Origin of the sequence: Aminobacter aminovorans (assembly GCF_900445235.1) — a bacterium.
Classification (GTDB): Bacteria; Pseudomonadota; Alphaproteobacteria; order Rhizobiales; family Rhizobiaceae; genus Aminobacter; species Aminobacter aminovorans.
In genome coordinates this window covers 1-230,686 of record NZ_UFSM01000002.1, presented here as the reverse complement: position 1 = coordinate 230,686, position 230,686 = coordinate 1, and the positions used below count along the sequence as shown (strand labels likewise).

The 230,686-nt window shown below is 60.2% G+C and carries 191 protein-coding genes and 6 pseudogenes (1 of these 197 cut by a window edge); 98 read left to right on the top strand and 99 right to left on the bottom strand.

What is annotated here, in order from left to right; all coding sequences use genetic code 11:
- The 4 genes in view from DY201_RS25640 to DY201_RS25625 are tightly spaced (at most 24 nt apart) and all read left to right on the top strand, a layout consistent with a single transcriptional unit that may run on beyond the window.
- On the top strand, positions 1 to 664 hold the 3' portion of the coding sequence (locus DY201_RS25640) for an enoyl-CoA hydratase/isomerase family protein (RefSeq protein ID WP_115734147.1). The gene continues 131 nt to the left of window position 1, outside the view; 664 of the gene's 795 nt are visible here — the last part of the coding sequence; its start codon lies off the left edge, out of view; it ends in the stop codon at positions 662 to 664.
- A 22-nt stretch (positions 665 to 686) separates the two neighbouring features.
- Positions 687 to 1,850, top strand: a complete 1,164-nt coding sequence (locus DY201_RS25635) for an acyl-CoA dehydrogenase family protein (protein ID WP_115734146.1) — start codon at positions 687 to 689, stop codon at positions 1,848 to 1,850.
- 24 nt (positions 1,851 to 1,874) lie between these two features.
- Positions 1,875 to 3,524, top strand: coding sequence for an AMP-binding protein (locus DY201_RS25630; RefSeq protein WP_115734145.1), 1,650 nt, complete (start codon positions 1,875 to 1,877; stop codon positions 3,522 to 3,524).
- A gap of 20 nt (positions 3,525 to 3,544) precedes the next feature.
- The gene (locus DY201_RS25625; RefSeq protein WP_115734144.1) at positions 3,545 to 4,192 is read left to right on the top strand and encodes a TetR/AcrR family transcriptional regulator; all 648 of its coding nucleotides are present in this window, start codon (positions 3,545 to 3,547) and stop codon (positions 4,190 to 4,192) included.
- 57 nt (positions 4,193 to 4,249) lie between these two features.
- On the opposite strand, the pseudogene DY201_RS25620 reads toward DY201_RS25625, so the two are convergent.
- Positions 4,250 to 4,408 (bottom strand): annotated as a pseudogene (locus DY201_RS25620) (IS6 family transposase); the annotation flags it as partial.
- A gap of 105 nt (positions 4,409 to 4,513) precedes the next feature.
- Here DY201_RS25620 and DY201_RS29790 point away from each other — a divergent pair.
- A complete protein-coding gene (locus DY201_RS29790; RefSeq protein ID WP_342635227.1) occupies positions 4,514 to 4,675 on the top strand; it encodes a lysozyme family protein in 162 nt (53 codons plus the stop codon).
- Between the two features lie 406 nt (positions 4,676 to 5,081).
- Positions 5,082 to 5,531, top strand: coding sequence for a Ros/MucR family transcriptional regulator (locus DY201_RS25610; protein WP_115734143.1), 450 nt, complete (start codon positions 5,082 to 5,084; stop codon positions 5,529 to 5,531).
- Positions 5,532 to 5,937: 406 nt separating this feature from the next.
- On the opposite strand, the gene DY201_RS25605 is transcribed toward DY201_RS25610, so the two are convergent.
- The gene (locus DY201_RS25605) at positions 5,938 to 6,201 is read right to left on the bottom strand and encodes a helix-turn-helix domain-containing protein (RefSeq protein ID WP_115734142.1); all 264 of its coding nucleotides are present in this window, start codon (positions 6,199 to 6,201) and stop codon (positions 5,938 to 5,940) included.
- 139 nt (positions 6,202 to 6,340) lie between these two features.
- Here DY201_RS25605 and DY201_RS25600 point away from each other — a divergent pair, with 139 nt between their 5' ends.
- The 8 genes from DY201_RS25600 to DY201_RS25565 all read left to right on the top strand — a co-directional run bounded on the left by DY201_RS25600 (position 6,341) and on the right by DY201_RS25565 (position 13,337).
- A complete protein-coding gene (locus DY201_RS25600) occupies positions 6,341 to 7,048 on the top strand; it encodes a hypothetical protein (protein WP_147297343.1) in 708 nt (235 codons plus the stop codon).
- A gap of 111 nt (positions 7,049 to 7,159) precedes the next feature.
- Positions 7,160 to 8,047: a transporter substrate-binding domain-containing protein gene (locus DY201_RS25595; RefSeq protein WP_115734140.1), complete on the top strand. Its 888-nt coding sequence runs from the start codon at positions 7,160 to 7,162 to the stop codon at positions 8,045 to 8,047.
- Positions 8,044 to 8,703, top strand: a complete 660-nt coding sequence (locus DY201_RS25590) for an amino acid ABC transporter permease (RefSeq protein WP_115734139.1) — start codon at positions 8,044 to 8,046, stop codon at positions 8,701 to 8,703. The genes DY201_RS25595 and DY201_RS25590 overlap by 4 nt, the downstream gene beginning before the upstream one ends.
- Positions 8,693 to 9,352 (top strand): amino acid ABC transporter permease, encoded by a 660-nt coding sequence (locus DY201_RS25585; RefSeq protein WP_115734138.1) that lies wholly within the window; start codon positions 8,693 to 8,695, stop codon positions 9,350 to 9,352. Before DY201_RS25590 ends, DY201_RS25585 begins: the two co-directional genes overlap by 11 nt.
- Positions 9,353 to 9,441: 89 nt before the next feature.
- Entirely contained in the window at positions 9,442 to 10,191 is a 750-nt protein-coding gene (locus DY201_RS25580; RefSeq protein WP_115734137.1) for an amino acid ABC transporter ATP-binding protein, read from the top strand.
- A 12-nt stretch (positions 10,192 to 10,203) separates the two neighbouring features.
- A complete protein-coding gene (locus DY201_RS25575) occupies positions 10,204 to 11,211 on the top strand; it encodes a succinylglutamate desuccinylase/aspartoacylase family protein (RefSeq protein WP_115734136.1) in 1,008 nt (335 codons plus the stop codon).
- A 120-nt stretch (positions 11,212 to 11,331) separates the two neighbouring features.
- A complete protein-coding gene (locus DY201_RS25570; protein ID WP_131922514.1) occupies positions 11,332 to 12,135 on the top strand; it encodes a histidine utilization transcriptional repressor HutC in 804 nt (267 codons plus the stop codon).
- A gap of 14 nt (positions 12,136 to 12,149) precedes the next feature.
- A complete protein-coding gene (locus DY201_RS25565) occupies positions 12,150 to 13,337 on the top strand; it encodes a M24 family metallopeptidase (RefSeq protein ID WP_115734134.1) in 1,188 nt (395 codons plus the stop codon).
- Here the strand turns inward: DY201_RS25565 and DY201_RS25560 are convergent.
- Genes DY201_RS25560 through DY201_RS25535 form a run of 6 tightly spaced genes read right to left on the bottom strand, consistent with a single transcriptional unit; the run spans position 13,324 to position 20,068 of the window.
- The gene (locus DY201_RS25560; protein ID WP_165916134.1) at positions 13,324 to 14,568 is read right to left on the bottom strand and encodes an aminotransferase class V-fold PLP-dependent enzyme; all 1,245 of its coding nucleotides are present in this window, start codon (positions 14,566 to 14,568) and stop codon (positions 13,324 to 13,326) included. The two genes, DY201_RS25565 and DY201_RS25560, sit on opposite strands and share 14 nt — an antisense overlap.
- A gap of 53 nt (positions 14,569 to 14,621) precedes the next feature.
- Positions 14,622 to 15,653, bottom strand: a complete 1,032-nt coding sequence (locus tag DY201_RS25555) for an ABC transporter ATP-binding protein (protein WP_115734315.1) — start codon at positions 15,651 to 15,653, stop codon at positions 14,622 to 14,624.
- On the bottom strand, positions 15,640 to 16,650 hold the full coding sequence (locus tag DY201_RS25550; protein ID WP_115734132.1) for an ABC transporter ATP-binding protein: 1,011 nt from the start codon (positions 16,648 to 16,650) through the stop codon (positions 15,640 to 15,642). The genes DY201_RS25555 and DY201_RS25550 overlap by 14 nt, the downstream gene beginning before the upstream one ends.
- Before the next feature lie 4 nt (positions 16,651 to 16,654).
- Positions 16,655 to 17,539, bottom strand: coding sequence for an ABC transporter permease (locus DY201_RS25545; RefSeq protein WP_115734131.1), 885 nt, complete (start codon positions 17,537 to 17,539; stop codon positions 16,655 to 16,657).
- Positions 17,540 to 17,541: 2 nt separating this feature from the next.
- Positions 17,542 to 18,477 carry an ABC transporter permease gene (locus DY201_RS25540; RefSeq protein ID WP_115734130.1) on the bottom strand — a complete coding sequence of 312 codons (936 nt, stop codon included), beginning with the start codon at positions 18,475 to 18,477 and terminating at the stop codon, positions 17,542 to 17,544.
- A gap of 10 nt (positions 18,478 to 18,487) precedes the next feature.
- A complete protein-coding gene (locus DY201_RS25535; protein ID WP_115734129.1) occupies positions 18,488 to 20,068 on the bottom strand; it encodes an ABC transporter substrate-binding protein in 1,581 nt (526 codons plus the stop codon).
- Between the two features lie 457 nt (positions 20,069 to 20,525).
- Here DY201_RS25535 and DY201_RS25530 point away from each other — a divergent pair, with 457 nt between their 5' ends.
- Positions 20,526 to 20,984, top strand: a complete 459-nt coding sequence (locus DY201_RS25530) for a YidB family protein (RefSeq protein ID WP_115734128.1) — start codon at positions 20,526 to 20,528, stop codon at positions 20,982 to 20,984.
- Between the two features lie 113 nt (positions 20,985 to 21,097).
- Here DY201_RS25530 and DY201_RS28830 read toward each other — a convergent pair whose 3' ends face one another.
- Positions 21,098 to 21,307, bottom strand: coding sequence for a hypothetical protein (locus DY201_RS28830; RefSeq protein WP_131922512.1), 210 nt, complete (start codon positions 21,305 to 21,307; stop codon positions 21,098 to 21,100).
- A gap of 20 nt (positions 21,308 to 21,327) precedes the next feature.
- On the bottom strand, positions 21,328 to 21,495 hold the full coding sequence (locus tag DY201_RS29200; protein ID WP_165916133.1) for a hypothetical protein: 168 nt from the start codon (positions 21,493 to 21,495) through the stop codon (positions 21,328 to 21,330).
- A gap of 1,387 nt (positions 21,496 to 22,882) precedes the next feature.
- Between DY201_RS29200 and DY201_RS25515 the strand changes: the two genes are divergently transcribed.
- The 3 genes from DY201_RS25515 (at position 22,883) to DY201_RS25500 (ending at position 25,641) form a co-directional block, all read left to right on the top strand.
- Positions 22,883 to 23,866: a zinc-dependent alcohol dehydrogenase family protein gene (locus DY201_RS25515; RefSeq protein ID WP_115734314.1), complete on the top strand. Its 984-nt coding sequence runs from the start codon at positions 22,883 to 22,885 to the stop codon at positions 23,864 to 23,866.
- Positions 23,867 to 24,591: 725 nt separating this feature from the next.
- On the top strand, positions 24,592 to 25,059 hold the full coding sequence (locus DY201_RS25505) for an Hsp20 family protein (protein WP_115734125.1): 468 nt from the start codon (positions 24,592 to 24,594) through the stop codon (positions 25,057 to 25,059).
- 72 nt (positions 25,060 to 25,131) lie between these two features.
- Entirely contained in the window at positions 25,132 to 25,641 is a 510-nt protein-coding gene (locus tag DY201_RS25500) for an Hsp20/alpha crystallin family protein (RefSeq protein ID WP_115734124.1), read from the top strand.
- Positions 25,642 to 26,307: 666 nt separating this feature from the next.
- Here the strand turns inward: DY201_RS25500 and DY201_RS25490 are convergent.
- From DY201_RS25490 to DY201_RS25470, 5 genes are all read right to left on the bottom strand, one after another.
- Positions 26,308 to 27,117, bottom strand: coding sequence for an ABC transporter permease (locus tag DY201_RS25490; protein ID WP_115734122.1), 810 nt, complete (start codon positions 27,115 to 27,117; stop codon positions 26,308 to 26,310).
- Positions 27,114 to 28,301, bottom strand: coding sequence for an ABC transporter permease (locus tag DY201_RS25485; protein ID WP_425358764.1), 1,188 nt, complete (start codon positions 28,299 to 28,301; stop codon positions 27,114 to 27,116). Before DY201_RS25485 ends, DY201_RS25490 begins: the two co-directional genes overlap by 4 nt.
- Positions 28,298 to 29,362 (bottom strand): ABC transporter ATP-binding protein, encoded by a 1,065-nt coding sequence (locus tag DY201_RS25480; RefSeq protein ID WP_115734121.1) that lies wholly within the window; start codon positions 29,360 to 29,362, stop codon positions 28,298 to 28,300. The genes DY201_RS25485 and DY201_RS25480 overlap by 4 nt, the downstream gene beginning before the upstream one ends.
- A gap of 96 nt (positions 29,363 to 29,458) precedes the next feature.
- Positions 29,459 to 30,469, bottom strand: coding sequence for an ABC transporter substrate-binding protein (locus tag DY201_RS25475; RefSeq protein WP_172582965.1), 1,011 nt, complete (start codon positions 30,467 to 30,469; stop codon positions 29,459 to 29,461).
- 168 nt (positions 30,470 to 30,637) lie between these two features.
- Complete coding sequence (locus tag DY201_RS25470; RefSeq protein WP_115734119.1) at positions 30,638 to 31,186, bottom strand: cupin domain-containing protein; 549 nt, start codon at positions 31,184 to 31,186, stop codon at positions 30,638 to 30,640.
- Between the two features lie 130 nt (positions 31,187 to 31,316).
- Between DY201_RS25470 and hisD the strand changes: the two genes are divergently transcribed.
- Positions 31,317 to 32,606 (top strand): histidinol dehydrogenase, encoded by a 1,290-nt coding sequence (hisD, locus tag DY201_RS25465; RefSeq protein ID WP_115734118.1) that lies wholly within the window; start codon positions 31,317 to 31,319, stop codon positions 32,604 to 32,606.
- A gap of 217 nt (positions 32,607 to 32,823) precedes the next feature.
- Here hisD and DY201_RS25460 read toward each other — a convergent pair whose 3' ends face one another.
- Positions 32,824 to 33,717, bottom strand: a complete 894-nt coding sequence (locus tag DY201_RS25460) for a LysR family transcriptional regulator (protein ID WP_115734117.1) — start codon at positions 33,715 to 33,717, stop codon at positions 32,824 to 32,826.
- A gap of 179 nt (positions 33,718 to 33,896) precedes the next feature.
- Here DY201_RS25460 and DY201_RS25455 point away from each other — a divergent pair, with 179 nt between their 5' ends.
- Both DY201_RS25455 and DY201_RS25450 read left to right on the top strand, forming a co-directional pair.
- A complete protein-coding gene (locus DY201_RS25455) occupies positions 33,897 to 34,955 on the top strand; it encodes a class I SAM-dependent methyltransferase (RefSeq protein WP_115734116.1) in 1,059 nt (352 codons plus the stop codon).
- Positions 34,956 to 34,984: 29 nt separating this feature from the next.
- On the top strand, positions 34,985 to 35,281 hold the full coding sequence (locus DY201_RS25450) for an antibiotic biosynthesis monooxygenase (protein ID WP_115734312.1): 297 nt from the start codon (positions 34,985 to 34,987) through the stop codon (positions 35,279 to 35,281).
- 61 nt (positions 35,282 to 35,342) lie between these two features.
- Here DY201_RS25450 and DY201_RS25445 read toward each other — a convergent pair whose 3' ends face one another.
- The 5 genes from DY201_RS25445 to DY201_RS25430 all read right to left on the bottom strand — a co-directional run bounded on the left by DY201_RS25445 (position 35,343) and on the right by DY201_RS25430 (position 38,202).
- Positions 35,343 to 35,786 (bottom strand): DDE-type integrase/transposase/recombinase, encoded by a 444-nt coding sequence (locus tag DY201_RS25445; RefSeq protein ID WP_165916132.1) that lies wholly within the window; start codon positions 35,784 to 35,786, stop codon positions 35,343 to 35,345.
- A complete protein-coding gene (locus DY201_RS29880) occupies positions 35,750 to 36,106 on the bottom strand; it encodes a hypothetical protein (RefSeq protein WP_115734114.1) in 357 nt (118 codons plus the stop codon). Before DY201_RS29880 ends, DY201_RS25445 begins: the two co-directional genes overlap by 37 nt.
- Before the next feature lie 123 nt (positions 36,107 to 36,229).
- The gene (locus DY201_RS25435) at positions 36,230 to 36,880 is read right to left on the bottom strand and encodes a sugar transferase (protein WP_115734113.1); all 651 of its coding nucleotides are present in this window, start codon (positions 36,878 to 36,880) and stop codon (positions 36,230 to 36,232) included.
- Between the two features lie 220 nt (positions 36,881 to 37,100).
- On the bottom strand, positions 37,101 to 37,322 hold the full coding sequence (locus DY201_RS28825; RefSeq protein ID WP_131922510.1) for a hypothetical protein: 222 nt from the start codon (positions 37,320 to 37,322) through the stop codon (positions 37,101 to 37,103).
- Positions 37,323 to 37,812: 490 nt separating this feature from the next.
- The gene (locus tag DY201_RS25430) at positions 37,813 to 38,202 is read right to left on the bottom strand and encodes a VanZ family protein (protein ID WP_115734112.1); all 390 of its coding nucleotides are present in this window, start codon (positions 38,200 to 38,202) and stop codon (positions 37,813 to 37,815) included.
- Between the two features lie 374 nt (positions 38,203 to 38,576).
- Between DY201_RS25430 and DY201_RS25425 the strand changes: the two genes are divergently transcribed.
- Positions 38,577 to 39,722, top strand: a complete 1,146-nt coding sequence (locus DY201_RS25425; protein ID WP_165916130.1) for a glycosyltransferase — start codon at positions 38,577 to 38,579, stop codon at positions 39,720 to 39,722.
- A gap of 34 nt (positions 39,723 to 39,756) precedes the next feature.
- Positions 39,757 to 41,643, top strand: coding sequence for an asparagine synthase (glutamine-hydrolyzing) (gene asnB / locus DY201_RS25420; protein ID WP_115734110.1), 1,887 nt, complete (start codon positions 39,757 to 39,759; stop codon positions 41,641 to 41,643).
- 7 nt (positions 41,644 to 41,650) lie between these two features.
- Here asnB and DY201_RS25415 read toward each other — a convergent pair whose 3' ends face one another.
- From DY201_RS25415 to DY201_RS25405, 3 genes are all read right to left on the bottom strand, one after another.
- Positions 41,651 to 43,075, bottom strand: a complete 1,425-nt coding sequence (locus DY201_RS25415; protein ID WP_165916129.1) for an O-antigen ligase family protein — start codon at positions 43,073 to 43,075, stop codon at positions 41,651 to 41,653.
- On the bottom strand, positions 43,072 to 44,580 hold the full coding sequence (locus DY201_RS25410) for a lipopolysaccharide biosynthesis protein (protein WP_115734108.1): 1,509 nt from the start codon (positions 44,578 to 44,580) through the stop codon (positions 43,072 to 43,074). The genes DY201_RS25415 and DY201_RS25410 overlap by 4 nt, the downstream gene beginning before the upstream one ends.
- Positions 44,581 to 44,655: 75 nt before the next feature.
- Positions 44,656 to 45,177 carry an acyltransferase gene (locus DY201_RS25405; RefSeq protein WP_165916128.1) on the bottom strand — a complete coding sequence of 174 codons (522 nt, stop codon included), beginning with the start codon at positions 45,175 to 45,177 and terminating at the stop codon, positions 44,656 to 44,658.
- 377 nt (positions 45,178 to 45,554) lie between these two features.
- On the opposite strand from DY201_RS25405, the gene DY201_RS25400 reads away from it, so the two are divergent.
- Entirely contained in the window at positions 45,555 to 46,694 is a 1,140-nt protein-coding gene (locus DY201_RS25400) for a glycosyltransferase family 2 protein (RefSeq protein ID WP_115734106.1), read from the top strand.
- Between the two features lie 1,515 nt (positions 46,695 to 48,209).
- Here DY201_RS25400 and DY201_RS25395 read toward each other — a convergent pair.
- The 4 genes from DY201_RS25395 to DY201_RS29705 all read right to left on the bottom strand — a co-directional run bounded on the left by DY201_RS25395 (position 48,210) and on the right by DY201_RS29705 (position 53,213).
- Positions 48,210 to 48,932, bottom strand: a complete 723-nt coding sequence (locus tag DY201_RS25395) for a tyrosine-protein kinase family protein (RefSeq protein ID WP_131922508.1) — start codon at positions 48,930 to 48,932, stop codon at positions 48,210 to 48,212.
- Entirely contained in the window at positions 48,929 to 50,128 is a 1,200-nt protein-coding gene (locus DY201_RS25390; RefSeq protein WP_115734104.1) for a polysaccharide biosynthesis/export family protein, read from the bottom strand. The genes DY201_RS25395 and DY201_RS25390 overlap by 4 nt, the downstream gene beginning before the upstream one ends.
- On the bottom strand, positions 50,125 to 51,054 hold the full coding sequence (locus DY201_RS25385; RefSeq protein WP_131922506.1) for a hypothetical protein: 930 nt from the start codon (positions 51,052 to 51,054) through the stop codon (positions 50,125 to 50,127). Before DY201_RS25385 ends, DY201_RS25390 begins: the two co-directional genes overlap by 4 nt.
- A gap of 398 nt (positions 51,055 to 51,452) precedes the next feature.
- Positions 51,453 to 53,213 carry a calcium-binding protein gene (locus tag DY201_RS29705; RefSeq protein ID WP_115734102.1) on the bottom strand — a complete coding sequence of 587 codons (1,761 nt, stop codon included), beginning with the start codon at positions 53,211 to 53,213 and terminating at the stop codon, positions 51,453 to 51,455.
- A gap of 628 nt (positions 53,214 to 53,841) precedes the next feature.
- On the opposite strand from DY201_RS29705, the gene DY201_RS25375 reads away from it, so the two are divergent.
- Positions 53,842 to 55,329: an alkaline phosphatase family protein gene (locus DY201_RS25375; protein WP_115734101.1), complete on the top strand. Its 1,488-nt coding sequence runs from the start codon at positions 53,842 to 53,844 to the stop codon at positions 55,327 to 55,329.
- A 490-nt stretch (positions 55,330 to 55,819) separates the two neighbouring features.
- On the opposite strand, the gene DY201_RS25370 is transcribed toward DY201_RS25375, so the two are convergent.
- Together DY201_RS25370 and DY201_RS25365 are read right to left on the bottom strand one after the other, a co-directional pair.
- On the bottom strand, positions 55,820 to 56,752 hold the full coding sequence (locus tag DY201_RS25370) for an FkbM family methyltransferase (protein ID WP_131922503.1): 933 nt from the start codon (positions 56,750 to 56,752) through the stop codon (positions 55,820 to 55,822).
- Positions 56,753 to 56,905: 153 nt separating this feature from the next.
- Positions 56,906 to 58,015 carry a glycosyltransferase gene (locus tag DY201_RS25365; protein ID WP_115734099.1) on the bottom strand — a complete coding sequence of 370 codons (1,110 nt, stop codon included), beginning with the start codon at positions 58,013 to 58,015 and terminating at the stop codon, positions 56,906 to 56,908.
- Position 58,016: 1 nt separating this feature from the next.
- Between DY201_RS25365 and DY201_RS25360 the strand changes: the two genes are divergently transcribed.
- Positions 58,017 to 59,468 (top strand): glycosyltransferase, encoded by a 1,452-nt coding sequence (locus DY201_RS25360; protein WP_115734098.1) that lies wholly within the window; start codon positions 58,017 to 58,019, stop codon positions 59,466 to 59,468.
- Between the two features lie 196 nt (positions 59,469 to 59,664).
- Positions 59,665 to 60,627, top strand: a complete 963-nt coding sequence (locus DY201_RS25355) for a glycosyltransferase family 4 protein (protein WP_165916127.1) — start codon at positions 59,665 to 59,667, stop codon at positions 60,625 to 60,627.
- 1,066 nt (positions 60,628 to 61,693) lie between these two features.
- Here DY201_RS25355 and DY201_RS29785 read toward each other — a convergent pair.
- The 4 genes from DY201_RS29785 to DY201_RS29195 all read right to left on the bottom strand — a co-directional run bounded on the left by DY201_RS29785 (position 61,694) and on the right by DY201_RS29195 (position 63,844).
- On the bottom strand, positions 61,694 to 62,212 hold the full coding sequence (locus DY201_RS29785; protein WP_342635223.1) for a hypothetical protein: 519 nt from the start codon (positions 62,210 to 62,212) through the stop codon (positions 61,694 to 61,696).
- A 21-nt stretch (positions 62,213 to 62,233) separates the two neighbouring features.
- On the bottom strand, positions 62,234 to 62,842 hold the full coding sequence (locus DY201_RS25345; RefSeq protein ID WP_115734095.1) for a cysteine hydrolase family protein: 609 nt from the start codon (positions 62,840 to 62,842) through the stop codon (positions 62,234 to 62,236).
- A 260-nt stretch (positions 62,843 to 63,102) separates the two neighbouring features.
- Positions 63,103 to 63,444 carry a PRC-barrel domain-containing protein gene (locus tag DY201_RS25340; RefSeq protein ID WP_115734094.1) on the bottom strand — a complete coding sequence of 114 codons (342 nt, stop codon included), beginning with the start codon at positions 63,442 to 63,444 and terminating at the stop codon, positions 63,103 to 63,105.
- Positions 63,445 to 63,676: 232 nt separating this feature from the next.
- Entirely contained in the window at positions 63,677 to 63,844 is a 168-nt protein-coding gene (locus DY201_RS29195) for a hypothetical protein (protein WP_165916126.1), read from the bottom strand.
- Positions 63,845 to 65,123: 1,279 nt separating this feature from the next.
- On the opposite strand from DY201_RS29195, the gene DY201_RS25325 reads away from it, so the two are divergent.
- On the top strand, positions 65,124 to 65,399 hold the full coding sequence (locus DY201_RS25325; RefSeq protein ID WP_115734092.1) for a hypothetical protein: 276 nt from the start codon (positions 65,124 to 65,126) through the stop codon (positions 65,397 to 65,399).
- 89 nt (positions 65,400 to 65,488) lie between these two features.
- Here the strand turns inward: DY201_RS25325 and DY201_RS25320 are convergent, their stop codons facing one another.
- The 4 genes from DY201_RS25320 to DY201_RS25305 all read right to left on the bottom strand — a co-directional run bounded on the left by DY201_RS25320 (position 65,489) and on the right by DY201_RS25305 (position 67,914).
- Complete coding sequence (locus DY201_RS25320) at positions 65,489 to 66,031, bottom strand: GNAT family N-acetyltransferase (RefSeq protein ID WP_115734091.1); 543 nt, start codon at positions 66,029 to 66,031, stop codon at positions 65,489 to 65,491.
- Positions 66,032 to 66,033: 2 nt separating this feature from the next.
- Positions 66,034 to 66,684, bottom strand: coding sequence for an acyl-homoserine-lactone synthase (locus tag DY201_RS25315; RefSeq protein WP_115734090.1), 651 nt, complete (start codon positions 66,682 to 66,684; stop codon positions 66,034 to 66,036).
- 42 nt (positions 66,685 to 66,726) lie between these two features.
- Positions 66,727 to 67,512, bottom strand: coding sequence for an autoinducer binding domain-containing protein (locus tag DY201_RS25310; protein WP_165916125.1), 786 nt, complete (start codon positions 67,510 to 67,512; stop codon positions 66,727 to 66,729).
- A 147-nt stretch (positions 67,513 to 67,659) separates the two neighbouring features.
- Positions 67,660 to 67,914 carry a helix-turn-helix domain-containing protein gene (locus DY201_RS25305; protein WP_115734088.1) on the bottom strand — a complete coding sequence of 85 codons (255 nt, stop codon included), beginning with the start codon at positions 67,912 to 67,914 and terminating at the stop codon, positions 67,660 to 67,662.
- A 408-nt stretch (positions 67,915 to 68,322) separates the two neighbouring features.
- Between DY201_RS25305 and DY201_RS25300 the strand changes: the two genes are divergently transcribed.
- A complete protein-coding gene (locus DY201_RS25300) occupies positions 68,323 to 69,435 on the top strand; it encodes a threonine synthase (RefSeq protein ID WP_425358768.1) in 1,113 nt (370 codons plus the stop codon).
- Between the two features lie 26 nt (positions 69,436 to 69,461).
- Here the strand turns inward: DY201_RS25300 and DY201_RS25295 are convergent, their stop codons facing one another.
- The 11 genes from DY201_RS25295 to DY201_RS25250 all read right to left on the bottom strand — a co-directional run bounded on the left by DY201_RS25295 (position 69,462) and on the right by DY201_RS25250 (position 79,465).
- A complete protein-coding gene (locus tag DY201_RS25295) occupies positions 69,462 to 70,499 on the bottom strand; it encodes a PLP-dependent cysteine synthase family protein (RefSeq protein ID WP_115734086.1) in 1,038 nt (345 codons plus the stop codon).
- On the bottom strand, positions 70,489 to 71,229 hold the full coding sequence (locus DY201_RS25290) for a GHMP family kinase ATP-binding protein (protein WP_245432169.1): 741 nt from the start codon (positions 71,227 to 71,229) through the stop codon (positions 70,489 to 70,491). Before DY201_RS25290 ends, DY201_RS25295 begins: the two co-directional genes overlap by 11 nt.
- 807 nt (positions 71,230 to 72,036) lie before the next feature.
- Positions 72,037 to 73,083, bottom strand: a complete 1,047-nt coding sequence (locus tag DY201_RS25280; RefSeq protein WP_115734083.1) for a glutathione synthase — start codon at positions 73,081 to 73,083, stop codon at positions 72,037 to 72,039.
- A 10-nt stretch (positions 73,084 to 73,093) separates the two neighbouring features.
- Positions 73,094 to 74,962, bottom strand: coding sequence for a flavohemoglobin expression-modulating QEGLA motif protein (locus DY201_RS25275; protein ID WP_115734082.1), 1,869 nt, complete (start codon positions 74,960 to 74,962; stop codon positions 73,094 to 73,096).
- A complete protein-coding gene (locus tag DY201_RS25270; RefSeq protein ID WP_115734311.1) occupies positions 74,959 to 75,756 on the bottom strand; it encodes an N-formylglutamate amidohydrolase in 798 nt (265 codons plus the stop codon). Before DY201_RS25270 ends, DY201_RS25275 begins: the two co-directional genes overlap by 4 nt.
- A gap of 164 nt (positions 75,757 to 75,920) precedes the next feature.
- Entirely contained in the window at positions 75,921 to 76,538 is a 618-nt protein-coding gene (locus tag DY201_RS25265) for a YihY/virulence factor BrkB family protein (RefSeq protein ID WP_342635221.1), read from the bottom strand.
- A gap of 47 nt (positions 76,539 to 76,585) precedes the next feature.
- Positions 76,586 to 76,708: a hypothetical protein gene (locus DY201_RS29780; protein WP_342635220.1), complete on the bottom strand. Its 123-nt coding sequence runs from the start codon at positions 76,706 to 76,708 to the stop codon at positions 76,586 to 76,588.
- Between the two features lie 160 nt (positions 76,709 to 76,868).
- Positions 76,869 to 77,138 (bottom strand): nuclear transport factor 2 family protein, encoded by a 270-nt coding sequence (locus DY201_RS25260; RefSeq protein ID WP_425358767.1) that lies wholly within the window; start codon positions 77,136 to 77,138, stop codon positions 76,869 to 76,871.
- A 158-nt stretch (positions 77,139 to 77,296) separates the two neighbouring features.
- Entirely contained in the window at positions 77,297 to 77,887 is a 591-nt protein-coding gene (locus DY201_RS28820) for a hypothetical protein (RefSeq protein ID WP_131922499.1), read from the bottom strand.
- A gap of 174 nt (positions 77,888 to 78,061) precedes the next feature.
- Positions 78,062 to 78,535, bottom strand: coding sequence for a transposase (locus DY201_RS25255; protein ID WP_115734081.1), 474 nt, complete (start codon positions 78,533 to 78,535; stop codon positions 78,062 to 78,064).
- Between the two features lie 228 nt (positions 78,536 to 78,763).
- A complete protein-coding gene (locus DY201_RS25250; RefSeq protein ID WP_115734310.1) occupies positions 78,764 to 79,465 on the bottom strand; it encodes an autoinducer binding domain-containing protein in 702 nt (233 codons plus the stop codon).
- Positions 79,466 to 79,786: 321 nt separating this feature from the next.
- Here DY201_RS25250 and DY201_RS25245 point away from each other — a divergent pair, with 321 nt between their 5' ends.
- A complete protein-coding gene (locus DY201_RS25245; RefSeq protein WP_115734080.1) occupies positions 79,787 to 80,884 on the top strand; it encodes a nucleotidyltransferase family protein in 1,098 nt (365 codons plus the stop codon).
- A gap of 157 nt (positions 80,885 to 81,041) precedes the next feature.
- On the opposite strand, the gene trbI is transcribed toward DY201_RS25245, so the two are convergent.
- The 12 genes from trbI to DY201_RS25185 all read right to left on the bottom strand — a co-directional run bounded on the left by trbI (position 81,042) and on the right by DY201_RS25185 (position 92,181).
- Positions 81,042 to 82,349, bottom strand: a complete 1,308-nt coding sequence (trbI, locus tag DY201_RS25240) for an IncP-type conjugal transfer protein TrbI (RefSeq protein ID WP_115734079.1) — start codon at positions 82,347 to 82,349, stop codon at positions 81,042 to 81,044.
- Positions 82,350 to 82,361: 12 nt separating this feature from the next.
- The gene (gene trbH, locus DY201_RS25235; RefSeq protein WP_115734078.1) at positions 82,362 to 82,790 is read right to left on the bottom strand and encodes a conjugal transfer protein TrbH; all 429 of its coding nucleotides are present in this window, start codon (positions 82,788 to 82,790) and stop codon (positions 82,362 to 82,364) included.
- 1 nt (position 82,791) lies between these two features.
- On the bottom strand, positions 82,792 to 83,640 hold the full coding sequence (gene trbG, locus DY201_RS25230; protein ID WP_115734077.1) for a P-type conjugative transfer protein TrbG: 849 nt from the start codon (positions 83,638 to 83,640) through the stop codon (positions 82,792 to 82,794).
- Positions 83,641 to 83,656: 16 nt separating this feature from the next.
- Complete coding sequence (locus DY201_RS25225; RefSeq protein WP_115734076.1) at positions 83,657 to 84,319, bottom strand: conjugal transfer protein TrbF; 663 nt, start codon at positions 84,317 to 84,319, stop codon at positions 83,657 to 83,659.
- A 17-nt stretch (positions 84,320 to 84,336) separates the two neighbouring features.
- Positions 84,337 to 85,527, bottom strand: a complete 1,191-nt coding sequence (gene trbL / locus DY201_RS25220; RefSeq protein ID WP_115734075.1) for a P-type conjugative transfer protein TrbL — start codon at positions 85,525 to 85,527, stop codon at positions 84,337 to 84,339.
- Entirely contained in the window at positions 85,521 to 85,661 is a 141-nt protein-coding gene (gene trbK, locus DY201_RS25215; RefSeq protein ID WP_245432182.1) for an entry exclusion protein TrbK, read from the bottom strand. The genes trbL and trbK overlap by 7 nt, the downstream gene beginning before the upstream one ends.
- A gap of 68 nt (positions 85,662 to 85,729) precedes the next feature.
- Positions 85,730 to 86,539, bottom strand: a complete 810-nt coding sequence (gene trbJ, locus DY201_RS25210) for a P-type conjugative transfer protein TrbJ (RefSeq protein WP_115734074.1) — start codon at positions 86,537 to 86,539, stop codon at positions 85,730 to 85,732.
- Positions 86,511 to 88,985 carry a conjugal transfer protein TrbE gene (locus DY201_RS25205; protein ID WP_115734073.1) on the bottom strand — a complete coding sequence of 825 codons (2,475 nt, stop codon included), beginning with the start codon at positions 88,983 to 88,985 and terminating at the stop codon, positions 86,511 to 86,513. Before DY201_RS25205 ends, trbJ begins: the two co-directional genes overlap by 29 nt.
- Positions 88,986 to 88,997: 12 nt before the next feature.
- Positions 88,998 to 89,297: a conjugal transfer protein TrbD gene (locus tag DY201_RS25200; protein ID WP_115734072.1), complete on the bottom strand. Its 300-nt coding sequence runs from the start codon at positions 89,295 to 89,297 to the stop codon at positions 88,998 to 89,000.
- Positions 89,290 to 89,667 (bottom strand): TrbC/VirB2 family protein, encoded by a 378-nt coding sequence (locus DY201_RS25195; RefSeq protein ID WP_245432167.1) that lies wholly within the window; start codon positions 89,665 to 89,667, stop codon positions 89,290 to 89,292. Before DY201_RS25195 ends, DY201_RS25200 begins: the two co-directional genes overlap by 8 nt.
- Positions 89,657 to 90,628 (bottom strand): P-type conjugative transfer ATPase TrbB, encoded by a 972-nt coding sequence (gene trbB, locus DY201_RS25190; RefSeq protein WP_115734071.1) that lies wholly within the window; start codon positions 90,626 to 90,628, stop codon positions 89,657 to 89,659. The genes DY201_RS25195 and trbB overlap by 11 nt, the downstream gene beginning before the upstream one ends.
- A gap of 761 nt (positions 90,629 to 91,389) precedes the next feature.
- Positions 91,390 to 92,181 (bottom strand): phytanoyl-CoA dioxygenase family protein, encoded by a 792-nt coding sequence (locus DY201_RS25185; protein ID WP_115734070.1) that lies wholly within the window; start codon positions 92,179 to 92,181, stop codon positions 91,390 to 91,392.
- A 2,503-nt stretch (positions 92,182 to 94,684) separates the two neighbouring features.
- Here DY201_RS25185 and repA point away from each other — a divergent pair.
- The 5 genes from repA to DY201_RS25160 all read left to right on the top strand — a co-directional run bounded on the left by repA (position 94,685) and on the right by DY201_RS25160 (position 99,170).
- A complete protein-coding gene (gene repA / locus DY201_RS25180) occupies positions 94,685 to 95,875 on the top strand; it encodes a plasmid partitioning protein RepA (protein WP_115734069.1) in 1,191 nt (396 codons plus the stop codon).
- On the top strand, positions 95,875 to 96,903 hold the full coding sequence (gene repB, locus DY201_RS25175) for a plasmid partitioning protein RepB (protein WP_115734068.1): 1,029 nt from the start codon (positions 95,875 to 95,877) through the stop codon (positions 96,901 to 96,903). Before repA ends, repB begins: the two co-directional genes overlap by 1 nt.
- 156 nt (positions 96,904 to 97,059) lie before the next feature.
- Positions 97,060 to 98,268, top strand: coding sequence for a plasmid replication protein RepC (gene repC, locus DY201_RS25170; RefSeq protein ID WP_115734067.1), 1,209 nt, complete (start codon positions 97,060 to 97,062; stop codon positions 98,266 to 98,268).
- A 222-nt stretch (positions 98,269 to 98,490) separates the two neighbouring features.
- Positions 98,491 to 98,733 carry a type II toxin-antitoxin system Phd/YefM family antitoxin gene (locus DY201_RS25165; protein ID WP_115734066.1) on the top strand — a complete coding sequence of 81 codons (243 nt, stop codon included), beginning with the start codon at positions 98,491 to 98,493 and terminating at the stop codon, positions 98,731 to 98,733.
- The gene (locus DY201_RS25160; RefSeq protein ID WP_115734065.1) at positions 98,733 to 99,170 is read left to right on the top strand and encodes a type II toxin-antitoxin system VapC family toxin; all 438 of its coding nucleotides are present in this window, start codon (positions 98,733 to 98,735) and stop codon (positions 99,168 to 99,170) included. Before DY201_RS25165 ends, DY201_RS25160 begins: the two co-directional genes overlap by 1 nt.
- 20 nt (positions 99,171 to 99,190) lie before the next feature.
- Here the strand turns inward: DY201_RS25160 and DY201_RS25155 are convergent, their stop codons facing one another.
- Positions 99,191 to 100,444, bottom strand: a complete 1,254-nt coding sequence (locus DY201_RS25155; protein WP_115734064.1) for a site-specific integrase — start codon at positions 100,442 to 100,444, stop codon at positions 99,191 to 99,193.
- 373 nt (positions 100,445 to 100,817) lie between these two features.
- Between DY201_RS25155 and DY201_RS29875 the strand changes: the two are divergent.
- Positions 100,818 to 101,000: pseudogene (locus tag DY201_RS29875) on the top strand (hypothetical protein); the annotation flags it as partial.
- Positions 101,001 to 101,302: 302 nt separating this feature from the next.
- Here the strand turns inward: DY201_RS29875 and DY201_RS25145 are convergent.
- Positions 101,303 to 101,545: an usg protein gene (locus tag DY201_RS25145; RefSeq protein WP_115734063.1), complete on the bottom strand. Its 243-nt coding sequence runs from the start codon at positions 101,543 to 101,545 to the stop codon at positions 101,303 to 101,305.
- Between the two features lie 688 nt (positions 101,546 to 102,233).
- Between DY201_RS25145 and groES the strand changes: the two genes are divergently transcribed.
- The 3 genes and pseudogenes from groES (at position 102,234) to DY201_RS25130 (ending at position 104,975) form a co-directional block, all read left to right on the top strand.
- Positions 102,234 to 102,548: a co-chaperone GroES gene (groES, locus tag DY201_RS25140; protein WP_115734307.1), complete on the top strand. Its 315-nt coding sequence runs from the start codon at positions 102,234 to 102,236 to the stop codon at positions 102,546 to 102,548.
- Between the two features lie 59 nt (positions 102,549 to 102,607).
- A complete protein-coding gene (gene groL, locus DY201_RS25135) occupies positions 102,608 to 104,239 on the top strand; it encodes a chaperonin GroEL (RefSeq protein WP_115734062.1) in 1,632 nt (543 codons plus the stop codon).
- 81 nt (positions 104,240 to 104,320) lie between these two features.
- Positions 104,321 to 104,975: pseudogene (locus DY201_RS25130) on the top strand (VIT1/CCC1 transporter family protein).
- 51 nt (positions 104,976 to 105,026) lie between these two features.
- Here DY201_RS25130 and DY201_RS25125 read toward each other — a convergent pair.
- The 3 genes from DY201_RS25125 to DY201_RS25115 form a co-directional block, all read right to left on the bottom strand.
- Positions 105,027 to 106,139 (bottom strand): AI-2E family transporter, encoded by a 1,113-nt coding sequence (locus tag DY201_RS25125; RefSeq protein WP_245432165.1) that lies wholly within the window; start codon positions 106,137 to 106,139, stop codon positions 105,027 to 105,029.
- A 43-nt stretch (positions 106,140 to 106,182) separates the two neighbouring features.
- On the bottom strand, positions 106,183 to 108,750 hold the full coding sequence (locus tag DY201_RS25120) for a cation-translocating P-type ATPase (protein ID WP_115734061.1): 2,568 nt from the start codon (positions 108,748 to 108,750) through the stop codon (positions 106,183 to 106,185).
- Positions 108,751 to 109,029: 279 nt separating this feature from the next.
- Positions 109,030 to 109,491 carry a GNAT family N-acetyltransferase gene (locus DY201_RS25115; protein WP_342635219.1) on the bottom strand — a complete coding sequence of 154 codons (462 nt, stop codon included), beginning with the start codon at positions 109,489 to 109,491 and terminating at the stop codon, positions 109,030 to 109,032.
- Between the two features lie 220 nt (positions 109,492 to 109,711).
- Between DY201_RS25115 and DY201_RS29775 the strand changes: the two genes are divergently transcribed.
- A complete protein-coding gene (locus DY201_RS29775) occupies positions 109,712 to 110,068 on the top strand; it encodes an efflux RND transporter permease subunit (RefSeq protein WP_115734305.1) in 357 nt (118 codons plus the stop codon).
- On the opposite strand, the pseudogene DY201_RS29625 reads toward DY201_RS29775, so the two are convergent.
- A pseudogene (locus tag DY201_RS29625) lies at positions 110,045 to 110,263 on the bottom strand (hypothetical protein); the annotation flags it as partial. The gene DY201_RS29775 and the pseudogene DY201_RS29625 sit on opposite strands and share 24 nt — an antisense overlap.
- A gap of 275 nt (positions 110,264 to 110,538) precedes the next feature.
- Between DY201_RS29625 and DY201_RS25100 the strand changes: the two are divergent.
- The 3 genes from DY201_RS25100 to DY201_RS29870 are packed head-to-tail and all read left to right on the top strand — an operon-like array spanning position 110,539 to position 112,525.
- A complete protein-coding gene (locus tag DY201_RS25100) occupies positions 110,539 to 111,858 on the top strand; it encodes a type II toxin-antitoxin system HipA family toxin (protein ID WP_115734060.1) in 1,320 nt (439 codons plus the stop codon).
- 2 nt (positions 111,859 to 111,860) lie between these two features.
- Positions 111,861 to 112,166 (top strand): helix-turn-helix domain-containing protein, encoded by a 306-nt coding sequence (locus DY201_RS25095; RefSeq protein ID WP_115734059.1) that lies wholly within the window; start codon positions 111,861 to 111,863, stop codon positions 112,164 to 112,166.
- Positions 112,163 to 112,525: a poly-beta-hydroxybutyrate polymerase N-terminal domain-containing protein gene (locus DY201_RS29870; RefSeq protein WP_115734304.1), complete on the top strand. Its 363-nt coding sequence runs from the start codon at positions 112,163 to 112,165 to the stop codon at positions 112,523 to 112,525. The genes DY201_RS25095 and DY201_RS29870 overlap by 4 nt, the downstream gene beginning before the upstream one ends.
- A gap of 35 nt (positions 112,526 to 112,560) precedes the next feature.
- On the opposite strand, the gene DY201_RS25085 is transcribed toward DY201_RS29870, so the two are convergent.
- The gene (locus DY201_RS25085; RefSeq protein WP_115734058.1) at positions 112,561 to 112,767 is read right to left on the bottom strand and encodes a YgaP family membrane protein; all 207 of its coding nucleotides are present in this window, start codon (positions 112,765 to 112,767) and stop codon (positions 112,561 to 112,563) included.
- A 270-nt stretch (positions 112,768 to 113,037) separates the two neighbouring features.
- Between DY201_RS25085 and DY201_RS29190 the strand changes: the two genes are divergently transcribed.
- The 7 genes from DY201_RS29190 (at position 113,038) to DY201_RS25055 (ending at position 121,589) form a co-directional block, all read left to right on the top strand.
- Positions 113,038 to 113,385 (top strand): type II toxin-antitoxin system HipA family toxin, encoded by a 348-nt coding sequence (locus DY201_RS29190; protein ID WP_165915987.1) that lies wholly within the window; start codon positions 113,038 to 113,040, stop codon positions 113,383 to 113,385.
- 221 nt (positions 113,386 to 113,606) lie between these two features.
- Positions 113,607 to 114,866: a metallophosphoesterase family protein gene (locus tag DY201_RS25075; RefSeq protein WP_115734056.1), complete on the top strand. Its 1,260-nt coding sequence runs from the start codon at positions 113,607 to 113,609 to the stop codon at positions 114,864 to 114,866.
- Positions 114,863 to 116,506, top strand: coding sequence for an ATP-binding protein (locus DY201_RS29620; protein WP_245432164.1), 1,644 nt, complete (start codon positions 114,863 to 114,865; stop codon positions 116,504 to 116,506). The genes DY201_RS25075 and DY201_RS29620 overlap by 4 nt, the downstream gene beginning before the upstream one ends.
- Positions 116,427 to 118,328 (top strand): ATP-binding protein, encoded by a 1,902-nt coding sequence (locus DY201_RS29615; protein ID WP_245432163.1) that lies wholly within the window; start codon positions 116,427 to 116,429, stop codon positions 118,326 to 118,328. The genes DY201_RS29620 and DY201_RS29615 overlap by 80 nt, the downstream gene beginning before the upstream one ends.
- Before the next feature lie 307 nt (positions 118,329 to 118,635).
- The gene (locus tag DY201_RS25060) at positions 118,636 to 120,696 is read left to right on the top strand and encodes a Fic family protein (protein WP_245432162.1); all 2,061 of its coding nucleotides are present in this window, start codon (positions 118,636 to 118,638) and stop codon (positions 120,694 to 120,696) included.
- Positions 120,697 to 120,764: 68 nt separating this feature from the next.
- Positions 120,765 to 120,911, top strand: a complete 147-nt coding sequence (locus DY201_RS29185; RefSeq protein ID WP_165915988.1) for a hypothetical protein — start codon at positions 120,765 to 120,767, stop codon at positions 120,909 to 120,911.
- Between the two features lie 471 nt (positions 120,912 to 121,382).
- Positions 121,383 to 121,589 carry a hypothetical protein gene (locus tag DY201_RS25055; RefSeq protein ID WP_425358762.1) on the top strand — a complete coding sequence of 69 codons (207 nt, stop codon included), beginning with the start codon at positions 121,383 to 121,385 and terminating at the stop codon, positions 121,587 to 121,589.
- A 216-nt stretch (positions 121,590 to 121,805) separates the two neighbouring features.
- Here the strand turns inward: DY201_RS25055 and DY201_RS25050 are convergent, their stop codons facing one another.
- Together DY201_RS25050 and DY201_RS25045 are read right to left on the bottom strand one after the other, a co-directional pair.
- Entirely contained in the window at positions 121,806 to 122,150 is a 345-nt protein-coding gene (locus tag DY201_RS25050) for an NIPSNAP family protein (protein WP_115734053.1), read from the bottom strand.
- Positions 122,151 to 122,180: 30 nt separating this feature from the next.
- Complete coding sequence (locus DY201_RS25045) at positions 122,181 to 123,125, bottom strand: LysR substrate-binding domain-containing protein (RefSeq protein WP_115734052.1); 945 nt, start codon at positions 123,123 to 123,125, stop codon at positions 122,181 to 122,183.
- A gap of 327 nt (positions 123,126 to 123,452) precedes the next feature.
- On the opposite strand from DY201_RS25045, the gene DY201_RS25040 reads away from it, so the two are divergent.
- The 8 genes from DY201_RS25040 (at position 123,453) to DY201_RS25005 (ending at position 131,785) form a co-directional block, all read left to right on the top strand.
- The gene (locus DY201_RS25040) at positions 123,453 to 124,016 is read left to right on the top strand and encodes a cupin domain-containing protein (RefSeq protein WP_131922388.1); all 564 of its coding nucleotides are present in this window, start codon (positions 123,453 to 123,455) and stop codon (positions 124,014 to 124,016) included.
- Positions 124,013 to 125,092 carry a fumarylacetoacetate hydrolase family protein gene (locus DY201_RS25035; RefSeq protein WP_115734050.1) on the top strand — a complete coding sequence of 360 codons (1,080 nt, stop codon included), beginning with the start codon at positions 124,013 to 124,015 and terminating at the stop codon, positions 125,090 to 125,092. Before DY201_RS25040 ends, DY201_RS25035 begins: the two co-directional genes overlap by 4 nt.
- Positions 125,093 to 125,111: 19 nt before the next feature.
- Entirely contained in the window at positions 125,112 to 125,537 is a 426-nt protein-coding gene (locus DY201_RS25030; protein ID WP_165915989.1) for a RidA family protein, read from the top strand.
- Positions 125,538 to 125,602: 65 nt separating this feature from the next.
- On the top strand, positions 125,603 to 127,150 hold the full coding sequence (locus DY201_RS25025) for a sugar ABC transporter ATP-binding protein (protein ID WP_115734048.1): 1,548 nt from the start codon (positions 125,603 to 125,605) through the stop codon (positions 127,148 to 127,150).
- Between the two features lie 28 nt (positions 127,151 to 127,178).
- The gene (locus tag DY201_RS25020; RefSeq protein ID WP_165915990.1) at positions 127,179 to 128,183 is read left to right on the top strand and encodes an ABC transporter permease; all 1,005 of its coding nucleotides are present in this window, start codon (positions 127,179 to 127,181) and stop codon (positions 128,181 to 128,183) included.
- Positions 128,184 to 128,231: 48 nt separating this feature from the next.
- Positions 128,232 to 129,206 carry a sugar ABC transporter substrate-binding protein gene (locus DY201_RS25015; RefSeq protein ID WP_115734046.1) on the top strand — a complete coding sequence of 325 codons (975 nt, stop codon included), beginning with the start codon at positions 128,232 to 128,234 and terminating at the stop codon, positions 129,204 to 129,206.
- A gap of 122 nt (positions 129,207 to 129,328) precedes the next feature.
- A complete protein-coding gene (locus DY201_RS25010; protein ID WP_115734045.1) occupies positions 129,329 to 130,036 on the top strand; it encodes a cupin domain-containing protein in 708 nt (235 codons plus the stop codon).
- A 246-nt stretch (positions 130,037 to 130,282) separates the two neighbouring features.
- The gene (locus DY201_RS25005) at positions 130,283 to 131,785 is read left to right on the top strand and encodes an amidohydrolase family protein (RefSeq protein ID WP_207904347.1); all 1,503 of its coding nucleotides are present in this window, start codon (positions 130,283 to 130,285) and stop codon (positions 131,783 to 131,785) included.
- 237 nt (positions 131,786 to 132,022) lie between these two features.
- On the opposite strand, the gene DY201_RS25000 is transcribed toward DY201_RS25005, so the two are convergent.
- Entirely contained in the window at positions 132,023 to 132,511 is a 489-nt protein-coding gene (locus tag DY201_RS25000) for an Lrp/AsnC family transcriptional regulator (RefSeq protein WP_207904348.1), read from the bottom strand.
- Positions 132,512 to 132,656: 145 nt separating this feature from the next.
- Between DY201_RS25000 and mdeB the strand changes: the two genes are divergently transcribed.
- From mdeB to DY201_RS24975, 5 genes and pseudogenes are all read left to right on the top strand, one after another.
- On the top strand, positions 132,657 to 135,350 hold the full coding sequence (gene mdeB / locus DY201_RS24995) for an alpha-ketoglutarate dehydrogenase (protein WP_115734043.1): 2,694 nt from the start codon (positions 132,657 to 132,659) through the stop codon (positions 135,348 to 135,350).
- A 33-nt stretch (positions 135,351 to 135,383) separates the two neighbouring features.
- Positions 135,384 to 136,685, top strand: coding sequence for a 2-oxo acid dehydrogenase subunit E2 (locus DY201_RS24990; RefSeq protein WP_115734042.1), 1,302 nt, complete (start codon positions 135,384 to 135,386; stop codon positions 136,683 to 136,685).
- A gap of 7 nt (positions 136,686 to 136,692) precedes the next feature.
- Positions 136,693 to 138,441: a dihydrolipoyl dehydrogenase gene (gene lpdA, locus DY201_RS24985; protein ID WP_115734041.1), complete on the top strand. Its 1,749-nt coding sequence runs from the start codon at positions 136,693 to 136,695 to the stop codon at positions 138,439 to 138,441.
- 75 nt (positions 138,442 to 138,516) lie between these two features.
- A complete protein-coding gene (locus tag DY201_RS24980) occupies positions 138,517 to 138,852 on the top strand; it encodes a helix-turn-helix domain-containing protein (protein ID WP_115734040.1) in 336 nt (111 codons plus the stop codon).
- Positions 138,845 to 139,168: pseudogene (locus DY201_RS24975) on the top strand (type II toxin-antitoxin system HipA family toxin); the annotation flags it as partial. The gene DY201_RS24980 and the pseudogene DY201_RS24975, both read left to right, overlap by 8 nt.
- 227 nt (positions 139,169 to 139,395) lie before the next feature.
- On the opposite strand, the gene DY201_RS24970 reads toward DY201_RS24975, so the two are convergent.
- The 9 genes from DY201_RS24970 to DY201_RS24930 all read right to left on the bottom strand — a co-directional run bounded on the left by DY201_RS24970 (position 139,396) and on the right by DY201_RS24930 (position 148,190).
- Positions 139,396 to 139,611, bottom strand: a complete 216-nt coding sequence (locus DY201_RS24970; protein ID WP_425358766.1) for a WGR domain-containing protein — start codon at positions 139,609 to 139,611, stop codon at positions 139,396 to 139,398.
- 817 nt (positions 139,612 to 140,428) lie between these two features.
- Positions 140,429 to 141,490, bottom strand: a complete 1,062-nt coding sequence (locus tag DY201_RS24965; RefSeq protein WP_115734039.1) for an ABC transporter ATP-binding protein — start codon at positions 141,488 to 141,490, stop codon at positions 140,429 to 140,431.
- Positions 141,491 to 141,513: 23 nt separating this feature from the next.
- On the bottom strand, positions 141,514 to 142,335 hold the full coding sequence (locus DY201_RS24960) for a carbohydrate ABC transporter permease (protein WP_115734038.1): 822 nt from the start codon (positions 142,333 to 142,335) through the stop codon (positions 141,514 to 141,516).
- Positions 142,335 to 143,219: a carbohydrate ABC transporter permease gene (locus tag DY201_RS24955; RefSeq protein ID WP_115734037.1), complete on the bottom strand. Its 885-nt coding sequence runs from the start codon at positions 143,217 to 143,219 to the stop codon at positions 142,335 to 142,337. The genes DY201_RS24960 and DY201_RS24955 overlap by 1 nt, the downstream gene beginning before the upstream one ends.
- A gap of 224 nt (positions 143,220 to 143,443) precedes the next feature.
- Positions 143,444 to 144,772, bottom strand: coding sequence for an extracellular solute-binding protein (locus DY201_RS24950; protein ID WP_115734036.1), 1,329 nt, complete (start codon positions 144,770 to 144,772; stop codon positions 143,444 to 143,446).
- Positions 144,773 to 144,791: 19 nt separating this feature from the next.
- Entirely contained in the window at positions 144,792 to 145,640 is an 849-nt protein-coding gene (locus DY201_RS29610) for an ROK family protein (protein ID WP_165915991.1), read from the bottom strand.
- A 5-nt stretch (positions 145,641 to 145,645) separates the two neighbouring features.
- Positions 145,646 to 146,332, bottom strand: a complete 687-nt coding sequence (locus tag DY201_RS29605; RefSeq protein WP_245432161.1) for an N-acetylmannosamine-6-phosphate 2-epimerase — start codon at positions 146,330 to 146,332, stop codon at positions 145,646 to 145,648.
- Between the two features lie 69 nt (positions 146,333 to 146,401).
- The gene (locus tag DY201_RS24935) at positions 146,402 to 147,148 is read right to left on the bottom strand and encodes a GntR family transcriptional regulator (protein ID WP_115734035.1); all 747 of its coding nucleotides are present in this window, start codon (positions 147,146 to 147,148) and stop codon (positions 146,402 to 146,404) included.
- A 211-nt stretch (positions 147,149 to 147,359) separates the two neighbouring features.
- A complete protein-coding gene (locus DY201_RS24930) occupies positions 147,360 to 148,190 on the bottom strand; it encodes an SDR family NAD(P)-dependent oxidoreductase (protein WP_245432160.1) in 831 nt (276 codons plus the stop codon).
- 203 nt (positions 148,191 to 148,393) lie between these two features.
- Between DY201_RS24930 and DY201_RS24925 the strand changes: the two genes are divergently transcribed.
- Positions 148,394 to 149,080, top strand: a complete 687-nt coding sequence (locus DY201_RS24925; RefSeq protein ID WP_165915992.1) for a TetR/AcrR family transcriptional regulator — start codon at positions 148,394 to 148,396, stop codon at positions 149,078 to 149,080.
- A gap of 9 nt (positions 149,081 to 149,089) precedes the next feature.
- Here the strand turns inward: DY201_RS24925 and fdxA are convergent, their stop codons facing one another.
- Positions 149,090 to 149,425: a ferredoxin FdxA gene (gene fdxA, locus DY201_RS24920; protein WP_115734032.1), complete on the bottom strand. Its 336-nt coding sequence runs from the start codon at positions 149,423 to 149,425 to the stop codon at positions 149,090 to 149,092.
- Between fdxA and DY201_RS24915 the strand changes: the two genes are divergently transcribed.
- The 11 genes from DY201_RS24915 (at position 149,419) to DY201_RS24865 (ending at position 159,255) form a co-directional block, all read left to right on the top strand.
- Positions 149,419 to 150,153 (top strand): 2-oxoacid:ferredoxin oxidoreductase subunit gamma family protein, encoded by a 735-nt coding sequence (locus DY201_RS24915; protein ID WP_245432159.1) that lies wholly within the window; start codon positions 149,419 to 149,421, stop codon positions 150,151 to 150,153. The genes fdxA and DY201_RS24915 overlap by 7 nt on opposite strands.
- Positions 150,150 to 150,407 (top strand): 4Fe-4S dicluster domain-containing protein, encoded by a 258-nt coding sequence (locus DY201_RS24910; RefSeq protein ID WP_067968154.1) that lies wholly within the window; start codon positions 150,150 to 150,152, stop codon positions 150,405 to 150,407. Before DY201_RS24915 ends, DY201_RS24910 begins: the two co-directional genes overlap by 4 nt.
- Positions 150,407 to 151,483 carry a thiamine pyrophosphate-binding protein gene (locus tag DY201_RS24905; protein WP_115734030.1) on the top strand — a complete coding sequence of 359 codons (1,077 nt, stop codon included), beginning with the start codon at positions 150,407 to 150,409 and terminating at the stop codon, positions 151,481 to 151,483. Before DY201_RS24910 ends, DY201_RS24905 begins: the two co-directional genes overlap by 1 nt.
- On the top strand, positions 151,480 to 152,274 hold the full coding sequence (locus tag DY201_RS24900; RefSeq protein WP_067968149.1) for a thiamine pyrophosphate-dependent enzyme: 795 nt from the start codon (positions 151,480 to 151,482) through the stop codon (positions 152,272 to 152,274). Before DY201_RS24905 ends, DY201_RS24900 begins: the two co-directional genes overlap by 4 nt.
- Positions 152,271 to 153,767, top strand: coding sequence for a class I adenylate-forming enzyme family protein (locus DY201_RS24895; protein ID WP_115734029.1), 1,497 nt, complete (start codon positions 152,271 to 152,273; stop codon positions 153,765 to 153,767). The genes DY201_RS24900 and DY201_RS24895 overlap by 4 nt, the downstream gene beginning before the upstream one ends.
- Positions 153,768 to 153,840: 73 nt before the next feature.
- On the top strand, positions 153,841 to 155,061 hold the full coding sequence (locus DY201_RS24890; RefSeq protein ID WP_165915993.1) for an ABC transporter substrate-binding protein: 1,221 nt from the start codon (positions 153,841 to 153,843) through the stop codon (positions 155,059 to 155,061).
- Positions 155,062 to 155,075: 14 nt separating this feature from the next.
- Positions 155,076 to 155,939 carry a branched-chain amino acid ABC transporter permease gene (locus DY201_RS24885; protein ID WP_115734027.1) on the top strand — a complete coding sequence of 288 codons (864 nt, stop codon included), beginning with the start codon at positions 155,076 to 155,078 and terminating at the stop codon, positions 155,937 to 155,939.
- Positions 155,936 to 156,946 carry a branched-chain amino acid ABC transporter permease gene (locus tag DY201_RS24880; protein WP_245432158.1) on the top strand — a complete coding sequence of 337 codons (1,011 nt, stop codon included), beginning with the start codon at positions 155,936 to 155,938 and terminating at the stop codon, positions 156,944 to 156,946. The genes DY201_RS24885 and DY201_RS24880 overlap by 4 nt, the downstream gene beginning before the upstream one ends.
- A 5-nt stretch (positions 156,947 to 156,951) precedes the next feature.
- Positions 156,952 to 157,716, top strand: coding sequence for an ABC transporter ATP-binding protein (locus DY201_RS24875; protein ID WP_115734026.1), 765 nt, complete (start codon positions 156,952 to 156,954; stop codon positions 157,714 to 157,716).
- Positions 157,709 to 158,413: an ABC transporter ATP-binding protein gene (locus DY201_RS24870; RefSeq protein ID WP_115734025.1), complete on the top strand. Its 705-nt coding sequence runs from the start codon at positions 157,709 to 157,711 to the stop codon at positions 158,411 to 158,413. The genes DY201_RS24875 and DY201_RS24870 overlap by 8 nt, the downstream gene beginning before the upstream one ends.
- Before the next feature lie 65 nt (positions 158,414 to 158,478).
- Positions 158,479 to 159,255, top strand: coding sequence for a ferredoxin--NADP reductase (locus tag DY201_RS24865; protein WP_115734024.1), 777 nt, complete (start codon positions 158,479 to 158,481; stop codon positions 159,253 to 159,255).
- Positions 159,256 to 159,330: 75 nt separating this feature from the next.
- Here the strand turns inward: DY201_RS24865 and DY201_RS24860 are convergent, their stop codons facing one another.
- Positions 159,331 to 159,687: a DUF427 domain-containing protein gene (locus DY201_RS24860; RefSeq protein WP_115734023.1), complete on the bottom strand. Its 357-nt coding sequence runs from the start codon at positions 159,685 to 159,687 to the stop codon at positions 159,331 to 159,333.
- A 346-nt stretch (positions 159,688 to 160,033) separates the two neighbouring features.
- On the opposite strand from DY201_RS24860, the gene DY201_RS28815 reads away from it, so the two are divergent.
- Positions 160,034 to 160,339, top strand: a complete 306-nt coding sequence (locus tag DY201_RS28815; protein WP_131922390.1) for a hypothetical protein — start codon at positions 160,034 to 160,036, stop codon at positions 160,337 to 160,339.
- Complete coding sequence (locus tag DY201_RS24855; RefSeq protein ID WP_115734022.1) at positions 160,336 to 160,755, top strand: nuclear transport factor 2 family protein; 420 nt, start codon at positions 160,336 to 160,338, stop codon at positions 160,753 to 160,755. Before DY201_RS28815 ends, DY201_RS24855 begins: the two co-directional genes overlap by 4 nt.
- A gap of 338 nt (positions 160,756 to 161,093) precedes the next feature.
- Here the strand turns inward: DY201_RS24855 and dgoD are convergent, their stop codons facing one another.
- Both dgoD and DY201_RS24845 read right to left on the bottom strand, forming a co-directional pair.
- Positions 161,094 to 162,242 carry a galactonate dehydratase gene (dgoD, locus tag DY201_RS24850; protein WP_115734021.1) on the bottom strand — a complete coding sequence of 383 codons (1,149 nt, stop codon included), beginning with the start codon at positions 162,240 to 162,242 and terminating at the stop codon, positions 161,094 to 161,096.
- A gap of 32 nt (positions 162,243 to 162,274) precedes the next feature.
- Positions 162,275 to 163,018: a FadR/GntR family transcriptional regulator gene (locus DY201_RS24845; protein ID WP_115734020.1), complete on the bottom strand. Its 744-nt coding sequence runs from the start codon at positions 163,016 to 163,018 to the stop codon at positions 162,275 to 162,277.
- A 199-nt stretch (positions 163,019 to 163,217) separates the two neighbouring features.
- Here DY201_RS24845 and DY201_RS24840 point away from each other — a divergent pair, with 199 nt between their 5' ends.
- From DY201_RS24840 to DY201_RS24795, 10 genes are all read left to right on the top strand, one after another.
- On the top strand, positions 163,218 to 164,210 hold the full coding sequence (locus tag DY201_RS24840; RefSeq protein WP_115734019.1) for an arabinose ABC transporter substrate-binding protein: 993 nt from the start codon (positions 163,218 to 163,220) through the stop codon (positions 164,208 to 164,210).
- Between the two features lie 68 nt (positions 164,211 to 164,278).
- Positions 164,279 to 165,790 carry an L-arabinose ABC transporter ATP-binding protein AraG gene (gene araG, locus DY201_RS24835; RefSeq protein ID WP_115734018.1) on the top strand — a complete coding sequence of 504 codons (1,512 nt, stop codon included), beginning with the start codon at positions 164,279 to 164,281 and terminating at the stop codon, positions 165,788 to 165,790.
- An 11-nt stretch (positions 165,791 to 165,801) separates the two neighbouring features.
- Positions 165,802 to 166,752 carry an L-arabinose ABC transporter permease AraH gene (gene araH / locus DY201_RS24830; RefSeq protein WP_115734017.1) on the top strand — a complete coding sequence of 317 codons (951 nt, stop codon included), beginning with the start codon at positions 165,802 to 165,804 and terminating at the stop codon, positions 166,750 to 166,752.
- A 1-nt stretch (position 166,753) separates the two neighbouring features.
- On the top strand, positions 166,754 to 167,632 hold the full coding sequence (locus DY201_RS24825; RefSeq protein WP_115734016.1) for an aldose 1-epimerase: 879 nt from the start codon (positions 166,754 to 166,756) through the stop codon (positions 167,630 to 167,632).
- Complete coding sequence (locus DY201_RS24820; RefSeq protein WP_115734015.1) at positions 167,629 to 168,411, top strand: SDR family oxidoreductase; 783 nt, start codon at positions 167,629 to 167,631, stop codon at positions 168,409 to 168,411. Before DY201_RS24825 ends, DY201_RS24820 begins: the two co-directional genes overlap by 4 nt.
- Before the next feature lie 7 nt (positions 168,412 to 168,418).
- Entirely contained in the window at positions 168,419 to 169,357 is a 939-nt protein-coding gene (locus tag DY201_RS24815; protein WP_115734014.1) for a 2-dehydro-3-deoxygalactonokinase, read from the top strand.
- Complete coding sequence (locus DY201_RS24810; protein WP_115734013.1) at positions 169,354 to 170,004, top strand: 2-dehydro-3-deoxy-6-phosphogalactonate aldolase; 651 nt, start codon at positions 169,354 to 169,356, stop codon at positions 170,002 to 170,004. Before DY201_RS24815 ends, DY201_RS24810 begins: the two co-directional genes overlap by 4 nt.
- Positions 169,994 to 170,869 carry an SMP-30/gluconolactonase/LRE family protein gene (locus DY201_RS24805; protein ID WP_115734012.1) on the top strand — a complete coding sequence of 292 codons (876 nt, stop codon included), beginning with the start codon at positions 169,994 to 169,996 and terminating at the stop codon, positions 170,867 to 170,869. Before DY201_RS24810 ends, DY201_RS24805 begins: the two co-directional genes overlap by 11 nt.
- Before the next feature lie 54 nt (positions 170,870 to 170,923).
- Positions 170,924 to 172,639 (top strand): L-arabinonate dehydratase, encoded by a 1,716-nt coding sequence (gene araD, locus DY201_RS24800; RefSeq protein ID WP_165915994.1) that lies wholly within the window; start codon positions 170,924 to 170,926, stop codon positions 172,637 to 172,639.
- Between the two features lie 11 nt (positions 172,640 to 172,650).
- Positions 172,651 to 173,586 (top strand): dihydrodipicolinate synthase family protein, encoded by a 936-nt coding sequence (locus tag DY201_RS24795; protein WP_115734010.1) that lies wholly within the window; start codon positions 172,651 to 172,653, stop codon positions 173,584 to 173,586.
- A 158-nt stretch (positions 173,587 to 173,744) separates the two neighbouring features.
- Here DY201_RS24795 and DY201_RS24790 read toward each other — a convergent pair whose 3' ends face one another.
- Together DY201_RS24790 and DY201_RS24785 are read right to left on the bottom strand one after the other, a co-directional pair.
- A complete protein-coding gene (locus tag DY201_RS24790) occupies positions 173,745 to 174,464 on the bottom strand; it encodes a FadR/GntR family transcriptional regulator (protein ID WP_425358765.1) in 720 nt (239 codons plus the stop codon).
- A 163-nt stretch (positions 174,465 to 174,627) separates the two neighbouring features.
- Complete coding sequence (locus DY201_RS24785; RefSeq protein ID WP_115734008.1) at positions 174,628 to 175,524, bottom strand: NAD-dependent epimerase/dehydratase family protein; 897 nt, start codon at positions 175,522 to 175,524, stop codon at positions 174,628 to 174,630.
- A 68-nt stretch (positions 175,525 to 175,592) separates the two neighbouring features.
- Here DY201_RS24785 and DY201_RS24780 point away from each other — a divergent pair, with 68 nt between their 5' ends.
- Positions 175,593 to 176,549: an NAD(P)-dependent oxidoreductase gene (locus DY201_RS24780; RefSeq protein ID WP_280959947.1), complete on the top strand. Its 957-nt coding sequence runs from the start codon at positions 175,593 to 175,595 to the stop codon at positions 176,547 to 176,549.
- Between the two features lies 1 nt (position 176,550).
- Here DY201_RS24780 and DY201_RS24775 read toward each other — a convergent pair whose 3' ends face one another.
- From DY201_RS24775 to DY201_RS24765, 3 genes are all read right to left on the bottom strand, one after another.
- Complete coding sequence (locus DY201_RS24775; protein ID WP_115734006.1) at positions 176,551 to 177,342, bottom strand: FadR/GntR family transcriptional regulator; 792 nt, start codon at positions 177,340 to 177,342, stop codon at positions 176,551 to 176,553.
- A 143-nt stretch (positions 177,343 to 177,485) separates the two neighbouring features.
- Positions 177,486 to 178,472 (bottom strand): substrate-binding domain-containing protein, encoded by a 987-nt coding sequence (locus tag DY201_RS24770; protein WP_115734005.1) that lies wholly within the window; start codon positions 178,470 to 178,472, stop codon positions 177,486 to 177,488.
- A gap of 47 nt (positions 178,473 to 178,519) precedes the next feature.
- Positions 178,520 to 179,500, bottom strand: a complete 981-nt coding sequence (locus DY201_RS24765) for an NAD-dependent epimerase/dehydratase family protein (RefSeq protein ID WP_115734004.1) — start codon at positions 179,498 to 179,500, stop codon at positions 178,520 to 178,522.
- Between the two features lie 245 nt (positions 179,501 to 179,745).
- Between DY201_RS24765 and DY201_RS24760 the strand changes: the two genes are divergently transcribed.
- The gene (locus DY201_RS24760) at positions 179,746 to 180,489 is read left to right on the top strand and encodes an ATP-binding cassette domain-containing protein (RefSeq protein ID WP_115734003.1); all 744 of its coding nucleotides are present in this window, start codon (positions 179,746 to 179,748) and stop codon (positions 180,487 to 180,489) included.
- 41 nt (positions 180,490 to 180,530) lie between these two features.
- Positions 180,531 to 181,529: an ABC transporter permease gene (locus tag DY201_RS24755; protein ID WP_115734299.1), complete on the top strand. Its 999-nt coding sequence runs from the start codon at positions 180,531 to 180,533 to the stop codon at positions 181,527 to 181,529.
- A 78-nt stretch (positions 181,530 to 181,607) separates the two neighbouring features.
- Here the strand turns inward: DY201_RS24755 and DY201_RS24750 are convergent, their stop codons facing one another.
- From DY201_RS24750 to DY201_RS24725, 6 genes are all read right to left on the bottom strand, one after another.
- Entirely contained in the window at positions 181,608 to 182,429 is an 822-nt protein-coding gene (locus DY201_RS24750; protein ID WP_165915995.1) for an efflux RND transporter periplasmic adaptor subunit, read from the bottom strand.
- 2 nt (positions 182,430 to 182,431) lie between these two features.
- Complete coding sequence (locus DY201_RS24745) at positions 182,432 to 184,420, bottom strand: preprotein translocase subunit SecA (RefSeq protein WP_115734001.1); 1,989 nt, start codon at positions 184,418 to 184,420, stop codon at positions 182,432 to 182,434.
- Complete coding sequence (locus DY201_RS24740) at positions 184,413 to 186,566, bottom strand: PqqD family peptide modification chaperone (RefSeq protein WP_115734000.1); 2,154 nt, start codon at positions 186,564 to 186,566, stop codon at positions 184,413 to 184,415. Before DY201_RS24740 ends, DY201_RS24745 begins: the two co-directional genes overlap by 8 nt.
- Positions 186,567 to 186,575: 9 nt before the next feature.
- A complete protein-coding gene (locus DY201_RS24735; protein WP_115733999.1) occupies positions 186,576 to 188,453 on the bottom strand; it encodes an efflux RND transporter periplasmic adaptor subunit in 1,878 nt (625 codons plus the stop codon).
- A gap of 12 nt (positions 188,454 to 188,465) precedes the next feature.
- Complete coding sequence (locus tag DY201_RS24730) at positions 188,466 to 188,768, bottom strand: DUF3467 domain-containing protein (RefSeq protein WP_115733998.1); 303 nt, start codon at positions 188,766 to 188,768, stop codon at positions 188,466 to 188,468.
- Positions 188,769 to 188,899: 131 nt separating this feature from the next.
- A complete protein-coding gene (locus DY201_RS24725; protein WP_115733997.1) occupies positions 188,900 to 190,198 on the bottom strand; it encodes an outer membrane protein in 1,299 nt (432 codons plus the stop codon).
- A 193-nt stretch (positions 190,199 to 190,391) separates the two neighbouring features.
- On the opposite strand from DY201_RS24725, the gene DY201_RS24720 reads away from it, so the two are divergent.
- The 8 genes and pseudogenes from DY201_RS24720 to DY201_RS24685 all read left to right on the top strand — a co-directional run.
- A complete protein-coding gene (locus tag DY201_RS24720; protein ID WP_115733996.1) occupies positions 190,392 to 191,420 on the top strand; it encodes a methyltransferase in 1,029 nt (342 codons plus the stop codon).
- Complete coding sequence (locus DY201_RS24715) at positions 191,417 to 191,983, top strand: nucleoside/nucleotide kinase family protein (protein ID WP_115733995.1); 567 nt, start codon at positions 191,417 to 191,419, stop codon at positions 191,981 to 191,983. Before DY201_RS24720 ends, DY201_RS24715 begins: the two co-directional genes overlap by 4 nt.
- Positions 191,984 to 191,992: 9 nt before the next feature.
- The gene (locus tag DY201_RS24710) at positions 191,993 to 192,862 is read left to right on the top strand and encodes a hypothetical protein (protein WP_115733994.1); all 870 of its coding nucleotides are present in this window, start codon (positions 191,993 to 191,995) and stop codon (positions 192,860 to 192,862) included.
- On the top strand, positions 192,855 to 193,709 hold the full coding sequence (locus tag DY201_RS24705) for a hypothetical protein (RefSeq protein ID WP_115734298.1): 855 nt from the start codon (positions 192,855 to 192,857) through the stop codon (positions 193,707 to 193,709). The genes DY201_RS24710 and DY201_RS24705 overlap by 8 nt, the downstream gene beginning before the upstream one ends.
- Before the next feature lie 15 nt (positions 193,710 to 193,724).
- On the top strand, positions 193,725 to 194,639 hold the full coding sequence (locus tag DY201_RS24700; RefSeq protein ID WP_115733993.1) for a radical SAM protein: 915 nt from the start codon (positions 193,725 to 193,727) through the stop codon (positions 194,637 to 194,639).
- A 95-nt stretch (positions 194,640 to 194,734) separates the two neighbouring features.
- The gene (locus tag DY201_RS24695) at positions 194,735 to 195,514 is read left to right on the top strand and encodes a SapC family protein (RefSeq protein ID WP_115733992.1); all 780 of its coding nucleotides are present in this window, start codon (positions 194,735 to 194,737) and stop codon (positions 195,512 to 195,514) included.
- Positions 195,515 to 195,619: 105 nt separating this feature from the next.
- Entirely contained in the window at positions 195,620 to 224,077 is a 28,458-nt protein-coding gene (locus tag DY201_RS24690; protein ID WP_115733991.1) for an LEPR-XLL domain-containing protein, read from the top strand.
- Positions 224,078 to 224,415: 338 nt separating this feature from the next.
- Positions 224,416 to 224,739: pseudogene (locus tag DY201_RS24685) on the top strand (AAA family ATPase); the annotation flags it as partial.
- A gap of 552 nt (positions 224,740 to 225,291) precedes the next feature.
- Here the strand turns inward: DY201_RS24685 and DY201_RS24675 are convergent.
- From DY201_RS24675 to DY201_RS24660, 4 genes are all read right to left on the bottom strand, one after another.
- Positions 225,292 to 226,872: a FadD3 family acyl-CoA ligase gene (locus DY201_RS24675; RefSeq protein ID WP_115733989.1), complete on the bottom strand. Its 1,581-nt coding sequence runs from the start codon at positions 226,870 to 226,872 to the stop codon at positions 225,292 to 225,294.
- A 110-nt stretch (positions 226,873 to 226,982) separates the two neighbouring features.
- On the bottom strand, positions 226,983 to 227,585 hold the full coding sequence (locus DY201_RS24670; RefSeq protein WP_115733988.1) for a LysE family translocator: 603 nt from the start codon (positions 227,583 to 227,585) through the stop codon (positions 226,983 to 226,985).
- A gap of 179 nt (positions 227,586 to 227,764) precedes the next feature.
- Positions 227,765 to 229,198, bottom strand: coding sequence for an NAD(P)/FAD-dependent oxidoreductase (locus tag DY201_RS24665; RefSeq protein ID WP_131922392.1), 1,434 nt, complete (start codon positions 229,196 to 229,198; stop codon positions 227,765 to 227,767).
- Between the two features lie 336 nt (positions 229,199 to 229,534).
- The coding region (locus tag DY201_RS24660; RefSeq protein WP_115733986.1) for an acetyl-CoA C-acetyltransferase at positions 229,535 to 230,686 on the bottom strand (1,152 nt) is incomplete at its 5' end.

Here is a 230,686-nt window from a genome sequence, read left to right as displayed (position 1 = left end):
GGATCTGAATTCAGACGCCGCCGTGGATGTGATCATCCTTACCGGCGCCGGACGGGCATTCTCGGCGGGCGGCGATGTCGCATGGTTTCAGGAGATGATCGACGACCCTGACGAGTTTGACAGAACCGCCAAGGAGGGCAAGCAGATCATCTTTTCTCTTCTGGACTGCGAGAAGCCGGTCATTGCCAAGATCAACGGCCATGCGATGGGCCTGGGCGCCACGCTCGCGCTATTTTGCGACGTCATTTTCGCGGCGAATACGGCCAAGATCGGCGACCCGCATGTCAGCGTCGGTTTCGTGGCGGGCGACGGCGGCGCCGTGATCTGGCCGCAGCTCATCGGATATGCGCGCGCCAAGGAATATCTGATGACCGGCGATCCGTTGAAGGCGCCGGAGGCCGCGCGCATCGGCCTCATCAATCACGCCGTGGCCGATGACGAACTCGAAGAGCATGTCGCCCGGTTTGCCCGCCGGCTATGCTCGGGCGCGACGAAGGCCATCCGCTGGACCAAGGTTTGCGCGAACATCGGCTTGAAACAGCTCGCCCATTCAATGATGGACGCGTGTCTTTCCTACGAAGCCCTGTCCAATCGAACCGTCGATCACCAGGAGGCCGTCAACGCGTTCCGGCAAGGCCGCGAACCTCACTTTGTCGGGCACTGAGCGCAGCACACGAGGAAGCAATATGGACTTTAGCGAACCCGAACACCTGAGAATGCTGCGCGATTCGCTACGAAAATTCGTGGCGCAGAAAATGCCGCGGGCCGAGGCGGCCAGATGGGACAAGGAAAACTTCTTCCCGGTAGACGCTTTCGAAAGCCTCGCCGAACTCGGCGTCATAGGGCTGACCGTCCCCGAGGAACACGGCGGAATCGGCCGTGACATTCTCTCCACCATGGTCGTCATTGAGGAACTCTCAAAGCGAAGCCTCGCGGTCGCGGTGCCCTATATCATGGCGGCCTGCTATGCTGGAATGAATATAGTCGAATGCGGGTCGGATACGCAGAAGCAGACGCTGCTGCCCAAGGTCGCTGCGGGCAAGCTTCTGTTCGCCTACGGCTGGACCGAACCGGACATCGGCGCGGACTTGGCGAGCGTCAAGTCGACAGCCGTCAGGGATGGCGATGAGCTGGTGATCAATGGCGAGAAGCGTTTCTGCTCCGGCGCCGCATTCTGTGATTTCATCTATGCGCTGGTTCGAACCGGCGCGCCCGAAAACCGATACGACAATCTGTCCCTGGTTCTGATTCCTTCCGCAGCACCAGGTGTGAGTATCCGCTCGATCGATGCTCTCGGGATGAAGGGGGCAGCAACCACCGATGTCGGTCTCCTGAATGTCAGGGTGCCGGTGAAGAACGTCGTCGGCGAGGAGGCCGGGTGGAACAGGGGATGGTCGATGATCACCGGATCCGGCCTCGATGTCGAGAAGCTTGAAGTGGCGGCGATGAGTCTGGGGATAGCGACGGCTGCATTCGAGGATGCTTGGAACTACAGCAGCGAGCGTCAGCAGTTCGGGAAAAGCATCGCCACGTATCAGTCCATCCGGCACAAGCTCGCGGACATGCAGACTCAGCTGCATGGCGCTCGGCTGATGCTGTACCATGCGGCTTGGCTGGCCGACAAAGGCGAGAGATGCGGGGTGGAAACGTCGATGACAAAGCTATTCGTTACCGAGACCGCCAAGTCCGTCGCATTGGAATGCCAGACGATTCTGGGAGCATACGGCTATGTCAAGGAATTTGACATGGAGCGCTATGTCCGCGATGCCCTGCTGATGCCAATCATCGGAGGATCGTCGGCAATTCAGCGCAACAACATCGTCAATTGGTCAGGTTTGGCCAAGGCCTGAGCAAAGCAATTGGGAGGAGAGCAGATGCCCAGTCCTCAGATTCTCGACGGAGGGCCACTGAAGGCGCCGCCAAGGACCAGCCGCTATGCCGAATGGCGCGACCAAACCGTCGTCGATATTCTGAAAGGCGAACTGCTGGCCGACCGGGACCGCGCATTGCTGATCGACGCGGATTTCGAACTAACGGTGGGTGAGCTTCATTCGCAAAGCGAGCGGCTTGCGAAATGGATGGCTGGCCGCGGCGTAGGGGTCGGCGATGTCGTCAGCTATCAGTTGCCGAACTGGTGGGAAGTTCTCGTAATCGACACGGCCATCGCCATGATTGGCGCCGTGGCTAACCCGATCCTTATGATCTACCGGGATGCCGAAGTCGAGTTCATTCTGCGTGACGCGTGTTCCAAGCTCATCTTCATAGCGGAATCATTCCGCAGTGCGCGCAATCTCGAAATGATGATGCGCCTTAGGCCACGAGTTCCAGGCCTCTTGGACGTCGTTTTGGTGCGCGGCGCAGGCGAACTTGAATATTCTGCCATCGTGGCCTCGCAGACTGGCCCTTTCCATGCCGTCTCCCTGTCGGCTGACGCGCCCCGGCTGCTGATGTACACGTCGGGCACGACGGGCCGGGCGAAAGGCGTGATTCACAGCCACAACACGCTGGACTCCGAAATCAACACGGCCGCTAGGATCTGGGGATTGGGCCGTGGCTCCATCATGCTGATGCCGTCGCCGCTAGCCCACATCACAGGCTACCTCTATGGAATGGGCTTCCCCACGATCGTCGGCATGACGACGATTCTCATGGAGACATGGGATGCCACCAGGGCAGCGGACCTGATCGAGCGCCATAGTGTGAACGCCATGGTGGCGGCGACCCCATTCCTGAAAGAACTGACTGACGAGGCCCAGGTCGCGCGCCGTCGCCTTCCGTCGCTGCGCATCTTCGCCTGCGGTGGAGCGCCCGTCCCGCCTGAGTTGGTGCGCCGGGCGACGGCTGCTTTGGAAAACTGCAATGTGTTCAGGGTCTATGGTAGCACGGAGGCCCCGACGATCACGCTCGGGGCAGCTGTCCGCGGATCCGACGTTGCCGCGGAAACCGACGGCTATGTCGTCGGTCATGATGTGAAGGTCGTGGACGAGGCCGGCCAGCCGCAGGGACCGGAGATCGAAGGCGAAATTCTCACGCGGGGCCCAGAATTAATGATCGGCTATCGCCGTACCGAAGACGATGCCGACGCGTTCGACGCCGAGGGATATTTTCGGACGGGGGATCTCGGCATCCTAAGGGCGGATGGCGCGCTGGTCATCACGGGCCGGCGCAAGGATCTCATCATCCGAGGCGGCGAGAACATCAGCGCCAAAGAATTGGAGGATGCTCTCTATGAGCACGGGGCGATTGCGGAAGTTGCAATCGTGTCGATGCCCCATGACCGATTGGGCGAAGGTGTCTGTTGCTTCGCCGTCCTTGCAAGCGGCCATTCAATATCTCTGGCTGACATGGTGGCCTATCTTGATCGTAGAGGTTTTGCGCGGCAGAAGTTCCCCGAGAGATTGGAGATCGTTGCCGCATTGCCGCGAACGGCGTCAGGGAAGGTTCAGAAGTTCGTCCTGAGAAGTCAGATTGCCGACGCCATCCAACGCGAGCGTCTGGCGACTGGGGCAATTGGAACCACATAAAGACAGAAACGGAATAAGTGATGTCCAAGGCCAGCACAGTGACCCCCAGCCGACGCAAGGAGCGCAAGACCCTTGCCGAGAAGGCCGACGAGAAGCGCCGCGGCCTGCTGCGCGCGGCAGCGCAGCTGGTGGGAGAATTCGGTTACGCGGGCACGAGTATCTCGCGCATCGCTGAACGTGCCGGTTTCGCTCAGGGAACCTTCTATCTCTATTTCGAGGATCGTCAGGACCTTTTCGATCAGCTGCTTCCGACTGTTGGCGCAGGGATGCTAGACTATGTCACCAAAGCGGTCCGGGGCTCGAAGGACATATTCGAGGTGGAAGAGAGGGGGTTCAGGGCCTTTTTTTCCTATCTGGTCGAGAACCCGGAATTCTTCAGAATCCTGCATGAGGCGGACGTCGCGGCGCCGAAAGCCTTCGAGATTCACTTCGATCTGTTGGCACGCCGATATCTCTCCGCTATGAAGCGCGCCCTGGAACGGGGCCAAATCAAGGACTACACCCTGCCGGAGCTGGAGGTGGTGGTCTATATGCTGTTCGCCGCGCGCGACTACATCTACCTCAAATTCATGCGCGGCGCGACCGCCCCTCAGCCGCTCCCGGATTGGGTGGTATCGACATATCTGCGGTTCATTCGCTACGGCCTGGCCGGCGAGCCGAAGTCGTGAACCGGGCTTGTCGCAAAGGTAGGTTTGAGCCGCGCATCTTCCTGAACGGGGCGCATTTCACGCTTTGTTAACCTTCTGAAGTCCGAGGAGGCGCGCGAACAGATCGTTCTGATCGTTGATGGTCCACTCGAGGGAAAAGCCAAAGCCCATCTTCAACCAGAGCATGGCTTCGGAACCGGCGACCGTTCGCCGCGCTGTGTTGGAGGATTTGCTACCGATCTACGGCGGGGCGCGTGGCCTGATGCAAATCAGGCCCAACACCTGGGATGAACGCGCGCTCGATGGCCGCTCGGACAGGAACCGTTCGATCCGCGCGACAACATCCTGGCGGGCACCGCCTATCTGCGCGAGCTGCACGATCGCATTGGGTCGCCGGGTTTCCTCGCCGCACATAATGCGGCCCCGGCGCGCTACGAAGCCTATCTCGCAGGCCACCCCCTGCCGGCCGAAACCCTTATTTTGTCGCAACACTTTCCCCTCTGATCGACGGCGGTTTACTCACCAAGCGGGCGTCTACGCCTGTGACTCCTGTTATCGCGGAAACGTTGCCGTGGCGCTGCTCGCCGCATTTCGTCCAGGCCCCCGCTCGCACTGAGCCGACGCAGCCCGAGCGCGAGAATAGTGCAGCTGCGGAGCGCTCCGTTGTGCCCGATGCCTTTGCCATTGCGCCGCGCTCGAATGGCCTCTTCACCGCGCGTACTGCCACGGGAGCCTCGCAATGGCATCCGCTTTCAGGAATTGGCATAAGCCCGACGAATGACCGATATTAGGCGCGAAGCGGTCGTCCAACGGCGGCAGAGCTCGTACCTTTTTGGAACCCCCGGGTTTCGTTGGGGGCAAAAGTCCGCTACCGGAGCGCGGTAGCCGGGTACTCTCCAGAGGTATTGTGATGACTGAAGTATTGCTAAAGCCCAATAGTCAGCTGATTGAGCTCACTGCCGATATTGTGGCCGCCTATGTTTCGAACAATCCCGTCCCGGCCGGAGAACTGCCTGGCTTGATTGCGCAGATCCATTCCAGCATCAGTACGCTCGGCACTCCGGCGACGACGGTGGAAGAGCGGCTAACACCCCGGATGCCTATCAAGAAGACTGTCACGGACGGTTACCTCATCAGCCTGGAAGACGGCAAAAAGTATCAAACCCTGAAGCGGCATCTTGGTAATTTGGGGCTCACCCCTGAACAATACCGTTCCAAGTGGTCCCTGCCCTCCGACTACCCCATGGTGGCTCCCGGATATTCGGCAAGGCGCTCGGAGCTGGCGAAGCAGCTTGGCCTCGGTCGAAAGCCCGCCGATAAGAAGCCTGTGAAAAAAGCTGGAAGGAAGAGCAAGGCGTAGTCAGACCGCCAAGATACCACTCTGGTTCCAGCGGCGGTACCAGCAGGAAATTTCCGTTCGAGATTTTTGGTTCGAGTACAGGTCTACGAGAAGCGGCCGGCGCAGGCGCCCGATTAAGATTATCAGCGCTGAATGCCCAGACATTTGCTAGTTGCGGCAGCTCTGCGCCAGACACGCTAGCGTTGGTTGACGTTGCGTTAGCTGTGTCTAATTTGCGCTCAGGCTCCTGCCGCCTCCCCAAGGCAATACATGAGCTTAGCGCCAGCTGCGGCTCACCCCCACCCGCCCAGCTGCAGTTGGCGCGCCCTCCGGACGAGGTGAGCCGCTTGGTAAGTCCCATCCGAGTCTAACCAACGATACTCGCGGCTTGCTGTCGCTTGGCCAGTGGGACGCTGCTTAGTGTCCGTCAAATTTTCGCACGCCGGACAAGGCGCACACCTGCTCCACCGCCGTTTTCGGGGATGAATGTGATACCGGCGTTCACCAGCGCATTGATTATCTTTGCAATGGTGTCAGGGCGACCACCAAAAATGCCATCCTCAGCTTCCAAACGAGCAATAGTCGGCTCGGAAACCGCAGAATGATTGGCAAGATCTGTCTGAGACCAGCCGAGGAGCGCCCTCGCCGCCTTCACCTGTCGAGTAGTGATTGATAGATTTTCTATTGACATTCAAATGGGCTTGTTGATATTTTTTCTATTAATTCTCTGAGGCCGACTCGATGCAGAGCCGGCTACTCAGAGCGGCTGACCGTGATGCGCGAACATCTTGGCCAGCCTGACCAAACCCAAGCTGGTTGGAGCTCGGATCATGGCTGATTCCGACAATACCACAGCTTTGCCTTTCGTCACCCAAGGGGGACGAAGGAAGAGCTGTGCTGTGGATGACGATACGAGAGGTGGCGCCACGATGACTGGCGCTACGCCCATTGAGCGCTTCGCCGCGCGTTTGCTTGTGCCCATCGACCCATGCGTGGTCCTTCTCCAAGAATGGGAACAGGCACATCACATGGCCGTGGTTTTGTGCCGGCTGCAGCAGCGTCTGGAGATAAGGATCAGGAACGCCCTGAGGGCTTCTGAACCAAGCGGTGGAGCTGAGAACGACCAGCAGAACGCACCGCAGCCAGCGGATAACCAGACACGTTGGAACGAGCTCGACCACGAGGTCGGATACTCACGAGCCCGTGCTGCCGAGGCACAGGCCGTTGAGGCTGAAGAAGAGATCCTCGACGCTGTTGCCGCCACTGCCGCCCAATCACTGGCCGGGGTGATCGCCAAACTGAAGATCATCGTCGGCGGTGGCGAGAACATGGGCGACACATCGGCATTTCCCTGGCCGCAAATTCAGTCGGTCCTGGCGGATCTCCAGGCATTGGGCGAAAGCGGCGCAGACGCGCTGCCGGCGGATAGCCGGCGCCAGCCCGCCGGGGATCGCGGCCGGGACGGCGAGACTAACCGCCTTCGCGCATCCATGCCGGACGGCACCATAGCCCGCGAAAGCCAGCCACGGCGAAGCTGAACACTGCAGGGTTGCGGGAGGCGGGATTGCGATGCCACGCGCGGCCACGCATCAGGCGTGCCCTGGAGCCGCGGCTGGGCAGGCACCTTTTACAACAATGGGAGAGAGAGAATGACCTTCAGAAGTTCTGTGAGCCTGCGGCTTGCATTCATGTGGGGCGGTTTGCTTGCGCTGATCGTTGCCTTGCCGGGTGGTCCGGCCTTAGCCGAGACGACTAAGGAGCGTGTGCTGCGCGAGGGCAAGATCGTCATCGGCATTCACAACCGGACACCATGGGGCTTTCGCGATGAAGCCACCGGCGAGGCCAAGGGATGGCACCCGGACCTGTTGCGGGCAGCCTTCTCTGAACTTGGCGTCAAGGAGCTCGACATCAGGGTCACCGAGTTCGGCGCCCTGATCCCGGGGCTGCTGGCGGGCCGCTTCGATGCGGTGGCGTCGGGTCTGTCCATCACGCCGGAGCGCTGCCGGCAGGTTGCCTTCGGCGCACCCGATCTCAAGGTCCACGACGCAGCCATCGTGCTCACTGGTAATCCAAAACAGATCCATGGCTTTGACGATATCGTCAGCCAGAAGATCATCATGGGTGCCGGCCGCGGCAGCGTGTCGGTCAGGAATGCGACCGTAGCCGGCGTGCCGGAAAGCAACATGCTGCTGTTCCCCGACATCGAGGCCAACATCTCGGCCCTGCGCGCCGGCCGCATCGATGTGACGGTGCTGTCATCGCCAACCGTGATCGGGCTGCTGGCCAGCGGCAAGCTGAAGGGCCTGGAGAGTGCCAGCCCCTTCGTCACGACAGACGAGCAGGCCACCTATGCCGCTGTCGCCTTCCGCAGCGAAGACGGGGATTTGCGGGCACTGTGGGATGAAAGGCTTCTGGCACTGACAAAGGACGGCACGGTTGGCAAGGTCATGGCCAGATATGGCTTTGGCGAGACCGAGGTCGTGCCTGATACCGTCACCGTCGAGAAGCTCTGCGGCACGGCTGGTGCCGGCAAATGACCATGCTCGAGATCTGGCTCGGCATCCTGCAGGGCTTTCGCGTCACCGCTTTGGTGACGCTCTATGGCCTGGTCTTTGCCATCCCCTTCGGCCTCATCTTTGGAGTTGCCCAATACATGACCACGGGCCCGGCACGGTTCGTGGTGACGTCGGTCATCGAGTTCTGGCGCAGCTCCGCCGTCATCATCCTGCTCTTCGTGTTCTATTACGCCTTGCCCCTGGCCGGACTGGCGCTGTCGGCAATGACGGTCAGTGCCATGGTGCTGGGGCTCAACATTGGCGGTTATGCCAGCCAGGCGGTGAGAGCCGGCCTGCAGGCATTGGACCGTGGCCAGAAAGAAGCTGGCCAGGCACTGGGGCTATCGCGGTCCACCATCCTGTTGCGCATCGAACTGCCGCAGGCGCTGGTGGCGATGAGCCCGACCTTCATCAACCAGCTCATCCAGCTGGTGAAGGCGACATCGCTTGTCTCGCTGGTGACGCTGACCGACATGACCTTCCGCGCCAAGGAGATCTCGCAGATCGAGTATGACCCGGTGCCGATCTACAGCTCGCTGCTGCTCGCCTATTTCATCGTCTGCTATCCGGTCGCACTGTTCGGCCGCTGGGTGGAACGACGCATCAACCCGGCAAGGGAGGCGCGTTGTGGCGTTTGATGTGGCCTTTGCGCTGTCGACTGTGCCGACCATCCTTGGCGCCATCGGCATGACGCTGCTGGTGGCAGCAGTCAGCTGCGTTGGCGCCTCGGCAATCGGCTTTGGCCTTGAACTCATCCGCCGCTCGGGCGGGCTGGGAGGGCTGTTCGTCCGCTTCCTGATCGACTTCATCAGGGCGACACCAGTGCTGGTCTGGCTCTACTGCCTGTATTTCATTCTGCCCTTTTACGGCATTCGCCTTGGTGCGCTTGCCACAGGCATGATCGGGCTCAGCCTCTATTACAGCGGTTATCTCGCCGAGGTGTTCAAGGCCGGCATCGATGCCATCCCCAACGGCCAGGCGGAAGCCGCAAGGGCGCTTGGGATCGGCAGGATGGATATGACCATCTTTGTCATCGCGCCGCAGATGCTGCGCAACATTGCAGCACCCATGGGCAATTACTTCGTCTCCATCCTCAAGGCGACGCCCTATCTGGCCGTGCTTGCGGTGCCGGAGATGCTCGGCCGTGCCTTCGACGTTGCTTCCGAGACCTACCGCTATGCCGAGCCGCTGACGGTCGCCGGCCTCATCTTCCTCGGTCTCGCGCTCGTCATCTCGCAAGCCATCAAACGGCTGGAACACAGGCTGCTTCGGCCGACAGCGAGGTAGGCGGCCGGCCGCTTACCTCAACGGCTGATCCCACCCTCACAAATCCAGACACTTAGCTCGCTATCTTCGAGCTGTTATAGAGATGCTTCATGACCCTCACAGACGACAAACCAGCCGTCCAGATCACCTCGCTCAACAAGTGGTATGGCGCCTTCCATGTGTTGAAGGAGGTCAACCTCACCATCCCAAGCGGTTCCCGCGTCGTGATCTGCGGACCCTCCGGTTCGGGCAAGTCGACCTTGATCCGCTGCCTCAACGGGCTTGAAGCCTACCAGCAGGGAACCGTGACACTGGGCACGGTCCGGCTGGGCGACAATGCCAGGGAGACGGCCCTCGCCCGTCGCCAGACCGGCATGGTGTTCCAGAGCTTCAACCTGTTTCCGCATCTGACTGTGTTGTCGAACTGCACGCTTGCGCTGCGCCGAGTTCTTTCCATGCCGCGCAAGGAGGCTGAGAGCCTGGCACGGCATTTTCTGGAAAAGGTCCGCATTCCCGAACAGGCCGACAAATACCCCGCACAATTGTCAGGTGGACAGCAGCAGCGGGTGGCGATTGCGCGCGCGCTGTGCATGAACCCGCGCCTGATGCTGTTCGACGAGCCAACGTCCGCGCTCGATCCCGAAATGGTCAAGGAGGTGCTCGATGTCATGACCGGGCTGGCCCAGGAAGGCATGACGATGATCTGCGTCACCCATGAGATGGGCTTTGCCCGCGAGGTTGCCGACCAGGTCGTATTCATGGATCAGGGCAGCATTGTCGAACAGGCCTCGCCGATGACGTTCTTTTCGACGCCCAGTCATCCCCGCGCCCAGTCCTTCCTCAACACGCTGCTGCATTGAGAGGACGGATCGGTGGCGAACGACACACGCATCTGGACGGACATCGATTTTGACAAGGACGGCAAGCAAATCTCCTGCCTGCGTTTGCCGTTCTCAAGCGATCGTTCGGCCTATGGCACTATCCCCATCCCGATCGTCTGCATCAGGAATGGTGCCGGGCCAACCGCACTGCTGGTCGCCGGCAATCATGGCGATGAGTATGAGGGCCAGGTGGCGCTCAGCAAGCTCGCCCGGCAGTTCGATGCAAACGAGCTCCGCGGCCGCATCATCATCCTGCCGGCATTGAACTATCCCGCGGTCGACGCAGGCAGGCGCGTTTCGCCGCTCGATCAGGGCAATCTCAACCGGATGTTTCCCGGCGACGCCAATGGCTCACCGACTGACATGATCGCCCATTATGTCTCAGAGGTGCTGCTGCCGCTCGCCGATATCGTCATCGACCTGCATTCCGGTGGCACCTCGTTGCTCTATCTCCCCTGCTGCCTGATCCGCCTCGGCAAGACCGGAGCCGAGACGGCAAAACTCATCGAGCTCATGCATGTCTTCGGCGCTCCCATCGGCTCGATCAGCGACGGTTCGGGCGGCGGTGGCGCCACAACCCTGTCGGCGACAGCGCAGGCGCTCGGCATTCCTGCCCTGACGACCGAACTCGGTGGCGGGGCGTCTCTGTCTCGGCCGGGCGAAATGCTCGCCCGAAACGGGATGCTGCGGGTGCTGAAACATCTGGGCATCCTTCCCGACGCCGTCGTCGAGCCGGCTGGGCCAACACGATCCATGCGGGTCGATGGCAGGCAGGCCTTCACCTATGCGCCGGTCAGGGGAATCTTCGAGCCTGCCGTGACCGTGGGAGACGAGGTTCTAGCTGGAGATCTTGCCGGCACAATCCATCCGATCGCTGGGCCGTCGGAGCCTGCCAGGTCGGTGCAGTTCGCGCAGTCCGGTCTCGTTGCCTGCCAACGGGCTCCCGCACTAACCGAGCCAGGAGATTGCCTGTTCAAGCTTGTAGTGGACGTAGCCTAAGCCCGCTGGATCAAATTCAGTCTCATGCCGGGGCTCTCTGAAGAGGATACGGCCGCGCTTCCGAAGCGTCTGGGAGTTATTGCAGAAATCGGCATGTTATCTTATGTGTAGACAATACGCTTGCGTGGTTTGAAGAGCATTTACAATGGGGTTGCCGGGACGTTGATGGACCAAGAAACCAACACTGAACTGGCCGACACGATCGAGCTGGACGGCAATGGTCCGATCTACAGGCAGATCGAACGCGCGGTCCGTGCCGAGATCATGAGCGGGCGGTGGCCCGCCGGTCACCGCATCCCTTCCGAGCATACGCTGCTGGAAAAATTCTCGACAACCCGGGCAACCGTCAGCAAGGCGCTGTCCAAGCTTACCGAAGCAGGACTTCTGGAACGACGGCGCAAGCAGGGAACACGCGTTGCGCAAACCACTGAATCGCATGCGGTGATCGGCTATCTCGATATCAGGCAAGACATCGAAGCCAAGGGCAGGACCTATGCTTACCGGGTGGTAGGCTCGTCCATCATCACAGCCGGCGCTGACACATCTGTCTGGCCGGAGGTGGAAGCGGGCACGCCCTTGCTGCGCCTTCATGCGGTGCATAGCGGTTTCGGCAAGCCCGAAGTGCTGGAGGAACGGCTCATCAGTTTGCAGGCTGCCCCGGATGCGGTGGATGCGGATTTTGAGGCCGAAACGCCGAACATCTGGTTGCTTGCAAGGCTTCCATGCACGCGGCTTCGACACACCATCCGCGCCGAGATCGCAACCGCAGCACAAGCTGCGCAACTCGGCGTCGCGGCCAACGCACCGCTGCTGGTGTCGCTTCGCCAGACATGGGCTGACGCCATGCCGGTCACCTGGGTAAAATTGATCTACCCTGCCGACCGCAACGAGTTTGTGGGCGAATTCAACCCGCTTCAACCGTGAGCACAACAGATCAGATGGACGGCGCGTCGGTGGACGTCAAAGAGCTGGCCCGCAGAAACCGGCAAGCCATCTTCAATCAGATCGGCGACAGCAGCGTCGTGTTGGTCGCCGCCCAGCCGCACCATGTTTTTTACTGCAGCGGCTATAAAAGCATGGGTTTTGACACCAGCTGGCTGCTCAAGATGGCGGTGGTCTTCGTTGCAGATGACTGGATCCTCGTCGGACCAAAAGCCGACCTCTGGTCCGCCGCCGAGACCGTCGGCAAGGATTTGCGGTACTTTTGCTATGGCAACTTCTTCTTCGACGACCAGGAACTGCGCGAACGCAAAGGCACTAATGTCGTTGAGTTCGCAACGTTCGATGAGGCTGTTTCCGCTGCCGTCGCGCAATTGGCCGGCGGCAGGCATAAGCTCGGCATCGACAGCGTGGATGGAGCCTCCCACACACTCGTTTCGGCACAAGGGCTGCAACTGATCGACGCGCGCGCGACCGCGGCATTTTTCCGCGATGCCCGCTCGGTCAAGAACCCGCTCGAGATAAGCCTTCTGCGCAGTGCATCCGACTTGACTGAAGTCGCTCTGGGCAACGCCCTGCGCGATGCCAAGGCAGGCATGACGGAATACGAGCTTGCCGCCAGAATATCCGCCGAAATGATCTCGCAAGGCGGCTTGCCCGGCTTCGTGGTCGTCACCTCAGGAGAGCGCAGCGCCCTTGCCGATGCCTATCCGACCCGGCGGCGGATCGGTGCCAACGACATCGTGCGCATCGATGTCGGCGCCACCTTCGGCGGCTATTGGTCAGACACGGCGCGAACCGCCTTCGTCGGAGAGCCGGGCAAGGATGTGCTCTCAGCCTTTGCGGCGACGTCGATGGGCCACCGTAAAGCCTCTGACATGGTCGCTCCGGGGATGACCACAGATGCGCTCTTTCATGAGGCCGTGGCAGCCGTCCGCCAGGGCGGGCTGCCACAATACAAGCGTCACCATGTCGGGCATGGCCTCGGCATCGAGAGCCATGAATACCCGACAATCGCGGCCTCGAACCCCGTCACGCTGCTGGAAGGCATGGTGGTCAATATCGAGGCGCCTTACTACCGCCCCGGCTGGGGCGGCATGATGAGCGAGGACACCTTCCTGGTGACCGCAACGGGCGCGGAAGCGCTGACCAGACTCGACCGCGGGTTGTTTGTCATACCTGCGTAACTTTCTGCCCGCCCCGGCCAAGAACGATGTGCGCCGCTTCGACGAAACGATCGATCTCTTCGAGACTGTTCGACAGGCCCGGCGACACATGGATGCCCTTCAACGAGGGGTCTTCATCCATTGCAAACGACAAGACGTTGATCTTGAATTCATCGAGCAGCGCCTTGGCAAACTGTCCATGATCAATGCCGTCGAGCACGAATGCGCCAAAGCCGGTGCCCGGCTCGGCGTCGATGTCGGTCAGCATCGTGACCTTCTCATGCCTGCTCAGCGGGATCATCCAGCGGTTGCGCATATAGCGCAGCCGCGCGGCCTTCTCTTCCTGACCGATCTGAAGGTTGAACGCCAATGCATCGGGAATTGACGCCGGCAGCGCCTTGAACACCGACCCGACCTCCTCGAACTTCTCGATCGAGTCCGCCGGTTTGTTCGACCAGCTTGCCCACATCGGCCAGACGTCGGCGATCTTGTCGCGCCTGACATAGAGAAAACCCGTACCGCGCGGCCCGTACATCCATTTGTGAAGACAGGTCGCGAAAGCATCGCAGCCGAGCTCGTCGAGACGAAAGCAGATATGCCCAGCCGAATGGGCGCCATCGACGAAGCTGAAAATACCCTTGGCGCGCGCCAGTTCGGCCAAAGCCTTCACAGGCAGGACCTGGCCGGTACGGACGACGACATGGGGAAATGTGATCAGCCGCGTGCGCTCGGTAATGGCGTCCGAAAAGGCTTTGACGAACTCGGCGTCGCTGCCGCGACCGAAGGGAAGATCGACGAGCTTGAGCACGATGCCGTCGCGTTCGACGCGCTGCCGCAAGATCGCAAGGTTTGAATCGTAGCAGTATTTCGTCGCAATGACTTCGTCGCCTGGCTTCAGCGTCACGCCATTCAGGACGGTGGCGATGCCTTCCATGGCATTGCGCGTCAGCGCGATCTCGTCGGCACCGCCGCCGAAATAGTCGGCCAGCATCTGCCTGATCATAAGCGAGGAGCCACTTTCCTTGAGGTCCCGAAACGGCTCGTATTCATCGAGCTCATAGGAAAGCGACAGGTCGACGAGCGACCTGACCCGGTCGCGCACTTCGAGCGGCGACGACCCGCGCCGGGTGTTGACCAGCTGGGTGTGGGTGTACATCGGCTCCATGGTCTTGCGCACCTCGCCCCAGAATTCTTCGTTGTCGGGCGCATTCTTCAGCGAGCTCGCATGAGCTGTGTCACGGTTCAAAAACATCCTGGATGCCTCCGTCGTTCGGACTGAATCAGTGTCGGTGTTGTTGCCGGCGCCTAGGCCGACAATTGCTGTGGCAGGCGTTGCGGCTCGGGCCGCGGCACGACCTCGGTTGCCCTGATCTGGGAGGCAATTATGCATGCCGCGCCGTGGCCGGGACCAACCCAGACCGTCGGCGGCTCGGCTGCAGCGCATGCCTCCATCGCGCTCGGGCACCGCGTTCGAAACCGGCAGCCGGATGGCGGATTGGTCGGGCTCGGAATGTCCCCCAGCAATGCCGGAACCTCGCGGTTGGCCTCGATGCGCGGATCGGCACTCGGAATCGAGGCAAGCAGGGCGCGCGTATAGGGATGGGTCGGCCTTTCGTAGACATCGAGCGAGGTCCCCTGCTCGACGATCTTTCCGAGGTACATCACATAGACCCGCGATGCGGCCTGACGCACGAGCGCCAGGTCATGGGCGATGAAAAGACAGGCGACGCCCAGATCCTTCTGCAGGGTCAGGAACAGGTTCATGACCTGGGAGCGGATCGACAGGTCGAGTGCGCTGACCGGCTCATCGCAGATCAGAACGCGCGGCTCTACCGCAAGGGAGCGGGCTATCGCCACGCGCTGGCGCTGGCCGCCGGACAGTTCGCGGGGATAACGTTCCGCCACCGTGTCGGGCAACCCGACCTGGTCGAGCAACTCGTGAACCCGCCGGCGCTGCCGTGCCCTGTCGTGAATCCCGATGATCACCAGCGCTTCGGTTATCGCCTCGCCGATCGTTTGCCGATCGTTGAGCGAGGCATAAGGATCCTGGAACACATACTGGATCGCTCGTCGGGTCTCGCGCAGCTTGCGCCCGCCAAGGCCGCTCAGATCGATATCATCGAGCAGGATACGGCCGCTTTGCGGACGTTCCAGCCCGACGATCGAGCGCCCCAGCGTCGACTTTCCGCAACCGGATTCGCCGACCAGGCCAACGATTTCTCCGGGACGGAGTTCGATGCTCACGCCATCGACCGCCTTGACCCATTTGCCGCGTTTGACGCTCTTGAACCTCGTGACGAGGTTTTCGACGCGCAGGACTGACTTAGTGCTGGACATACGCGCCCCCGTGATTGTGCTTGTTGATGATCGGGCACGCGGCTGAAACCAGCGGCTGAACTGTCGACACCAGCGCTGGGCGATTGATGTGGCAGCTTTCGATTGCCGCGTGGCAGCGAGGCGCAAAGGCGCATCCCGGGATAGGTGCGCCCAATATCGGGGGTGCGCCCGGCAACCCGCGAAACAGTGAGCCGGGCGCATCGTCGGCACGCGGAATGGCATCGATCAGACCCATCGTGTAGGGATGGCGCGGTTCGACCAGAACGTCCCCGACGGGCCCGTATTCGGCAACCCGGCCGGCATACATGACGGCAACACGCGAGGCGATGCCGGCCACTACGCCCATGTCGTGCGTGATGAGCACGATGGCCATGTTCAGCCGCTTCTGCAGGTCCTTCAGCAAGGCGATGATCTGCGCCTGCACGGTGACGTCGAGAGCGGTGGTCGGCTCGTCGGCGATCAACAGCTTCGGCTCGGCGGCAACGGCAATGGCGATCATCACGCGCTGGCGAAGCCCGCCTGACAGTTCGTGCGGGTATTGTTTCAACCGCGCATCGGGGTCGGACATCCTGACCAGCTTGAGCAGGTCAAGCGCCCTGCTTTCGGCCTGGTTGGAGCTCAAGCCCATATGCAGTTCGGCCACCTCGGCAATCTGTCTGCCGATGGTGCGAGCAGGATTAAGCGCGCTCATTGGATCCTGGAAGATCGTTCCTATCGATCCGCCGCGCAGCTTTCGCAATGCTGGTTCGGCGATGCCGACCAGTTCGGTGTCGTTGAACAGGATCGAGCCGCTCAGGTCGACATTGACGCCCGTCGGCATCAGGCCGAGAGGGGCAAAGTTCAACACCGTCTTGCCGCTGCCACTCTCGCCGACGATGGCGAGCGTTTCGCCAGCAGCGACAGAGTAGCTGACCCCGTCGACCGGCCGGATGACCGACCGCTGGGTGAACAGATCCACACAGAGATCCGAAACCCTCAGGATTTCCTTCGAAGCCATCCGGTTATGCCTTCTTCCATGCAGCTGCCGTGATCCGCCTCTGGCGAAGGGTCTTGCGGGAAAGCGGTGTGGGTACCCGGTTCAGCGCAATGGATTCGCCCAGCAGATTGAAGCCGATCACGGCCAGAGTGAGCGCCAGTCCTGGGAGGATGACCTGACGCGGCGAAGACTCGAGATAGGGCAAGGCATCGACGAGCATCTGACCCCATTCCGGCGTTGGCGGCTGGATGCCCAGCCCAAGGAAACTCAGCGTTGCGATCGCCAAGGCCACTGCTCCCGCATCTGCCGTCGCGTAGACAAGAACGGCACCCAGCGTTGCGGGCAGCAGGTGATGGAAATAGATCCGGGCCGGACTTGCCCCGAGCACACGAAGGGACTCGATGTGCGGCCTGTTCATGACGTTGACCGCAACCGCCCGGCTGATGCGCGCGCTTCCCGGCCACCAGGCGAGTGCCAGCGCAAGGATCATGTTCCAGTAGCCGGTCCCGAAGATACCGATGACGGCCAGCGCCACGATAAGGCTGGGCATCGCCAGCCCGACATCGACGATCCGCATCAGGCCCTCTTCGACCCAGCCACGACGATAGCCCGCAACCGTGCCGATGGTGACGCCAACAGAAAGCGCCAGCACCAGGACAAGGGTCATGCCGACAACCGAGGTTCGCGCCGACAGGATCAGCCGGCTCAGTGTATCGCGGCCGACATGGTCGGTACCTAACCAGTGGGCGAAGGACGGTCCCATATGCGCCTGTAGCAGGTCTTGCGCATTAGGATCATGCGGTGTCAGCCATGGCGCGAAGATGCCGAGGAAGAGAAAGGTGCCGACAGCCCAGATCGCCAGTCGGGGCAGGCTCGAGGTGTAGGACAGGAATTCGCGAAGAAATTTCATGGTCAGCTTCCCTGACGCCGAAGCTTGGGATCGGTGAACATCATCCCGATGTCGACGAGGAGATTGAGGAGAATGAAGAACGATATGAAGACCAGCAGGCACGCCTGAACGACCATGAAGTCGCGGAACAGAACGCCCGACAGGAACAGGTCGGCAACGCCCTTGAGCGCGAACAGCGGCTCCACGACAACGGCGCCAACCACCATCGCACCCGTCTGGGCCCCCAGTGCGTTGATGTAGGTCGGTGCAATGTTAGGTAAGGCATGGCGGACAAGGATCGTCCGCCGCGTCAGACCCTTGGCAACCGCGGTCAGTGCAAAGGGCCGCGACATCGCCTCTTCCAAGCCGACACGCACTACACGGCTAAGAACTGCGGCCGGCAACAGTCCGATCGTCATCCAAGGCAGGATCCAGCTCGAAAGTCCGTCCGAGCCAAAGGTCGGCAGTAGCCGAAGCTGTACTGCCAACCCATAGATCAACAATGCCCCGACAAAGAACGATGGCATCGACGCGCCAAGCAAGGCGATGGTGCGGGTGGCAACATCGGCGAAACGACCGGGCCAAAGCGCGCCGGCAAAGCCAAGCACGAAGCTGAACAGCATCGCAAAGGTCGCACCGCCGGCCACGAGCGTAGCGGTGATTGGCAGGCGGCTGGACAAGGCCGGCCCGATATCCTCACCGGTCTTGTAGGAAATTCCGAGATTTCCCTGCAAAGCGCCGGTGAGCCAATGCGAATAGCGGGTTACGATTGGTTGGTTCAGACCCAGTTCAAGCTCGATCTTGTGGATGTCGGCAAAAGTGGCCTTGGGGGTGCGCAGCTCCGCGATCAGAACAGCGATGTTGCCCGGTGCAGACACCACCAAGGTGAAGCAGAGCAGCGTCGCAAGCACGAGCAGGACAAGGGAGTTGCGTAACCGGCGCGAGACGAGTGTAAGCATCGGATTTGCCCTACGCGCTCAAGGTGATGTTCTTGTAGGGAAGGTCGTACTCCGTTGACGGTGGCGTGAAGCCCTGGACCCGCGGAGCATGCGCCCAGATGATCGGTGCGTAAAACAGCGGTGAGATCGCGACCTCGTTATAGAGCCAGTCATAGACGGCCTGGGTGGCACCCTCGACATCGGCTTCCGACGCCGATGCAGCCGCCAGCACCAGGGGGTCGAGGTTCGCCGGGTCGAGGAACAGCTTGCCGTCGACGCCATTGTTGAACGTCGACAAGAACAGACCGACCAGCGTTCCGAACGGCTCGTAGGGCGCTCCCAAGGTGTAGAACAGCGCCATGTCGTATTTTCGCGCCGGGATGTCACTGTGGCGCGAGGCATGATCGACCGATCGTATCGTCAAGTCGATGCCAATTTCGCCAAGCTGCGACTGCAGGATTTCGCCGAGCGAGCGCGAGCCCGCCATCTGCTCTTCGGAGACCACCAGTTCCAGCGACAGCTTTTTGCCGTCCTTTTCGCGGATCCCCGAACCGCTCCAGCCTGCCGCCTCGAGCAACGCCTTGGCCGCCTCTACGTCGCGCCTGGCGACTTCAAAGCGCTTGCCGGCATGCGGAACATTGGCGGGAAACAGACTGCCCGCCGGCTCGGCCAGGCTCTGGTAGAGCACCTGGCCGATCGCCGCCCTGTCGAAGCCGATGTTGATCGCTTTGCGTACACGCACATCTTTCAGTGCTTCGTTCCGATCCGGATTGTAGGCGAGCACGATCGTCGTCGTTCCGGTCTCCACCGTGACGGGGATGCCGGCACTTTCCAGTGCTTTGGCTTCGGTGGCCTTGATGGGGGCGAGGTAGTCGCCCCCCGCCAGATCGATCTCGCCCGCCCTAAGTGCTGCCATGCGGCTGCGCGAATCCGGCAGGACCTTCAGTTCGATATGTTCGAAGCTTGGCAGATCGCCCCAGTAGCCATCAAACCGCTTGAAGGTGCTTTCGCTGTTCGACGCACTTTCCTGGATCCATGGGCCGGTTCCAACCGGCACTTGGTAGTTACCATCCTTGTCGACCGACTTCGGGCTGAGGAAGCGCGACGGCCGGACGTAGGAGAATTCGTAAAGCAACCCGAGCACCGGCTCCTTGAACTGCAGCTCGACCGTGTGCGCGTCGACGATCTTGTGGCCGGAATACAGCCGCGAGGAATTCATCCAGTTATTGGCAGGCTTGCCGATCCAGCGGTCCAGGTTCCACATCATGGCATCCGCATCCCAAGGCGTGCCGTCCTGGAAAGTCACGTTCTGCCGAAGCTTGACGCGCAGCAGCTTGCCATTGTCCTCGACGGCCCACTCGGTCGCGAGTGCGGGCTCGATCTTGCCATTCTTTCCGTAGCGCATGAGCGGTTCGAACATGAGATCCTGCACCGCCCACAGGCCGATATATTTGTGCGGATCGAGATTTCCTGCCGGCTTGGCGATCGCAACGATCAGGTCGCCAAGCGCCTTGGCCTCCTGGGCGTAGGCTGCAATTGTCGACGACATACCGCCGAATAAAGCCGGCGCAACCGCCAGGCCCTTGAGAAAAGTGCGTCTTGATGCGGTCATCCAAGTTCCCCTTGTGACATTTGTGGTGGTGTCGCTGCCCGGCTTGCGGCGGCGCGCAAGAGGGAGACACTCTTTTGTCTAGACAATAAAAACGTAACTCGTTTCTTTTGTCTATGCAATAGGATTTTTGGAGCTTCTGACGCTCGTACATGGGCTCAAGGGTGGAGGTGTTTCGTTGAGTTGGATCCAAGCTAAAGGCCCGTGACGCGATGAGACTCATCACGGCCGCGCAGGGGGTGCCAATTGAAACTGCGAGGAAATGCGCACCTCGCCCGCGCGCAGGTCGCGACGACAAATCTCATCAGTTTGGCACTGCCGGTGGCGTCCGCGTCGGTCCTCTGGCGTGCATTGAGTTGGCACCCCGCCCCCTGTGGGATTCTCGGTTTTGAGGAGTTAATTGATGGAACCAAATGGTGCCGCTGGCGCTTCCTGGCCTGAATAACCATAGGAGATTGAAATGGCTGGCTTGGGACGAATAGCGCTCGCAGCGTTGGGCATCCTTGCATATCAAAATCGCGATAAGCTGGCCGAAATTCTAAAGAAAGTCGGATCGCCTCCAAGCACGGACCCAAATAGTCCCCAAGCGGAAGGAACGGTGTTTGATCAAGTTCTGAAAGCGGGAAGTGGCGGGCTCGGCGATCTGCTGGACCGCTTAAGAAATGCAGGCTCGGAGGAAGCCGTCGATTCCTGGATGGGAAAGGGAGCAAATCAGCCCATCCAACCCAAGAATGTCGAAGCTGCAATCGATGAAGGGACGCTGGAATCGCTGGTCACACAAACTGGCATGTCCAGACAGGAAATTCTCGATCGCCTGGCCGTGGATCTCCCAAAGGTTGTGGATGAGCTTACACCGGAGGGCAAGTTGCCCGACGAACCCACACTACTGGATCCGGTCTCTCCATCTCATAGGCCGTAACTTATAAGGCTCGAAAATGGCTCCCTTTCTGGCCGCCCTCCGAAGGAGGGCTCGCCGCCTCTTCGCTTTTCGTGCAGATCAGGCAGACAATGTGCCGGCTTTCATTTTTAGTGTCACGATGCCTTCGCCGGCCCAGTCGGCATTGATGGACGGCCGAATTGGCCGGTCACGGTTCCGGTCTGTCGGGTAAACTCCTTGCCGTCGGAATGCGTCGACAAAACTGGAAACGTGAACAGAAAGAGCTTGTCTTCAAAACTGAATTTGCCGGATCGAGCAGGTCTGAGGAGCATGCGTTCGCCAGATAACTGCGCCAGCAGTTTCACTCCATCTGTGCGGCGATTGGCTAACGTTTCTTCGCCAGAAACCTGGCTTCCCGTAACAGCGATGACCAGTCGTAGCCGAGGGAAGCAATCAGGTGCCTGGCCTGTGTTTCGGTGATTTTGCCTTCTTTCATCAAACGCCGGATCATAAAGTCTTCAACGTTGGTGGGGTCAGCGGGTTCTTCAGCCATTTTCACACGTCCTTTGAGGGCCAACGAACGCTTTGCTATCAAGTTCCATCAAATACGCTTCGTCGCGAGTTCGTCGGACGATCTGATATCGGCGGGATGGCTTGATCCCATTGCGGCCAGGCACAATTCTGCGATTGCGCCTCTCACCGTTGGGGAGTGACGCATTGCAGACAACCACCAAAGCTGTCTGAAAATTTGGAGGCTATTCCTGCGGCCAATTCGTTGGCGTTGGCAGCACCCTGCACTTCGCTGACGGCTTGCGGCCAGCCGCCGATATTCGTCTCATCGCGTCTGTCTGGCGCGCTGAGACCTTCCCGAGAAGCAGTATGCCAAGCTGTGTATATTTGGCTAAGTAGTTCGGGTCGCTAAGCTATTCGACCTCAGGCAGCGTTGCGGCGCCATCAACGCGATCGTTAGACAACACTTCCTGGTTTGCCAGGCACGGGGGACTGATCGCGAGCCTGGCTTTCGGCTCTCTCAAGCTTCTTCTGCTCTAGCGCCAGCAAGCCTTCGATCACACGCCTTTGTTCAGGATTTGTCTCGCGCGCGAGCAAATCCTGAAAGTGGGCGATGTTGGCACGCGCAATAAGGTGTCCATGATATTCCTTGAGACATCCTAACCCCAACTCCGAGCCGATCAAAGCGATTTACGGCCAACGCAGGTCCGCTGCGGCAGGCTAGGTGAACCCCGTTAGGGCCAAACGGAATTTCGCACTGTCCGATATTGCGCCATTGATATCATAAGGAGAGGCAGTTCGTCATTTAGACCTTGGTAAGTCAGCTTCACCACCGAGAGCATCATTTCGCGAGTCTAGACCCAAATCACGAGGTTCAGTTCGAGATGCCGGGCCTGCGCAGTATCGAGATGATGAAGTGGCTGAGCCTGCGGAATGTGACCGCCCAAACTCGATCCCTGACGGTCTTTCGGCAGGCATTCTTATGCGCGGCAGCAAGGTACCTCGCCGGTGTAATTGACCTGCGTCAATGACGTCTTCCCCAATCTCTCCAAGACTAACGATATGTGGCAACCAATATCGACAGCCCCTTTTGATCGCGATTTGGAATTGTCCGTCATAGACCGGGACGGCGTTCATCCCTTGGTCTTTCCCTGCAGGCGTGTACTGGCGGCCTGGATCAAATCGGCCACAAAGGAAAGGCTGGATATTTCACCCACCCACTGGAGAATTTGGGATCCTGACAGCAAGGATCTTTAGCGGAGATGTTGGGCTTTATGTTTATTCTATGGGCACTTTTCCCTTATCAGCGTCTTCGGCTTGCATGAGCTTTTCCTTTTCCTTCGCGAGCGGATCGCCGCTTCATTGTCGGATCGTCAACGGGGCCTATTGCGATGCGCCCCCAGATCTACGGCATGCCCAGGAGTGTTGGCATGAAAGCCATGGTGCTCGGAAGGGTCGGTACTCCCTTGAAACTGGTCATCAAGCCCGATCCCATGCCCGGACCGGGTGACATAGGCTTGAAGGTCGAGGCATGCGCAGTCTGTCGGACCGATCTGCATGTCGTGGATGGTGATCTACGTCATCCAAAACTGCCTCTCATCCCAGGTCACGAAATCGTCGGCATCGTCGAAGCCGTTGGCAGGGACGTTGCGCGTTCCAGGATCGGCCGCCGTGTTGGCGTGCCTTGGCTTGGGCACACTTGCGGACAATGTCCCTATTGCATCGGAGGGAGTGAAAATCTTTGCGATCAGCCAGAGTTCACAGGTTATACCCGCGACGGCGGCTTCGCCAGCCATGTCATTGTTGACGCTCAATTCGCTTTCGACCTGGACCCCGATGCTAACCCAGTGTCGCTTGCGCCGCTGCTTTGCGCCGGCTTGATCGGCTGGCGGTGTCTGAAGAAAGCCGGTGGCGGCAAGCGGCTTGGGATTTATGGCTTCGGCGCTGCTGCGCACATCATCGCCCAGATCGCGATCTGGCAAGCTCGCGAGGTCTTTGCCTTCACCAGGGCCGGTGACGAGCAGGCCCAGGAATTCGCGCGATCGCTCGGTGCGTTCTGGGCTGGCGGGTCGGATGAACTACCACCAAAGCCGCTTGATGCCGCAATCATCTTCGCACCCGTCGGAGACTTGGTGCCGAGAGCATTTGGGGCCGTGCGCAAAGGTGGCCGGGTGGTCTGCGGCGGCATCTATATGAGTGACATTCCTGCGATGGCCTACGAGCTACTCTGGGAAGAGCGTGAGCTGGTGTCGGTCGCAAATCTGACGCGGCGCGACGCGCAAGAGTTCTTTCCCATTGCCAAGCGCGCGCAGGTTCTCACCCATACCAAGGTCTGCCCGCTGGAACAGGCCAATCAGGCGTTAGACGATTTGCGACAAGGAAGATTGAGTGGCGCTGCCGTCCTGGTGCCGTGATTGACAGTCGACGAAAATTATCTGGCTTTCTCTCCCAATCGGATGCCGGCTGATCTTAGGGATTGCGGATTGATTACAACTGGACGAGTAGGTGGGAATGTCGCCTACTATGATGTTCTCGACCAATGCCAACCAAGAAAGAAACGCCAGTCAGGCCGCATGTCTCGTAAGGGCAATGGCCGCTTCGTTACTTGCGTTCACTGGTAACATCAAGATCCGAGCGGCGGAAACAAGTCGGGCACCGGCCGGGGCAATACCGACTGCAACGCCTCAGTCCGCCTCAGCTCAGGGATGAGCGACTGGCTGAAAACGTTTTGCTGGGCTATGCGATCATCTGGAAGCCGAAGGTTAAGCGGCCTTCGTGTGGGTGATCAGCGGCCGTTCCAGTTTCGCGCGTACAGGTCAATGTCGCTCATCTGCGGCGTGTAAATCAGCCTGGCAGCCCGAGGACCGCGACAACGTCTTCCCGCGTCATGGTCATCGCTTGACTCCATCGATACGCCAGCGGACTACATCTGCTTTGGACGCAGCGCTTTCCAGCGGCCCCGGCGTTCGAATCCACCACCACGCCGTCACATGTCGACTCGATTGGTTGCCCCTTGACGTGGCGCAAATCGCTTCCCAACTCATAATTCGTCGGCCGCTGTAAAGGGCCGGCACGGTCAGGGAGCGCCAGGCTTCTTGGCGCACCCTCGTACCTATGTTGCTCAAAGGAGGATGTAGCTATGAGAACAAGTATGGATTTCTCCCCGTTCTACAGGTCGAGCATCGGCTTTGACCGGATTTTCGACCTCCTTGAAAGATCCAGTTCACCGCAGGCCGACAACTGGCCGCCCTATGACATCGTCAAGCTCGGTGAAGACACCTATCGTATCGCGCTAGCAGTGGCTGGGTTCGCAGAAGACGAGCTTTCGATCACCCATGAGCCGAACCTGCTCGTCATCAACGGCTCGAAGCCAGAAAATGGCGAGGTTTCGTATCTCCACCATGGACTGGCGATGAGGACCTTTGACCGTCGTTTCGAACTCGCCGACCATGTCAGCGTCATGGGCGCCAAGCTCGAGAACGGCCTGCTGATCATCGACCTCCAGAAGGAATTTCCCGAGGAGATGAAGCCGCGACGGATCGCGATTAACGCCGACGCTGACAAGAAGTCTGCGTCGAAGCGGATCGAAGCGACCGCAGCCGCATGATCCAGTATGGACGGTCAGTGCGACACCCCATCTAGGGTGGGGTGTCGTCGCGAAAGACGAAAGGAGACGACAATGAGTGTACGTGACCTGATCCCATGGAACCGTGGCAACAACCAGGCCCCGACGATCAATCGCAGTGAGGACATGGATCCGTTCATGTCGCTGCATCGCAACGTCAATCGGCTGTTTGACGAGGTGTTCCGGGACTTTGACACACCGTCGGTTCTTGGCCGCATGACGCCTCGCAATGGCACCTGGCCAAGCGTCGAATTCTCGGAGAACGACAAGGAAATCCGGGTGGTCGCGGAAATGCCCGGGCTTGACGAGAACGATGTCGAGGTTCTGCTTGAAGACGGTGTTCTCACACTTCGCGGCGAGAAGAAATCGGAAACCGAAGACAAGGATCGTCAGTTCAGCGAACGCTATTACGGGCGTTTCGAGCGGCGCCTTGCTCTTGGCCGCGAAGTCGAGGAGGACAAGGTTGAGGCGGCATTCAAGAACGGCGTCCTCACCGTGACGCTGCCCAAGACGGAAAGGGCGCAGGCGAACGCCAAGCGCATCGCGATCAATACCACTAAGTGATCGCTAACTCGCTGGTCGAGCGCCGACGGGCACCCGGCCGGCGTCTTTCAAGACATGCGTCACGACCCGCACGCCCATGCGCAATGATTGGTTCGACGATGTCTGTAGGTTCAACGCGCTATGAACTAGCTTCTCGGCGGCTGTCATTCTTCCCGCCAGACTGGAATGCGCTGGACCCTGATGGCAACAAGCCTGCGGATCTTCTTTCCGACCATCTCTCTGGAGCCTGAGAAAACGCGCTCGACCCTGAGGAACCCATGGCCGCCGGGGACACTCTCACACTTCATCCGGCCCGAAAGTGAATCGACGTCGACGTCGCCGAACAGCTGGATCAGGTCCGTCGGGTAATAGACGTGAGCTCGCTTGCAATAGGCGCACCGAACCTCGACCAGATCGCGGGCATCGTTCAGCTTCGACAGTGGAAAGGGCGTGGCTCGGTTCGGCTGCGGCATGAGAACGAAATAGGAACAAACTCCTTGCGGAGTCAATTCACATCAAGCTAACGTATGGGCATCAGCGCTGGAGGTCCTTGCTTCACAGCTCGCAAATCGGCTTTGAACCAGCGTCTCCCGTCCGCGAGCTTGCCGTGGCGGTTGATGGTCTTGATGCCTCCCGATCGACTGATCCAGTGCCGGCTGAAGGGGAAGACTTGGCCGGCACTTTTGTCTACGCAGGCTTCAGCGCCTTCTGGCTGCGCCAGCGCAGGAAGCCGACAAGGCCCGCAATGCAAAGCGTGCCGACAATCATCAGGAAGGCCGCAGCCGCCACTGCCGGGCTGATGTTCTCGCGGATGCTGGCAAACATCTGCCGGGCCAGCGTGCGCTGGTTGGGACCGGCGACGAACAGTGTCAGCACCACCTCGTCGAGCGAGGTGGCGAAGGCGAACACCGCCCCCGTCAGCATGCCGGGCATGATGATAGGCATAGTTACGCGCCGGAACACCCGCGTCGGCGAAGCCCCCAGACTGGCCGCCGCCCGCTCCAGCCACGGGTCCATGGCATTGAGAGATCCCGACACGCTGACAAGCACGAAGGGGATGCACAGCACTGCGTGGGCCACGATGACGCCGAGGTAGGAATTGGCGAGCCCGAGCCGGCCGTAAAGCATCTGCATGCCGACGCCAAGCACCACTGCCGGCACCACCATCGGCATCAGGAAGGTGGTGCGGATAGCACTGGCGAAGGGGAGCTGGCTGCTGCGCAGCCCGAGTGCCGCCAGCGTGCCCAGCACGGTGGAGACAATGGTCGCGCCGGAGCCGATGATCAGGCTGTTGACGATCGAGCGCCGCCACATGTCGTTGCTTTGCAACTCGCCGAACCAGCGCGAAGAGAAGGATTCAATAGGGTAGTTAAGGAATACGCTGGAGTTGAAGGCGAGCGGCAGGATGGCGACGATTGGCGCCAGCAGGAAGAACACGACGGCGACGCCGAACACGATCTGGGCAGTGCGCAGGATCGGACTGGTCTGGCCGCTCATGTCGCCACCATCGTCGGTGAGCGAGAAAGTCTGCCATAGACAAGATAGAGCACCGTTGTGACGACAAGCAGGATAAGGCCGAGCGCCCCGGCCATGCCCCAATTGGCCGTGCCTGTGGCGAAGAAGGCGATGACCGAGCTGATCATCTGGTCGTTGGCGCCGCCGACAAGTGCCGGCGTGATGTAATAACCGAGCGCCACCATGAACACGAGCAGCGAGCCGGACATGAGACCGGGGAAAGCGAGTGGCAACAGCACATACCGGAATGCCTTGAGTCGCGACGCACCGAGCGAGGCCGCTGCCGGCATCAGGTTCGCCGGGATGGTCAGCAGGCCACTGTAGATCGGCAGCACCATGAACGGCAAAAGCACGTGCGTCATGGCGATGATGACGCCGGTGCGGTTAAAGATCAGCGGCAGCGGTTCGCTGATCAAGCCGATTGTCTTGAGCGCGTCGTTGATCAGGCCTTCGTTCTGCAACAGGATGAACCAGGCTGCTGTGCGCACCAGAAGTGACGTCCACAGCGGCAACAGCACCGCGATCAATAGTATCGCGCGCACCCACCCCTTGCTCGCCGCGGCGATCAGCGCATAGGGTAGCCCGATCGCCGCGCACAACAGCGTCACAGACGCGGCGATGAGGAAGGTTCGCAGCATGATCTGACGGTTGGCCGACGTGCTGGCATCGAGCCGCGCGACATCGCCGCTGGCGTCGCGTTCAAGGTCGACAGCGGCGAGCAGATAGCGGTCGGTGTAGAGCGGCATGGCGCGTTTCATCGCCAGCCAGTATTTGGCATCGCCCCAGCGTGGGTCGATGGCAACGAGGTCGAGGGCCTGGCCTTCGGCTGCGCCTTTGGCAGCACTTGCGGTGCGCGACATCAGCGAGCGGAAACCCGAAAGCTCGCTGTTCAGCCGCCGCACTGCGTCGCCGAAGGCGAGTGAGTCGACCGGCATGCGCAGGTCGGTCACCAATGCCGCCGACATTTCCGCGTTTGGCGGGCTAGCCCCATCCCATTCCGCCAACACCGTGGCCGTTTGCGGCAGCACGCCGCGCACCGTACCGTCAGTGACCGAAGCCATCATCATCGTTGCCAGGGGCCAGACGAAGAACACCAGCAAGAACGCCATCAGCGGTGTGATCAGTCCCAGCGCCGTCAGTCTTGCGCGCGTTGCCGACGACATCATGGCGCGATCACCGTGCATTCGTCGGGGTCGAAGGTAGCGAACGCCTCTGCGCCGACGGCCCAGGCGCGGGCCGTGCGCTCAAGCTTTGCGACCATCTCGACGCCGCTGCCGACGAGCCGCACGCGGAGATGGTCGCCCTGGTAGACGGTGTCGAGCACCTTGACCGGTATGGCGTTCGCCGCGTTTGAAGTCTCGGCGAGCCGCACCCGTTCGGGGCGTACGCTTACAAGTGCCCCAGCACCGCTGGCAAACTCCGATGTCAGGTTGGCCTCCACCATCGGGCCTGCATCGAGCCTGATCTTCGCTCGCTCGCCGTCGCGTGCCTCCACCTTGCCGGCAAACATGTTGGTCTCGCCGATGAACTCGGCGACGAAGCGTGTCTCCGGGCGGTCGTAGATCGCCTCGGGCGATGCCAATTGCTCGATCCGGCCGGCATTGAACACGGCGATGCGGTTGGACATCGTCAGGGCTTCGCCCTGGTCATGCGTGACGAAGACGATGGTTAGCCCCAACCGCCGGTGCAGCTCGCGCAGTTCGAACTGCATGTGCTCGCGCAACTGCTTGTCGAGCGCGCCAAGTGGCTCGTCCATCAACACTACGCTCGGCTCGAACACCAGCGCGCGGGTCAATGCCACGCGTTGCTGTTGCCCGCCTGAAAGCTGCGCCGGCTTGCGATCCTTGATGTGCGTGAGTTGCACCATGTCGATGGCGCGTGCGACTCGCTCGGCGGCCTCCGCCTTCGGCATGCCGCGCATGATCAGCGGAAAGGCGACATTCTCCGCCACCGTCATATGCGGAAACAGTGCGTAGTTCTGAAACACCACGCCCATATTGCGCCGATGCGCCGGCAAATGGTCGATGCGTTGGCCTTGGAGTTTGATCGCCCCACTGGTCTGCTCGACGAAGCCAGCGAGCATCATAAGGATCGTCGTCTTGCCCGAGCCGGACGGGCCTAGCAGGCTCAGGAATTCGCCCTGTGCGATCTCCAGATCGAGCTCGTCGACCACCTTGAACGAGCCGAAGGATTTGGAGATGCGTTCGAGATTGATGAAAGCCGACAAATGTCCCTCGCAGCAGGCGTTGACCCCTCCCTCGGCGATGCCGGGGAGGCACAAAGGGAACCCGCAACCCACGGGCTCCCTTTCGTGTTGATGTCCTTACTGCGCCAGCCAGGCGTTGAACCGGCTGGTCAGCTCTTCGACGTTGTCGACCCAGAATGCACCATCGAGCGCGACCGCGTCCACCAGATTGGTCTCGGCCGTCGGCAGGTCGGCGGCGAGGTTGGCAGGCACTGCCGCCGCCGCCTCCTTCTGCGGCAGGCCATAAGCGATGTATTCCGGCAGCTTGGACTGGTTTTCTGGCGCACTGGCAAAGGCGATGAAGTTCATCGCATCGTCCTTGTTGGGGCTGTTGCGCAGCACCACCCAGCTGTCGATGGCGTAGATGCTGCCCGGCCAGACCACCTTGAAGTGCTTGCCTTCGGTCTTGTTTATGCCCGAGATGCGGCCGTTATAAGCGGTCGTCATCACCACTTCGCCGGAGGCGAGTAGCTGCAGCGGCTGGGCACCTGCTTCCCACCAGACCACGTCCTTCTTAATCTCGTCGAGCTTCTTGAAGGCACGGTCGACGCCTTCCGGCGTGCGCAGCACTGTGTAAACATCCGCCGGCTTCACACCGTCGGCCATCAATGCGAATTCGAGCGAGTACTTCGGCCCGCGGCGTAGGCCACGCTTGCCTGGGAATTTCTCGGTGTCCCAGAAATCGGCCCAGGAGGTTGGCACCGTGTCCTTCAGCTTATCTCCGTCATAGCTCAGCATGGTCGACCAGACGATGGCGCCGACGCCACAGTCATGCGCGCCCGCCGCCAGAAACTTGTCCCTGCCGCCGAGTTTGTCCCAGTCGATCTTTTCGTAGAAGCCGTCTGTGCAGCCGAGCTCAAGTTCTTCCGTTTCGACCTGCACCACATCCCAATTGGGCTCGCCGGCCTTCACTTTGGCAGCGATCACGCCAATGCCGCCGTCCCAGCTTTCGTCGAGCACCGGCTTGCCTAGCTTCTGGGCATAGGGTTCGAAATAGATCTTCTTCTGCGCGTCCTGGTAGTTGCCGCCCCAGGAAACGACGGTCAGATCGCGTGCCGACGCCGCACCCGCTACGAGCGAAAGTGCCATGCCCGCCGCACCGATCGTGCTGATTGTCCTTTTGAAAGTCATGTTCTTATCCTTTTTCCACCTCTGGACCGGATAACAAGAGCACAACTGAGGTGAGGGCAACAGGCCTGATGCCGTTGGGTAAGGCGCTGGTCGATATATCGACCGAATCTTGGCCGCCGACACCTCTTAGTAAGTTGGTGGCGTTACTGCGCTGATGATCTGGCTCGGCTCGTCGCTGGCATTGCGGAAGCGATGCGGCGAACGGCTGTCGAAATAGTAACCGTCGCCGGGCATGAGCACTCGGCTTTCGCTGCCTACGGTAATCTCCACTGCTCCGGTCATGACAAAGCCCGCTTCCTGGGCTTGGTGGCTGAAAGCCTCGCCGGTATCGGCGCCCGGTGCATAGGTCTCATGCAGCATCAATAAGGTGCGGTTCGGGAAGTTCACACCTAACATGCGGTAGGAGATCGAGTCGTGGTTGCCAATCTCAATGCAATCCCGCGCCGAATAGAATGGCGATGACGGCACCACCGAGGTGATGCCGGAGAAGAACCCCGGCAAGGTCGTGCCGAGTGCATCGAGGATAGCGCTCAGTGTGTCGACCGACGGGCTGATGCGGTCGCGCTCGATCAGCGAGATGGTGGAATGCGAGATCCCCGAGCGTGTCGCCAGCTCCCTGATGCCGAGATGGCGTCGACGGCGCAGCTCGCGCAGATGTTCCCCGATTTGCGACATGGCAGCTCCTTTGGGTCGGGATGGTAGCATCGACCGGTTAGAATACTAGACGATCGCCCGCAGTCCGATTGTGTCGAGGGTCGCCGTCCCTCACTCTCGACATGAAACCGCAGTCATCCGGAACAGAACCATGCAGCTTCCATCCGAAATCGCCGCCCGCATCCATCATCTCAAGGCTCCGAGCCCCACCGCCGTGGCCGATGCCGGCGAGATCGAGCAAACGGTGAAAAGCGTGCTTGCCGGTGTGCGCGAGCGCGGCGACGAGGCTTTGCGTGAGTACAGCCGCACCTTCGACCGCGCCGAGGTCGCGCACTTCGAGGTCTCCATGGCCGAGCGGGAGGCGGCTGTGGCAGCACTTGATCCGCAGACCGCTGCCGATACACGTTTTGCCATCGAGCGTGTGCGCGCCTTCGCCGTAGCGCAACTGGCGACCATGCTCCCGCTCGAGGTCGAACCCCTGCCGGGCCTGCATCTAGGCCATCGTGTCATACCAATCGCCCGCATTGGTGCCTATGTGCCTGGAGGACGCTATCCGCTGCTGTCGGCGCCCGTCATGACCATCGTGCCAGCGAAGGTGGCTGGCTGCGACGAGGTCATCGCTTGCCTGCCGCCGAACGCGCATCAGTCGATGATCGCTGGATGTCACCTCTCCGGAGCGGACCGCATATTCCGCGTTGGCGGTGCCCAGGCGATCGCCGCCATGGCCTACGGCACCGAGACCATTCCTGCCGTCGACAAGATCGTTGGCCCCGGCAATGCCTACGTCAACGAAGCCAAGCGCCAGGTTTTCGGGTCGGTCGGCATCGACCAACTCGCCGGGCCGAGCGAGATCTTTATCGTCGCCGACGCCTCGGGCGACGCTGCCATGATCGCCACCGACCTCTTGGCGCAGGCCGAGCACGATGTGCGTACGCGTGTCGGCTTGATCACCACCGATCCGAAACTGGCTCAGGACACGCTGATGGAGGTCGAACGTCAACTCGCAGGTCTATCAACCGCCAATGTCGCAGCACCCGCCTGGCGCGACTACGGCCAGATCGTCGTCTGTGATGACGAGGCGGCGATGTTGGGCTATTCCGATTTCATCGCCGCCGAGCACCTGCAGATCCACACCATCGACCCGCATGCCACAGCCAAGCGGTTGCGTAATTACGGCTCGCTGTTCATAGGCACCATGGCGAGCGTCGTCTATTCCGACAAATGCTGCGGCACTAACCACACTTTGCCGACCATGGGCGCCGGGCGCTACACCGGCGGCCTCTGGGTTGGCTCCTACGTCAAAGTCTGCACCCATCAGTGGCTGGAGCGCTCCGGCGTCGAGGCCGTCGCACCGGCGGCGATCCGCCAGAGCGCCAGCGAGGGGCTGGAAGGGCATCGTCGCGCCGCCGCTCTGCGCATGGAGCGCATGCAGCTTGGTTGAAGGTTCCCGGATGGCAAACGGGAGCATTGCGTCCCCTTCGATGCGGCCGCGAGACGGGATGATCAAAGCCGAGATCGGGGCGGCCGGCCGAGCGTCAGCCGCTCGGCTTCGCGGCTATTGAAAGCCCGGACATCCTTCCCCTGTCAGAGAACCGAAAGTGCTTGAGCCGGTCACCGCTCTCGGCGTCTTTGACCTGTTGAGACACAGCCATCCAGCCTCAGGCATCAGTACTGAGCCGTTGCCAGTCGTGCTCTCGCACTGCCGCAACAAAAGCCGTGGCAGCAGGTGAATGCGAGCGATCGGCCACCGATACCAACGACACCTCGCGTATGACTTCAGGGTCGACAACGGGCCTATAGCAGACCCCTGGATGGCCGGTGGAATACTCCGCGATGAAGCAGATGCCCATGCCAGCAGCAATCATCGCCAAGATCCAGTCCTCGCGCTCGCTGCGAAAGGCGCTTTGAATATCGAAGCCGATGTTTCGGCAAAGCCCGTCTATATGATCGCCGTACTCGCAGTTGATGCGCTCCAGATAGGTCTCACCCTGGACGTCGCTAAGATGAAGCGTGTTGCGCATCTCAAACGGATGGCCGGTCGAAAAGGCCAGGCCGAAGCTCTCGCGGTAGACGCATTCCGCCTTCAGCCCGTGGTCGAACGGCTCAGGCCTCGCCAAAAGAGCAATATCCAGCGCGCCTTCTTTCAAAAGGTCGGTCAGATCGTTCGCTGTGCCTTCGATCACTGTCACTTCGATGCCCGGATGACGATTGCGAAAGTCGTTGAGGAAGCTGACGAAGCGTAGCGGGCCGATCGTGCACATGACGCCCAGTGTCAGTGCCGCGGCTTCCAGGGACAGGAAGCTTCTTGCCGTCCTTTTCGCCGTTTCGGAGCGCTGGAACACCTCGTCCAGGTGGGTCCGCATCAGGCAGCCGAAATCGGTCAGCCGGACCCGGGTCTTTTCCCGATGAAATAGATAACCCCCGAGTTCGGCTTCCAGCTTTTGGATTGCCCGCGTCAGCGCTGGCTGGCCGACATGAACGAGTTCGGCGGCGCGATGAAAGTTAAGCGTGTGGGAAGCGGCGAGGAAATAACGGATCTCGTGCATCTCCATGATGAGCCTCCGCGATGTGCCGTCTGCATCGTTTCGATGACAATTTGGCATTATCGACCGCCCGTGCGTTCAAGTAAACTTCAACAGCTGCCGCAATTTGGACGTTGCCAAGCCGATCGATGTTGCCTGGTCAGCATGACGGCCAGTGGCGGCAAGGATCGAGCTCGAAGGGAGATTCGATGACGGACGCTGGTCAGGCAAAACTGGACGCATTCCTGGGAAAGATGGTCGGCGATCTCGGGGCGATCGCCACTGGCGCAGGCGTACTGCTTGGCGACAGGCTTGGCCTGTTCAAGACCTTGCGTGAGGGCGGAAAGATGACGGCGAGCGAGCTTGCCAAGGGCACCGGTACCCAAGAGCGCTTGGTCAGGGAATGGCTGTCTGGACAGGCGGCTGCCGGCTATATCGACTATGACGAGGGCACCGACCGCTTCTATCTCAACGCCGAGCAGGAACTTGTTTTCGCTGACGAGGACAGCCCAGCCTTCATGGCGGGTGCATTCGAGGTTCTGTCGACGCTCTGGCTCGATGAGGAGAAGGTCCGCAACGCGTTCAAGTCTGGCAAGGGCGTTGCCTGGCATGAGCACAGTGCTTGCCTGTTTCGCGGCACGGAGCGGTTCTTCCGTCCAGGCTACAATGCCAATCTGATCGACTCCTGGCTCCCTGCTCTCGACGGTATCGTGGCAAAACTCGAGCGCGGCGCCGAGGTCGCGGATGTAGGGTGCGGCCACGGTGCGTCAACTGTGCTGATGGCGCGGGCTTTTCCGAATTCTCGCTTTACCGGTTTCGACTATCACGAGCCTTCGATTGAGCGTGCAAGAAAGGCCGCCGAGGAGGCAGGCGTCAGCGCCAACACGCGCTTTGAAGTCGCAGCCGCCAAGACCTTTCCAGGCACCTACGACTTCGTTGCGTTCTTTGACTGCCTTCACGACATGGGCGACCCGGCCGGTGCCGCCAAACACGTTCATGATGCCCTGAGACCCGACGGCACCTGGATGATCGTTGAACCGTTCGCGCATGATCACCTGAGCGCCAACCTCAATCCCGTGGGGCGCGTCTATTATGCCGCCTCCACCTTTGTGTGCACGCCGGCCTCACTGTCGCAGGAAGTAGGGTTCGGGCTTGGAGCCCAGGCCGGCGAAGCGCGGCTGCGCAAAGTCGTGACCAGTGGCGGTTTCAAGCGCTTCCGCCGCGCAACGGAGACGCCGTTCAACATGGTTTTGGAAGCTCGTCCCTAGCCCATGACTGCGAACCAATGGAGGAAGCTATGACTGCCTACAACATCGTTCGTTTCCGCACTAAGCCAGGTAAGGAACAGGCCTTCGTGGAAGCGCATGAGAAAATTTCGCTGAACGCCAAGGGCTTTCGCAAGGGAGCCTTGATCAAGACGAGTGAGCGCACGTTCTGCATGCTCGGCGAGTGGGCCGACATGGATAGTCTCGCTGCAGCGCGGCCATCGATGATAGGCCTTCTCGACACTTTTCGCGACACGCTCGAGGATCTCGGCGGCGACCTCGGCGTGACGGACCCAGTGTCGGGGACGGTTGTCGCGGAAATCAACTGACGATAGGCGCCATCGCTGAGGTGGCTGACGCCAGGCACGACTACGCTTGCGTGGTTGCTTGCTAACGCGCATCATTCAACCCGACGCCATGCCGGAACAGCCTCCGAACTGACTGACTGTTGGAAAGTGTTCGGGCGTCCGTGGTGCGCCCATCGCTCAATCGAAGGGCGTTGCCGAGCGCCTGGGCGAACAGTTTGGAGCGATACGCCGAGCCGTTGTCGGTCATCACCCGTTCAACCTTGGCGCCCAGCCTGGCGTACCAGGCCAGTGCTCGGTTGAGGATCCCGGTGGCATCTTCCCGGCCCAGGCTTGGCAGCAGTTCGACATAGGCGAGGCGCGAGACATCGTCGATGGCGACGTGCACGTGTTCGTAGCCGATGCCTCGGGAGCGATGATGCCCCTGGTGCTGGCCCGTGATCCGGTGGCCAACGCCGTCGATGCGGCCCAGGGTCTTGATGTCGACATGGATCAGTTCGCCCGGTCGTTGCCGTTGGTAGCGCAGCACCGGGGAGCCGGGGATCGAGCCAGGCCAGCCGGTGCAGCCCCAGCCGGCGCAGCACAAGGCCCACCGTCGAGCGCGCCAGGCCCAAGGACCGCACAATCGCCGGCCCGGTCATGCGCTGGCGCCGCAACTGCTCGATCCGCGACACCTGCATGGCTGCCAGCCGATGCCGGCAGCGGTGCGGCGCTGAGCTGCGATCGTGCAGAGCACGGTCGCCGGCCCGAGCGGCCGAGCCAGCAATAGTAGGTCCGTTTCGAAACCTCGGCCGAACCGGCAGCACGCCGCACGCTCCAGCCCTGTTCAATTCGTTGCACCAAAAGCACTCGACCTCACGGCCTCAGACGCGCATTCTTATGGGAGTTGATTCAGGGAGTGAAGGTTGGTTGGCTTCGCAACCCCGGCTTCTCAGTCCCTCCTCGAATGAACAACCTTCATAGCCTCGACAATTAGCGCACATAATGCGGGTCAGAGTAGACCCGGAAAGTTCGCAGAGCGATCTGGAAGTCGAGAGCCGGGCCGATATTGTGCACATAGTACAAGTCGTAAGATAGCTTGGCCTGCGTCTCTCTCAAATCCGAAGCGTAGCCGTAATACACCTGCGCGCATCCAGTGAGGCCAGGGACGACAGTGTGCCTGAGATCATAGTCCGAAAGGGACGAGCGGTATGCCGCAACAAGTTGCGGTTGCTCAGGCCGAGGCCCAATGAGGGTCATCTCGCCCTTCAGGATGTTCCACAATTGCGGCAGCTCATCGAAATGCGACCTGCGCAGGAATCGACCGAGGGGCGTTACTCGAGGGTCATCTTTTGATGTAGCCTCACCGCCGCTGGACGATCGCGGATTCATGGTGCGCAGCTTGTACATCTTGAAGACGCGGCCTCCCAGCCCTGTCCGATCCTGGACGAAGAACACTGGGCGTCCCATCTTGAGGAATATTGCGAGGCAACAAGCGCCGATCACCAGAAGGGCTGCAGGGGCACCCAGAATGACGACGACAATATCAATGGCCCGCTTAGCCCAATAATAGTCAAGTCTGACACGCCGGGGAAACAGAAGCTGATTTTGACCGGCGAGCAAATTAGGAATTTGCACTCTCATGAGTCTTCCCCAACATGCGCCAATGGTAATGTCTACTTCAAAACTCGGCGCAAATTCGTTCCAACCCGCTCCCCTCCCAGGAGGTCGTCGCGCCTACACTAGAATTCGAGGCGAAAAAAGAGTCAATTTAATCAAAAGGATTACAGTTGCCGCATGCACTAGCTCGCACGGTCGGTGCGGGGCCTGCATTACCTGAATTGAGATTCAGGCGGCTTGAGATTCAGACGGCCGGAGTGTTGGATGCTGAATGATCGCTTACACGACGCCGGGTCGTCGAGCGAAGACGTCGGTCCCTAACATTCAGATACAGCCCTGCAATGAGGGCAAGCAGAGCACCACCAAATGGCGCCGCGAGAAACGCATAAACGAAGCCGTAGAACGGGGCGAGGAGCATCAGCGTAGCTACTTCACCGACAATCGCAAAGATGAGTATGTAAATCATTGCGGGCCGTCCGGTCACCGTAGATGGTGGATCATCACGATCCAATGAGCCGAGCACTGGCGTATATGCGAACTTTGCATTGCCTTATAAGACGCAACTGATGGTCGATTTTATAATAGTCGGTAAAAAGCAGAGCTGCCAGACGAAATCCTCGGCAGAGTTGTACTTTCCCCCGAAACTTTGGTGCAAGGAATGGTGCTTTACGTAAGCGCGCTGTGCAAATCTCAGCTTGGCGGGGCACAAACTGCGGTTGTATCATTGACCGGGACGCACCAAAATACTGAGGACTGCACAATTCCGTTCCGCTTATTCCAATTGCGATAGGAATGAGGCTGTCCCACGTCGGTGAGGTAAAGAGATCGCAACCGGTTGCGGTGATCGAAAGCGAAAGTCGACAGCTTCAGTTGGCTGAGGACCAATAGCGGGCTACCCGGCGCGAACAAGCGTCGTGGCGGAACCTTACCCGATCATTTCAGCGACACCAGGCACGTCAGGGGGCGAGCACAATTGGACCGCCAAGCTTCCGCCAGACCAGATAGGTAATAGCGCCCGCAACGATGCCCAGGCTCGAGGCTGTAAAATCTAAGATCGAAGGCTGACGCTCGGGAAGGAAAAACTGTGCAATCTCAATGCCACCGGCTGCCAGGGCGAGGAACAGTGCCGGTTGTGGGGGAGCCCAAATTATGAAAGCCGTTGTGGAGGCAACGAAGAAAGCAATCACGTGTATGACGAGATCGTTGATCCCCATCAAGCCTTGAAGTTGTGTCTGCGCCTGTTCTCCGAGCAGGGCGAACCACAAGATGGCGGATAGCTCGCAGACAAATAGCCCAATGAGTAACCACCGCGCCGCCCGCACCTGAGTGGGCCAGAGGTCTTTCATACGCAAATCCCGCTGAGGACCTGAGCCTCGTCACGATCAAAGCTGTCGCGCTGAGCGCGGAGCGCACGACCTTGTCGTCTCTTTGCCGACTTGTCGCATTCAGTCGCGAGACCAGCGGGAACTTGCAAGCGCATCCCTCTTTGGGGGCCATCCAAGTGTTCTGGAGAAGGCCGTGGCATGGAATGCCAAGTGAACTCTTTTTACCGCGCTCCGGTCAATATAGCCCATTGGATCGACAGACATTGGCCTTTAATGGTGGGGGAGGCATGCGTTCTTCCAGCTGTCAGCCGATTAGTCCGCCTGCGTCGGAAACGATATGGATTTGCAAAACGCGCTGGGGCATTCTGAGAGATCAGAACTCTTCGAGAGCGCCTGTGGCCAAGACCGGCTTGAACCAGGCCCGCAGCCAATCGCGGCTCAGGGTCGAGATGGTACTTCCAACTCTTGAATTGGGAGGCATGGAGACCATTACTTGCAACCTGGCCGTGGAGCTTGCAAGGCGGGACCATGTCGTCGGCGTTACATGTCTGCAGAGCGAAGACGGCCCGCTCGCACAAAAGCTCCGTGACGCCGCAATCGAGACTACGTTGGTGTCGTGTCCTGGGGTAAGATCAAACTTCCTTCCAGATCCTCTCCTGAAATCGCACTTCGCAAGGCGTTCGCCTGACGTGGTCCACACCCATAATGGCGTTTGGAACAAGGCGGCAGTGGCGGCCCGAGCCGCCAAGGTTCCAGCCGTCGTCAACACGCTGCATGGTTTTGCCTTGGGTGAGCCGCGGTACTACGATGGACTGCGGTGGTGGGCGTCTCGCTACACCGACCATATAGCAGCTGTATCCGAGCCCTTGAGGCACCACCTCATTGCCTCGACCAAAGTACCGCCTGCCAAAATACGGGTACTGCCCAACGGCATAGATACCGTCCGTTTTGCTCCTGGGACGGCGGCAGGCAGTTTGCGACGCCGGCTGGGCATTTCAGGCACAGCCCCATTGGTCGGGTGCATCGCACGGCTGGATCCTGTGAAGAACCACAGCGGCTTGATTACTGCTTTTGCGAGAGTTTCAACATTATGCCCGGATGCACATCTCGCCATTATCGGCGACGGTCCACTCCGGCGAGACCTCGAAAATCAAGCTCGCGTCACAGGACTAGGCGACATCATTCACTTCATCGGAGAAATCGCCGACACCTCAGCTCTTTACCGTGATCTCGACGTCTTCGCTCTTTCATCTCTCTGTGAAGGGACGTCAGTCAGCATCCTCGAGGCATTGGCCTCGGGTACACCGGTCGTCGCAACCAATGTAGGTGGCAATTGCGCGCTGCTTGACAGCGGCCGATGCGGTCTCCTCGTCCCTTCGGGCGACACTCATGCGCTGGCTGAGGCGATAGCTTCCATCTTGTTGAATGCAGCTCTGGGTGAGAGGCTGGCAGCAGATGGACGCGCCTGGACTACGGAGAACTTCTCTCTGGAGGCGATGGTAGGGAAGTACGAGCGTTTGTATCATGATCTTGTGAGATAGCATCTCTTTTGCAGCTCCAACGCTGGGGTCAAACATGTGTGGCATTGCGGGCGGCATAGCCCTGACGGCGGACCGCAGGCCCGATCCTGCGGTGGTTTCTGCAATGTCGGCCCGCATTGCCCATCGGGGCCCCGATGGCTCTGGGCTGTGGACGTCTCCATCGGGTCGAGCCGTTTTTGCTCATCGAAGGCTCGCGGTGATCGACACGAGTGACGGTGGTCGTCAGCCGATGGTCGATGAGACATTGCGGGTTGGAATTGTTTTCAACGGTGAAATCTACAACTACCTCGAACTCCGGGAGGATCTTGCAAGCCAGGGGGTTCATTGCAAAAGCAAATCGGACACCGAAGTGCTTATGCAAATTATGTCGCGCAAGGAGGAGAACGGTCTTGATTGTTTAAGAGGAATGTTTGCGTTCGCCTTATGGAACGACCTGACCGGCACTGCCATCCTCGCCCGGGATCGGATTGGAAAGAAGCCGCTTTTTTACACGATTTCCAATGATTGCATGTATTTCTGTTCGTCGCTTGACGCTCTCAGACGAGAGGCCCCAGTCGACACCGGTATCAACCTTGAGGCGTTGGATCTCTATCTCTCACTCGGCTACATCCCCGCTCCATTCACGATCTACAAGGGCATCTCCCGACTGCCTGCGGCAAGCTTTGCAAAAGCACATGGGGGAGCCGTCCAGGTTCACAGGTATTGGGATCTCGCCAAATCTGGCGAGCCCTATCAGGGCACTTATGAGGATGCAAAAGACGAACTCGAGGAGAGACTGGAGCAGGCCGTTGCCATTCGGCTCCGAAGCGATGTTCCCATCGGCGTCTTTCTGAGCGGGGGCGTCGATTCAAGCCTGATCACGGCACTCTGCATCCGACAATCGAAGTCGAAGATTCAGACATTTTGCGTTGGGTTCAAGAGATCAGCCTTTGACGAAAGCGCATCGGCTATTTCAGTGGCGCGTCACCTAGGCGCATCACACCACACTCTTGAGGCACACGCGAGCCTGCTCGACATCATGCCGGAAATGAGCAGCCATTTTGGCGAGCCCTATGCCGACGCCTCCGCTTTGGCACTCTCGGCGATTGCAAGGATGGCTCGTCCCCACATTACCGTAGCGCTTGGCGGGGATGGTGGAGACGAAGGTTTCGCAGGCTACGAGTGGTATGCCAACGCGAGCCGGCTGACCCAATTGAGTTCCAAGATGCCTCAGGTTGCGACGAGCACCGGCGCCAGAATGGCGAGACTTGCGTCAAACTGGTCTTCAAATCGCAGGATAGGCCAGGCCTCGAGAGCTCTTGCGGTTCTCGAGCTGCCCCCCGCGAACGGGTTCGCTGCTCTGCGATCATTCGTTAGCGAGGCGGATGCTGACTTCCTGTATGCAGGCGACCTTCTCGAACATCGGCGCATGCACACTGCAGCAGCCCAACTGCTTTCCGGTTGCTATTCAAGGGCCGAAGGCAGTGCGCTCCGTAAGATGCGGTTCACCGACATCGAGACTTACCTCGCCGACGATCTGGGGCCGAAGATCGACGTGGCAACGATGGCGCACGGCCTCGAAGCGCGAGCTCCCCTTCTTGATCAGGATGTCATGAAGTTTGCCCTATCTCTTCCGGACCACTTTCTGATGGATGGTTTCGGCGGCAAGCGGATATTGCGGGATCTTTTGGCCCGGCATCTTCCTCCTGAGTTGTTCATGCGGCCAAAGCGGGGGTTTTCGTTGCCGTTGGCGCACTGGCTCACGACAACCTTGGCACCAAAGATAGCTGCCCTCGAAACGAGCCCGGCGCTCCTGGATCTTGGTGTTTTGAAACCTTTGGGGGTTCGCCGTCTGTTCAGAGAACATCAAAGTGGGGTTCGCGATCACACGCAGCGCCTGTTCAGCATACTCCAGTTGGACACCTGGCTGTCGCTTCATTGATTGCCGGCTAGCGTGCCTTTGGCGGGGGATAGCTTACAGCGGTGGATACCCCCTGATCGTATTTAGGGTTTTGTCGAACCGGGGTCTGGGGCCGCGGCTGTTTAGCGACAGGAGACCTGATTGCGGAATTGAGGGCGGCGGTGAGGCCAACCAGGACATAGATCGGCCAGCTAAAGCCGTGGCTCAGAAACGAACCTGCCCCACATAAACCTGCAAAACTTGAAAGCAACCCCAGTGCCATGCAGCGGTGGATGTGATTTTCCAGAGGGAGGGACCGCAGTGCGGCGAGAAGCGTGTAAACGGTGGCGGACACCATTCCGAGAAACAGGCCCAGTCCAACAATCCCGGACTCGGCCAGGACACTCAGCCACGTGTTGTGAACCGCCTTCCACTTGCCCGAGGACCTGTAGGCCTCTCTCTCGAAATTGGCCAGTCCGATGCCTATGACGGGATGTTCAAGGCCCACGCGGGTGGCCAACGACCACATCGCGATCCGTCCCGCAGCAGACTCGTCCAGTTTTCCGTTGACGGAACCGGCGGTCAGTCGGCTGCCTAGACCCATTCCGATATAGAGCGTGACGACAAGGACCACGACGGCGACGGTGGCCAGGCTCCTTGATCGCATCGTCGCGTAGGCAAGAACCGCCCCGAGGGCGAAGCACCCTACAAGGCCGCCCCGGCTTCTGGTGTATGTGATCGCAAGCAAGACCAGCAACCCCGCACCTGCAAATATGAACCGCTCCAGCCTGCTGTGCGCCGTAAAAGCCAACGATGCCGCAAATCCGAGTGCGGGCAACAACATGAATGCGAGATCGTTAGGGTCGCCGAGGATCGAACCGTATGACCGCCCGATCGTTACGCGTCCGTCTTCCACCAACTCGACGCCTATTGCCTTGTTGCGGAGTGCGACTAGCGCGACCACAAGGCCGAAGAGTGCAATGGCTCGTGCAGCTGATCGGAATTCGTGCGGATTGCGGACCAGCCAAGCTACCGAAAGCGTCATAACGAAAATCTTGGAGAAACTGTCCACCCAGGCAGAGAAGGCCGCCGAGGGACTGGCGGCGAGTGGCACGCCAAACGACACCAGTCCGAAAAAGAGGACGAACCATACAATCTGCGACGTCCACTCAGGCCGTAGGTTGCCCTTGACCAGATGCCAGAGCAGCGAGACCGCGGTAATAGCGGCCAATATGAGGGGAAGCCTCAGCGGGCTCAGCATCAGAAGCGCTTCATGGATTCGGAACATGCTCGAGGCGGCAAAGGTGATTGCCAATGCAAAGGGATAATACGCCGCCAGATAAATCAGGACGATGCCGCCGAGCAGCGCGGAAATACCGAGAAGCGGAACGGCCAGGTTTCCGGAGATTGCCAACGCAGCTCCGCACAAAACCATGAATGATATTGTTGCGAGCCATGTCGATTGCGCCGTCATTTCTGCTCCAGTTCGAGGCGCTTGCCCCGCCAGTAGCCGGTCATCTGGTTTACGACCTGTCGGTGGAACACCAGCAATACCAGGATATAGGTCGCCGCACCGACCGCAATCATGGCTAGGAGTTGCAAGGGAGGCCATATGTCGAACGAAGCGATTACGCTTCTTGTCAGTTGGACCGTCACGATCATGAGCGCCGAGGCGGAGGCTGCTGGCCACATGCTGGATACGTATTCAAGCAGAGAAGTGTGCGCCACCCGCAATGTTGCAACGAGGAGCGGCGCATTTATCACCAAGGCACCGACCAGCCAGCCGGCCGCGATACCGACGGCGCCCCATGCCGAGCCGAAAATGATAAACAGAAGCGGCAGAACGACAGCAGCGATCCATGCCTGGCGCGTTGGAATGCCTGGACGGCCACATGCCTGAAGAATCTGCGGCAGGAGCGCAAAAACGGATGCGATTGCCACATGCGCGCACAGGAGCCGCATTGGCCAGACCGCACCCGCCCAGGAAGGCCCCATGACGATGTGAAAGAACTCGTTCGCAATTGCCGCGAGGCCAAACAATAGTGGGAAGGCAGCCAGGGCGAGATGGCGCGTTATCGAGGTCAGATATCGCTTCAGGCTATCGGGATCCTGACGGACTTCCAAAAACAGTCCGGGTGTTACCCGCGTTACCAGCGACGTGATTTTCTCCAAGGGGGTGGCCGCCAATGTCAATGCAAAGACATATTGGCCTGTCGTGCTTGCGCCGAGTAACCGCCCGGCTACAGCGATGTCGGCAGACGAGCAGATCAATGACGAAATGCCCTGGGAGACAAAATTCAATCCAAAAACCATGAACGGTCGGACTTGCGCTGCGCGCGGCAATTCATACCCTTGGCGGCCGAAATAGGCCGTTATGAACAAGGAGATCATTGCACCGCCGAGATAACCGCATACCAATGCCCAGTATCCAAAGCCGGCCACCGCGAGGCATAGAGTAATCGTCGTATCGGAAATCGACCTTGAAAATTCAGATATCGCCAGCTCCTTGTAACGGAACTCTCGCCTGAGGACCGCAACCGGAACAATAGCGAGCGCCTCTATGACGAAAATGACGCTGAGCGCCAAGATAACCGTTCGGACGGCTTCCTCTCCAAAAAAGGCAGCGACATAGGGCGATAGCGCCATTGCCATGACGACGGCAGCGCATCCCAGCAATACGGCAACTGTATTCAGTTGCCTGATCGTGGATCGGCTGACGTCTGGAGACATGATGATCGCATAACCGAGGCCAGCCTCGGCTATGACCGATAAGAAGCGGGTGAAAATAGTCGAAACGGCCATGAAGCCATACGCCTCGGGCCCAAGGACACGTGCAATAACGACAGTTGCCGGCCACGTGTAAATCTGCGCAAGCCAGCGTGAGCCGCCAGTCCAGGCAACGCCACTGATCAGAGCGCGGTCGAGACGCCCGATCTCATCGGGGGTCTTTGCCGAACACTGAGGGTGCTTTTCATCCATTCGCGCCGGCGACCTGCTGTTTCTGATTAGCCCACTCTCGGCATCATTGGGCCTTCGCCGAATAGGCGCGACCAGCTAGTTTTCAGTCTCCTGAGTGCCCGGAACAGCCTTTACGACTTTGGCTGGATTGCCCACGATGATCGAGTTTGCCGGGTAGACGCCCGCGCACACCGCTCCGTAGCCAACGACCGAGTTTGTCCCGATACGGGTTCCCGGCAAGATTCCGACCGCCGAGGCAACCCATACATTCTCCTCGATCGCCACGGGTGCCGTTCGGACACTGGCAAGTTGGCTGTGGCGGTCGACATGGGTGCTATGGAAATCTGTGTCGGAAATCGACGCGTCGCCTAAAATTCCGAGGCGGCCAATCGAGATGGACTGTTTGCATCCGAAGCGCGTGCCATTCAGATAGGTGTCGCTTCCTATCGTAATCTGAGCCTCCGAACTGTAAGTCCAGGGCGTAACCAATCGATCGATGACGACATTGTCTCCAAGGACCACCTTGCCAGGGCCCTTGAGGTGAAGGCGGCCAAAGATCTTCAGATTTCGGCCCGCTGAGAAGCGCCTGCCAAGCAGTTTGCATTTTGCGGGAAACAACAGCCCTCGCCATAATGCGACGACCGTTCGAGCTGCTTTCAAAGGTTCGGCTGGCCGGCTGTACAAAGTACACGATCATCCTTCTGGGCCGCTCGAGAACCCTATATGGGAGGGCGCATTCTTGCAACCAAACCGTGCCTTCGACATTCGTTGGGGCCTGGGCCTCCGGAGCCAGGCTGTTCCCGGTTACAGTGGCCTCGTGGACTTGAGCATGTCTTCATCGGGTTAGAGCGCTAGGAGTTGGTCGACAGTCCCGCCGTTTCAGAGTAGCCATAACGGCCTGACACGGGCTCTGCAGTGAGCGCGGCCGCTTGGGTTCGGGTGGTTAGGACTTTGGAAAATGCAGTCAGGCGCTGGCACAGGGAGAAATCCTGGCGATGGCAACTGTCTTCTTCGTGTCGATCGGGCTGTTAGTGTACCATTTCGTTTTGTATCCAACAATACTCTGGATTTTAACGCGGATAAAACCAAGCACCCGCAGGGAAATGGATAGGCCCGTCGTTTTCCCAGCTATGGAATTAATTGTGCCTGCCCACAATGAGCAGGAGGTAATTGCTGACAAGGTAAGAAATCTATTTGCTTTGGAATACCCGGGCGACCTCACCGTCACCATAGCGCTCGATGGCTGCAGCGATAGAACGGAGCAGGTTCTTACCGCAGTGATGTCTGAGCAAAAGGCAGATCACAAGCGGGTTTCTGTCGCGGTATACCGGCAGAATATCGGAAAAGTCGCGGTGATTAACGAACTTATTGGGAAGTCAACGGCAGAGATAATTGCATTGTCCGACACGTCTTCATTGTTGGATGCAGACGCACTGATATCGGCCGCATGCTATTTCGGTGATAAACGTATAGGTGTCGTTTGTGGTTCGTATCACCTCAGCGCCGGCTCATCATTCGCTGAAAGGGCGTACTGGCGTTATCAGACCAACGTAAAACGACTTGAATCGGCGTTTGGATCGGTCATGGGGGCCCATGGAGCCTTCTATCTTGTCCGAAGAAGTCTGTGGACCAAGCTAGCGAGTGACACGATAAACGACGATTTCGTGCTTCCAATGAAGATTGTCGCCACCGGCGCCCAAGCAGTCTATGCCTCCGAAATTCGTATTGAGGAATTGGAAGTGTCCCGGTCGGTCCAGGACATCCGCAGGCGGATCAGGCTGGGGGCCGGCAACATTCAGCAACTCGTGATGCTCGCTGGGCTAGCAGATCCTCGAAGAGGCCGGACAGCTTTCATGTTCATATCGGGAAAAGCCATAAGGTCGATTGCCCCATACGCATTCATCGCGGCATTTGCGTCTGGCTTGATCTGGATTGCGGCGGGAAATCCAATGCTGGCGACGGGAATTGTCGTGGCCTGCGGTTTTGTTCTGCTGGCGCCCGGCAGTTGGGGGCTATTGTCGCTGGCAAGATATGTTGCGCTATCCACCATGGCATCCGCATTCGGCGGTCTGTTGTATTTGGTTGGTCCGAGCGGAGCTGCGTGGAATATCTCCAGGAGCGGCAAGCAGTCATAGGCTAAGCTGAGCAGTATAGACTCCCCTAAGTCATCGACGGGTCGCCTGAGCTCGTCACCATAAAGCAGGCATGCGGAAGCTTTTGGTTCGGCCAGTATAATGTACTGCGAAGGCCTGATTTACGGACTGGAAGCGGCTTGGCCATATTTTCAGGCGCGGGATGCCGCGGTTGCTAAAGCCGTCGGTCGGCCTGCGCACAAGAGGCCGGTATGTCTCGTTTGACCCTACGAGGACGGGCAGCTGAAGCGCCTCCACCGTCGGGGCGTTAAGCCACAGCGCTTCGCCTGCCTTGTGTTACGAATTGGCTACGACACCCTGATCCAATGGGCTATTGCCCGCAACCCCCGCGAGAGCAACATTAGGCTTGCACGGTGAGGTGCGACGTCGAAGCAGAGCGTAAATTCAAGAGTTGAGTATTGCGTCGGCTGCCATGCCCACCCCACCACGCAATGCAGGCGGCCCGACTTGGTAAACCCAAGCGGGCCGCTTTAGCAACAGGTGGTCGATGAGAGATCAGGGGCGATCTGCGTTCATACCACCCTGCATCCCGACACTGGTCAACAAGCCACCCGGGGCGACGCGCCTGGACGGATGAAATCAGATATGACGGCTATAGGACCCAGATACATATAGCTGGCACCGAAGTAAGCGCCTTCACCCCGCAACGGTCACGACTGGTCGATGAAATAAGCGGCAGTGCTGGCTGGTGCCCGCGCCTAGATCAGGCGTGATGCTGCCGTCCTCGACGGCGAGATGGTTGTGCAGGATGAGACCGGCCGTTCCGCCTTCAAAAGGCTGGTCAGCGTGATTCGTTGGGAAAGCGCGAGCCTCGTGTTTTTACGCCTTCGATCTGCTCAGTCTCGACGGTAAGGAGTTGCAGCCAGGACCGACGCGCCAGGTTGCAGCACCTGGTCGGAATTCATCGGCCCGATGTTCCTATCCAGTTCAGTTAGGCATTCAACGGTACCCGTGCTGAGCTATTTGCCGCGCGGAACGCATGGAAGGCATTGTCTCGAAATAAAAGGCGAGCGTCTATCGCGGCGGCCATCCGCTACGGCAGGCCTGGAACTAGAGTCGTTCGAGCTAGCATTAGTGTTGTACGCTGGGCGTCCTCAGGCGGTGTTTTTGGTCAACCGGTCACGTCCCGAACAGGCCCGCCCCTCCGGTTGGAAAACGTCCGATTTTTCTCCAAGGTCCCCGTGATAGCCCGGTGAGGAGCCGGCCACCACGCAAGATCTACTAACGCTAGTGAAGCCGTCGTCTGTCTGGGTTGAGAAGCGCGAATGTCATTTGACGTATCGTATCGCCCCAATAGCCGTCCACGAAACAGATGTACTCTCAGGTGCTGCGGTGGCTGCAAGGCAGTCAACAGCAGCGCCTTCTCGCTTAGCTGCAATTGGGTGAACAAGCGCGATCTGGCGAGCCCTGAAGTCATCGGCATTGACCACATGAAATCGAAGTGACGTCGCGCTATTTCCCCTGCTGCTGTGGTTGGGTTTCGAAAAATGGAAAAGGCTAATCCGTCCCCTCTTCAAGTTCTTTCACTGATTTTCCCAATCGCACCATGGAATTCTTGATCGGAGGGACCCAACGCAGATACCTGTTTGCCCAACGAACAACTTCATTGCCGATATAGCTGTGATGGACGTCGTTCATGATCAGGCCGCTGATTGGCACGCTTGCCTTGAAGGCACTTTCGACCGCATTGAACAAGACTCTGCGTTTTTCACGATGTCTGGTGCATATCAAAAAGAATGCGTCGGCTGACGCGGCTGCACGAAGCGGGTTCATTTGCCCAAGCTGCACACCCGTCAGGGGAGGTAGATCGAAGACCAACCTGTCAAACTTCAACGCGCTGCTCTCGAGCACCTCAATCAGTTGTCCGACATCCGGCACGATGCCGACTGTCGCCAATCTGAGGATCGCGCAGTTTGGTGGGCGGAGGGACCCGTAATCATAGTTCCGAAGCCGATCTTGCAGTGTATACCTGTTTGTGTAACTGAGGGGTCCAGTCCAATCGATGATAAGGGTCGTCAATCCCGACTGTGCAAACACATTGGCCAGCGCGCGGGAAATGGTCGTTACCCCGGAATTCGGGCTTGGGGCGGACAGAGCGATCACGCGCTGGTGGTTGGCGGCGATCCCAAGCGCCAGCAGTTCGAGTTCCACGAGCCATCTGGGCTTGGTTGCTTCTGACGATGGCGGCAGATCTGCAAAGGCCAGCTCGTGTCGTGTCATTTGTCACCCACCGCGCTCGGGGTTGACGATCCATCATCTCCAACGACCAGTACATCCTTGGGAAGAAGCTCTGAATAAAATTTCGCGTCCGGCGTGATTACGCCGCCATTGCGAACTATCTGGTAGCGGATCAAGAACTCGCTTTGCTTCACGGTATCCGACCGCCATATTTCCAGTTCGATGGAATTCTGGAAGATCTTCTGCTCGAGGCGGGAAATGTCTAGATCCAACCTGGAAGAGCTGTCTGACTTTATAACCGTCTCTCCACTCTCCAAAGAAAAAATCAGGGACTGAACGCGGGCGATGGCAACGAGTGTATTCGTGCGCTTCTCCTCGATGTCAGAAAGTCGGAAAGCGGCTTCACGGGCCGTTTCAGCCCGTACGACTCCGCGCTTTTGCAGATCGTTCATTTCGGCCGCAGTGCTACGCTGCTGTTCTATCTGCCCGTCCAAAAGAGTTCGTTGTTCCTGGAGGCGGTGGAGTTCGTCGTTGGCTGCTGTTTTGGCGCGAGCGTTCGCGGCCAGTTGTGCATCCAGTGAGCCCATTCGGGAACTAAGCACGAGTTGTTCGCGCTGGATGAGATCTTGCGCTGCATCTTTGCCTGCAAGCTTTGTCAGGATGTCGGGAATGGCAATGGCCGGAGCATGGGCGCGTTCCGATTTGAGGCGAGCAATCGTGGCAACGCTTCGTATCTGGTCGTCGAGAAGTTTGCGGTACTCGGCATCACTGCGCTCGACCGACCCGGGTTCGTCATTCAGTTTCGAAGTTGGCTGTACCAAACCACCAGCCAGGGCCACTGCCTGCAACACGGTCAGGCCGGGCTGCCAGGGGACCGCGCCCGAATTCTCGACGAGGCCGGTCACAAAAACGGGCTTGTATGCAATGACTTCCACGGTCGCTTTGCCGGGCTTGCCGGTAATTTCAGTTACCCTGTCCGACAACAGCTTTTCAAGCGACGCGGCATCCAGACCCGATACATTGACCCGGCCGATAACCGCCATGGTTATGTCCCCTTCGGGGCCTATGCGATATTCGCCACTCAGTTCGGGATAGCCAAGAAGGCGGACTAGAAGCCGATCTGCCTTGCTCAATACCTGAGTGGTTACTCGTGATTGAACTGGTGTGGCGTTCTGAGCGTGCGTGAAGACCGAAGAGAAACCTAGCGCAAGTGCGGCGTAGAGCAATCGCCTGTTCATGGCCGTCCATCGCGCGTTTGGTCGATTCTTCCGATAGTGGCGACGAAATTCAATCCAGTGATCTTTGCGATGGACCGACGATCCCTTACGTAGGGGTCCATCATCTCCGCGGCGAAAGCCAATCCGAATGAAAAGAGCACGCCTGCGCCAAAGATGATCGCAAGCTTGTACAGCTTTGACATCGAGGGAAACTGGGGATCACTCGGCGGATCGACGACTATCATGCTGGATGCAGAGTTCACCAGATCCACGCCTGGACCAGGTGCCGAGCTGCCAAGCTGGCGTTGATATTCGTCATATACGGTTTGAGCGGCGTCCAGCTTCAGCGTGGCACTGGATAACTTCTTTTCAAATTCGCCACGTTGGGTGATCGGAACCGTGTCGCGTTGCGCGGCAAGTTGGTCAACTGCCCGCTTTGCGTCATTGAGTTCCCTTGCGCGTCGTTCCAACAAAAGGTCGCCGACATTTCGGCCACCTTGACGCATCAGTGCTTCAGTGAATCTGATCAGAACTATTTCCAGTCTGACACCGAGGCCTTGGGCCATTTTGCCGGTATAGGTGATCTGGAGAAACTCGTTGCCGATAGGTTCGAGCCACAAGGATCGCCGAAGCTCTTGTATGCGTAACCGCTTTTCATTTTCGCCGATCGCTGTACCAAACTGGTCGTCGACGACATTTCCCAGAACATGTTCGCTGAACAGGAGCGCGCGAAGCCCATCAATCCTTTCGCTTAACAAAGGGAAGGTTGACCCTTGATCCGTCGAGAGTGGATTGGTGCTCTTCGTCTGCTGAACCAGAAGAAGGGTGCGGGCAGCATAATTGCCAGGCCAAAATGATGCGATCGCGTAGCTGAACGGAAGAAAGAGCAGAAGTGGAATAATAATAAGCGCATATCGCCGCCGTAGCATGGTGAGTGCTCCCACCATGAGAGCATCCGTCCGGTCATGCATGGTTGGGGAAGTGTCCACCTGTCTCCCTAAAATGAGACCAACGACTTAGCAGAATACTACTTGTTGTCTGGCGGCTTCGAGTCTTCAAGTCGTTGGTTGCCAGACTGGCCGAACATCGTAGCTCCAGATACACGTTCTTGGGCACCATACACCTGACGCGCCCAAATGCGCATATCACATGTTGATGTTCAGCGGCCTTAGGGTCAAGCAGTGTTGTCCTGCCCGCCGCAATCGGGTTGCAGGCAGGAACCGGGGGCCGCGCACGACAATGCTCAGCTCAGGCTTGAAAGCGAGCCGGAGCGAATGTGTCGAACAGCGGCGAACTCGAGGAACTATGGCCGCAACGCTGTCAGGTTGGGGGTCGGCATGGAGGGCTAGATGACAAAGTCCACTGTGGTCAGCACGGAGCTTCCTTCGATCTGGATGCCGAAATCGGCAACCTTATCTCCATCCACGTCACCTGACAGCACATGATTGACGAAATGAAGCTCGCCTGCTTTTCCGCTAAACTGTTGGTCGCCTATGAAGGAAAACGCCTGATCGCCCTGGACGCGCAGATTGGCGTCAATGAGGCTCAGATTCACCCGATCAATCCCGTGTTCGAAATCAGTGATTACATCGGGCAGGTTTTTAGCGGTCTCGATCGTCGATCGGAACAGGAACACATCATTTCCCTGCCCGCCGGTCAGGACGTCGAGGCCCTCCATTCCCTCAAGAGTGTCTTTGCCGGCGCCGCCATTCAGCCTGTCATTGCCGCCTCCTCCTTTGAGAGTGTCGTTGCCAGCTTCACCATGAAGCGTGTCGGCACCATCGTTTCCGTTTAAGACGTCGGCACCGAGACCTCCATAAAGCGTATCGTTTCCGCTGCCGCCATCCAGCCTGTCGTTGCCGCCTTGACCATATAATTGGTCGTCGCCGGCGCCACCCACGAGATGGTCCCTGCCTCCCTTCCCCGTGAGCACGAGCTTTTCGACGCTTCCGGCGAGGCCGTCTGTGCCTGTGCCTGTGTCGATGCCCTTGTCCGTGTCTGTGCTAGTGCCGGCACTCGGCTCCAGGGAGGTATCTGATTTGCCCTGAATGTAGGCAAGGTAGTTGTAGGAGCTGGTATACTGCTGATTGAATTGCTTGGAGCCTGCCAGCCAGCTGCCATCAACGCCACCCTCGAAGACTTGGTTGCCACGCTCTAGATACGTAGCATCGCCAGTATGCTTGTAGACAAAGCCGAACCCGCTCACGATCAGCATGTTCACGTCGGCTGTCGGAGTATCTTGAACGCCATTGACGGACGTCTTGTCGATGTATTGAAAAGCCTTGGCCGTGGGGTCCCATTCGTTCGCCCACATGTAGTCTAGATTGGTTTTCACAAAGGTTATGATGCGTGGATCAGCATCGACCTGTTCATAATAGTTGATCAGGGACTCGTTCATCAGTCCGTTCATGAAGGGCTTGTCGATTGGCGAGCCGTCGGCCGCCGCCCCTTCCATGTAATTTGGCCTGGAGCCGTCGGCATTCTGAAATTCTGAGGTCAGAATCTTTTCGACCAGAGACTTAGCGAGCGCCCGGAAATCGTTCCCGCCGGCCACTCCCCAATCATCACCATTGGCCTGCATCTTGGGGACGCCCACGGAGGGTGCGTCAATGATGATCGCCTGAGTCAAGGTTTCCAGACTGCGGGCTTGCTCACGCCCCCCGGAAAGGTGGGGGTCAAAAAGGTTCGCCCAATTGTTATCCCTGTTCCATGCGCCTGCGACTTGGTCTGCCAGCTTGCCGATTGCAGTTAGACTGGCCTGGTCTCCATTTATCAGATAGTGTGCCGTGATGCCTTTAGGCATGGACCACCATGATGCGATACTATAATCGTTCGCCTCAACATAATTCCTGAGGTAATCGGCAGCAATCGCATTGCCTTGGTCAAGATATGTCTTGTCTCCCGTCCGCATGTACCAAACGTAGTTGATGAAGGCTCTATCATAATAGTTTGATGAAGCCCACGCTGTGCCGTCGGCGGACATGTGGGTGGCGCTGTATGTTGTGAATGCCTGCTCATATTGAGCAAAATCTTGCCCGAGCCCGGACGATGCGGAGACTGATATCACAGGCCCAATGAGTGAATTGAGCAAATCAAGTCGTGACATTTCCAACCTTTCGTTTCTCGTGCGAGCCTCCAGCCAATGCTGCTGCGCCGGTACCAGCCGATAGAATCAAGCTGCCTTAAGAGTTGGATGAATATCCTGCAGCGATCCATTCGGCACCGCAAGCCGCTAGGCTGTGGACAACCGCGTGCACTGAGGCATCCGGGGAGGAGCCGTAAAATGCACGGGGGTTCTCATTTATAAGTTTGGCCTAATTCAGGCATAGGCGGCGGTCCCAATTACGCCGTGCACACCACTGGAGATGTCGTATAGAATGCAACGGTCGGTTGCCGAAATGGGTCGATCAAGGCGAGTGCTGATCGTCACTGCGCGTAGTTCTTATAAACTCTATTTTGAATGAAGAATTGCCGTATTAAGGATGTTACTATGTCATTGTGGAATATTCTCTCACCGGTGTGATCGGGCGGGTCGGACTGGCGTCTACATTGGGATTTCGCTCACGCGCGTTTCTTCAAATGGACCCGCACAAGTCCTCGGCCCCCTGTCGCCTGGAGCATGCGGCGGCCGCGCAAACGTCTCTGGCGGTGGCGCAATTGCTATGACCAAATGAGGAGATTACACTCCCCCTCAGCATGCGAATAGAAGGCGATCCGTTACGGAGCAGGTCTGTATGCGTTCGGGGCCGTCCAGTGACAACGTCACGACCAAACTATCGCCAGTGCGGCCAGACAAATGCGCCGTCGTTCTGCTTGAATTCAACGAACTCAGTCCGACGCTGATTTCTCGATTCATGGAGGCGGGGGAGCTTCCCAATTTTAAGCGACTTTACGATGCATCCTCTATTTTCACTACTGATGCCGAGGAGGCAGCTCCCAATCTCGAGCCATGGATTCAGTGGATAACTGTTCATAGCGGACTGTCATACGATCAGCACGGTATCTTTCATCTGGGAGACGGACACAGACTCGATAGTCCGCAGATTTGGGATCTCATCTCTCAAGCCGGCCGGAGCGTGTTTGTCTGCGGCAGCATGAACGCGCGATACGACCTGCCCATAACCGGGGCGATCTTGCCGGATCCGTGGGCGACCGGCACGCGGCCCCATCCGGCCGGTGCATTCGAGGACTACTTCACCTTTGTTCAGCGCAATGTCCAGGAATACACCAATGATCGTGTCCCGCTCTCGAAAGGAGACTATTTACGCTTCCTGCGCTTCATGCTGAGACACGGTTTGTCGGCCAACACGGCAATATCGATCGTACGCCAGTTGATTGAGGAGCGTAGGAACCCGAGTGCCAGATGGAAGCGGGCGACCATTCTCGACAAGCTGCAGTGGGACGTCTTCAAACATTGGCACCGTGCTCACAAGCCGGATTTCGCGACGTTCTTCATAAACAGCACTGCGCATTTCCAGCACATGTATTGGCGCAACATGAATCCCGAGATTTTCACGGTTCAGCCCGATCCGATCGAGCAATCGGAATATCGGAGCGCGATTCTGTTCGGCTACAAGGAAATGGACCGCTTGATCGGTGATGCGCTGGCGCTCACTGACGATGGAAGAACGGTGCTGATATTGTGTTCGGCGCTCAGTCAGCAGCCATGCCTCGTTTATGAAGAGATTGGCGGCAAGACCTATTATCGCCCTCGCGTTTTTGAACGGGTGCTGGAGTTTGCAGGCGTAGCAGGGCCCTACAAGGTCGAGCCGGTGATGTCGGAACAGTTCCACATCCGCTTCGAGACAGAGGCATCTGCACAAGCTGCGGCCGAAGCTCTGCGCGCGCTTTCTCTACCCGAGGGGCCGGCCATGGAAGCGCATTGCAGCGGAACCGACATTCATGCCGGATGCAACATATACCGGCAACTTTCGAAGGATGTTCCTCTGACGGGATCAGGCGGCCACTCGACACCCTTCTTCCGGCTCTTCTACCAGGTCGAGGGATTGAAGAGCGGGATGCATCATCCTGACGGCATCCTTTGGATTCGGGATCCCGTTTCGACATCCGGTCAAGGCGCCGGGCGCGTCTCGCTGCGGGATGTCGCGCCGACGCTGCTCAGCTATTTCAACCTTCCCGCCCCTGTTGCCATGACCGGACGGATCATTTCGACCTCGCCCGGCTCGGGCGTCCGTAATGCAGAAAAACTGCGAGGGTTGTAGGCGACCGGTGGTTGCTTTGGCATGCGCCTCCTATTTGCGACGGGGACGTGAAATCATCAGCTAGTACGGAGCCTGTCATCTTTCAGCATCAGGGACCAGGTTCCAAACAAGCCAACCTATCGGGTATCGCAGGGCGGCGGAGGGGTTCGGAAGGCGACGTCCAATATCGTCCAGTCTATAGGGCGCTGGTCGCGATTGGAGCTTCGAGGAATTAAGGCTGTTTATCGCCAGCCCCGCTCACTTTACCTGGATCAGACTTGTTACCTGGAACAGACTTGAGTTTCCCGGGACTGCAGGAGGAGAAGCAACGGGCCGAACTCATCGGTTACCTCCGGACCTTGAGTGACACCCCGATGCCGCTTCTCGATAATTGATTTGTTTCCTATCGCTGGCAATACAACCAGTCTTGATGATGCTGAGTTGCTCTGCATCGGGCTACGCGCCAAGGACCACGCATGGGGCCGGTCGCGGCAGACCCGCGGAATTGAGCTTATCGTCTACGCGCAAAGACATGATCGCGGGCGCTGATATGATCCACTGCGGGGTTGAAGCTGTTGGGAAGCAATTCGAAGCCGAGTGACGTTAGTTTGGCACAGACTTTGTCGCGCGTGCGATACAGTTCTCCCTCGCCCGCATCGGCGCGAAAATCGTGGCAAGCGATGACGACATTGCGAGTATTCTGCAGACACTTTGACATTCCCTGCAGCGCTGGCGCTTCGGCGCCTTCAATATTCATCTTCAGAAGGGCCACGTCCTTTATGCCATGTTCTTCGCAAAGTGCATCAAGAGTGACACCAGGCACCATGTGTCGTTCTTGACCTTCTAAGCCCATCGAGATTGTGGACGAAAGACTGTCCGGGCCGTCCTCTATAAAGACTGGACCCGCGACCGCCGAGATGGCTGCAAGTATGGGGACGGTTCGATGGCAATGCGAAAGCTGAAGGGTTCTCTTCAGGCGCAAAAAAGTTACGGGATGAGCTTCGATAGCCAAGACGACACCGCCCGATCCCACCACTGCGTCGAAGAGAACGGTATCAGTGCCGACCTCGGCGCCCACATCAAGCACGACGTCACCGGAGCGCACCTCGAAATGCTGCAACCAGTACTTGCGGGCCAACTCTCGCCAAGGGGCCGCACCGTTTCGTGCCATGAGATGCCCGCCATAATACTCGAACTTGGCGCCGTCGACGACGTGTTCTCCATCGTATTCCCGACCCCAACTGCTGGAGAGGCGATCGTAAAAGACGCGCACTGGCCTGGAATGGGCTCCGGCCAATCTCTTTGCATAAAGGCAGGCGATCTTGGCCAGCGCTGATCTGCCTCCAGGCCGGTCCAATGCGCTGACAAGCAACTTGCGTAACGTCATCACCAACTTGTCCCGGTCGAGCACCCGCATATTGCTGTTCATGTCGCGCAGGGTCAACGTTTGCAATCGAGCTAGTCATGGAGTGCGCGCACAGCCGGAACCATCGAAAGACCAGGGGAATGGGTACGTATGAGCCGCCTCCAGGACATCGTCCACCGATCGAAAGGACGTCAGGAAGCCCTTGGTCGGCCAATTTTCGACTACAGACGCCTAGCCTTTATTGGATGGCAACAGAGTTTCGAACCGCTTTGCGCAATTTCGCTCGTCAAAATCCTCGCGCAGATGCTGGAAGGCGCGCGCACCGAGCTCCGCGCATTCGAGACGTGTTACCCTCGTCAAGACCTGTATCCATTCGGCGGCAGATTCCGCGCGCAGATAGTGCTTGGCATCGTCGAGCGCCAGCCCCTCCACTCCCAATCCAGTGCTCAACAGGGCACGTCCGTAGCGGGCGGCCTCGATGGCCTTTACTCTGGTCCCGCTGCCATATCTGACAGGTACAATCGCGAGGTCGCACTGCCGATATAGCGGTACGAGGTCGGTGACCCGACCCAGAAATTCCACGCCCTCAAGGGGGGAGAAATCAGGCTTTCGGCCGGAGCCGACTATCCGGAGCCTGAGCTGGGGCCGTTTGGCGGCCGCTTTTGGCCATATATCACGCAAGAACCATCTCAACCCCTCGGCATTGGGTGGCCAATCGAGTTTTCCGACGAACAGCAGATTGACGGTTTTGCCTGGACTGGCCGCCAACGGAGCTTCGAAGTTGAACCCTATCGGCACCGTCACCACACGCTCGGCGCCATACAGATCGGTGAAAGACTTTGCGTCCGTGTCCGAAACGGTGGCCACGGCATTGGCGCGACGGGCGAGACTGCGCTCCGCTGAAAAGACGCACCAGGCCTGAAACGCAAGAAGTATCCGCAATATTGGGTTAGTCGCGTGTTTCGACGCCCGTTTCCATATTTGTGACTCGACGTTGTGGGCGCGATAGATGATGAAGGGAAGCGCGTTGCTTACGGCCCCCCAGACGTGAAGTGTATCGCAAACCATGATCTCAGCATCGGTAGCCACGCCCTCGAAGAGCGCTTTCTTGAGCCTGGGTTCATAGAATTCGCGCATCGTCAGGGGCGCGAGCGGGTGGGTTATCATGTGACGCGCCGCAGCCAGGGCTTTGTATCGTGGTGTTAGCGGACCCCGTCTGATGAACGAGCATTTTTGGGTGCCAAGCCGAGCAGCAACCTCCAGTTCGGTGATGACCGGATCGGTTTGGGGAAAGCAGATCAATTCTATCTGGTGCCCCAGCAATCCGAGCTGACGGATCAATGTGGCCGATGCAACGCTTGCGCCATCTTCTGGAGGCCACGGGATCCGCGGGCACAACCACAATATCTTCGTCACGCGGCTACCGATGATTTTGCAAGGCAGGCGGGCATTTGGAGGGCCTCGAGCTTCGCCAGGTTCACAGCAAGGCAATAATACCGCCAACGGTCGCTTCGTCGACTCAGATTACCTGATATGGTATCGGTTCACCACGCGAGATGATCGCGCGGACGAAAGGCGCCACGTGCGAATTCTGGCGATTAGTACCTTGCTTCCGAACCGGACGATGCCCAATTTCGGGGTGTTCGTACTCGAACGATTGAAATCTCTGGCCAAGGTAGCCACGATTACCGTGGTCGCTCCGGTAACTTACTTCCCGGGCGCCGGCTTTCTCAGCCGATACAGGCTCAGACGAGGGATTCCGCCTGCGGACAGGATCGATGGGGTAGAAATCCAGTATCCTCGTTTCTTCTCCATTCCCAGATATCTGAAACCCCTTGATCCGATATTTCTCGCCCTTCGCTTGTTCCCTCATGTCCTGAGCAGAGCGAAGGAGATCGATGTCATAGAGTGTAATCTGGCATTTCCTGATGGTGTTGCCGGCGTCATTCTGGGTGCGGCAATTGGAAAACCTGTCTCGATCACCCTGCGCGGGCACGAGATGAATGTCCTTTCGGAATACCCCGGACGAAGGCGGCAGATATTGTGGGCGCTTGGGCGGGCGCGATGGGTGTTTGCCGTGGCCGAAGCGCTGCGTCAGAAGGCGCTCGAACTCGGCCTGCCACCACAAAAGATCGAGGTCATTCCAAACGGCGTCAATCGCGATCGCTTCTATCCCATTGATCGAGACGAAGCCCGTTTGCAGCTGGCTCGACTGAATGGCGGAAAACGACTTGAGGGAAACGTGCTGCTTTCCGTCGGACACCTCGTGGAGCGCAAGGGGCACCACATTCTCATCGATGCACTAAAGGTGTTGGACGAGCGCTATGGCATCCGGGCGACTTTGGTCATTGTCGGAGCTGCGAGTGAAGAGGGAGATTGTTCCAGGGAACTTCAATCCAGTTTGGAGAGGTCAGGTCGATCGGTGGATGTCGTTTTGGCCGGCGACGTACCGCAGACGGCGCTGGGATTATATTACAATGCAGCGGATGTGACTTGCCTTGCGAGCAGCAAAGAGGGGCGGCCGAACGTACTGATCGAGTCTCTTGCGTGCGGCACGCCCGTTGTCGCTACAAATGTGTGGGGAAATCCCGAAATTGTGACGGACGTGCGGGTGGGCACATTGGTGGAGCGGAGCCCAGAAGCGTTCGCCAAGGCGCTGGCCGAAGCACTTTTCCACGCTTATGATCGGGATTTCGTTCGTAGGTTCTCGGAGACGTTTTCCTGGGAAGAGAGTGTGGACCGGATTCTCGCGCGCTACTCTGAGCAAGGCTCAAAAGCCCATGGCGGTGAATAGGCGACGCTACAGGGTTTTGTTCATTCATCCTGGACCCGTGCCGCCCAGCATTACCGAGCGAAGAAATGTACTTTTCCATCTTTCACGTATGAGCCACGGCGATCTGGTTACAACCAGATGGTCGAGCGAGGATGATGACACGCGGCGGCCGGCTGCCAGGCGTTTCCAGGTCTTGGGTGGTTTCCGGTATCATGCGATGATCGCTTCATCGTCTGGCTTCTTGCGACCTCTCAGGACATTTTTGTATTTTTCGCTCAAGGGCGTGCTGCTTTCTTTGAGCGGGGGGCGTTACGATGCCATAGTCACTTATGGCCCATTCATACCGTCGATCGCGGGATTGGTTGTCAGCAGGTTGACCGGAACACCCCTGATCATCGACGTCCCCGGCAATCCAACCAAGGGGTACCGCTACTCGTCAGATATGGGTTCGCGGCTGCGGGCATGGGCGGCCGGCTGGCTCGTCCCCGCCGTTCTAAGACGCGCTGACCTGCTTAAGCTTCTCTATCCGGCACAACTTGATGGCTTGCCGGGGGCCATTTGGCCGAAATCCGTCGTCTTTCATGACTTCGCACCGCTTTCCCTTATCGAGCGGGAAGATGGTCCCGCTCATGTTGAAAGCCATGGCAACTATATCTTGTTCCTGGGCTCTCCATGGTTTCTCAAGGGCGTCGACGTTCTCATCCGTGCATTCAATGCGATTTCGGACAAATTCCCGTCTGTCACACTCCTGGTGGTCGGGCACTGTCCCGACAGATCCTGGTTCGAGGAACTGGCGGCCAAAAATCCTCGTATCACTTTTCGAGCTGGTGTGCCGCACGAGGAAGCGATGCGTCTTATTGCCGGCTGTCGCGCTATGGTGCTCCCTTCTCGCACGGAAGGGATGGGCCGCGTGCTCCTGGAGGCTATGGCTGCACGCAAGCCTATAGTCGCAACGCGCGTCGACGGCATTCCGACATATGTGGAAGATGGCGAAAACGGGCTACTCTTTGACCCTGAAGATGTTGGCGACCTGGCCGCGAAGCTTGAATTGTTGCTCACTGACAACAAACTTGCTGAACGTCTCGCTGAAGGGGGCTTCAGCCGAGTATTCGAGGAGTTTTCGGAGGAGCGCTACGTCGAGCACTTTGAACGAATGCTCAGGGATCTGGTGCGCGTCTGACAGGCTTGGTCCCTCGCGCATCGCGCCGCTCTACGCAGCGCATCTATGGCGCAATGGGATCTGGACCTTGGTCGGTCCTGCGTCTGCCGTCGGCACAAAGACTTTACCGCGGCAGCGATGCGACAGACCCCGCGCGCTACAAAGGGCCCACCGCTTCCGGGTCGAGGAGAAGCGGCGGGCCCCACTTGGAGCGATGCAACGGCAGCGCTCAGCCCATTGTGCGAAAGCTGCAGGGGCATGAACCCGGAGGCTTCACCAAACGTGGCTGAGGGACGGACCACGTTTACACGGGCTATCCTAACTCACGTATTTTGACCGGGTTCCGTCGAGCCGCAAAAAAAGCTGGCCTTTAGGCAGTTGTGGGAAGGCGGCCGACGCGCCAATTTGCCAAAATGCTGGCCGGCGTTACCGGCCAGAGGGTGTTCCCGACAAGGAGGGAGAACGCCCGGGCATCCTGCGCCAGTCTTGACGAGCGCGACTATGGCTCCCTTCCTTGAGGATATGGATCAGTTGATCCGTGTCGGTGACGCCCGATCCGTATAGACAGAGCAACGATGCGGTCTGCAATTGCTTATCCATGTCAGTGGCAGAAGGCGGCAGGGTTTCCATCAGGATGCGCGCCATGAAATCCAGATCGCCGGGCCCAAAACAAGTTCCACCAAAAGGCATCGCTTACCTCCGGTATGACCGTCACGCAGAGAATGTTTGGCAAACTCGCAAAAGTCAGTCGAGTCATCAACGGTTGAACCGTCGTTCCGCGATACGCGCATAACTTTTTCAGGGACACACCTCCTCCCTGGTAGTCGGCACCCAAAAGGTCAATCGGGCAATCTGGCAACTATCTGAGCGCCCCAAAAGACGAGTTCTGCCCGAGGTGGACCTCGGCAGGCCAATTGCTGGGAGCGCTTAAAGGCTGGGCGTTGCCAGCGCTCCACCCGCGTATCTGCAGTCTCGATTGGCAAATCTGTCGAAAAGAGCCGGCGTACAGGCTCGGCATTAGGTTAGCTGCAATTTAGCAGAAATGCGCCCCGCCAGCCTAGCCAGCGGGGCGCAAATGCTAAAAATCTTATGGCGAGAGCGTTACCCCGGTCACCTTTGTCGCGTCGTCATCGGCGGTCGAAATCGAGACCTTGGCGCCGACAGCAACTTCTGGGGGGATCGCCACATCTGGCGGTACTGTGAAGCTCTTGCCATCCTCCAGTGTGATGACCTTCGTCTCCTTGATGTATTCCTTGACCACGCCATCGACGGTCGCGGCAAAGGCTGCACCGCTCATGAGAGCCGCAGCACCGAGTGCAATAATGAGTTTCCTCACGATCGTTCTCCTAGGTTTAGCCTCCCGGCCATACCAACGCTGTCCGTTGTGCATGGTTGCAAAAAAGCCCCCGCAACCTTTCGGCCGCGGGCCTTCGTCAAATGGCAAATTGCTCATCGACACCGAAACCGAGGCGTCGCGCGTTTCGGCCAGCTGGTTCGAAGAGAATGCTGGGCCGCGCGGATCAGAAGCCCCGAATTGGCGCTCGGGCGCAGCGCGCTTCTGAAATGCCGGCTCCGACCATGCAGTAGAACTGAGTGAGGTCTTCATGGATCGCCCGCCGCAAACAGCCTAATGCCAGCCGTCCAATACTCCCTGGACCGTGGTCGCCTCCACCTGTTCACTAAACCGCGAATGATATAATTCCATGATTGCATCGTGGGTGCTGTCCGAAGAACTGCACAAAGCGTCCGTCACAAGGACAACTCGAAAGCCCCTATCGATCGCACCGAGCACGGTTGCCAGGACACACACATCGGTTTCCCCGCCGGTTATGACGAGTGTGTTGACCTCCCAGTTCTTTAACACTGAATCGAGGTGCCCTTCCGTCCAAGGTGAGTAAACGTGCTTGTCGAGAACCTTCGCCGGGGGTACCAGCCGTCTGAGGGTGGGCATCAACTCCACGAAATCCCGATCAATGCTTGCCAACGTGACTTCGGCCCAGCGACGATAGTACCGCGCCCACATGCCTTGGCCTTCTCCGGGACGAGCTGCAGGAATGAACCGCGTGAACAAGGTGCGTTGCGCGTGTCTCGCCGCCAGTTCCTCAATCGCCGGCATCACCTTCTGAGTCCACGGTATAGCCCAGGGACCCCCTGGCGCGAACAGTCTCTGCATGTCGACGCAAAGATGCACGCAACTGCTACCTAACGGACCATATACCAGCCCCTTCGCCGCCATCTTATCCTCGCCACTGCGTCATGGCAGACATGCTCACCCTTTGGATCAACTTGGCATTATTCAATGCGAGAACGGCGGGCTTGCTCATTTGGTTCCTGGCACCCGACCTTCCTTCTCTAGACGTAAACAAGCCCCGCCGACTTGAGGGGGCAAGGCGTGAGGAACCGAGCGAACTGGCTTGTCGCCCACGTTACCAAGCTACCCTGTCATGACCCCCGCCAACTTCCCGCGGGCGAGGGCCGTATCGTCACATGTGCGTCTTACCAGTACGGCTGAACGCCGTAGTAGTCGTAGATCCGGCGGTTGTTGTCGTCGGACCAATCATATTCGCTCGCCTGATCATAGCGCGGCGCTTCATCCAGTTGATCCTTGGTGATGTCTATCTGGAACCCGCCCAATGCCTCATTGTAGGTAAGCTTGCTCCAAGGGATCGGATAGTAGTCCTGGCCCATTCCCAGGAAGCCGCCGAAACCCAGAACGGCGTGTGCGACCTTGCCTCCGGTCTTCTCCAGCACCAGCCGCTTCACTTCGCCGACATGGGCTTCGTCGGGTCCGTAGACTTCGGTTCCAATGACTTTGTCGCTTTCGATCAGAGTGTTCATATCTCGCTCCTTTTGGATTTGGGTGAGGTCAGGAGGAGGTAAAGCATTCTTGAGCTAGTTGGTTCCGGTCTGTCGGGTAAACTCCTTGCCATCAGCGTTGCGTCGACAAAACCGGAGAGCAAGGAGCTTGTCTGCAGAAATTGATGCCGCTGCATGGAGTGGGTCGGAGGAGGAGCGCGTTCTTCAAAAATAACTGCGCCAGCAGTCTTAGGCCACTTTGTGCGGCGATTGGCTAACGTTTTTTCGCCAGAAATCTGGCTTCCAGGAACAGCGATGACCAGTCGTGGCCGAGCGCAACAATCAGTTGCCTGGCTTGTGTCTGGGTGACATTGCCTTCTTTCATCAAGCGCGGGATCGTGAACTCTTCAACGTTGGTGGGCTCAGCGGGTTCTTCGGCCATTTGCGCACGTCCTTTGAGTGCCAACGAACGCATTGCTATCAAGTTCCATCCAAATTCCATCAATGATGCTCGGTCGTTTGACGATCTGATATCGGCAGAATGGCTTGATCACTCGGGGGGCTAGGCACCCATGTTACGATCCCGCCTCTCACCGTTTCGGGAGTGACGCTTTCGGTTGCCGGCTTTCCCGGCATGCCACCTGAATAGCAGCGCTGACGCATTTCAAACGTCTGCGCTGTTCTCAAAATTGGAGGCCAAATGTCTATTGCAACGCGGGCAGAAGCTCTATCAACAATTGCACATGTAATGCCCGCCATCCAGGCTTACCGCCATTCGGGCTACTCGATCAGCTCCGTCGCTGTGACAAGCGGGTTGCGGTCGATTAAGTGGAGAGCATCGAAGCCGGATATCGCTTCGAAAAAGGATATCGGGACCGCATTGCGCGAGCTCTCGGCGTTCCAGAGGGCATTTTCGACCAAATGTCGGACGCTGCTTAGTCTGGCAGGAGCCCGCAGAACTTAGCGGGCGCCCCCAAATTCACCGCAAGCTGCCAGATGCCCGAATACACGTCACAGAGGCGGAATGACATGGAACAGTCTGCGGGCCAGGGAGTTAAGCGGTCTTCACAGGGAGGCGAAAATGACGGCTGATCTGAAGTCGTCTCGCAGCGACAATGACCTTCGAAGACGCGCTATATATCTCCGTGGTTCTGGGAGGTCTCGTGACGATCACATGGCGGGTATTGACCACCATTTGAGCGACCTTTCAGGACCACGATGGACAGACCTGTTCTACATCGCGGTGGCGTTCGGTGCCGCTAGCGGCATCTTGTGGCTGGCGGGCTATTAGCCCCATGAAAAAAGCGACTTGTGTCGGGTTTACATAGCCACCGGTGGTCGCCACATCGCGGATGTGGTGACGCTGCGGCGCAGTCTTTCATCGGGATTGGCGGAACAGGTGGCAAACTCGCGCATTGAAAAAAGTAGACCCCGACTAGCTGGGAGCCTCGACGAACATGCCTACGCCCGATCCGAACAATCCTGCGACGACCCCTGACAATCCAAATCCCGAGCCGGCGCGTCCTGCTCCACCCCCGAAACTCCACCGCCTGAGCCGCCGGGCGTACCGCCGCCCTCGCCCACTCCAATCCCTCCTCCCGGGGTAGGGCCGATCGAGATACCGCCAGGGTCTCCCCAGAAGTGCCCCCCGGGACCGTGGTAGGTTCCACTGCATGTCAGAGCGACCACGTCGCGGGTGGAACGGACATTTGGAGCAACAGATGAACTTCATTGCCGTAATGGCAGTCACCGAGGCGGTTGCGCGCGAGCGGGCTTCCAATCAGACGGGCTACGCACCCGAAACTATCGGTTGCGTTTCGCGGGTTGTCGAGGAAGGCGACAATAGCCGCCAACGCGTCTACATTTTCGAGACGAACCAGGACGTCACTACACATCCCAGCTATGCCGAAGCGCAGCTCTCAGAGTCTGTTGATCTGAATGGGTTGACTGACGGACCGGTGCTTCAGTTCGGACGGGAGGTGACTGTCGGCGGATAGTCAATTTGAACCGTCTCTATCCACCTCGGTTGCTGCATCAAGCAGGAGCGTGTCGAGATGGCGTTGAAATCGGGGCGGGCACATTGCCGCTATTCGAGTGGGCGCGCCGCCAGCTCAGCATCGACCAGGAGGGCGGCAATTTCGCTTGCCATGATCATTTCGCGGCTAATGCGCCCATCAAGGGTAACGCCAGTCGCCCGGAAGCTGCAGCTCCGGTAGAAGGCTAACGCCTGTTCGTTTCCACTATTTACGGACAACATCAACTGCGAAACTGCCGGGCGGTTGTCAGCCACCCATTGCGCCATCTTCCGGACTGTGGCGGCGCCCAGGCCCTGGCGCTGGAACTGTCTGCTGATCCGAAAGTTGTGCAGCGTCATCACGCCGGGGAACGCCCAGTCGGGCAGTGCAGGCGCTTCTCGGAGAACGAAAAAGCCAACCGTGCTATCCGCGTGGGCAACGCTGAACGCATGAATGGCTTCCTGATGCGGGCTGCGTCGGAGGCGATCGAAGATTTCCCGAAATTGTCCCCCTGAGAACTCCTCTTGGTCGCCATCAATATCGAATGCTGTCGCGCGATTTTCATCGGAGAGCAGAAGCTTACCGAGGCAGAGCTCTAGGTTTGACAGTCTCATGTCTATCGCGCCGCGTCCGTCGCACGGATCGGCGACAGCGAGTCCGTCATATGCAAGACCGATCCTTCTATGCCGTAAGAACGTCTGGTGGCGTCCAGTGCCGGCTGCGTGACCTCGATGAGTGCGCCAACTATTTCGCCGTCCTCAAGCTGCAGTCGTTCGCCCAGGATCGCCACCGACCAGCCCAGCGATCTCAGTCGCTCCGGCCAGAACGCCTCGCAAACGACGCTGATCTGTCGAGTTCCCAACTGCAAGCTAGCCTCGAGCAGACCGCAGAGCACCTCCCCCGCCAGGCGGGCGGGTTTGCCCGCTGTGCGATAGGGGAATGCAACGAAGAAGCGTGTCCATTCATGGATGTCGGCGGCGCGAGGTGGTGAGCCATTGGCAAGTTGTGGAAAGACATCACCAAGCAGATGTGGGCAGGTCGTCGGGACCAACCGGGAACCGCCTATGACGTCGCCGGAGCGATCCAGAGCAAGCAGGTAAATTGCATGTTCCGTATCGAAAGCGTCCATCTCGATGTCGATAGGCCGGGCAATCGCCTGCCACTTTCTTTCGGCGACGTAGATTTCGTGACGCAGTCGGAAATGTCTCTCCAACTGTCTCTGAAACAGCTTCCGGTTTGACCAATCGACGACGACAATGCGACCCATGGCGACCTCCGTGCCAATTGTAGAAAGCTGGCGTGATCGTCACTATCGCCAGATCTTGTCATTGCCCGCCTGGATTTCACCAAGAACCAGTCCCTTGGTGATCGCTCGCTGGACGTTGTTTGCGCCCAGCTTTTCGCGGATGTGGCGGAGATGCGACTGAACCGTATATGTCGATACGTTCAAAATGATCGCGATGACTTCCGCGGATTTGCCCGCGGCACTCCACTGAAGCACTTCTGCTTCTCGTTGCCCCAGGATTGGCCCGCATTCGAGGTCAAGGAGTCCCTCAAGGCGACATACGGCTTGAAAGGCTTTCAGGCACAGAGCTTCGACCAGAGGCCGGGCAAATGGAGATAGCTCTATTTTGTCCCCGGCCGCTGTTACCACTGCAGGTCCCCGGAAGGGGATATGGATTGGTACGCACAGGCCGTCGTTCATCGCAAAGTCCCGCGCCTCGTCCATCACCAATTTTGCGCGCGGTGACATGACCTCAGGTTTCAAATCGCTCCACAAGAAGGGGAATGGGCGATGTCTGCATCGAGCCACGCAAGGGTCATGTTGAAAATGCCCCTCCTCGACATAACGACGATACCAGTCTTGACGCCATCCATCGCAGAGGACCTCGCGGTGCCAATATCGATCTTCCGGAACGGGCAGGCCGGTGATTAGAAGGTCGCTGAAACCATAATGTGCAAGATGGCCCTGCAGGGCCTTTAGGACCTCGGCTGTCGTCCTTATCTCCGAAAACTCCGACGCTGCCTGGGCGAGTTCAAGGATTACTATTTCGTCATCGATCCGTATCGTGGCCTCCCAAGGCGTAGAAAGCATAAAGGAAGCAATCGCAATTCGAGAAGCAGTGCAATTTGACGAAGGTAGTATCGAAGTTGTTTGTCGGTTACATAAAGACGCTGACGCCATTGCGGTCAATAGCAAATTTTTGTCTTAGAATGAGCTTTGAAAGCCGCATAAAAGATATCAGCTTTCTTCGTTGCTATCATTGTCAGGCGTAGCATCACATGAGTTGGATGGCGCGATCAGATCGAAGCCCTCGACCCCAAGGGTCCTCGCCAGGATTTCCAGAGTGTCCAACGTTGCGTTGCGGCGCCCCGTCTCCACGCTGCTTACGTACGCACGAGAGAGGCCGGAGAGAATCGAGAGCCTCTCTTGCGACAGTTCTCGTTCCTTGCGCAGCCGACGCACATTGATGCCCAGTCGGTAACGTAGATTCATGTTTCGCACAGCCGCCTTGTTTGATCACTATAGAATGGCACACTTTAGGAGTCATTTCGATTGACTTCAACCGATATGCCTGTTTCAAGGGCGAGTATAGACTCGCAATCCTTTGAGAGGAACGATGAAGCAGGCGTCTCAGCATCGGAAGTTCAACTGCGCTACATCTGAAGACCATGCAAAGCACTGGTATGGACGAGCCATCCGAGTTGCTCCGTACGTTCTGGTTCTTGCAGTCGCCGTTACATTCACGCCAGCGGTGGAGTTTCAATCGTGGGCCGCGTAACAGGCTATTCCTGCATTAGGTGCGAGACACATTATCCCACATCGATGACAATCGACTCCAGGGGGTGTCCGATCTGCGCGCCGGTCGCCCCCGCCAACCTGGCACCAATCTACGGGCGGCCCGTGATTGGCGGCACTGTTGCCGGGGAACCACATGGTGGTTTGTCACTGTGGAAAAGCGGCCCAAGGCTGCCATGCACGGGCACCGACATGGTCACCTTGGGCGAAGGGCAGACACCCTTGCTCTCCTGTCCGCGGATAGGCTCATCATTGGGCACAACCAACCTTTTCATAAAGGATGAGGGCCGCAATCCGACATGGTCTTACAAGGACCGGTTCTCTACCGTCGCGGTATCGATTGCGCGTGCGCAAGGCGCCAACGTCGTGGCCACGGCTTCATCCGGCAATGCCGGTGCTTCGCTCGCCGCCTACGCTGCAAGAGCAGACATGGACTGCGTCGTGGCAACATTTGCGGGCACGGCCGGCGCGATGCTTTCCCAGATCAGGAAACACGGCGCCATAGTCATTCCGCTGGTCAACAAGGTGGACAGATGGAAGTTCCTCGCTGAAGCGCAGGAGCGGTTTGGCTGGTTCATAACGTCTCCCTTCAGCGCTCCTGTCGTCGGTGGTCATCCGCTTGCCATCGAGGGTTACAAGACGATCGCGTACGAAATCATCGAACAAAGAGCTGGTGAAGTTCCAGACTGGTGCGTCATGCCAGTCTGCTATGGCGACGCTCTCTCCGGCGTGTGGGCTGGGTTCAGGGAGCTCTATTGCGACGGCATCATCGACCGCTTGCCAAAAATGGTTGCGGCAGAAGTTCACGGCTCGCTGTCGGCCTCTCTCGCTCGAGGAACCGATCACGTTCTGGAGCAGGAGGTTCGGTTCGACCCTCTCGCTGTTTCGATTGGCACATCGCGCAGTACGTACCAGGCGCTCAAGGCACTTCGGGAATCGTCAGGCCAGGCAGTACCGGTATCCAATGATGGGCTGATCGACATGCAGTCTCTCCTCGCCAGGAGAGAGGGGATTTTTGCGGAACTGGCATCGGTTACCCCTCTCATGGCGATAAGGACGCTGGCTGATCGTGGTCTGATTGGCGCACGCGACAGCGTCGTTGCGGTCGTTACTGCTGGTGGCCTGAAGGATCTCGATCGATCGGCCCCGAAGGAGTTGTGCTATCAGACATTCGACACGACTGCGGATGCCTGGACCTGGTTCATAAATGGCCAGTGACGTTTCCCATCATTCGGAACTACGGCTCAGCCTTCCGTTGACTGGAGCCGCATCACATCCTCAAGACGACGTCGACGCCAGTCGAAACGGGTCCACGCTGTCTCCGATCTGGGTTCGATTCTGGAGATTTTCGTCGGGGTCGTGGATGCCGGGGTCCTCCAGCCAGGCAAGGTGGAAAGCCAGATGTCGCTGTAAACGGTGTCGGCATGCCGATGGCCTTCATCAGGCATGATCACAGCGATCCGCGCGTCCGGGCTGGTCTTGCTCACCCACTGACCGACAAGGGCGGCGGCGCCGCTGGTGGGACCCATGAATATCCCATGCTGCCGGAACAAGCGGTGAGCGGCATGGAATGCTGGATAAGCACCGACCCAGTGGATTTCGTCTATTAGCTCGTGGCGTACATTTCGGGGCAAGACACTGTTGCCGAGGCCTCGGAGAAGCCGTTTTCCGAGCGGTTGTCCAAACAGGATGCTGCGGTGGGTGTCGACGCCAATAATCCTGAGATGGGGGAAAACCCTTTGCAAGAACGTACCGGTACCGCAGAGCGAACCGCCAGTTCCTATGCATCCAACCAGGCAGTCTATCTGGCCCATTGCGCGCACTAAAAGATCGGCCAACCGGGCGTAAGCCAGCCAGTTTCCATCACTGTCGTACTGCCGTGTCCAAAAGGCCTCCGGCTCCCGGTGCAATATGCTGCCCAGATTATCGAGCCGGCCAGTCTGGTTGCCGTCGCCCCGGGGATCGTCAAGTGCAATGACCTCGGCGCCCAGGCGCTGAAGTCGTGCCTGATACTTGGGATCCATCAGGCTTGAGGCGGTGACGAGCGTCAAACGATAGCCACGCGCTGCTGCAAGGAGTGCCACCGCCATCCCGAATGTGCCTGAGGTGGTCTCGACAATATGCGCATTCGCTTTGAGTTCGCCTGATGCTTCAGCTCGGTCGAGGATGAAGCGGGCGGGCATCAGTTTCATCAGCGGGAAAGCTGCGGCAACCACGTTTTCTGCCAGCCGAGCCATGCGCGGCGTCTCGAGCGCCTCGAAATAGTCTGGATCAAATCTCAACTGCGCCTCCCCCCGAATAGATCCACTGCACAACCACGTCTTTGAAGCCGGCTGCGGTCGCCGCATGCGCAATTCTGCGCGATGCATCGGCGATGCCGACCGCCGATGCATCCAGGATGATCCCAATGAGAGATCCGCTATGGGCGACCTGAACTCCGCAGGCGTCAACCTGTTCGGCGATCCCTAGGGCAGTCGAGAATTGCGCCTTTGGGAGATGACGTTGACTGATCTTTGCGCTGAGTGTCGCGGCCTGCCCCAATAGCCGCGGGTCCTGAAACCGTATCGAGCGGGCAGCCAGCCCTCTCAACATAGAGAATGTCTGGATCTCCTCACTGGAGTAGCGAGCCGGCGGCAAGGCAAGCGTATCGACCAACTGACCGTCATTCGCTTTGAAACCTATGACGCGGATCGGCGGCAGTGCGTCGCCAAAATGCTCGATCACCAAGCCTTCTCGCTGGGCAAACAAGACAGCCTGGTCCTCAAAAGCTATCGCGTCACTGGCTTGCTCTGCCTCGACCGCCAGGCGAGAGATGACCGAGGGCCGGAGACCGGTCTCAAATGCATCGGCAACAGCTCGAATCGTGGCAACGACATCGGCGGTGGAGGAGCCATATCCATGTCCGACAGGAATTGTGCTTTCAACAGTGAGCAGGCCGCCTCGACTATCTTTATTGAGGTGTCTCAGCGTCAGCGATGCTGCTTTTGCAGCCTTCGTCTTCTCCGGTGGCATCACGCTAACCCCTTGGCCGCCGGTGATCCGGAAAACCGCAAGGGAACTCATGTGACTGAGCGGGAGTGTGACCAATCCACGATGAAGCCGTCCCCTCTCATCCTGGAAGACGCCCTGGATCAGCTCGCCATGATGTGCGCCGGCCCGGCCCGCTCCTGATCGGTCTACCAGGAGGGCTTTGGTCGGCGGAGCTGGCATGTGAGGAGAACTCTCTGGCCTTTTTGTCACGTCTCATCTCCAACCATGGGCTGGATGAGAAGCTGGTCGAGCGAAGCGGATCTGTCACTCGCCACAATTGGCGATTGACCCCGTTTCAAGGCCGCTGATTATGCTAGCGAGATTTCAGGGTTCCGTATCTTGGCACAAAATGCGCGAAGCCGATGGTGGTTGCCCCCTGAAAGATGGGTAACTGAGACGGCCGACGTTCCGTCATCGCTGCAGATGAATTTGCAACCGGCGGTCAAGCTCATCTCCTGCAGGTTCGAGCTTGCTCGCTGCTTGTTTGTCCAGCAGGGTCGCTCTGCAGTCAATTGTGCAGCTGGAACGGCCGAGCCGGGCTTCCGCAGTTCGCGAACTACTACGTCGAGGACTGGCCGCAGAAGGCTTCGTGGAGGCGACTGTTGGAGCGAAGTCGCAAGATTTTGGCGTTGTTGATCATAATGGAAACGCCGATCCGGACAGCGCGTGAAACGTCGCGTCGCGTGGCAAAGTTGCGAAATCTTCGCGCGCAGCCACGGTCAGGCGCTAAAGGTCGGTATCGAGACCGTTTTCCGGGAACTCGTGGTCAGCTGACTCGTGTCTCCAGTTTCAAAGCGTCGCCAGGCGGGCATTGGACATTGCCATTCCATAGGCTTGTCTGAGCGCGAACTTTTCTTCCAGCGCATCAATGACAGTTGCGGCAAAATCCGCTTTGTACATGGTGGCGAGCCTTGTCAGTCCGCCTGGCGTGAAGACGTTGATCTCAAGGAGTTTGTCGCCGACAATGTCGAGCCCGACGAGAAACATGCCGTCGTTCACCAACTTCGGGCGCACAATCTCGGCCAGAGCCAACATCTTGTCCGTTACCTTGACCTTCCGCGAAGTCCCTGCGGCATGGATATTGGACCGAACGTCGCCTTTGGCTGGCACCCGGCGAAAGGCCGCATAGCTGCCATCCCGCATCAGCGGGCGGCCGTTAAGGAGGAACAGACGCACGTCACCTGCTTTAGCCTCGGGAATATAGGCCTGGGCGATCAGATAGCCATCACCGCTCGCCGCCTCGAATATCTGGTTCAGATTGAAATCATCGGCGGTAGCGATATGAAAGACATTCTTGCCACCCGATCCCTGTAGCGGCTTGACGATACAGCCCTTCGGCTGGTTGTCGATGAAAGCGCGTATTTCGGTGATGCTGCGCGAAATCAGCGTCGTGGGCCTGACTATTTCGGGGAATGCCTGGAGGTAGAGCTTGTTCTGCGCTTGGGCCAGTCCGTCCGGATCATTGACCACCATCACGCCGCGTTCCGCGGCAAGCCGCCCAAACATGATACCAGCATTGGCGGCCCATGGTCGTTCTGTAGCGTCGAGCGAGGGGTCATTGCGCAGAAACAATAGATCGATATCGCCTGCGGCAAATGTTTTCTTCTGGGTACTCGCCTCCAGCAGGGCCGTGTGCAGCTTTTCAGGGGTCTTGTAGGAGGCGGCAGGCAGAACCACGCCGCTGATGGCGAGGCTGTCATCAGGCCGAAGGATGAAGTCGCCGGGTTCTACATAAACAACCGAATGTCCACGCTGAACTGCCGTAAGGGAAAGTGTGGTCGTCGTGTAGCCAGCAGTTTCTTTCTCAACGGAATTGACAAAGAGGGCAATGCGCATCGGGACTCCATCAAGTTTCAATCATGTCGATTGGATCCATCCCGGCGATCGCCTTTTTAAGGCGCGGTCGCGCGACTTCCGAAGAAAGGAACGCCGGCTCTAGTCGCGGGGCTCGTAAAAGGCCGCGCGCGCTCAGCTCCGTGATGATACCAAAATGGTTTGCAGAGATCTTGCCAATCCAGAAGGGTGTCAGACTGCCGCCGTGACTTAAATGATCAAGCACTTGCACAACGCCGCGTAAATAGATGGCATCTTTGGCAAAACCGCCGCCGCGGAAAACACGCAACACTACGTTGAAGGCGCTACGGCGGTCGAGACCAAAATCCGCGTGAAGGAAACGGAAGGTCTCCTCAAACCTCGCCCCGTCAAGCATCGCCTGGCATGCGAGAACCCTCGCCGCAATCAGCCGCAACCTTGCCGCAGTCATCCCGCCAACGAGATATTCCGCCAGCACCGCCAGCCCTTCCTGCATGCCCTCATAGCCGGCCAGGCCGCTGCGCAGGATAGCAAGCCCCTGCATGTCGCCGTTGAAATAGGTCAACAGGTGAACGCCGATCTCGTGACTGAGCAACGCCATCAGACGCCCAATTGCGATCCTTGTGTCCCGGGAGACGAGCAGCCGGTTTCTAGAGACCAGTAGGCCGGCAGGCAAATCCGAGCGAATTTCCACGGATGCTTCGAAATCGGGGGAGTTAGCGCGATATCGGGCTATCATGTCTCGTGCTGCGGCAGCAACTGCATCCGCGTCGAGGCACTTCTGCATTGTCCCCGGCTCAAGGACAGTTGCCTTATCGAGAATGCGTCGAGCCCTTGCGGCAAGTTCCGGCTCGACGCGGCCGTAGAGGGCACGCCCGAGTTCAGCGAATCGTGGAGTTTCGCGCGCCGCCAGCATCGATAGTTGCAAGTCAAGTTCTTGCTGTTTTTCGGAAAGCAGTCCGGCAAGGAGCGGATCTTCAAGATGGTCGAGCGAGACTGAGTAGAGTTTCCGTTTCTCGGCGGTCACCTGGAACTCAAGAGGCCGATAAAGCAGATGGGGTGCTCGCTCGAACCCGCCTGCTTCGAACTCCAGCCAAGCTTGCTCTGCATTGATAGGTGTAACGGCCAGCAGGAAGTCGAAAGCAGATGCAACTTTGTCTATGTCAAGATCGGCGCGCGCAACCGCGTCAATGAAGACCCGGCGCCCTAGTGAACGGTGGGTTGTTGGAGGTTCGAGTTGCGATGCCTTGAGGAAGGCGCTGACTGCCTGCAGCGCGGAGTCGACCATGTTGGCTACGACAAGGTCGCGCAAGGCTGGATACGTGCCTTTGCCGCCGGGCGTCCGATAGATCGGCGCAAAACGCACGGTCAGGCACGGTATATCGCCGAGAATATCTGAAAGCAGCGGTTCTTCGGATGCGGCCGGGTTGAAGTCGCCGACGCGCGGTGTCCTGTACTTTGCCTCTCGCTTGGAGGCTGCGGCCGCGAACCGTCTCAGAGCTGCCTTTTCTTCTATCGTGTCTCCGCCCGCCAGTGCAATTTCGAAGGGTGGGAGGAACGGTGCGTCGTCGGTCAGGAAGCGGTCTTCGGCGAGTTCGCCAATGTCGATGATCAAAAACGAACCGCAGCGATCATGCATCGATGTCGCCACCAGCCGGGCTACTTCGCCGGCGAGGTTGGACCCGGTTGCGATCAAGTAGGAAGCACTGGCAGACACGGCGTCGAATGCCGCGTCATGACCGGGGCCGACGTAAACGCAGAGAAAGGGAAGCGGCCTGTCTATGTGCAAACGGCAGCCATCCGCGAAATCGTGACGAATGGGCTTGCCCTCTTTCAGCAGCGCATCGAGACCTGTTTCGATTGGAGCCAGGAGTGATGCCTCGTCTACGAGCCTCGGCTTCATGCCATGTCTCGCAGCGCAGACTCGAGGGTAGGAATTGTGGACGTCAGCATCGTGCGCAACTGGCTGATCGTCGCCTGGTCGGGCTCGCCGTTCCATTCGTCCATGAAAATCTTCTTAAACTCTACCGCAATGGCACAACCGGTTTTGGGGAAGTTGGCATGGACGAAACGTGTTTGTTCGCCTTTGCCCTGGAAAGATATATTCTCGCGTACGTCCAGTGGTTTGCCATTAACGGATTGGCCACGCAGCGCCTCGATGAATGGGTCGATAATTGGCGCCCATCGCTTTCGGTCCATAGAGAACGTGCCGATGTTGATGTCGGGCGCTTTTTCCTGTGACGTAGGTGTTGCTTTGGGCCCACCGCGCCGGTGATTGTAGCTGTGGACGTCGACTAGGACGAACTTAGCGTGTCGGTGCTCGATTCCGGTCAGCACTCTCTTCAGCTCGGCGTAATAGGCATCATGGAAGGCGAGAGCCTCCGTTGTGATGTCTTCAGAGGGCGACTGCTGCCAGACTTTCAGACCCCAGGATTGTTCTGGCGCCAAGTAGATCGCAGCATCACGCGCGCGGTTCAGGTCGACCTGAAAACGCGACCGATGAACAACGATCTGGGTCGGGAAATCGGCAATGAAGTGCTCAGTGTAAGGGTCTTCCTCGCGCAGACGTTCCGGTTCGGGCAGACACATCAGCGATCGGCAGGCACTGTTCACGTCAGTACCATTGTGGATGGCGGTGCCAACAACCGGTGAATCGCCCAGTTTGATGGTCCAGCCTGGTGATCCGTTCGGTTCTATGGTTGAAATTGCCCTGTTCACCCCTTCGAAATGCGCGGAGCGCTCGACGGTTCCCGGTCGCCGCGAGGCAAATGGCACTTAGGCGCCTGGCGTGCCGGCGGCGTTGGCGATTTCGCTATCAGGCAGCCCCGCTATCTCGACGTCGCCAGACCAACCGCTCACCTTTAACGGGACCTTCTGGACATCACCCGTCGAGCAGCCAGCGTAATTCCAACAGCTGCTGCCACCGCAATCAGTGACATCGTGGCTAGATTTTTCGATTGGGTGCCGGCAGACATATCGGGCTTTGGTATGGACGACCAGGTGGCCAAGTCTGCATCGACCACCGGCTCGAGATCAGACCTGCTGCCATGCCTTACCGAGTAAGCCCGCGTCAGCTCTGCTCCAAAGAGAAATATCTGCGAGGAGTAAAAGACCCATAGCAAAATGACCAGCAAGCCCCCCGCTGCGCCATACGAGGATGCTGTGGCGCTGGTGCCGATGTACCAGCCGATAAGGGATTTGCCGAACGTGAACAACGAGGCCGTCACAAGAGCGCCGGTTATCACATCGCGCCAAGCGAGCCGGCGATCGGGCAGCACTTTGTAGATTGCAGCAAACATAGCGGTGATGAGCGCGAACGAGACGAGCGTATTGATCACTCCCAGGATCAGGGTACCGAAGGGCAGATTTGCGTTGATCACGTCGCTCATGGCCGTGATTGCCGTGCTGGCGACAAGGGAAACAAGAAGCAGGAACCCGAGTGCCGCGACGAGGCCCAGGCTCGCTGCACGAGCGCGCACCGGTCTTGACACCGAGTTGCCGGTGGGTTCGACTTTCCAGATGGTGTTCAGCGTGGCGCCAGCGAGGTTGCCGCATAGAATGCCATCGCCGCACCATGGCTGAAAGCATTGTCAGTGAGGAAAGCAAATGCGCTTTCCTTGATCAAAGCCCAGGCATCCACAAGTCGCATAAGCACCTCCCTTGGTCATGACATAGGTCCATGTTCGCAAGGGTCGACAAAAGAAGCGAAACCTTGATGGAATCGTAAGGCGCCTAATCCGATCGTGGGGACGCAAGGCGCCAGCTTCACGCTCTCTATTCGATGATCTTCCAGTAGGAATCCTCGCGGATCAACTTCCCTCCCGGGATGTGTAGAAGTCACAACCTTGGACCTCCACGCTCCTCCCCTCGCTCGTGGTTGCCGTGAGGGTCCATTTGGAGATCCCGGTATCGGCAACCGCGTCCACATAATGTGCCGCGCTGCCATAGTGGACATCAGGCAAACCTTCGAAGCGTGCGCTTATCGCCTTTCGTACGTTCGACTTTCCCTTGAACCGTGAACCCCAACGCTCTGTCCCCCTTGGCATTTCCAAGACGCAGTCATCGGAAAAGTACTCCATGATGAGGTCGAGATCGTGTGCGTTGAAGGCATCACAGAGGCCTGTCAGTGTCGATCGTATGTCCATTGCTTCGTCTCCATCCATCAGGATATGCCCTGGGTCGCCAACTGCGCCCGTGCAACCGTTCAGGTCGAGGCGATATGCTCTGCCTCTGGGGCCTAGCTGAGATCAAATCGCTCAAGCATTTGCTTGAGCCGCGAATTCTGATCACGAAGGTGTTCGACCAGTAGATGTCGGAGGCGCTTGTTCTCTGCGTCAAGCGCGGTGATATCATCCAGCTTGAAGGGCTCTGCAGCAATCTTAACCTGCTCGGTTTGATGTACGCTATTCCCTGCAGGCTGTCCGCGCTGTGCCCGTCGTTGAGGAGTGCGCTTTGATATCTTTCGAGGTCGCGACGAATGCACGTCCTCCTGCGCTGCCCCAACAGACGCGACCTCAGACTGGGCGGCATTGAGCTTAGGCAATCCATCAGTCGGCGAATTAACGGTAGCCCCACCAGCGATTTGAGCAAGGTCGGCGGCAACTGCTGGTTCGTCTGAGGAGTGCGTGTCGACCTTGACAGGCGATGTGACTGCACCGGTGCCGGCCGTATGGCGTGCGTGGCCCGGATAACTCAGGTCCGCCTGCTGGTCCTCGACTTCTTTGGCCAAAGCTTTGAGATCTGTATCTCCCCAAATCGAGTTTGCATGCGACTTTGACTGTCGTCGCGATTTGAACTCAACAACGAATGTCCGCTGTGGCGTCTTCATGGTCCATTCCAGGCAATTCTTGAAAGTGGCAGGCGCTCGGCGTCACTGCTCCTGATGTGCACATACAGCACGCAGCTGTCCGCGGCAACGGACAGCGCAATTGCGATGCTGGAGAGCATTGTTACTCCGCGCAATTAAGAGCGTCGGATTTCAATTGGCACGTTCGCGAACGTTCTAGTTCAGCCCCAGCCTCTTGCGTAGCTCAAGGTTTTCTGCGCGCAATTTTTCCGCCAGCAGGGCGCGAAGCCGATTGTTTTCCGCTTCGAGCTGAACGAGCTCGGCCAGATCATTGCCACCAGTTGCGGTCTTCACGACCTTCCGAGCGGCCGGCACTTCATTCCTCTTGGCGGCAGGCTTTTCGCTGCGCTTCCACTGGTAGTAGGTCTGCACCGATATCCCGGCGCTCTTGACCACTTCCTGCAGCGGGCTGTTGCCCTCAGCGACCTTTGTGCTGATCAGCTTGAGCTTCTCGGCTCTCTCACTTTGGCTGTAGGTCTTGCGTTTGGTGCTAGGCTTTTCTGCAGGCGCAGGTTTTGACGCAGTACTACCGGCTTCCGCAGCCTTCTTACGCCTCGGCGATTTCTTTGTAACAGCAATTCCGTCGCCCGTTTTGACGGTTACTGCCGATGCATCGTTTTCGTCATCCATATGTGTCGCCCCGATTTGAGAAACGCCATTACTCGAACGAGTAGCAAATGGAGTCAACACTGTCAGGGAAATCGTCTTTAAGGCAATGGCTGCTAATGTAGCACTCCGCGCTTGGTGCAGTGGTCAGAATCATCAATCCAGTTTCTGCTTTCCAAGCCTACGATTCATCGTGTGGATATCAAGCGTAGTCAGCTTAGGTGAATACACTCCGGTGCCTGGTGGATTTCGTCAGATAATTCTTTTGTCTTTCGCGATTGAAACGGCCTGCACCAAATTGGTCGCGTCAAGTTTCTTGCGGGCATTGTCGAGATAGAACTGGACAGTTCGATACTGAAGATTGGTAATGAGTGAGATCTCTCGCATGTACTTTCCCTTCGCTGCCCATTTTAAGCATACGGCCTCTTGAGATGACAGGCGCAGAGAGCAACTCATGAGTTCGGTGTCGGCGATGGCGCGAAGCCGATGATGTATGTACAGGACCGCCTGTTCCGCTCGCGCTACGCTGCCAATCGTCGGATTTGTAGCCTGCGCAGATGTGAGTGACAGCATCAGGATGCTGCCATAGCTGCCCTGCACCGGAATCGTCAGCCCGGAGCGGAGGCCGTATTGCTTGGCCATGGAACGGAACCGCTTTTCTTCCGTCGTGAGATAGCGGCTTGGCCAATCCTGAGCAGACCAGGCGAACATTTGCATGAGGCGCTTTGCCATCGTAACGACTGGGTCGATACGCGCAAACTGGCTTTGCAGATAGTCATGCTGCCACTCGGGCGGATAACTGTTGAGCGTAGAAATGTCCTTCGACGTTATCTCAAAATAGGCGAAGCGTTCGAAGCCACAAGCAACCGAGAATGACTTCAACGCACTCCGGATCGATCGTTGGTCGTTTGATGTGTCGAGCGCATCAATGAGTGACGTGATCTGTCCGTCCAAGATTACTTCTCCGGGCTCAGAGATTTGTAACGATTTCACAACGCCTGGGGTATCGGACGGGTAATGTCACGCAATCGCACAATCTGGCGATTGACGTCTCCAATCTTGCATGTAGGCCCTCACGCGGGGGACGATGTCCCTGCTCGCCGGTCATGTCGCGTTATGGCTTTTCGGGCACCGCATTTTTGGATCGAGATGCGCTAATCGCAACGACGAAGCAAGTTATACGTGTTTTGCAATTATCTGATAACCAGCGAGTTGCCTGCAGCTTAAACGCTGGTTATAAGGGTTGTGCAATTTTCTTATAACGGCAGTCAGAACATGAAAACCATCGATCTCGTCTATCGAACCGTGTTTGCGGAGTTGGGACAGCGGTGTCTCGACGCGTCGTTTGAGGCCGAGTATTCGACCGCAGGCAACTTCGTGCGTGTTCCCGTGAAAAATCGAGACTATTGGTACTTTGAGGAGACGCAGCCAAAGAAGACCCGCAAATATGTCGGCCCCGCCGACGATCCTGATGTCGCCAAGAGGGTCGAGGCATTTCAGAAAATCAAGGAGGACCTGCGCGGTCGCCGAAAACTCGTGTCTACCCTGACCCGTGAGGCCGGACTCACGGCACCAGATCGGTTCACCGGTGATATTGTGGAGGCCATAAGCAATGCCGGACTCTTCCGTCTGCGGGGTGTTCTAGTCGGGACTGTGGCTTTCCAGACCTATGCGGGTTTTCTCGGAGTACGCCTACCAGGCTCTTCACTGCAGACCGGCGACGTCGACTTCGCGCAGCACTATTCGGTGTCGTCATCGGTTGAAGATAGCCTGCCCCCGATTCTGGATATCTTGAAACAAGTTGATCCAACCTTCCGCGCTGTACCTCACCGTACAGATCCGACGCGCGTAACACAATTTGAGAGCGCCTCGCGGTATAAGGTGGAATTCCTAACCCCGAATCGCGGATCCGATGAGTACGCCGATCATGCAAGCCCGATGCCTGCATTGGGAGGAGCGTCGGCTCAGCCCTTGCGCTTTCTTGATTTCCTGATCCATGAGCCGGTCCGTACCGTGATGCTGCATCGCTCTGGAGTTTCTGTCACAGTCCCGGCACCGGAACGATATGCTGTGCACAAGCTGATCGTAGCTTCACGCAGACGATCTGATTTCAATGGCCTCGCGAAGCGTGAGAAAGACGTCTACCAAGCGAGATTGCTGATCGAAGCGCTCGAAGAAACCCGTCGCCAGGACGACCTCGCCGAGGTATTCGCGGAAGCTTGGAACCGTGGCCCGCATTGGCGCGAGGCCATTAAAATGGGGCTGAACTTGCTTCCAGAAAAGCACCAGGAAAAAATCCTGATGACGGTGAAGGATGGCTTGTCTTCAATAGGCGTGGACCTTGAAAGGTTCGACAGAACCGAAGCCAAATAGTCGTCGCTCCACAATCACCGTGTTTGGAGAGCGATCTGGAATTTCGCAGCCGCTGCGAACTCCTGGAAGACGGTTTAAGACTGAGCGGCTGATGACCGTATCCGCCAGAAAGCCTGATCGTGGTAGCAAGATGGGGCTACTATCTCGCTCGCAGGTCTCAACCGCCGTACGCACTTGGAAAGATAATGTCCTGGTCGACCAGAACATTGAATTTGTAGCCTAGTCGGATTTCTAGGGTCGGTTGGACGTCGAGGTTCTTGCTGATGGTGCGTTCTGCCACCCGCCCGAAGGTCTCGGTGAAATTCCGCCTGGCTGCATCGGACGCTCGGTCCTGGTTGGCGCGCGTCGACGATTGGGGGACAGCCATGTCGATCCCGGTGCCGATAATTGCGAGCAGGATCGCCGAGCCGAAGGTCTTGAAATAATGGTTGTCGACCTTGTCTTTGAAGCCGCCCTTGCCTTCAGCGTCCGTGCCCGCCATGCCGCCGATCTGCAAAGTCGAGCCATTCGGAAAGATGATGTCGGTCCACACAACGAGCACGCGTGATTGGCCGAACGAAACCTCGGCGTCGTAACGGCCGAAAAGCTTGGTTCCCTGGGGAACGAGCAGACGATGACCGGTGGCGCTGTCATAGACGTTCTGACTGACCTGGGCGGTGATGCGGCCGGGCAGGGCCGAATTGATGCCGGTGATCAATGTCGCCGGTATTACCGAACCGCGTTTTAACTCGTAGGGCGATTGCTGCGGCACGATCTTGTTCGGCAGATAGCCGGGTTCCCTCATGTCAGCGTTGTAGAAATCTGCCTTGGAGCGCTGGCCATTCGGATCAAGGTTCTGACCGCCGATGCCCGCCTGGAGAGCCGCGGCATAGAGATTGGCAGCCGAGGGAGAGGTTGCGGATGCTGCCGGGGCTTTTCCGATGTTCGTCAGTTCGCCCGTTTCAGTCGCCTCAAGCTTGTTGAGGCTGATGGCAAGAGGCGAGTCGTAGGCAGCATCATTGGCCTGCAACCGTGCCATTTTCTGACGATGGCGCTCACGAATGTACTGCTCGCGCTGCTCGCGCTCGAGGCGAGCTTTCCAGACCTCCTCGGGTTCGCTCTGTTCGGCAGATTGCCTATCGCTGCGTGGCCGGGTTTCAAACGGATTGTCGGCCGCCTTCTGCGGCTCCGCCAGAGCAATCGGCGACGGTTGCAGTGTGGTCGCTTCGGCCGGCTCGCCGATGATACCGTCCGACACTCCACGTTTCAGTTGGTCGGCGAATGTTGATGCCGAGATATTCGAGGCGGGATCGATTGTATCGTCACCACGAAAGAACAGGCCGCGCGACGTGAGGCCAAAGATGATGACGGCGAAGAACAGTATGACCAGGAGGCCGGCCACAATCACCGGCAGCCGGTTGAGGCGGCGGATATGAAAGCCGCTCTCCTCATTTGGTGCACCGCCCAGCTTCAAGGATTGAACCATTCCTCCCCTCCCCTATCCGCGGCGCATGACAGAGAGCGGACTTGCAGGAAACGCCCCCGACATTGTCGTCTGGTAAGCGCGTCCAAGTTCAATGGTACTTGTCGACATTCGCACAAGGACCTGCCCCTCATGGCTGTCGACGACATAGGCGAGCGGGATTTCTTTCTGGCCGTCGGTCTTCTGGTCGGTGGCGACGGCATAACCCCAGTTCTTCAGCGACGCCTCGAGCGCCTGCCCGAAGGGTGAGCTGTCGGGTTTCAAGACGATGGTGCCGGTTGCAGGACCAATCTGTTCGGCAAGCTTGGTCACCATGTCGCCTGCAATGGCGCTCGCAGCGGATCCCGAGATCTCAGGCGGCGCTGAACTGGCGACCAGGCCGTCGGTCGTGGACATCTGACAACCGGCGCACGACAAAAGCAGAACGGCAAAGATCCCGCGCATCTCAGCCCCCTCGCCTGATGGTGATCTTTTCCTGTTTCCAGCCGACGCCTGAGACAAGGACAGCGCGGTCAATATGATAGTCCACCACCATCATGTCGCCCTTCATCCGATAATTGACGACCCGGTTCTCTCCCCCGGAAACAACGAACAGCACCGGCGCATCCTGTCCGGAGACCGATCTCGGAAACTGGATGTAGGTCTTGGTTCCGTCGGAATAGACCCGCGTTGGGCGCCAACGCGCATTGCCGGAGACGGAATAGCGAAAATTCAATTGCTCAGCGGGAACGCCGGCGCCTGGAACTATGCTTGCCTCGAGTCGAGCGTTCATGTCGGCCAGTATTGCGCTCACATCTTCCGGATACTCAAAACCGACACGCGCCATATACTGGTTTTGATGCGACTTGAGCTGGATGTGGTAGGTTCGCCGTGATGTGGTGACCACCATCGACGTAACAAGATCCGGCTCCGACGGCTTGACGATCAGATGGATCGCCTGCCCGCCGATGGCGCCGGAAGTCGCTGGCTCAACCTTCCAGCGCACCGTATCGCCGACGAGGACGTCGCGCACCGCCTCGCCTGCTTGGAGTTCGATGTCGCATACCTGCAAGGGCGAACAGACGACCGACGGCTGGATCTCGCCATAGAGGAAGATCACTTTGCCGTCGGCACCCTTGGTGACGAGGCCTTTCTTTCCGCGCCATTGTCCGGAAATTGCTGTCCCCTTCTGCTCGTTGGCACTCATGCCCTCGGCATGGGATTTCTGTGAAAAGGTTGGAGCAGCGGCGATTGCCGCAACAAGCGTGGCCGCGATTGGGAGAGTTGCACCGACGTTTCTGATAGCAATGATCATGGGTGGGCTATGCCTTTCATAGCTGCGCGGTCCAGTCGAAGTCGCGAAGGTAGAGACCGATAGGATTGAGCCGGATGACGCCCTCGTCCTGCGGCGCGGTCAGCGTCACTGTGGCAATGCCGCGGAAGCGGCGCACCGCCGTCTCCTTGCCCTTGCGGTCGCGTTCGAATTCAGTCCAGTCGATCTGGAACGTTTGCGGTGAGAGCGCCACGATGTTGTTGACCTCGATGGCGACCGTGGCGGTCTTGGCCTTGTCGAAAGGTGAGCTCGAGCGGAACCACGCATTGACCTTCTCGGTCGCCGGGTCTGACGTCCTCAACAGCGCGTAGGTGCGGTCAATGTACTGCTTTTGCACCACCGCATCAGGGGTCACACTTCGGAAATTGGAGACGAAACCGCCGAGCGTTGCGCGCACCACGCGCGTGTCGGCATATTCGATCTGCTGCGGGAAACCCGCATGTGCCGATGTGCCAAGCTTGTCGACTTCCACGATGTAGGGGACGAGCTTGACTTGCGTACTCTGGAACAGCGCATAAGAGAAGCCGATCACTGCCATGACCATTCCGGCGATGCCGACGATGCGCCAGGCTGCAGCAGCCCTTATGTAGGAGCCGTAGCGCTCGTTCCATTCCTGGCGAGCGGCGAGATAAGGGTTTTCGGGCGGTGCGCGCTCGGCCATGATGGGTCCCCTCCTGGCTATCTGCTCTCATCGACAGGCTGCGGTGCAGGCACAACCCTGTCGGGCGGCCGGCTCTGGTCGAGCTTGGCGTTGGCGAGCCCAAGCAGCGATCCCGCATGGGCTCCAGGGGTAGCTATCGCCTTGTCCCTGGCCGCCGATCCGGCTGCCCATCCGGCGCTGGCAATGCCAGAGGCCACACCTCGGATGGCTGCCGTCGCCATGGAGGAGCCGCCGCCCCGGGCGACACTTGCCGCCGAAGCTCCGCTTGCTGCAGCACTTGCACCAAGGAAAGCGCCACCCGCAGCGAAGGTCGCTGCTTGCCCGCCGTGACGTATCGCCTCCATGCCACCGGTGACAGAGGCCCCTTGCACCACACCCTGGAGGATGGCTGGCACATACATTGCGATGATGAACACGACGACGGCTATGCCGGCGATGGCCAGCGTGGTGACAAATTGTTCTGACTTTGCCGTCGGAGCTTCTGCCAGGCCAATCAGAACTTCCGAACCGATCCGGGCGATCATCACCAGCGCCATGAGCTTCATCCCGACCGAGAAAGCATAGATGAGGTAGCGAACGGCAAAATCCTTGGTGGATGACGAGCCGCCGAGGCCAAGCATGATCATGCCGGCGAGAAGGCCGACATACATCTCGACCAGGACCGCGACGAAGATGGCGGCGACCAGGCTGAAGCAAACAACGACCACGACCATGGCAAAGACGGCGGCTATCGCCAGTGCGTTGTCTTCAAACAGGCCGAACTTTGCCTGCTGTGACATCTTAGAGGCGACACGGATGCCGGCATCGAAGATGTTGGCAGGTGAGGCTGATCCGCCGCTGGCGCCGATCTGGAACAGGCTGTCGACGACCGCCTTGGCAAAACTTGGCCCCTGATCGAGGATGAAGGCGAAGAGCCCGATGAACATGATCCGGCGGACGAGTTCCGCAAACCAGCTATCGAGCGAGGCGGTGTTTATCGCCAGCCAGACAGCCGCAATCGCGACCTCGATCCCGGCGAGGATCCAGAAGAGCGAACGCGCGGCATTCATCACTGTTGTCTGCCAGCCCCGCGCGGCGGTCACGACCTGGTTCTCCAGTGTGGTCAGCACCGAGCCCTGCTGCGCCAGCACAGGCGTGCTGGCGAGAAGGATTGCTGCGATCACCGTCAAGGCGAAATGACCCTTGTTGAGCTGTCCGACAGTTACCATCGCGGTCGCATCTCCTGGCCGCCGCGCACATTCCGATCGGGACCTGCGCCGAAGAAGTTTTCCGCCCGCTCACGCCGCGCGTTCTCCAGTGATGCTGCTGGCGCCTCCTTTGCCGGTATGGGTTGATGCAGCATCCAAATGGCGCTCCCGGCGCAGACGCTTATTGCGATCCCGATAGCCATTCCAACGACCACGGTAGAGTTCACCAGCGCGGCTCCATCATCTGGCCGCCCCGCACATTGGGGAGCGTCGAATTGAAGAAGTTTTCGCGGCGTGCTTGCGCGAGATCCTTGTCCGCTTGTCTGGACTGGAACCACGTTCCCATCATCATCGTCTGTTGTGAGACCAGCCCGCGCAGCTTCTGGAATTGTGCTACCTGCTGGGCCGCTATCTGGTGGCCGACCTGCAGCGCTTTCATCTGGCCGTCGGCACTCTCCGACATGGAGCGCAGGGAGCTCATGGTCGTCTCCTCCGAGGTGAATTGGTCAGCCGTCAGCCCTGCCGCCTTGAGCGTGCCGGCAATGGTGTCGCGGTTCGTCGTCGACCAAGTCTGGTAGCTGCCGGAAAAGGTCTCACCATCGGCGAGGCCTGTCTTGAATTCCGCAAAGCTCTGAAAGCGCTGCCTGAGCACGTCATCGGCGTTGCCCATCGAAAACGCGATGCCCTGCCCCTGTCCGACGACGGCCTGCAGCCTCTTGAGGTCGCCTTCGACCTGTCCCCATATGTGTTTCGGCAGCCGGGCGGTGTTCTGCAGCATGTTATTGTAGATGTTGAGCTGGTTCTGGATCTGCTCGGCCAGCTGCGTGATCTGCTTGATCTGGTTATTGACCTGCTCGGCCGATTTGCCGACAAGCGCAATCAACTCGGCATTGTTGAGAAGCTGTGTCCATTCGGTCGCCTGGCCCGTTACGCCGCCGGCATGGCCGGTTCCCGGCGCGGTTGCGGATACAACGAAAATGACTGCGGCGCCGGCAGTTCGCAGCCTATGTCGATGGAACGAGCGATGCGGCATGGCCAACTCCTCTCAATTCGAGCCAATGGATCGGCCAGTCCGGGCCATTTTCGCGCTTCAGCGCGAGAATGCGTTTGAGATCGTCCTTGCCGGAGGCACCCACGAAGGACAGGGCGACTGGTCCGAGCGACATATCGAACAGCCGCCGGCCTTCGGGCGAAGCAACATAGTATTCACGCTTGGGGACAGCAGTGGCGATGATTTCGATCTGACGCTCGTTGAAGCCGATATGCTGGTAGAACTCACGGGTGCCTGCCTCACGCGCCGCTCCATTTGGCAAGCAGATCTTAGTCGGGCAGGATTCTTTGAGCACATCGATGATCCCCGAACGCTCGGCATCGGAAATCGACTGAGTGGCGAGCACGACGGCGCAATTGGCCTTGCGCAGCACCTTCAGCCATTCCCTGATCTTGTCGCGAAATGTGGGATGCCCCAGCATCAACCATGCCTCGTCGAGGACGATCAGACTCGGAGCACCAGTCAAGCGCTTCTCGATCCTGCGGAAGAGATAGGTCAGGACGGGCACGAGATTGCGCTCGCCCATATTCATCAGTTGCTCGATCTCGAAGGTCTGCAGAGAGCCGAGCGACAGGCCATCGCTTTCGGCGTCGAGCAACTGTCCCATCGGGCCGTCGACGGTGTAGTGGTGGAGAGCCTGTTTGATCTCCCGCATCTGAACGCCGGAGACGAAGTCCGAGAGCGAGCGCCCGCGGGCCTCAGCCAAAAGCGCGACTTGCCTGGATATGGCGTTGCGGTGATCGGGTGTGATCGAAACACCTTGCAGTGCGACGAGCGTCTCGATCCATTCCGACGCGAAGGCCCTGTCGGCATCCGTGGCGAGATCCCAAAGTGGGCAGAAGGCGAGAGCCGGACCGGAGTTCTCCCCCTCCCCCGCAGCAACGTCGCTGTCTCCGACCTCGTAGTGATCGCCGCCAGCGGCCAGTGTGAGAGGCAGCATCGATCGGCCCTTGTCGAAGGCGAAGATCTGGGCCTCGGGGTAGCGCCGGAACTGGGCTACGATCAGCCCAAGCAGCGTCGACTTTCCCGACCCAGTGGGACCGAAGATCAGTGTGTGGCCGACATCGTCGACGTGCAGATTCAGCCGGAACGGTGTTGAGCCCGACGCTACCTGGATGAGCGGCGGAGAGGCCGGCGGATAAAATGGGCAAGGGGCAACCGGGCTACCGGACCAGACTGAATTCAGCGGAATGAGGTCGGCAAGGTTACGAGTGTTGATGAGCGGTTCGCGGATGTTGGCGTACCAGTTGCCAGGCAATGAACCCAGGAACGCCTCGGTCGCATTCAGCGTTTCGATCCTCGCTCCGAAGCCCTCAGCCTGGATCAGGCGACGCACCGCCTCACAGTTCTCGCGAAGGCGAGTGCTGCTTTCGTCAAACAAGACGATCACCGGCGTGTAGTAGCCATAAGCGACAAGTAGCGAGGAAGCTTGTGCGATTGCATCCTCCGTCTCTGCCACCATCGTCATGGCGTCCTGGTCGATCGAGCGCGACTGCGTCTGGAACAGCTGGTCGAAGAACGGTCGGACCTTCTGCTGCCATTTCTTGCGGGTGCGCTCGAGCTTCTGACGGGCTTCGTATGCGTCAAGGAACATGAAGCGCGAAGACCATCGATAAGCCAGCGGCATCAGGTCGAGGGAGTTGAGGATGCCGGGCCAGCTTTCGGCCGGAAGGCCGTCGATCGCGACGACGCCAAGAAAGCGGTTTTCGACAACGGGCGTCAGACCATGTTGCAGCTCTGCCGTAACCAGCCAGTCTAGATACATCGGGATGTCAGGCAGTCGTACAGGATGGTTCTCACCTGTGATGCAGAAGCGAATGAACTGGAACAGTTCGTCGTAGCGCGCGATCTGAAACCCGCTGCGTTCTTCGACCGACCGCGTTACCATACGCCTGATCGACAAGACGCCTGCGAGATACTGCTCGACCTCCCGGATCGCCGTCTCAAACGCCTCCAGCACAGTGTCGGCATAGTTTACCGCCCGGCTCCCCTCGTCCGAATAGAAATAGCGGGTTAGCCCCGATCGCTGCTGTATCGGCGCCTGATAGGTCAGGATCAGCGCATGGCGGCTCTCATAGTGACCCTTGTCGCGCTCGAAATGTGCGCGTCGCTCGTCGTCGATGGCGCGCGTGACGGGATCTGGAAAATGGCATTCGGCAGATACCGGATATGCGACGGTTGGCACCCTCACCGCCTCGACTTGTATCATCCAGCCCGAACCGAGGCGCGAAAGGACCGTGTTGATATGGCGAGAAATCTCGCTGCGCTCGGAATCTGTAGAGCTCTCGGAATCCGGCCCTGCGAAGTACCAGCCGGCCATCAAGCTTCCATCCTTCAGCAGGATGACGCCGTTGGCGACCAGCCCCGCATAGGGGACGAGATCGGCAAAGGAGGGACCGGAATTATGAAAGGAACGCAGCAAAGCCATGGTCTTCGGCCTTCAGTAACGTCGCCAAGGCGTCGAAGTAGGTCGGTAGTATGGGCGATAGGCGATGTGCCTGACGTAGACCCGCCGCATCATTGGATCGGACTTGGCCATCATGCGAAGTATAGCAACCACCACGATCCAGACCGCGATCCCAATCAGCGCGGAATAGAGTGTCAGGACCACGAAGATCAGGATGACGGCCGCGAGCCCGGTGACGAGCACCAGTTCGCGGTCCGCGCCCATCAGCAGGTTTGGACGCGAAAGAGCTCGATGGATGCGGTTGCGTTGGAGGTTGGCGCCAACATCAGCCATGGGTTCGCAGCCCCGTCTCGTAAGACGCAGCAGAGGTGCCGGCATCTGCGATTGAAGCGCCAGTTGCACCGAACAGCGCTACAATCTGAGTGGCGCCGAGCAAAATGCCGGCAACCAGCACCACATACATCAGCCTGCGCGCGAAATCGTTCAGCTCGCCGCCGAAGATCAGCATCCCCCCAGCCACGGCAACAGCTGCCAGCGCAATGAAGCCGGCAACAGGCCCGGTGATTGATTGCTGGATCCTTTGCAACGGGGCTTCCCAAGGCAGACCACCTCCGGAACTGGCAAACGCCGGATCGGCCAGGAAGAATGAAAGCCACAGCGTGAAAGCACCGATGATGAAAGCCGCTTGGCGGTTATGCGACATGGGGGCGGTCCTCGACATGAGCGTAAATCTCTGTTTGGTACTGAGTGCCGGCGAAACGCTCGACATGTATGACATCGCGTACCCGTCGGCCTCTCGGCGTTCGCTCGATCGACACAACGAGATCGACGGCTTCTCCAATCACCTCACGCATCGGCTGCTGGCTAACCTCCGAGGTCAACTGTTCCAGGCGTCGTAACGCTGACATCGCCGTATTGGAGTGGATCGTTGTCACGCCACCGGGATGGCCGGTGTTCCAGGCCTTTAGCAATGTAAGGGCCGCACCATCACGGACCTCGCCGACGATGATGCGATCTGGTCGCAGCCGCATCGTGCTCTTGAGCAGACGGGCCATATCGGTTGTGTCGCTGGTATGCAGTGCTACCGCATTCTCTGCGGCACATTGGATCTCCGCCGTGTCCTCGAGAATGAGCAACCTATCCTGCGGCGACGTTTCGACGATCTCGGCGATGACCGCATTCGCCAGTGTCGTTTTGCCGGAGCCCGTCCCACCGGAGATGACAATGTTCAGCCGTGAAGTGATCGCATTGCGGATCACCGCTGCCTGCAGCTCGGTCATGATGTTCAAGGATACGTAGTCGATAAGCGGGATCAGCTTCGAAGCGCGCCGCCGTATAGTGAATGTCGGAGCCGACACAACCGGAGGTAGCAATCCCTCGAAGCGGTGCCCGCCAATCGGCAACTCGCCAGAGATGATTGGATGGTTCTCGTCGGCGTCGGAGCGAAGCGCGTGCGCGACACCACCGATCACGGTCTCGGCAGTGGCAGCGTTCATCCGGCCGGCTGACGAAATGCCGTGTCCAAGCCGTTCGATGAAGAGCTGCCCGTCGGGGTTCAGCATGATCTCGACGACCGATGCTTCATCGAGCGCTGAGCAAAGGATTGGGCCAAGTGCATCCCGCAGCTTGCGTATGAGGCGAGGATGGGAGCGAGGTTGCAACATATCGGATGCCTCATGCCGCCCGGCCACTGGTGGGCCCAAGTTCGACGAGGTTGGCTTTTGAGCAGAAAGCGCAACGTCCCCAGTCGCTCGCAGGCCCTTGAGTATGTCTCGCACGTGGCACCTCCCCTCTCAGTCCCTGCGTTGGGTCGGGGCGAAGTCATCACAGACTGCGTATTGGGGAGAGTGTAGAATTCTACAGTCCCAAGAGAGGGCAAGCCGGCTGCGCAAGTTATTGGCAGGCCCCTTTCGTTGACCGTCGGCTAATGAACCCTTGCTCGCCTTTTTACTTTAGTCGTCTCTAATTTTATGGAGAGAAAGCTGTGGGTGGGAGATGCGAGAATGGAATTCCAGGATGTCCGGAACAGCTGAGGACTGTTGGGGTTCTGATCAGCAAGCGGGGAAGCGAAATACGGGTCAATTAATTCGGTGGAAGTCCCGAAACTGCATTTTTCACGTCATGTCTTGATGAGGCGCTGGCAGCAGGGCACAATGGTGAGGCCAAAACATCTTCCGACGCACTGGTGCTCACCGCGTTAGCATGCGGCAAAAGAAGCGCGGGGCTTTACCCCAGCCCCTAACTCAGATGTGGTGTACTTCCCGTCGATAGAATTGATTACGCGAGTCTGATTTTCTCACATGATGTTTGCGACGGATACTCCCCTAAGAATCAGCGTCGGCGATTTTGTCGCAAAACTGGGAATTGCGCGACAAGCGCATTGAGACTCCGGGGGCGCGCGCAGCGGCCCCGAAGTCTCAGGCGATCAAGACGTCATCCCACATGCCTGACGGATAGCGACCTGAACCGGAGATGGCGGCAAGGCCGGGTCGAACTCGCCTTTCGGCAGGAGCGGCGGTTGCGCCATAAAGCGTGGCCGCTGCCCCCGGTGAGCCTGTGCGGCATGGACCAGAAATGGGTGGCATAGATAGACCGTGCCCGCCGCGCCCGTCGCTGGTTCCACCTCACAACCCTCTGTCGAAGCGTAGCCATAGGCCGAGAGCTGCCGGAGAGTTGCGCCCGCCTCGCCATAGGGCAGCAGCTCCTGCGCAATGACGGCATGCGAGCCTTTCCGTATCTTCGTCGGCGCGTCGTCCGGGCCAACATCCGAAAACAGGAACAGCAACAACAAAGCGCGTCCGCTACTCTTCACATTGGCCCGCCATTCCATGAAATCTGGATGGCCGGTGCCGAAGCTCACATCCACATGCCAGCCATCGTCCCCGGGCGCTTCTGGCGAGGGAAAGCGGATCGGAAAGGTTCCGAGGCCCTGGGGCGCAAGCCAGCGGCCTTCCCCGACGAGCTGATCGTAGGCTTTGTGAAGTTGCGGTGTGTTGGCGGCTCCGATGAAGGGGAGCGAGAACTTGAACCCCACCCGAACAACGGGTTGAACCCATTTCTCGGGCTCATCCGGCAACAGACCTATATCGGCCCACAATTCGTCCCTACCTTGTTTTGCAAGGTCGGCGCCGAAGGCATTTTCCAGTTTGACGAAACCATCGTCAATGAAGCTCTGGACCTGACCGGAAGTCAGGCCGACATGCTCGATTTTGGACATTACACATTCTCCGTGCGGCTACCGCGTCAAGCGGAGCCGTTTGATCCGAATGGCGCAAAAGCGCCGGAACGACTTTCAGTCGTTCAGATCAGGGGAAAGAACGTGGACATAAACATCATGCGGAAAGCATGATCCAAAGCGAGAACGCGAACAACCATCGGTCGCGAAACTCCCGACAGCCATGCCAAGCAAGGCATTCTGCGACTCGCTGAAAATGCCTCATGAAGATATTGTCAGCAAGAACTGCGCCTGCAAACACCCGTGCGAAAAACGGCTTCGGGTCGTCTGTCGGCACGGATTCCACATTTTGGTTAAGGGCTGGGGGCTTTACCCCCCCCCCCCTTTATACATGCGGCCAAGTGGTTCGCTTTCTCATCAGGTTCTGCGACTTGGCTGGCTTCGACCGCTATAAAGTGACTTGCCACCGCGACGCGCGAACATCAGCCCCCTCCTAGGGGTTCGCATGCCGAGGCCCAAAGTCTCTTGCGCGATATACCTTTGTGCATACTGGCACGACCGCCGTTTGTTCAGGGGCGACCTGGCGACCTTGCCGACGGGGGTCTAGGCGTTTGAATGGCGCCATCTCAAGCGGCCGCAGTGAGGCGCGCTCGCTCGTGCATCGCTCGGGCGCGGCTCGCGCTGGCTGGAACTTCCGAGAGTGCTTGGCGTTGTGATCAACCGGCCCATCAAGGGCATCAGGAGGAGCGACGATGAACAACATCATTTATCTGGTAGGCTTGGTCGTCATTGTCCTGGCGATCCTGTCGTTTTTCGGACTTCGTTAAGTCTCGATTTGGCGCCCTACCCTATGAGTAGTTTGTTCCAGGCTCCTCTTTTTCAGTGACTTGGCCTGCGTGCCGTCGTTTTCGCCGATTGCTAGCTTCAAGGAACTGAATTCGTTGCAACCGCCAGAGCCAAGAAGGCCAGCTTGTCGAGATTTGCCTTGCCACGTTCGGGCTGGCCGAGCTTCAAGAAAAGCTTGCCCCGGCATTCAGGCGCACCCTCATGGTCAGGAGGTGAATGCCTCGTCGATTAATCGGGTCTATATACCCTGGTCCCGCAACCCGGAACTTAGGACCTTCCCTAGTGCAGCAGTGAATGAGGATGCACTCGGCGATTTCTGGGTTGCATCCCGGTGCCACTGCTTCCGAAAACAGACTTTCGATAAAAGGCCCGGGTAGCCGCCATTGTGTTAGCGGATCGAGCAGTCGGTGTGTTCGACGACATCGACATCGACAGCCACAGTCAAGCGTGCACCTGAGCCGTGATCGGGTACGGACAGTGGTAGCCGCCCAAGGCGTGAGATCAAGCACCTTCCGGCGACTGAAGGCGCGACCGACACTCGGACAGCTTCGATGTGTAAGTGGCGCCAATTGCGAAGTGGGCGTCGAGGACGCCTTCGAATGCCCGGATTACCCCAGCAAGCGTCGTGCCGCGGTCAACTCCAATGGGTTGGTGTTGCGGTTCGACGCCATTCCCTCTGTCCTCCGCCAGCTGCATCCTAGAAGATGCTTAAGTCTACTAATTTAGTAGATTATGGATGGGTCCTGTTGTTGTGACATTAGAGCGCGCCATGACCGCAAGAGCCCATCGGTGAGACCTTTCCGCAGACGGTGCTTGGAACGGTAGTGGAACCGGACTTCGCTTATGTGTCGACGCTATTCCCTTGCCATAGCCAGGTCCATCGAAGTCGCCGGTGGAAGAGTAGATGCTTTACGTTTGTAGGACCGAGAGTTGTCCGCGGACAACTTTTCGCCAGTGGCCGCCGTCGTCCGAATGAACTTCTCTGACATCCATGACGTGACGCACTGTCGCTGGCATCGCAGAGTTGTCCGGGCGACTGCTCTAGCGCACGACGGCAGCGGCCATGTCAATGCCGGGTCGAAATAAAACGCCGCACCGCAGGGCCGTTACTCTCCCCTCCAAAGATACAGCACATTCTGGTCGACTTTGAAGGCCGCCCGCCTCCTGTCGGCTGAAGAATGCGACATTGTGGTGGGCTGCGCGGTTGCGTGGGCCGACGCATTGCGGATCTGCGATGAAAAGTTGTCCGCGGACAACTTTTCATCGCCGCAATCGACCGGGGCGATATAGAAGTGAATTCGGCGGCGCGAGCCCCAGTGCTATCGCATGCAATGTTGTTTGCGGTTGTTTGCGGCAACTCTTGAAACGAGGGGGCATTGATGGGCTTGACCGAGTCGCAAAGTATCGTGTCTGGCTGTCGGTTGCCTATGCGCTGCGGCCGTTATGTGACTGGCTGACGGGCCGAGTTGTCCGCGGACAACTTTTCAGAGGTGAGGGCTCCCCATCCGGCGACCACTGCGTCGAAGCGACGAAGGAGATATCAGGCTTGCAAAGGTTGTTTGCCGTCGCGCGATGAGCGCCGGCACGCCACTTGAGCGTTTATGGTTAAGCGTTTGTCAAATCTTCACGAATCGGGCCATACTCTGACTGCGCAGTTTGGTTTGTTTTTTCGCGAAATGCGCAGTTCAAGGTTCAGGGGATGTTGCACAGCAAGATAAGTCACGAGCAGGAGCATCTTCCGTCGATGTTGTCCGCGGATTCGCGGGAACTGTCACGGCAGTTGCAGCTGCACCAGCAGAAGATTTTCCCGCCAACTTCTCAGAAGACGATCAGGCAGTTCACGCCCGCAGAGGCTGCGCAGTACATTGGCATCGCTGAAGGCTATCTTCGGCAAGTTGCGTCCGAGGGCTATGGTCCCGAACCAATGGCCAATGGCCGGCGCATGTATACGCCCGATGACATGAACCGTATTCGTGTCACCCTCGACGAAAAGAATGGTTCGCAGAAATATGTGCCGGTGCGACGGTCTGGTGAGAAACTCCAGGTCGTAGCGGTCATGAACTTTAAGGGCGGTTCAGCAAAGACGACGACGTCGGCGCACCTTGCTCAATATCTCGCCATACGTGGCTATCGCGTTCTTGCCGTCGACCTCGACCCTCAGGCGTCACTTTCGGCGCTGTTTGGGCATCAGCCTGAACTGGATGTGGGCGAAGGCGAAACCCTTTATGGTGCGATCCGTTACGAGAACCCTCGGTCGATAGCGGACATTGTTCGGGCTACCTACACGCCCAATCTGCACATCGTTCCAGGCAACCTTGAGCTTATGGAGTTCGAGCACGAAACGCCGACGGCAATTGCCAAGGGAACGGCGGAGTCGATGTTTTTTGCCCGCATTGGCGAGGCTCTTGCACCCATAGAGAGCCTTTATGATGTCGTGGTGATCGATTGCCCGCCGCAGCTGGGTTTTCTGACCATGTCGGCCTTGTGTGCAGCCACCTCGGTCTTGATCACTGTGCATCCGCAAATGCTTGACGTCATGTCGATGAGCCAGTTTCTCTCCATGACCAGCGAACTCATGGATGTCGTCGAGAAGGCAGGGGGCCGCACAAGCTACGACTGGATGCGTTACCTCGTGACCCGCTTTGAGCCCAATGACGGGCCACAAAGCCAGATGACTGGCTTCATGCGCGCCATCTTCGGTACCCGCATGCTGCAGCATCCGATGCTCAAGTCGACCGCAATCTCCGATGCGGGTGTCACCAAGCAGACGCTGTATGAAGTCGACAGGGCCCAGTTTACACGTGGTACCTACGATCGGGCCATGGACTCGCTGAACCAGGTCAATTCCGAAATTGAGGCTCTCCTCAAAGGCACGTGGGGCCGGAAATAATGGCTCGAAAGAACCTTATCGAAGTGTCCGGCAGCAACGAACCCCTGAGGGCGGCTGAAACGTTGTCGGCCTCGCGGCCGATCGCGGGTCTGGTTTCTTCCGCGGCGCGATCTACGTCCCCGGTGGGCGGGATTGCAAAGACACTTGGCAATATCACGCAGAAGGTCGAACGCGCCCATGATCTTGAGCGCCAGATGGCCGAGGGGCAGACCGTCGTCGAGCTGGACACGTCGCTTCTCGACGCTTCGATTGTCCGCGACCGGATGGAGATGGACGCCATCGAACTCGCTCAGCTGGTAGAGCAGATCAGAGATCACGGCCAACAGGTGCCGATCCTTGTTCGCCCACACCCTGAAGCCAAGGGACGCTTTCAGGTGGCGTATGGCCATCGCAGGCTGGCCGCAGTTTCGCAGCTTGGGCTGAAAGTTCGTGCCGTTGTCCGGCAGCTTTCCGATGATGAGCTGGTCGTGAGCCAAGGCCAGGAAAACAATGCGCGAGCCAATCTGTCTTTCATCGAGCGGGCGCTGTTTGCGGCGCGCCTTGAGGACCGCTCTTTTTCGCGGGAGGTCATCATGTCCGCCCTCGGCGTAGACAAGAGTGCATTGTCCAAACTGATCGGCGTGGTGCGCGGAATCCCGCTTGATCTTATCGAAGCCATCGGGCCAGCGCCGGAAGTCGGACGCCGCCGCTGGATGGATCTCGCCGAAGCGATTGATCTATCTGCGATACCTTCTCTGTTGTCATTTCTCGCTCAGGCCGAAATCAGGAGTGCAGACAGCGATGCGCGCTTCCAGGCCGTGTTTCGGGAACTGACGAAGAAACCGGCAAAAGCTTCTAAAGCCGCTCAACCCGAACGTTGGGAAGCCGCGGACAGGTCCGTGAGCGCGACTGTGAAGGCGAGTGGCAGTGCGTATACGCTCGCGCTGAGGAACAAGGGTGCAGCCGGCTTTGGCGGTTGGATCGCAGGCAATCTCGAACGCCTCTACGAGGCGTACAGGGACTCTGAAAACGTGAAATCAGGAGACTGAACGCAAAAGAAAAAGGCCCCCAAAAACGTTGCCGTCGTGGAAGCCCTTCTCATAGCCTGAACAACTAGAGAATCGCATTTCCCCGAATCAGTGTCAAGAGTCACGGCACCTAACTGGTGAGCAGATTTCTTTTGCCTTTTGAAAGGCAGGGGAATTATGGATCCGCATATTTCGACGACGCCCTTTGGGCGGCGGTCGCTGTCGGTTGCCATGGTGGCAGGTCAGATGGCGGCGGACAGTTGTGCGCCTGGCGCCAGCTCCAACAAATGGCAGGTGTTTCGTGCCGTCTGCGAGGCCAAGCAATTGCTGGGCGCCAGCGATCGCGCGCTTGCCGTACTCAACGCGCTGCTGAGCTTCCATCCCGACACGGATCTCGTGGAAGGGGAGGGGCTGGTGGTGTTTCCCTCGAACGCCCAACTGGCGCTGAGGGCACACGGCATGGCGCCGGCGACGCTGAGGCGGCATCTCGCGGTGCTGGTCGACTGCGGCCTGGTGGTGCGTCGCGACAGCCCCAATGGCAAGCGCTACGCCCGCAAGGGCTTCGATGGCGCGATCGAGCAGGCCTTTGGTTTCGACCTGACGCCGCTTTTGGCCCGAGCCGCAGAGTTCGAGCGCATGGCCGAAGCTGTCAGGGCCGAACGACGGGCGTTGCTGCTCGTTCGCGAGCGCATCACCATCCTGCGTCGGGACATCGCCAAGATGATCGCCTTCGGCCTCGAGGAGGGCATTGCCGCCGATTGGCAGCGCTTGCATCTGAGCTATCGCGAGATCGTGGCCGCCATTCCCCGCACGGCAAGCCGGCTTGAGCTCGAACCGATTTCCGCGGAACTGGCGATGCTTGCCCAGGAGGTGCGCAAGGCGCTGGAAAGTCACGTAAAAACTGAAGAAACAAGCGCCAATGAGTCTCATTTCGAGCGCCACATACAGAATTCAAATACACACCCTCATGAACTTGAACCCGGCCTCGAAAAAGGCCACGGCGCAACCGCTGCGGTGAAACCGGAAACCAGGAGCCAGCCGCCAACGGGTTATCCGCTTGGCATGGTGCTGCGCGCCTGCCCGGATATTGCCGATTACGCACGAAACGGTATTTCGGGCTGGGCCGATCTGGTGGAAACGGCAAATCTGGTGCGCGGCGCCCTCGGCGTCAGTCCGGATGCGTGGAACCAGGCCTGCGAGGCCATGGGGGCGGTCGATGCCGCGATCATGGTGGCGGCGATGCTGCAGAAGGGCGAGGCCATTTCCAGCCCCGGCGGCTATCTGCGCAGCCTCACTGCCAAGGCACAGACCGGAGAATTCTCGATCGGGCCGGTGCTGATGGCGCTCCTGCGCGGAAGGGGAGGGGCACAGGCAAAGGCAGGGTGAGCGTTGCGCAGACGACGAGCAGTCGCAGCGCCGCTTCGAGCAACTGCGTCGTCATGCCGGAGATGGCCGTCATACAGAGACGGTCGTGGCATTGGTGCGGGGGAGGGGCGGTGCGCCGGATGGTCCTCAGACGAGGATCTTGGACGCGAACGGCCTTTGGTACTCTTGTTCTTGTGTGGTCCCGTGGCTATATGACTACAGTGGTCATGGTAGGATAAGCAGATGAGAGAGATTCAACTCAAGGACGCTAAGGCGACGCTTTCTGCAGTCATTGATCAGGCTGTCCGCGGCAATCCGGCAATCATCACTCGACACGGCAGGAAGGAAGCTGTTGTCCTTTCTTTCGATGAGTACGAGAAACTGTCGCACGTTCCAAGTTTCGGGCGCTTGCTAGCGTCGTTTCCGGGGGATGAGGAGGATATCCCTGCGCGGACCGGAAAAGCGAGCAGGTCTGTCGACCTCTGATGTTCCTGGTTGACACAAATGTGATTTCGGCGCTCGCCCCGTCGAAACGCGGCGGTGAGGGACGACTAATCGATTGGCTGGATCAGGCTAGTCCGCATTTGTTTCTGTCCGTGATATCGGCAGCTGAGGTGATGTCTGGAATTGCGAAGGTGGAGCGGGAAGGCGCAACGACCAAGTCGAAAACACTAAAAGAATGGTGGCAGAGCATCGAATACCTCTATGCGCAAAAACTATTGCCATTCGACTTGAGGTGCGCCCATGCTGCTGGCCAAATCCTGGATCATGCTCGGGCTCACCAACCGGGCTTTGAAGACATCGCGATTGCTGCCACTGCCCAAGTGCACGGCCTCACGGTTCTGACCAGGAATATGCGACATTTCGAGCCTTTGGGTGTTCGCTCGCTTGATCCCTTTTTAGCACTGCCGCCCTTGCCTTGATCTGGGGGAGGCCTTTTCGACTAAAGCCCGCTTGCCTTGGTGAGGTTGACGCGGAAGCGGTCGCGGCGGCGCTGGTATTTGCGGGTCATTTCGGCGCTGGCATGGCCAAGCTGCTTCTGCACGTAACGCTCCTCGACTTCGGCCGATGAGGCGAGGCCGGCGCGTAGCGAATGGCCGGCAAAAAGCCTGGTCCGTTCAGCCTCGGTCAGGTCGCCGCGCACGCCGGCGGCAAGTGCCGTGCGCTTGACCAGACGGGCGACTTCCTGGTCGTTCAGCCGCTCAGTGCCGACCTTTTTGCCCTGGCCGGTGATACGCCGGAACAAGGGGCCATGGCCAATGCGGGCAAGGCTCAGCCATGTCTCCAAAGCCACGACCGGGCAGGTAATGTCGGCTGAACCGCGGCCGATCTCGACCTCGCGCCAGCCGGTCTTGCCGCGCAAGGTGACCAGGATGCCCTTGCCGGGAAAGATTTCGATCCAGCCGCGGCCGTCTTCGGTCTGGTCGCGACCGCAGTCGAGCCCGACGATCTCCGAGCGGCGCAGCGCACCGGTGAAGCCGAGCAGCAACATGGCGCGATCGCGCAAGCCGCGCAAAGTGCCGCGTTCGAGCGTTTCCAGCATCGCCATCAGATCCTCGGGCAGGATTGCTTCCTTCTGTCGGGGAGGGCGGGCATGGGCGTTGCGGATGCCGGCCATGACGGTGGCGATGGCACGGTGCTTCCGGTCGAGTTTTTCTGCCCCGCGCTGGGCATAGTTCCAGGCGAGCGAGGAGAGCCGTCTTTCGATGGTCGAGACGGATTTCTTGTCGCCGCCGGCGCCGGAAGCGAGTGCGGTGATGTAGAGCCCGACGGTCTCGGGATCCGGCGGCATGGTTGCAAAACCCTGGCGCCGGGCCCAGTCGGAAAAATGCTTCCAGTCGGCACCATAGGCGCGGCGGGTGTTGGCGGAACTGGCCGCCTCGACATAACCGCGTGCCCGTTCAGCCAGATCGCCGAGCTGGCCCACAAGGCCGCCGGCGGGCATGACGTCGACAGATGGCAGGGTAGGGGAGGGGGCCTTGTCGTCCGAACCTACGGCGTCAGATTGCGGCGCATTCATCGGCTCCGCTTGCCAGCCCATGGCCATCACGACATCGACAATGTCGGGCAAGGCATCGATGGAAACGGCATCAGCGGGGCTTTTCCCGTCCAGAACAGCGTTTTCAGACGTGCTCTCTCGTCGAGGAGAGTGCAGTTTGGTATGGTTTTCCGGATTTTGCTCGACATTAGAGGCCATTTTCACATTAGGCCATCAAATGAGCGATAATGCAACATTATCGTTCATTGTTCAGGTACGACAGGCAGTGCGGTTTAAAGCGCAAGGTGTAGTCAAAAGCGCACCCGTGATCTTTACTCTACGCCATGAATTGCTCATCTGCCGATGCCGCGCCGTCTGGTGTCGGTAAAGCACGCAACGGCTGACGACGCCGAGGCCCATTTGTGGCCGGCGCCGCTCCGCACCGGCGGTGCATCGATCGTTTCTAAAGACGGCTCATCTCGGAGAAAACGAAGGATGACGCTGCGCGGCAAACAGCCAGGTCGGCTCACAGGTCCCCTTGCGAGAGTTTTCGATCTCGATGGAGGTGGCATGGTAGCCGACAAACCCTGGCGACTGGGCGTTCCACCGCCATGTGAACGAGCATCAGGAAACCGGCCTGAGCGGTTATCTGCGTGTGGAGGCCGTGCCAATACATACTGGATCGAGAGCCGATCCTATTGAAAGCGGACGTGGCAATGGCTTGGTAAATCGTACCCACACTACGCACGCCACACGCGTTCGCAGCCAGCGTTGAGCGGGCGTAGTATTTAGGTCGATGCCCTCATGAAGGACTCGGATTTCGGTAGGGTCTCGGCAGGGACATCTGAGTATCCAGCTATTGAAACTAGTCAACCTCTTCAGCGAAGGCTGAAACTTGGCATAACAGTGAAAATGCGGGGGGCGAGGCTAAATGCCATGGACTGGTAATCAGCAGCGTTAAGCAGATCGCGCTTGGAATTTAACCTTCTGCCTGAAGTCAGAAGCCGGTGCCAGAGCGTCTAGCCAGTGTGTACTAAAGACCTCCCACGGGCCACCAACGAAGCAGAATAGCATCTTTCAGTGTCTTGCTATGATGCCGTCGACGGCGCGCCACTCCGAGGGCTTGATGAGGCGATGATGGGCGACGCGCACGGAATGGAGTGGGCCCTCCAGCTCACGCTCCCAGTAGTCCAGAAAACCTTTCAGTTCAGGAAACTCAGGCGCGAGGTCGTAGTCCTGCCAGACATAGAGCTGCAATAGGCTTGGGTGATCTGGAAGATGGTAGTGAATCTCGGCCGTCGTCAGGCCGTAGCCATCCATCTGCAGGCGGAATTCCCTGCTAACCGTCTTCACCCTGCTTTTCTCCTTCTCTTGCGATCATGCATCCAGCCGGTCCAAAATATGAGGGCGGTCGCCAGATCCGTATGACCGCTCAGTTCTGAGATTTGCCGCCGGGCATTCGGCGGCTGGCGCAATGCCGGCATCGATTCCACCGCGCAGGCGTCCGAAGCCCAGGATGGGAGGCTTTTCTTGAAGGTAGAGCATGTGGTTACTCAGCACGTCATGGGGAAGCTTGAAGGCCTCGCCGGCGTAAGCAGGCGGTCAAGCGAAAGGTCGGATTTTTCCGGCACGAGAGAGGGAATGATCGACGAGAGCTTCTGTCGGTTCATCGGTGGCCTCCGTCCGCAAAAAAACTCCTCGGATTGCATTTAAGTTGCGGCTGCGCAGGTGCGAGCCAGACTCGGAGGATTTTGTTGAACCGCTGCAAAAATTCAAGCGGGAAATCCTTCGCTCAGACGAAATAGCTGCATGATAACAGCATATTGGCACTCTCTCCCGGTGAGTGCCAAAATTTTTGGAATGACCTCTTGAAACCGCAATGACGCAAAACTAGCTCGATATGCGCGTGCGATGCCTGATGAAGGGTCGCGGCGCTCCGCATCGAGCCGATATTGCTGATCCGGTGCGGAAGAACCTCTAAATCTGTTTGTCCTTGAAGGAGAACGACATGGCGTTCCGTCCATTGCATGACCGTATCCTGGTCCGCCGCATCGAAGCTGACGAAAAGACGGCCGGCGGCATCATCATCCCCGACACTGCGAAGGAAAAGCCGCAGGAAGGCGAAGTCATCGCTGTCGGGTCCGGCGCGCGCAACGATGCCGGTCAGCTTCAGCCGCTCGACGTCAAAGCGGGGGATCGCATCCTGTTCGGCAAATGGTCCGGCACGGAGATCAAGCTCGACGGCGAGAACCTAGTCATCATGAAGGAAAGCGACGTGATGGGCGTGATCGAGCAGACCGCCACGCTGAAGAAGGCCGCCTGACGGCTTCTTCGAATGTCCATCAGTCAACGAAAGCTGCCTAAACTTGAAGGAGTGATCCAATGGCCGCTAAGGAAGTAAAGTTCCATACCGAAGCCCGCGAGAGGATGCTGCGCGGCGTCGATATCCTGGCCAATGCGGTGAAGGTGACGCTCGGTCCGAAGGGCCGCAATGTCGTTATCGACAAGTCCTTCGGCGCGCCGCGCATCACCAAGGATGGCGTCACCGTCGCCAAGGAGATCGAGCTTGAGGACAAGTTCGAGAACATGGGCGCGCAGATGGTCCGCGAAGTGGCCTCGAAGACCAATGACCTTGCCGGTGACGGTACTACGACCGCAACCGTTCTAGCCCAGGCGATCGTCAAGGAAGGCGCCAAGGCGGTTGCTTCCGGCATGAACCCGATGGACCTGAAGCGCGGCATTGACAAGGCGGTGGATGCAATCGTTGCCGAACTGAAAACCAACGCGCGCAAAGTGACGAAGAACGACGAGATCGCCCAGGTAGGCACTATCTCCGCCAATGGCGACGCCGAGATCGGCCGCTTCCTGGCCGAGGCGATGCAGAAAGTCGGCAACGAGGGCGTCATCACCGTCGAGGAGGCCAAGACCGCCGAGACCGAGTTGGAAGTGGTCGAGGGCCTGCAGTTCGACCGTGGCTATCTCAGCCCGTACTTCATCACCAACCAGGACAAGATGCGGGTCGAGCTGGATGAGCCCTATGTACTGATACACGAGAAGAAGCTCTCCAACCTGCAGGCCATGCTGCCGGTGCTGGAGGCCGTCGTTCAGTCGGGCAAGCCACTGCTGATCATCGCCGAGGATGTCGAGGGCGAGGCGCTCGCCACACTGGTCGTCAACAAGCTGCGCGGCGGCCTCAAGGTCGCGGCCGTCAAGGCGCCGGGCTTCGGCGACCGCCGCAAGGCCATCTTGGAGGACATTGCTATCCTTACCGGCGGCACCGCCTTCTCGGAAGACCTTGGCATCAAACTGGAGAATGTGACGCTGCAGATGCTGGGTCGCGCCAAGAAGGTGGTGATCGAGAAGGAGAACACCACCATTGTCGACGGTGTCGGCCGCAAGGAGGAGATCCAGGGCCGCGTCGCCCAGATCAAGGCGCAGATCGAGGAGACCACCTCCGACTATGACCGCGAGAAGCTGCAGGAGCGGCTGGCCAAGCTCGCCGGCGGCGTTGCCGTCATCCGTGTTGGCGGCTCGACCGAGGTCGAGGTCAAGGAGCGCAAGGACCGGGTCGACGACGCGCTGCATGCGACCCGCGCAGCGGTCGAGGAAGGCGTGCTGCCGGGTGGCGGCGTCGCGTTGCTGAGGGCAGCAAAAGCGCTTGATGCAGTGCAAACCGACAATGCCGATCAGAAGACCGGCATCGAAATCGTGCGGCGTGCCATCGAAACCCCGGTGCGCCAGATCGCAGAGAATGCCGGTGCTGAGGGTTCGATCATTGTCGGCAAGCTGCGCGAGAAGAACGAGTTCGGCTGGGGCTGGAACGCCCAGACCAACGAGTTCGGCGATCTCTACAGCCAAGGTGTTATCGACCCAGCCAAAGTGGTGCGCACCGCTCTGCAGGATGCCGCATCGGTCGCCGGTCTGCTCGTCACCACCGAGGCGATGGTGGCCGAAAAGCCGAAGAAGGATGCGCCAGTTCCCGCAATGCCCGGCGGTGGCGGAATGGACTTCTGAGATCTAGATTAAGCTGCCCACTCCCTGATCGGGAGTGGGCGTCTGTCAGACCGATTTCGGAGGATGCCATAAACATCCGGTATCCATATTTTTGACGGCATCGTCTCGACCGCCAGCCTGATCGTCGGCGTTGTGTCGGCCGCCGCGCCGACTTCGCAGATGCTCGTCGCCGGTAAAGGGGTCTAGTCGCGGATGTCATGTCGATGGCCGCCGGCGAGTATGTCTCGGTCAGCTCCTAGTCGGGCACCGAGATTGCCGACCTCGACCGTGACCGCGAGGAACTCAGGACCCAGCCCGGATTCGAGCGAGAGGAGCTGGCGCTGATCTACGTCAAGCTCGGGCTGGAGACGGGTCTGGCCCCGCCAGCTCGCCGATCAGCTCATGGCCAAGGATGCACTGGCCGCGCACGCCCATGATGAACTCGGCATCTCCGAAATGACCACGGCGCGCCCGATCCAGGCGGCGCTGACCTCGGCGGCGGCCTTCAGCTTGGGCGCGGCGATGCCTCTGCTCATGGTGCTGATTTCGCCGGTCTCCATGCCGGCGATGGGGGTGTTCGGTGGCGTCTCTGCTTTTCCTCGCTCTGCTGGGCGCCATCGGCGCCAACATCCTTCGCGCAACGCTGCGCGTCACCTTCCGGGGTGCCTTTGCCATGGCGCTCACTGCCGGCATCGGCGTGCTGGCGGCACCGCGGTGTAAGCGGCGGGCCGCCCGCCGGTCCGGATGCGACTGGTAGCTATCCGTGCGTTTGTCCCGAGCTGCCGACCGCAGGGCACGTCCGCACTGGTCATTCCTGTTGCTTGCGATTGTTGAGTTTATCACGCGCAGCCCATACCTCGACCAGGAGCATCGTCACTGTAACAGCCAGGGGTCCGAGTATGAATCCGGGAGCGCCGAACAGGGCGAGCCCACCTATCATCGATATGAAAGCGGGAATCGTATGGAGCCTCAGTTGGGTTCCCACAAACATCGGACGAAGGACATTGTCGATGCCGCCTACAACGATGCCACCCCAGGCCGCGAGAATTAGGGCCTTGGCCCAGTGACCATCAAGCAGCAGGAGGATTGCCGCTGGTATCCACACGATGAACGCACCCAGCACTGGCACGACGGAAAGTAGGCTCATCACCACGCCCCAAAGAAGGGGCGTCGGCAACATGAGCATCCAGAACATCAGCCCGCCCAAAGAACCCTGAACCGCGGCGACCGCCAACGTCCCGTATACCGTCGCGTGCACGGTATCGAACACCCGCTGGAACAGTCGCTCGGTATCGGCGCTCACCAACGGCATCCAATCATGAAGCAGGCGCGCGACTGCGTTGCGATCACGCAGGAAATAGAAAAGCATGTAAAACGTCAGCAGAACTTCCGCCACCTGCAACACAGAGCCCCTCACGAACGTTGCACCGGCATTGCTCAGCCAAGTCGCAAGGCTCGCCAAAATCGACGGCAGATCGATCTGTTGATTTATCCACTTCCCAATAGGCGCGATGCCGGGATGGGCCTCCAAGAAGCGTTGGAGTTCTCCATCCGCTACCCGGGTTCGGATGGAGGCTGCCCCAGAAGCAGCCTCCTCGACCAGGCGTTCTACAAGAAAGGCTGTCGGGACAACGACAAGGAGTACTATGGTCAGAACCGAAGCCAATGCCGCGAGGTTGGGATGTTTCAGTTTTGTCTCGACCCTGGCATGGAGAGGGACAAAGAGGATTGCCAGTGCCATTGCCCATGTGATCGCGCCCAAAAATGGCTCAGCCAACAGCGCGCAGACGACAATCCCAACGATCGAAGCGGCTGCCAACACAAGCGTGCTGAAATGGCTTCCACGAGATCGCGGATTTTCGGCGTTCATTCTGTCGCTGCCTGGAGCTTCCTTCACGTTCCAACCTTTGCTAACGACCATCTCATCTCCAACGACTACTGGTGTCGGCTGATAGAATCTGCTTCTAGCCCTTCAGGTGCCTGCGCCAGAGTGGCTTCAGCAACTCCAGGCATGCCAACACGGCAAATCCCGCCGCAAACGTCACCGCCAGATCGTTGAGATGCAGCGGCCCGAAGCGAAAGAGACTGGTGGCGAACGGCCACAGAAGTGTGCCGCCCAGCGTTGAAGCGACGACCACGACAACAAAAATGAGCGATCGATTGGGCCTGATGATCGCGGTCAGAAGCGATGCGCTGAAGGAGCGGTTGACAAAAATCAGCCCCACGATTGTCAGCACCAGCGAGAAAAAAATCAGCGCCCGGATTTCGTTCTCGGCCATGCCCTGCTTCAGGGCGACAAGGTATATGCCCGCGAGAAATGCGAAGGCCAGCGTCCCCTGAACAAGTCCCCATCCGATCAAGGCGCCGGAGAACAATGGAGCGTCCGGGTTGCGAGGCGGACGGCGCATCACATCGTCTTCCTCGGTTTCGGCCTCGAAGACCAGCGCACACACCGGATCGATCACCATCTCCAGAAAGGCGATATGTATCGGCCCGAACAGGATTGGCAGGCCAAACAGCAACGGCAGCAGCGAGAGACCGGCAATCGGCACGTGGACGGCGAAGATGAACCCCATGGCCTTGCGCAGATTGTCGAATATACGGCGGCCAAGCCGAACGGCTTTGACGATCGAACCGAAATCGTCGTCGAGCAGGACGATCGCCGACGCTTCGCGGGCAACGTCGGTACCACGGCCACCCATGGCAATGCCGATATTGGCTGCCTTCAGCGACGGTGCGTCGTTGACCCCATCGCCAGTCATGGCGACGATATCACCATTCGACTTCAGCGCGGTGACGATACGAAGCTTCTGTTCGGGCATGATGCGCGCGAACACGGTTGCGGTTTTGACACGCAGCGCCAACTCTTCGTCGTTGAGCGACTGCATCTCGCTGCCGGTCACCACGCTTTCGGCGTCGAGGCCGGCCTGGCGCGCGACCACCTTGGCGGTTGCCGGGTAGTCGCCGGTGATCATCATCACCCTGATGCCGGCCGAACGGCAGTCGTTTACGGCATCGGGGACACTCGCGCGCAGTGGATCAGTCAGGCCGACCAGCCCGAGAAACTCAAATTTGAAATCGTGTTGCGTCTCTGGCAAGGCGTCGCCGCGATGAAACACACGGGCCACGCCCAGCACACGTAACCCCTCGGCCGCCATGGCTTCGACCGAACCCTGCAAGGCCTTCAGATCCTTTGCGTTCAGATGGCATAGCGCTCCGATCGTCTCCGGCGCTCCTTTTGCCGCAATCAGCGAATTGTCCTTGCCGCCTGTTGATTGCCAGACATTGGACATCGCCAGTAGACCGGGTCGAAGCGGATAGGCGCGGACCAGTTCCCAATCCAGTTTGTCCAGAATCTTGCGTTTGGACAGTCGTTCCTTGCCGAGTTTGTGAAATGCGATCTCCATGGGGTCGAAAGGAATCTCGGTACTGGCAAGCACACCAGTTTCTGCCAGATCGGCGAATGCCGCCGGCAGATCGGCGGTCGGCTTGTCCGCAATCCGAAACGACTTTCCATCCGCCGTCCGAAGCTCGGCAATCGTCATCCGGTTCTCGGTGAGCGTGCCTGTCTTGTCGGTGCAAAGGATCGTCGCCGAACCAAGGGTTTCGATCGCGGCGGCCCTGCGGGTCAGGACGCGCGCCTGCGATATGCGCCACGCACCCATGGCCATGAAGATCGTCAGCACGACGGGAAACTCTTCCGGCAGCATAGACATGCCGAGCGCGATGCCTGCCAGCGCGGCGTCAAGCCATCCGCCCCGCAGAAGCCCGTAAAGCAGGACCGCGACGACGCTGACCGCGCCGCCGACCATTGCGAAAATACGGACAACGCGCCGCATTTGTGCCTGCAATCGCGGTGGTTCTGTCTCCATTAAACTCAGCGAGTGGCCGATCTTGCCGATTTCGCTTCGTGGCCCCGTCGCCCAGACTTCTCCTATACCCGAACCGCGAACGATCAGCGAACCCGAGAATATGAAAGGCAGGTCGTCGCCGCCTGGCCGACGTTCGGTCAATGGCGAGGCGCTGTCGGCGGCAATCTTCCGAACCGGCACGGACTCACCAGTCAAAAGCGATTCGTCGCTCTGAAGGTCCTGGCTCTGCAGGAGCGTGGCATCGGCAGGCACCCGGTCGCCCTCGCCAAGCACGACGACATCGCCCCGGACGACTTCTCGACCCGCGATGCGCTTGCGTTCACCAGCGCGTATGACCAGGGCGCGGGGACTGGTGAGATCACGCAGCGCCTCCAGGACACGCTCGGTGCGTGTCTCCTGTATGATGGTTATGCCGATCGACATCGTGGCGAAGGCCAGCAGGATCAGCGCTTCCTCCAGATTGCCCAGAAGCAGATAGACAACGCCGCCGCCAAACAGGAGCGCAAGCATCGGCTCGCGAATGACCTCGAATGCAATCCGCAACGGTGTACGTTGTGTGGACCTCGGCAGTTCGTTGAACCCTTCGGCAACCAGCCGGGCTTGTGCCTCGGCCTCTGAAAGGCCGGGAAACGGATCGGCCGTCGCGATAGGCTGGGGCATGTCAACTCTTTCTGGCGGACTGTCAGCCAATGTCATGGTCAGCTCTCACAGGCGCTATTTCAGTGCGACAGGAGGATAGGGAGCCGCAGATCCGTGAGAGCACCCTCAGCTGCGTAGTCAGCGAGAGACGTGTCATGAGTTTCATCGGATTTCGCTTCGGTCCAAACAGCGGCCAGATGGCCGCAAGCGTTTTTAACCCAATGGACGGGCCGGGCTTTGATTCATCGCAAACCGTCAGATTGAGGCTCCGATCATTGCCTTCTGCCCATCACGCGAGCGTTATGCGAACGAAGCCGTCAAAGTCATCCATTCCCTACGCAGGATGGCGTATTGCATGGTGTTTTCGTAGATCGCATTGCCCGCATCGTCATTAGTGAACGATACGAACTCGATGAACAGACCTTCTCGTCGCATGCCCAGCTTTTCGCAGAGGCGCTGTGAGGGTTTTTTGTGGTCTTCGACATAGGCATAAAGTCGGCGAAAGCCCTTTGCCCGGAACAGATGGTCGAGCAGGGCTCTTGCGGCCTCGAACGCATTTCCCTGGCCGCGGAACTGCGGGTTGAGGTGCCAGCCGACCGAGGTGCTCCCGTCTTCCTCCTCCTCTCCGGCGCCGCCGAACAGATCGCCGATGACCTGACCGGTCTGTTTCAGGCATATCGCCACGCTGCCCTCGTCGAGGGCGCGTTTTTTGACCTCGATCTCCGCTTCAGCCAGATCCGCGAGCTCAGCGATAGAAAGCAAGGGACCGTGGGCGCGCGCAGATAGGCGAAGAGGTCTTCTGCATCGCCCTCCCGGAAAGGCATGAGGATCAGGCGCTCAGTCTCAATGATCTGCATGTCCTCTACTCTTCAAATGTCGGTCAATGATGTGCACGGGACAGGCTGCGATAGCCGGCCAGCGTTCATAACCCGTCGCCTCAAGCGAGCCCGCCGCGCCGCCCTTGCTCGCATCGACTGATCCCATGATGGCGATCGACGAAGCCGTCAGCCCAATGCTGAGCGTGAGTCCGAGAGCGGCAAGCGCGAACGGAACAAGGAAGCCCGGATCGTGGAAGTCGCTTCGCGCGAGAAACATCAGCGCACCTGCCGAGATCACGCAGGCCCAGGCCAAGGACCGCATGCAGGTGGAAGGCGTACTCAAGCTTCACATTCGCAACGATAAGGGCGGCATGGCCCCCTTGGCGGAAGTGGTCACGCCCGAATGGTCGGTAAGCCCTCTCCAGTTTAACCGCTACAACGGTTATCGTCGACAAGTTGACGCCCAACGCCTCCGCTTTCGCACGGTCAATATGGAGGCGGCCGCTCGGGCCGCTCGGTAGTCCATCGACGCGGACGTTCTGGAGTAGCTTGCTGTAGGCTGTGAGCTTGATGAGCTTGTCAGAGGCTTTCTGCAGCGCCTCCGCCCCGTTTCCATCGCGATCAATGAGGCGCATCGCAAAGCTGGAAGTCGTGCCGAGCTCGTCGATCGCGGACGGCTTCATAAGGAGAATTTCTCCTTCCGTCGCTTCCTGCATCGCCGCGCTGGCGGTCTCGATTTCAGCGAAAGTACCTGCCGGAAGGCTTCCGGTCGCTGAGTTTTCCAGTCGGATTGCTGCGGGCCGCATGAGTTCCCGTTTGGTTCGCCCTTATCGTACGATTAGCACGGCTCTTGTTCTGACCCCTACTAGGATGCAAAGCGCTTGTTCCAAGCCGAAATGAAAGTTTGAGTATGGGTCTTCAATATAACCCCTTTTGATGGGTTGTTAATTCGTAATTTTGCGATTATATAACCCATTATGAGGGTTTTTTCATGATCATCACGCTTCAGACGTTTGTGAGTGACCGCTGGTTCGATGCTGCAGAGGTTTCCTTTGAGCAGCCCGACGCTGGTTTCCTCGCCGGAGCGACCGTCAGTTACGATGTCGATTACTTCGCTGAAAAAGGTGCGGTCGAATTCGCAGATGAACGCCCCGTTACGGACTTCCGGGCCGTCTCTTTCAAATATCCTTTAAGCTTAGCGGATAAGCGCACTCCGCGCTGGCCTCCATTCCTGCTTGACCTCCTCCCACAAGGCCATGCGCGTATCAGGCTCGCCAAGGCACTCGGACTTCCACCAGACAGCCGTGCCTCGGACCTACCGTTACTGATGCGATCCGGGGGCAGCACGATCGGCAATGTCAGGATCAAGGAAGCAGCCGAACAGGAAGCCAAACGACTCCAAGGCGTTATTCGCACGGGGCTAGCCCTTGACGACATCCTCGATCGCACGGATCTGTTCGTGGAAGTCGTCGACAAGCACGCCATGATCGCCTCCGGTTCTAGTGGCCTTCAAGGCGAGTGGCCAAAGGTTGCGCTGACGCTTGCTAAGGACGGACTGTACTATCCCGACCCTCTGGTGGCTGATGATGAGGCCGTCGAACACCTCATCGTCAAGCTGAAGCGCGGCGGCGACATTGACGGACTCATTCTTAAAACAGAGGCTGTTTACTCGCAGGTGGCCGCCCGCATCGGCCTGCATGTCTACGCACCATCGACAGCCGGAAACGGAACAATGATAATCCCCCGTTTCGACAGATACGTGGACGAACGCGGGCGCACAGCCAGGGTTGGTCAGGAGAGCATGACGTCCGCAGTCGGCGTGTCAGATTTCGGTCACATCGATGCTCACGAACGTTACGTGGAAATCGTGAAGGCCTATTCCGCGGATCCGCAGGCTGATGTGCTCGAGTATCTCAAACGAGATGCAACCAACCTAGCAATGGGAAATCCCGATAACCATGGCCGTAACACTGCAATGTCCAAATATTCCGACGGCGCAGCGAGGCTCTCTCCCCTTTACGACTTCGCGCCGATGAAGCTGGCGGATGACGTGATCGCACGCTCAACTAAATGGCGTTGCATGCAAGACAAAGGCTCCGATTACGCGCCTGATTGGTCGCGTGTATGCGACGCCGTATCCGGTGACGGGATTGACGGAACGGCGCTGGCCGAAGGGCTCGTGGCCTTTGCCGACGCTCTTGAAGCTGCGCCAGCCGTCGCGATCGAGGAAGGTGCGCTTGCTGAGGCAGTAGAGCAAGCAACAGTGAGGTGCAGCGACGTGGTTGAGGCACTGCGCCGGGCGGTGAGGTAGATATGGCGAGATTCAGCAGGCCAAGCAAAGAAGAGGTCAGGGCACGTCGAAAGGCGCTCGGCGTAAAAGCAGCGGCGGGCCGTTTGCGGTTTCCGGATGACCTTAAGGAGATCCGCATGACCTTTGGAAAGTCTCAAGAGGAGTTTGCTGCCTTGATCGGACTGACCCGCCGACAGGTCGCTGAGATGGAAAGCGGGAACGCTAACCCGACCTATGAGACGATTATGAGGGTTGGTCGCCTTTTCGGGTACGGGCTAGCCTTCGTGCCCGACCGCAGCGATGAAGCGGATGAAAACGTCCAAGGCTGACCCTTGGAATCTCCCCGGTCAGCCTATTCCAAGCTTGGCAGGACTGGACGGTCCACCCCGGCAAGCATGCTAAGATCGCAATGAAGGCGATCGAGAAGTGGAATCGCCTGGTGCTTCATCTCACCCATTGTACGCCTGGCAAAGCAGTCAAGTTAGCCCATCTTTTGGACACGGACGTCAACTTCGGACTCACTAACGCGCCACAATGCTGGCATTGTTTCCGAACCGGAACATGCGGGAAGACAGTTCCGGCGTCTAAGGTACGGCGGGGCGCTGGGCAGCTTCCGCCGAAGTCAGTCCGGGTCGGTTCTGACGGTCGAGCATCGAGGTGCCGCGATTCGTTCAAGCCGGGTGGATGACATGCTTGCCTGCGGAACCGCTCCAGTCAGGCCACTCAGCCGCGCTGCGTAGGGCAGGTCGAAAGGCCGAGCATGCTGTAGAGCGGACACGTGCCGGCAAGTCCGGTTAGCAGCGGGACAAGGCCGAGCAGGCCCGCATAGCGCCAGTCGCTCGTCGGATAGATAAAAAGAAGCGACAGGACCACGAGCCCAATAACGATCCTGATGCCGCGGTCTAAAGGGCCGACGTTGCTGGTAAACATGAATGCCTCCTGTAGATGCGTTTGACGACCCGCATCCAAGCAGGACAGCGACGGACCAACTTTGATCGCGATCAAAAATCGCCGCAGCATCTTTCACTTCTCGTACACATATGTGCCGGGCGCCGAGCCGATCGCTCCGAAACCGTGTTCCCCAACTTTGGCCGGAGGCGTGGAATGCCCATCGAGCCAATCGGTCCATTCCGGCCACCACGAGCCAGGCGTCTCCCGGTGTTCGAGAGCATCTTCCTGGGGCCCGGCGGACGGTTCCGCATGACACCGCTTTACGACGTCCTGACCGCACAGCCGAGCCTTGACCAGGGCCAGGTCCCCCGCAAGAAATTCAAGCTCGCAATGTCGGTCGGAAAAACCCGTCACTACGCAATTCATGACATCGTGCCCCGTCATTTCATGCAGACGGCGGATATCGCGGGTGTTGGCACCCCGACGATGAAGGCAATCTTCGAAGACATTCAGGCGAATGCTGAGCGTCAGGCGCAAGCTGTCAACACTTCGATGCCGTGCAATTTCCCTGATCAACTCATGACTGCGACCATGGCAGCCATCAGCCCCCGGGTTCGCCTCATCGCTGGTGCGATGGCTACGGACTCACACCGTTGAACAACGCAATCGCAATTGGATAGCTTCAGCCAATTTGCAGGCTGGGCCAGCGTTTATGGCGCCAGGTTGATATTCTTCCGCCCGACCCTGCCTGAACTTTGACAAGCTGCTTTTCCAACGCAATAAAGCAGCGTTGCGTCCACTCGCAGCGAAAGCTGTTCCGGTGTCGCCATATCAATAGTCGCCGCAGACATGCTCGCCTTCTGTGGCTGGAGACCTGCATGGCGTTTCGATTTGTCCACACAGCCGATGTTCATCTCGACTCGCCGTTGCGGTCGCTGGCGCTGCGGAATGCCGAGCTTGCTGAGCTTGTTGGCGATGCGAGCCGGCAAGCCTTTGCCGCAATCGTCGACCTCTGCCTTTCGGAGCAGGTCGATGCACTCATTATCGCCGGCGATCTTTATGACGGCGATCAGACGTCGATGAAGACTGCACGCTTTCTGGCCACCCAGATGATGCGCCTTCATCAGGCCGGCGTGATGGTCTACAAGATCCGCGGCAATCATGACGCACTGTCGCGAATATCCAAGCAGCTCACGTTTCCTGAAACCGTGACGATATTTGGCGGCCGGGCTCAGACAGTGCTCCAGACAGCTGGTGGGTTCGACGTTGCCTTCCATGGCTTGAGCTTTGCCAGCTCAAAGGCGCCCGAGAGCCTTCTTCCCAAATATGCGGCTGCCCGGGAAAGCGTGGTCAACATCGGCATCATGCACACCAGCCTTGCCGGTTCTCCCGGCCACGATGTCTATGCCCCATGCAGCGTAGCCGACCTGCAGCGGCATGGTTTTGACTACTGGGCACTTGGCCATGTCCATGTCCGCAAGGTCTATCCCGGAACCGCTATGGTTGTGATGCCGGGAATACCTCAGGGCAGGGACATCAATGAGGCCGGAGAGAAGTCCGTTACCCTGGTGACTGTCCGTGACGACCGTTCGATCGAGATCGAGGAGAGGGCGGTAAGCATTGCGCAGTTCGAGCGTGTGGACGTCGACTTGACGGAAACAGTGGAATGGGCGGAAGCCTTAGGGCGCATTCGGATTGCCTTGGAGAAGGTTCGAATGACTGTCAGGTCGCGCCATGCCGTGATCCGTCTGAGGCTTATGGGCTCGTCGCCACTGTCATGGAGCATTATCCGTGACAGGGATCTGCTGCTGGCTGAGGCCGAACAGTTGGGTGAACACATCGGCGATATCTGGGTGGAAAAGCTCGAACTCGAGCTGTCGGACAACAGCTCTCAGGCATCTGAAGGCGCTGCCGACCCGATATTCGAGCTTGCTCAAACCATGGGCGCAGACATTCGGTCCCAAGCCTTTCGCGACGAAGCGAGGGCGCTCGTGATGAGGACGCTCGCAGACCTGCCGCCCGACGCACGCGATTTCGCGGGCAAGGATGAAACTGCGTTGGGGGAGTTTCTCGACCGAGTCCTTACCGGGGGCGCCGAACTGGTGACCGCCCGCCTCAAGGCAGGTGGCGTGCAATGAGGCTCAGGCGCCTTGATCTGGTCCGCTACGGCAAGTTCACCGACAAGACGATCGATTTCGGGCAAAGGCCGGAGCAAGGGCCCGACCTTCATATCGTCTTCGGGCTGAACGAGGCCGGCAAGTCGACTGCGCTGTCAGGCTATCTTGATCTCCTGTTCGGGATCGAGGAGCGCAGCCGTTACAATTTCATGCATGAGTATGGCGCCATGCGTGTTGGCGGTGTGCTCGAACTTTCAGGCGAAGTGCAGGTTTTCGCCCGCACCAAGCAGCGCAACAACTCGTTGTTCAATGAAGTCGGCCAACCGGTGAGCGAAGTTGCGCTTTCTGCTCATCTCGCTGGTCTTTCCCGCGATGCCTACACCACCATGTTCTCGCTCGATGACGAGACGCTGGAAGCCGGTGGGAGGGCAATTCTGGAGTCGCGCGGAGATCTGGGCAAGCTGCTGTTTACGGCCAGTGCCGGACTTGGTCATGCCAGCGACATCCTTGGCGCTCTTGAGACGGATGCGGACAAAATCCACCGCAGGCAAGCTCAGAACACCGAGATTGCGCTCCTCAAGAAGCGCCTAGCCGAACTGAAGGCCGCGCGCGAGGCGATAGACACACTTGCATCGACCTACGAAAGCCTGGAATCCGAGCGTCGTGACGCTAAGGAACAGTATGATCGCAGTGTGTCTGAACGCGCGGCCCTGACCGGACGGCTGGGGACTATTTCGAGGCTTCTGCACGCATTCCCAATGCTGAAAGAGATAGAGCAGAAGAAGGCGCGTCTGGCGGAACTGCCGGACCGTGTCAAGCCTGCCCTGAAGTGGACGGGCAGCGTCGCAGAGATGATCGACGACGACGCAAGCCTCAGGACGAGGCAGTCCGCGATCGCTGATGAGCTCGAAAGAGTTCATGGCAGGATGCGATCAATCCAGCTGGACGAACAAATACTTGCTGTATCGGAATGGGTGCACGCCATGGCAGACGCCAAGGCGCGTTACATTTCGGCCGGCCTCGACCTGCCGGCACGGAAAACCGAACTGCAAATCCTCGACAATGCAGTTGCGAGTTGCCTATCGTCCCTCGGACGGCCGTTTGAAACAGATCCGGAAAAATTGCTTGTACCTGCGGCGATTGTGGGGGCGCTGCGCAATCTGCTCGAACAGCGATCGGGCATAGCCACCAGTGTGCGTGTCGCGCGGGATGAGGCCTCGGCCTCATTCGACGCCCTACAGGCCGCACGTGAGCGTGTTGGCGATGAGCCGGCCGTGCCAGCACCGGCGAGGGCGCGGGTGATGGCATCGCTTTCGAAGGCCAGGGAAAGCAGCCACCTTCGCGAAATCCAAGCGGCGCGCGAGATTGAGGATGAGAACGGCGCCTTGTGGGAGGCCGCATTACGCCGCCTGCTACCCTGGACAGGCGATGCCCGGTCACTGTCTGGAACTTCAGTTCCCAGCACATCACAGGTCAGTGCGTGGAAAGGGCGCTCGGCCGAGCTCACCAAGACGAAGGCGGTGCTTGCCACGCGCATTGCTGAGCATGAGGAGTTGAAAGCGTTGCTATCGAGCCGGCTCGATGCCTTTCGTTCCTCCGCGGACGTTCCGGACGGCTGCAGCGATCCGTCGATATCGCGACGAGGCTTGGCAAAGGCATAGGGGCGAGCTGGTTGGCGAAACAGCCGATCAGTTTGCCTTGGCCCTTGCACGTGACGACGCTGCTGGGTTTGTCAGACTGACCAATGCGCATGTGCTTGCTGAAATGCGCGCAGCGAGGCAGAGGCTCGCTGAAACCGAAGCCATCCTCACCCGAGCGCATGCTGCCCTTGACGCGAACCGCCTGGATGGTGAAGCGCTGGTTGCAGAAGTGGCGACTGCGGCAGGCGACCTGCTCGCTCACAATCAGGAAGTCCCAGCCGAGCGATTGATAGAACTGACCGAGGATCGCGCTGCGGCTCGCAAGGAGGCTCTCGACGCCTGGACGAAGATCGTTGTCGCCCGCAAGAGGGCCATGCGTGCGAGCGATGACGGAGCGGTCACGTTGCTTGCGCTGGCTGGGGCGCTGGAGAGCGTCGGAATCGCCCCGAACGCCGGAGACAGTCTGGAGACGGCAATTGCCGTTGCCGACCAGTTCTTGGTGCGGCAAACCAGAATCGATGCCGAGCGGGCCGAGGCGTTCCGGACGGTAGCTGCCAAGGAAGAGGAGCTCGCAAACAGACGGCGCGCAGTCGAACTGGCGGAACGGCACGAGCAGGATTGGCTTCTTGCGGTTGCCGAGACGATCAGGGGAACATGGCTCGAGGGTAGCGTTGTGATACGTGGTCTTGGTAGCGTCCTCGACCAGTTGGCTCTTCTGTCTAGATCTCTCCAGGATCGCGAGGCATTGCAACTGCGCATCGACAAGATGCAAGCAGACCGGGCGAACTTCATCGTTGAAGTCGCAAACGCTGCAATTGAAGTGAACCATGCTGTCGATGATGACGATCCGGCGCAGCTCGTGGTGGCCTTTCAACGGCGCCTGGAGCTCGCCGATCGCGCAAGCGAGAACAGGGCGAGCCTCGTCATCGAATTGGAGCGTTTGAATGATATCAAGGAAAGCCTCGAGCAAGAGGCTGTGGCCCACGATCAGAAAAAGAGCGAAGTGCTTGAGATCTTCGCTGTCGATACGCTCGCCGAAGTCATCGAGCGTGAGGAACAGCTGCGCGAGCGGGACCGCTTGGGGCGCCTGGTGATCGAACTCGAGGAGAAGCTTTGCATCGAGCTCGCAGTAGATAACACAGTTCAGGCGATGGCGGCCTTGGACGGCCTGACCCTGGATTCCCTGGAGGTCGAAAAGGCTGAAATCGAGCGGCGGCTTGCTGATTTCGACGAACGCATCCAGGCGCAGCTCGTTCGGGTGACGCGGGCGGCCGACAGGCTGGAGGCGATCGGTGGAGACAGTGCGGTTGCTCGTATCGATGCCGAACGCCGGACCATACTACTCGACATCGAAGAAAAGGCGGTAAGGTTCATTGAACTGAAACTGGGTGTCATGGCTGCGGCAAACGCGCTGCGCCTTTACCGGGAACGTCATCGCTCAAGCATGATGGCACGCGCCTCTGACGCCTTTGCGCTGATGACGAGAGGGCAATACATCGGCCTGACGACCCAACCCGTCAAAGGTGGGGAAGCCCTCATTGCCATGCAACGTGACGGGCAATCCAAGGTGGCCGACGCACTCTCGAAGGGCGCTCGCTTTCAGCTCTATCTCGCGCTGAGACTGGCTGGTTATTACGAGTTCGCGCAAGTCCGCGCCTCAGTACCGTTTATCGCTGACGACATCATGGAAACTTTCGATCATGTGAGGTCGGAGGAAGTGTTCAGGCTGTTTGGCGAAATGGCCAAGACCGGCCAGGTAATATACCTCACGCACCATCAACACCTATGCGAGATTGCCCGCGAGGTTGTTCCGGGCGTGAGAATCCATGTGCTCGCATCGTGACAGAGAGCTAGCGACAGCCTTTCCCGAACCTATGCGATAATGTCTGCCGGCCAAGATCGCCCCGGCAAATTGACCGCTCGTCGGAGGTGATCAGCCCCGGTTCTCGCTCCGCTGCGCTATACTGAACCTCCTTAGGTCACCTTGTTGACCGATCGAGCCGGACGCGAATTTGCTTCGACATCGCCCCGGCATATCCGTCCTGTTGGACGTGCCGATGTCTGCGCCTTATGCGCTGCTCCTCCACAGGCCAGCCGGAGGTAACTCTTTTCGGCGTGATCCCGGCAAATCAACCCTGAAAGGAACCCACATGGTTCGAACGTTCCGAAGCCTCTTCTTCGGTGGCCTCGCCATGCTCGTGGCTGCCATCTTCCTCAGCATGCCGGCCTCGGCACTCGCTCGCGAATACGGTCTCAATGCCCCGACCGCCACGGCCTACGTCTACGTGCTGTCCGAGTTGGCGCCGACCTATGCGATCCATGTCGCCGAGCAACGGCACGAGATTCGAAGTCGCGACGCCCACGCTGTGGCCTACACCGTTGCCACCCAGCCGCTGACCGCCTGGCGCTTCAACGTCATGCTCGCGCATCGACACGCATATCGCAGTCGCCTGACCCTTTTAGGGCCGGTGCTTACAGCGCGCCGGCCCGCTCCTCCGTTTCTGTGGCTTGCTAAGGGTAGGCTTCTTAAATGGAGGCCACGACACCGGACTTTTGCATTAAAAACTTGTGATTGCACAGCTCTAAAAACTTGTATGTCAACGGCACAATTGACTTGCAATCACACTGCACTATATACTTGTAATCGCACAACGCTAAAAACTTGCAAAGGCACGGCCATGGCCAAGCCCCATGAAAAACTCGCGGAGTCCCTAGCCATCCTCAAAAAGCTGCAAGAGGGCGGGCGGCGCATCTTTAAGTCAGATGAGCTTACCCGCGTTCACCGCGAGCGCCTGCTGCAGAACGGCTTCCTGCGCGATGTGATCAAGGGGTGGGTCATGTCGTCTAGCCCACAGGCTCAGCAACAGGACACCACCCCCTGGTACGCAAGCTTCTGGGAATTTTGCTCCCTGTACTGCAATGAGCGGTTTGGCAAGGATTGGTTCCTGTCGCCCGAGCAGTCACTTTTGCTGCATGCCGAAGCGCCTACCATCCCGCCGCAGGTGGTGGTGAACACGCCTAAAGGTTCAAACAACAAGATCACCCTGCTATTCGAGACATCCCTTTATGACCTCAAGGTCAGGGAGATGCCAGCCGAGCTGACAGAGAAGAACGGCCAGCGCGTGTTCACGGTTGAGGCCGCACTTATCCGCGTGCCGGAGAGTTTCTTCCAGCGCGCGCCGATCGAAATGCAGGTCGCCATGGCATCGGTGCGCGATGTCTCAACAGTACTTGCACTGCTATTAGATGGCGGCCATTCCGCTGTGGCTGGCCGGATTGCTGGCGCATTCCGGCGCGTAGGACGCGACGCCTTTGCCGATGAGATTGTGGCTGCCTTCAAAGCGGCCGGCTACGATCTGCGCGAGGCCGATCCGTTCGCCAGGCAGTCTGGCGTGACCACCATAGCGGCAGGCGTGCCACCGCTGGTTGCCCGCCTGCGCGCTATCTGGGAGTCGCAGCGTGAAGCCATCATCGAGGTATTCCCGAAGGCCCCCGGCCTGCCGTACGACAAAGACGCCTACATGAAGTTTGTCGAGGATATCTACGAGAGCGATGCCTATCACTCACTATCCATCGAAGGCTACAGCGTCACGCCGGAACTCATCGACCGGGTGCGTCAAGGAAGCTGGAACCCGGATATCGATGAGGAAGACCGCAGGAACCGCGACGCGCTGGCAGCGCGCGGCTATTACCTCGCATTTCAGAAGGTCAAAGATTCAGTTGCCGCCATTATCAACGGTGCGCCTGGGGGCGCATTGACGCGAGATAAACATAGGGAGTGGTACCGGGAGTTGTTCGTGCCGTCGGTAACTGCAGGCCTGCTGAAGGCCAGCGCACTTGCCGGCTATCGGAACCATCCTGTGTACCTTCGCGGTTCGCAGCATGTCCCGCCGCGAACAGAAGCGGTGGCCGACGGCATGAGCGAACTTTTCGATTTGCTGGAGGCGGAAAAGGAAGCGTCTGTGCGCGCTGTGCTGGGGCACTGGCTTGTCGGCTACGTGCACCCTTACCCGGATGGCAACGGCCGCATGGCACGGTTTTTGATGAACGCAATGCTAGCGTCGGGCGGCTACCCTTGGACCGTCGTCAGGGTTGATGACCGGAAGGCTTATCTGACCGGGCTGGAAGAGGCGAGCAGCAATATGAATGTGAAGCCGTTTGCAGCATTGCTGGCCGAGCGCGTGAAATGGTCAGCGGACCAGACGAAGTGAGTAGTCATAGATGCGTGGTCAGTCACGCACCCAGACGACCCGCCCGTCGTCTTTGAATCAGTGCGGCCTTGGACGGCCTGACGCTGGATTCCCTCCAGGTCGAAAAGGCTGAAATCGAGCGGCGGCTTGCTGATTTCGACGAACGCATCCAGGCGCAGCTCGTTCGGGTGATGCGGGCGGCCGACAGGCTGGAGGCGATCGGTGCCGAACTATAATGTCTGCCGGCGCCAAGATCACACCGGCGAATTGACCGCTCGTCGGAGGTGATCAGCCCGGCTCTCGCTCCGCTGCGCTATGCTGAACCTCCTTAGGTCACCTTGTTGACCGATCGAGCCGGACGCGAATTTGCTTCGACATCCCCCGGCATGTCCGTCCTGGCGGACGTTCCGATGTCTGCGCCTTATGCGCTGCTCTTTGCCCGCCGAAGGTAATTCTCTCTTCGGCCCATTGCTCCAAGGAGCAAGCAGGGCAGAAGGCAGGCGCATCGAGGCGAAGCTGTTCGCTGCTCCAGCTTGTCTGCACGATTTCCGAGATGTGCAAGGTCCCCACGGTCATTGCCCCTCCCTGCGGGCGGAAGCCATCTGTCTATTACGAGAGGGCCTGTTCCGCATGGTAGGAGAATTCGCCGCGGCGGTCGAAACGGACAATCGCCGTGTAGCGCCGCAGCGTCAGAAGACAACCTGCCGATGCTGGCATCGGAAGAGTTCGGCGTGTTCGACCACAATGCGGCTTCGGCGATGTTCTTCCTGGGAGCAGGCGGGCGGCACCCGGCGCTGCACAATCCAGACTATGACTCCCCTGACGATGTGATCCCGATTGCGTCAAACCCCTTCTTCGCCTTTGAGCGCGGCATGGGTCGATGGCCTAAAGGCAACCGCTATCAACTTTCGTAATCTCTGCGACCAAGTTCATCAAGGCACGCATCAGACTGTCTTCGCACATAGACACGCTGAGCGTAATCAACACGGGCAGTTCGGCGCCACGGGAGTGTTGGCCTTGCCGAGTTCGGCGTCTGCATGGGCATCGATGACCATGGCCGCGGCGATAGAGCGGAAAAATCCTCGCGAGGCCCGATGCATATAATCCTGAATGGCGCCTGCGCATGCCAGTCAGTCGGCTGCTAAAAAGGCTGTCGTTGTTCCATACAGAGCCGGTTTTAAGATCGAGTTGGTGACTTTGGCGACAAGTGGACCAGCGGGCTCGCTAAGCTTCCTGGCCAACTGCCACCGCGGATCCGTAGCAAAGGCGGGCCATTTCGCCTCTCGTTCGGCGAGGTCTTCCCAAGCTAGCATGTAGTGGAGAGATTGGTCGTTTTCGCCGATCGCGGTTGTCCAGAAACCGAGTGATCGGATACCCAACTCGTTCCAGATCGGCAACGCATGATCCTCGAAACGCTTGAGGACCAGAGGTAGCTTTCCCGGCACGCATTCGTAGTAGCGTAGCTCATATATCATTGGGTATGTCCACACATCTGAGTGTCGGTTCTACTGGGCCGCCCTTGCCGCCTGCCTATGCGGGTGCAGGGCGGCGACAATTGGCGGCAATTGTTCGGTAATGTGGTCAAGCAATGCTCGGACAGCTGGCAACACACCTTGCTTAGATGGCAGCAAGGCGCTGACCATGGTCGCACCGGCAGTCCATTCAGGCAGTATATGAATGAGTTCGCCTGTCCTGATGTCATCGCCGCAGACAGATGCCGGCAACGCGGCGATGCCGGCGCCAGCGCGGGCAGCCGCGGCGACAGCAAAAATGTCGTTGCTGGCAAGGCGGGGCGTAAGGCATTGACATGATTGCCGATTGGTCGAGGTTTCGGTCAGGTCCCACCTAATCTGAGTGGACGTCTCGGACGTCGCCAGCATTTGGTGTGACATAAGATCGTCGGGACCGGCCGGCGGTTTCGAATGTGCAATATATTCACGGCTGGCAACCAGATGCCGTGGCTCGATCAGCAGCCGACGCTGGATCATGGTTGAGTCATCGAGTGCATCTTCATGAGACAGAATGAACAGGTCCGACATCCGGTTGGTCATATCCGCAGGCCGGTTCAGCACTTCCTGCTTGACGTGGGTGTTCGGAAAATTACGCAGGAACGCTGGCATGATCTCCGCAAAGCAAAGGCGCGAAACTGTAGGGGAGCTCGACAGCCGGATCGTGCCCGTCTGGTCGACGAGCCTGCGCTTGACTGCCGTCTCAGCCGCTCGTGCTTCCAGCATCATTTTTCGAGCGTGCTCGTAGAATTCGCTGCCTAATTCGGTAACGAGGAAGCTGCGCGGTGTTCTCTGGATCAGCCTTGCCCCCAAACGCGCCTCTAGCTCGGCGATCCGCCTGCTGAGCTTCGACTTCGGCAGGCCTAGCACTTTGCTGGCGGCAGTGATGCCACTGTTTTCCACGACTTGAGCAAAGTAGTAGTAGTCATTGAAATTAATCAATGATTTCTCCCATTCGGATTATTGGCCGGCCAGTGGGGCCTCATTGTCATCGAGGTCCTTGGCGCCTTGCAACCTCAGCCGCTGTAGTGCGGTTCTTGTCGGTATGCAAAAAATGGCAGAAAATTTCGTGATAGGCAATAAAAACCGCCATACTTTTTCATTTGCAAAAATTATGGCGTGGTGATCAAAATCGAAACATAAAGTTCCGGATTTGCAGTCTGGTGGCTCGCATGGGCAGATGCGACGGTGGCGATTAGAGGCGCGGCGGGCGGCAAGCAATACGATAGAGCCCCGCTGACGCAAGGTCGCTTCGTCTTGGCAAACGCAATGAAGGAAAAAATGTCCAGCCCTCATCCAGACCAGAATATTGACCATGTGCGCTTCTACCGCGCGCCTGACGACAACAGGACGATCGCTATCTACATCGGCGGCCACTTCAGCGCGTTCGACAGGTTCCCGCCATTCATGGAAACCGAGGATGAAATCCGTCATGTCCAGGAAGCCTACAAGGTGGCGGACCCGACACTTGAACGCACCACGAAAGCCCATGTGACGGACAATGGCTGGCCGTTGCAGATCATCATGCTCGAGCGCCAGAAGGGAGCGATCACCCTTCCTCACTATCACGTGCCGAATGAGCCACTCCCCCCGCTGCCTACCAGACACCAGATTCTCATGTGTCAGAGCGGACGCGCTCGGGTCGGCATCTTCACACGGCAAGGCGTGTCCTTGGGTGACGTCTTTCTCGAACCCAACGACCTTTTGTTGATGGCCGAAGGCCACGAGGTCGAGTTCCTCGAGCCAAGAACGCGTCTGATCGAAATCAAGCAGGGACCTTTCCCCGGCACCGACGCCGACGACAAGGTTGATATTGCGCAGGTGACACAATGAAGATTGCAACATTTCGAATTGATGGCCCGCTTGGCCCGGTCGACAGGTTCGGTATCGTCCGGATCGATGCTGCCAACAGCGATCCGGTCGCGGCCGCCAGGGATGGCAAGGGCTGGATCGTTGACGTCAACGCCGCCTACGCAGCGTTCTCGGCGGCCAGGGGCAAACCGTGCCCCTCTTTGCGCGCCGACGCTTTCGCTCCAGCCGATCTCCATGCCGTGGCGCTCCTATATGGGCCGTCCCTCGATCCGGTTCGTGAAATCGAGGACTGGCTTGTGGCTGAGTGGGATGACATCGCCGCAACCAAATTGCGCGGACCGAAGGGCGAAGCGCTTGCGCATCGGCTTGCGGATGTAAAGCTCATGCCGCCGATCAAGGTGCCGGTGTTGCGCGACTTCGCCGCCTTCGAAGACCATCTCTTGTCGACTTTCGGCAAGATGGGCCTGAAGCTGCCGCCGGAATGGTATGAACGTCCGTTCGCCTTCAAGGCCAATCCAACCTCGATCATTGGCCACGATCACGACGTGCAGTGGCCCGAATATACCAAGAAGTTGGATTTCGAACTCGAGATCGCTGCTGTCGTAGGGCTCTCGGCGCGTAACGTCGATGCGGCCGAGGCCGGTAAGCATATCCTTGGGTACACGCTGCTCAACGACTTTTCGGCGCGAGACACTCAACGCGGCGAGATGGCCAATAACACCGGTCCGTTCAAGGGCAAGGATTTTGCCTGGGGGCTGGGGCCTTGGATTGTAACGCCTGATGAAATGCCAGACGTTCTCAACACGCCGATGCGCGTGCTGGTCAATGGCGAGGTCTGGGCTGAATCGACGCCCGGCGAAATGCAGTGGAGTTTCGAGGAGATGATCTCCTACACCTCGCAGGACGAGACGGTGAATGTTGGCGACGTAATCGGTTCCGGCACGGTCAACCATGGCTGCGGTTTCGAACTCGAGCGGTGGATTTCGACCGGTGATGTCGTCGAACTCGAAGCTGCCGGCCTGGGTGTCCTGCGCAACCGCATCACGCCGCCCCGCTCGCAGAAGGTCAACTGGCGCAACATCCGCGCCGCAGCCTGACAACGATACGGAGGAGGCCATGATGGCGATACAACCAGTGCATCCGCGATCGGAAGAGGCCGCGAATATGCCTTACGCTCCTGCAGTGGAGGTGACCGGCTTTGGCGGGTTGCTGTTTATCGCCGGCGCCACGGCCTCCCCCCTCTACCATCAGCATCCGCATGTCGCGGAGGAGCATGTGCTGCCCCATGACATGCGCGAGCAGACGCGCCTGGCATTGGCAAACATCAAACTTGTCCTGGATGCCAAGGGATTGACGTGGCGCAACGTGGTGAAGCTGACGAAGTACGTTACCGATATGCGCGACATGGATGACATGTACGCCGTGCTCAACGAGCATTTCGGAGACTGGCGACCGGCTGGAACGCTGGTGGCAATCAACAATCTGAGTGCTCCGGGCGCACGGGTCGAACTTGACATGATCGCTGCTATTCCGGCGGCCTAGTTTAGGATGCGTGGCCTGGCGGTCGTATTTCCACGCTGCATCGACATGGTCTGGGAGGGCAAGAGATGGCGCAGTCTGACAATCTGGAAGGCGAAGTGCCGGTCCTCGCCGTCGACGCTGTCGGCAAAGACTATCCGGGTGTGCGCGCGTTGCATCAGGTCAGCCTCGACCTGCGCCGTGGCGAGGTCCATGCGCTGGTTGGTGAGAATGGCGCGGGCAAATCAACGCTGATCCGTATCCTGTCGGGGGACGCCCAGCCGAGTGAAGGCAGTGTGATGCTCGACGGACGGGCTGTCAGCTTTGCTTCGCCGGGAGAGGCAAGGCGGGGCGGCGTGGTCACGATCTTTCAGGAGTTGATGATCGTTCCCGGCATGACGGTGGCCGAAAATGTCGTGCTCGGCAACGAGCCAGGATCGGGTATCGATCGCCAACTTTTCAACCGTCGCGCCGCCGAAAGCATTGCCCGCGACATGTTCCGGGCGCTCGACTGCGAAGAGGAGATCGACCCGCGCGCATTGGCGGGCTCCCTCTCTACCGGGCAGAAACAGATTGTCGAAATTGCCCGGGCCCTGGTGCTCAGGGCCCCGGTCATTATCCTCGACGAGCCCACGGCTTCTCTTTCGGACAAGGAAGCGGGCGCTTTGTTGAGAATACTGCGGCGGCTGAGAGCCGAGGGCACGGCGATTCTTTATGTTTCGCACCGTCTGAACGAAGTGCTCGAACTTGCCGACCGCATCACCGTGTTGCGCGGTGGCCAGCACGTGAAAACACTCCCGACGGCATCGCTAAACGGTGCCCATGACCTGATCGAGCTGATGGTCGGGCGCCCGTTGACAGAACTTTTTCCCGAGCGAAACCGTCGTATCGGAGAGCCGGTGCTTACGGTGCGTAATCTCGGCCGCGACGGCGTATTCAACAATGTCAGCTTTGATGTGAAGGCCGGTGAGGTGATCGGATTTGCCGGCCTGGTAGGTGCCGGACGCACGGAGATCATGCGCAGCATTTTTGGAGCCGATCCGCGAGACCGCGGGGAGATTGCCAAGCGCGGGGTGGCAATAACAATCCGTGCTCCGACCGATGCCATCCGCAACGGCATGGCCTACATCCCCGAGGACCGAAAGGATCAGGGTCTGGTTACCACCCTTTCCGGCCATGAGAACCTGCTGATGGCTTCGATGGCCGATTACTGTCGCGGTGGGTTCATTTCATGGACCCGTGCCAAGACGGCCGCGCGTGACATGGCCAGGAAGCTGCAGTTTCGTGGCCAGCTGGCCAAGTCGGCGCGTACCAACTCCGGCGGCAACCAGCAGAAGCTGGTGATCGGCAAATGGATGTTGTCGCGCCCTGAGATTTTCATTTTCGACGAACCGACGCGTGGCATCGATGTTGGCGCAAAGGCCGAGATTTATCGGCTGATCCAGGACCTTGCCGGTCAAGGTGCTGCCATTGTCGTCGTTTCGTCCGAGATCTCGGAACTGCTTCATCTGTGTCACCGAATTCTCGTGGTGGCGGCGGGGGAGATTCAAGACGAACTGCTCGAAGACGAGTTCGACGAGCGGCGTATTCTGGCGGCAGCCTTCAAGGGGCATGCCATGTCCGCTTCGGCAGCGTAACGCCGCAAGAACGCAGGGGATTGGTGATATGCAGGCTTACGGTGAAAAAACACAACCGCTTGATGGAGCACGCTACTGGCGCCAGATACTGGTGCGTATCGTGCGTGAACGCGGGATGGAAATCGCATTGCCAGCCGCGACGATCGGCATGGTCATTTTGTTTTCGGTTTTCTCCGAGGTCTTTCTTACAGCCCAGAACTTCAGGAACATCGGCGTGGCCGCGGCCGCGCTTGCCGCCGTTGCGTTCGGCCAGACATTTGTGATTCTGACGGCCGGCCTCGACCTTTCCGTCGGCTCGACAGTTGCGCTCGTCAGTGTCGTATTGGCTTTCGTCATGCGTGAATATGGCATTGCACCGGGGATTGTGGCCGCGCTGATATGTGGTGCGTGCGTCGGATTGGTGAACGGGCTGATCATCACTCGCCTGCGTGTATCCCCGTTCATCGCCACGCTCGCTATGCTTTCTGTGACCGCGGGCCTGGCGCTCAATCTCGCCGGCGGCGTTCCCATTCCCGGTCTGCCTTCCAGCTTCGGGCAACTCGCCTATCGATCGATATTGGGTATTCCGATGCCAGTACTTATTGCGGCCGTGACGCTGCTATTGGCTGAAGTTGCCCTTCGCTACACGCGCTTCGGGCGCCATGTCCGCGCCGTCGGTGGCAATGAGGAGGCGGCTCGTCTTTCCGGCATCCGTGTCGAGCGCATCAGGATTGCATCCTATGCTTTCTGCGGGCTGACTGCCGCAATCGGAGCTATCATTCTTACGGCGCGTGTTTCCTCCGGGCAACCGACCCTTGGCGCTACGTTGCCACTAGAATCTATCGCTGCGGTCGTGCTCGGCGGTGTGTCGCTCGCCGGAGGGCGAGGATCGGCAATCAACGTCGCCTTTGGCGTCGCCTTCATCAGCATTCTCGCCAACGGGCTCAACCTGCTTAACGTCTCATCATACACGCAAATGATGATCATCGGAATGTCGCTGATCGCAGCAGTGGCGCTGGACCAAGCGGGCATGCGCCGCAAAGCGGGACACTGACCGGCCGCAGGGAGAGCGACCACAACCAACAACAAAGGGGAAGGAAAAATGAAATACAAAGGGATCTTTAGCGGCTTGACTTGGGCAGTTGCACTCGGTGCGGTGCTCGCAGTTCCAGCCACCGCGCAGGATGTGAAGCCGATAATTGGGCTGTCAAAGCCTAATCTCAAGGGCCCCTATCCCACCGCTGAGCTGTACGGGATTCTCGACGAGGCCAGCAAGCTAGGGTTCGAGGTGGTGGTGCAGGACGCGGGCGGCTACGCCAATATCGACAAGCAGCTCGACCAGGTTTCGAACCTGGTCATCAAGGGGGTCAAAGCGGTTCTGATCGATCCGGGCGATCCAGCAGCTCTGAATGGCGTCGCGATGCAGGCACGCGGGGCAGGGATATTCCTTGTCGGCGCTGGCGTGAATGTGGTCGCCAGCGACGTCGAGCCTGACGCTGCGGTGTCGTCCAGCCATTGCAACATCGGTCGCGAACTGGCCGCAGGCGCCAAGAAGCTGATGCCGGCAGGCGGTACAATCGGACTGCTGGCGGGCCCTGCAGGTTCGTTCTGGGCGGTCGAACGGCTCAGATGCTTCAAGGAGGACATTGCCGGCACCAACATCGTAGTGGTTGCAGAGATGACAAGCGAGCAAGACGCGGCGATTTCGCTTACTCGCGCGAGCGAGATGCTTCAGCGCAATCCTGATCTCGACATGCTGTACGGTGCGGATGACGTTTTCGGTGTCGGGGCAGCGCGCGCGGTGAAAGCCGCGGACCGCTGCGGCAAGACCAAGGTGATCTTCTCGGTTCTTGGTGAGGAAGCGGAAGAAATGATGCGGGCCGGTTGTGCGGACTATGTCGTAGCCCAGCAGCCGGTGCTGATTGGACGCACCGAGGTCCGCGTGGTCGCGGATCTGATGAAAGGCATCAAGCTTGATCCGAAAATCATCGACGTGCCGTTGATCGCCGTGACGATGGATAATCTGGAAACCGTGGATCGGGCCAACATGCATCCTCCCAAAGGATGGCGCCCGTAGGAGGCGCGCGACCCGGCGCTGCGAAATCCGATGGACGGCGCTGCGCCGGGGTCTCTTTTCACTCGAAGGCACGAGGATCTGACCCTGATGACTTCTACGGCTGATCTGATAATCGGTTTCTTATGAAGAACGGTTCAAGCTCCAAGTTGAAGACTGTGGCCGACAGCATTGCCGACAAGGCGAAGCCGGAACGAAAGAGGCGCGCCGAAGCGCTGCCTAGTAACGCGAGGGCTGCTGCTATCGACACCACCGAACCTGCGGCACTTGAGGCCGTGCGCATAGGTCGCCGGCTGCAGACAATGCGGCGGGCACAGGGCCTTACACTGGTCGATCTCGCCAGCAAGGCGAATTGTTCGGCGAGTTTGGTGTCGCGCGTGGAGAACGGCCGGCTTCTGCCTTCGCTGTCGGTGCTGCACAAGCTGGTTGCCGGTCTCGGCACCAGCATGGCTTCCTTCCTTTCCGGCTCGGAAAACGAGAGTTGCATGCTGGTCCGTGCGAGTGAACGGAAAGAGGTCGCGCTCGACTATCTGGGAGATCCTCATCAAGGGGTCAGGATCGAGCAGATCATTCCTCATTCCCCCGAACGCACGCTGCAGGGAAATCTGATCACCATTACCGCTGGCCATGGTTCAGCCGGCGACTATTCGCACGTGGGAGAAGAGGCCGGTTTCGTTATGGATGGCTTTATCGAGCTAACCATCGACAAGCAGACTCATGTTCTCGGCAAGGGTGACTCGTTCTGCTTCCGCTCGGAGGCGCCCCACTCGTTTTACAATCCTGGTCCGGGCGAGGCAGTGGTCCTCTGGATAAACACGCCGCCGACATTCTAACGACGGATCCGACAAGAGCTTCGCCCGCACGCGTTGGTGGGCAATGCCCTCCTGTGTGAATGCTACGCCGGTTCTCCGGCTTGGCGATGCGTCGCGTTGTCCATCGAAACGGCCTGGCGGAATTGGAACTTTAAGTTCCAGAACTGATGCCTGTTGCTGACCAGGATGCAGTGCGACCATCTCCGATGACAGCCGAATAGCTGCTGCGCCCGCATTTTCCACTTTGTATCGATGGAGGAGAACCAGATGACCGACATCACACGTAAGGAGTTTCTTAAATTGGGCGCAACAGGGGCCGCGGCCATCGCTGTAGCCTCGACCAATCGCCCTGCGCCTGCTGTTGCGGCGGTCGGGGGAGCAAAGCGCGCAATACTAATCCAAGGCGCCGACGTCTTGACGATGGACCACAAGCTGGGCGAGCTAGCTGGTGCGGATGTGCTGATCCGGGACGGAAAGATCGCCAACATCGGAATAGGCATCGATGCCGGCGACGCCGAACGGGTCGATGCGGCCGGTATGATCCTGATGCCGGGCATGAACGATGGTCACAGGCATCTTTGGCTGGGCCTTCACGCCGGCAGACTCGTCAAGACCGATCCGCAGAAATACTCCGGCTACCAAAGATGGAAAATGCGCACCATGGTGTGCATGACGCCGGAAGATTTCCATCTCGCCGGATATGTCGGCGGACTCCAGGCGATCAACTCGGGCGTGACGAGCGTGCTGGACTACGCCCATGCCCACCATACCAAGGAAAAGGCGCTCGCTGGGGCACGCGGTTTCGTCGCATCCGGCGTCTCCGGGGTGTTCTGCTACCAGGCATCTCACAATCCGACTTATGGACCCGGGGACACAGTACCAGAAGCGCAGGCAACGGCCGAAAGGAACGGGGCGCCACAAGAGTCCAACTATGAGACGGCAGCACTGCTTCGCGAGATGTTCTCCGAGGAGAGCGATAGGCCGGTGAAGTTTGGCATCGCAATCAGCGAGGGGTTGGGCCAGCGCAGTATGAAAGACATGAAGGTGGAGTTTGAACGCGCTCGTTCGTTCAATCCGCATTTGATATGCTGCCATCTCCACAAACCGAAACCAATGCCCCCCTCTGGTGTCTATCGCGGCATTGCCGACCTTCATGCCGCGGGTCTGCTCGGCCCGGATTTTCAGGTTTCTCACGGCGTTGAGATGTCGAATGCCGAACTCGAAATGCTCCGAGATTCCGGTGGGATGATCTGCTCCTGTGCGATGGGGGAATTTCCTTATCCTGCAGCCTCCATTCACGGTAAGGCACGGCAGATGGGAGTCCCCGCAGGGCTCGGGCTCGACGTGAACATGGCGTTGACCGATGACTATTTCGAGCACGTCAGGGCAGGCTTTTGGAGTCTATATCGTTCAGCGGAATACTCCGAAATTGCCAAGGAGTATAAATCTGCGGACGTGCTGGACTTCGTGACTAGATGGGGCGCCAAGGCCATGCGCCTGGGCGACGCCACGGGGTCGATCACTATTGGAAAGCATGCCGACCTAGTACTTCTCAGGACATCGCGCATCGGCTTTGCCACCTTGGGCAGCCTGGCGGATCGCGTTGTGAATTTTGCCGGCTTGTCCGACATTGACAGCGTTTGGGTGCGCGGCGTCGCACGCAAACGACACGGCGAGATGATCGGCATCGATTGGGCAAGCCTTCGAGCACAAGTGGTCGATGCTCAGCAGCGGATCGAGCGCGACGCCGCATCCGTAACCCTGACCTGATTATTCAGCTGACATCACGCCCAGTGGCTGATCGCCTCCTCGCGCGCAGGGGAAACTCAAGGAGTTGGAGAGCCATCATGCTCACTGAAAACCCCTCCGCCAATATCGCCGCAAATAAGGGCGACCCAAACAAGACGACCGTATGCTCGGTCCTGCCACCGGTCGCGTTTCCGCATCTGACCGCGGCGACATAGCATGATAGCGAGGCTGCTCGACATAGACACGGGTCCACGCGGGCTATCGACGCGCGCGCGGGCTGGCAAGCTGCTCCAGTGGGAGGGCAGTCTTGTACTTGACCTGCTTGAGGGCAAAGCTCGAGCGGATGTTGGCGACACCGCGCGTCTTGGACAGGCGGTCGACGATGAAATGCTGGAGCGCAACCGTGTCCCGCACGACAACGCGCAGCAGATAGTCGGAATCGCCGGTCATCAGATAGCACTCCATGACCTCGGGAAAGCCGGCCATCGCCGCCTCGAAAACATCGAGCAATGCCTCGGTCTGCTTCTCCAGTGTCACCTGGATGAAGACGCTGACATCAGCGCCCAGCAGCATCGGATCGAGAAGGGCGACGCGACGGGTTATGATGCCCGCCTCGTCAAGTGCGCGCACGCGGGCAAGGCACGGGGAGGCCGACAGCCCGACGCGCGCGGCAAGCTCGGCGTTTGTCAGGCTGGCGTCCTCCTGGATTTCCGAGAGGATACGCATGTCTATCGCGTCGAGATGCATGTGCAGCATATCCTGCTGAATGGAAAATACACTGCAGCATTATCTGCTGCATTTGCCGAAATTTGCAACACCTTCGGCAGGAAATGCCGGAGCCTTGCCGCTATCCTCGCGCGCAAGTGGAAATTCAAGGAGCTGGAGCGCCATCATGCTCACCAAGACCCCGTCCGCCCCCATCGGTGATGCCAGCGCCGGATTTGACGGCGACCCGCAGGAGACAGCCGACTGGCTGGCCTCGCTCGAGTCCTTGTTCGTCAGTTCGGGCGGCACGCGGGCCGAATTCATCCTCGGAGAACTCGACCGCAAGGCCAAGGAACTCGGCATCGTGCATGAGCCGCTGCCGTATTCACCCTATCGCAACAGCATTTCGCTCGAAAAGCAGCCGCCGTTCCCAGGCGATCTTGGCATGGAGGAACGCATCACCGCGATCATCCGCTGGAACGCGCTGGCGATGGTGGTGAAGGCCAACAAGGCCTATGGCGAGCTCGGCGGCCACATCGGCAGCTATGCCTCTGCAGCGGAGATCTTCGAGGTCGGCTTCAACCACTTCTTTCGCGCCGACACTGGTGCGGGCGACGGGGACGTCGTGTTTTTCCAACCGCATTCGGCGCCAGGCGTGTATGCGCGCGCCTATCTGGAAGGGCGGCTTTCGGAAGAGCATCTCCAGCATTACCGCCAGGAGATCGGCGGCACCGGCCTGTGCTCCTATCCGCATCCCTGGCTGATGCCCGACTTCTGGCAGGTGCCGACAGGGTCAATGGGCATCGGTCCGATCACCGCGGTCTACCAGGCCCGCTTCATGCGCTACCTCAACGACCGGAGCCTCGCCGATACCGAGGGTCGCCACGTCTGGGGGGTGTTCGGTGACGGCGAGATGGACGAGCCGGAATCGATCGCCGGCCTGTCGATCGCGGCACGTGAAAAGCTCGACAACCTGACCTTCATCATCAATTGCAACCTGCAGCGGCTCGACGGCCCGGTGCGCGGCAATGGCCAGATCATCCAGGAACTGGAAAGCACTTTCCGCGGGGCGGGTTGGAACGTCATCAAGGTGCTGTGGGGTTCGGAGTGGGACGCGCTGTTTGCACGCGACACCCAGCACGCGCTGCTCCGTCGATTTGCCGCCACCGTCGATGGCAAGTACCAGACGCTCGGCGCCAAGGATGGAGCTTACAACCTGGCGCACTTCTTCGAGGAGGATCCCGAGGTCAAGGCGCTGGTCGCCCATATGTCGGACAGCGACATCGACGCGCTGAAGCGCGGTGGTCACGACTTCCGAAAGTTGTTTGCGGCCTTCGAGGCGGCAAGGGCCACCAAGGGTCGGCCGACTGTCATCCTGGCCAAGACCAAGAAGGGTTTTGGCATGGGCGCTGCCGGCGAGTCACGCATGACGGTGCATCAGTCAAAGAAGCTCGACGTTGAAGCCCTGCTGGCTTTCCGCGACCGCTTTGCCTTGCCGATCAGCAACGAGCAGGCAGAGCAGGTCACGTTCTACAAGCCGGCTGAAGACAGCGCCGAGCTCAACTATCTCCGGGCGCGCCGCGAGGCGCTTGGAGGCTACCTGCCGGCGCGTCGCCGAACAGCCGATCGGGTGGCGATACCACCGCTGGCAAGCTACGCCGATTTCGCTCTCAATGCCGAGGGTAAGGAGATGTCGACGACCATGGCCGCGGTCAGGTTGCTTGGCAACATGATCAAGGACAAGGAGATCGGGCCGCGCATCGTGCCGATCGTCGCCGACGAGGCGCGTACCTTCGGCATGGCCAATCTGTTCCGCCAGGTCGGCATCTATTCGCCGGTCGGCCAGCTCTACGAGCCCGAGGATGCCGGCTCGATGCTGTATTACAAGGAGGCCAAGAACGGGCAACTGCTCGAGGAGGGTATCACCGAGGCCGGCGCAGTCTCGTCCTGGGTGGCTGCCGCCACGTCCTACAGCGTGCACAACCTCGCCATGCTGCCGGTCTACATCTACTATTCGATGTTTGGCTTCCAGCGTGTCGGCGATCTGATCTGGGCAGCGGCCGACCAGCGCTCGCGCGGCTTCCTGATCGGGGCGACCGCAGGCCGGACCACGCTGGCCGGCGAAGGCTTGCAGCACCAGGATGGATCGAGCCTTCTCGTTGCGTCGACCGTTCCAAACTGCCGCGCCTATGACCCGACCTTCGCCTATGAGCTGGCGGTCATTCTCGACCATGGCGCCCGCGCCATGATGGAAGAGGGCAGGGACGAGTTCTATTACGTCACTGCGATGAACGAGAACTACGCCCAGCCGTCGATGCCGGCAGGCGTCGAGGCCGACATCATCAAGGGGCTCTACCGGATCGCCAGCCACAAGCCCAAGAAGAGTGCCGGGCACGTTCGCTTGCTCGGTTCCGGCACCATCCTCCCGCAGGTGATCGAGGCAGCACAGATGCTCGCCAACGATTGGGACGTCGCCTCGGAAGTGTGGAGCGCCACCAGCTTCTCCGAACTGTCGCGCGACGCAAGGGAAGCGGATCGACACAACCGTTACAACCCGCTCGCTGAGCCAGTGGTCAGTCATCTCGCCGGGTGCCTGCCGGGCACGGCGCCTATCATCGCTGCCACCGACTATGTCCGCGCCTATCCGCAACTGATTGCGTCATACGTCGAGGCGCCGTTCACCGCGCTCGGCACCGACGGCTTCGGTCGTAGCGACACGCGTGCCGCGCTGCGCGACTTCTTCGAGGTCGATCATCGCCACATCGCGGTGGCTGCCCTTGCAGCACTCGCCACCGAAGGTTCTGTGACGCGTCAGACGGTTGCCGATGCCATCGCCCGCTACAGTCTTGATGCCGCGATCGATGCGCCTTGGTTGCGCTGATCGGGGTCGAGTTCCAGTTCTGAAAGAGTTGATATGAGCCAGCAGATGGAAGTCAGGTTGCCTGACATAGGCGACTACAAGAATGTGCCGGTCGTCGAATTCCTGGTGAAGCCGGGCGACGTGGTGGCGGTCGAAGACCCGCTGATGACGGTCGAATCCGACAAGGCAACGATGGAGATTCCGGCGCCTTTTGCCGGAACCGTCAGGGAGTTCGCAGTGGCGCTCGGCAGCCGCGTGTCGCAGGGCGCGCTGCTGCTGACCATCGATGCGACCGCGCCGGCCACGGTGCCTTCGGCAGCCACGCCAGAAACCAAAAAGACCGAAGCCGCTGCCGCCGTTCCACCCGTTAGGGCAGGACCGCCGGCCACGGCGAAGGTGGCACCGGCTGCACCAATGGCGAGCACTTTGCCAGCGGTCACGACGCAGACCGCTTTCGGAGCCCACGCGACGCCGTCGGTGCGCGCCTTCGCCCGTGAGCTTGGCGTCGAACTTGGCATGGTAAAGCCTTCCGGCGCAAAGGGCAGGATACTGCGCAACGACATCACAGCGCATATCAAGGAGCGCCTCGCCGGAGGCTCTCCAGTGCAGGTGCCCGGTTCCGCCATCGGCGCCGGCCTGCCGGCCTGGCCTGCGGTCGACTTCGAGAAGTTCGGCCCCGTCGAACGCCAGCCGCTGTCGCGCATCCAGAAGATCTCGGGCGGCAATCTCACCCGCAACTGGCTGACCATTCCGCATGTCACCAACTTCGACAAGGCCGATGTGACCGGGCTCGAGGAATTCCGCAAGGAGCTCAATGCAGCCAACAAGGACGCCAAGGTTACGATGGTCGCCTTCCTGATCAAGGCTTCGGCGCTGGCGCTCAAGGCGTACCCACGCTTCAACGCCTCGCTCGACGGCGAGGAGCTGGTGCTCAAGAACTATGTCCATATCGGCTTTGCCGCCGACACGCCCAAGGGGTTGATGGTGCCGGTGATCCGCGATTGCGACCGCAAGGGCGTTCTTGAGATCGCAACGGAAATGCGCGCGCTCGCCGACAAGGCGCGCGGCACCGGGCTGTCGGCCGTCGATATGCAGGGCGGCTGTTTCTCAGTGTCGTCGCTTGGCGGCATTGGCGGGACAGGCTTCACGCCGATCATCAATGCCCCCGAAGCAGCGATCCTCGGCGCCGGTCGCTCAGCGATAGAGGCCATCTGGGATGGCAAGGCTTTCCAGCCGAAGCTGATCATGCCGGTTTCCCTGTCGTGGGATCACCGCGTCGTCGATGGCGTTGCCGCGGCCAGGTTCCTTGGTCACATCGCCGCCCTTCTGGGCGATTTCCGCCGCGCGATCGTTTGAGGCGAAGATGAGCATCACCGAAATCAGGGTGCCCGAAATGGGTGACTTCAAGGAAGTCGCCGTCATCGAGGTGCACATCCAGCCGGGCGACGAGGTCGCGCTTGACCAGACACTGATCGTGCTCGAATCCGACAAGGCCTCGATCGACGTGCCGTCGCCCTCCGCCGGGCGCATCGCCTCCGTCGAACTGGCCATCGGCCAGCGCGTTTCCAAGGGCGCGCTGATCGCCATCGTGGAAGCGGCAGCGGGCGGAGGCGAAGCCAAGCCTGCTGCCACTCATGAAGCGCCGGCCGCAGTTGCGAAGCCGATCGTAGCAGCCACGCCATCACCTGCCCTGGGTGCCGCGCCCGATTGCGACGTGCTGGTGATCGGCGGCGGACCGGGCGGCTATTCCGCTGCCTTCCGCGCCGCCGATCTCGGACAACGCGTGATCCTAGTGGAGCGCGACGCCACGCTCGGTGGTGTCTGCCTCAATGTCGGCTGCATTCCCTCCAAGGCGCTGTTGCATGTCGCGGCGGTCAAGGAGGACGCCGAGCGCCTCGCCGACCATGGCGTCGCCTTCGACACGCCCACCCTTGATCTCGACAGGCTGCGCCGCTTCAAGACCGGTGTCGTCACCAAGCTCACCGATGGGCTGAAGGGCATGGCCCGGCAGCGCAAGGTCGAGGTTGTCAGGGGCACGGCGACGTTTGCCGAGGCCAATGCGGTCGACATCACGTTGTTTGATGGAGCAAGCCGCAGGATCGCCTTCGCCAAGGCAATCGTCGCCGCAGGCTCGATGCCGCTTAAGCTGCCGTTCCTGCCCGACCACCCGCGGATCGTCGATTCCTCCGGCGCGCTCGAACTGCCGTTCATCCCCGAACGCATGCTGGTCATTGGCGGTGGCATCATCGGGTTGGAGATGGCCACAGTCTACAGCGCGCTCGGCGCACGCGTGGACGTGGTCGAACAGCTCGACAAGTTGCTGCCCGATGTCGATCGTGACGTGGTCGAGACCTGGCGCAAGCGCAACGCTCACCGCTTCGACGCGATCCTTCTGGGTGCGCGTGTCGAAAGCGTCATCGCCGAGGAAGATGCCCTTGTCGTGACGACAAGCGGTGAGGGGGCGGGCGTGCGACGCTACGACCTGATCCTGCAATCGGCAGGCCGGCGACCAGCGGCCGAGGCGCTGCAACTTGTCATAGCGGGCATTAGCCTCGACGCCAAGGGGTTCATCGAAGTCGATGCGCAGATGCGCACGCATAACCAGAACGTCTTTGCCGTCGGCGATGTCACCGGCAACCCGATGCTGGCGCACAAGGCGGTGCACCAGGGCCACGTCGCTGCGGAGGCGGCAACCGGGCTCAAGAGTTTCATGGACGCCAAGGTCGTGCCGTCGGTCGCCTATACCGACCCGGAGATCGCATGGGTCGGCGTGACCGAGGACGCCGCCAAGGCAGCGGGCCGCACTGTCGAGGTCGGCAAGTTCCCATGGGCAGCGTCCGGCCGGGCCATTGCCAATGGCGCGGACTACGGCCTGACCAAGCTGGTGTTCGACAAGGAGACGCACCGCATCATCGGCGGCGCCATCGTCGGCCCGGCCGCTGGCGATATGATCGGCGAGATCTGCCTGGCGATCGAGATGGGAGCGGATGCCGTCGATATCGGCAAGACCATCCACCCGCATCCGACGCTCGGCGAGACCATCGGCATGGCCGCCGAAGTTGCCGAAGGCATTTGTACCGACCTGCCGCCCATTAGAAGGAAGCCTGCTTAAGAGAGATGGCCGGTCAAGGAAGAATGTAATCTTCGTGCTACATATTATGTAAATCTGTAGTACGAAGGTGTCAAAATTCCTACACCACACTACCCTCCCGCCGCGGTTCGGCGAGCGCTGCGCAAACTTGGGGCGGACATCCATGATGCCCGTCGACGCCGACGGCTGCCGATGGCGGTCGTAGCCGAGCGCGCCTTCACGTCTCGCTCGACACTGCAAAGGGTCGAAGCAGGGGATACCAAAGTCAGCATCGGCATTTATGCCGGCGTCCTGCTGGCGCTCGGCCTGCTCGACGGCCTGAGCCAGGTTGCCGACATCAGCAACGACAGCGTTGGTCAGGCGCTCGCCAGCGCCGACCTGCCTAAGCATGTCCACCTCAAGCGGCCAACCGGATCGTCCCGCGATGGCTGACTTCGAGGTGCATGTCGATCTCGCAAGCCGCACGCACCCAATGGGACTGGCGAGGAGCAATCGCGTCCGGGGCACCGAGACCATCCTCTTCGAGTATGACGGCGCACGGCTTGAGGACCCGGACCACTTTTCGCTGGAGCCAGCTCTTGCTCTGACCCGCGGCGCCTTTGCCCCTCCTGCTGGGCTTGCGACTTTCGGCTCCATCGGTGACTCAGCGCCGGATACTTGGGGCCGCCGTCTCATGCAGCGCGCCGAACGCCGTCTCGCCGACCTGGAAGGTCGCGCGGTTCGCACGCTTGTAGAAAGCGACTATCTTCGTGCATCTAGTTAGCCAGAACATCGATCTCGACCGCCGACGGAAGGTCGAGAAACGACGAGGAAGGCGAAACGTTCTGCCTCATCTGGTCGCGCCCGAACGCTTGGCGCGGCGACTGAGCCCAACCGGGGCCCCCGCCGGATAGGCCGGGCCCCCCTCGACGGCGGCGACCCGCTAATCGGCTCCATTCACGCAAGGGCTTGTCACGTCGCAGACTTGTTTCACCCCTATGCAGCGTCGCATCTGCTGCCGGTACCTGGCACCTCGTATCCCCGTCGCTTCTTCATCGTCTCCAGGCGTCTCAGCGCTCGATGAGCCTCGTCAGGGTTATCGTGGGTTTCGACCATGGCTTGTCCGCTGGTGCCAATCCGCCCCCAGTTCCGAATGACCGATACGCCACCAAACAAAGTCGGCTGGAGCGTTAGGCCGTAGAACCGGCGCATGTTCAGGGCCGGGTCGATGCGGTGCAGATGAATGTCTTCCAAGTGTGCGCGCATGACCGAGAGTCTCTGTGTGAACACGCGCAAGGTCTAACAACATGTTTGAATCGATCCGCTTTGATCGATTCATTCCGGTGATGCGTTGTCAGTGCGAAATGCGGCCGCTCTGTCCGCACGATCAGCGTTCTGTTGTGCACCCGCAGGAATCATGATGACCATTCGGCGAGAATCCAGCTGGTGCTGACTGGCGCATGGGCGCAAGTCCCAATGAGACGAACCGTCCTTGCTCATGCTTCGGCTTCTTTCCAGTGGAACCTGTTCTTGCCGACACATGTTGTCATGTCATCGCGCCGGAACCAGACCGCGCGTCCGCATCGGAGCGGAAAGGTGAATGGGGAGAATGCTCGCAGCGAGCGGAGGTTTGGGAAGCCATCGTGTCAGCCGCAATGGTCGCGATCTGGGTCTGAAAAAGGGAAAGCCCGCCGCGGGGAGGAGGTCGCGACGGGCTCAATATGGAAGCCGCCACGGGAGGAGTTGGCCGCTTGGTGCTGCCACTCCTGGGAGGAGGAAAGCGGCAACAGCAGTGAGATAGTTATTCGCGCTGGAAGCTTCAAGGCGTGGCCAAGTTCCCTATGCACTCCTTGGCCTCTGGTTCGCCAGGAAGGGCAGGCATAGCTGTTCGACGTGCAGCCCAGATATGTTCGAGTCTGTACGGACCATCCCATTTCGCCTAGCGAAGCCGCCAGTCACAGCCGCTGGTGATCTGCCAAGGTGCGGATCCAATCTTTGCCGTGATCATCGCCCCTGGGCGATTTTGTGCTCATGCAGCACGGGCGATAGCGGAGCCGTTTTCATCGAACAGTGTCACTCGGTTGCCGTCGATTGCGATGCCGACCGTCTCGCCGATGCGGACTGATGTGTCTGCAGGCGCGTTGACGTTGATCAGGCCGAGGCGGTCGTTGCGGACGAAGACGCTGGTGTTGCCGCCGAGGTATTCGGCGACCTCGACCGTGCCGCGGCAGTTGCCCTCGTTGGAGGCGACGAGCGTCAGATGCTCGGGGCGGGCGCCGAGCTGGGTCGGCGCGCCGGAGAAGGCAATCGACAGCGCGCCTTGGCCGGACAGGTCGAGTTTGCCATCGCCCGACGGGGCGCAGGCGAGCACGTTCATCTTGGGGCTGCCGATGAACTGGGCGACGAATAGGTTGGCGGGACGCTCGTAGAGCTCGTGTGGGCTGCCATGCTGCATGACGCGGCCTTCCTTGAGCACGACGATGCGGTCGGCCAGCGTCATCGCTTCGACCTGGTCGTGGGTGACATAGATCATCGTGGCGCCGAGCGCCCGGTGCAGCTTTGCGATCTCAAGCCGCATGTCGACGCGGAGTGCTGCGTCCAGATTGGACAGCGGCTCGTCGAACAAAAAGGCGACCGGTTGGCGCACGATGGCGCGGCCAATGGCGACGCGCTGGCGCTGGCCGCCCGAGAGCTGGCGCGGGTAGCGGTCGAGCAAATGGGCGAGCTTCAGCGTGTCGGCGGCCTGATCGACCTTGGCCTTGATCGCATCCGGCGACAGTTTCGCCAGCTTGAGGCCGAAGCCCATGTTCTGGCGCACGGTCATGTGTGGATAAAGCGCGTAGGATTGGAACACCATGGCGAGCTGGCGCTCGACCGGCGGCGCCTTGGTGACGTCGCGGCCGTCGATCAGCAGGTGGCCGGAGGTGGTCTCCTCGAGGCCGGCGATCATGCGCAAAAGCGTGGACTTGCCGCAGCCGGACGGGCCGACGATGACGACGAACTCGCCGTCTGAAATGTCGAGGTCGAGATCCCGGATGATCTCGGTGCCGCCATAACGCTTGCCGGCCTTTTGCAGAGAAATCGTAGCCATAGAACCTCCTGGCAGAAACTGTGTCAGCCCTTGACCGCGCCTGCTGTCATCGAGCCGCTGATCTGGCGATACATGATGAGGCCGAGCAGCATTGGCGGCAGCGCGCCGACGATCATGACGGCCGAGGCGACACCCCACTGCACGCCGCCGCCGCTGGCGGCAAAGAAGAACGAGGCGCCGACGGTGATCGGCACGGCCTTCGACGTGGTCAGCATCAGGCCGAACAGGAACTCGTTCCAGGCGGTGATGAAGCCGAAGATCAGGCTGGTAACGAGGGCCGGTCGGCACAGCGGCGCGATGACCTTGGCCAGAATCTGGAAGCGCGTCGCGCCGTCCATCAGCGCCGCCTCGTCGAGCTCGCCTGGCAGGTCGCGGATGGCGTTGACCAGGATCACCAGCGCCAGCGGCAGGTTGACGATGGCAAGGATCAGGCCGAGGCCGAGGCGCGTGTCGAGTAGCGAAAGCCACTGGAACATCATGTAGAGCGGGATGGCGAAGATGATCAGCGGCACGGCGCGCAGGTTGACGATGAGCGGCAGCAGCGTGCGTTCGCCGAGCTTGCCGCGGGCGATCGCGTAGGCCGCTGGCAAGGCGAGCGCCACAGCGAGCAATGTGCCGAGGGCAGCGACCGCAATGCTGTTCATCAGGTAGAGGAAGATGTTGAGCCGGTCGGACACCGTGAAGACGGTGGCGTAGTTTTCGAGCGTCGGCGCATAGACCCAAAGGCCGGGATTGGTCGACAGTTCGCGCGCGCTCTTGAACGAGGTCGAGAGCGTGACGAGGATCGGGAAATTCATCGCAAGGGCGGCGATGGCAAAGACGATCCAGCGGAGGGCGTTGATCATCAGCGGGCTCCCTTGCGGCGCGCGGCAAGTGCGTTGAGCCCGTAGAGGACAGCGAACGACACCACGAACAGGATGACCGAGGCGGCGACTGCCTTGCCGATGGCACCCTGCTTGAAGAAGGCTTCATAGATGTAGATCGACAGCGAGGCGGTGGAGCCGCCAGGGCCGCTGCCGGTCAGCACATAGACATTGTCGAAGACGCGGAAGCCGTCGATGAAGCGAATGAGCAGGGCGACAACGATCGTCGGCGCCATCAGCGGCAGCTCGATGTAGCAGAGACGGTGGCGATAGCGCGCGCCGTCCATGGCAGAGGCCTCGACGATCTCCTTGGGGATGGCTTGGTAAGCCATGTAGAAGAGCAGGAAGGCAAAGGGTGTCCACTGCAGCGTCTCGACCACTGTCAGCGTCCAGAAGGCCGAAGTCGGCCCGAGGAACGAGAAGCTCGCGCCGAACCAGGTCCAGAGATAGTAGGGCACGGGGCCGACGAATTCGTGCAGCACGAGGCGGTACATCAGGCCGACAAGCGCCGGCGCAACCATGAGCGGCAGCATCAGGATCGCCATCAGCCAACTGCGCCTTTCGACGAGCGGCGAAAGAAAGATGGCGAGGAACAGGCCGAGCGAGCATTCGAGCACTGCGGTGAGCAGACCGAAGCGGAATGAAAACCAGCTCGCTTGCCAGAACGAACTGTCGTTCCAGACTGCCGCGAAGTTGGAAAAGCCTGATATCTCGGGGCTGCGCAGGGTCTCGAAGCTGACCTCGGAGACCGAGTAGACGAGGTTGAAGATCGCCGGGAAGCCGAGGAAGACGAGCAGGAACAGCACCAGCGGGACTGCCAGCAACCGGAATTCGGACGAGGGGGCGCGTTGCGAAATCGTTGTCATCAATCGATCTAAGGCTGGCGTTCCAAGGGAAGCAATGGCGGCTGGCCAATCCCCGACGGTCGTCATCAGGACATTCACCTGGCCAGGCTCTGGATTAGGCACCTCGAACCCGCATGGGCGGAAAAGTTGCAAGGATCGCCATGCCGGGGCATGGAGCGCGAGCAGGTGCCGAATCCTGAACCGGTTGGAATGGCCGGCGGCGGCAGCCGACGCCGGCCATTCGCCTACTTGAGCAGCTCAGCCATGCCCTTTTCGGTGTTGGCAAGGGCGTCGTCGAGTGACTGTTGGCCCGACCAGTAGCCGGTGAACTCCTTGGCCTGAAGCTCGTAGACCGAGAGTGCCTTGGCCGAGGTGCCGCCGTTCATGACGTAGCCGTATTTGCTGGCGTACTCGCCGAGCTTGACCAGATCGGGACGCTCGGTCGCCACTTCCTTGACGACGTCGGGCGTGAGCGCCGGCGCACCGTTGTTCTTGGCGTAGATAAGTGCCGCTTCCTTCGACGATAGCCACTTGATGAAGGCCTTGGCGCCATCCTTGTTCTCGGCGTTCTTGTTGAGGCCGAAGCCGAGGCCATGGATGTGGGTGAAGCGCCCCTCGGGTCCGGCCGGCGGCGCGATGGTCTCGGTGACCTCGGCAACCGTTGGCGACTTCTCCTTGGAGGTCAGGTCGGATGCCGCGGCGTTCCACTGCATCATCGCGGCAACCTGGCCCGAGGCGTAGGCGGCATTGGCCTCGGCGAACTCGTAGGACAGCGAGTCGCGAGGGGTGGCGCCGGCGTCATAGAGCAGCTTGTAGATCTCGAGGCCCTTGCGGTAGGCGTCGGAATTGACCGTGACCTTGCCGCTCTCGTCCATCCAGTTGCCGCCATAAGAACGCGGCAGCGACTGGAACACCATCATGTTGAAAAGCAGGTTCTTGAGTTGCAGCACGGTGCCGTAGCGGGTCGGGCTGTCCGGGTTGACCGCCTGGGTGAAATACAGCGCGGTCGCCGCATAGTCGTCCCACGTCCACTCGTTCGGGTTCTTGGGCTCGAGCTTCTTGCCGAGGTGCTTCTCCGAGATTTCGGCGAACTTCGCCTTGGCCGCGTCGTCCTTCAGCAGAGCCTCGATCAGGTCCTTGCGGTAGTACATGAAGTGCAGCGAGAGATCGGTCGGAACGCCGAACTGCTTGCCTTCATACTGCATGGTAGACAGCACGGAGTCGCCATAGACGACCTTCGCCTCATCCGAAAGCTCGACCGGTTCCATGAATGGCGCGTAGCGGCCAATGGAGTAGGTGGCGAGCAGATTGGCGTCGAAAGCCTTCGAGCCGGCGGCCAGGTCGGCCTGCAGCTTGTCCCAGAAGCCGTCGCGGTTGAAGAACAACAGCTCGACCTTGTTGGCGTCGGTGACATCAGCCTTGGCGTTGTAGGCATCGGCAGCGGCGCGCAACGCGGTCTCCTCGGGACCGCCCGGCCAGCCGAGCACTGTCACCTTGGCGAAAGCGGGGCTCGCCATCAGGCTGGCGATCGCGGCCGCGATCAGGCCGCCCTTTCTGAGCGTTGAAAATGTCATGTGGTGTTCTCCCTCTTGGTCAGTTCTGACGTTTTGCTAGATCCGCAATGCCCACGACGCCGGCGCTCTCGCCGAGTGCTGCTGCATGAAGCTGCGGGGTGAGCCGTGGCGGCAGGCTTCCCAGCGCCTGCCGGACGGATTCGAGATAGCCAGGTGCAAGGCCGATGCCGCCGCCGATGACAATGCGGGCAGGGTCGAGCATGAGCTTGATGTTGCGGCACAGGAGGGCGGTCTGGCCCACCGATGCCTTTATGATGTCCTGCGCCCAGGCATGGCCCGAAGCGGCTGCTTCGAAGACCTCGCGCGCGGTGGCGCCGGGCTGGTGCGGCACTGCCTGTGCAGCGATCCAGTTGCCGGACACATGGTCCTCGAGAACGCCTGCATTTTCATCAAGGCTGCGCAGCAGGCCGAAATGTCCGGCGACCCCGCCAAGCAGGCGGCCGTTGACGACGATGCCGCCGCCGATGCCCGTGGAGATGGTGAGGAAGACGAGATCCTGGCTCTGGCCGGCACCAAAAGAGAACTCGCCCCAGGCCGCTGCCTGGGCATCGTTGGCAGCGAGCACCGCATCGATGCCGGTGACCCTTTTTACGGTGGCGACGAGCGGGAAGCGGTCGGGAATATCTAGGGTCTTGCGGTTGAGCGGTGACCAAAAACCGTCGTCGATAATGCCGGTCACGGCGACACCGACGCTGTCGTAGCGGCCATTCCAACCCGATATCGCGTTGAACAGAGGTGCCAGCCACTGCTCGGGATTGCCGCTGCGTGGCGTTGGCATCTTGTAGGTTTCGACGACCTCATCCCCACGCACCAGTGCCGCGAGCATCTTGGTGCCGCCGATGTCGAGCGCGAGAACGGTGTCGGTCATGGCGATCACGCTCCCGCTTTGGCGATGGTTTCGTCGAGTGCGGCGCGGAACCATGAGGTCACATATTCCGGCCGGGTGATGGCCGAGCCGACGACAACCATGGAGGCGCCCGACGCCAGCGCCTGCTGCGCCTGAGCAGGGGTGCGGACATTGCCCTCGGCCACGACATGAGGCGTGAGTTTTCGCATTGCCGATATCAGCGCGAAATCGGGTTCCGTTGGCTCGACCGGGCCCGTGTAGCCGGCGAGCGTCGAGCCCACCACGTCGGCGCCCTCGGCCAGTGCCTGCTCTGCGTCAGCGAGGATGGAGCAGTCAGCCATGGCGGCACGGCGGTGGGAATGGATGCGCTCGACGAGGGCCCTGGTCAAGACCGGGCGGACGCGCTGGGTGGCGTCGTAGGCGATGACGTCGGCACCGGCGGCGGCGAGCGCATCGACATCGTCGAGCCAGGGGGTGATGCGGACGGGCGTGTCGGCGAGGTCGCGCTTGATGAGGCCGACGATCGGCCTGTCGGTGGCGGCGCGGACGGCGGCGACATATTCGGCAGATTCGATACGCAGGGCGGCGGCGCCGCCGTCGATGGCTGCCAGCGCAAAGCCCACGACCATCTCGGCCTTGTCCATGGCGCCGCCCTTAACAGGCTGGCAGGACACGATGAGACCATTGTCGAGGGCTTTGAAGTCAAGCGGCACGCGGGCATCTCCTGTGATGCCCAAACGGTAGCAGTCTAATACCAGATTGCAACAGGATTTAAACTGGTATTATCGCATCAGTTCGATGACGAAGTCGTAAACGTCGCCGCGATATTTAGTCTGGGTGAATTCGACGATCTGGCCGTCGGCGAGGAAGCAGCGGCGCTCCATGACCAGCAGCGAGGTGTCTTCGGGCGTGGCGAGAAGCTGGCGTTCCTCGTCCGTGGCGGGCTTGGCTTGCATCCGCTGCAGCGCCCGGACGGGCAGGGCACCAGTGGCCTCGAGATATTCGTAGAGCGATTCCCTGACTGCCTCGGGATCGGGAACGAAGCGGGCTGGCAGCGTGGCGATCTCGATGGCGATCGGCGTGTCGTCGGCGGTGCGCAGGCGGCGCAGGCGCACGACCTTTTCGCTGCCGGAGATGCCCAATGCCATCATCTCGGCAGGCGAAGGGCGTGAAATCTCTCGCGAAATCCAAACGCACCCAGGTTCCAGCCCGCGCGAGCGCATGTCCTCGGAAAAGCTTGTCATGGTCGCCAGAGACTTCTCCAGGCGCGACGATACGACGGTCTTGGCACCCTGGCGACGGTCGAGCAGCCCATCTGAGACAAGACCGTCGATGGCTTTGCGCACAGTGACACGCGAGATGCCAAGCGCATCGCACAAGGTGCGCTCGCTGGGTATGACGGCATTACGCTTGAGTTGGGTGGTGGAGATAGCCTGCTTGATGGCGTCTTCCAGCCGGCGGTAGAGCGGCTCGCCGCTCTCGCCCGAAAGCTGTCGTGCAAGGAAGTCGAGGATTGCCTGATCGCCCATCGGAACCACCTTTGAAAGTCGCTCCTTTATGCAGAATTTTTCTCAGGTGTTAAACTGGTATTGTTCTCATCAGGTCTTTTTGCGAGATAAGTGCGAGATAAGGATTGCCGCTACCTTGTTTCAGACGCCTATGCGCTAGACACGGGCACTGTTCTACGTGGGCGTCCACGGCATGCGAACGGCCGTCGAGGCGATGTCACTGCATTGATCCTCATTGCAATGTCTGCCCGCCGTCGGCGAGCAGCGTCTGGCCGGTGATCCAGCCGCTGAGTGGCGAGGCGAGGAACATTATGACCCGCGTGATGTCCTCCGGTGTGCCGAAGCGACCAAAAGGGAAACTCGCCTGCGTCCTGATGTAGAGTTCCGGGTTCTCAACCCGGCATTTGTCCCACCACCCGCCAGGAAATTCCAGGGAACTAGGCGCAACGCAGTTGACCCGGATGCCCTTGCTGGCAAGTGCCGCGGCTTGCGACTGGGTGAAGTGCATGATCGCCGCCTTCGCGGCCCCATAGGCCGGCGTAGTCGGAGCGGGCGCGAAAGCAGTGCGCGAGGAGATGTTGATGATCGCCGGATTGGTTCCTTTTTCCAGGTAGGGTTGCGCGGCCGATGATGCGCGAACGGTGGCGAGTACGTCGATGCTGAGGCTTGCCGCCCAGTCCTGTTCGGTGTCGGAACTGGCCTTGCCGGTGGCGTTGTTCACCAGGACGTCGATGCCGCCAAGCTTGGCAGCAGCGTCCTCGACATAGGCCATGATCGAAGCGTGCTCGGCGAGGTCACAAAAGGCCGCGTGGGCGATGACACCGTGCATTGCGATCCTCTCTCGGGCATCGTCCAGGTCGCCTTTACCGCGGGCGCAGATCGACACCGAGGCCCCAGCCTCAGCGAAGGCAAGCGCGGTGTGGAGCCCAAGCCCCCTGCTGCCGCCGGCGATGACGACATGGCGCCCGCTCAGATCGAGCTCGAACATCTGAAACCCTCCCGCATTCCCGCTGGCGAACTTATCTGCAATATTTTCATGCTCAAGGAGAAAATTTCCTTGCATGATCCCTTGGCATCGCCATGGTGGGTCGGGTGTGAACGCCCGACGAAGCCATATTCCATCGCCAGCTTTTGGCAGTTGCCGAGGTTGCGCGATGGCCAGCCATGGAAGGGAAAGCTGTGGTCTGATGGCACGGAGGCGCCTGGCGAATGAGTGGAAACAACGACAGTGGAACAGGCGAGTTGACAAGCTCGGACATACGGAAAATGACCACCAAAGAACCGGATGAACTGGCGACACTGGAGGCGGATGGGGCTGTCCGCGAAATCAACCGGACTGCGCGCAGGGCTTCGGGCCGCAAGCCGAGCCGCAAGACCGAAGGCGTGCAGGAAAAGATCCTCGACGCTGCCGCCAAGGTGTTTGCCCAGAAGGGCTATCAGCTTACCAAGCTCAGTGAAATTTCCGACGCGATCGATCTGCATGTGACGGCGCTGCGCTATCACTTCCCGACAAAGGACGTGCTGGTCGAGGAAATGATCAACAGCCTGACCCGGGAGCTGCATATGAGGCTCCTGGCCACGCTGCAGCAACTGCCGCCGGAAACGTGCTATCGCGAGCGCATCGAGGCAGCGGCGATCACCTATCTCAACACGACGCTGCAGAAGCTCGACTACATCGCTGCGCATGGCAATGTCATCAATCAGGTTCCAGAGGATGTGCGCGAGCGGCATTTCGGCCTTTTGAACGAGACCAACAGGATCTGGCGCGACCTGATGGCAGCGGCTTCGGAGGCAGGCGAATTGCGGCCCGGCATCAATGTGTCGCTTGCCAACCAGGTGCTGCAGGGAACACTGATCTGGACCCGCGAATGGTACCGTCCGGGGGGGCTCACGCCGACCGAGCTCGCGCTGCAGATCCTCGATATCCTGTTCGATGGGATCGCGCCGCGTTAGGCACTGCTGTCAACGTGCAGCGGCCTCTGGCGAGAAATGGGTTTCGAACTTGCCATCGAGCCCCTTGAAGGCTTGTGCATCCTGAGGTGGCGGCAACTGGGCCGAGATGACAGGCCATTTCGCTGAATACTGCCTGTTCAGCGCCAGCCACTTTTCCGCCAGCGGGTCGGTATCGGCGAGGATCGCATCGGCCGGGCACTCCGGTTCGCATACGCCGCAGTCGATGCAAACCTCTGGGTCGATCACCAGCATGTTTTCGCCTTCGTGGAAGCAGTCCACCGGGCAAACAGCCACGCAGTCGGTGAACTTGCACCGCACGCAGGCGTCGGTCACCACATATGTCATTTTTCGTCTCTCCAAAGCCGTGGCGGGAAGCTAGCGAACATTTTTTGTACTTCAACATGAAATTTCATGTTCGAGGAGAAAAAATGTCTTGCGCTCCAAACCGGAAGCTCGTAGCTCTAGGGCCACCAGCAACCGGGAGGGGTTACTTGGAACTCGATCTTTTCATTTCCGGTATTGGCGGGCAGGGCATCCAGCTTATCGGCAAGTCGCTGGCACTCGCTGCCATCAAGGATAGCCGGCACGTAATGCTTGCCGGCGAGTATGGCGGCCACATGCGCGGCGGCAGTTCGATCGGCACCGTCGTCATCGGCGCGAAGCCCTTGAAGGCGCTGCCTATCCTTCCGCATGCCGGCTCGGCCATCGCAATGTCGCATCTATTCTGGGAGCGCGTTGGTTCGCGTCTGCGGCCGGGTTCGTTTGTGCTGGCCGAAGAGACCATCGCGGCCGACCTGCCCGATATGGAAAAGCACCGGCTTGTGAAGCTTCCGGCCACAGCGATCGCCACCGAGCTGGGAAGCCGCATGGCCGCCGGCATGGTGATGCTCGGCGCCTTCGCGGCGCTCACCGGTGCCGTGAAAATCGACAGCGCTGTGGCTGCAATGGCTGAACAGATCCCGTCCTATCGCCGCCAGCACATCGAAGCAAACGAGCGGGCGATACGTGCTGGCGCAGCTTCAGTCACGCCGATGGCCTTCGCCGTCGACCTCGACGCACGGGAGGTCGCATGAGACAGGTCACGCGCGGCACGCTCGTCATCGATGCCGACCGCTGCAAAGGTTGCGAACTCTGTATCGTTGCCTGTCCGCCGAGGGTCCTGACCATGTCCAGGACCGGTAATGCCACCGGCTACCTCTATCCCGAACTTGCTCCCGGTTGCACCGGTTGCACCGCCTGTCAGCAGGTGTGTCCCGACTTTGTCTTCGAAGTCTACAAGTACCACGAGCCGATCGTTTCGGGCTCCGACGCCGAAAGGATGCAGTGATGACGATGCGCCTGATGGATGGAAGCGAGGCGATCGTCGAGGCGGCGATCCAGGCGGGCCTGCGCTTTTATGCTGGCTATCCGATGTCGCCGGCGACCGAGCTGCTCGAATACATGGCCGAGAAGTTGCCGCACCATGAAGGGGTCTGCATCAATGCGGCAACGGAAATAGAGGGCGTCAATATGGCGCTCGGTGCTGCGGCGGGTGGTTTTCGCGCCGCCAGCGGCTCCTGCGGCCAGGGCTTGGCGCTGATGCAGGAGGCAATCGCCGAGGCCGCGCTCAACGAGACACCGATCGTCATCTTCAACATGGCCCGCAACCAGCAGGATTATTTCCAGGCGACACGCGGCGGCGGTTGGGGCGACTACCGCACCATCACGCTGGCGCCGAAGGACCTGCATGAGGCGGTCGAGCACGCGCAACTCGCCTTCCACCTGGCCGACAAGTACCGCGTGCCTGTCATCTTCATGGGCGACAATCTGCTCGCCCGCACCCAGATGGGAACGACGCTGCCGCAGCTCGACCTCGAGCCGCTGCCGCCCAAGGACTGGCAGCTCGACGGCACTTCGGGTGGCACCGGCAAGTCGCGCCAGATCTGGACCTTCGGTTGCGGCAAGACCAATGATCCTGGTCCCGGCCCGAGCAAGCACTGGGAGCGCATCGCCGCCAAGTTCGACGCCATCGCTGACGTCGAGGCGCGCCATGAAGAGGGCTTCACAGACGATGCTGAAACGCTTGTGGTCGCCTTCGGCTCTGGCGGCAAGTTCGTCGAGCATGTGGTGCGCGAGATGCGCGCCGACGGCCACAAGGTGGGCTATTTCCGCCCGATCACGCTGTGGCCTTATCCGGGCGAAGCGCTCGAGCGGGCGTCGGAGGGCTGCAAGCGCGTGCTGGTGTTCGAGCTCAACGCCGGCCAGATGATCGATGACGTCAGGCTCAACGTGCACGACCGCAAGCTGGTCAAGGCTATCGGCGGCGTCAGCTTCGATGAGTCCGGCCTGAACCTGGGCCCCCTGATGGGTGCGACCGTGATCCGCGAGCGCATCGAGCTAGCCATCCACGGAGCCAGCAAATGAGCATCGTCATGACCACGCGCCCGCCCGAGGCGCCGAGCAACAAGGTGGCTTCGTTCAAGCCGACGCTGCTGCAGACCGAGGAACACCATCTTTGCCCGGGCTGCGGCGAGCCTGTGGCCATCCGCCTGGTGCTCGAGGTCATCGAGGAGCTCGGCCTAGCTCAAAAGAACGTATCGATCATCGGCCATGGTTGTTACGGCTCCTTCATCATGACGATGGATGTCGACTCCACGCTTTGCTTGCACGGACGCGCACCCGCGGTCGCGACCGGCCTCAAGCGCATGCGTCCGGAGGTCGCGGTGTGGACGCTGCAAGGCGATGGCGACATGACCAGCGAGGGCCTCGCCGAGATATTGCATGCGACGGCACGCGGTGAAAACATCACCTGCATCCTGCTCAACAACGGCGTGTTCGGCGACACCGGTGGCCAGATGACGGCGTCCTCCGTCATCGGCCAGCGCACCAAGAACACGCTTGAAGGCCGCGACGCCGCCTATCACGGCTATCCCATCGTCATCGGCGATATGGTGGCGGCGATGCCGGGATCGGCCTTCGTGGCGCGCGGCTCGGTGCACAACGCCGCCTCGATCGCGGCGACGCGGCGACTGATCCGCAAGGGCTTCCAGCGACAGATGGAAAAGAAGGGGCTCAGCCTCGTCGAGATCCTGACCATGTGCCCGACCGGCTGGTTCGTGCCGGCATCAGGTGGCGCGGACTACATGATGGAGTCGCTCGGCAAGACCTACCCGCTGGGCGAGATCAAGGACATTGCGGCTACGGAACAGGCATGATGCAACGGCTCGTCCATCGCATACTCGATCTTGCTGTCAGTTCGACGCCGAACGCACTGGCCGCTTCGCTCGACGAACGCACCATCACGTTCGCCGAGGTCGACGGCTTGGCCAACGCCATGGCGAGGAGCCTGCAGTCGCTCGGCATCAAGCGTGGTAGCCGCATCCTGTTCCAGGCTGAAATGACACTCGATCATCTGGCCTTTTATTTCGCCAGCCAGCGACTGGGAGCTGCCTTCGTGCCGCTGAACCCGGCGCTGTCGCGAGACGAGCTGCTGCCGATCGCCGACTATATCCGGCCGGACCTTCTCGTGCTCGATCCGTCGCGGCAGGACGGCCATCGCTTGTCCTCGGCCTGCGCCGATATTCCGGTGGCGATCCTCGGTGCCGGCGCCGCGGCAACTGCGGGCGTAAACCTTGATGCTCTTGCCAGCAGGGCCAGTTGCGACGGACTTCCCGACCTCGGCGTCGAGGAAGAGGACACCCATGCGATCTTCCTGACCAGCGGCAGCACGGGCCGGCCGAAGGGCGTAGTGCTGTCGCATAAGGCAAGTTGGCTGCGCTCCTATCTCGGCGCCTCGCGTTTCGTCACGTCGGGTGGCCGTGGCGAACTGATGACGTTCCCGATGTTCCATTGGGCCGGCTGGAACTACCTGATGGAGAACTGGGCGCATCGGCGCGCTGTGCACTTCGTCAGCCGTCCCGAAGGCGACATGCTTGCCCGCGCCATAGACCGCTGGAAACCGGCTTTTCTCTACTGCATTCCGGCTGTCTGGGAGCGGCTGCTCGCCTCCAACGTCGCTTTCGACGGTTCAGTGGTACGCTCGGCGGCGTCAGGCACGTCGCGCTTCGACCCCGTGCTGATGGATCGCATCCGCGCCTGCTTTCCGCGCGCCTATCGCGCTGCGATGTATGGCTCGACCGAGTTCGGCGCAGCACTCGGCCTCAACGATTCCGAGATCGACCGCAAGCCCGGCAGTGTAGGCCTTCCCTTGCCTGGCAACGAGACGCGCATAATCGATGGCGAGTTGCAACTGCGCTCGCTCAGCATGATGGACGGCTATTTCGAACTGCCCGATCAGACTGCCGAGGTGTTCGTCGACGGATGGTATCGCAGCGGCGATATCGCCGAGACGGATGGCGAAGGCTTCCTGACCATTACGGGTCGCCGCCGCGAGGTCATCCGCTCGGGTGGCGAGACGGTGGCACCTGCCGAGGTGGAGCTCGCGCTCGCCGGCTGTCCGGGAATCCGTTCGGTCGCCGTTGTCGGTTTGCCGGACCCCGTATGGGGCGAGCTGGTCTGTGCCGCCGTCGTACTCGACCGCCCGGGCGAATGCCCGAGCCTGGAGGCCGTGCGCAGCCATCTCGGCCAGTCGCTGGCGACCTTCAAGCATCCCCGCCGCATCGTGGCTGTCGACGAACTGCCAAAGACGCCGGCCACCGGACAGATCATGCGCTCGCGCGTGAGGGAGTTGGTTCTGCAGATCCACTGACCGTATTTCATCCGGGGAGGAGGAAGCCCCGGTCTTTTGGGAGGAAGACATGCGATTGAACAGAAGACATTTTTTGACGACTTCTGCAGCGGGCCTCGGCACGCTGGCGATGCCGGGCATCTTGCGAGCCCAACAGGGCGAGGCGGTACGCATCGGCCTGATCACCACGTTGAGCGGCCCGGGCCAGCTCTACGGCAACTACATCAAGGATGGCTGCGAGATTGCGGTCGAGCGCCTCAATGCTGCCGGCGGCGTCAATGGCGCGAAGATCGAGTTGGTGGTGCGCGACGACAAGAACTCGCCCGAAGGTGCCGTCACTGCTTTCCGCGAACTGACCGGCAATGGCATCAAGCTTTTTGCCCAGGGCACCTTCACCGCCAACCTTCTCGGCACCTTGCCGCTGCTCGAGGAAGCTGATGTCACCATGATCATGGTGGGGGCATCGGCGCTTGCACTGACCCATGAAGCCTACAATCCGCGCGCCTTCCGCCTCGGCTTTTCGTCGCCGATGTGTTTCGGCGGCTACGGTACCCTGATGGCCCAGAAGCACCCGGAGATCGAGAAGTGGGCAACGCTGCGCTCCGATGTCACCGCGCTTGCCGACATCACCAACGCCTTCACCAGGGGGCTGAAGGCGGAGGCCGAAAAAGCCGGTCGCAAGGTCGAGGTGCTCGACCCGGTGCTGGTGCCCTATGGCGGCGCCGACTTCCGCAACCAGATTTCCAACATCATCGGGTCGGGCGCGCCGGGGCTGTTCAACGTACTGCAGGGCGCCGACGCCATCAGCTACTACAAGCAGGCCCGCACCTTCGGTCTCGACGAGAAGTTCAAGGTGCTGTGCGACTCTGCCAACGAATTCGCCATCGCAAAAGCCATGGGCGCCAACACGCCTGCGTCGCTATGGAGCTGGACCGGCTGGTACCCGGCTGCCAACAAGGGCAACCCGGTCAGCGACGAGGTCCACAAGGCCTACATCAAGCTGCGCGGCGATGAATATCCGAACTGGTACATCGGCGTTTCGCACGACAGCATCCTGACGATCGCCAATGCTGTTGCCAAAGCGGGTTCGCTCGACGCGGCCAAGCTGATCCCGACCATCGAGACCGAGACGCCGCAAGGGGCGCTGGGCAAGATCCAGTTCCGCAAGGAAGACCACGGCTTTGCCGGCGACCTGACCTACATCCGCTTCGGCCGAGACGACAAGAACGCCAATGGCTGGAGCGTGTTCGAGACGGCGCAGCTTCCGGGCGCGGAGTTCCTGGAGAAGGCAACCCCCGGCTCCAAGCTCAACTAGAGGCGGAAAATCAGATGTTTACGCTGGTCAACGGTCTCACGACCGGGATGGCCGTGTTCCTTGTCGCCGCGGGTCTGACCCTCGTCTTCGGGATCATGCGCATCCTCAACTTCGCCCATGGCGCCTTCTTCATGATCGGCGCCTATGTCGCGAGCTCGCTCGTCGGCTCGGCGCCGCGTTCGGTCCTGGCGCTGGTTGCCGCGGCCGCGGTTGCGGCGCTGGTGGTGGGCGTCCTCGGGATCGTTGTCCAGCGTTTCGTCCTCCGGCGCATTCAGCATGTCGACGAACACTACATGCTGATCGCAACCTTCGCGGTCATGCTTGTATGTGTGGGCTTCGTGAAGCTTGTATGGGGGCTCGAGTTCCTGTCGGTCGACCCGCCTCCCGGCATCGATACCGGCGTCGATATATTCGGCCTGTTCGTGCCGTCCTTCTCGTTGTTCATCATCGGCTCCGGCATCGTCGTTTTCCTGGCACTCGACTTCGTCATCCATCGGGCCTGGGCCGGCAAGATGATCACTGCGATCGCCCGTGACGGCTGGATGGCAGAATTGCTGGGCATCAACGTTCCGGCGGGTATCATGGCGGCGGTTGGCGGCAGCTTTGCGCTTGCCGGGCTTGCCGGCGGACTGTTGCTGCCCAACCAGACGCTGTCGCCGGCGCTCGGCGACACCTTCCTGCTGCTCGCCTTCATCACCGTTGTCATCGGCGGGCTGGGCAATGTCCGCGGCGCCTTTATCGCCGCCATCCTGCTCGGCCTGATCGACGGCCTCAATACAATGTTCCTGCCGGCCTATCCGGGCGTTGCCGTCTATGTCGGCATGGTCGCCTTCCTGCTGATGTGGCCGAACGGCATCCTCGGGGAGAGCCGGCTATGAACCGCGCGATTTCGGGCGCTCTGCTCGCGGTCCTTGTGGCAGCTCTCGTCCTGCTGCCCTTCTGGGCCAATTCCGGGCTGGTATTCCTCGCCGGCACGACAATGGTTGTCGCCGTCTTCGCCCTCTCCTGGAACCTGCTGTTCGGTTATGCCGGCCTGGCCAGCTTTGGCAGCGGTGGGCTGTTTTCCATCGGCGCCTATACGATGGCGGTGACACTGCGCGCCGGGTATGAAGGGCAGTTCCTGCTGCTGATCGCCCTGTCGACGGTCGTTGGCGGAGCGGTGGCCTTTGTCATCGGTGTCGTGGCGCTCAGGCGGTCGACCGGCATCTTCCTCGCCATCCTGACGCTCGCGCTGGCAGAATTGCTGCGCATCACGCTCGCCAAGATCCATTGGCTGGGTGCGGAGGATGGCATCCCAAGCATTGTCCGGCCGAAGGCATCCATCGGCGTCGCCACCGTCGATCTCGCCCAAGGCAACCACTACTACTGGTTCCTGTGCATCGCCTGCGCTCTTCTGGTGGCCCTGTGCTGGTGGATCGCCCACGGCCGCTTCGGTCGCACGTTGCGCACGATCCGGCTGGACACCGAACGTGCTGCCTTCATGGGCGTCGACACCCATCGCTACCGCCTGGTCGCATTCACCATCTCGGGTGCGATTGCCGCCTGCGCTGGGTCGCTCTTCGCGCCCTGGGCCCAGATCGTCACGCCCGACATCGGCAACATGATGCGCTCGACGCAACCTATACTGTTCACCCTTCTGGGCGGTGCGTCGTCCTTCTGGGGGCCGATGATCGGCGCCTTCCTGTTCTCCGCAATCGAGTTCTCGACGCGCACCCTGGTCGGTGTCCAGGAGATCATCACCGGCGGCATCCTGCTTGGTGTCGTACTGCTGTTTCCCACTGGCGTGGCCGGTGCCTGGAACGCGCTGGTCGGCCGCCTCGTCGCAGATCCGTATCGGGCCGAGGCGACGGCCACAGCGGCGACCCTCCGGCCAGTGAAGGAGTAGGGGCGATGATCCGACTGCATTCCGTCGACAAGAGTTATGGCGCGCTCAAGGTGCTGCACAGCATCGAGGCGGAGATTCTGGAAGGTGAGACCTTCGCCATCATCGGCCCCAATGGGGCCGGCAAGACGACGCTGTTCAAGGTCATGACCGGCGAAGTCGGCTGTGAGGCGGGAACAGTCGAGTTCCTCGGCAAGGATGTAACGAAGGAACCAGCATACCGCCGCACGCGTGCGGGAATGGGCCGCACCTTCCAGATGGCGCGCATCTTCAAGGAAATGACTGCTGAGGAGAACATCGTCGTTGCCATCGAGGCGCGCGCCAAGAACATGGGACAGCGCGACACGCCCTGGTATCAGGTCAGGCCGTCCCGCGCGACCGTGGACGAGGCCAGTGAGATCCTGGCCAGGCTGTCGCTGGAGCGCAAGGCAAGCATTGCCGCCGCTCAACTGTCGCATGGCGACAAGAAGCGGCTGGAACTTGGGATCACGCTCGCCGGGCGGCCCAAGGTCCTGATGCTCGACGAACCCACCGCAGGCATGTCGCCCAGCGAACGCGTTGGCGTAACCGAGCTGATCCGCAGCATCAGCGGCAAGGGCAGCGGCCTGACCGTCATCATGACCGAGCACGACATGGGCGTCATCTTCGGGCTGGCCGACCGCATCATGGTGATGAACCAGGGCCGCAAGATCGCGGAAGGTAGCATCGACGACATCCGCGCCGACCCTGTGGTGCGCGACGTCTATCTCGGCAAGGAGGCGCATCATGCTTGAGGCAAGCCGCATCAACGCCTTCTATGGCGGCAGCCACATCCTGCACGGCGTCGACCTCGATGTTCCTGTCCTCGGCCGGGTGGCCGTGATCGGCCGCAACGGTGCGGGCAAGTCGACGCTCTTGAAGTCGATCATGAATGCCGGCCCGACCGTCGATGGCGAGGTTCGCTGGGAGGGCCGGTCGCTCAAGGGCCTGCCGGCGTTCAAGCGGGCACGGCTCGGCCTGCAGCTGGTACCGGAGGACCGACGTATCTACCAGCATCTGACGGTGCGCGAGAACATCAGGATGGCTGCCTATGCGACCCCGCCCGGCCGTACGCCCATTCCTGCTCAGGAGATCGTCGACCGCTTCCCGATGCTGCAGCCGATCAGCGAACGCGGCGGCGGCCAGATCAGCGGCGGCCAGCAGCAGATGGTGGCGATTGCCAGGGCAATCGCCTGCCGCCCGCGGCTGCTTCTGCTGGACGAGCCGACCGAGGGGCTGGCACCGGCGATCGTCGAGCAGCTTGCTGTCAGCGTGCGCGAGCTGTGCGAGGCCGAGCAGGCAGCACTGCTGTTGTGCGAACAGAACATCTGGTTTGCCAGGCAGACAACCGACACGGTGCTGGTGATGGACACCGGCCGCATCGCCTTCCGCGGCAGCTGGCAGGAGTTCGACGCCGACCCTGACATCAAGCAACGGCACCTGGCCGTCTAGCGGCGTCACCCACTCACACTTCCAACGTCCGAACGGACCTGAACCCTTAGCGAGGAGCACGGGGAATGAGCAACCTTACCCAGCAGCAGGTGTTGAGCGTGCATCACTGGACCGACACACTTTTCTCCTTCACCACGACACGCGACCCGGCGTTCCGCTTCGAGAATGGCCAGTTCGCAATGATCGGGCTGGAGGTGGACGGCAAGCCGCTGCTGCGGGCCTACAGCGTGGTCAGCCCAAATTACGACGAGACGCTCGAGTTCCTGTCGATCAAGGTGCCGAATGGCCCGCTGACCTCGCGTCTCCAGCATCTGGCCGTCGGCGACAGCATAGTGGTGGGACGCAAGGCGACAGGAACGCTGCTCGTGTCAAACGTCAGGCCGGGCCGCAATCTCTACCTGTTCGGCACCGGCACGGGTCTGGCGCCGTTCATGAGCCTGATCCGCGATCCGGAAACCTTCGAGCGCTATGAGCGCGTCGTTCTGGTGCATGGCTGCAGGCAGACCGAAGAACTGGCCTACAAGCATCAGATCATCGAGGAGTTTCCGGCCAATGAGTATTTCGGTGAGCTGCTGTCGGAGAAGCTGATCTATTACCCGACGGTGACGCGGGAACCTTTCCGCAACCGCGGCCGCATCACCGATCTTATCCGTTCGGGCGCGCTATTTTCGGACATCGGCCTGCCGGCGATCTCGGCAGAGAACGATCGTGCCATGCTATGCGGCAGCCCCGCCTTCATCGCCGATATGCGCGATATCCTAGAAAGGCTCGGAATGGCGGAGGGAAACAATGCCACAGCAGGCGAATATGTGGTCGAAAAGGCCTTTGCCGAGAAGGCGTAGCCGGAACTGCCTTAGCTTGCCACCCGACATTCAATCAGACTGTTCGACAGATGTGAGCGTGATCGGGGCGACGCTTCAAGCCGGAACGGCCTCGATGCGAGCCTTCGTCGGATCAAATGCAGCATGACGCTCCAGGAGCAGGTGGTCAGCCCCATCTGCGGCTTCATATGACCACATGAAGTTGTCCGCCGCTTCCCCGACGGCGTTTACGCGCCAGTATGCGGCGGACCCGTACCCCGTCGGTCGCGTCTGGCGGGTAAGGGTCAGAAAGTCGAAATATATATCCTCGAAAGGTAGGAAAAAGACCGCCTCCTTGCCCGGAGTACTAAGCACCTTTGCATCCTTTGACGATGCAATTATCGCGTCCGAATAGCTGACGGTCACAGTCCCGCGAAACGGAACGATTGTGGATGTTCGCAGAGCCTCGTCCATAAATCACCTTCCTCTAGCAAGGAGCTTGGTTTCCAAGGTCGGCTGCTTGATCGTCACCTTGGCCTGGCGTGAGCTACTTTTGCGCGAGAATGCGCTGCGGACTGAACGGGACAGATGCTCGTCTGCCAATTCGTTGGCCAGGAAGAGAAATCGGGAAAAAGACTTCCTGTTCATCGTACCGTCGCGCCCGATTGACACAGCCCGCAGCAAGTACCCAACTATTCAAGTCGCTAAAGGTTTCAGCGAAAGTTGCGGCTTCTACGTTTACTATCCAGCCCACGCAACTGTGCGCACACGATCTGATAGGTGATAGGCAAGGGTCACTGTTGCAAAAGCGGCCACCATCGTGATCGTGCGCAAACCCGTGTTTGCGTACATCTCGGCGTTCCTTAAGAAAACCGGGCTCAACCTCGACGGGCCCTCAAACGGTTCCAGCGGCATTCAACCTTGGGCCGATTTCGATGACTTCCACCGCCTCGACAGTCGATCGCAAGCTCTCGGCGTCACGATTTTGAATCGCGCTATCCACTTGCTCAGCCGAGCAGATCTCGGTGTTGCCGAGCCTACGGCACTACAGCTGACGCCTCATGCCGGAACTTTCTCTTCCTCTTCGCGTAGTTCCTTCAATTCCATCTCAGGAGATGAACGATGACGCATTCCGAAAAACAAGAGATCATTGATCTGGAGCAGAAATTCTGGCGCGCGATGGTGGACAAGGACGTTGAAGGCTCCGTGGCCATGCTCACTGAGGAATCTATCGTCGCCGGCGCTCAAGGGACTGCATTGCTCAGGCATGACGACTATCGTGGCATGGCCAGGCAGGGCGAAAGCCTCTGGCAGCTGAAGTCCTTCCAGTTCGACGATGTGAAGGTCATGTTTCCTTCCAAGGACGTTGCCGTCATTGCTTACACGGTGACTGAAGAGATGGAGGTTGAGGGGAAAGCTCTGACCTTGAAGGCAGCCGACGCCACCACCTGGATCCGTGAAGATGGTCAATGGCTTGCCGCATTGCACACAGAATCGGTGCTTGGCGATCCCTTCGGCCGCGATCGCATAGAGGCTACCTGAGCTGTATAGGCCCAGGGCGGGAGCGCTTCAGTACGTAGCCATCGATAAAAGGCGGAATCTCGCTGGTGATGTCGCTGCAGCAATCGAGCGACGTGAGGAAAGGATCGTTCGGCATCTTTCGCCGAAACCGAAGGTTACCCATCACCAGGGGCTACAGGAAGATAACGTGTAGCACTTCGCGTCAGCTGTGGGGCGATCGCATGCGATCGATGTGGAGGAGGCCCAGGCGTGCGCAGGACGAACACCCAGGCAAGAGGCCAGCCTTGCAGGTCGCCCGCCGGCCTTCCCTGGTTGGTCGACCTGGTCGCGATAACTGCGGATTCTACTGTGCGTTCAGCTTACCATTCGGCGAAAGAGCCGTCGGCGTGGCGCCAAACAGGGTTGCGCCAGCGATGGCCTTCCTTGGCGCGTTCCTTGACGTAGTCCTCATCGACCTCGACCCCGAGGCCGGGGCCATTCGGGATGGTGACGTACCCGTCTTCGTAATGGAACACGTCCTTGTTCCTGGCGTAGTCCATCAGGTCGTTGGACTTGTTGTAGTGGATGCCCAGGCTCTGTTCCTGGATGAAGGCATTGTAGCTCACCGCGTCGAGCTGCAGGCAGGCAGCGAGCGCGATCGGACCGAGCGGGCAATGGGGGGCCACGGCGACGTCATAGGCTTCGGCCATGGCAGCGATCTTGCGACATTCGGTGATGCCGCCGGCATGTGACAGATCCGGCTGGATGATGTCGACGACGCCTTCCTGGAGCACGCTCTTGAAATCCCAGCGGCTGTAGAGCCTTTCGCCGAGTGCGATCGGCGCAGATGACAGCGCGGCGATCTCCTTCAGTGCCTCGCGGTTTTCGCTGAGCACCGGCTCCTCGATGAACATCAGCCTGTAGGGCTCGAGCTCCTTGACCAGAACCCGGGCCATCGGCCGGTGGACGCGGCCATGGAAGTCGACGGCGATGCCGACATGCGGGCCGACTGCCTCGCGTACCATGGCGACACGCGCGATCGCCGCATCGATCTTGTCGTGACTGTCGACGATCTGAAGCTCTTCGGTGCCGTTCATCTTGAGCGCGGTGAACCCGCGCGCAACGACGTCTTTGGCACCTGCTGCGACTTCCGATGGCCGGTCGCCACCGATCCAGGAATAGACCTTGATGCGGTCGCGGCAGCGCCCGCCAAGCAGTTCATGCACCGGCACGCCGAGTGCCCGGCCCTTGATATCCCACAGCGCCTGGTCGATGCCGGCAATCGCACTCATCAGGATCGGACCGCCGCGGTAGAAACCGCCGCGATACATGACGTTCCAGTGGTCCTCGATGAGCCGCGGATCCTTGCCTATCAGATAGTCGGCGAGTTCATGCACCGCCGCCTCGACTGTGTGGGCGCGGCCTTCGACCACGGGCTCGCCCCAACCGCTCACGCCCTCGTCGGTTTCGATCTTGAGAAACAGCCAGCGCGGCGGAACGATGTAGGTCTTGAGTGCAGTGATCTTCATGGTGTCGGCACTAACTCCGGATGGGCTGGCGTTCAGTCTTTCTTGTGCTGGCTCTTGGCGCGCGCGAGGTCGCGCGCGGCGAGATCCAGGATCTCGTTGGCGGCGACGCGCGCGGCGGCGGCGTCGCGCATGCGCAGCGCTTCGACGACGCCGTAGTGGACCCTGACGGCTTCGTCGCGCCGGTCGACGGAATTGGCCGTCGCCTCGAGCGCGAAGTTCAGCGCTGTCTCGATCATCCCGCCGATCTGGCGAAAGATCGGGTTGTGGCAGGCCCCATAAAGGACCTGGTGAAAGGCGGCGTCCGAGCGGGCGAAACGGGCAACGTCGCTTCCCGCCGCTTCCATGCCTTTCCATGCCAGTTCGAGATCGGCGATCTCCTGCAGCGAGGCTCGGGTCGCGGCAAGTTCGGCGACCAGCGGCTCGATGGCACGGCGGGTTTCCAGGATGGAGTCGAACAATTTGGGATCAAGTGTGTTCGGCGCGTGCCACTCCAGCACCTGGGGATCAATGATGTTCCAGTTGTCGCGTTCGCAGACGACGGTGCCGATGCGCGGGCGGCTGAGAACAAGGCCCTTGGCTGCGAGCGTCTTGAGCGCTTCGCGGATGACGGTGCGGCTTACGCTGTATTCCGTGCAGAGGTCGATTTCGCTCGGTAGCGTGCTGCCCACCGGATAGTTGCCGGCGAGGATTTGAGAAGCGATTGCCCGCACGACATCGGGCAGGACGCGCGGGCGACGTGACTTCGCTGGCGCTTCAGGTGCCTCGTTGATGTTCATGCGTTCTCCTCCCCCAAGAGCGTTTTCTCGTTCTTATGTCCGCTTCGTAAGCCGGACAATGCGCCCCTGCGATCATCCATGACGACGCCGCAAAAGGAAGCTATCTCATTTATCATACCAACGCAATTGACTGGTATGATAAAAGAAGCTAGCGTTTGTCATCCGGGCTGAGTGCCCGGCACCTTTGGGAGGAGTTCACATGCGATTGTTGAAGACGGCGCTCGTCGCGGGCGCCCTTGCGGTTCTGTCTGCCACCACCATTGCTTCTGCCTATGCGCAGGAAACCAAGATCGGCTTCATCGTGAAGCAGCCCGAGGAGCCCTGGTTCCAGGACGAGTGGAAGTTTGCCGACCAGGCTGCCAAGGAAAAAGGCTTTACGCTGGTCAAGATCGGTGCCGAGGACGGCGAGAAGCTGATGTCGGCGATCGACAATCTCGGCGCCCAGGGCGCCCAGGGCTTCGTCGTCTGCACGCCCGACGTGAAACTCGGGCCTGGCATCGTCGCCAAGGCTGCGGCCAACAACCTCAAGGTGATGACCGTCGATGACCGTCTGGTCAGCGCCGACGGCAAGCCGATCGAGGAAGTGCCGCATATGGGCATCTCGGCCACCAAGATTGGTGAGGCCGTCGGCCAGGCGATCGTCGACGAAATGAAGGCCCGTGGCTGGAAGGCCGAAGAGGTCGGTGCGATCCGAGTCTCCTATGACCAACTGCCGACCGCCGTCGACCGCGTCGAGGGCGCCATCTCGGTGCTCAAGGCCAACGGCTTCAAGGCCGAGAACATCTTCGACGCGCCTCAGGCGAAGACCGACACCGAAGCCGCGCACAACGCGGCGACGGTTGTCCTGAACAAGAACGCCAACATCAAGAAGTGGGTCGCCTTCGGCCTCAACGACGAAGCGGTTCTGGGTGCCGTGCGTGCATCGGAAGGCGTCGGCATCGCAGCTGACGGCATGATCGGTGTCGGCATCGGCGGCGCGGACTCGGCGATCAACGAGTTCAAGAAGCCTTCGGCCACCGGCTTCATCGGTTCGGTGATCATCTCGCCGAAGCGCCATGGCTATGAGACTGCGCTCAACATGTATGAGTGGGTCGCCAACGGCAAGGAACCGGAGAAGCTGATCCTGACCGCCGGGGCGCTTGCCAAGCGTGACGACTTCGAAAAGGTCCGTGCGGAACTCGGCATCGAGTAATCACCGCTACATTGAACGGTGTCCGGCGGCGGTGCTTTGCTGCCGTCGGACATTCAGGAGGACCGTCGATGTCATTTCTCGAATTTTCTCACATCTCGAAAGCCTATCCTGGCGTCCAGGCGCTGTCCGACGTGTCGTTTTCCGTCGCAAAGGGGGCCGTCCATGGCCTGATGGGCGAAAACGGCGCCGGCAAGTCGACGATGATCCGGGTACTCTCGGGCGACCAGCATGCCGATACCGGCGACATCATCATCGACGGCCAGGCCCAGAAATATGCCTCGACGCGTGACGCCTTTCATGCCGGCGTTATCGTCATTCACCAGGAACTGCAGCTGGTTCCCGAGCTTACCGTCGCCGAAAACCTGCGGCTCGGCCGCTTTCCGGCCAATGCCGGTGTCATCCAGTCACGACAGATGTTTTCGGAGGTCGGCGACAAGCTGAAATCTGCAGGCATCGACATCGACCCGCGCCGCAAGGTCAAGACGCTGTCGATCGGCGAGCGGCAAATGGTCGAGATCGCCAAGGCGATCATGCTCGATGCACGCGTCATTGCGTTGGACGAGCCGACCTCGTCGTTGTCGTCGCGCGAAAGTGAAATTCTCTTCAGCCTGATCGAGCGCCTGCGCGCCGAAGGCAAGGTCATTCTCTACATCTCCCATCGCCTCGACGAGGTGTTTCGGCTCTGCGACAGCCTGACCGTGCTGCGCGACGGCAAGCTGGCCGCCCATCACCCGAGTCTCGAAAACGTCACGCGCGAACAGGTGGTGGCGGAGATGGTCGGTCGCGAGATCTCCAATGTCTGGGGCTGGCGCGCCCGAACGGTGGGCGCTGTCAGGCTGAAGGCTGAAGGCATCGCCGGCGGGAAGCTCGTGCAACCGGCGAGCTTCGAGGCGAGGGCTGGCGAAATTCTAGGCTTCTTCGGACTGATCGGTGCCGGCCGCTCCGAATTGATGCGCCTGGTCTATGGTGCCGACACGCGCAGCAGCGGAACGATCAAAATCGATGGACAGGCAGTTCACGCCGTCGACCCGCGCCAGGCGATACGCGCGGGCATCGTGCTGTGCTCCGAAGACCGCAAGCATGACGGCATCATCCAGGGGCGCTCGCTGGAGGAGAACATCAACATTTCCTCGCGTCGCCACAACACCCGCTTCGGCATCCTCAATGCGCGCAAGGAAGCCGAAATCGCCGAGACCTATATCAAGAAGCTCAAGGTCCGCACGCCTTCGCGCAAGCAGGACATCCTGAACCTGTCGGGCGGCAACCAGCAGAAGGTCATTCTCGGCCGCTGGCTGTCCGAACAGGGCGTCCGCGTCCTTATCGTCGACGAGCCGACACGCGGTATCGATGTCGGCGCCAAATCCGAAATCTACGAAATCCTCTACCAGCTCGCTGAGCAAGGCGTGGCGATCATCGTCGTCTCCAGCGAACTGCCCGAGGTGATGGGCATCTGCGACCGCATCCTGGTCATGTGCGGCGGCCGCATCTCGGCGCACATCGACCGCAACGATTTCAGCGAGCGCGCAATCCTGGCAGCAGCGCTTCCCGACAAGAAGACGCCAGACGCAATCGCATCCTGAGGGGACTGAGCATGACAAACTCTTTGAAGAAGATACTGCTCGGCGACCAGGGTCTCGTCGTGATCTTCGTTCTGGCCTTTGCGCTGGTGTCGATCTTCGTCCCGAACTTCCTGACAGAGCGCAACATGCTGGGCCTGTTGCAGTCGGTCGTCACCGTCGGCATCGTCGCCTGCACGATGATGTTCTGCCTGGCGGCGCGGGATTTCGATCTGTCGGTCGGTTCCATCGTCGCTTTTGCCGGCATGGTCGCCGTCATGGCCTCGAACGCCACCGGTTCGATCATGGTCGGAATCCTCGCTGCCCTGCTTTGCGGCGGCGCCGTCGGCCTGATCAACGGCGTGGTCATCGCCAAGTTTCGTATCAATGCACTGATCACCACGCTGGCGACGATGCAGATCGTGCGCGGTCTCGCGCTGATTGCCTCCGACGGCCGGGCGGTGGGCATCAATGATCCGAATTTCTACCAGCTTGCGCTGTCCAAGCTGCTTGGCATTCCAACGCCGATCTGGGTGCTGGCGATCCTGTTCGTGGTGTTTGGCTTTGTGCTCAACCGCACCGTCTTCGGCAAGAACACGTTGGCCATTGGCGGCAATCCGGAAGCGTCGCGTCTGGCTGGCGTCAATGTCGACTGGACGCGTATCTGGATCTTCACCCTGCAAGGCATGGTCTGCGCCATCGCCGGTATCCTGCTCGCATCGCGCATCACCTCGGGCCAGCCCAATGCGGCCATCGGCCTGGAGCTGTCGGTCATCTCGGCCTGCGTGCTCGGCGGCGTTTCGCTGGCCGGTGGCCGCGCGGCAATCGCCGGCGTGATCGTCGGGGTCATGATCATGGGTATCGCCGAGAATGTGATGAACCTGCTCAACATCCCGGCCTTCTACCAGTACATCGTCCGTGGCGTGATCCTGCTGCTCGCCGTGTTGCTCGACAATCTCAGGTCCAGCGCGCTCGGACGCCGTTGAGATGCAAGGGTTTGTCGAGCTTGAAGGCGACCGCCTGTCGCTGCGGATGAGCCTTAAGGGCGGGGCGGTCGTTGACGGCCATACGCGCGATGGACGTCGCTTCCTGCGCCGACATGACGACGGCGCGTTCGACGTCTTGCGCTCGGCCTGCTTTCCTTTGGTTCCGGTCGGCAATCGCGTCGAAGGCAACGATTTCGAGCTCGGCGGCAAAAGCTATCGCTTCACGCCCAACACGGCTGAGCCGAACTACATCCATGGCGACGGCTGGCTAGCCGAATGGAACGTTGAAGATGCATCGGCCACCCATGTTCGGCTCGCTTTCGAGCAACTGCGGCCGGCTAAGTCGCCACACGTCTATCGCGCTGTCCAGACCGTCACTCTGGACGGTGCAACCGTGACCTTATCGCTTTCGGTGACGAACCTGGGTAACGAGACGTTGCCGTTTGGCATCGGCTTCCACCCCTATTTTCCCCGCACCGAGGGCACCCTGCTCACGGCCCCGGCGATGGCTTGGTGGACCGAGCGCGAGGGCTATCTGCCTGGCGTGCGCACGCCGATCCCGGACAGCGCCGATTTCGCAACGCCGCGCCTGCTGCCACGCCGCAGGCTGAACAATTGCTTCGAAGGCTGGAGCGGGCAGGCGCAGATCATCTGGCCCGAGACGAAGCTCGCCGCAGACATCGCCGCCGATGCGTCGTTCTCGCGCTACATGCTCTATGCGCCGGAAGACGACCGTAGCTTCTTCTGCCTTGAGCCAATGTCGCACACGCCCAATGCGCTGGCGACTTCAGGCCCGAACGCACTCCATCTGCTTGCGCCTGGGCAAAACCTGTCTGGGGCTTTCTCGATCACCGTCTCGAACTTCGAGGTTACCCAATGAGCGACCGTCTTGTCGGCAAACGCATTTTCCTGACCGGCGCAGCACAGGGCATTGGTCTGGCCATAGCTCAGCAATGCCTGAAGGAGGGTGCAAGACTTTTCATCGTCGACCGTGACGGTCCGCTGCTGCGCGAGACTGTTGCCAAGCTTGGGGCATCCGAGGGCGCGCTCGGTCATGCCGAGGCCGACATTTCCGATATGACTGCCATAGCTGCCGCCATGATCTCGGCGGAAAAGACGATCGGCCCCGTCAACGCCCTGATCAACAATGCCGGCATCAACGTCTTTGGTTCGCCGCTCGAAACCACCGATGCCGAATGGCAGCGTTGTTTCGACGTCAATCTCAAGGGCGCATGGAACTGCTGCAAGGCAGTATTGCCGGGCATGATCTCGGCAGGCGGCGGGGCGATTCTCAACATCGCCTCGACGCATTCCTTCACCATCATTCCGCATACCTTTCCCTATCCGCTGGCCAAGCACGCGTTGCTTGGCCTCACCAAGTCCCTGGCGCTCGAATATGCGGCTTCCGGCGTGCGGGTGAATGCGCTCGCGCCCGGCTATGTCGAGACGCAGAAAAACATCGACTACTGGAACAGCTTTGCCGATCCGGCAAAGGCGCGCGCCGAAACCCTGGCGCTTCATCCCGGCAAGCGCATCGCCACCACCACGGAGATCGCCAAGGCGGCCGTGTTCATGATCTCGGACGAATGCCCGTTCATGAACGCTGCCTGTCTTGTCGTCGACGGTGGCCTGAGCGTCCTCCAGCACGCCGCGCAGTGAGGGGACGATGGCCGCAGCATCCGTCATCGTGGCAATCGATTGGGGAACCACCCGCATGCGGGCGTGGCTCCTCGATGCCGAAGGTGCCGCCCGTGCCGAACATCGCAGCGACGAAGGGCTGACCACAGCCCAGACGGTCGGCTTCGAGCCCATTCTCGAACGGTGCCTTGCTGCCTTGAGCGCGCCGGACGACGTGCCGGTCATCATCTGCGGCATGGCCGGCGCGCGCCAGGGATGGATCGAGGCGCCTTATGTCGACGTCCCGTCCTCAATTGCGGCGATCCTGAGGGGCGCCGTCCGCGTTCCCCATGCGGGGCGCGACATCCGCATCGTGCCGGGCCTTGCCTGTCGCAGTCTCGACGCCCCCGACGTGATGCGGGGCGAGGAGACGCAACTGGCCGGCGCGAAGCTCGAGACTGCCGGCCGCCATGTGGTCTGTATGCCGGGTACCCACTCCAAATGGGTGATTGTCGACAGCGGCGCCGTCGAGACTTTCCGGACGTGGCCAACCGGCGAATTGTTCGCGCTGCTCTCAGGTCACTCCATCCTGCGCCATTCGATTGGCGAGCAGCCGGACGCCGTCTCGACGGAGAACCCGGTATTTGCAAGAGCCTGCGAGATCGCGCTCGCTGACGGCGGCGATTTCGCCTCGCGACTGTTTTCGATCCGGGCCGGTTCGCTGCTTCATGGTCTGACGCCTGAGGACGCGGCGGCTAGGCTATCCGGCCTGATGATCGGCAGCGAAGTGGCGTCTGCTCGGCGACAGTTTCTCCATGCCGACAGAAGTGTGACCCTTGTCGCATCAGGTACACTCGCCACGCTTTATCGCCGTGTTTTCGAGATCGCCGAGCTAGAGGTCCGCGCCATCGATGCCGACACCGCGGTGCGCATCGGCCTGTTTGAGGCGGCGCGCCAGAACGAAATGATCCACGGAGTGCCGGCATGACCAGAACAGCGGAATTTCCCAAGCTGCGCCGCGGACTGGTCGCGATCCTGCGCGGGCTTACTCCTGACCAGGCCGTTGCGGTGGCCGGCGTCATCTATGAAGCCGGCATCGAGGCGATCGAGATTCCGCTCAACTCGCCGGAGCCATTTGCCTCCATCGCTTCCATCGTCGGAAGCCTTCCAGCTTCCGCGTTGATCGGAGCAGGTACCGTGCTTGAAGCAACTCAGGTCGATAGCCTCGCCGAGGTCGGCGGTCGGCTTGTCGTCAGCCCCAATATCGCCGCCGAGGTGATGGCTGCAGCTGCCCGCCAAGGCATGGTGACTATGCCGGGGGTGATGAGCCCGACCGAGGCGTTCAAAGCGGTTAAGCTCGGAGCTTCGGCGCTGAAATTCTTCCCCGCCAGCGTGATCGGGGCAGGCAGTATCGCCGCGATGCGCGCGGTGCTGCCCAAAGACACTGTCGTCGGTGCCGTCGGCGGTGTTTCGTATCGCGATTTCGCCAGCTATCGCGCAGCCGGCGTCACCGCTTTCGGGCTCGGCACCAGCCTGTTCCGACCTGGCATGGGCATCGATGAGGTGGCGGAGCGGGCAAGGTCCGCAGTAGCTGCCTGGGACGCGGCTTTCAAGGACGAGAACAATGCCGGCTGACCTCGTTTCGGTATTGTCCGACCATGCCTGTGAACTCGGCGAGGGACCGAGCTACGATCCGGTGAGCGACACGCTTTACTGGTTCGACATCGTCAACGGGCTGCTGCTGGAAAAACGTTTCGGCGAAGATCGCACCACAACCACCCAACTCGGCGAGATGGCGAGCGCCCAGGCGATCATCGATGGCGAGCGCCAGCTGATCCTGACCGAGACCGGCCTTCATGTCAGGGACAGGCCGTCTGGCCGTCTTGTCCTTCACACATCGGTGGAGGCGACCAACGCGGCCACGCGCTCGAACGATGCCCGCGTGCATCCCTGCGGCGCCTTGTGGTTCGGCACGATGGGCAAGCAGGCCGAGACAGGTGCCGGCAGCGTCTACTGGTTTTTTCGCGGCGAGCTGCGCCGACTTTACGGCGGCATCTCGATCCCCAATTCGATCGCGTTCTCCCCCGACGGCACCATTGCCTATTACGCCGACACCGCAGTCGGTAGGATCATGCGTGTTGCCTGCGACGCAAGGACCGGACTGCCGGAAGGCGAGCCCAAGGTTTTTGCCGAAAGCCAAAGCACGGGCAGCTTCGACGGATCGGTGGTCGACGCCGACGGAACTCTGTGGAACGCGCGCTGGGGTGAGGGCAATTTGGTCGCCTACGCGCCCGACGGCGAACTTGTCCGCTCGGTGCCGTTGCCGGTGAGCCAGCCGTCATGCCCGGCATTCCTGGGCAAAGATGCCGACCGTCTTGCGGTGACCTCCGCATGGATCGGGTTGAGCGATGACGCGCACCGTGCCGAGCCGGATGCCGGAAGGACTTTTCTGGTCGACCTGCCGGTCAAGGGCCGGCTGGAGCCTGATGTGCTGATCTAGCGGCACAGCAGTGCCGCCCGCCGCCAGCGGACCTTCAACTACGGGAATACGACAGTGACACGGAAATTGCGTTCACAGGCCTGGTTCGGTGGCTTTGGCAAGGATGCCTTCATTCACCGCAGTTGGATGAAGAACAACGGGCTGCCCGACGACGCCTTCGACGGCCGCCCGGTGATCGGCATCTGCAACACCTTCTCCGAACTCACCCCCTGCAATGCGCATTTCCGCGGCCTGGTCGAGCACGTGAAGGCGGGCATTCTCGAAGCGGGCGGCCTGCCGCTCGAGTTTCCTGTCTTCTCATGCGGCGAATCCAACTTGCGTCCGACAGCCATGCTGTTTCGCAACCTCGCCTCGATGGATGTCGAAGAAGCGATCCGTGGCAACCCGATGGACGGCGTGGTGCTGATGGCCGGTTGCGACAAGACCACGCCGTCGCTGGTCATGGGGGCTGCGTCCTGCGACGTGCCGGCGATCGTCGTTTCGGGTGGCCCGATGCTCAACGGCCGTTTCCGTGGCAAGCCGATCGGCTCTGGCACCGACGTCTGGAAGTTCTCCGAGGACGTGCGCGCCGGTCTGATGACCGAGCAGGAATTCGCCGCTGCCGAAAGCGCGATGTCGCGTTCGCCCGGCCATTGCATGACCATGGGCACCGCGTCGACCATGGCGTCGATGGTCGAAGCGCTCGGCCTGGCTTTGCCCGGCAACGCCGCCTATCCCGCCGTGGATGCTCACCGCGCGCGGCTTGCCCGCCTTTCCGGCCGGCGCATCGTTGTGATGGTCAAGGAAGATCTGCGCCTATCCGCCATCCTCACCAGGAAAGCATTCGCCAATGCCATCCGCATCAACGGTGCAATCGGCGGCTCGACCAATGCGGTCGTGCATCTGCTCGCCATCGCCGGCAGGATCGGCACTGAGCTGACGCTCGAGGACTGGGACCGTTATGGCCGCGACATCCCGACCATCCTCAATTTGATGCCTTCCGGCAAATTCCTGATGGAAGAGTTCTGCTACGCCGGCGGTCTTCCTGCCGTCATGAAGGAGATCGCCGACCTGCTCGATCTCGACGCGCTGACGGTTACCGGCAAGACGGTCGGCGACAACATCGCCGGTGCCGAGAACTTCAATGAAGAGGTGATCCTGCCCCGCGACAATGCGTTGACCCAGCAGGGCGGCATTGCCGTCCTGCGTGGCAACCTCGCGCCCAACGGTGCAATCCTGAAGCCTTCCGCAGCGTCGCCGGAGCTGATGCGCCATCGCGGCCGCGCCGTGGTTTTTGAAAACATCGAGCACTACAAGGCGCGCGTCGACGACCCCGCGCTCGACATCGACGAGACCTGTGTGATGGTGCTGAAGAACTGCGGCCCCAAGGGTTATCCCGGCATGGCCGAGGTCGGCAACATGGCCCTGCCGCAGAAGCTCTTGGAAAAGGGCGTACGCGACATGGTCCGCATTTCCGACGCGCGCATGTCGGGCACCGCCTTCGGCACGGTTGTGCTGCATGCGGCACCCGAGGCGGCCGTCGGCGGCCCGCTGGCCCTCGTCGAGGATGGCGACATGATCGAACTCGACGTCGAGAGCCGCCGTTTGCACCTCGAAATCAGCGATGAGGAACTCACCCGCCGCCGCAAGCTGTGGACCCCGCCTGTGCCGGAGATGCAAGGCGGCTACCAGAGCCTCTATGTCGAGCGTGTCATGCAGGCCGATCGCGGTGCCGACCTCGACTTCCTGGTCGGTTGCCGTGGCCATGACGTGCCGCGCGAAAGCCATTGAAGGAGAGGCCGATGTCACGTTTCGCTGTCGCCGAAATGCACGGCATCCACGCCATCCTCTACGCGCTGTTCGATGACCAGGAGCGGCTCGACCGAGGTGCGATGCGCCGGCAGGTCGAGCTTTGCCTTGGGGTCGGCGTCCACGGCATGGCCGCGCTCGGCCTTGCCACTGAAGCGTCGAAGCTGACGGATGCCGAGCGCCGGATGGTTATGGACTGGATCGCCGAAGACACGGGCGGAAAGGTGCCGCTGGCGCTCACCATCTTCGGTGCGTCGGTGGCAGAACAGATCGCGCAGGTGCGCCACGCCGAAAGTGTCGGCGCTGACTGGCTGATCCTGCAGCCGCCGATGGTCGGCCAGTATGGTGCTGCCGAGTATATCCGCTTCTTCGGCCGCGTGGCCGAGGCGACCGACCTGCCGGTCGCGATCCAGAATGCCCCGGCCTTCATGGGCCGTGGGCTGAGCGCGACCGAGATCAGCGACCTCGTTCGCCAGCACCCCAATATCCAGCTGGTCAAAGGCGAGGGTCCGGTGGTCGACATTGCCGGCCTTGTCGAGGCAACCGGCGGCAAGCTGCCGATCTTCAACGGCCGCGCCGGGTTGGAAATGCTCGACAATCTGCGCATCGGTTGCCGCGGCCTGATCCTGGCACCCGACTGCATCGACTACGCAGTCGCTGCCTACAATGCCTTCATCTGTCGAGACGAAGAAGAAGCGCTGTTGCATTACCGCAAAATGCTGCCGGCCGTCGTCTCGACGATGCAGGGCATCGAACACCTGATGGCCTACGGCAAACGGTTGTTTGCTTTGCGTGCTGGTCTGGTCGTTCATGACCGCGCGCCAGCGCTTAGGCCAAGTGCGGTGGGGCTTGCCATGATGGAGCGCTTCAATGCCGACCTTGGGCCGCTGCAGCGCAGGACGAAAGATGTGGCGGTCGAACCGATGTGACGTAAGCTTGACCAAGCTTCTCCAGCGTTGGATCGGGCGTGGGCACAGCCGCCTGGCGCATCTACTCCCCGAGGACGGATATGAAAACGTCCCGGCGACGGCGCTGCCGAGACGCCTGTCCGTCGCAGGCTGGTTCGGCGATTTGACGCAATGCGGATCTATTTTGACCGTCGGCCGATGATCTCATCGGTATTGGCCAAAAGCTTACGAACCGCATTGCGCGCGGCAGTCGGTTTCTGCAGTCGAATGCACTTTTCGATGTTTTCGTGAAGTTTCTGCGCGCGAAGCAGGCTGCTGTCTTCGCGAGTTACATGAACAAACAGATGGTTCAACGCGGATTCGATCAAAACACCAAGTGGCACCAAGAGGTCGTTGCCCGAGGCGCGCAGGACCGCCATGTGAAATCGCGTGTCGGCTTGCGTCCGCTGCTGCAGTGTAGGGGCATTGCCCATGTCGCGCAGCGCCTGGCTGATCTCTGCCATTTGCGCTTCGGTCCGGCGCTCGGCGGCCAGTGCCGTCGCTTCCGGCTCGATGATGTGGCGAAACTCCTGCACCGTCCTCAGAAAGCCTTCGCGATCCGGCGAGGCGGCGTACCAGCTCAGAACGTCGCGGTCGAGCAGGTTCCAATGTTCCTTGGGCTCCACCCAACTGCCGATCTTGGGGCGGGACGCAAGCAGGCTCTTGGCCATCAGCATCTTTATGGCTTCACGCACTGCGGAGCGACTGACATCGAAGATTTCGGTCCACTTGGCCTCGTTGGGCAGGATCGTTCCAGGCGGGTAGTCGCCACGGACGATCCTGAGGCCTATCTCGCTGGCGAGTGAAACGTGCACGCTTGCGCCCGAGATGCGGGCGGCGTCGGTCCGGCGACTTGCCATCGGCTTGTCGGCAATGATTGCGTCTGTCGGCTTTGCGGCCATAGGTGTGTCGTCTTCCTCTTATCGTCTCGCCGATGCTCGAACAGGGAGCGCCTACGCAAGAGAGTGGCGCTTCATCCCATGTGTCAAGCGTCGCTTTCTTGCGCCGGGTTGCGCCGGGCAGTCAGCTTTGCAGGACATATTTTCGCCAGCTGTGCTGGCTGCGGAACCCGAGCATCTCCTTGGCCTTGCGGTTGGAAAGCAGGGTCTCGAACTCGCCAAGTTCGCGCTTGAGCGGTACGCCAGGATAGAACCGCTCCAGCAACTCTCTGGTTGGCAGGTCGGATGACGTGTCGTCGTTGGCTGCGTTGAAGACCTGATAGCCGAGGCCGTCCTTCTTGACCGCGAGGTCGGTGATCAGACCGAGGTCGCGGGCATCGATGTAGCTCCAGGCGATGCGCTTGCGGAAACCCGGGTCGGCAAACCATTTCGGGAACAGCTCATATTCGTGCGGCTCGACGACGTTGCCAATGCGCAGGGCATAGATGTCGACACCGCTGCGCAGGGCAAAGGCGCGTGCCGTCCTTTCGTTGACGACCTTGGACAGGGCGTAACTGTCCATCGGATCTACGTCATACTCTTCATCGAGCGGGAAGTAGCTGGGAGCCCGGGGTTCGTTGGCAAAGACCAGCCCATAGGTGGTTTCGCTCGATGCAATGACGATCTTGCGGATGCCGAGTTTCACCGCAGCTTCGATGACATTGTAGGTGCCGAGCGCGTTGATGCGGAACACTTCGTTGTCAGGTGTCAGCATGATGCGAGGAATGGCGGCGAAATGCACCACGGCATCGACCGGCTGCGGCCGCAGCGACGGGTCGAACTCGTGCAGCCCCATATAGCTCGACAGCGCATTGAAGACCTGGCCGCTGTCCGTGATGTCTGTAACCAGCGTCCGCACCTTTGGATTGTCGAGCGGCCTGGTGTCGAGATTGAGCACCTGATGCCCCTGGTCGACCAGATACTGCACGACGTGCCGACCAGCTTTGCCGCTGCCGCCGGTGAACATGATCCGTTTTGACATTTTATCCTCCACATTCTGCCAGATCGGTAGATATTGTCAGACAATATCATCGGTGACGACTGCGCCGAATTCAACACGCGAACGAATGGGCACGGAAGATGGCAACGAGCACAAACGCAGGCGAGCAAATCGGTTTCATCGGTCTCGGCCTCATGGGCCATGGCATTGCCAGGAATATCGTCGACAAAGGCTATCCGCTGACCTTTCTCGGCCGAAAGAACCGCGGCCCGGCTGAAGACATGATCGCCCGCGGCGCTATTGAGGTCTCTACTGCTGCGGAGGTAGCCGCCCGCTCGACCGTCATATTCATCTGCGTCACCGGTTCACGCCAGGTCGAAGACGTCGTTCGCGGTGCAGGGGGGCTCAAGGACACTTTGAAGCCCGGCTCGGTTGTTGTCGACTGCTCGACATCCGATCCTGTTTCGACGATGGCGCTGGCAGCCGAGCTTGTCGCTCTCGACGTCACATTGGTCGATGCGCCGCTGAGCCGTACGCCGAAAGAGGCCTGGGAGGGGACGCTGGACACGATGGTCGGAGCTTCCGACGCGATGTTTGCCCGGCTGAAACCGGTGCTCGACACCTGGGCAGGGCGCGTCGTTCACGTCGGCCAAACCGGCGATGGCCACCGGATGAAGCTGTTGAACAATTTCCTGTCGCTCGGCTATGCCGCGCTCTATTCCGAAGCGCTGGCGCTGGCCGGCAAGGTTGGCATTTCGCCCGCCCGCTTCGACAGCGTCATCCGCAACGGCCGCATGGATTGCGGTTTCTACCAGACCTTCATGCGCTGGACGCTGGAAGGCGATCGCGACGCCCACAAATTTTCTCTCGCCAATGCGGTCAAGGACCTGACCTATCTGGAATCGATGGCCGATTCCGTCGGCATGGTGAACCCCTTGGGCAATGCCGCCAAGAATTCCTTCGCGGGTGCGGTGGCCGCCGGCGGGGCCGAACTCTATGTGCCGATGCTGGCGACGCATGTCGGGCGCATCAACGGCGTCGACCTGACGCCGCCGGAAAAGACCTGAATCAGCCCCCGGTCGGGGCAGGCGTCTGCCGCCTCGAACGGGCGATCACGTCGTCGGTATTGGCGAGCAACCTGTGCACAGCGTTGCGCGCCGCCTGGGGACGCCGCAGTCGGATGTTGGTCTCGATCGCCTCATGCAGGCTTTGGGCGCGCTGATCCTGGACCTCTTGCGTCACGAAGGTGAAGAGATGATCGAGAGCGGATTCGATCAGCACGCCAAGTGGCACCAGCAGGTCGTTGCCGGATGCACGCAATATGGCAAGGTGGAAGCGTGTGTCGGCGAGGGTGCGTTCCTGCAACGATATCGCTTGGCCCATTTCCCGGCAGCTCTGGCTGATCTCGCTCATCTGCGCTTCGCTGTGGCGTTCCGCAGCGAAGGCGGCGGCTTCCGGCTCGATGATATGGCGGAACTCCTGCACGGTGCGCAGAAAGGCTTCCCGATCGGGTGAGGCGGCATACCAGCCCAGCACATCACGATCGAGCAGGTTCCAGCGGTCCTTCGGTTCGACCCAGCTGCCGACCTTGGGCCGGGATGCCAGCAGGCTCTTTGCCATCAGCATCTTGATCGCCTCGCGCACCGCCGAGCGGCTGACCTCGAAGGTTTCTGACCACTTCGCCTCGTTTGGCAGGATGGTGCCCGGCGGATAGTCGCCGCGCACGATCCTGAGGCCGATCTCGCTGGCAAGCCAGGCGTGCACGCTCGAGCCGCTCATGCGAGCGGCGTTGGGGCGACGCATCGCCGGCGTTCGGTCGGCGACCGTTTCGTGGGGCCTCTTGGACGTTCCGTCTGCCATCGACCGAGTCGATCTCGTCTGGACCAATTCCGTTTTGATTGGTGTGCAGCAAGGCCGCCGCGCGCGGCGGAACCGTCGGCGCTCCAAATGAACCGCACAGGCTTGTCGGAGCGCCGGCGAACCAGGCGCTCCGACATGCAACCCTACTTCTGGATGCAGGTGTCGACCGTGTCCTTGGTGCATTCGTCGAGGCCAGTGAAGACCGGATCCTCAACCTTCTTGCCTTCGATCAGGTCGATCATGACCGTCGGTGCCTTGTAGCCCATTTCGAACGGCCGCTGGCCAACAAGCGCAGTGACCAGACCCTCCCTGGCAATAGCCACTTCGTCGCCGATCGTGTCGGCAGCGCCGATGACGAACTCGTTCTTGGCGATCTTGTCGGCCATTGGTTTGAACAGGTCGCGATAGGGCTGCGGGGCACCGAACAGCGGCCAGCCGCCCATGATGCCGAAGGCGTCGAGATCGGGATTGGCAGCCAGGATATCGGTCATCGCCTGGACGCCCTTGGCGCCATCGTCATTGGTGAAGACCGGGCAGCCGGCGACCTCGGTCCAGCCGCCTTCACCCTTCAGTTCGGTCAAGCCCTTCTGACCGGTCAGCGTGTCGCGCATACCCTGGGCACGGCGCAGGATGTTGTCGGCGCCTGGATTGCCTTCAATGGTGCAGATCTTGCCGCCATCAGGCTTGGCCTTCTTGATGTACTCGCCGATGCGGGCACCCATCAGGTAATTATCGGTGCCGAGATAGGTCTTGCGCAAGGCCGCGTCCTCGGCGGCGAGATCGGCGTCCAGCGTCATGACCGGAACAGTCGGGTTTGCTGTCTTGATGGTCTGGGCGATCAGCTTGGCGTTCGATGGCGAAATGGCAATTGCAGCCGTATCTGCCTTGCCCAGCATGTCCTGGACGATCTGCGCTTCGCCGGCCTCATCCGAGGTCGACGCCGGGCCAGTGTAGAAGCACTCATATTCCGAACTGGCGTTTTCCTTGTTCCACTTCTGGCAACCCTGGTTGATCGCTTCGAAGAACGGGTTGTCGAGACCTTTGACGACGATGACGAGTTGCTTCTTGGCGAGCGCGTTTCCAGCGCTGAGTGCCAGGACTGCTGCTGCAAGCAATAATGCCTTCCTCATTGTTTCCTCCCATTTGAACAAACGGGCACGGCGTGCCCGCGACGAAATCAACCCGGATACCAGACAGTGCGAGGATCATTTTCCGAACGCTCGTACTGCCAGGCCAGGTCGATGAGCATTTTCAGGTCGTATTTGGGTTGCCAGCCAAGCAGGTCCTTGGCCTTGGCATTGTCCATCCAGTTCGAGTGGTACTGGCTCGGTATGTCGACGGATTCGAGGTGTCGGGTTCTGGCGAGGTAAGTTGCAACCTCGCCATAATCGACGGGGCGATCCAAGCAGACGTTGAAGAGTTGTTGGCTTGCCCGCGGATTGTCGATCGCGGCCAATATGGCTGACACCAGATCGTCGACGTGGACGAAGTTGCGCTTCAGTGGCTGCCCGTCGGCGTCGCGTAGCAGTGGCACAGTGCCGTCGCTGGCATAGCGCCGGGCGTCTGCCTCCGGCACCAGCGTCTTCCAGACCGGGCCGCCAAAAACGTCGTCACCGAAGGAAAGCGTGTATCGGAAGTCGTCCTTCTCCATGATCCATGGCGCGCGCAGGCAGCACCAGTTGATGCTATATTGGATGCCGAACTGCTCCAGCATGACCTCTTCGAGCACCTTGGACAGAGCATAGCTGCCGGGATAGGCCTGATGTCGTGTCGCTTCGGTAAGGGGTGCATCGTTGCGGTAGTAGAAATGGCCGATCGCGGCGTCGCCGCCGATGAGGATGAACTGCCGAGCGGTTGCGCTCAGCCGAAACTCATCGAGCAGCCAGAACAGTCCCTTGACTGCGACGTCCATCACGTCGCTTGGCGTTTCCTTGCATGTGGCGAGGTGCACGACGTGGGTGACGCCCACGAGGGCGTTGGCCACGACGTCGCGATCGGCGATCGAGCCACGGGCCGTCTCGATGCGGTCGGTTTCATCGAAAGAGCGGTTGTGACAAAGCGCGCGGATATGGGTGTTGGAAAATCGCGGATCGTCAAGCAGCCCAGCGATGAAGTGCCGCCCGACCTTGCCCGTTGCACCGGTAACAAGGATCAGCATGCTCTTCCTCCGATGCCTAGCTAATATCCGCGCGCCTTCGTCGTCAACACTATTTGTCCGACAAAACAGATTTTTGAGACATTTGTATCGAGTTCGTCCGACAATTGATTGACGCTGTCGAGACGTTTTGCATAAATGCAGGTCTTCGCGTCTCCTCGGAGGAGATTGAGAGCGCGAATTCGCAATGCCAGACCGAGACGAGTGCGGGACGGCTGCGAGGCTTGCATGTTTCGGGAGGCTAGAGGCTGGTGGCAGTTCTCGAACTCGCCAACATTTCCAAGCACTTCGGCGCCATCCAGGCGGTCAACGACGTTTCGTTCTCGCTTGAGGCGGGACAGGTCGTCGGCCTGATGGGCGACAACGGCGCCGGCAAGTCTACCCTGGTCAAGATGATCGCCGGCAACTTTCGGCCGAGCCATGGCACCATGCGGCTCGACGGTGCCGAGCTGATCATGCATCGCCCGGTGGAAGCGCGGCAGCATGGCATCGAGATCGTCCATCAGGATCTTGCGCTGTGCAACAATCTGACTGCGGCGGCGAATGTCTTTCTCGGTCGCGAACTGCGCCGCGGCTTCGGACCGCTGCGCGTCCTCGACTATAAGACGATGTACAAGCGGGCGGGCGAGATTTTCAGGGAACTGAAGTCCGAGACGCGGCCGCGCGACCTCGTCCGGCAGATGTCGGGGGGGCAGCGTCAGGCGGTAGCCATTGCCCGTACCATGCTTTCCGAGGCCAAGATCGTCCTGATGGATGAGCCGACGGCGGCGATTTCGGTTCGCCAGGTTGCGGAAGTCCTCAACCTGATCCGCCAGTTGCGCGATCGCGGCATTGCCGTCGTGCTGATCAGCCACCGCATGCCTGATGTCTTCTCGGTGGCTGATCGTGTCATTGTCATGCGGCGGGGCAGGAAGGTTGCCGACAAGCCGATTGCCTTGAGTTCGCCGGAGGAAGTGACGGGGCTTATCACCGGTGCCATCGAACAGGCATGATCACTCCTGTCGGTCGCATCGAAACGTAACGAAGGTCGATGATGGCTATTACCCTTGACCAGACCATTTCGCAGAAACAGCAAAGCTGGCTGTCGAAGGTTTTCGGCAGCCAGACTTTCTGGGTCCTTATCGCCGTCATTCTCGCCTGCATATTCCTGTCCTTTGCCACCGATTCATTTGCGACGACGAAAAACCTCTACAACATCACCCGCAACGTCACCTTCGTCGCGATCATCGCGCTCGGCATGACGCTGGTCATCATCACGGGCGGCATCGATCTCTCGGTCGGTTCGGTGCTGTGTCTTTGTAGCATGGTGCTGGCGGTGGTCATGAATGCCGGTTACAGCATCGAGGTCGGCATTGCCGCGGCCATCGGTACCGCGCTTATAGTCGGAGCGTTCAACGGCATTTTGATCGCCTATCTCGACTTTCCGCCATTCGTTGTCACGCTCGGCATGCTGTCGATCGCGCGTAGCCTGGCCATGGTCGCATCCAACAACACTGTCGTCTTCCAGTTCGGCCCTGATCACGACAAGCTGCTGGCGCTGGGTGGAGGCGCCTGGTTCTTCGGCATAGCCAATCCGGTGCTCTACATGATCGTTTTGGCGGTGCTCACCGGTTTTGTGCTGCGCTGGACGAGATTTGGCCGCTATGTCTTTGCCATCGGCGGCAACGAGCATGCAGCGACGCTGACCGGCGTTCCGGTGCGAAAGATCAAGGTTACCGTTTACATGATCTCGGCACTCTCGGCCGGTATCGCCGGCATCATCCAGACCGGCTGGCTCGGTGCCGTCACCACCAATATCGGCGCGGGCATGGAGCTCCAGGTGATCGCTGCCGCAGTCATCGGCGGTGCCAACCTGGCCGGCGGCGTTGGCACTGCCTTCGGCGCGATCATCGGCGCGGCCCTGATCGAAGTCATCCGCAACAGCCTTGGCCTCCTCGGCATCAACGCCTTCTGGCAAGGCACGTTTATCGGCAGCGCCATCGTGCTTGCCGTGCTGTTCGACAGGATCCGCAATTTCCGACTGAGCGACTAATCGTGCCTGCCGTTCATTGGGTGCGATCAACCAAGGTATTGCCGTAAAAGCTACAATTCACCGCTAGAGCTCGTCCCACTATTGTCCGGCGACGGTGGTATCGAAGCTCACCTTGCAACGCTGGCCGGCGGGAATGCTGGCATCGGCATTTGGCAAAGCCAGGCGAATGCTGAATGTGCCGCTGGCGGCGTCGAAAATCCGATCGACCACCGTTACTTCGGCCTCGATGCGGGTGTTGGCAGGATGGTCAAGCGATACCGTGCCGCGAGAGCCTTTCACGATCTTGCCCCACAAGGTGGTCGGCACATAAGCCTCGACATGCAGCGGGTCGGTCTGCGCGATGGTCATGATGGCGCTGTCCTGGCGGACGAACTCGCCGGCGCGCAAGCTCTGTTCGACCACGACACCGTCGACGGGGCTCTTGATGCTCTGGCGGGCGAGCAGTGATTTTTGCCGATCGAGTTCGATGGCGGCGAGCCGGAGACGCAACTCTTCGGTGACCAGGTCGCGCCTGGCGATGGCCACGATCGCCTGCAACTCGTCGATCTTGGACTGCGTCACCGCGCCGGAGTTCAAGAGCTTGAGTGAGCGCTCAAGATTGGCTTCGGCCAGCTCAAGGCGGGTACGTTGCGACTCGAGACTCTCACGCGCATTGGCCTGTGCGGTTGCAAGCGAGACGTTGGCTTCCTCGACAGTGGATTCCAGCCGAGCCAATTCGTCGCCGCGCTTGACCTCGTCGCCACGGCCGACCCTGACCGATGCAAGCAAGCCTGTCACCGGGCTGCCGATCGCCACACGTTGCGCCGGCTCGGCGACACAATCGAAGACCTGAGGCTCGGCGTGCGCAGCAGACACCAAGAGCACGGCGAACAGTGAGGCGGCAGCGAGAGTGGGCTTCATGGTCACTCCGGTCGGCCGGTAAAGGCCAGGGTGCGGGTTTGGTTTTCGTCCGATTTCAAAAGGTCGCGGCGCATGCCGGCATGGATACGTTCGGCCCGACGCTGGGCATGGCGCAACAGCCATCGTGCTATCGTTTCGCCCAAAACCGGTTGTGCGACACGGCAAAAGTCCTTGAACAGTCCACTCGCGGCGAATTCCATCAGGGGGTCGTCGAGTGACAGGATCGCCTGGAAGCAACCCTTCTGTCCCTGACGTCCGCTACGGCCCGCCAGTTGGTCGTCGATGCGGCGGGCCTCGTGGCGCTCGACCATGATGACATGCAGGCCTCCCATCTTTTCGATGTCGTCGGCAATGTGAATGTCGGTGCCACGGCCCGCCATGTTGGTGGCAACGGTGATACGGCCACGTTCGCCGGCGAGCGCGACGATGCCTGCCTCGACGCCATCCTGCGCAGCATTCAGCACCAGATGCTGCAAGCCGGCTGCCGACAGTCGTTCGCTGGCGGTGACGGAGGATGCAACCGATCGAGTGCCGAGCAATATCGGAATGCCCTGGGCGTTCAGTTGCTTGACGCGTTCGGTGACCAGGCGCCATTTCTCTGCGTCATTTGCGAGAACGCGGTCCTTGAGATCTATGCGCTGGCGTGGCCGATGCGTTGGTATGGTGACGACCGGCAAGCGATAGACCTGCCAGAATTCGCGCGCCACTTGTCGCCCCGTTCCGGTCATGCCGGAAAGATGGGCGTAGCGGCGAAAGAAGCGCTGGTAGGTCATCCGCGCAATCGTCGTGCGTCGCGCCGAAGGCGTACAGCCTTCCTTGACCTCGATGATCTGATGCTGACCGTCGCTCCAGGCGCGGTCGGGCATGACACGGCCTGTATGTTCGTCGATGATCTGCACCTTGCCGTCGCGCACCAGATATTGCTCGCCGCGATGGAACAGATGCAGTGCTGACAATGCCTGCCGCGCCAGCTCCTCGCGCACCACGACGCCGCGCCATTCCTGGCCGCGCTCGTCGGCGAAGGCAGCGATGGTTTCGCGTCCTTCAGGCGTCAGGACAATGCGCTTTTGGGCGGCGACAAGCACATAGTGCTTGCCGGATTCGAGCAAGCCGGCGAGATCGAGTGCTTCTTTGGCAGTCGTGGTGGAAATCTCACCCTTGGCTTCGCCGGAAATGACCAACGGGGTTCGCGCCTCGTCGACAAGCACGCTGTCGGCCTCATCGACGATGGCGAAATGCAGCCCGCGCAGGCGCAACTGGTCGGCGCGCGGCTTCCTGCCTTGCAACCTCTCCAGCTTGAGCCGCAGATTGCCACCGTTCTGACCCAGGATGATGCGGTCGCGCAAATAGTCGAAGGCAAGTTCCTTGTTGGTACAATAGGTGATGTCGCAGGCGTAGGCCGCCCGGCGCTGGTCGACGGATTGACCGGCGACGACCACGCCGACGCTGAGGCCGAGCCAGTCGTAGATCGGCTTGGTGAGTTCGGCGTCGCGTGCGGCGAGGTAATCGTTGACGGTGACGACATGCACGGGCAGCCCCGCGAGAGCTGCGGTTGCCGCGCCAAGCGCAGCCGTCAGCGTCTTGCCTTCGCCCGTTGCCATTTCGGCGAGGTAGCCGCGCAACAAGGCGTATGCGCCGACCATCTGGACGCCATAGTGGCGACGGCCGCTCAGCCGCCCGGAGATTTCGCGTATGACGGCAAAGCTCTCGGCGACGACCTGTTCCGGAAAGCCCGTCTGGCGCTTGAGGGCTACCGCTATCTGGCGGCCGCGGGCACGCAATTCCTCGTCGGAGAGCGCTCGCATCTCGTCGTCGAAAGCCGCCACCTTGCGCTCGATGCCAGCAAGTCGTCGGGCGCGATGGCTGGAGGCGGCCACTTTCAGATAGGCAACTGCCTTGGCGGCGTAGTCATCGAGCGGCGACTTCTTCTTGTCCGGGCGCTCGGCATAGAGGATCGGCTGCGGCGGCCGTAGGGTCGATGCATCAGACATTGAAATGGCTCAGGAACGTCTGGCGCAGGCTGCGCAGCCAGCGCCAGGCGACAGGCTCGCTGCCATGGTCGAAGCGGACGTGAACCCGGCTGCCCAACAGCAATTGGCGTTGCGCCTGTTCGGGTTCGAGATCGAATACAAACAGGCCTTCGAGAGCACGCGGGCGACTGTTGGGGCCATTGCCATTCTGGACCGCGACCACGCCGCCGCCTTCGGTGGAAAGCGCCAGGCTCGGCAGGTCGAGCTGGGCTGCCGGCACTTCGCGGCTTATGTGAGCGGGCACGACGCGAGCCGGGTCACTGGCATAGCGGATGTCGACGCGATTGGTGCGGGCGCGCACCAGATCGACTTCGCTCTGTGGGACGATGACGCGCAAGGCAGGTGTGGCAGATGATACGACATAGCCGACAAGGTCGCCCTGGTTGACGTACAGGCCCGGCAGATTGGCGGCATTTGGCAGGATAAAGCGGCCGCCATCCCTGGCGCGGATGACCAGAGACTCCCGCCGCTGACGACCGGATTCAATGATACCGTCAATGTTGCGCAACTGCTCCAGAAGCATGTCACCCGCGGTCCGGTCGGCAAACTGTACCGCGTCGTAACGCAGCCGCAATTCGGCTGCCTGCGCTTCGAGCAGCTTCACGCGCCCGTCAAGCGAGGCGTCGGAAAGGCGGATCAATGGCGTGCCGGCGGCAACGAGGGTATCGGGTCTTGCGAGGATTTCGGTGACGATACCGCCGGTGTCCGCTCTGACCTGGGCGCGATCGGGGATCCAGACAACACCCTGGGCAATGGTGCCATAGGGTAAGGGTGTCAGCAGCAGAAGTCCCAACACCGCAGCCGTCAAGGCGCCGGTCACTGCCAAGGCGCGGCCGCGCCTGCTGTCAAGCTTCGGCGACGTCAGCAGATATTTCGCGCCCTTGAACAGGGGCTGGATGAAGGTATTGAACAGGGTCAGCAGCGCAAGCAGCACGCCGATGAAAAACAGCTTCGACGCTACAAGCAATGCGATCGTCAGGCTCAAGACCACGCGATAGAGGAATGCGAGCACGGCGTAGCCGAATAGCCATTTGCGTTCGCCACGCGCCGAGGCGGGGTTCTCGACATTGTCGACACCGAGCAGGTAGCGCTGGACCAGATACCAGAAATACTTGTTGGCACGGTTGCCGAGATTGGGGATTTCGATCAGGTCGGCGAGGATGTAGTAGGCGTCGAAACGCAGCAATGGGTTGCCGTTGAAGAAGATCGTCGACACGCCGCCAATCAGCATCACGTTGAAGGCCACGGCACGGGCAAGGCCTGGTTCGGCGTTTGCCCAGAAGATCATGGCAATCGCCGCCAAGGCAAATTCGACCATGATGCCGGCGCCGCTGACCAGCATCCGGCGCCATTTTTCCCGAAAGCCGGTCGAGGCCGTTGCATCGACGTAAGGTGCCGGCATCAGCACCAGCAGCATGATGCCGACTTCATGGACGACCCCGCCGAAAGCCTTGGTCGCATAGGCATGGCCGGCCTCGTGGATGGTTTTCACCAACGGATAGATCAAGACGATCATGGCGATGTTGGATGCGCTGAGCAGCCGGTCGGTGCCGTCGGACGTAAGCTCGGACCAGTGCATGACCGCGAGAACGATGCCGGTGACGACCAGCGCCAGCCAGGCCAGGAAGCCATAGATGGTGAACAGCGGCCGGACCAGCGGCATCGTGGCATCGAGGAAGGCGTTGGGATCGAAAAGCGGCAACCGGAGCGACATCGGGTTGCGAAGCTTGTTGATCACCTCGCTTCGCGCCTGCTTGGCCGAGCGCTCGCCAAGTTCCTGGAAATCGGGCGGCATGGCTCCCTGCAACAGGTCGGAGCCGTGCAACTGGGCAAGCAGTTGGATCGCTTCGTCCTGGGTCGGGGGATCGTCACCGGCGCGCCGGCCGACAAGATCCCAGATCTCGCCAAGGCTACGCTTGCCGTCCATCAGCGACACAAACAGGTTGGACGACGGCGACAGCCGGTGGAATCGGCCTGTCTGGTGATCCTGCAGCACGTACCAGAGCTCACCGCGGAATTGCTGGCGGTGAATCTGGGCGTGGCTGCGCAGCCTGAGCTTGAGGTCGGCGACGCGGTACCAGGATGGGCTGAACAATGACCTCGCCATGAGGCTACCTCACGGCATCCAGCGCCACGTGGCGAGCCGCAGCCAGTCGAGCATCGGTCGCGTCCAGATCGCAATGAGTGGTTCGGTTCCGATGTTGATCTTGGCAATGCCGATCATTCCGGGGCGAAGGCTTTCCGAATTGCGTGTCAGCGCGCCTTCGACCTGGAACAGGTTCTTGCCTTCATGCGACTGCGATACCGGGGTCACCTTGGTGACAGTTACACCAAAGCCTTGCTCGGGCAGGGAGGTGAATACGACCTCACCTGTTTGTCCGACTTCGATGGATGCGATCTGGCGTTCGTCCACCTGCATGACGACGCGGTAATCTGTAAGCGGCGCGATCTCGAACAGTGTTTCGCCGCGGCTGACCGAACCCCCGACACGCTGGCTCAGATCGCCCGAGACCACCATGCCGTCGAAAGGCGCGATCAGTTTTGTGCGCGCGATCTGCTCATCGATGAGCCGCAGCTGTGCGTCGGCCTGGTCAATCTGGCTTTTGACCACGTTGATGGTCGCCGGCTGGCGGCTTGCAAGTGCGCGATCATGTTCGAACACGCGTTGCTGGCGCTCTGTCGCCCAGCGCAAGCGCTCGAGCGAGAGTTCGCGGTCCTCGAGCGTCGCGAGCGTATCGCCCGCCTTGACCATTTCACCAGCGCGCACGTTGGCCTGCTGGATGTAGCCGTCATAGGCCGAGACGACGGCGCGGCGCTCCAGGCCTTCGATCTGGGCATCGGCGTTGACGCGATAGGTGTCGGTCGCAAAGGCAAAGAAGGCGCATGCTGCGACGATGCCGGCGACCGCAAGCTTGCGCCCGACATAGCCCGGCCCAAGCAGGCACTTGAGCTGCAGGCCAAACGCCTCGGCTGCCTTGACCACAAGCCAGCGGTCGTTGCGCCGCTTCTCCTCTAGGATCGGACCGATCGCAGTGGCGATGACGTCGAGCAGGCGAACGGTCTCGGGATCGAAGGCGTGATCCTTGCCGCGCTCGAAGGTGATGGCACCGACGAAAGTGTCGACCACAAACAGTGGCACGGTGAAAATCTGCCCGTCATGCTGCATGCGCGCGAGATCGCGATGCGCGGTGGCGGCGACTGCCTCATCCGCCCCGATCGGATACAGGATCGAGGCACGCTGATCGATGGCCTCATCCATCGCCGATCCTACGGCGCGAACCAGGCTCATTTGTCGGCCAAACTGGGCGGTATGAGAAATGGCCGCCAGACGCGTCGTTCCACGGCGGCGGAAACCAATGCTCACGCGGGCGCAGTCGAAGCGGATCGCAAGCTCCGTGGCAGCTGCCATCGCTGCCGGTTTGAAGCTCTCATGCTCGAGCACTGTGGCAATGAAATCGAGCGTGGCGGCGGACTGGTCACGTTTGCCGCTGCTCGCCTCTGTGCGCAGCCGACGCATGTGGTCCCGCAACCAAGCCGACCCCCATTGCAGCTGGCGGATGGCGCCGCGCAACTCGTCCTTGGCATGGGCCGGCTGCGAGATCGCCATTGATACCGCGATTGCCGCGACCGTCTTGCCGTCGATCACGACAGGATATGCTACGGAAGGGGCTGTGTCGGCGGCGCCATTGGCCCCGCGCGCAACCGCGCGGGCCTCACTGACAGCAAGTTCCGCAGTTGCCGTGAGGTCGACCGGTTCGCCATGGCCGTCAGGCCAGGCAGCCAGCAGGCGGAAGCCGTTGCTCGTCGCCTCGCGTACGATGCCGGCTGTCGCACCTGGTATCATGCTGCATTGGAGGGCCAGCCACACAGTCGCCAGTTCGCTGGCGGTGCTGGCTTCGTTGAGGCGCTGCCAAAGCGCTGGTTCAAGCACTGTGAGGGGACGCGCGGTTGCTTGCGCATCCGCCAATTCCTCACTGTGCCTGGGGGGTGTCATTGGCTGCGCCCGCTACTCCACGTCGAGGGGGCCGTAGCGGCTTTCGTGCTCGCGCAAGACGCCGCCGAGAACGGTCCAGAGCCGCTTGGCCGCCAGCGGCGTCAAGATGATGCGGTTGGACAGTTCAACAGCGACAGAACCGCCATCCTCGACGTTCCAGGTGCGGTTGGTGCCAAAGAATATGTCGACCTGTTCACGCGTGCCCTGAACGTTGACGACATTGGCGAAATGGGTGGCCATGCGGTCTTCGATCCACTGCACGCCGCGCGAAGCGCCTTCGTCACCGGAGACTGGCTGCTTGCTTTTACCTGTCATATGCTTCCCCCTGATGCGCCATTGCGGCGCTCAGCCCTGCGGAACATAGATGAAGCCCGTGTCAGCGCAAAGCCACATCCGCCGATTGTGTTAGCGAGGTATTGCCATGACCCCGGCTGATTGCCGCGCCATCAGAAGCGGTATGCAAGACCGATACGACCCGTCAGCAGAGAGGGCTTGATCGAAACCTGCTCCGTCTGCGAGTTGCCCAGGATCATTTCGTCAGTGGCCTTGGTGTACACACCTTCGATGCGCAGGGTCAGTTTCTCACTCAGGGCAGATTCAATGCCCGCGCCGACCTGATAAGCGGAAAGCGTCTTGGTGCCGCCGTTCTCAAGAGCAAAGAAGTCTTCGTTGGCATCCATGACCATGCCTGCAAAGCCGCCTTTGGCGTAGACCAGCGTGGAGGGGGTCGCAACGACGCCGACCCGTGCCGAAACGGCATAAGTCGCCTTGAGCGTGCCAAACAAGGTGGTCGCGCCGGTTGCAAACGAGTTCATGGACGGGTCTTCGAACTTGGCGTTCACGTAGGCGGCCTCAGCTTCCGCGCCGACGACAAACATATCGTTGATGAGGAAGTCGTAACCGACAAAACCACCGAAGCCGAGCGCGTCGCTGGCAAACGGTCCGGTCGTGGCAACTGGATTGTCAATCACCTCAAGCGTCGACTGAGCGAAGCTGAAGGCTCCAAAACCACCGGCGTAGAAGCCGGAAAACTGCATTGCCGGTGCCGGTTCGGCGGCGTGAGCGGAACCGCCCTTGGCGCCGAATCGGTAGGAAAGGCCAGCGTTCACAACCAGATACTTGGGATCAAAGGCTTGAGAATCGGCGGTAACGAATGCTTTCGAGGCATCTACGTAGTTGGCTTCGATACGGGCCGTTACGTTGTCAAACAGGAAGGTCTCGGCACCGATGCCGGCCTTCGTCGCACCAACCGACCCACTTGCCGTGCCAGTGAAACCCTCTTCGGCTTCCATGCTGATGGAGGCATATCCCAGCCGGCCATAAAACAGGGTCTCCGGTGTGACCAGATAACCGACCCTGCCGGTAATCGAATAGCTCGATTTGACCTTGGCAATGGGGTTGTTCAATCCGCCGTTGAAGGGCGAAAAAGGCAAGCTCATCTTGGTGTAGTCAAGTTCGAGACCGGCCACCCAGCGACTGGAGAACTGGTAGTCAAAACCGCCATGTATGCCGTAAACCGCATCCTCATCCGAGAAACTGTAGTCGAGATCGGTGGGGAAGCTTGGCAGAACGTATCCGAGACTGCCCGAGGCCATGCCGCCATGCACGCCGACATAGAAGCCGGTCCAGTTGGGCGCCTGATATGTCGTTTCGACAGGGGCGGCCATGTCGGCTGCGAGGGACGAGGCGGCCGTGCTCAGGATCGCGGTTCCGGCTGCCAGTGCAATCGACAACAATCTAAGCATTTATGCGTGTCCCCTCGCTTATACTCAAACCGACTAACATGCGTTTTTTGAATATGTCAAAATAAAGATGCCATTCATTGTAGTCGTCGCTGCCTCGATGCAGGGCGGCGTGTGATTTCAGCAACGGTCTTGAAGTCGTTTCAAGGCGATATGTGAAACTGGCGCGGCTTGGAGGACATGGATTTGGGGTGCGATGCCATCGAATGTGTTTGAGATCGTCGACCGTTACCTCGCCACGGAACTGTCGGCGCGAGCGCTGGCGCTGGCGTTTGCGCGCGGCTGGATAGATCGGCTGGCGTCAGGCGACAGGCTGGACGTCCGGACACTGAGCGCGCTCGCGTGTATGCCGCAGGGCTCCGCGCGGGCGGTTCTTGACCTGCTGTCGGCCAGCGGCGTGGTCGAAGACTCTGGCGGCTATGGCCTGGTCCGGGAATTCGGGCAGGCGCTTGAGGCGCGCGATCTGCTCGAGGCAAAATTGTGGTTTGCCAATCTGGTTGCGCCCGACGTTCATGAGCACTTCGAGGCTTTGCTCACGGATGTGCCTCGCTTTATGGCCAATGCCAAGGTGTTCGAGCTGTTTCGTTACGATCGCTGCCTTGCGGTCACTGCCGAAAATCTTGAGCTGACGCGCCGGTGGGTGAGCTACACCACCACCTTGACCAAATATGAAGCGCCCGAGGCGCTTGTGCGTCTTAACCTCGCCGAGAGCCGCAGCCTGCTCGATGTCGGTGGCAATAGTGGCGAGTTCGCGCGCCAGGCCTGTGCGCGCCAACCTCGACTGATGGCGACGGTCTACGATCTCCCGGTGGTTTGCGAACTGGGGCGTCAGCATGTGGGCAAGTTTGCCGAAGGCGGGCGCGTGCATTTCATGGAGGGCGACCTGCGGGGGCAGTCGACACTGCCGCGCGGCCACGATGTCATCAGCTTCAAGTCGGTACTGCACGATTGGCCGGAGGACTATGCGAGAGCTTTCCTCGGCAAGGCGGTCGAGGCGCTGGAACCCGCCGGCCAGCTGGCAATTTTCGAGCGTGGCACGATCAGGCTCGACGAGGCGCCGCTGACTTATGCCATGGTTCCCAATCTGGTATTCCTGCCGTTCTTTCGCGACCCCGGCCTGTATCTGGACACGTTGGCAGGCCTGGGCATGACTGACATTGCCGTCGAATGGATGGAGCTGGACATGCCGTTCTTTCTGGTCACGGCGCGGAAGCCCGCGCAATGAAGGCTCCGGTCATCGCGATCTCCGGCCACCCGGGAGGGGGCAAGACGACGCTGACCAAGGCGCTGGCCATGCGCCTTGGCGTGCCAGCTTTGCACTATGACGACTTCGAGACGATGACGAGCCGCCCGCCGGCGGACGTGCGGAGCTGGATCGAGCGAGGCTCGGACTACGACGAGATCGAGCTCGACCGTCTGGCGGGCGAACTTGTGCGGCTTGCGGAGGTGGGCGACCGGCCGAAATTGGTTCTGTTCGACACGTTGCTCGGACGCGCGCATCGGCAAACGGGCGAGCTGATCGACGTCCTGATCTGGATCGATACGCCGGCAGATGTCGCTCTGGCGCGCAAGATTGGCGAAGCTGCTGCTCGCGCCGCGCCGAATGAGTCGGCGGAATTCCTCGGGTGGCTGCGCGCCTATCTCGACCATTACCAAGGTTTCATATCAGGCACATACGATGTGCAACGAAAGCGGGTGCGACCGGGCGCCGACATTGTACTCGATGGCCGGTTGGGGCAGCGCGAGCTGACTGAACAGGCGCTCTCCGCAATCTTGGCACGGCTTTGAGGAAACGGCATGATTGCAGCTGAAAGCGATGAGCTGGTTGGCTTGACGATCGGCCCGGCAGGCCGCCGGCTGCTGTCGATGATCGAGCTGCTCGACGTTCCCTTCGGCCTCGAGCGTTCGATCAAGCTTGGCCAGAACTTTATCAACGAGGATCGCTTCCTTGCGATACTGCACAAAAGCTCGCTGGGCACGAACCCCGAGGCCCGATTGGCCTGGTTTGCCGGCAAGCTGGGCATGCCCGACGACATGCTGGCAATCCTTGTGGCGCGCCTTGCCGACGCCGACATCGTGCAGTTCGGCTACGAGGGCGGCGCGGCCGGTGTCTACAAGGTCTACTTGGAGTTTCCCGCCGATGTCAGCGCTGCCCGGCTTGCTGCCACGGGTAACGCTCCCAGCGATGTCCTCGTCCATCTGGCCGTCAAGTGGCAGGCAAGGCTCCCACATGACGCGGCGACCACGCGTTATGTCTGGCCGGCGGATGCCAGGGGCATCGCGGCAATCAATGTGCGTCTAGCCATGCCGGGCTTTGGCGGATTGCCGTCTGCTGTGGCCGCACGGGCAATTGTCGAGCGTGCGCGGCGGCGCTGCGAGGACGATCAGATATTCTTTCTCGAGGTATCGGAGCAGGGTTCGGTGCGTCGCTCCTTCGACGTCAATCTCTATGCCGCCGGGCTTGCGGTCCACGAGGTTGAAGCAACCCTGCGGACTCTTGCCCGCGCCTATGATCTCGAAAACCAGGAGTTGGAGCGCCTGCTGGTCCGGCTTGAATCCGCGACCCTTGGCCATATCTCAGGCGGGCTTGGGCGCAACGGTCAGGATTTCGCCACGCTCTATTTCGGCGTGAGTGGACGAAAGGGAACTGGCCGTGAACATGCTTGAGTGGGCACAGCCGTCCGATCCCTACTACGACTACTGCCTGTGGGACTACCGGCCGCTGGCGCCGACCGCGGGCAAGCTGCGCTCGTCGACGCTTCTGTGGCATTCTTTCGAAACATTGGGCGCTCCGCCACGGCTCGCCGAAATAGTGCGGGCGATAAAGGCTGAAATAGGTGCGTTTCGGACCGTCTGGGGCGTCAAGAAGCTTGGCGACCGATACAGTTGGGAGCTCTATTTCTATGATTATGGCCGGCTTGAGCGAACGGTTTCGATCGAGCGCGTGCTGGCGGCCATAGCGCCGTTTGCGGGCTCCAATCTCGCCTTGTCGTCCAAGCGTCCGTATTTCATGTTCTCGATCGATCTGGACGAGGATCTGGGCGAGGGCCGTCGCTGCGTCGACGAGCTCAGCGTCTATCTGGGCAACCCCAGCGCGATGGTCTCGTCGGGGCTGTGTTACCAGCTCAGCCGGACGGGGCTTCGCTTCGACAATCTGTATTACTTCTTCGACCGCGAGAAGAACTGGGACGACATCGTCGGCAAGGTGTGCACCTCGGCGCATCTCGACCTGGCCGGCCTCGATCCGGCGGCGATCCTGTGGCCGGAGCTTTGCGATTGCGGCATCGTGGTCGTGGCCAACAAGAAGCATAATGACGGTGTGTATTTCTCGCGCATCCGCATCGATCAACTGATCTGGTTTGTCGAAAAGCTCGATTATCCTTCCAGCTTGCAGCAGTTCCTCCGCGATAACAAAAGCCGTCTCGATCACATGCTCTATGATGTCGGCATAGACTACCGTATGATCGAGGGACGCATCGAGATACTCAAGAGCGCCTATTATGGCGTTGTCTGAGCCGCAGGACGCCTGATGGCCATCTACGACCACTCCAAATACGTCTCGCTCACGATGGAGTTCCGCTGCAACCTCGCCTGCAAGCATTGCATGATCGAGGGCACGATGGACAGGCTTGCGCCGCAAAGCGACGAAGCCTTCGCGAGGCTGCTCGAACACAATGCCCGCACCGGAGACTGGACGGGGCTGATCCTGACCGGATCGGAAATTACCCTCCGACGTGATCTGCCCGAACTGGCTCGACGGGCGCGTGCGTCAGGCTTCGAACATGTCCGGATACAAACGCATGGCATGCATCTCGGACGCGCAGCCTACAGCCAGGCACTCGTCGAGGCCGGCATCGATGAGTTCTTTGTCAGTGTTGCAGGATCGGATGCGGCAAGCCACGATGGCATTACGACCGTTGACGGATCATTTGAAAAGACGCTGAGGGGCCTGGAGATCCTCGACAGCTATGACGGGGTGGCGACCATCACCAACACTGTGGTGACCGAGGACAGTTATCGCCTGTTGCCCGGCATCGTCAGTGCGCTCGGACACCTTCGCAAGCTGACCCAGATGGAATTCTGGTTCTATTTCCCGATGAAGGAAACCGACGAGAAAGGCCTCGTTGCCAATCACCTGGACGCATTGCCCTATCTGCGCGAGGCCACCCGTATGGCGCAGGCGCTGGGGCGAGAGGTCGAGATCAAGAACTATCCGGAATGCTTGCTCGGCGCAGATTCTATACTTTTGGTTAACGACCAGCCGCAGCTGTTTATCGACCCGGCTTTTTGGGATGAATTCGCTCGAAACGGCTTCTACCAATGTCCACACCGGGACAATTGTGTTTCCAAGCAATGCCTTGGGCTCAACACCGCCTACATCAAGCGTTTCGGCGATCATAAGGATTTACTGCGGCCTTTTCTTGGTCCAGCTGCAGAATTCTAGCCTGGCCGCATCACAGCCTCTTTCCATTTGCTAATATGCAATGTTACCGTGCGTTAGGTCGGACAGAATCTCATTAAAATTGCGTGCGGGCGGGGATGGCAAAACAACTTCTGATTTACGAGCGCGCCGTTCCGGTGACGCGGCAAGCCCACGGAGACCTCTCGGTCAAGGTTGGCGGGGACTTTTCTTATGCGCGCCATGTGAACTCGGTGCCGCTCATGGCGGCCGAATTCGCGCATGCCGCGGATGAGTACACGGTGGTCTTTGCCGGACAGGGCGAAGACATCATCCCGGTTGTTTTGCTTGGCGTGCGCGACAATGAAAACCTGTTCGTCGACGACAAGGGCGGTTGGGGCGGCAAGTACGTTCCGGCGTTCCTGCGCCGTTATCCGTTTGTGTTTTCAAGCGACGACGATGGCGCGAACTTTACGCTCTGCGTCGACGAGGAGTTCGAGGGCTGCAATCGAACCGGCCGCGGCGAGCGGCTGTTCGACAATGACGGCGAGCGCACGCAGTATCTCGAAAGCGTGCTCGGATTTCTGCAAGCCTATCAGGTGCAATTCCATCGCACCCGCGGCCTGACCAAGCGCCTCAACGAACTTGGCCTGTTCGAGTCGATGCAGGCGCGCTTCACTCTACGCAACCGGCAGGTGCTGACGCTGTCGGGCTTTCTTGCGGTCAACCGCGAGCGTCTCAAGGCGCTTAGCGGCGAACAGTTGGCGGAACTGCAGGCATATGACGATCTGGAATTGATTTACCTGCATCTCTTTTCCATGCGCCACCTGACCTCGACGGCAGAGCGCATTGGAGCGGGAGCTGTGGGGGGCGAGCAAGTCGCAGAAGAGCAGACGGCTCCGGAACCAACGGTGGCATAGGTTGTACGGGAGCGCTTGGCGCTCCCGTTTCCGTTCCGGGAGGCGGCAGGCTGGGACCGATAGGCCCCGGCCCTTTGTGCGTGGTAGGCGAAGGGGAGAAGGGGCATGGCGTTTCCGTTCAAGTCGGAAGGTGTATCGGGACGTCCGATATCGCACCGCCGCGCGAAGCTGTCGGAGGTCCTGTCGGCCAAGCTGGCGCGTCTCGCGCGCGGTTCGCGCGTACAGCGCGAGCTCGCCGATCGCGTTCGCCTGATCTTCGATCCGCTCGAGCCGCGCCTGCTGCTCAACGCCGACCTCAACGTCAACCTTGCCACCGATGGCGTCGACATCGACCACCAGATCCTCGTCCGCCTGATCGAGGAGGTCGAGAACGCCAACAATGTCGCGACCACGATCCAGCGTGTCGAAATCGTCGATCAGGCGCGTGGCGGCAAGGTGCTGGCCTTTGGCGACCTCAGCACGATCACCGGCATCACGATCTCAGGCGGTGCCGGCAACGACACACTGACCATCGACGAGGATTCATTCGGGGGGCTCACGCTCGCGCCGGAAATCTCGTTCAGCGGTGGAGCCGGCAACGACCGTATCGTGTTCGATTCCTCGGACAATACCGCCTGGAATCTCACTGGAAACAACACTGGCAACCTTGTCGGCGACAAGGTTAGGGCCAAGTTCGATGGGGTAGAAAACCTCAGCGGCGCGCATAACAACAACGACACTTTCACGATCGGCGCGGCCGGTCGGCTGTCGGGCGCAATCGATGGCGGCTATGGCGGCAAGGACACGATCATTTTTGCCGGTGCCACGGCCACCGCAATCGAGCTGGGTTCGGCAGGCTCGGGCAAGCTTACCGTCGGCGGGCAGGGCCTTGTCTTCGAGAACATGGAGCCGTTCAACCCGGGCGTTGCCGGCCACCTGACCCAGGACCTGTCGGCTCTGGTAAACGCTGCGACAAACAAGAACGTTTCGATCTCGGCATCCGGCGGCAACCTCGTCGTTACTATCGATGGCGCGGCGACCAACATTGCTGCACAGACGTCGCTGTGGCTTTACCTCGGCGACAACGCCAACGTGACGACGATCAGCTCGCTGCCGGCATGGGCCAATTTTTCGCTGATGGTCGATGCCGGCGAGGAAATCGTCGTCAATGCCACGCTCAACGCGGCCGGAACGCTGGGACTCAGCGCTGAAGACATCAATATTGGCGCAAGCGCTGTCATCAGCGCCAAGTCGATCGACCTGAAGGCGATCGATCACCTGCGCACCTCGCTTGGAGCCGCCGGCTCCGGAGCGACGCTGAGCGCAAGCGGCACGACCTCCGCCACCATCACCATCGCAGGTTCGCTGACGGCGACCAATGGAGCGGTCAAGATTGCCGCTCGCGCAGCCAACGTGCTCAAGATGCACGGCAAGGCTGATCCGGCGCTGCGCAACATCGTCGCCACGCTGAACAATACCGCCACCGTCGCACTAGCCTCGACAGCGCGCCTCAACGGCAGCACTACTGCCGTCAGCGCCAAGACCGATGTTGACGTCGACATCCTGTTGACCGAGGTGCCGCTGCCCAATTTCCTCGGCATTGGTGAAATCGCGCTGCCGACGAACGCACTCGACGGCATCCTGCCGGCCAACCTTATCAACGAGGTGTTCCCGGACGGCATCATCAACACCGGCAGCGAGGCCTTCACCAACCTGATCGCTGTCGGCCAGCTGTCGATGGACAAGCTGCGCGAGGTCGCCGCAAACATTGCCGATTTCAGCAACGCGCAGGTCGAATCCGACGTCACCGTCACCAACAGGACGGCAGTGACCGTCGATGCCGCAGCCCAGATCACCCAGGCCGGCGGTGCGGTCGGCGGTGCGAGCGAAGTGACGATCTCGGCCGGCGACGAAAGCCTCGTCCGGGTGAAGATCCAGACCGAGAAGGATGCCCTTATCCCGGCGCTGGCGACGATCGTCGTGTTTTCGGCAATCGATTCCGATGTCGACGTGTCGCGTACGACCGAAGTTGTTGTCGGGCCGGCCACGGCGGCCGTTGTCACAAAGCCAACTGTCATCAACGCTGCCGGCGATGTCGTCATTGCGGCGCGCAATGCCGGCGAGGTTCGTAACGACATTGCCTCGAACAGCATTGGTTCGGTGACCAATGATGCGACCGAAACGACCACGGCGCTGGTGCGCGGCGTCACAGTCGTCGCCGGCGGGCTGAACATTTCCGCCGAAAGCGACACCATCTACCGCGCATCGAGCCTCGATGCGGAAAATCGCGTCACCGGCGGCACCACCGCCGGGATCGACGAAAGCGTGGTTACGGCAGGGGCCGGCGGGGTGACGGTGGTCGCCGCCGACCGCTCCGAATTCGAGGCCACCGCGCTGCCGTTCCAGCCGCGCATGACGGAGACCGACGCCAAGGCCAAGAAGCACATCGCGCGGGTCAGCTCGATCAACGAGGTCACCAAGACGACAGGCGCCGTGCTGTCGGAAAGCGTTGTCACCAGCGCCGGTGCGATCGTCGTTTCGGCGATCAACGAGACCAAGCTGTCGGCATTTGGCCTGTCGCTGCCGATGGAAGAGGCGCTCGAAGACAGTGGCGACGATCCGACAAATCAGGTCAACGCCAAGAAGGTCAATGCCGGCGTCCTGGTGGCCAATATCGTCAACGGCTCGACACTGGCGACCGTGTCGGCAAGCAACCTTTCGACCAGCAATGGCGGCGACATCAAGGTCGAAGCCGTCGACGATACGTTCCTCGACGCGACGATCTACATCAACATCGACGGGCGTGGCGGTGTCGGCCGCTTGCTCAAGGGCGGTGCCAAGGCCGTCACCGGACTTGAGGCGATGAACATTGTCGGCTTCAAGGTGCCGGGCATCGCCCAGGCGACGCTTGACGCCATTTTGGGAACCTCCTTCTGGACGACCGAGGAACAGGTTCAGGTCAAGGCGTCGATCACCGATTCAGTCGTCAGCGCGGCCGGTGCCTTGTTGGTCGCAGCAGCCTCCAGGGGCGTGGTGAACGCCACCGTGTCGAACACCTCGCGTGCCGAGGCGACTGGCCTGCTCAAAATCAGCGCCAAGGCGATGGGCGTGGTTCTGGCGACCAACCAGGTCAGCCGACTGGCTTCTGCTTTGATCGACGGGGGCACGACCAACAAGTCCGTCAAGGCTGCTGGCGCGATCACCGTGACGGCGTCCGACGACACAACGGTCAATTCGAACGTCAAGATCGTCTCATCTGGCACCGCTTCCAGTGACGGCGGCTTGCATTCGCTCGAGCGCACGATCGACGGCGTTCTGGGCAGCCAGGTTGGCGGCGACCGCAAGCTGGTGGACGGGCTTGTCGTACCTGTCGCCTATGGCACGACGGTCGGCCTCAACTACGACACCATCACGGACGGCTTCAAAGGCGCCATCAATGTCAAGACCGGCGACGTCGTTGCCGTGGCCAAGCTCGGCGAGGCCGGCAAGCTCTACAAATATATTGGCTCCGACCAGACGATCAATTTCAAGCTCAACAACCCGGCGCGCAATTTCGACGACCCAGCCTACTGGCAGCTGATCAAGGGCGAGCCGGGGCAGATCTATACCTATCTCGGCGCTGACAACCCGACGCTCAATCTGCTGAACGTCGACTTTACCGACCGCGATCTGTGGAAGCCCGACACCGACTATTCGATCGTCACCGACAAGTACAATCTGCGCGCATCCGGCGGCGCTGCGACCGGTGCAGCCCTGGTGTTCAACGACGTACGCGGCGGTGCGACCGCGCTTGTGCGCAAGGTCGATCTCGAGGCGGCCCGCCTGACAGTCACGGCTGAATCCATCGGCAAGATCGAGGCCAATGCCGACATATTGAGCGAGGCCAAGGGTGGTTCCCCCTTCAACCAGGACAAGCTGATCGAAAAGGTCGCGCCGAAGGGCGCCAAGGGCTTCCTGTTCAAGAAATTTCTCTCTGGCGGCGGCACGACAAAGGCGCAGAGCGCGGTCGTGGCCACCAATCTCATCCAGGGCCAGACTTCGGCCAAGATCGAAGACAGCAAGCTCGGCACCGACGCCAACAAGATTGGCGACGTCACGGTTTTCGCCGAAAACAGCTCGCACATCGTTTCCGAAAACTCGACCGTTGCCACCGCCGCAAACGGCAACAAGGCGTCTGCGTTCCAGATTTCCAACAACACGATTGGCTGGGAACGCGGCAATCTGCTGTTCAATACGGTGGAAACTCTGCTTGGCGACGTTGTCCACAACATCGCCGAACCGGCGGGGGCGTCGGACATCCGGCTGCGCACGGAGAATCCATTCAACGTCGAGGCCTCGATCAGCAATACCGATATCACGTCCAATGGCGATGTGTCGGTGGAAGCGGTTTCCGAGGCGGTGATCTCTGCCTCCATCGACAACCGGGCAACGGCTTCCTACGAAGCCCTGTTCGACGGCAAGGTGACAAGCACCGGTGCCGTCATCTCCGGCAACAAGGTCAGCAGTGCCGCGATTGCCAAGATCAGTGGCGGCACGGTCAAGGCGGACACCGTCACCGTCAAGGCGCAGGACCGCGCCGAGATCGACGCGAGCACCAGCCTTGGCGTTACCGCCGAGCTCGACAACACCAATGGCGCCGACATCGTCAACTCGATCGCCAGCAATATCCTTGACGACTACGACTACACGACCAAATCCGGTACGCCGTCGCTCAATCTCGGCGACAAGGTGCGTATCAGCTCGGCTGACGATTACGCCGGCACCGGCGACAAGGGCGCGATCTACCAGTACATGGGCGCCGACGGCACGTCGGTTAATCTCGCCACCGCCAATTTCAACGATTTCGGCCTGTGGAAGAAGCTCAACACCGAAAGCCTCATCCCGGCATCGATGGTCAAGACCGGCCTGCTCGCTCTTGGCATGGACGAAAAATCGGTGGTCGGCAACGCCACCAGCAAGGGCGGCATCTTCGCCCGCAACCAGGTCAAGTCGAATGTCGAGGCGTCGCTCACCGACACGTCGGTCACGACGGTCGGCGACGTCACGGTCGATGCCAAGGAGTCGGCCAAGATCAAGGCCGTCGACAACAGCGTCATCGATGGCTGGGACAGCACGGCCGGCATTTCGGTTTCCAATACGGTGCAGGGTGGCGCCAAGGCTGCCGTTGACAACAGTTCCGTCGTCGCCGGCGTAAGCGGCGATCTCAATGTCTCGGCGCGCACCGACGCGACCATCGATGCGACCGCGCTCAGCAAGTTGACCAGCTCGGGCAAGACGATCGGCTTCGTCATTGCTTTCAATGCGGTGGGTTACGAGCCGGGCAACCTGTTGTTCGATGCGGTCGACACGCTGATCGGCTCGCCTGAGATCGGCAAGGCGCTGAAGGCCGAGAGCCCGGTTCTGACCACTGCCTACGTCAAGAATTCCAGCATCGATGTCGGCGGCGACATTGCGCTCGTGGCGGTCAATGTGGCCGGCATCAAGTCGGTTCTCGGCGCTGAATCGCTGATGGAATGGGAAAACGACTTCGCCGCCGGCGCCAAATATGGCGTCAGCGGCACAGCGGCAGGGGCAATCCTTGCCAGCAACAAGGTTTCCGCCGGCGCATCGGCCTATATCGACAACAGTGCGGCTGTCGATGGCTCGGGCAACGCAACCAAGACCGTCGAGGCCGGCGGCAAGGTCGAAGTGAAGGCCGACAACGCGGCCACGATTTCGGCTGACATCAAGGTGGTGGCAACAGCGCTGCCGGCAAGCACGCTGAATGCCTTGACCGACCTGATAGGCAACGCCGCCGAGCGGCTGGGCGCAGGCGATTATGACTTCACGACCAAGTCGGGCGTGCGTTCGCTCGAGCAAGGCGACAAGGTTCGTGTCGCGCTCGACTATCTCGATGTCGAAATCGACCTCGATGTGGTCACCGATGCAAGCGCGGCGGTAGACATCATCAAGGGCGACCGGGTCGAAGCGGGTGGCAAGGTCTACCGCTATCTTGGCGACACCACGATCACCACGCGCGGCGGCATCAATGTCGCCAACGCCGCGCTGTGGCAGGAAATGGACGTCAATTCCGGTGAGGTCTACGAATACATCGGCGAAACGCCACTGGCGAATGCCGACCTGACTGATGTCGACTACGGCGACATCCTGCAATGGAAGCAGCTCAGGACGTCCGATTTCAAGGACATATTCTTCCCCGAACTCGGCAATATCGTTACCACCAACGCCAAGGCGATTGGCCTGACGATCGCCTATAACGATACACGTGGCAACGCGCATGCCTATATACAGGGCGCAAAGGTCGAGGCCGGCGGCGCGGTCAATGTCGCGGCGACAGGCGCGTCGACAATCACCGCCTATACCACCAGCACCGTCACTGCCTCAGGCGGCAGCAGCATCAACGGTACCGGCAAGGTGCTGGGCTTCAACGGCCAGATCGTCACCAATGTCGTGCTTGGCAAAACCATTGCCAGCATCGCCAGCAGCAACATCAAGGCTGGCGGCAATGTCACGGTTACGGCCGAAAACGAGGCGCGCATCGACGCGCGGCTCTATTCGTCGGGCAATTCGGCCGCGACCTCGGTCGGCATCTCGCTCGCCTATAATTCCGTCGGCTGGGAAGCGCAGAACCTGCTCTTCAACACGCTCGACACGCTCGTTGGCGCTCCTTATCTCGCCGACAATGCTTTCGACGGCAACATCGGCGCCGATGCCACGGCCTCCATCCTCAAGAGCACGGTCGACGCAGGTGACAAGATCCGTGTTTCGGCGGAGTCCGATGCCCAGATCAACGCCACCGTCAGCAATGCGGCGGTAACCGACACATCGGCGCTGAAAGGCGCTTCTGGTGCCTCCTACGGCGCCATCATCGCATCCAACAAGGTCTCGGGTGCAGCCAAGGCGACGATCGACAATTCGGGCACCACGGGCAAGACGATCAAGGCCGCCAACGGCGTGTCGGTGATCGCCGACGATGCGGTCGGCATCTATTCCAATGCGAAGCTGGTGGCGTCGACGACGGTGACCAATGACGGTGGCGCCGGCATCATCCAGGAAACGCTCAACGACCTGTTTCCGGCTGACTACGACACCCGGCCCGACGCCGGGGGCACCAAGATCCGCGACATCAAGTTTGGCGACCGCATCCGCATCGCCGACGACTATCTCGGCAGCATCGCGATCGATCTCAACAATGTTCTGCCGCCGTCGAAATTCCCCATCAGCAATGGCGATGCCATCCGCTTCGAAGGCGTCGGCGACGATGCCGGCGCGATTTACCAATACAATGGCGACGACGCGATCATCGATCTCGAAGCGCTGGTGGCGGGTGGCGAGGCCAATCTTGGCCCCGACTGGACCAAGGTCGGCGGCAACGCCGGCAGCATCTATGTCTTCATGGGCTCGAATGCGCTCGGACAGGATATCGACCTTACGCAGACCGATTTCACCGATCTCGGCCTGTGGAAGGAAGCGCCCGAAGCAACAGTCCTTTTGCAGGAACTGAATCTGTCGGCGTCGCCGTCGAAGGCGGTCGGCGGGCTGGTCGTGATGAACGACGTGCGCGGCGGATCGTCGGCGACCATCACCAACGCCAATGTGACGGCGACCGCCGGCGATGTGGGCGTGTTGGCGCTGGAAAGCGCAGTCATGACCGCCAAGGTCGACAGCGCAATCTCGGCATCGGGCGGCAGTTCGGTCGACTGGGACGGCGACAAGAAGACGGGCGCTGCCGACACCAACCCTGGTACCAAGCACAAGCCCGGCTCGCCAGCTGACCCGGCAGCCGACACGACACCGGAAGGCCAGGAAAACAACACCGACAAGGTGCTGTCGATCAATGGCACAATCGCCACCAATCTGGTGCAGAGCAGCGCTGTCGCCAAGATTTCCGGATCAACGATCACCGCCGGCGGAGACGTCAACGTTTCGGCGGAAAACGTCTCGCGCATCGATGCCGACACCAAGAGTTCGGCCTACACGACGGGCGGCGACTCTGTCGGCGTCACCCTTGCCTTCAACACCATCGGCTGGAATCCGACCAATGTTCTGTTCAACGGCGTCGACGCGCTGTTGGGTGACGACCTGATCGCTGACGCATTCGGCGGGCGCAATCCGTCCTTTACCGAAGCCGGTATCGTCAATTCCGACATTTCGGCAGGTGGAAACCTGTCGGTGACGGCCGACAACCGTACCAGCATCGATGCCGAGGTCGGCAATGAGGTGACGTCGGAATCGACGTCGATCAGCGGCACCGATGGCAAGGCGCTCGGCTTCGTCATCGCCTCCAACAAGGTGGCGAGCGAGGCCAAGGCCTATATCGACAACTCGGGCAATGCGACCGCGGACGTCGATGCGGTCGGCGTGACGGTCAAGGCGACCGACGATGCCTCGATCACCTCGAAAGGGGAGATCAAGGCGCTTACCCTGATCAAGAACGACTACGGCATCAGCGTCGTTGCCAATCTCGCCAAGTCGGCGTTCGGCAATTACCAGTTCACAACCAAGTCCGGCACCCAGACTGTCAACAATGGCGACCTGATCTATATCGACACCAGCATCCCTGGCGGCCCGCAGGCGGGTGAGTTGTGGGAGTTCGATGGCGCGGACGGATCGACGATCAATTTCGACAATTTCACCGGTGCCGGCTGGTCGAAATACATCGTCAACGACGTCATCGACTTCATCAACGACAACCTTGTGCCGAGCCTTGCCGGCGGCAGCGCCATCGGCGTCGGCGCGCTTGTCATCCGCAACGACATCGACAGCGGCGCGACCGCCAAGCTGTTGAATGCCGACGTCAATGCCACCGGCAATGTGCTCGTTTCGGCCAAGCAGACGAGCGAGATCATCGCCGACGTCAAGGCGCGGGTCGAAGTGACCGGCAGCGCCAAGGGCAAGTCGATTGCCATCAATGGCGTGATTGCCACCAACAACGTGCTGAACTACGCCAAGGCGACTGTCACTGACAGCGACGTCACCGGCGCTGATCTCGATGTGCTCGCCGAAGGCGGCGCCACGATCAAGGCAACCATCGACGCGGATACCATCGCCAAGCAGGTTGCCGCCGGCATCACCCTGGCCTTCAACACCGTAGGCCTTGCCGGCCAGAACTTCCTCTTCAACACCGTCGACACGCTGCTCGGCACCGATCTCGTTGGAGCGATTTCAGGCCTCGATCCGAATGCTCAGATCCAGGCGCTGGTCACCAATTCGAAGATCGACATGACCGGGGACGTCCTGGTTTCGGCCAAGGCGAGCCAGGTCATCACTTCGGAAATCTCCAATTACGTCAAGACCTTGCGCGGCGGTGCGCCGAACGCCGTCAGTGTTGGCGGTGTGTTTGCGCTGAACCGCGTCTATGCGGTCGTCGAAGCGTCGGTGACCAGTTCCGCCGACATCGATGCTGACGGAAGCTTCACGGTCAGCGCCACCAACACCAGCAGCATCACGTCGAAGGTCGTGGCTCCGGTCATTGCCATCAACTACACCTACGGACAGAACCCGGACGGCAAGTCCGTGTCGATTGCGCCGGTGGTGTCGCGCAATGCCATCGATGCAAGGGTCAAGGCGTTGATCGACGGCGTCACGGACCTCGATGCGGCAAGCGTCAGGGTCGAAGCGACCCAGGCAGGCAAGATCGACGCGACCGCCGCGGCGGCCGCGGTGTCGGTCGCTGCCGGCACCGGCAAGGGTCTTGCCGTCGGTGTTGCCGGGACCATTGCCTTCAACACCATCGTGGGCGGGGTCGAAGCGCTGATTTCGGCCAGCGACGTCAACGCCTCCGGCAATGCGGCCGGCGATGGCGTCACCGTTTCGGCGACCAACAGCGCCGACATCGATGCTACCATTGCGGCTGCCGCGGCCTCGATCGCCGGCGGCTTCTCCGGCTCGGGCACCGCCGTGGCCGTCGGCATCGTGCTGGCCTTCAACTATATCGGCTACACCGGCAGCATCACACAGGCGGGTGTCGCCAAGCCGCTCAAGACCGACGCGCGCATCAGCAATGCCACCGTCACTGGCAACAAGGTCTCTGTGCTGGCGACGTCGAGCCAGACTATCGACGCAACCACGGTGGCAGCATCGGTCGCCATTGGCCTGGCGGGCTCCGGCGGCGCAACCGCATTCAGCGCCGGTGGCGTGTTTGTCCAAAACAGCATCGCCGCCGACACGATCGCCGCTATCGATGGCGGCACCGGAGGCCACTCAAGCATCACCGCACGTTCCGGCGGCATCGTCGTCGACGCCAAAAATCTGAGCAAGATCAAGTCGCTCTCGGCAGCGGCCACGATCGCCGCCTCGTTCTCCTCGAAGAATGCAGTCGCCGTGTCGATCGGCCTCGACATTGCCTTCAACGACATCAAGGGCAGCGTCGCCGCCAAGGTCGGCGACGCCACCATCAGCTCTGATGGCGCCATTGTCGTCGATGCGGAAAACAAGGCTGAAGTCCAGGCAATCGCCGTTGCCGCGTCTGCGTCGGTTACGATTTCGGGTGGGCGTTCGATCAGCTTCAGCGGCGCAGGTGCGACCGCCAAGAACGAGATCGACGTCGATACCGAAGCATCGATCAGCAACAGCATCATCACCAAGAGCGGCGCCATCACAGTCGAGGCGTCGGCCGAGCAGAAGATTACGGCCACCGTGCTTGCCGCATCGGCTGGCGTCGGCATAGGTTCGACCGGCATCGGCGCGTCGATCGGGGTTGCCGTTGCCATCAACAAGATCGGCAATGGTGCGGGCGACCGCAGCAAGGTCCTTGCCTTCATCAAGGACAGCGCCGTCAAGTCGTCGGGTGCGCTTAGCGTCACAGCCTTGTCCAGCCAGGACATCGACGCCATCGTTGCCGCCGGTTCGGTGGCGATTGCCGGCGGCTCGACGGGTGTCGCGGCGAGCGGCGCAGGGGCTGGGGCGAGCAACGTCATTTCGGTGGCAACCCAGGCCTATGTCGACGGCGATGGCACGACAGATGTCGGGCAAGGCGTGACGGCCGGCGTGAACGCCGCCTCGATGCTGATCACCGCGGAAGACAAGTCCGACATCTCGGCATTCGTTGGCGCCGCCTCGATCGCCTTTGCGGTGGGCAGCACCGGCGTCAGCGTCTCTATCGGGCTGTCTTACGCCGAAAACACGATCAGCAACGACATCTATGCGGGCATCCGCAATGCGAATGACGAGGTCAAGGCGACCACGTCGGGCCTGGTGATCCGGGCCAAGGATTCGTCGAAGATCAAGACCGAGTCGGTCGCGGCGTCGTTCGCGGCCGGCATCGGCTCGACCGGCATCGCCATTTCGGGCGCCGGCGCGGTCGCCAAGAACACCATCGATACAGACACCAATGCCGTCATCTTCAACAGCAGGGTGAACGGCCAGGGCGCAGTGACAGTCGAAGCGCTGTCGACGGCCAAGGTCGAAGCAATCATTGCGGCCCTTTCAGCCGCAGTGGGCGCCGGTTCCACAGGCGTCGGTGCGGCCATCGGCATATCGGTCGCCATCAACCGGATCGGCGACTGGGACGTGCCGGTCATTCCCAACAGCAATGAAGCCGATGTCTTCGTCTCGCCCGTCTTGCGGGCAAATGGCGCCAGCGGCGTCCGCGCCTATATCGGCGAAAGCGATGTCACGGCTGGAGGCACGCTGTCGGTCAAGGCCAGCTCCGAGCAGGAAATCAAGGCCATGGTTCTGGCCGGCGCCGTGGCGCTGGCCGGTGGTAGCGTCGGTGTCGGCGTCGGCGGATCCGGCGTCTATACCGAAAACATGATCGCGGTCGCCACCGATGCCATGATCACCGGCAAGTCGAATGACCTCGCCGTGATCCGCGCCGGCAACCTGCTTGTCGAGGCCAGGAACAAGGCCAAGATCGACGCCCTAGCAGGGGCCGCAGCGGTCGCCGGTGCGGTTGGCTCGGTTGGCGTCGGTGTCGCGGTCGGCATATCGATCGCCAAGAACACGATCGCCAACGACGTCAACGCCTATCTCCGTTATGCCGACGTCGCCGTCACCGACATCCCGGTACACGATCCGGTCTACAACGCGCAGTTCGTGCTGCAGAACGATCCCGGCACGGCTGCCACCCCAGGTTCGATTACCGTCCGTGCCATCCAGGAAGCGACCATCAAGGCGGATTCCGTAGCAGCGGCCGTGTCGGTCGCTGGTGGCGGGGTCGGTGTTGCGGTTTCCGGCGGTGGTGCCGGTGCGTCTAACGTCATCTTGGGCGGCACCCGCGCTTTTGCCGAAAACAGCCTGCTCAAATCTGGCGGCGACATCGCCGTCGACGCCTCGAACACCTCGACGATCACCGCCTTGGTGGGCGCGGTCGCAGCAGGCGTCGCCGTCGGTGGCGTTGCGGTCCAGGCGTCAGTCGGTGCGGGCATTGCCTACAACAATATCGGCTTCAACCATGCGGGCACGCGGATGCCCGTCGAAGTGCTTGCCTATCTCAAGGAAACCAGCGTCGACAGCTGGGGCGATGTCGCGGTCAAGGCGAACTCCAACCAGACCATCAACGCCACGGTTGCGGCCGGCGCGGTTGCGGTTTCCGCCGGCAAGTTCGCCTTCGGACTTGCCGGAGCGGGCGCGTCGACCAAAAACAAGGTTGCGGCGGAGGTGAAGGCCTATGTCGACGGCGACGGCGCCAGCAACCTGATCAAGGTCGCAACGCTCGACATCGGCGCCCAGGACCAATCGACGATCAACGCATTTGCCGGTGCAGCCGCTGTCTCGCTGGCCATCGGCCTCGGTGCGGGCGCGGTTTCCATCGGCGTTGCCGAAGCGGTCAACCTGATCGACAACGATGTTGTCGCCTATCTGGCCAGTGCGGCCAATGTCGTGGTGACGGGAAACATTCCGGTCCAGTCGAACGGCTTCATCTACCGCGGCTTTGCGAGCACGCCGCGGCCCGGCACGGGCAATGTGTTCAACGGCGTCTATGTCCCGGCCGTCTACGACCGCGTCATGCCCGCTTATGCAGTTGGAACCGGCTCGCTGCAGATTGCAGCACTGTCCAACGCCACGCTGACCTCCAACGCGGTCATGGCCTCGGTGTCGGCCGCAATCGGCATTGGTGGCGCCATTTCCGGCGGCGGCGCGATCACCAAGAACACGGTGACTTCGACCACGACGTCGTGGATTGCGTCGAGCGTCCTCCAGGTCAATGGCGACGTCACGGTTTCGGCGCGAGATACCACGACCGTCAGCACGATGGTCGACGCGATTGCGCTGGCGGTCGGCCTGATCAGTGTTGCCGCATCAGGCGCCTCGGCCATTTCCCAGATCGACAACCAAGTCTCCGCCAGCGTCGACGGCTCGACCGTCAGGGCGCGCGATGTCGTCGTCGAAGCGGTGGCAACGCCGAAAGCCTATTCCGAGGCCAAGGGCGTCAATGCCGGCACACTGGCGGTTGGCGTATCCGAAGCCAAGTCGATCGTGGGTACGCGGGTCAGCGCGACCACTTCGACGTCGACCTACACCGTCGATAATCTCCGCATTGCAGCGGCGCAGACGCTGCCGTCGAGCGGCGACACCGCGGCAGCCAAAGCCCAGGGTCTGGCTGGCGGCTTGATCGGCGTCGATTCAACAATCACCGAGGCACTCAACACCAGCACCGTCCAGGCGCTCATCGGCGCAAGCGTTGCCATCACTGCGGCGCGCGCCGTCAGCGTTGCGGCCCAGAACGACAGCCGACAGAAGGCGGAATCCGACAGTGCCGCCTATGGGCTCGTTGCCGCTGGTGCCACCAAGGCGACGGCAAAGTCGCTGCCCAGGCAGCAGGGTGGCGTGGATATCGCCAATACGCTTGCCCAGGTCGGCGCTTCGACCATCATCAATGCCGGGAGCCTCACCATCTCGGCACTTGGGTCGGACGACAACTTTGCCAGCGCCAATCCGGGTTCCGGTGGCCTCGTTGCCGGAGCATCTGCGCAGGCGATAACCGAGACGCGCGCCTACACCCAGGCCGTGCTGGGCGCGTCGGCTACGGTCAATCTGACCAAGGCCGCAACGCAGCGCGTGGGCGAGACCGATCTCGGGTTCGAACTCTACAAGACCAAGGCCGGACGCCTGACGGTCAACGCCGATCACCTGACGCGGGCGAACATCTCGATCAAGACGAGCGCCTACGGATTGCTCGCCGGGTCGGGAGCGGAGGCAGACAATTGGATCCGTTCGGATGTCGACGCCGTAATCGGCGCTGGCGCCGTTGTTAACGCGGGGGCCATCGCCATAGGCGCGGTCAATCGCTTCGACAAGCCAAGCATTGGCGGCAATGTCGATGGCAGCACCGGAGGCCTGTTCACTGGTGCCGGGGTGACAAGCGAAACCCATCTGACGCTGAACACCAAGATCACCGTCAACGACAACGCCAGGCTCACCGTCACGGGCAGCTCGCTCGAAGCCGGCGAGTTCTCGCTAAAGGCGATGAACAAGATCTTCTATCGTGAAGGCGTGGCCTACAAGGGCGGCGGTCTCGGATCCGGCATCGGTGCCGAGAGCATTTTCGATGCCGAAAACCTCTACGCCACCGTGCAACTGGGGACCAATCCTGCATCGGCGTCTTCGAATGGTGTGATGCTCAAGACGGCCGGCCAGATCGATCTCGCCGCCAACACCCATGCCGATGCGCGCGTCGACGCCAGCGTCGACAATTACGGCGGCGTCACCGTTTCGGTCGCCAATGCAACGATCAAGCTCAGCCCTGACAACAACATCGTGGTCGGCCGCGGCACCACGATCGAGGCGCTGCGCGACGTCAACATGCTCGTAGGCATGGACGCCAACTTCAACCATGACCAATACAAGCTCGGCGTCTATGCCGACACATTTGCCGGCAGCCCCATTCCGATCGACGACGTGACCGCCGATGTCTTCCTGTTCCAGTCGAACAACATCAGCATAGGCGCGCAGGCTCTGGTGCGCTCCGGCGGCAACGTCAGGCTGTTTGCCGACCGTTTCGGCCTGGCGCAGATGACCGCGCAGGGCAAGGCGGTGAACTGGGCGTCGTCGCTGATGGGGGCGATCGACAGCGCGCTCGGCGGCAAGGCGCACGAACAGTTCGACGGCACGGCCCATACCGAGGCGCACGCCGTGGTCACCGTGGACGGCACGGTTCAGACCGGCATCAACCGCACCGTCAACATCGTCATCGACAGCATCGGCGGCACGACAGCCAATCCCACCGTCATCTATCATGGTGGCGAGGCCGACGGCTCGGGTGCTGCAAATGTCTCGCTGGGAGTTGGCCAGGAGCCGCTGCAGTCCAATTATTTCAGCGAGATCGAAAAAGCCCGCGAGAAGATGGCCGAATACGGCGGCAACGCCGATCTGGTGGCGTTCTACAATGGCGAGATCAGGCGGCTCGAGCGGGAGTTGTTGTTCCTCGGCCTGGCCGAATGGAAGGACGATCCCAACTACACTGGCTCGGGCACCCCGCCGCAAGTGCTGGTGCCGATCAAGAAGAACGTTTTGACCATCACCGTCGCGCCGATCTACGCTGCCGCCGGCTATATCGATATCCGCGCAGACGTACTCCAGGGCAATGGCAAGCTCGACGCGCCCGGCGACGTCAAGGTGACAATCGAGAACAAGACCAAGGCCTTCCTCAACATCGCCGGGATCTACATCCCTGAAAACAACGGTGGTGTTTTCCTCAACGGCTTCCAGGACAAGATTTCGGACTACAATGCGGCGACCGGCCCCAACGCCACGGTGATCGCGCGTAACCTTGCCAATGTCGCGGTCGACAACGCGGCAAATCGCGGCAACGATCCGTATTTTGTCTATTCGTCGGTCGGCACCAACCTGACGATCACCAGGACCGAGGGCACCTCGGTTGCCGCCAATGTCTTGATCAAGAACAGCTGGGAAAAGGGCAATGACCCCAGCCCGTGGCCGGCGATCGTCATCTCGGGCGACATCGACGCGATCACTGCCAACGTCAAGATCGATAATTCCGTCGGTTCCGGCGACATCACCATCAATGGCAACATTCGTAGCGCCTCGCTTGATATCATCACCTTCGGCATGGTGGTGATCGACCTGCCGCCGGGCAGCGTGCTGCATAGCGGCGGCGACCCGTATGCGTCGTGGAAGCAGATCACCGGCGGCGGCATGGGGCAGGCGAGCTCGACCGACGCCGCGAACGAGATCGCGAAGCTCCCGGTCAAGGGTATCTATGCCAGCCGCATTTCGATCAATGCCGAATACATCAACCTCAACGGCCTGATCCAGAGCGGCTACGAAGACTACGTCCTCAACATCAACGCAACGACGCAGGCCGAGATCGAGCAGATCAAGAAGGATATCGCCAGTGGCAAGTTGCAGCCGGGGCTGATCGCGCTCAAGACAGCTTCGTTCAACGAATTCAAGGCGTTCTGGGATTCAGCCAACAATCGCGTGTTTCTGCAGGAGTTCCGTACTCCCGGCGGTTCGATCACCATCACCGGCAAGATGATGAACACCGGCAACGGAGCGATCAAGGCGCTTGGCGGCTATGTCAACGTGACGGTCAACAACTCGACCGACTACGACGTGGTGATCCAGCGCATCGACGTCACGCAGCGTGGCGCCGGTACGATCATCCTCAACGACAAGGCCAAGCCGGCCACGCAGAATGGCTCCGCGGTCGAGGGCAGCTACACCCAGACCTGGTACCAGACCCGCGCCGACGGCAGCGTCGATGTGCGCGTGACGCAGTTCGTGCCGCAGACGGTCGCCCCGACCGGATCGCCGACGAGCGGCAACGCGCAGCCTAACAAGAAGATGGTGTCGGTGCTGGGCGCAGGAGTTCTCGGCGCGGCGACGAACTATGACGGTGCGTTCGACTTCTCGCAGAACTATGCGATCAAGGAAGGCTGGCGTTATGGCTGGTCGGTCGCCAGTGTTCAGAAAGATCGCGTCACCAATACATACGGTACCTCCTCGTGGATCGGCATCGATGCCCTTGCGAAGGATCCCGATGCGCTGCGCAGCAGTGTCCGCGAGGTGCTCCAGGAGCCGACCCTGGTTCCGGGCAGTGACTATTTCTTCGAGAGCAATGTCAGCGCCGCTTACGACTTCGGGTCGAAGACGTCTGTGCTGAACTCGACGACGGTGACAGGCAACAAATGGACGACAAGTACCTGGTATGGAAAGAAGACCTATTACCAGGAGTACATCACCGAGACGAGTTCGCGCACCGTCGCGACGCACACGATCGAGGCCGATCGTCCGGTTTCGATCCAGTTCCTGGGTTACGAGGAAGCCACGATCAAGATCAACTCGACTGGCGCCGGCAAGGTGCTTATCGAGGGCGGCATTCTCAATGACACCGGCCTGACACAGATCATCTCGCAGACGGTCATCGAGGCGACCAACGAGAACTCCGTTGTGCAAGGCGTGCGCATCGATCTCGATGCGGATGACGGTATCGGTGCCGGCGTCTTCGCCATGCAGATCGATCTCGTCGACCAGTATCCGGACGGCTTCAAGGGCGCGAGCCAGCCGACGACCGCCTATGCCTATCTCAAGGCGACGTCGAGCCGCGGCGACATCCGCATCAACGAAAAGTCGGGCGACATGTCGATCCACACGGTGGAGGCGACACAGGGCGATGTCTATCTCTCGGCCCATGCCGGCATCGTCGTTGCCGACGGTCCCGGCGGTACCTATCTGCCTGGCCTGGTGAAGGGCGGCAGCATCAAGCTGGTTGCCGACCACTATGTCGGTGCCGCCGGCACGCTGCCCTCCGGCGCCCTTGGCGGCATCGGCAACAGCACCGCTCGCACGCTCATGCTGGATTCCGGAAACACCGACGGCGACCGGGTCAACATCATCGCCCAGGGCAATGTTTTCGTGACTGAACAGGCCGGCGACATGCGGATTGAGCGTGTCGAGAGCGCCGGCAATGTCTACATCAAGGTGGCGGCCGGTTCGCTGCTCGATGCCGACAATGTGACGGTCAAGGACGAACGCGCCTACGAAGAACTGAAGAATGGCGTGTGGACCGACCTGCAGCTGACCACCGGCACCGGCGCACAGGCCAAGATCGACAGCCTGCTGCTTGGCTACGAGACGAGCAAGCGCGCCGAGTACCAGACTTACTGGCGCTTCAGCCAGGCTTATGACGGCACTTCGGTGCGGCTGAGCCAGGCCGAGAAGGATCAGCTGGCGTTGCAATATGCGCCGGCCGATCTTCAGGCCGCGATCGACACGCTGGAAGCGAGCCGTACCGCCCAGTATCTGCTGCTGAAGCAGACCTACGAAAGCTATGGCGACATCAGGCGCACCGACATAGATGCCGCCTATGAGCTGTATTGGAGCTATCGCAACGGCCAGGCCAATCCCACCGTCTACAATCCGAATTTCGTTGTCGGCGTTTCGACAGCCGAGACCGACGTCCTGCGTGAGCAACTGCGCGTCCAGGGCATCAATGCCTTGCGGGCAGAAGGTCTGACTGCGCTTCGGACACAGGGGCTTGTCGATCTGCGCGCCGAAGCCGAGGCGCTCAACCTGGCATCGGAAACCCCGCTGACCGGGCAGGCGCTCGAGGATTACCTGACCGCCTATGTGGAGGACAGGATCGATCCATATGTCGGCGAACATATCGGCGACTATATCCTCGACGGGCTGGACGACTATGTCGACAGCAGGCTGGATGCGGCGGTCGATGCCCTTTCGGCCAGCAAGACGGCCGACTATCACGACCTGCACAAGATGTTCGGACGCCTCGGCGAGAGCGCAGAAGACACCGCCTGGACCGGCCAGAAGATGCTCTTTGCCGTGGGGGCGAAGGCGGATGCGCTGAAGGCGACCGTCAAGGTCTGGACAGAAGACGAGCTCTTGCACGCATTCGGTGCGGGCCTCACCAAGTCGGTGAGCGACACCGAAATCGTCGACGAACAAAGCAACATCACTGCCAAGAAGATCACAATCGAAACCTTCAAGTCGGTAGGCAGTGTCCAGGGCGATACCGTCATCGACCTCGGCAATGGCAGCCAGCAGGTCACCCTGAGCGACGATGAGCGGGTGGCCCTTGCCGCCGCCGAGCGCCAGGACGTCGTCTTCATCTCGGGCTACGAAACCGGCCGCAGCGATGCGACCAAGTTCCTGGCAGGCGCAAATGTCAGCTTCGCGACCGAGGCAGGGCGCGGAACGATCACGCTGGCAAGCGGCAACTGGCCGGCCGTGTTCAAGGCTGGCGATCTGATCTATGTCGAGGGCAGTGCTGCCAACGGCACAGGCGGCGGTTATCTCAAGATCGACAAGGTCGTCGGCAACAAGATCACCCTCATCGAAGGCCACTCGGTCAGTACGGAAACCGCGACCGGCCTCAAGATCGGCGTCGCCCAGTTCGCCAGCGCCTTTGTCGAACAGGCCAAGGTCAATTTCGGCAATATCGGCAACAATGGCACGATCAAGCTGATCGCGGGTACCTGGCCCGCCGGCATGTTCAAGGCCGGCGATCTCATCTACATCGGCGGCAAGACGCAGAACGCGACCGAAGACAGTGCCTATTTCACCGTGAAGTCGGTGAGCGGCAACACCATCACGCTCGCCGATGGCGAAATGCTGACTGTCGAGCTCGGCAGCTCGGTCAACATCGGTGCAGTGCTCGACGATCCGATGGATACCCAGGGACGCATCACCAAGGTGATCGTCAATCGTCGGGAAGATGTCGACATCGCCGCGACCGACCTGGTGACGGTCAAGGCTGGCGAAGCCGTCTATCTTGGCTCGGCCGGCAGCATCAAGCTTGGCAACATCGTCGCCGGCGATGGCACCGTGGCAGGCGACACGATTCGCATCAAGGTCGACGGCAACCTTACCAATGGCCTGTCCGCAGGTGCTGGGGTCAATCTCGATGGCCGCGATATCCTGCTCGAGGCCGGCAAGGGCCATATTGGCGAGCTTGGCAATGCGGTCACAGTCGCCATGCGGGGCGAAGGCGGCCTGATCGCGCGTGCACAGGACGATGTCCGCGTCACTGCGCCGTCGACGGATCTGCGCCTGGAATCCGTCTACTCACGCAGCGGCGACGCCATCCTGACGGCGACATCCGGCTCGATCCTCGACGCCATCAACGGCTCCGACGCAACCAAGATCGAAGCGCGCCACATCATGCTGAGTGCTGCGGGGACCATTGGCTCGGACACCAACGCGCTCGAAATCGACGTCACCGGAACGGTCAACAATACCTCGACCGGCCATCTCAACGACGGCACGATCATTGCCAATGCCGATGGCTCGATCTTCCTGACTGAGAACCATGGCGACATGAATGTGCGCGGCATCAAGTCGGCCCTCGGCGATGTCAGCCTGACCGCAGCAGCCGGGTCCATTCTCGACGCTGAATTGCCCAGCGGTTTCGAACCCGATGGAACACCGATCCGCACCAAGGCGGATGTGATCGGCAGGCACGTCACCTTGCGCGCCTTCATGGACATCGGAGCGCTCGGGGACAATCTCGAAATCGACAGCTCCCATGCCTCAACCGGTTCGGTCAGCGCCTATACCGATACGGGCAGCGTGTATCTGGTCGAAGCGGCAGGCGACATGATCCTGCGGGAGGTCAAGACAGGCCTGTTCGACAATGCCTCTTTCGAGGACGCGGTGGCCTTCCTGACCGTGCTCAATGGCAGCATGATCAATGGGCGCTCGGACGCATTGGCCAATGTGGTGTCGCGCCGAGCCTATCTGTTTGCCAGCGTCGACATCGGCCAAGGCAACAAGCGTGTCGTCACCCAGGTCGGCAATCTCGAATCCTGGTCGCGCGACAGCAACACCTGGATCCACAATCTCGGCGCGCTTGTCGTTGGCGGTGTGCGCAGCGATATCTCCGGCGTCAATGCCGGCGGCAGCGCCTTCATCAAGGCGTCCAGCCCGATCACGATCGCCGAAAACAGTGCTGTCATGGACAGCGAACTCGAGTTCTGGGCAACCGACAAGGCCGGCGGCGACGACGACATCATCGTTGGGGCAGGCGTGACGTTGACGGCCACCGAAGGCGAAGTGCGTCTGTTGGCCGGCGACGACGTGCTGGTCAATGCGACTGCAACGATCATCGCCAAGACCAGGATCGTCATTACAGGCGATTACCAGCCTGTGGGCGAGGCCGACCCCGATATTGGCACGGGCGCCACGATCCAGCTGTTCGGCAGCTTCCAGGCGCCGACCATCGAGATCAATGGTGGTCGCGACAACGACCATATCCTGCTCGACGTGGTCGCCCTGCGCGGCAACAGCTTCGTTCGCGGCGGTGACGGCAACGACGAAATCGTTGTCGACAAACTGCCGACGATGAACACCTATCAGGGCGTGGTGAAGGCGGTATTCGCCAAGGATGCGAATGGACGCGACCTGCGCGACGAACTGACGATCGACGGGCAAGCGGGTTCCGACGCGGTGATCATCAACATCGACGGCGCCTCCGATTATGTGATGAATGTTCGCGACAGCGGCGGGGCTGCAAATGGCGAAGACACGCTGACCATCGAAGGTACCGCGCTTGCCGATACCTTCCTGTTCCGCAAGAATTTCATCGCCAATCTGCGGCCGATTGCCGGCGGTTATGCGCCCGCCATCGAGCGCATCAACTACAATGCGAGCATCAACGGCCGCGTGCTGGTCAACGGCAATGCCGGCAATGACAGCTTCTATTTCGATGACAACGCGGCAATCCTGACTGTCGATGGCGGTGCCGGCGACGACCTCTTCCAGGTCGGCCAAGTGTTCGGCAGCTCGCGCAATCAAAAGGTCGATGCCGATGGCAAGCTCGACCCGAGCGGAACCTACGCCATCACGCCGCTCGAGGACCGTTTCGAAACAATCAACACAACGCTTGGGTACCTGTCGAAGGGCATCACCTTGCCGGCGGTACTGTATGGCGGCGATGGCAACGACAAGTTCAATGTCTATTCGAACCATGCCGACCTGCGGCTCGAAGGCGAAGACGGCAACGACGAGTTCGTCATCCGCGCGTTTGCGCTGGCCGAAGGCGTCAACGTCAAGCTCAATGGTGGTGCCGGCGACGACATCATCCAATACAATGTCAACGCGCCGGTCAGCATCGATGGTGGTGCTGGCTTCGACAAGGTCGTGGTGCTGGGTACGGAGCTAGCCGATGTCTTCGTGATCACCAAGGACGGCGTCTATGGCGCCGGCCTGACGGTCCGCGTCGCCAATGCCGAGGCTATCGATGTTGATGGTCTTGAGGGCGACGACACCTTCTATGTCCTGTCGACGGCCAGCGACGTCGTCACCACGCTGATCGGCGGCCTCGGCAGCGACACGTTCAATGTCGCCGGCGATGTCACCAAGACTGTCGTGTCGGATGACGGCAATGGCGGCAGCGGTATTGTCAGCCACACCGTTTCGAGCACCGACCCGCGCTACAACGGCCTGTTCGTGCGTGGTCTCGACCTGACCGCCAAGGGCGACGGCACTGCCGCCGTCGATATTGGCGACGGGGTGAAGGTGCGCGAGGGCGACAGCAGCTTCGACACCTATCACTTCACCTTGCCGGCGGCGCCGCTGGCGGGCACCATCGCCTATGTCACCGTTTCCGCCGCCCAGGCGTCCGCTGCCCTGCGCGGCAAGAGCGGCAAGACCATCCTGGTATCGCTCGATGGCGTCACCTATTCGGAATCGCTGACGATCGCTTTCGACGGCAGCAACTGGCAGGCCGGCGCAACGATCTTCGTGAAGGCCGCCGATGATGCTGCCCATGAAGGGCCGGCTGTCGTCGCCATCAGCCATTCGGTCATCCATCTCGACAGCAACGGCAACCCGCTGCCGCCGACCGCGGAAGGCCAGTTCGACGGCTATCAGATCCCCAACGTACTGGTCACCGTCATCGACGACGACAAGCCGGATGTTCTGATCACCGAAAGCAGCGGCTCGACCGGCGTGCGCGAAGGCGACGCGGTTGGCGACAGCTACACGGTCGAGCTGACCAAGCCGCCGGCAGCGGGCGAGATCGTGACCGTCAAGCTGGCCACCAGCAATCAGCTGACCCTCTCCGTGGTGGAGATCAAGTTCGGACTGGTCGCCGATCTGGCCAACGGGATCTTTGCCTGGAACGATGCGCAGACCGTCACTGTAACGGCCGATGCCGACGGCACGCCGGAAAACCGGATGGTGCAGCGGATCGCGCATTCGGTGGAGACGAGCCAGCCGGCTGGTGGCGTCTACGCAGGTGTGGAGAGCCAGGAGGTCAATGTCGACCTCGTCGATGCCGAGACGCCAGGCGTCGAAATCATCGAAACAGACGGCAGCACCACCGTCTCCAAGGCGGGCGAAACCGACAGCTACCAGATCGTGCTGACGGCGAAGCCTACAGCTCCGGTCAGGGTCTACATCAACATCGACGGCCAGGCGCGGGCGCTTACCAACGCAAGGGTCATCGCCGACGGTAACCGGTTCTATGTCGAGTTCAACGACAGCAACTGGGATTCGCCCGTCACGGTCGATCTGGTCTTCGATGAAAATGGCGAAACCACACCCGACGGTATCAGGGTGTTCTCGCAGCAGCCGCACGAACTCAACCGCATCACGGGCCCGCTGCACATCGTTGGCGGGGTCGGCGAAACCGACAGGTCGCTCACCAAGGCTGTCGCGTTGCCGACGGAAGCCAATCATCCTGTGGTGGTGAGCACCGGTCAGAACGGCACAGGCGATGTCGATCAACTCGTCCTGTTCAGCGATACGGCGCAGGCGCCGCTCAGTGGCGTGCTGACCCACAACACCATCACCGGCTTGGGAATGCCGTCAGACCCGCTGATGGTCGACTACAATGACGGCCAGCCTCCGGTGGCTGTGGCGCGTGGCATCACCTACACCAATGTCGGTGTAGTGGAAGTGCTGCTCGGCACCGCGAACGACAATTTCGTCATCGAAAGTACCAACCAGAACACGCTGACGGTAGTTCATGGCGGCGGTGGCGCCGACACGTTGACAGTCACTGGCAGCACCGGGCCGGTTGTCTTGTTTGGCGATACGTCCGCCGACGGCAAGCGTTACGGCTCGACCCCAGGTACCCCGAACGGCACTGCCTATTCGTTCCTGAATACCGGCAACGACATCATCAATGCCGCGGGTGCAACCGGCGTCGTGGTTATCGACGGTGGCGCTGAAAACGACACATTGACCGGGGGCAAGGGCACCAGCTTCATTGCCGGCGGCGCCGGCAACGACATTATCACGGGCGGTACAGGCAAGAACTGGATCATCGGTGACTCGGCCTTCGACGTGGGCTACCTGACCCGCACTGTCACCATCGACGATGACGGGATCAACGCTCAGGGGGTTACCGAACTGGCAGGCTCCGACACCATCACCAGCGGTGCGAGCGACGACGTGATCATCGGCGATCACGGCATCATCGCGCAAAAGGCGACAGTGGACGGTTCCGACCTGGTGCTCTCGGTCGGCACGCTCGACATGATGCGTGATCGTCCTGTCCTGTTGGTTGCGACGAGCAATCCGACCAAGGGCGGCAACGACACCATCAATGCCGGCTCGGGCAAGAACGTCATCTTCGGCGGCATGGGAGACGACGGCCTGACTGCCGGCAATGGCGACAGCGTCATTCTTGGCGACAACGGCATGGCGCTGTTTGATGTCGATGGCTCGCGTCTGCGCATCGAAACGATGGATCTCGCCGATGGCGGTATCGACACCATCGTCGTGCAGAGCGGCAACCATGTGCTGATGGGCGGTTCGTTCGGCGACAGGATCACGGCCGGCGGCGGCAACCACATCATTCTCGGCGACAACGGCAAGGCGATCTACCTCGCCGGAGGGCTTGCCGCCGTGCGCAGTGCCTGGGACCAGAATGACGGCGTCGACAACATCGAAGCGGGCAATGGCAAGCATGTGGTGTTTGGCGGCGGTGCCGGCGACAGCATCAAGATCGGTACTGGCAGCAGCGTGGTGTTCGGGGACAGCGGCTATGCCGAGTTCAACGGCACGTTGCCTTCGCTTGCCTATTCGATCGACACCAGCAGGGGCGGGGTCGACACGATCGTCACCGGCGGCGACGACCAGATCGTCGTTGGCGGCGCCTTTGGTGATATGATCACCACGGCCGGCGGGGCCGATATCATCTTTGGTGACAATGCGCGTCTCGAATTCACCATCACCGGCGCAGTTGCCAACCTCAACAAGGGCTTCTCCATAAGCCCGCTCGATGGCGGCGGCGACACCATTGACGCCGGCGGTGCCAACGACATCGTTGTCGGCGGCACAGGTGCAGACACCATCTACGGCGGCACCGGTAATGATCGGCTGTTCGGCGACCACGCCCTTTTCGATGTCACAAATCCGGCAAGTCAGCGCGTCATTTCGGTGCATGTCGGGGCGGCAATGGGCGCCGGCAACGACACCATCTATGGCGATGCCGGCGACGACATCATTGCCGGCCAGCAAGGCAACGACACACTGTATGGCGGTACCGGCGACGACGATATCATCGGCGGCCATAATGTGCTCGGCGGTGTCGATGGCGATGACACCATCATCGGCGGTGCCGGCGAAGACGTGCTTGTCGGCGACAATGGCATCATCGCGCGCGGCGTGGTTGGGGGCACGAGCTGGAAGAACACGGTTTGGCAGCTCAATCCGCAGGTTCCGGGCAAGTTGCCTTCGCTTCTGCGCGAGGTCGTCCTGTTTGATCTCGTAGATGGAATTGGCGGTGCCGATACCATCTATGGCGGCGATGACGACGACAGGATTTTTGGCCAGCGTGGCAATGACAGGCTGTATGGCGATGCCGGCATCGACGAGATCGTCGGTGGCCTTGGCGCTGACACGATCGATGGCGGCGCCGGCAACGATATCATCCTTGGCGATGCCGGACAGATCCTCAGGGCGTTCAACGCCAACGGCACTGCCGTGCTCAACAGCGACAACAGCTGGCACCGCGACGTTGTCCTCGAAGAAGTGGCGACGATCACCGGCTTGGTGGCGCTGAGCGCCAACAAGACCATTGATCGCAATGGGCTGTCGATGAAACTGCTGTCGCCGGATGTGCTGCTGATTGGCGGTCTGGCCGGCAATACCGACGGCTCCAACGTCATGTCCACCTCCGGCACCTGGAACACGCAGGCCATCGGCCTCGACCTGGAAGTCGCCTACAACGACACGATCGAGGGTGGAGACGGCAATGACGTGCTCTTCGGCCAGCGTGGCAACGACACGCTGAGCGGAGGGGCAGGGGACGATACGATTTTCGGTGACCGCGCCTCGAACACCAGCGGCTTCAACACCGACCTGCCAAAGATCGTCAACGCGTTCCGAGTGATAGGGGCAGCGCAGGGCATCAACGTGAACTTGCCGTTCGGGGGCGAGCTGATCGTGCCGGCGGCAAACCTGCTTCCGTCCGAAGTTACGACGACCATGCCGCAGATCGAGCTTTATCCGACGGCTTCGGGTTTCCTCGGCGAATTCTCGGCGAAAAACACCCTGTCCTTGTCGGCGAGCCAACGCTTCGTTGCCTTTGCCTCGCTCGTTGGTGACGTGACGCGCATGGGCGACATTGCCTATGGCAACGACACGATCAAGGGTGGTGCGGGCAAGGATACGATCTTCGGCGACGATGGCCGCATCGGGGCAATCGTCGAAACGGGCTTGTCTGTCATCGACAAGGAAATCTCGGGACTTTCGGTGTCGTTGCGCGACATGCTGGTCGATTTCTCGTCGCTCGGCTTCGCGCAGAATGCACTAAGCGCCCTGCCCAATGCCGCGATCGTCAATGTCGAAATCGGCAAGGACACGATCGACGGCGAAGGCGACGACGATACGATCTTCGGAGACAGCGGCACCGTGCTGGTGCCGTCGACCCAGCTTGTCGTCACTGCCGCCAATTCGACTGCCGCCGCCCTCAAGCTGCACAACTGGCTTATGGATTTCCATACGGTTGTGGCGGACGCGTCGTATACGGCCCACGCCGCAGGCGAAAAGGTGGTGCAGGATTTCGGCACCAAGACCAATCCGGGCGGTGCGGTATTCGTCGCCGGCCAGACTGTGTTGCGCAGCGCCACCCATCGACTGCTGATCGGCAACGATACGATCACGGGCGGAGCCGGGGGAGATTTGATCGTCGGCGATCACGGGCTGGTCAACGTGCCTCTCGTCACCTTGGCGACGAGCCCACGACCCGATGGGCTGACGACGGTCGAACTGAACGCCATCAATGCAGCCCTGGCAGCACAGGATCAAAGCCGCACGACCGCCTTGACTGCCCATATCGCGCGCGATCACGCCATCGATGCCACAACCAACAAGTCAGGTGACTGGCTCTTCGGAAACGGCAGGGGCTACGGACTGAGTGTCGGCAATGACACGATCTCCGGAAATGACGGCGCCGATGTCCTGATCGGAGATATAGGCCTGATCGAACAACCGATGATGGGGATCAGCCTGACTGCGGCAACCCAGTCCGCGGTTGCGACCGGCTTGCAGGATGCCTTCTTCAAGACGATCGATCGCCTGTACTTTGGCAATATCAGCAGCCCGACGGCCAAGGCTGAGGCGTGGGGCGTGCAGTCGAAGCTGGCCGCGGCCGGAACCAGGGACTGGTCGAGCAATGGTTCGGTGAATTCCTGGCTGCTCGACACGGCAGACAAGCGCCAGCCGCAACGTCCGGCGTTCGATTTCATCGTGCTCAACAGCGATGTCATCTCCGGCGGACTCGGCAATGACCTGGTTTTCGGCGACATTGCTGCGATCTTGCCTATCGTCGAGACGACCGGCCAGGCAGGCATGATCGAGAAAATGCGTGTGCTGCCGGTCGCCGAGACGGGGGCGACGCTGACCTCGACATTGCGTTACGTCTACAACTTCGGTCTCCACGGCTATCTGCATGGAACGGCCGCGACCGACGTCACGCGTGTTTCGCTGTTCAAGATCGACGCCGATACGATGTATGGCGACGACGGCGATGACGTCCTCTACGGCTTGCTCGGCGACGATTTCATCGTGGCAGGTGCAGGCAACGATCAGCTTTCCGGCGGTGCGGGCTACGACACGGTCAATGGCGGCACCGGCACCAACATTCATGGCTTTGACCGCTTGCGCGACAAGGCCGTGGCTGGCGGTGGACAGGATGTCGTGCGCCAGACGTTGGACGCCTCGTCCAGCAGTCTGGTGCTTGGCCGGTCGTGGATCAGCCCGCTGACGATGGGCATCGGTTCTCACGTCAACAATGCCGTCGGCATGCTCAACCCTGCGCAAACCAATGTCGTTCGCGTAGGCGCCGCTGCCGCCCCGGCTGCGGGGATGTCCACGACAACGCGGAACATCAGTCCGATTGCGCAGCCTGCCGTGTGGAAACCGAGTGTCGACGTGCAGTTCAAGAAGGCTGTCGACGCGTCGGCATTGACGCACAGCGAAAGTCAGCCGCTGGCGCCGGCCGGCTTGACTCCGTTGCGAGCGCTTGCGTTTGATACGAGATCGCCGAACGACATCATAAGCAGCATCCGGTCTGGCAATATTGTTCTAAGGGTCGGAGCTCAGAGCAATGTTGCGCCCTATCTTGATCTCGATGTGCTGCTGTTCGACGACAAGTCAAACAGCTTCATTGCCGGTCGTGGCACGGACGACGACATTGCCTTCTATTGAGACAACTGACGCGGGTACGACCCGCGTCAGCACGGATTCGGCACGCGGAGAGTTTCGTTTGAGGAAATGCGAGCTTCGCACCACGAGGCAGCCTGTGTCGGAATTAGAGACTGCCATGTGTGCCGAGGCCAATGGGTCATGACGGCGTGGGCATTGTAGCGCTGGATGGCAAGTGACTGCCCCAAATAGGCCACAGACGACAGTGTTTCACCTGTCTTGTCGACGGGTCGCGATAGACAGGCATCTGACGGGCAATTGACCGAGCTCGTCCATCTGGGTGCTGTTGTTGGCACCGACAACCAGGCCCAGCCTGACGAAGGCGACGTCGGCAAGTGAAGCCGATTTCGGCAGGTCGCGCCGAGCAGCAACGTGTCGCAATCGCCCGAGCGCTGTGCCTGCAGCCGAGCGTCATGCTGTTCGACGAGCCGACATCGGCGCTCGATCCGGAATCGGTCGGCTCGGTGCTGCGTATTATGGAAGATCTGGCGGCAACCGGCATCACCATGGTCTGCGTCACCCATGAAATGGGCTTTGCCCGCCGCGTAGCACGTCGCTGCGTGTTCATGGAAAAGGGCGAAATCGTCGAGCAAGCGCCTGCGGATCAGTTTTTCAGAGATCCCACAAGTTCGCGGCTGAAAGCCTTCCTTCGTCAGGTCTTGTGAGGTTGGCTGGCGCGCCAGAGCCGCGTCCCTGGTCTTCACGCCATAGATGGCTAATCGGCGCCTTGCATCTTGCCAATTCGTGTGCCCGCAACTTCAGACGTTGCGGCACTGCGGCGCACAAAATACGTTGGATCCGGGTGACTACAGGCGCCGGCGTTCTTCCGCCTCCAGCAGAGCGATCACATTTTCGGCGGTTTCCTGAACTGATACCGAGTGCCCGTTCCCGTCCGAGTTCGTCGCCGTCGTGCGTATGAAGGTATTGCCATCGACTGTACTGACAGCAACTACGTGTCTGTAGTGGAGATGCACATCGACGTGATCGGGCAGTCGTGTCAGTCGAATGAATGCCATGATCCTCAAACTCCGATAGTCGTAAAGAAATTTCCGAACACTTCAGCTGACCGACCTAATCAAGAGCGATATCTACCCCAGGCCATTGACTGCGCAGGATGATAGACGTGCACGGCGCCAATGGTCATTGCCAACGGCGCTCTGCGGCGAAGGGCATGGCGCTTACGCATCTGACCAGCGCCGTCGAGACAGGCCGTTACTTCAGATGCGCTGCAAGACTTCGTCCCGAAGCAGGTTTTTCAGCACCTTTCCCTGGGCGCTGGTTGGAAGTGAGTTCCTGATCTCGACGCTGCGTGGGCACTTGTAATTGGCCATGTTGTCCCGAGACCAGTTCATGATGTCCATTTCAGTGGCACTGGTGCCCGGGCGAAGGATGACGAACGCCTTGCCAACTTCGCCGAGACGAGCGTCGGGGACGCCGATGACCGCGACGATGCCGATCGCCGGGTGCGTGCTCAGGATGCGTTCGATCTCGGCCGGATAGCAGTTGAAGCCCCCGGCAATGTACATGTCCTTGAGGCGGTCCTCGATGTGCAGATTGCCGTTCGCATCGATATGACCAACATCACCAGTATGCAGCCAACCCTCGGCGTCGATTGTCTCGGCAGTGGCTTCGGGGTCGTTGAAGTAGCCTTTCATGACGATGTAGCCGCGGATGACGATCTCGCCCGGCTGTCCCTGAGGTAGAAGTCTGCCCTTGCACATGATGCCAACCTCGACCCCGGGGGCGGCCTTGCCAGCGGTGTTCGCAATAACTTCGTCGGGATCGTCGGCCAGGCACATAGTTCCATAGCCGCCGGATTCAGTGAGCCCGTAGCCGGTGACAACGCCCTCGAAGCCAAGCTCGTCGCGCATGCGCCGCACCAGAATAGGCGGCACCACTGTGCTGCCGGTGATGCCAAGCCTCAGGCTGCTGGTATCGAATTTGTCCAGTTCCGGGTGCTGGAGCATGCCATGGAAGATGGCAGGCGGTCCCGGGATGACGCTCACCTTTTCCGAGGACACGCGATCGAGTATCTCGCCGGCATGAAACGTCAGATGCGGCATGAACACTGCTCCACGCATCAGTGCCACCAATGCGCCTGCGCGGTAGCCGAAGACGTGGAACAGAGGCGGGATGACAAGGATCCGATCATGCTCGCGAATGCCGACCCTTGTCGCCCACGCATCGACCCCCTTGAGGCACTGCTGGTGGCCGTACATCACACCTTTGGGATAGCCAGTCGTACCTGAGGTGAACAGCATGTCGCAGAGATCGTCTGGCGCGATTGTCGCCTCGCGCTCAGCGAGTTCGTCATCACTGACAACGTCGCCTCCGGCGAGGAAGCTGTCCCAATCCTTTTCCGTTTCGCGCGCTTCACCAATGACGACAACCTGGCGCAGCACCGCTTTCGTTTCCGCTTTGAGTTGGTCAGGATAGTAGGTTCCAAGGAAATCCCCGGCCGAAAACAGCATTGAGGTTCCGCTACGTTGGACGAGCTCGGCAATCTCGCCGCCTTTGAAGCGGGTGCTCGCTGGAATGAGGACGGCTCCTGCGCTGACGAGGCCGAGGGCTGTGGCGAACCATCTCCAGCTGTTGGGCGCCCAGATCATGATCCGGTCGCCCTTGTTCACGCCCGCTGCAATCATCGCCTTGGCGATGCGGCGTCGGGCGGTATCGAGCTCCATGAAGGTGAGGGCAATCCCGTCTTCGATTGCCGTCCGTGTGCCATAGATTTGGGCGGCGCGGGCGCAAAGATCCGGAATGGTGGTGAATTTCCAGTCAGCGTCTTCTGTAATCATCTCAGTACCTGTTGGGCTGGGGGCGCCATGACGGGGTGCAGGATTGGCGCGGTCATGCTCAAGGCGCCGCGTCTGCGGCTGCCTGACGAGGTCCGGGTTGCCGGTTGAGGTTATTGTCCGTGCAACGCCCTGACGACGGTGGTCACAAACAGGAATATCGAGAAAAACAGCAGGATCACTGCGCCAGCCCTGGCAAAGAAGCGAGGCGAGATGGCCAGTCGGAATTGGCGTGCAATGCCCGCACCTATCATGCTCCAAACTGCGCCGATCGCTACAATGAGAACGCTGAGCCAGACGAGATAGGGCAGGGCGGAGGGAACGTCGCCGTCGCGCAGGAATGGAACGATGGTCAGGGCAAATATCAACGCCTTGGGATTGCACAAAGTGACAAAAAAGATGTCTGTTCGGCGCGAGGCCGAACGACCCTGTTCGTGGCCATCCGACTGCGCAAGTTTGATTGCCGATATCAACAGCACGAGGCTCGCGGCCAGGGCCGCAATGATCGAGGCGGACGCAATATGCTGCGATGCGACGCCGATGCCTAAGGCCCATGCGCCAATTGCCATAAGGTATCCGCACAACTCTGCCGGAAGTAGGCCCAACGTACGGCGCAGGCCCAGGATCGCGCCATTCGTGGCAATGAGGGTGTTGGTTGGACCAGGCACAAAAAGCAGCGCGATGGTCGCGGCCGAAAATGCGAACCAGTTTTCCATAGCAGGGTTTCACCTGATCAAAGCGTCTGACGTCGCTGCGGCGCATTTGCCGCTGCTCAAGCAGATCGTTGTCGTCTGCTGGCCCGGAGGATGAGCCCCGGTCCGGCAAGTGGCGAATGCTGGAGTTCCTTGTCGCTGCAGCCGCCGAGCGAGGCCGTCCGGCGGCTGAGCTTCAATGACTAGGCCGCTTCCGCCAGGATGATCGCTGGCTGGGTCACGACATAGAGCCCGTCGATGGCGGCATTGGCCTGCAGGAAATGCAGTCCGTTGAGCGCATCCATGAACTGCATGTTCTCGCGCTTTGTCTCGTCGCCGAACTGGCCCGCGTTGCGGCGCATGTCGACGCCCTGGCGCAGCTTCTCTGCAACTTTCTTGGCGACGATTTCACCATACTGGCCATCCCGAACTTCGGTGTAGTCAGCGCCACCCGAGACGATACTGACGAAGGCCTTCTTCATGTCCTTTTCGGAGTAGTCCTTCGACGTCAGCCGCTGCGCTTCCCAGAAATAGCCGGCCTGACCCTTGTTGAGATCGTAGAAGGACGAAACCATCATCAGGAACCGGAGATAGGATTGGCGATAGCTCGTCTCGAAGAAATTGACCGCCCTGTCCTCGGGCAGTTTGCCTTTGAGAATACTGGCGATCGATGCACCAGCAATCAGACTGGAAACCATCGCAAGGTGAACTCCGCTCGACAGGAGAGGGTCGAGGAAGCAGGCGGCATCGCCGCACATGAAATAGCCGGGCCCGGAGAACTTATCGGAGGTATAGGAATAGTCGGTCTCCATCCGGATTTCGCTGCGCTGAGCGTTCTTCAGGATAATTGCGGCCTCCGGATCATCGCGTAGCAACTGGTCGTAGACGTCTTCGGCGCTGCGCTTCTTGTCGCGCTCTTTGCGCAACTGGTCGCGGGTCAAGACCGTGCCGACACTGACGGTGCCGTCGCTGAGGGGAATGAACCAGATCCAGCCGGACTCGATCGATATGATCCGCGTCGAGCCGGCAGGAAGGTCGTCATAATTGAGGTTGGTGTTCTTCCAATATGACCAGATCGCAACGTTCTTGAACACGTCGTGGAAATGACGGTCCTTGGTATGTACATTGGCGATGACGCCGCTGCGGCCCGAGCAATCTACCAGATACTTGAAGCGGATGGTGCCGGTCGTGCCCGAGTTGCGGTCGAGATATTCCGCAGCCACGGCCCGCCCATTGTCGAAATTGATCTTGCTGACCTTCACGTTCTGGTGGACGCCGGCACCGGTCTCGGCGGCATGATCGAGCAGCAGCTTGTCAAATTCCGAGCGCTTGACCTGATAGGAGTGAGAGGGCGCACCTTCGATTTCGTCGAAGCGGAAGGACCACTTTTCGTTGCCCCAGTTGAAGTAGCCGCCCGGCTTTTCGACAAACCCATGCTGCTTGACCTTTTCGCCGGCGCCGATCGCATCCAGCATTGGCATCAGCGAGGCAAGCAGGGACTCGCCGATGTGGTACCGGGGAAAGACGTCCCGCTCAAGTACGGTGGCGGTGATGCCATGCGTGGCCAGAATCGTCGCGACAGTGGATCCGGCAGGACCCCCGCCAATTACAAGTACATCCGTTGAAGCTGGTATCATCTTGGTTTCCGATCCGATCCGTGAGGCCAATATGGATTTGGGCAGTCAGGGTTTTTGGAAATTCCAATCGGGGCTCACATGTTGTCACGATGCCCAAGATGGTAATTTCATGTCTGTTGATATCTGTAGTCGTCCATTCGGACGATAAATTGAAATATATAAATGTAATCCTCGCTCAATGGACAGTTCACTGTAACTTTAGTTTTGCGGCAGATTCATGATTTAACCGTTTGTATTTAATAGTTGTTTTAGGCATTTAGAATTCAGATATCAGAATTACATTAAATTATGCTTATTTATATTTAATGCGGAATCGAACTCATGGTCTCTGCTGTGTCAGAGCCTCTCGATAATGATGACGTTGGCTTGACCGCCGCCTTCGCACATTGTTTGCAGCGCGTAGCGTCCACGGCGGCGTTCAAGTTCGTTGAGCAGGGATGTCATGAGGCGGGCGCCGGTCGCCCCCAGCGGATGTCCGAGTGCAATCGCGCCGCCGTTTACGTTGACCTTCTCATGGGGGATGCCCAGTTCACGCATCCATGCCATCGGTATCGAGGCAAATGCTTCATTGCATTCGAACAGGTCGATGTCGTCGAGCGTCATGCCGGCCTTTTGCAGCGCATGGCGAGTCGCGGGGATCGGCGCGGTCAGCATCCAGATCGGGTCAGCTCCACGCACCGAGATATGGTGGATACGGGCGCGGGGCTTTAGCCCATGATCGCGCAGGGCCGTTTCGGATGCGATCAAGAGAGCCGCCGCGGCATCGGTGTTCTGGCTGGCTACGCCAGCATGGATGCTGCCACCATCGACAAGCGTCTTCAGGCTGGCCATCCTTTCCAGTGACGTGTCGCGGCGCGGAGGTTCATCGACGGCGAAGTTGCCGACCGGAACGATCTCGCCGGCGAAGAGCCCGCCATCCATGGCAGCAATGGCGCGTCGGTGGCTTTCCAACGCGAAGCGCTCCATCTCTGCGCGGCTGCAGTTCCAGTTTCTGGCGATCATTTCGGCCGAGCGGAACTGGCTGACCTCCTGGTCGCCGTAGCGGGCGAGCCACCCGCGAGATGTCGAGAAGGGGTCGGGGAAGCCGAATTGGTCACCAACCCGCATGGCTGCGCCCATCGGGATCAGGTTGAGGTTCTGCACGCCACCAGCGACGACCAGGTCCTGAGTGCCGCTCATCACTGCCTGTGCGGCGAAATGGATGGCCTGCTGCCCCGAGCCGCACTGGCGGTCAATCGTTACTCCGGGGACGTGGTCCGGCATCCCGGCGACGAGCCAGCACGTGCGGGCGATGTCGCCCGCCTGCGGGCCAATGGTCTCGGTGCAGCCATAAATGACGTCGTCGACTGCAGCCGGGTCCACGCCGGTTCGCTGCATCAAGGCCTTGATCGGGGTCGCGCCCAGATCTGCCGAATGCAGATGGGCGAGCGCCCCGTTCTTGCGCCCCACGGGCGTGCGAATGGCATCGACGATGTAGGCTTGTGGCAT

Coding starts and splice junctions, on each gene's coding strand:
- DY201_RS25260 (WP_425358767.1), bottom strand. CDS start 77,138: ATGGAGTACTTTTCCGATGACTGCGTCTTGGAAATGCCAAGGGGGACA.
- DY201_RS25305 (WP_115734088.1), bottom strand. CDS start 67,914: ATGAATCTACGTTACCGACTGGGCATCAATGTGCGTCGGCTGCGCAAG.
- DY201_RS24935 (WP_115734035.1), bottom strand. CDS start 147,148: ATGGGCGATCAGGCAATCCTCGACTTCCTTGCACGACAGCTTTCGGGC.
- DY201_RS24875 (WP_115734026.1), top strand. CDS start 156,952: ATGATCCGACTGCATTCCGTCGACAAGAGTTATGGCGCGCTCAAGGTG.
- DY201_RS25040 (WP_131922388.1), top strand. CDS start 123,453: ATGAAGGAAAAAATGTCCAGCCCTCATCCAGACCAGAATATTGACCAT.
- asnB (WP_115734110.1), top strand. CDS start 39,757: ATGTGTGGCATTGCGGGCGGCATAGCCCTGACGGCGGACCGCAGGCCC.
- DY201_RS29705 (WP_115734102.1), bottom strand. CDS start 53,213: ATGTCACGACTTGATTTGCTCAATTCACTCATTGGGCCTGTGATATCA.
- DY201_RS25015 (WP_115734046.1), top strand. CDS start 128,232: ATGAAATACAAAGGGATCTTTAGCGGCTTGACTTGGGCAGTTGCACTC.
- repA (WP_115734069.1), top strand. CDS start 94,685: ATGTTGCACAGCAAGATAAGTCACGAGCAGGAGCATCTTCCGTCGATG.
- DY201_RS25485 (WP_425358764.1), bottom strand. CDS start 28,301: ATGATGTCGTCGGCAACGCGCGCAAGACTGACGGCGCTGGGACTGATC.
- trbH (WP_115734078.1), bottom strand. CDS start 82,790: ATGCGCGGGATCTTTGCCGTTCTGCTTTTGTCGTGCGCCGGTTGTCAG.
- DY201_RS24755 (WP_115734299.1), top strand. CDS start 180,531: ATGGCTATTACCCTTGACCAGACCATTTCGCAGAAACAGCAAAGCTGG.
- DY201_RS25455 (WP_115734116.1), top strand. CDS start 33,897: ATGACGGACGCTGGTCAGGCAAAACTGGACGCATTCCTGGGAAAGATG.
- DY201_RS29195 (WP_165916126.1), bottom strand. CDS start 63,844: ATGGCCGAAGAACCCGCTGAGCCCACCAACGTTGAAGAGTTCACGATC.
- trbI (WP_115734079.1), bottom strand. CDS start 82,349: ATGGTTCAATCCTTGAAGCTGGGCGGTGCACCAAATGAGGAGAGCGGC.
- DY201_RS25590 (WP_115734139.1), top strand. CDS start 8,044: ATGACCATGCTCGAGATCTGGCTCGGCATCCTGCAGGGCTTTCGCGTC.
- DY201_RS29785 (WP_342635223.1), bottom strand. CDS start 62,212: ATGAAGACCTCACTCAGTTCTACTGCATGGTCGGAGCCGGCATTTCAG.
- DY201_RS24705 (WP_115734298.1), top strand. CDS start 192,855: ATGCTTGAGTGGGCACAGCCGTCCGATCCCTACTACGACTACTGCCTG.
- DY201_RS25540 (WP_115734130.1), bottom strand. CDS start 18,477: ATGCTTACACTCGTCTCGCGCCGGTTACGCAACTCCCTTGTCCTGCTC.
- DY201_RS24900 (WP_067968149.1), top strand. CDS start 151,480: ATGAGCATCGTCATGACCACGCGCCCGCCCGAGGCGCCGAGCAACAAG.
- DY201_RS25195 (WP_245432167.1), bottom strand. CDS start 89,667: ATGTCGCATAACCGCCAAGCGGCTTTCATCATCGGTGCTTTCACGCTG.
- DY201_RS25225 (WP_115734076.1), bottom strand. CDS start 84,319: ATGGCCGAGCGCGCACCGCCCGAAAACCCTTATCTCGCCGCTCGCCAG.
- hisD (WP_115734118.1), top strand. CDS start 31,317: ATGCAGCTTCCATCCGAAATCGCCGCCCGCATCCATCATCTCAAGGCT.
- DY201_RS29615 (WP_245432163.1), top strand. CDS start 116,427: ATGCCTTTCGTTCCTCCGCGGACGTTCCGGACGGCTGCAGCGATCCGT.
- DY201_RS25025 (WP_115734048.1), top strand. CDS start 125,603: ATGGCGCAGTCTGACAATCTGGAAGGCGAAGTGCCGGTCCTCGCCGTC.
- DY201_RS24675 (WP_115733989.1), bottom strand. CDS start 226,872: ATGATTACAGAAGACGCTGACTGGAAATTCACCACCATTCCGGATCTT.
- DY201_RS24700 (WP_115733993.1), top strand. CDS start 193,725: ATGGCCATCTACGACCACTCCAAATACGTCTCGCTCACGATGGAGTTC.
- DY201_RS24955 (WP_115734037.1), bottom strand. CDS start 143,219: ATGACAACGATTTCGCAACGCGCCCCCTCGTCCGAATTCCGGTTGCTG.
- DY201_RS25145 (WP_115734063.1), bottom strand. CDS start 101,545: ATGGATGGCTACGGCCTGACGACGGCCGAGATTCACTACCATCTTCCA.
- DY201_RS24735 (WP_115733999.1), bottom strand. CDS start 188,453: ATGACACCCCCCAGGCACAGTGAGGAATTGGCGGATGCGCAAGCAACC.
- DY201_RS25155 (WP_115734064.1), bottom strand. CDS start 100,444: ATGGCCTCTAATGTCGAGCAAAATCCGGAAAACCATACCAAACTGCAC.
- DY201_RS24695 (WP_115733992.1), top strand. CDS start 194,735: ATGGCAAAACAACTTCTGATTTACGAGCGCGCCGTTCCGGTGACGCGG.
- DY201_RS29620 (WP_245432164.1), top strand. CDS start 114,863: ATGAGGCTCAGGCGCCTTGATCTGGTCCGCTACGGCAAGTTCACCGAC.
- DY201_RS25460 (WP_115734117.1), bottom strand. CDS start 33,717: ATGGAGATGCACGAGATCCGTTATTTCCTCGCCGCTTCCCACACGCTT.
- DY201_RS24690 (WP_115733991.1), top strand. CDS start 195,620: ATGGCGTTTCCGTTCAAGTCGGAAGGTGTATCGGGACGTCCGATATCG.
- DY201_RS25530 (WP_115734128.1), top strand. CDS start 20,526: ATGGCTGGCTTGGGACGAATAGCGCTCGCAGCGTTGGGCATCCTTGCA.
- DY201_RS24770 (WP_115734005.1), bottom strand. CDS start 178,472: ATGAGGAAGGCATTATTGCTTGCAGCAGCAGTCCTGGCACTCAGCGCT.
- DY201_RS29190 (WP_165915987.1), top strand. CDS start 113,038: ATGACACCGCTTTACGACGTCCTGACCGCACAGCCGAGCCTTGACCAG.
- DY201_RS25630 (WP_115734145.1), top strand. CDS start 1,875: ATGCCCAGTCCTCAGATTCTCGACGGAGGGCCACTGAAGGCGCCGCCA.
- DY201_RS25325 (WP_115734092.1), top strand. CDS start 65,124: ATGAACTTCATTGCCGTAATGGCAGTCACCGAGGCGGTTGCGCGCGAG.
- DY201_RS25275 (WP_115734082.1), bottom strand. CDS start 74,962: ATGAAGCCGAGGCTCGTAGACGAGGCATCACTCCTGGCTCCAATCGAA.
- DY201_RS25490 (WP_115734122.1), bottom strand. CDS start 27,117: ATGAGCGGCCAGACCAGTCCGATCCTGCGCACTGCCCAGATCGTGTTC.
- DY201_RS25315 (WP_115734090.1), bottom strand. CDS start 66,684: ATGGGTCGCATTGTCGTCGTCGATTGGTCAAACCGGAAGCTGTTTCAG.
- DY201_RS25245 (WP_115734080.1), top strand. CDS start 79,787: ATGAAAACCATCGATCTCGTCTATCGAACCGTGTTTGCGGAGTTGGGA.
- repC (WP_115734067.1), top strand. CDS start 97,060: ATGGATCCGCATATTTCGACGACGCCCTTTGGGCGGCGGTCGCTGTCG.
- DY201_RS25555 (WP_115734315.1), bottom strand. CDS start 15,653: ATGTCCAGCACTAAGTCAGTCCTGCGCGTCGAAAACCTCGTCACGAGG.
- DY201_RS29610 (WP_165915991.1), bottom strand. CDS start 145,640: ATGACCGACACCGTTCTCGCGCTCGACATCGGCGGCACCAAGATGCTC.
- DY201_RS25610 (WP_115734143.1), top strand. CDS start 5,082: ATGACTGAAGTATTGCTAAAGCCCAATAGTCAGCTGATTGAGCTCACT.
- DY201_RS25545 (WP_115734131.1), bottom strand. CDS start 17,539: ATGAAATTTCTTCGCGAATTCCTGTCCTACACCTCGAGCCTGCCCCGA.
- DY201_RS25290 (WP_245432169.1), bottom strand. CDS start 71,229: ATGCCACCGGAGAAGACGAAGGCTGCAAAAGCAGCATCGCTGACGCTG.
- DY201_RS24845 (WP_115734020.1), bottom strand. CDS start 163,018: ATGAACATCAACGAGGCACCTGAAGCGCCAGCGAAGTCACGTCGCCCG.
- DY201_RS25010 (WP_115734045.1), top strand. CDS start 129,329: ATGAAGAACGGTTCAAGCTCCAAGTTGAAGACTGTGGCCGACAGCATT.
- trbK (WP_245432182.1), bottom strand. CDS start 85,661: ATGCTGCATCAACCCATACCGGCAAAGGAGGCGCCAGCAGCATCACTG.
- DY201_RS28820 (WP_131922499.1), bottom strand. CDS start 77,887: ATGAAGACGCCACAGCGGACATTCGTTGTTGAGTTCAAATCGCGACGA.
- DY201_RS25505 (WP_115734125.1), top strand. CDS start 24,592: ATGAGAACAAGTATGGATTTCTCCCCGTTCTACAGGTCGAGCATCGGC.
- DY201_RS24765 (WP_115734004.1), bottom strand. CDS start 179,500: ATGCTGATCCTTGTTACCGGTGCAACGGGCAAGGTCGGGCGGCACTTC.
- DY201_RS25320 (WP_115734091.1), bottom strand. CDS start 66,031: ATGAGACTGTCAAACCTAGAGCTCTGCCTCGGTAAGCTTCTGCTCTCC.
- DY201_RS25055 (WP_425358762.1), top strand. CDS start 121,383: ATGCTGGCATCGGAAGAGTTCGGCGTGTTCGACCACAATGCGGCTTCG.
- DY201_RS25280 (WP_115734083.1), bottom strand. CDS start 73,083: ATGCGCATTGCCCTCTTTGTCAATTCCGTTGAGAAAGAAACTGCTGGC.
- DY201_RS25060 (WP_245432162.1), top strand. CDS start 118,636: ATGGTTCGAACGTTCCGAAGCCTCTTCTTCGGTGGCCTCGCCATGCTC.
- trbB (WP_115734071.1), bottom strand. CDS start 90,628: ATGTTGCAACCTCGCTCCCATCCTCGCCTCATACGCAAGCTGCGGGAT.
- DY201_RS25050 (WP_115734053.1), bottom strand. CDS start 122,150: ATGATATATGAGCTACGCTACTACGAATGCGTGCCGGGAAAGCTACCT.
- DY201_RS24750 (WP_165915995.1), bottom strand. CDS start 182,429: ATGAAGCCCACTCTCGCTGCCGCCTCACTGTTCGCCGTGCTCTTGGTG.
- DY201_RS25200 (WP_115734072.1), bottom strand. CDS start 89,297: ATGGCTGATGTTGGCGCCAACCTCCAACGCAACCGCATCCATCGAGCT.
- DY201_RS25005 (WP_207904347.1), top strand. CDS start 130,283: ATGACCGACATCACACGTAAGGAGTTTCTTAAATTGGGCGCAACAGGG.
- DY201_RS25120 (WP_115734061.1), bottom strand. CDS start 108,750: ATGCCCCAGCCTATCGCGACGGCCGATCCGTTTCCCGGCCTTTCAGAG.
- DY201_RS25605 (WP_115734142.1), bottom strand. CDS start 6,201: ATGTCAATAGAAAATCTATCAATCACTACTCGACAGGTGAAGGCGGCG.
- groES (WP_115734307.1), top strand. CDS start 102,234: ATGGCGTTCCGTCCATTGCATGACCGTATCCTGGTCCGCCGCATCGAA.
- DY201_RS25560 (WP_165916134.1), bottom strand. CDS start 14,568: ATGTTTTTGAACCGTGACACAGCTCATGCGAGCTCGCTGAAGAATGCG.
- DY201_RS24930 (WP_245432160.1), bottom strand. CDS start 148,190: ATGCAAGGAAATTTTCTCCTTGAGCATGAAAATATTGCAGATAAGTTC.
- DY201_RS24730 (WP_115733998.1), bottom strand. CDS start 188,768: ATGACAGGTAAAAGCAAGCAGCCAGTCTCCGGTGACGAAGGCGCTTCG.
- DY201_RS24795 (WP_115734010.1), top strand. CDS start 172,651: ATGTCACGTTTCGCTGTCGCCGAAATGCACGGCATCCACGCCATCCTC.
- DY201_RS25310 (WP_165916125.1), bottom strand. CDS start 67,512: ATGCTTTCTACGCCTTGGGAGGCCACGATACGGATCGATGACGAAATA.
- DY201_RS25020 (WP_165915990.1), top strand. CDS start 127,179: ATGCAGGCTTACGGTGAAAAAACACAACCGCTTGATGGAGCACGCTAC.
- DY201_RS24715 (WP_115733995.1), top strand. CDS start 191,417: ATGAAGGCTCCGGTCATCGCGATCTCCGGCCACCCGGGAGGGGGCAAG.
- dgoD (WP_115734021.1), bottom strand. CDS start 162,242: ATGAAGATCACTGCACTCAAGACCTACATCGTTCCGCCGCGCTGGCTG.
- DY201_RS25165 (WP_115734066.1), top strand. CDS start 98,491: ATGAGAGAGATTCAACTCAAGGACGCTAAGGCGACGCTTTCTGCAGTC.
- DY201_RS24710 (WP_115733994.1), top strand. CDS start 191,993: ATGATTGCAGCTGAAAGCGATGAGCTGGTTGGCTTGACGATCGGCCCG.
- DY201_RS25400 (WP_115734106.1), top strand. CDS start 45,555: ATGGCAACTGTCTTCTTCGTGTCGATCGGGCTGTTAGTGTACCATTTC.
- fdxA (WP_115734032.1), bottom strand. CDS start 149,425: ATGACATATGTGGTGACCGACGCCTGCGTGCGGTGCAAGTTCACCGAC.
- DY201_RS24815 (WP_115734014.1), top strand. CDS start 168,419: ATGGCCGCAGCATCCGTCATCGTGGCAATCGATTGGGGAACCACCCGC.
- DY201_RS24970 (WP_425358766.1), bottom strand. CDS start 139,611: ATGCGCCGGTTCTACGGCCTAACGCTCCAGCCGACTTTGTTTGGTGGC.
- DY201_RS25085 (WP_115734058.1), bottom strand. CDS start 112,767: ATGTTTACCAGCAACGTCGGCCCTTTAGACCGCGGCATCAGGATCGTT.
- DY201_RS24725 (WP_115733997.1), bottom strand. CDS start 190,198: ATGCTTAGATTGTTGTCGATTGCACTGGCAGCCGGAACCGCGATCCTG.
- DY201_RS29775 (WP_115734305.1), top strand. CDS start 109,712: ATGATGGCGATCGACGAAGCCGTCAGCCCAATGCTGAGCGTGAGTCCG.
- DY201_RS25030 (WP_165915989.1), top strand. CDS start 125,112: ATGATGGCGATACAACCAGTGCATCCGCGATCGGAAGAGGCCGCGAAT.
- DY201_RS28825 (WP_131922510.1), bottom strand. CDS start 37,322: ATGATTTACATACTCATCTTTGCGATTGTCGGTGAAGTAGCTACGCTG.
- DY201_RS24825 (WP_115734016.1), top strand. CDS start 166,754: ATGCAAGGGTTTGTCGAGCTTGAAGGCGACCGCCTGTCGCTGCGGATG.
- DY201_RS25390 (WP_115734104.1), bottom strand. CDS start 50,128: ATGAACAGGCGATTGCTCTACGCCGCACTTGCGCTAGGTTTCTCTTCG.
- trbL (WP_115734075.1), bottom strand. CDS start 85,527: ATGGTAACTGTCGGACAGCTCAACAAGGGTCATTTCGCCTTGACGGTG.
- DY201_RS24810 (WP_115734013.1), top strand. CDS start 169,354: ATGACCAGAACAGCGGAATTTCCCAAGCTGCGCCGCGGACTGGTCGCG.
- DY201_RS24775 (WP_115734006.1), bottom strand. CDS start 177,342: ATGGCAGACGGAACGTCCAAGAGGCCCCACGAAACGGTCGCCGACCGA.
- DY201_RS25635 (WP_115734146.1), top strand. CDS start 687: ATGGACTTTAGCGAACCCGAACACCTGAGAATGCTGCGCGATTCGCTA.
- groL (WP_115734062.1), top strand. CDS start 102,608: ATGGCCGCTAAGGAAGTAAAGTTCCATACCGAAGCCCGCGAGAGGATG.
- DY201_RS24865 (WP_115734024.1), top strand. CDS start 158,479: ATGAGCAACCTTACCCAGCAGCAGGTGTTGAGCGTGCATCACTGGACC.
- DY201_RS25500 (WP_115734124.1), top strand. CDS start 25,132: ATGAGTGTACGTGACCTGATCCCATGGAACCGTGGCAACAACCAGGCC.
- DY201_RS24720 (WP_115733996.1), top strand. CDS start 190,392: ATGCCATCGAATGTGTTTGAGATCGTCGACCGTTACCTCGCCACGGAA.
- DY201_RS24745 (WP_115734001.1), bottom strand. CDS start 184,420: ATGTCTGATGCATCGACCCTACGGCCGCCGCAGCCGATCCTCTATGCC.
- mdeB (WP_115734043.1), top strand. CDS start 132,657: ATGCTCACCAAGACCCCGTCCGCCCCCATCGGTGATGCCAGCGCCGGA.
- DY201_RS24740 (WP_115734000.1), bottom strand. CDS start 186,566: ATGGCGAGGTCATTGTTCAGCCCATCCTGGTACCGCGTCGCCGACCTC.
- DY201_RS24820 (WP_115734015.1), top strand. CDS start 167,629: ATGAGCGACCGTCTTGTCGGCAAACGCATTTTCCTGACCGGCGCAGCA.
- DY201_RS25595 (WP_115734140.1), top strand. CDS start 7,160: ATGACCTTCAGAAGTTCTGTGAGCCTGCGGCTTGCATTCATGTGGGGC.
- trbG (WP_115734077.1), bottom strand. CDS start 83,640: ATGATCATTGCTATCAGAAACGTCGGTGCAACTCTCCCAATCGCGGCC.
- DY201_RS25035 (WP_115734050.1), top strand. CDS start 124,013: ATGAAGATTGCAACATTTCGAATTGATGGCCCGCTTGGCCCGGTCGAC.
- DY201_RS24665 (WP_131922392.1), bottom strand. CDS start 229,198: ATGATACCAGCTTCAACGGATGTACTTGTAATTGGCGGGGGTCCTGCC.
- araG (WP_115734018.1), top strand. CDS start 164,279: ATGTCATTTCTCGAATTTTCTCACATCTCGAAAGCCTATCCTGGCGTC.
- DY201_RS24785 (WP_115734008.1), bottom strand. CDS start 175,524: ATGTCAAAACGGATCATGTTCACCGGCGGCAGCGGCAAAGCTGGTCGG.
- DY201_RS25375 (WP_115734101.1), top strand. CDS start 53,842: ATGCGTTCGGGGCCGTCCAGTGACAACGTCACGACCAAACTATCGCCA.
- DY201_RS25185 (WP_115734070.1), bottom strand. CDS start 92,181: ATGTCCAAAATCGAGCATGTCGGCCTGACTTCCGGTCAGGTCCAGAGC.
- DY201_RS24790 (WP_425358765.1), bottom strand. CDS start 174,464: ATGGCAAGTCGCCGGACCGACGCCGCCCGCATCTCGGGCGCAAGCGTG.
- DY201_RS25430 (WP_115734112.1), bottom strand. CDS start 38,202: ATGAAAGACCTCTGGCCCACTCAGGTGCGGGCGGCGCGGTGGTTACTC.
- DY201_RS24915 (WP_245432159.1), top strand. CDS start 149,419: ATGTCATTTTTCGTCTCTCCAAAGCCGTGGCGGGAAGCTAGCGAACAT.
- DY201_RS25410 (WP_115734108.1), bottom strand. CDS start 44,580: ATGGATGAAAAGCACCCTCAGTGTTCGGCAAAGACCCCCGATGAGATC.
- DY201_RS25100 (WP_115734060.1), top strand. CDS start 110,539: ATGATCATCACGCTTCAGACGTTTGTGAGTGACCGCTGGTTCGATGCT.
- DY201_RS25345 (WP_115734095.1), bottom strand. CDS start 62,842: ATGGCGGCGAAGGGGCTGGTATATGGTCCGTTAGGTAGCAGTTGCGTG.
- DY201_RS25355 (WP_165916127.1), top strand. CDS start 59,665: ATGATCGCTTCATCGTCTGGCTTCTTGCGACCTCTCAGGACATTTTTG.
- DY201_RS25160 (WP_115734065.1), top strand. CDS start 98,733: ATGTTCCTGGTTGACACAAATGTGATTTCGGCGCTCGCCCCGTCGAAA.
- DY201_RS24965 (WP_115734039.1), bottom strand. CDS start 141,490: ATGGCTACGATTTCTCTGCAAAAGGCCGGCAAGCGTTATGGCGGCACC.
- DY201_RS29200 (WP_165916133.1), bottom strand. CDS start 21,495: ATGGCTGAAGAACCCGCTGACCCCACCAACGTTGAAGACTTTATGATC.
- DY201_RS24860 (WP_115734023.1), bottom strand. CDS start 159,687: ATGGACGAGGCTCTGCGAACATCCACAATCGTTCCGTTTCGCGGGACT.
- DY201_RS25340 (WP_115734094.1), bottom strand. CDS start 63,444: ATGAACACTCTGATCGAAAGCGACAAAGTCATTGGAACCGAAGTCTAC.
- DY201_RS24670 (WP_115733988.1), bottom strand. CDS start 227,585: ATGGAAAACTGGTTCGCATTTTCGGCCGCGACCATCGCGCTGCTTTTT.
- DY201_RS25450 (WP_115734312.1), top strand. CDS start 34,985: ATGACTGCCTACAACATCGTTCGTTTCCGCACTAAGCCAGGTAAGGAA.
- DY201_RS24905 (WP_115734030.1), top strand. CDS start 150,407: ATGACGATGCGCCTGATGGATGGAAGCGAGGCGATCGTCGAGGCGGCG.
- DY201_RS24895 (WP_115734029.1), top strand. CDS start 152,271: ATGATGCAACGGCTCGTCCATCGCATACTCGATCTTGCTGTCAGTTCG.
- DY201_RS25395 (WP_131922508.1), bottom strand. CDS start 48,932: ATGACACGACACGAGCTGGCCTTTGCAGATCTGCCGCCATCGTCAGAA.
- DY201_RS25125 (WP_245432165.1), bottom strand. CDS start 106,139: ATGGTCGTTAGCAAAGGTTGGAACGTGAAGGAAGCTCCAGGCAGCGAC.
- DY201_RS24925 (WP_165915992.1), top strand. CDS start 148,394: ATGACCACCAAAGAACCGGATGAACTGGCGACACTGGAGGCGGATGGG.
- DY201_RS24960 (WP_115734038.1), bottom strand. CDS start 142,335: ATGATCAACGCCCTCCGCTGGATCGTCTTTGCCATCGCCGCCCTTGCG.
- DY201_RS25075 (WP_115734056.1), top strand. CDS start 113,607: ATGGCGTTTCGATTTGTCCACACAGCCGATGTTCATCTCGACTCGCCG.
- DY201_RS25515 (WP_115734314.1), top strand. CDS start 22,883: ATGAAAGCCATGGTGCTCGGAAGGGTCGGTACTCCCTTGAAACTGGTC.
- DY201_RS25385 (WP_131922506.1), bottom strand. CDS start 51,054: ATGGTGGGAGCACTCACCATGCTACGGCGGCGATATGCGCTTATTATT.
- DY201_RS25475 (WP_172582965.1), bottom strand. CDS start 30,469: ATGGCACTTTCGCTCGTAGCGGGTGCGGCGTCGGCACGCGATCTGACC.
- DY201_RS25625 (WP_115734144.1), top strand. CDS start 3,545: ATGTCCAAGGCCAGCACAGTGACCCCCAGCCGACGCAAGGAGCGCAAG.
- DY201_RS24950 (WP_115734036.1), bottom strand. CDS start 144,772: ATGACATTTTCAACGCTCAGAAAGGGCGGCCTGATCGCGGCCGCGATC.
- DY201_RS24885 (WP_115734027.1), top strand. CDS start 155,076: ATGTTTACGCTGGTCAACGGTCTCACGACCGGGATGGCCGTGTTCCTT.
- DY201_RS24840 (WP_115734019.1), top strand. CDS start 163,218: ATGCGATTGTTGAAGACGGCGCTCGTCGCGGGCGCCCTTGCGGTTCTG.
- DY201_RS25580 (WP_115734137.1), top strand. CDS start 9,442: ATGACCCTCACAGACGACAAACCAGCCGTCCAGATCACCTCGCTCAAC.
- lpdA (WP_115734041.1), top strand. CDS start 136,693: ATGAGCATCACCGAAATCAGGGTGCCCGAAATGGGTGACTTCAAGGAA.
- repB (WP_115734068.1), top strand. CDS start 95,875: ATGGCTCGAAAGAACCTTATCGAAGTGTCCGGCAGCAACGAACCCCTG.
- DY201_RS25550 (WP_115734132.1), bottom strand. CDS start 16,650: ATGGCTTCGAAGGAAATCCTGAGGGTTTCGGATCTCTGTGTGGATCTG.
- DY201_RS29780 (WP_342635220.1), bottom strand. CDS start 76,708: ATGCGACTTGTGGATGCCTGGGCTTTGATCAAGGAAAGCGCATTTGCT.
- DY201_RS25565 (WP_115734134.1), top strand. CDS start 12,150: ATGGACGGCGCGTCGGTGGACGTCAAAGAGCTGGCCCGCAGAAACCGG.
- DY201_RS24870 (WP_115734025.1), top strand. CDS start 157,709: ATGCTTGAGGCAAGCCGCATCAACGCCTTCTATGGCGGCAGCCACATC.
- DY201_RS24910 (WP_067968154.1), top strand. CDS start 150,150: ATGAGACAGGTCACGCGCGGCACGCTCGTCATCGATGCCGACCGCTGC.
- DY201_RS25000 (WP_207904348.1), bottom strand. CDS start 132,511: ATGCATCTCGACGCGATAGACATGCGTATCCTCTCGGAAATCCAGGAG.
- DY201_RS25435 (WP_115734113.1), bottom strand. CDS start 36,880: ATGAGAGTGCAAATTCCTAATTTGCTCGCCGGTCAAAATCAGCTTCTG.
- DY201_RS25415 (WP_165916129.1), bottom strand. CDS start 43,075: ATGACGGCGCAATCGACATGGCTCGCAACAATATCATTCATGGTTTTG.
- DY201_RS25470 (WP_115734119.1), bottom strand. CDS start 31,186: ATGTCGCAAATCGGGGAACATCTGCGCGAGCTGCGCCGTCGACGCCAT.
- DY201_RS25095 (WP_115734059.1), top strand. CDS start 111,861: ATGGCGAGATTCAGCAGGCCAAGCAAAGAAGAGGTCAGGGCACGTCGA.
- DY201_RS24990 (WP_115734042.1), top strand. CDS start 135,384: ATGAGCCAGCAGATGGAAGTCAGGTTGCCTGACATAGGCGACTACAAG.
- DY201_RS25535 (WP_115734129.1), bottom strand. CDS start 20,068: ATGACCGCATCAAGACGCACTTTTCTCAAGGGCCTGGCGGTTGCGCCG.
- araH (WP_115734017.1), top strand. CDS start 165,802: ATGACAAACTCTTTGAAGAAGATACTGCTCGGCGACCAGGGTCTCGTC.
- DY201_RS25205 (WP_115734073.1), bottom strand. CDS start 88,985: ATGGCTTTGCTGCGTTCCTTTCATAATTCCGGTCCCTCCTTTGCCGAT.
- DY201_RS25255 (WP_115734081.1), bottom strand. CDS start 78,535: ATGGATGACGAAAACGATGCATCGGCAGTAACCGTCAAAACGGGCGAC.
- DY201_RS24805 (WP_115734012.1), top strand. CDS start 169,994: ATGCCGGCTGACCTCGTTTCGGTATTGTCCGACCATGCCTGTGAACTC.
- trbJ (WP_115734074.1), bottom strand. CDS start 86,539: ATGCCGCATCGCTCGTTCCATCGACATAGGCTGCGAACTGCCGGCGCC.
- DY201_RS25600 (WP_147297343.1), top strand. CDS start 6,341: ATGGCTGATTCCGACAATACCACAGCTTTGCCTTTCGTCACCCAAGGG.
- DY201_RS24855 (WP_115734022.1), top strand. CDS start 160,336: ATGACGCATTCCGAAAAACAAGAGATCATTGATCTGGAGCAGAAATTC.
- DY201_RS24880 (WP_245432158.1), top strand. CDS start 155,936: ATGAACCGCGCGATTTCGGGCGCTCTGCTCGCGGTCCTTGTGGCAGCT.